The sequence below is a fragment of the Pseudomonas silesiensis genome, from assembly GCF_001661075.1.
Lineage (GTDB): Bacteria > Pseudomonadota > Gammaproteobacteria > Pseudomonadales > Pseudomonadaceae > Aquipseudomonas > Aquipseudomonas silesiensis.
Window position 1 is genome coordinate 6,569,822 of the sequence record NZ_CP014870.1, and the last position, 226,339, is coordinate 6,796,160.

The following is a 226,339-nucleotide window of genomic DNA, read 5'->3' on the forward strand; positions in this document are numbered from 1 at the left end:
GGCCGAGGACAGCGAACTTAATGGTTTGCGCGAACAGGTGAAGGCACTGGAGCTCAAAGCCGAGCGACATCTGCTATTGCGGCTGGAGCGATCGGCGCACAGTTGGCCGCAGTGTGAGGCGACCGATCTGGCGGCCTGGCTGGAAGGTGTGACGGCAGGTGCCGTCCACCTGCACCGCGACGCGCTGCATCAGCTGCGCGTCGCGGCAACCGGCGCTTAGGAAGCGCTGGTCGGGGTGGTGCTGGTGCTCGACGAAGCGGCTGGCGTTGGCGCAGGCGTGGTGGTCGAGTTGGTTGCTGCAGGCGAAGCCGAAGCAGACGGCGCTGGCGTAACTGGCTTGGCAGCGGGCGCAGGGGTCGGCTTGGCGGTGGCGGCCGGTTTTCTCACGGCCGGTTTGGCTGCGGGCTTGGCGGCGGGTTTTGCAGCTGGCTTGGCAGCGGCAGGTTTTGCTGCGGTAGTTTTCGCGGCAGTCGCTGGCTTGGTGGCAGCGGTTTTCGCAGCTGGTTTTGCAGCCGGCTTGGCAGCGGTTTTGGCCGCGGCAGGCTTGGCAGCAGGTTTGGCAGCGGCAGTTTTAGCAGCAGGTTTTGCAGCTGCGGTTTTCGCCACAGCCGATTTCGCAGCAGTGGTTTTTGCAGCGGGTTTAGCGGCCGTTGTTTTCGCAGCGGCAGGTTTGGCAGCCGTGGTTCTAGCCGCTGGTTTCGCAGCGCTGGCAGCAGCCGGTTTTTTCGCCGCAGTTTTAGCGGCTGGTTTCGCTGCGGCTTTCACCGGTGCCTTGGCGGCGGTTTTTTTCGCAGGCGCTGCAGCAGGCTTGGCTGAACGCAGGGACAACGCCTTGCCGACAGCCTCTTGTACACGACCGACACCCTGGGCCAGTTTCAGGCTTTCTTGAGCATCGCGCTTGAGTTGCAGGATGTAGCTGCGAGTTTCGGATTGACGATCCTTGAGGGCGTCGAGCAGGTCCTCAAGCTCCTTCACTGCGTCCTTGGCTTTGGTCTGCGCCTTGGCCTTGCCGGCCGACGCCGCGTCCTGCAATTTGGTACGGTACTTGTGCAGTTTTTCCTGCGCTTTGCCTCGTTGTTTTTCCAGTTTGGCGAGCAGTTTTTCAGCATCAGCCAAGGCTTGGGAACAAGCGGTTTCCAAATGCTCGAGCAGGCTGCCCGAGAGTTGTTGGAGTAAGTGCAACGGGGTATTTACAGGCTTCTTGGTGGCCGACATGGTTTACCTCCTGGCTGACGTGGGTGCGGCTCATACTAGACCTCTGCTGCTACCGCCGCTAGGGCATGTTGACAGTAACCAAAGCACTGCGTTGCAACGGATGGAAAATGTTCCGCGCTTGCGTAAAACCAGTTCACCGTTAAGCGCATTCACACTGGCATACTCCATCGCATCTCAGGTCGGAGAGTGCCCATGTCGCGTTATCTTTTTTTATCGCTTTGCGTGTTTTTTTCCGTGGCTCAGGCCGCGGAAAAATCCACGGAGAACGACGCCCGCGATCTCGCTTACAGCCTGGGCGCAAGCCTTGGCGAACGCTTGCGCCAAGAGGTCCCGGACCTGCAACTTCAAGCGCTGGTCGAAGGTTTGCAACAAGCCTATCAAGGCAAACCCCTGGCGCTGAGAGATGAGCAGATCGAACAGATTCTTGCCGAGCACGAAGCCCAGGTTGCCGAGCGACCCGCCATACCGCAAAGCGAAGTCGCCCTCGAAAATGAGCAGCGCTTTCTCGCAAAGGAAAAAGCCAAACCCGGCGTGCGCGAATTGGCAGACGGAATCTTGCTGACGGAACTGGCTCCGGGCACCGGCGTTAAAGCCGGTCCGAACGGCAAGGTCCAGGTGGTGTATGTCGGTCGCCTACCCGACGGCTCAGTGTTCGATCAGAACAGTCAGCCGCAATGGTTCAGTCTCGACAGCGTGATCAGCGGATGGCGCAGTGCATTGCAACAGATGCCGGTCGGCGCCAAGTGGCGTTTGGTGATTCCATCGGCCCAGGCGTATGGTGCCGACGGCGCCGGCGACCTGATCGCGCCGTTCACGCCGCTGGTGTTCGAAGTCGAATTGCGCGGCGCTACGGGCTGAAGGGCACAAACGAAAAACGGCGCGCATGGCGCACCGTTTTCAACATCTTGCAGCAAGGCAGGACCTGGGAAAAGGTTCAGGCCTGAACCGAATCCTCTTCCTTGTGAGCTGTGTGCAGCACTTCGATCAGGCAATCTTCCAGTTCGAAACGTTCGTGCAACAGGCCACCCAGTTCCTTGAATTTCTCTGCGACGCATTTTCCCGCATCACACAGATCATTGAACGCGAGCAGCTTCTCGGTGATGACGTCGATGCGCGGATAGATTGTCTCGGCCAGCTCCAGGCCGCGCTTGTCGTTGAAAGCCTTGGCTTCCCCCGTCAGCTGTTCATAGATCTCGAAATGCCCGGCAGACACATAGTCGACCAGCACTCCGCAGAACTCCTGCAGCGGTTTGCGGTTTTCACCCAGAGCCTCGGGCTTGGCGCCGAGTGCATCATAGGCCCGAACCAGTTCGTGACGCTCCTGCAACCAGCGGTCGATCAGCAGATGAACTCCACCCCAACGTTCCTGAGCATTCTGACAACTTTCGAGCATGGCGGTCTCTCTTCCCTTGTGGGTCATGCTGCCCTACACCTGTCGCACACTTGAAATCAAATATCGGCCAGGCAGAGCGTCATTCGAGCAACATAATTCCAATGACACGTGCGGGCCAGATTATGCCCGCGCGACAATGGCTTCAAGGTACGCAGGAGATAAAGTTCATACAAGTGTTTAATCACCCACCAATGCCCGGTGCGACGACTCGCCGCTGAGCGGTCGCCGACACGCGACCCAGACCAGCCGCAACAGCTGGCAAACACCCAGGATCATCATCGCGACGAAGAACAGCAGGCTCCACTCCGGAATGCTCAGGTCGAACAATGTCCAGGAAATGTACGTGCATTCAGTCGCTCCTTCGAACATCTGCTGCACCACGAACATCCAGGGCGTGGTGGCGAACAGGTCCGCCAGATTGGGAATGCAGGTCGACAGTTGCTGCACCGGATCGCTTTGCAACAGTACCTGCCGCAATGCGGTGACCGTACCTGCCAGGCTGCAGCAAAGACCGAGCAACCAATACAAAAAAGTACCCAAGCGACCTGGGCCGTGTACCGAAGCCATCAGGGAGACGCCCGTGAGCAGGGCCAGGCAAATCCGTTGCAACAGACACAACCCGCAAGGCTGGAGGCCGACTGCATATTCCAGGTAATAGGAAACACCCAGGGCCAGGGCGCCTGCAATGAAAGCCATGAAAAACAAGGAGCGTGAGCAGGCCAAAGACATGGCTTTTCCGTAACAGTGGAGACAGGTGGTTACGGTAGAGTAAAGCGCGTTAGCCTTACAAGGCACGTCGGCAGGGACAGTTCAGCAGATGTTTAGGGAATTTCCGACAGAGGCGAGGGGATCAGGTGTAGTCCATTGTAGGACTATTCCGCCGACGGACTACGAAGGTAAAAATTCGCCAATGCAAGGCAAACCCTGCAATACGGATTTGCCTGTGGTGAGCTCACCCACCACAGGCTTTCTGTCAGCCGTCGAATGATGTTTCAGCACGCATCAAGCGTGGACCGGTACCGGCAACGGCGCCGCCAGCAGGCGCTCATCCAACAGGCCCAAGCCCTCCTGGAACAGCTGATTGCTGCGCTGAGTGTCGCCCAGTTGCGCCAGCAATCGCGCCAGCTCCGCGCAGGCTTCCGGATTGCGCTGCACGCGCAGGCTGCTTTCCAGATAGTCCCGGGCCTTGCCCCATAAGCTGCTTTGCAGACACAGGCGCCCCAGGGTCAGCAACAGGCTCGGGTCGGCCGCATGATCCTTGAGCCAGCCTTCCGCAGTGTGCAGCTGACGTGCCGGATCACTGCCGCGCACCAACCCGTACAGGCGCGCCAGATGACTGTCGTAGTTGCGCTTGAGGGCTATGCGCAGGACCTCTTCGGCTTCGGCCTGGGCCCCCAGTTGCCGCAGTTGCTCGGCATAGGCGAGCACCAGTTGCGGCTCCTGACGCTGGGCAGAGGTGAGCTGCTGCCAGGCGCGGTTGAGCGATTGCAACCCTACCGTTCCGTCCGCTTCCCGCTGCGCAGCCAGGGACAGGTTTTCCCCCCAGGCCCGGCGTTCCAGTTCGGCCAGCTCGGCCGGTGGCAGGACTTTGTCCTTGCGCAGATCCGGCAGCAGGCGAATCACCGCCGACCAGTCGCCGCGCTGTTGAAGCAGGCGCTGCAACTGGCGCAAGGTCTGGGCGTTACGCGGATGACGCTCGTGCATGGCTTCCAGGGTCACCAGGGCGCCGTCGGTGTCGCCGCGGTCAGTCTGCAGTTGAGCGTGACTCAAGGCGATGGCCAGCTCGGCCTGAGGCTGTCGTTCGAGGGCGCGCTCCAGCAGCCTGTCGCTTTCCTCGTAGTGACCCTGTTCATTCGCGGCGCGAGCAGCGCCCAGGTAGTACAGCAGCGGTTGGCGCTCGGCTTCGGCGGCCCGCTGCAGATGACGTTGTGCACTGGCCCAGCGACCCTCGGCCAGGTCCAGCTGACCGTGTTCGATCGCCACTTGTACCCGGCGACTGCGATTGCGCCGCGACCAGGGATTGACCACGCCGCTGGAGGTCATCACCAACTCGACCAACGCCTTGATTCCCCAGAATACCAGCCAGAGCACGGCGACCAGGGCCAGGGTCGCCCACAGGCTCGATTCAAAACGAAAGCTCTTGTAGGCGATCAGCACGTAGCCGGAATGCTCGGCAATCGCCAGCCCCAGTGCAGCGGCGGCGGCAATGACCAGGAACACGATCACATAGAGGCGTTTCATGGCGTGGCCTCCGGCTCGGTGCGCGCGGCAGGTTTGGCCATCGGCTTGACCGAATCCTCGGCGTTGACATTACGCCGCTCCAGATAGCCCTGGACCGCGCTCAGCGTTCCGGTCAGATCCGGTGTGACCACGCTCACCGGCTGCTGGCTCAGCTCCGCCACCTGCTCAAGCATCACTTTGCTCTGAGGGTTGTCCGGGTTGAAGTTGCCCTTGAGCACATCCCGCGCCTCGGCCATCGCCTGGGTGTAAACGGCGGGCTGGCCATTGAGTGCGGCCCACTGCGCCTGCTCCAGGGCCAGGCTCAGCGCCAGGCGCACCTGACTCAGGCTCTGCCCCGCCAGCAACGGCCGAACATTCTTGTCGGCATTGAAATCGATGCGGATGTAGCGCGAGATCTGATCCCACCATTGCGCCCAGCGACTGGCGCCGTCGCCATCGGCGGTCAACCCCAGCAAGGATTCGCCACGGTCTTTGTACTCGGGCGCCAGTTCGGTGAGGTTGATCACCTGATCGCGCAGCGCCCCCAGGCGCAGGAACAGCCCGGTGCGATCCGGTTGTTCAGTGCTGCGCAACGCCACCAGGGTTTTGGCGACCTGTTCGCGTGCGGCAAAGGAACCCGGATCGTTCTGTTCGCGCAAAATTTCATCGGCACCCTGCACCAGCGCCTGGGCACTGCTGATGTCCTGCAACGCGGATAGACGCAGGCTGGCCAGGCGCAACAAATGCTCGGCTTCGGCCAGACGCCAATCCTTGCGGCTGGCGCCGAGGACAGTTTCCAGTCGCTGGTTCAGGCGTTGCTGATCGCCCTGGAGCTGGGCCACCAGCCGACTGCGTGCTTCAAGCTCGTCGGCGGCGGGCAATTGTTCGAGGCGCGCGGTCAGGCGCTGCTCATTGAGTTTCAGGCTCTGCGCCTGATCGTTCAACGCCTGCACCTGATTCAGTTGCTGCTGGTTGTTGGCTTGCAGGTGACGCACCTGCCAGACTCCCCACCCCCCCACGGCAACACCGGCGGCGCCCAACAGCAGCGCGACCATTGCCAGGCCATTGCCTCGGTGCTGCACTTGAGCAGGTGGAGGCGTTTCAACCGGTGCATCGAGCACTGGCTGGACATCATCTTTAGGCAAGGCTGTTTCGCTCACGTATCCATCCTTTGCATTAGAGAACGGGTTCGGGATGCTCCCGCAACGCCGTTAGCAAAGCCGCGGCGCTGGCGCCACGACAATCCACAACTTTTTCGGCCCCGGCGGCACGTGCCAGTTCGGCAACCCTGGGGCTTGGAACAAACAACGGCAACCGCGCCAATTGCGGCCAGGCCTCGCCGGCCAACTGCCGCAGGTGCTCAAAACCCTGTCCACTGCTGACCACCAGCGCGTTCAAGCGTTCCGCCCTTATCCGCCCGGGCAGCGCCGCTGGCGGATAGTGCGGCAGTTTTCGGCGGTACAACTCCAGGTACTCGACACTAGCACCTAGCTCGCGCAAACGCTCAGCCAGCAGCTCGCGTCCGCCCTCCCCACGCATGATCAATACCCGTGGATCGGCCCCTGCGATAGCCTCGCGCAGCCGGGGAAGCTCAAGCAAGGCTTCGCTGTCATCGCCCTCGACCGGGAAGCTGACGCCCACGCCGTGCGCCTCGAAGATCTGCGCCGTCGCCGCGCCTACGCTGAACCACTGCAGGCAAGGGGGTTGCGGCCAATACTGGCCAAGCAGGTCCACCGCTGTTCTGGCAGCCGGCTTGCTGACCACGATCACCGCGCAATAGCGCTCCAGGTTCTGGATCACCTCACGCATTGTGTCAGAGACAGGAATGGACTCGATCTCCAAAAGCGGCAAGCTGCTGCTGAAAATCCCCACTTGCGCCAAAGCATCGCTTAGCGCCGCTGACTCATCCGAGGGACGCGTCAGTAACAGGCGCCAGCCAGTCACTCGTGACCTGCCTCGCCGTAGACCGCCTTCAGGATGTCGTTGGCGCCCTGGTTCAGCAGGTCTTCAGCCACTTGCACGCCCAGGGCTTCGGCATCACCGCGGGGTGCACGGGCTTGCGCACTGAGCAGCAGGCCGCCGCTCGGATCGCCCACCAGGCCACGCAACCAGAGCTGCTCGCCTTCAAGTATGGCGTAGCAGGCGATCGGCACCTGGCAGCCGCCATTCAGATGTTTGTTGAGGGCACGTTCGGCGGTGACGCGGGTGGCAGTGTCCTGGTGGTGCAGCGGCGCCAGCAAGGCGTGGATGTCGCTGTCGGCGCTGCGGCATTCGATCCCCACTGCGCCCTGGCCACCGGCCGGCAGGCTGTCGTCGACGCTGATGGCCGAAGTGATGCGATCTTCAAAGCCGAGGCGAATCAGGCCGGCGGCGGCCAGGATGATCGCGTCGTATTCGCCGGCGTCGAGCTTGGCCAACCGGGTGTTGACGTTGCCGCGCAGGAAGCGGATTTGCAGGTCCGGGCGACGGGTCAGCAACTGGGCCTGGCGGCGCAGGCTGGAGGTGCCGACAATGCTTCCTTGGGGCAATTCATCCAGGCTTGCGTAAGCATTGGAAACGAATGCATCGCGCGGATCTTCGCGCTCACAAATGCAGTACAGACCAAGGCCTTCCGGGAAGTCCATCGGCACGTCCTTCATGGAGTGCACGGCGATGTCGGCTTCGTTTTCCAGCAGCGCGGTTTCCAGCTCCTTGACGAACAAGCCCTTGCCGCCGATTTTCGACAAAGGCGAGTCGAGCAGTTTATCGCCACGACTGACCATGGGTACCAACGTCACGAGCAGTCCTGGATGAGCCTCTTCCAGACGGGCTTTGACGTATTCGGCCTGCCACAGGGCGAGAGCACTTTTGCGGGTGGCGATGCGGATTTCGCGAGAGGACATGGATCAATCAATCCGTACTGAAAAGATACGGCGGATAATAACAGCTCAGCCAAATCCACTTTGACTTGTATCAGGTATTGCCTGCCCTCCCTGGCTCCGGATGTCCGGCAATCGGGTGTGAAGTACGCCTGAGACCGGCGAATTAAAGCTGTTGCATCATTTTGCGAACGCCCGCCACATGACGGCGGCTGACGATCAACGCGTCACCGTTCAAGCCTTTGAGAAAGAGCTGAAAATGTCCCAGAGGCGTGCGTTGCAGCCGTTCGATTCGCTCACGGGCCACCAATGCATTGCGGTGGATGCGCACGAAACGGTCGCCGAATTCATCTTCGAGGGCCTTGAGTGGCTCATCCAGTAGCACCTCGCCGCCTTCATGGCGCAAGGTCACGTATTTATGATCGGCAATAAAGTAGACCACCTGACCCAACGGGATCAGTTCGATTCCTTTGCGGGTACGGGCGCTGATATGACTGCGAGGGCCGCTGCCACTCTCGGCAGCCGGGCGGGTCAGGGCGGCGAGCTGGACACGGTTGGGTCGCTCGGCTTTCTTTAACGCTTCATGTAACTGTTCTGTACGCACAGGTTTCACCAGATAGCCTACGGCGCTTGCCTGTAAGGCTTCCACGGCAAATTCATCGGGCCCTGCGCAAAACACTACGGCTGGCGGGGTTTCGCGTTCGCACAATCGTGCAGCCACTTGCAGGCCATCCAGGCCCGGCATGCGGATATCGAGCAACACGATATCCGGCTTGTGGCTGTCGATCAGTGCCAACGCCTCTTCGCCGTTCGTAGCGCTGGGCTCCAGGACACTGTATCCCTCGAGTTCGCCGACCATTCGGCTCAGGCGCTCGCGGGCCATGGGTTCGTCATCAACGATCAGGACATTCATATTGCGCTGGATTCCTGCGTGAGTCTCGCACAAGGATAGCGTAGACAGGTGAAGTGACGTCCGTCACCGCGATCCACGCTAAGACTAGCGCGAGGGCCAAAAAGTGCCGCCGGTCGGACGACTAAATTTTCATCTGGCGTGCGTTTGGCGGCCCGGGCCCGCACTGGCGAGGCATCGCCACAGGGATTTCTGATACACAATATGGACACCCCTCTTTTTATAGGCAGCTGCAGCGCCCGGAAGTGCGCTGATCCTACTGTCCAACTGTAGACGGTTGCCGGGACGATATTGCTCAATTGAAAAATATCGTTGCGCAATTTCCGTGTGGCCAGCTTTGAGTATGGGCTGACGTGTCAGGAAATAAACCTGTCGACCAGTGTCAGCGACAGGATTGGCAACCCTGTTATTATCCGCGACAGCTTTCAACGCCATCTTTCTTCAGCCGATACGAGCGAATTCATGAGCACTGACAAGACCAATCAGTCCTGGGGCGGCCGCTTCAGTGAACCCGTCGACGCCTTCGTCGCCCGCTTCACCGCCTCCGTCACCTTCGACCAGCGCCTGTATCGCCACGACATCATGGGTTCGATCGCCCACGCCACCATGCTGGCGAAGGTCGGCGTGCTGACCGATGCCGAGCGCGACAGCATTACCGAAGGCCTGAAGACCATCCAAGGTGAAATCGAGGCCGGCCAGTTCGACTGGCGCATCGACCTCGAAGACGTGCACATGAACATCGAGGCGCGCCTGACCGACCGCATCGGCGTGACCGGTAAAAAGCTGCACACCGGTCGCAGCCGCAACGACCAGGTCGCCACCGACATCCGTCTGTGGCTGCGTGACGAGATCGACCTGATCCTGAGCGAAATCACCCGCCTGCAACAAGGCTTGCTGGAACAGGCCGAGCGCGAAGCCGGCAGCATCATGCCCGGCTTCACTCACCTGCAAACCGCGCAACCGGTAACTTTCGGGCACCACATGCTGGCCTGGTTCGAGATGCTCAGCCGTGACTACGAGCGCCTGGTCGACTGCCGCAAGCGCACCAACCGCATGCCATTGGGCAGCGCCGCGCTGGCCGGCACGACCTACCCGATCGATCGCGAATATACCGCGCAACTGCTGGGCTTCGACGCCGTGGGTGGCAACTCCCTGGACAACGTGTCCGATCGTGACTTCGCTATCGAGTTCTGCTCGGCGGCGAGCATCGCGATGATGCACCTGTCGCGCTTCTCCGAAGAGCTGGTGCTGTGGACCAGCGCCCAGTTCCAGTTCATCGATCTGCCGGACCGTTTCTGCACCGGCAGCTCGATCATGCCGCAAAAGAAAAACCCGGACGTGCCCGAGCTGGTGCGTGGCAAGACCGGCCGCGTGTTCGGCGCGCTGATGGGCCTGCTGACTTTGATGAAAGGCCAGCCCCTGGCCTACAACAAGGACAACCAGGAAGATAAAGAGCCACTGTTCGACGCCGCCGACACGCTGCGCGACTCGCTGCGGGCCTTTGCCGACATGATCCCGGCGATCAAACCCAAGCACGCGATGATGCGCGAAGCGGCCCTGCGCGGTTTCTCCACCGCCACCGACTTGGCCGACTACCTGGTGCGTCGTGGCCTGCCGTTCCGTGACTGCCACGAAATTGTTGGCCATGCGGTGAAGTTCGGCGTTGAAAGCGGCAAGGACCTGGCGGAAATGAGCCTGGAAGAGCTGCGCAAGTTCAGTGACCAGATCGATCAGGATGTGTTTGAGGTGCTGACCCTGGAAGGCTCGGTGAACGCCCGTGACCATATCGGCGGGACTGCGCCGGCGCAGGTCAAGCAGGCTGTGGTGCGCGGTCAGGCACTCCTCGCCAGCCGCTAAAAGCATCGCGGGCAAGCCCGCTCCCACAAGGATCTCCGACTGACCACACATCTATGGCAGACAGAGAAACCTGTGGGAGCGAGCTTGTTCGCGATGACTGACTTCAGATCACCACAAAACCTACCTCTTGGAAGCAACCATCGCCATAAACGCCGGCATCGCCGCGTCCTTGTCCGCCGCGATCCGCTGCACGTTCGGATTTTGCTCCAGTCGCTCCAGCAATGCCTTGGCCGCCGGCATCTCGGCCAGCAGATCGATATCGAACAGCTTCTTCCCCACCGCACAGGCCAGCGGCACGCTGTACAGGAAATACAAATCCGCAATACTCAGGCTGTCACCTGCCACGTAAGGGGCGAATTTGCCGTGCCTGCCCAGCGAGGCAAAGCCCTGCAGCAATTCGGCTTTGCTCTTGTCCTTGATCGCGTCCGGCACGGTCATGCCGAAAAACGCTTCGGGATAACACGCACGCCCTGGCAGCTCGATATACAGCTCGATTTCCTTGGCCAGTGCCAGAACCTGCGCCCGCTCGAAAGGATCGCCCGGCAGCAGCGGCTTGCCCTTCTGACCCTGTTCGATGTATTCCAGAATCACGCTGGTTTCGTTGATAAAACCTTGCTCGTCGCGCAACACCGGAACTTTTCCACGCGGACTGATGGCCAGGGCCTCAGCGCTCTGGCCGGCATAAAACGGCACTTCTTCAAACGGCAGTCCCTTCTCCAGCAGCGCCAGCTTGACCATATTGTAATAATTGCTGACACAAAATCCGTAAAGCTTGAGCATCACATAGCCTCCAGGCCGTGCAAGGGGTTGGCCCGCCAGTTATAGAACGCCTGGGCGCTTCTCGCCAGCAGCATCACGGCGCTGAATGCAGGTAAACTGGCCGTCTTTCCTTGAGGAGCCTGCCATGAGCGAGCAAAACGATATCGATATCGACGAAGAAGAGTTCGCCGAAAACACCCTGATCGAAGCCATCGAAAACCAGATCGAAAGCGACAATCCGCCAGCGGCCAAGGCCACCTTCAACAAGCTGACCCTGGTGGGTTACGAGCGTGAGGAAATCCTCAACCTGATGGCCCATGTCCTGGCGGTGGAAATCGACGCGATCCTCGAAGAAGACCGCGCGTTCAATACCGAATGGTACGAAACGGCGCTGCGTGCTCTTCCAGAGCTGCCACCGGAAAAGAAATAACCCCGCCCCCCGACCGTAGGAGCGAGGCTTGCCCGCGAAGAACGATAACGCGGTTCCTCAGGCATACCGCGGTGAAGCCTTCGCGGGCAAGCCTCGCTCCTACGGAAACCACCCTGCAATCGAGGAATGCAAGCCGAGGCAAAAAAACCCTGTCGCGAGCACTGGACATGCCGCACAAGTGGGCTCACCTTAGGGGCGCTGTCGTCCAATTCCTAGAAAGTCTGGAGTCCTTATGTCGCTTACCCCTGAGTTGGTTGCCGAACTGGAAATCCTCGCCCTCTTCAACCTGGACAGTTCCCAGGAAGGTCTGAAAATTCATCAGACCGCTGCCCCGAAAGCCATTGCCGCCGCCAAACGCCTGTACGAAAAAGAGCTGATCGACCAGCCCGATGGCGGGTACCTGACCAGCCTGGGACGTGACGCCGCGCAAAACATACAAACCGTTCTGACTATTCTGAGCGTCCAGGAAACAGCCTGAGTGACCGCGTCGCCCACGGACACCCGTGCTACGGGTTCCGCGGGCACACTTTCGTTACCTGCACCGCTACTTGTGCAGCTACCTGCCGTGCCCAACGCTAAAAATCTGACGTCAGAAAAACCAGAAACCAGCTTAAAAGTCCCGGGGCCGAGGCGCTAAACTGCCCCTCATCCTGAGGCCTTCCACGTCCGGCCCCATCAAGCCGGTTTGAGCTGACATGACCCACCCCCATGAAATCCGCCCCGACCTGGAAGAAGGCATCGATCGCAAGGTGCTAAGCCAACTGCGCGCACGGTTCCTGAAGCTCAATGAGGGCCGCATGGCGCGCGCCATGGCAGGACTGTCAACCCGCCAGCAAGGCGTACTCACCCTGCTGCCGCTGTTTTTTCACGTCAATCATCCGCTGCTGCCAGGTTATGTTTCGGGCAGCACGCCGGCCGGATTGTCGAACTACGAACCGGACGCCAACGTTCTCGCCGAAGCCCAGCGCCTGACCCGCTCGTTTTCCTATAAACCGCGTCACGGCAGCAATCCGCCCCGACCGATTCACGGCCTGTTCCTGATGGGCAGCCTTGGCACCCTGGCCCAGGCCGATCAGAGCGACATGGACGTCTGGGTCTGTCACGCACCGGACTTGAGCGAAAGCGAACTGACCGAGCTGCGTAAAAAGTGCCAGCTGCTCGAAACCTGGGCCACCGGCCAAGGGGCCGAGGCGCATTTTTTCCTGATCGACCCGGCCCGCTTCGTGCTCGGCGAACGCGACCATCAACTGAGTTCGGAAGACTGCGGCAGCACCCAGCACTGTCTGCTGCTGGACGAGTTCTATCGCACGGCGATCTGGCTGGCCGGACGCACGCCAATCTGGTGGCTGGTGCCGGTCTACGAAGAGGTCGCCTACGAAAGCTACACCCAGGCGTTGCTTTCCAGACGCTTCATCCGGGCCGACGAAACCCTGGACCTGGGGCATCTGGCGTCCATTCCGCCCGGCGAATTCGTCGGCGCCGGGCTGTGGCAGTTATTCAAGGGCATCGAATCGCCGTACAAGTCGGTGCTCAAGCTGCTGCTGACCGAGGTCTATGCCAGCGAACACCCCAAAGTCCATTGCCTCAGCCTGCGCTTCAAACACGCCGTATTCGCCAACCAGCTCGACCTCGACGAACTGGATCCCTACGTCATGCTTTACCGACGCCTCGAGGAATACCTGACCGCCCGTGAAGAGCCGGAACGGCTGGAGCTGGTACGGCGCGCGCTGTATTTGAAGGTGAATCGCAAGCTCACCGGCAGCAGTCGCAACGCGAGCTGGCAACGCGGGCTGCTTGAGCGCCTGGCCCACGAATGGCACTGGGATCAGCGTCAGCTGGCCCTGCTCGATAGCCGCAGCCAGTGGAAAGTCCGCCAGGTCGGCTCGGAGCGCCGAGCCTTGGTCAACGAGCTCAACTACAGCTACCGCTTCCTGACCCGGTTCGCCCGCAACGAGCACACCGTCAGCCTGATCAATAAGCGCGAACTCAACGTGCTCGGTCGACGGCTGTATGCGGCCTTCGAGCGCAAGGCGAACAAGGTCGAGTTCATCAACCCGGGCATCGCCCCGGACCTGGCCGAAGACACCCTGACCCTGGTGCAGGTGCCTGACAGGAAAGAGCCCGGGCAAACTCATTGGGGTTTGTATAACGGCAGCCTGACCGCCCATGAATGGGAGCATTTCGCGCCGATCAAGCGCAGCCGCCAACTGCTGGAACTGCTGACCTGGTGCCACCGCAATGGCGTCATCGACAGCAGCACCCGACTGGCCTTGCATCCCGGCAATAGCGACCTGAGCGAATTCGAACTGTTCAACCTGCTCGGCAGCCTGCAACAGAGCATCGCCATGCCCCTGGCGACCGTCGCCGAAGAACCGTTATTGCGCGCGAGTGTGCCCAGCGAAGTGCTGATCCTGGTAAACGTCGGCATCGATCCGCTCAAGCACCACCGCGACCTGAATATCCTGATGACCACCGAGCGCACCGATTCTCTGAGTTATGCCGGGGTTCGGGACAATCTGGTGCTGACCCTGGACCAGGTCACGCTCAACAGCTGGAACGAGGTACTGGTCAGCCGTTTTGATGGCCCCCATGCCTTGCTCGCCTGCGTACGCGATTACCTCAACAATCTGCCGCAGGGGCGGCAACAGCCCAGGCTGCGGGTTCATTGCTTCTGCCACAACCGCGCGCAATTCATCGCCCGGCGGGTCGAAGAAATCCTCGACACTGCGCAAAACCTGCTGCTGAGCGAGCTCAATCAGCGCTACCTGATTCAGGTCCAGCAGCATTTCCATGTGCTGGAACTGGTGCCCGGCCGGGTCAACCACGTCGCCCTCGCCTCGCTGCCGGCGCTGGTCGAATACCTGGGCACAGACCTCACCCGCTACAGTCCGTTGCACCTGGACCCGATGGCGCTGGAAGACCAGGATCTGGCGCTGATATTGCCGATGGGGCAGCCCGAATGCGTCCAGGTGTTCTATCGGATCAGCGAGCTCCATGCCCATCTGTACGTATTGGATGAATTCAATGCCCTGTGGCACCAGCGCGTGCCCTTCCACGATGAGCAAAGCCTGCTGGTGCCGTTGCACAGATTCCTGCAATCGATCCAATACCGGCGCGACGCCTTGCTGCCGATCGACGCTGCGCGCCCCCTGAGCCTGGACACCCTGTATTTCCAGCTGCTGCCATCGGGTCCCGTGCGGGCCCGTCGGGTCGAAGCCCGGCCGGCGCCGCGAACCCCGGTCAACGAACATTTCTACGACGTGCAGGCGATCGTCGGCAACGCCGCACCGGGACAGGTGCAGGTCACGTTGTATTGCAATCAGCGGGAGTTCTCAGCGCTGGAACATGGCGACCAGCTGTTCAGCGAGGTCGCCCGGGAAATCGTCGGACAGCGCCGCGGGACCGGGCACTACCGTTGCTACATCACCGACTTGGACTTGTCCGGTCTGCTCGGTGATGGTCAGCGTTCAAGCAATCTGTATTTACGCTACAAGGCCGATCTGGAGCGCGCATTGAACGAAGCGCTCGAGCAGATCTGAGGGGCATGTCATTCCGGGAAGTGGCCGCCATTGGCAGGCTGTGATTCGACTTCCAGCAGGGTCAGCTTGAGGGTCTTGCCGCCCGGAGCCGGCCAATCGATATGCTGGCCAACCTTGAGGCCAAGCAAGGCGCTGCCTACCGGTGCCAGAATGGAAATCTTGCCTTCGTCGGCATTGGCGTCCTTGGGGTAAACCAGCGTCAGGTGGTAATCCTTGCCGCTGCTCTCTTCACGGCAATGCACACGGGAATTCATGGTCACGACATCGGCGGGCACTTCATCGTGACCGACCAGGGTATCGGCGCGATCCAGTTCGGTTTGCAGCGCGATAACGCCCGGCAGCGTGTCATCCAGGCTGTCGATCAGGCGCTCCAGACGTTGTACGTCCAGACGGGTAAGGGTGATGGAAGGTGCGGTCATGATCAGGGCAGACTCCTTTCTTCTGCACGAAAAAAGCAAAACCCCGCCAGAAAAAGGCGGGGTTTTCACGAGCCTCGATGGGTTGAGGCGTACCCGGACACTATCACAGCTCAATAAATATACAAGTGAGGGGCGACCACGGCCCCGGCAGGGGGAAATTGCAAGCTGGCTAAGTAGAAACCTTGTGGGAGCGAGCTTGCTCGCGATTGCGGTGTATCAGTCGACATAAATTTGCCTGTCACACCGCAATCGCGAGCAAGCTCGCTCCCACATGGTTATGCGTCAGGCGCAGGATTTACGCTGGATGGCCTGGGCACAAATCACCCGCCGGCGCTCATCATCCGCCGAGCGCCATTCGCGGATGTCTTCGACGTGGCGAAAACACCCAAGACAGACCTTCTGCTCATCCAGCCGACACACACCGCTGCACGGCGAAGGCACCGCCGGGCTGACATTGCTGTAGAGCGGCTTGGGTGCACGAACGGGCGCAGGCTGGGTCACCGTCTCACAGACCTTCGAAATCGAGTTCGACGTCAGCCTGCTGCTTGACGATGCGCTCGAGCATTTCGCCCAATTGCTCTTCGCTCTTGTCGCACATCCAGCGCTCGCTCTCTTCGTCATAGTCGAAGTGGAACCCACCGGACACCGCCGCCAGCCACAGCTGCCGCAGCGGTTCCTGACGGCTGAAAATCAACTGGCTGCCGTTTTCGAACTTGACGGTGAGCACACCGGCCGAGCTCTCCAGATCGAGATCCAGGTCACTCTCGTCGAAAATATCCTCCAGCGTTTGCTGGACGGCATCGACCAGATCGTGGAAACGGGCTTCGGTCAAACTCATTGCGGCAACCTCAAAAAGTGTCTGATCACGCTCAAGCGCCGCAAGATACGGGCGAGCCCCGGGGATTGCAAAGGATAACGACCAAGAGCCGATATGGGTACATCAACCACGGACCTGTAGGAGCCGGCACATCCAACATCATTAAAACTGTCTGACACGGTCACTGTGGGAGTTGGCTTGTCGGATCGCCGCACCGCAGCGAAGAGGCCGGCATATCCAACCTGTTCGTTGACTGAACCACCGCTTTCGCTGGCAAGCCAGCTCCTACAGGGGATTGCATTTGACTGGCCGGCATCCAGCCAAGCCCCGCCGGACGGGAGCCGCGTTACATAGGCAAGCTGCCGGGTGGCCGGTATACTCCGGCGCAATTAATGCATTTTCAAGGATTTCGCCATGAAGCGCCTGATCTCTTCCCTTGCTGCGCTCGCTTCGCTCGTCGCTTTTGCCAGCGTGTTATCGGCCTGCGGTCAAAAAGGCCCGCTGTACCTGCCTGATGAGAACCAGGATCCTGTCGAGCAGGCCAAGTCGTCTCAACAGCAGCCCGCGTCAAAAGCACACAAGCACGACGTCTACCAATAAGGGAACATCATGAACGCTTTTAACTACCGTGACGGTGAACTGTTCGCGGAAGGTGTTGCCCTGTCTGCCATCGCCGAACGCTTTGGCACGCCGACTTACGTCTACTCCCGTGCCCACATCGAAGCCCAGTACCTGGCTTACGCCGATGCACTGGCCGGCACGCCACACCTGGTCTGCTTTGCGGTCAAGGCCAACTCCAACCTGGGTGTACTGAATGTCCTGGCGCGTCTTGGCGCCGGTTTCGACATCGTCTCCCGTGGCGAGCTGGAACGTGTACTGGCCGCTGGCGGCAGCGCCGACAAGATCGTGTTCTCCGGCGTCGGCAAGACCCGTGACGACATGCGTCGCGCCCTGGAAGTCGGCGTGCATTGTTTCAATGTCGAATCCACCGACGAGCTGGAGCGCCTGCAGGTTGTCGCCGCCGAGCTGGGCGTGCGTGCACCGATCTCGCTGCGCGTAAACCCGGACGTCGATGCCGGTACGCACCCGTACATCTCCACCGGTCTTAAAGAAAACAAGTTCGGTATCGCCATCGCCGACGCCGAAGACGTGTACATCCGTGCCGCGCAACTGCCCAACCTCGAAGTGGTCGGCGTCGATTGCCACATCGGCTCGCAACTGACCACCCTGCCGCCGTTCATCGATGCCCTCGACCGCCTGCTGGGCCTGGTCGACCGCCTCGGCGATTGCGGCATCTACCTGCGCCACATCGATCTCGGTGGTGGTTTGGGCGTGCGTTATCGCGATGAAGAGCCGCCACTGGCTGCCGATTACATCAAAGCCGTGCGCGAGCGTCTCGACGGTCGCGACCTGGCGCTGGTGTTCGAGCCGGGCCGTTTTGTCGTCGCCAACGCTGGCGTACTGCTGACCCAGGTCGAGTACCTCAAGCATACCGAACACAAAGACTTCGCCATCGTCGACGCGGCCATGAACGACCTGATCCGCCCGGCGCTGTATCAGGCCTGGATGGACGTTACCGCCGTACGCCCCCGCGCTACCGCAGCCCGCGCCTACGACATCGTCGGCCCGATCTGCGAGACCGGCGACTTCCTGGCCAAGGACCGTCAGCTGGCCCTGGAAGAAGGCGACCTGCTGGCCGTGCATTCGGCCGGCGCCTATGGGTTTGTCATGAGTTCCAACTACAACACCCGTGGCCGCGCCGCCGAAGTGCTGGTGGACGGTGATCAGGCATTTGAAGTGCGTCGCCGTGAGACGGTAGCCGAGTTGTTTGCTGGCGAAAGCCTGCTGCCGGAGTAATACCATGCTGCTGCGTTTTACCAAGATGCACGGCCTGGGCAACGACTTCATGGTCCTCGACCTGGTCAGCCAGCACGCGCATATTTTGCCCAAGCACGCCAAGCAATGGGGTGATCGGCACACCGGAATCGGTTTCGACCAGTTGCTGATCGTCGAAGCGCCAAGCAATCCGGACGTGGATTTCCGTTATCGGATCTTCAACGCCGACGGCTCGGAAGTGGAACAGTGTGGCAACGGTGCGCGCTGTTTCGCCCGCTTCGTGCTCGATAAGCGCCTGACCGCGAAACGGCAGATCCGCGTCGAAACCAAAAGCGGCATCATCGAACTGGATATCCGCAGCGACGGCCATATCGGGGTCAATATGGGCGCACCGCGCCTGGTGCCGGCCGAGATTCCGTTCGACGCGCCGGAACAGGCCCTGAGTTATCGGGTTGACGTCGAGGGTACAGCGATCGACTTGGCCGCCGTGTCCATGGGCAACCCCCATGCCGTACTGCGGGTCAGCGACATCAACAACGCACCGGTGCATGAACTGGGGCCGAAAATCGAACACCATCCGCGCTTTCCATCGCGGGTCAATGTCGGTTTCCTCCAGGTCATCGACCGCAATCGTGCGCAGCTGCGCGTCTGGGAACGCGGGGCCGGGGAAACCCAGGCTTGCGGAACCGGCGCCTGTGCTGCCGCAGTGGCCGCAATCAGCCAGGGGTGGATGGATTCACCCCTATTGATCGACCTGCCCGGCGGGCGCCTGTCCATTGAATGGGCAGGCCCAGGCCAACCGGTGATGATGACCGGCCCGGCAGTACGCGTTTATGAAGGACAAGTGCGTCTTTGAGAGAGTCAAATCCATGAAAGATAAGCCTCAGGTTCCCGCCCTACAGCCCGACGAATCCCCTTCCGAAAGCCTTGAGGCGGCGGCGATTGCCGCGTACCTGGAAGCTCATCCGGATTTTTTCGTCGAACACGATGAACTGCTCCCGGCCTTGCGCATTCCGCACCAGCGCGGCGACACCATATCGCTGGTGGAACGCCAGATGACCATCCTGCGCGATCGCAACATCGAATTGCGTCACCGCCTCTCGCATCTGATGGACGTGGCCCGCGACAACGATCGTCTGTTCGACAAGACCCGCCGCCTGATTCTTGCGCTGATGGACGCCACCAGCCTGGAAGACGTGGTGATCAGCGTTGAAGACAGCCTGCGCCAGGACTTCCAGGTGCCCTTTGTCAGCTTGATCCTGCTGGGTGACAACCCGATGCCGGTCGGCCGCTGGGTGACCCATGAAGAAGCACAAACGGCCATCGGCGGCCTGCTCTCGGAAGACAAGAGCGTCAGCGGCAGCCTGCGTGAGCATGAACTGGATTTCCTGTTCGGCGAAGAACAACGCAAGCAGATCGGTTCTACCGCGGTCGTCGCCATCAGCCATCAAGGCATCCATGGCGTCCTGGCCATCGCCAGCCGCGACCCGCAGCACTACAAGAGCTCGGTGGGCACGCTGTTTTTGAGCTATATCGCCGAAGTCATGGGCCGCGTGCTGCCCCGGGTCAACAGCTCCCTGCACCCGGTACGCTGATCGTGGAACGGCAACTGGACGCTTACTGCGAACACCTGCGCAGTGAGCGACAGGTGTCGCCCCACACGCTGTACGCCTACCGTCGCGACCTCGACAAAGTGCTGGGCTGGTGCGTCAAACAGAACATCGACAGTTGGGCCGCCCTGGACATCCAGCGCCTGCGCAGCCTGATCGCCCGCTTGCACTCGCAAGGTCAATCATCCCGCAGCCTGGCACGACTGCTCTCGGCAGTGCGCGGGCTGTATCACTATCTGAACCGCGAAGGTCTTTGCGACCACGATCCGGCCAACGGTCTGGCACCGCCCAAGGGCGAGCGCCGCCTGCCGAAAACCCTCGATACCGACCGTGCGCTGCAATTGCTTGAAGGCGCGGTGGAAGATGACTTCCTGGCGCGTCGGGACCAGGCGATCCTGGAATTATTCTATTCCTCGGGTTTGCGCCTTTCCGAGCTGACCGGGCTCAACCTCGATCAGCTGGACCTGGCCGACGGGATGGTTCAGGTGCTCGGCAAAGGCAGCAAGACGCGGCTGTTGCCCGTCGGCAAGAAAGCGCGCGAAGCGCTGGAGCAATGGCTGCCGTTAAGGGCAATGACCAATCCGCCGGACGACGCGGTGTTTGTCAGCCAGCAAGGTCGCCGTCTCGGCCCGCGGGCAATTCAGGTGCGGGTCAAGGCCGCTGGCGAACGCGAGCTGGGGCAGAACCTGCACCCGCACATGTTGCGACATTCCTTTGCCAGCCATTTGCTGGAATCCTCACAGGACCTGCGAGCGGTACAAGAGCTGCTCGGCCACTCGGACATCAAGACCACCCAGATCTACACCCACCTGGACTTCCAGCACCTGGCGACGGTCTACGACAGCGCCCATCCACGGGCCAAACGCATTAAAGGCGATGATTCATGACCATCAAATTGATCACCTTCGACCTCGACGACACCCTGTGGGACACCGCGCCGGTGATCGTCAGCGCCGAAGCCATACTGCGTGAATGGCTGACCGAGCACGCACCGAATCTGGGCGCGCTGCCTGTGGAGCATTTGTGGACGATTCGTGAACGGATCCTGAGCAGAGAACCGAGCCTAAAACACCGCATCAGCGCCCTGCGTCGGCGTGTACTGTTCCACGCGCTGGAAGAAGCCGGCTACGACCATGGTCAAGCTTCGGACCTGGCCGACAAGAGCTTTGAAGTGTTCTTGCATGCGCGGCACCAGATCGAAGTGTTCCCTGAAGTGGAACCGACACTGGAGACCCTGGCCAGGCACTACGCCTTGGGCGTGGTCACCAATGGCAACGCCGATGTGCGCCGATTGGGGCTGGCCGATTACTTCAAGTTTGCCCTGTGCGCCGAAGACATCGGCATCGCCAAACCCGATGCGCGACTGTTTCAGGAGGCGTTGCAGCGTGGCGGGGCGACGGCGGAGACGGCGGTGCATATCGGCGATCATCCGGGAGATGACATCGCTGGTGCCCAGCAGGCAGGGTTGCGGGCGATCTGGTTTAACCCGGCGGGTAAAGCCTGGGAAGCGGATCGTTTGCCGGATGCGGAGATTCGCAGTCTGAGCGATTTGCCGGCGTTGCTGGCACGTTGGAACTCGGCTTCGACCTGACACAAAACCTGTGGGAGCGGGCTTGCCCGCGATAGCGGTGTGTCAGGCGACATCAATACCAAATGTGATGCCCCCATCGCGGGCAAGCCCGCTCCCACAGGGATCACTGCGAATTGTGGATTTTTGTTTGGCCCATGAAAAAGCCCGCAGCGACGGCGGGCTTTTTCAGCAAGCAAGGCAGGCGCTCAGATAGGCCGGCTACCGTACTTGTTGTCAGGCTTCTTGGGAGGATCGGCGACCACATTGGCCTCCACTTCCTGCACCTTGCCGCCGCGCGCAAGAAACTCTTCCATGGCCTTGGCCAGGGCGTCGCGTTCCTTGTTCTTGGCTTCGACACTCGGCAGCTCATCGACCGACACCGCAGCCTTGGCCTTGCCTTTGGCCGTCGGAACGGGCGTATCACCGCCATCGTCGTCTTCAGCGACGTCTTCTGCCGCCGTTTCAAGGCCTTCTTCGGTTTCGTCGTCGTCGCCTACTTCGAGGTCGTCGTTTTCCAGATCATCGTCGCTCATGTTCTACCTCATGACTTGCGAAAAGCAGATTAGTTATAGCCCAGCTTTGCCGTCTGTCGACAGCTGCCGGAAAAAATTCAACCGCCGTTGATGTCCAACGGCTTATTCCCCTTCACCGTGCAAGGTGGCGAGGACATTACGGGCACCGCCATGATCACGGTGCTCGCCCAGATAAACGCCTTGCCAGGTCCCCAGCGCCAATCGGCCTGCCTGAATCGGCAAACTGAGCTGACAGCCAAGCACGCTGGCCTTGAAGTGCGCCGGGAGGTCGTCCAGGCCTTCGTCGTTATGCTCATAGTCGTCCGTTCCTTGTGGGATCAGACGATTGAAAAATCGTTCGAAGTCGCGACGTACCGCCGGATCGGCGTTCTCGTTGATGGTCAACGACGCCGAGGTATGCTGTAGCCACAAATGCAACAGACCGACCCGACATGCCTTGATTTCAGGCAGGCCGGCGAGTAACTCGTCCGTTACCAGATGAAAGCCCCGGGGCCTCGCCCGCAAGGTAATCAGAGTCTGTTGCCACATACAGTTCTCCGCACGTTCGGGGCGCATTCTAGCGCGCTCTGGGAAAAAACAAAGGCCCTAATATTCCTTCAATCATGTAAGCCATTGGCCGTACAAAAACACGCTGCGTAAACGTCTCGAAACCTGTACGAAAAAACCTTTCAGCTGTTCCTTCACTGACAAACTCCAGACAAAAAAATGCCCGGCAAGCCGGGCAAATTTTTATGCGCGTTCTTACAAGTTGTAGCCGCGCTCGTTGTGAAGTGCCAGGTCGATGCCGACAGCCTCTTCTTCTTCGGTAACGCGCAGCCCCATGACAGCGTCCAGCACCTTGAGAATGATGTAGGTAACGATCGCGGTGTAGATCACGGTGAAACCCACCCCCTTGAGCTGGATCCAGACCTGTGCACCAATATCGGTCACGGTACCGAAACCACCCAGGGCCGGAGCGGCGAATACACCGGTCAGGATCGCGCCGAGGATACCGCCGATACCGTGCACGCCGAACGCGTCCAGGGAATCGTCATAACCGAGTTTGCGTTTCAGGGTGGTGGCGCAGAAGAAGCACACCACGCCCGCTGCCAGACCGATCACCAGCGCGCCCATCGGGCCCACGGTACCTGCGGCCGGCGTGATGGCAACGAGACCCGCTACCACGCCCGAGGCGATACCCAGTGCGCTTGGTTTACCGTGGGTGACCCACTCGGCGAACATCCAGCCCAGTGCGGCAGCCGCGGTGGCGATCTGAGTGACCAGCATCGCCATACCGGCAGTGCCATTGGCCGCTGCAGCGGAACCGGCGTTGAAACCGAACCAGCCGACCCACAGCATGGCAGCGCCCATCAGCGTGTAGCCGAGGTTATGCGGCGCCATCGGGGTGGTCGGGAAGCCTTTGCGCTTGCCCAGTACCAGGCAGCAGACCAGACCCGCAATACCGGCGTTGATATGCACCACGGTGCCGCCAGCGAAGTCGAGCACGCCCCAGTCCCACATCAGGCCGCCGTTGCCGGACCAGACCATGTGCGCGATCGGTGCATACACCAGGGTGAACCAGATACCCATGAAGATCAGCATGGCGGAGAACTTCATCCGCTCGGCGAAAGCACCGACGATCAACGCTGGGGTGATGATGGCGAACGTCATCTGGAAGGTAATGAAGACCGCCTCGGGGAACAGCGCCGCGGGGCCGGTCAGGCTCGAAGGCGTGACACCGGCGAGAAACGCCTTGCCCATGCCGCCGAAGAACGAGTTGAAGTTGACGACGCCCTGCTCCATGCCGGTGGTGTCGAACGCGATGCTGTAGCCATAAATGACCCACAGAATGCTGATCAGACCGGTAATGGCGAAGCACTGCATCATCACGGAAAGAATGTTTTTCGACCGAACCATGCCGCCGTAGAACAGCGCGAGGCCGGGAATAGTCATGAACAGCACGAGGGCTGTCGAGGTCAGCATCCAGGCAGTGTCACCCGAATTGAGGACTGGGGCCGCCACTTCGTCTGCCGCCATGACCAGGCTGGGCATTACGAGGGACAACAGGGCTCCTAGCCCTGCGAATTTACGCAGAGTCATATTGTTTTCTCCTGGGGCGTTGGGTTTGTGGCGGCTTAGATTGCGTCGGTATCGGTTTCGCCGGTACGGATGCGAATCGCCTGTTCCAGATTGACCACGAAGATCTTGCCGTCACCGATCTTGCCGGTGTTGGCCGCCTTGGTTATCGCCTCGATAACCCGATCCAGATCCTTGTCGTCAATGGCGACATCGATTTTCACCTTAGGCAAAAAATCGACCACGTATTCCGCGCCGCGATACAGCTCGGTGTGACCCTTCTGCCGACCGAAGCCTTTGACTTCAGTAACGGTAATGCCCTGCACGCCGATCTCGGACAGCGACTCGCGTACGTCGTCCAGCTTGAACGGCTTGATGATGGCAGTGACTAGCTTCATGAAAACTCTCTCCCGAATTGGTGGACTTGCCCCAGGAAAACAAACCCGACTCAAGTCTAAGCGCAGTGCCTGGCTTTGTAACGCATCGTCGGCCTTACCTGCCCGTCCGACGCCAGCTAACCGCTCCTCACGAAACTCCCCGTTTCGCTCGGCGCACTGCATTCGTCACAGCGACTGCATCAGTGCATGGGTCACTACCGCCTAAGCAGAAAGCTTGCCATCTCCACAAAAACCCATGAATTCAATGGCTTGATCGCAACCACCCGACCCTGCGCCAGAAGGGTCCGCCGAATACGCACAACAACAGTGCGATACCGTCCGTCCCCATGCGCGAAAAGCGTGCATCCTTGCAGTCGGGATTGACTATAGACACTGCGTGATACACTGCTCGCCATTGTTTCCAGGACATTTCCCATGCTCGCGCCCAAAGACTTCCTCGATGCCCTGAGCGGCACCGCCTCCCGCCTCTTCAGCGGCGACAACCCACTGCCGAAAAGCGAAATCGAAAGCCAGTTCAAGGCTTTGTTGCAGAGCGGCTTCAGCAAACTGGATCTGGTGAGCCGGGAAGAGTTCGATAGCCAGATGGTCGTGCTGGCACGGACCCGGGCACGGCTGGAGAGCCTTGAAGAGAAAGTGGCCGAGCTGGAAGCCAAGCTCAACCCGCCATGAAGAGAAAGTGGCCGAGCTGGAAGCCAAGCTCAACCCGCCAACCGAATAACCCCTGATTTGAAATGCAGCCCCCCTGTAGGAGCTGGCTTGCCAGCGAAGGCGGCCTATCTGCCAACAGAGATGTAGAAGCAGTCGAACGCTCAGGCCGCGTCCTCGGACGATCTCTTGATCCTACGCCCCGCAACCATCTCAGCAACGTCCTACAAACATCACCACCGCCGTCCGATTGCGCCGCAAAGCCCCGGTTCCTAAGCTCACCCAATGCTGAATGTTCAGCACTGGGTTTGGCGACCTGGAAAGCTTAAGGCGCACGAAGACCATCGACTCGAGTCATGGCGGTTGTGCGTGGGAGGCCTTCGGGTCTGCCGGGTTCCTTTTGCTCCGGTTCGCCAACCCGCGTACAGCTGCCACCCAATTGTTTGGCGACGATTGCTGGCAGCCCTTTCAAGCAAAAGGAGCTGTATCAATGAATAGCGATGACACTTATCTAACCCCCCACATCTTCACCCGCCACAACCTCCACCTCCACGCCCTCCTCCTGCAAAACCAACCCTGGTTCAGCGCCCGCGACCTCGGCCGACTGCTACGCCTCTTCCTCGACGAACGCACCCTCCGAAAACTCGACCCCGACCAACGCCAAACCGCAAAAACACTCACCCACGGCCGCGTCGAAAACACGCTGCTGATCAGCGAATCAGGTGTCTACGCGCTACTGGTCTATCACTACTGCCCCGAATACCGAGCCCTGCGCGAGTGGCTGACTCACGAAGTAGTCCCGGCCCTCAGAGACGCCCAGCAACCCGCCTCAACCGAACGCCCGACTCTGAGCCGGCTGAATTGGCCAGAGATGTCGCTGAGCCTGCTGCACTGGAACAACCACCCGTGGATTCGGCTGCAGGATGTGCCGCACCTGCTGCAGAATGAAGAATCGGCACAACATGCGGTCAATGTGCCGTGGTGGAAAAAAGCGTCGCGAGTACTCCAGTCGTTATAGACAACCTAACCACGCTCGATATCGTCACTGCGCACTTCGTAGGTCGATTGCAGATTCAGCCAAAAATCGGGCGTGGTATTGAAGAGAGTGGCCAGCTTCCTGGCAAGGTCCGGACTGACACCCGTGCTCTGCGCTACAAGTTTTGTCAGTTCAATCTCGAAATCAGGAAACTGGCTAGAAAGATCAGCCACCGTGGCGCCCAATGGCTCAAGAAACTCCTGCTCAAGGATTTCTCCGGGATGAATCGAGCGCATTCCATTAGTGTTCATGTTCCCTTCTCCGGGTGGCTTGATCTGCTGTGATCATAAGCAGCACCCTCGAGCACACAAGAGCGCCCCCGCCATTCAGGCATTGGCCTTCATACATTTCGGAACAGTCCTACAAAAACTGCCTCTCACACCTGATTTTGTAATCCCGTCTCCCCCGTTACCTTCTGTGGTCAGATCTAGCAGGAGGTGTGTATGAGCAAAAAAAAGCGAAAGGCAAAACTGCTACAAATTGCAGCGTTTCACGCCGAAGCGCTTCGACTGGCCGGAAATATATCGGCCAATCAACGCCGCTTTTTTGAAGTCGCCGCCGCGCACGGCAAAGAACTTGAGCCAATTGGTTTACTGGCCGGCAAAAGAAGGTAGTCGGACAGGTGCCACGCGCAATACCGAATCAGAAAAAAAAGGCGTCCAACGGACGCCTTTTAGGTAATTTTGAGGAGTAGTCGCAGCAATTCTTTAGCTCCCAGCCTTGCGACCTTGGGTTCAGAATCCGATAGGCGAAGCCATCGTCACTACTTCAGAGAAACCAGCTTTCTCTGCTGCCAAAAATGCGGGGGGGCCTTAGCTGGTGCCCAGTTCCGACGAATGCGCAGTTGCAGTCCTCAAAAACGATGATTCGTTAATGCCAGCCTATAGTCAAGTCGCCATTTTGGGCGTCATAGACGGGTCATTGATACTTCTTGTAAACGTCTACTTCAGCGCCTTCTTCCAGCTCGACTACCCTTAAAAAACCGCAGGAAGCGGTCCTCGTGTCAGCTCAAGGAACGACCATGTCCCTCTCCATCGTCCACAGCCGCGCCCAGATTGGCGTGGATGCCCCCGCCGTCACCGTGGAAGTCCATCTGGCCAACGGTTTGCCATCCCTGACGATGGTCGGTTTACCCGAAACAGCCGTAAGGGAAAGCAAGGACCGCGTGCGCAGCGCGATCATTAATTCGGGTCTGCAATTTCCGGCGCGGCGCATCACGTTGAATCTCGCTCCCGCCGATTTGCCAAAGGACGGCGGGCGGTTCGATCTGGCGATTGCCTTGGGGATCCTGTCGGCCAGTGTCCAGGTGCCGACCTTGACGCTGGACGATGTGGAATGCCTTGGGGAATTGGCGCTGTCCGGTGCAGTGCGGGCCGTGCGTGGTGTGTTGCCGGCGGCACTGGCTGCGCGCAAGGCGGGACGGACATTATTGGTGCCGCGGGCCAATGCCGAAGAGGCATGCCTGGCGTCGGGGTTGAAGGTGATTGCGGTGGATCATCTGCTGGAAGCCGTTGCGCATTTCAATGGTCATACGCCCATCGAGCCTTACGTTTCGGATGGCTTGATGCATGCCAGCAAACCCTATCCCGACTTGAACGAAGTGCAGGGCCAGCTCGCGGCCAAGCGTGCGTTGCTGATTGCGGCGGCGGGCGCGCATAACCTGCTGTTCAGCGGGCCACCGGGAACGGGGAAGACCCTGCTGGCGAGTCGTCTGCCGGGCCTGTTGCCGCCATTGGCAGAAAGCGAGGCGCTGGAAGTCGCGGCGATTCAATCAGTCGCCAGTTGCGTGCCGTTGAGCCATTGGCCGCAGCGACCGTTTCGCCAACCCCATCACTCCGCCTCTGGCCCGGCATTGGTGGGCGGTGGCTCGAAACCTCAACCCGGTGAAATCACCCTCGCCCATCATGGTGTTTTGTTTCTAGATGAGCTTCCAGAGTTCGACCGCAAGGTGCTGGAGGTCTTAAGGGAGCCATTGGAGTCGGGCCATATCGTGATTTCCCGAGCGAAGGACCGCGTGCGGTTTCCGGCACGCTTTCAACTGGTGGCGGCGATGAATCCGTGCCCTTGTGGATATCTTGGTGAACCCACTGGTCGGTGCTCTTGCACGCCTGATATGGTTCAGCGCTACCGTAACAAACTCTCAGGGCCGTTGCTGGATCGAATCGATTTGCACCTGACGGTTGCCCGGGAGCCCACTACTCTGAATCCAACGGTGACACCCGGAGAGGACAGCGCCAGCGCGGCGGTGCTGGTCGCGCAGGCGCGTGAACGACAGCAAAAGCGTCAGGGCTGCGCCAATGCCTTTCTCGACTTGTCGGGACTGCGTCGGCACTGCAAATTATCCACAGCCGACGCAAACTGGCTGGAGTCTGCTTGCGAACGTCTAGCCCTGTCGTTGCGCTCGGCACACCGGTTGCTCAAGGTGGCGCGGACGTTGGCCGATCTTGAACAAGTTGATGACATCACCCGAGAGCAGCTGGCCGAGGCGTTGCAGTATAGGCCCGCGACTCAATAATCACCGAAATCGAGTTGCTCCCATTCGCTCTGCTCACTGTTGGCCAAGGCACGCTTTGCAGATTGCTGAAGAGATTTGGACTCGAATTAGGGATGCTTGAAGCCAAAGTTCCTTGGGGTTTAAAACAAGAAAGATTTGTAATCTTTTAGGGTAAAAGCGGTGCATTCAGCGAAGCACCTTACCCCAATAATACTGCGTGGGTTATGCCACAATAAACTTTGGTCGAAATTTTGTTCTTTACTCAATACGCGGGAAAACCACGGAGGATCTGCGAGCAAACGCATCCTCCGTGTATACCGCGCGCTATCACAGCGATAAGCGGGTACGTTCACGCTCCTGTTCGCGTGCGCGTGCCATTTCTTGTAGGCGTAACTGGATGTCCGCATACAATGTTGCTTCAATATTTTCATGATCAGTAACAGTGACTACAAGCGAGTATTTTTCTTTCTGCTCGCAAAGAGCGTTACCCCAGTCACGGTCATTTCGTGTCACGACGACAAACCACTTGGTATTTGGTTGAAGTAATTTAAACGTCCATGTGCTGGCTTGAACGGTGCCTTTGTCACGAATGGTGGTAGAAACCGATCGTCTGTCCCCATCAACTGAGTCATTCACCGGCTCATGATCGTCTTGCGTGTCGTGATTGAAATGCTTTTGAACTTCACTCAGCGAATTTCCGCGGACGAGCCTGAAAAACATGCGAGTTCCCAAATATTCGATACGCGTTGTTCTAACCGGTGGAGAATAAGCAAACGAAACTTTCAGCTCGCGCGTTGAACGCTTGCTCCTGAGAAAATCTTCAGGTAATGGTAATTCGAAAAATTGATGCGCATTATTTTCAATCGATTCCTCTGCCATTAGTACAACCGCAGCATCACTGGATCGGTACAGAACATCGTCATCAATTTTGCCGTATCCACAAACTTCTCTCGGAAGTTCGCGCCAGCCATTTTCTTTACGATACTGATTTCGCCATGCCTCATCAAAAGTCGATATACAGTTGACAGGCACAGTAGCATGGTTAACCAGCATTGCTCTGAGCATGTTTGCGCTAGCGTCGGGATATTCAGAAGATAATCTTGCAGCAAGATACGTTATATACGGTGCTGCAAAGCTAGTGCCTGACATCTCGGAAAGCAGTGTTTTCCCGATAAAGTTGTGGTTGAGCGTTAATACACCCAGCCCAGCCGGAACTGATTTCCACTGTTCATCCTTACGCCGCATCAAAGTTGCAATATTTCCGCCAGTAGCAACAACTTCAGGTTTAAGTGCTCCACGGACGGATGGTCCATGCCGAGTGAACGGGGATGGCTGATCCTCTGACGCGGGACAGAGTTCGTTAATCTCGGGATAGCGCTGCGCAGTAGTTGTCGCTGTATGCTTCGCCAAACTTCCTACAGTTAGCACATTCATAGCCGGAGCAGGATCAATAATCACCGATTGACTATTCATCAAGTAATCGGGATACTCTTCCCGCCAACTATTCACTGGAACTGGTGGAGAGGTACTCCCCGTAAAATTACCAGTCGAAACAATGAAAAGTATACCATGCTTTCGTGAGAGCTGATCGAGGATGTAGGCCATCCCTCGGACATGGCGATTATTGTACGGCGCATTCAAGTTACCGATAGATAAATTGAATATTTTGCATCCGTACGTTTGCAAAAAATACTGAATCGCACTATCTAATGTTTGCTCGATAGTTTTTACATCAAATACTGGTTCGCCAGTTTGCGCGTCATGCTTTAGTATCTTTCCGCTGAATATCCAGGCCGAGGGTTGCCAGTAGCCACTCGCCGTGCATGCTTCTAAGTCACCATAAGCGGCTATTCCCGCAACAGCTGTTCCATGGCCAGATATGTCTTCTGGCGATTCTCCATCAATAAAGCTAACAGCTTCCCCGATACACGACTTTAAAAGTGGATGATTCGTGTTGATGCCACTATCCAGTATGCAGATCTTAGGGCTTGTATCAAGCGGCGATGGTATTGTCAGCGGGACATCATTGATATCCAAGTCAAGTGACTTGAAATCAACACCAGTTCTCGGTGGCAAATCTACAAGTCGAACATCTTGATGCGAAAGTAGGAAGTTAGCTTGCGCCTCATTGACTTCAACTCTGTACATCAACAGGCTATCCAGATTTACTTTGTCTGTATAACTAATTCCCGCCTCTTTCAACCACGCATCAAACAGCCCTATCAAACGTGCTCGCTCGGGATGCTGGGAGTACTGAATTGGCCATAACTCAATATCCAGTTTAAACGTATTGGTTTGCGGCAATCCGAACGTGCTTATTGCCCAGCTTTGACGATCTTCTTTTGTCCAATTATCAATACCATCCAGCGCTTCTAGAATAGCCCTGTAGGTCATTTCATCATCGTTTATGCCGAGTCGCGCCAAGTGATCAGCAAATTCAGCCAGACCTTTCTCCGAAGCAAACACGATACAAATATTTTTGTCTTCTTGGCTTACAAACTCCACCCCATGTCGGATCATTTTGGTGAAGTCAAACATTCCAGAGTATCTAATCTTTAATACAAGCCGACTGTCATCAGACCTCTGTTGTAATCTCGCATTTGCAACAGCGTCGCGGAGGTTTCCGCCCAGTCTTTGACCGTGAGCCTGCATGTTTCCGCGCTCAGGCTTCGGTGGATTGAATTGTCGTGTTCGCCTGTCGTTGGTCAGGGTTTCTTTAACAATCGGCAAATGTTTGTAATCTTGAGGCATCCTTACCAACCCATAATTTTAATTATTGTCGAGACTCACGGTCTTTGGCGTGTTCGATATCAGTTAATGACAGGAATTCATGATTCCGCAATATCATTCGCTTGATGGCTCGCCGACATACTCTTTCGATATCTGCACCACTAAGATTTTTGAACAGCTCGATTACATCTGAATTATCAATTTCGAACTGCCTACGCACTCCCCGAAGTTTAAGCTTCAGGATTTTTGATATTGTTTCATTATTAGGCAAGCCAAATTCTATAGAATCATCAAATCTACGCCATATAGCGGAGTCAAGAATTTGCTCATGATTCGTTGCTGCAACGATGATACTTTTCCCGGTATATGAGTCAATCATCTGTAAAACAGCATTTACTACGCGGCGCAATTCTCCGTGATCAGAGTTATCACTTCGCTCTTTGCCTAACGCATCGAACTCATCAAATAGTGCTACCAAAGGTGTCGAGCTAATATAATCGAAAACTTTACGCAAATTTGCAGCAGTCTCGCCAAGATATGAAGACACCAGTGTATCTAAGCGTACTACCGCCAACGGCATATCAAGTTCGAAAGCGATCACTTCGGCTGTCAAAGTTTTACCGCATCCTGGAGGGCCAAAGAATATAATCTTATTCGAAGGCTTCATTCCGTAAGATTTCAGCACATCACTGCGACGATGCTCTTCCAAAAACTCCTCGATCATAATGATCTTGTTTTTTGACAAGACAAGTTCGTCCAATGATCGCTTGGGGGTGCTGACATCTAATAAGGGTAGTCCGCGTTCTTTATCTGTTGGGACCGGGCCCGCAAGACGCGACAACGCTGGCGCTGTCATGGGTAATGAGTCGGAATACAGAATCTTTTCCAAATCATTAGCGAGCAAGTGATGCTGTTTCTGCCTTTCTTCTTCAATAATAGCTTCAGAAGCGCGGCGGAATTCGTCCTTGTTACCAGCAGTGCCAGCTTTTAATAGCTGCCTGAGTATTTTTCCGCTTGCCATATCTACACCCAAGTATCGAATTGGCTGAACCGTCTAAATTCGACGGCATACGTTGCTCTCCAACCAATCTAGACGAATTGTGAGTCTCGTCTACTGACTAATTCTATTGCCTAGAGTCTGACACACGAACGCAGTTCTTGTCCCTACTGCCCGATCAGCCGTCGTATCGAGTAAACCTATTTTGCCCCAAAGGAACCAGGGAAAAGTGCTCAACGTCTAGGTTGGGTGTATTTGTGCACAACATGTTGTTCAGCGGGCCACCGGGAACGGGGAAGACCCTGCTGGCGAGTCGTCTGCCGGGGCTGTTACCGCCATTGGCAGAAAGCGAGGCGCTGGAAGTCGCGGCGATTCAATCGGTCGCCAGTTGTGTGCCGTTGAGCCATTGGCCGCAGCGACCGTTTCGCCAACCCCATCACTCCGCCTCCGGCCCGGCGCTGGTGGGTGGCGGCTCGAAACCTCAACCCGGCGAGATCACCCTTGCCCACCATGGGGTGCTGTTCCTCGATGAGCTCCCGGAATTTGACCGCAAGGTATTGGAGGTATTGAGGGAGCCATTGGAATCCGGTCACATCGTGATCTCCCGCGCCAGGGACCGCGTACGCTTTCCGGCGCGGTTTCAGCTGGTCGCCGCGATGAATCCTTGCCCCTGTGGATATCTTGGCGAGCCTAGCGGCCGCTGTTCCTGCACACCGGACATGGTCCAGCGTTATCGCAACAAGCTGTCGGGCCCGTTGCTGGATCGTATCGACCTGCACCTGACCGTCGCCCGCGAAGCCACGGCGTTGAATCCCGCATCCAAACCTGGTGACGACACGTCCACCGCTGCGGAGCTGGTTGCCCGCTCACGAGAGCGGCAACATAAACGCCAGGGCTGTGCGAACGCATTCCTTGATCTGCCAGGCCTGCGCAAACACTGCAAGTTATCCACAGCCGATGAAAATTGGCTGGAAACCGCCTGCGAGCGTTTGACCTTGTCCTTGCGAGCAGCCCACCGGCTGCTCAAGGTCGCGCGCACTTTGGCGGACCTTGAGCAAGTCGATGGCATTCGACGCGAACATTTGGCCGAGGCGCTTCAATACAGGCCGTCGAGCCCTGAATAGTTCAGTCGAGGAAGCCTTCAGCGAACCGAAATAAAGAATGGTCCAGGTGTCATCCCTTGGTGAGATCCACCAACGGCGTCTGCCGCACTTCGGTTTCCCGCCCGGCCTGAATCTCGTTCACCCGCTTCAATGCCTGATCCACGGCACCTTTATCCCCCAACAAGCTATAGCTGATCCGGAACTCCTTCTGCTCCTTCGGCCCAATCGTCGGCACCAGACCCAGTGGCCGTTGATACCGGCGGTTGTAGGAAAAGCTCGTTCCCGGCTCAAGACCCGTGACATAGCCCTGCCCTTGGGTATCGGTGTTTTTCCACAGGGAGAACACAGGCAGCGTTTGAGTGTTGAAGCCGACCGAGACACCCAGGCTGCCTGCCTTGTTATGCAGCACGGTCAGCGTATCGCCCTTGGCGTCGGCATAGGGCACGACGTTGTAAACCGTTTCGTCGTAGTCCTTGGTCGGTGCGCGGTAGGTTTGCCAGTCCGGCAGATCGCCTTTGGCCTTGTCGTTGAATGGTGATACTTGTTTCACCGGCGCGACGAAGCGGGCGCCCTGCTCGAGGAACGGGGTGCTGAAGTTGCTGTGGTACAGCGCCTGGTATTCCTTCGGATAGTCGCCGTTGTTGGTCAGGGTATCGTTGAGGCTGAAGCTCACACTGCCAGGTTCGGTAACCAATTCGGTCGCGACGGAGAAGTCGACTTTCTTGAACGCCTGCTCTTTCAGCTCGCCGCGCAGGCTGATGGCGTACGGCGGTTTTTCGTCGATGTGCAAGGTGACTTTATTGGCCGGGATGTTGGCGGCGCGGCCGTGCAGGGTCAGGAGTTCGCCATTGTCCATGCCGGGGTGGCCGACCCATTCGTAGCCGCAGCGGGTGACCAGTTCGTTGAAGCCTTCCAGCCAGCCCAGGCCGCCGCGACCGTTGAGTTCGATGAAGGATGGATTGACCACCTCCTTGACTGGCGAATCCCACCCCATGCGCACATCGCCTACCGAGGCCTGCAGGACGTTCATCCCTCGTGTCGGCACCACCGAGAGTTTCATGATGCCGTTATCGATGTCGACGATGCTGACGCCTTCCTGCCGACCGCCGTGCAAGGTGCGCAGGGTCACGGAGAAGGGTTTGTCGGTTTTCACGCCGAGTTGCTGGCTGGTGATCTGCCAGTTCTGGGCGGCCTTGTCGGTGTCGAGCAGGACGTAGTCCCAGGCCATGGCGTGGGAGGCGGCGGACAATGCGCCGAGGCTAATCAGGAGTTTGAGCGGGGTCATGGCAGGAGCCTTTCTTGGAGTTGTGCCATTTTTATAGCCTTGCTGAAACGATTCATCAAGCTCTATACACAAGACTAAAAAAAACGCCTGTCGATTCGAAGCTTTAAGTTAACCCTGAACGCTGAGGCGATACCATCGCGAGCAAGCTCGCTCCCACAGGGAATTGCGGCGAACTCAAGATGTGTGACCACCAAAACCGCATCGATTCAGCTCAGTCGCTCGACCTCCGGCAACTCCATCGCCCGCGCTTCGCCCTGCAGGAAATCGCTGAGCCGGCGCATACGCTCACCACCGGGTCGGGTTTTCGGCCAGACCAGGTAATATTTCTCACCGCTGGCGACGGCCGTCGGCCACGGCAGGCTCAGCCGTCCCTGGGCAACGTCCTCCGCCACCATCAACAGATCACCCATGGACACGCCATACCCTCGGGCGGCGGCGATCATGCCCAGCTCCAGCGTGTCGAACACCTGCCCGCCCTTGAGCGACACCTGATCGGCAAGGCCCATGCGCTCCAGCCAGTTGCGCCAGTCACGGCGATCCGGGGTCGGGTGCAGCAGTTCGGCATTGACCAGGCGCGCGAGGTCCCACGGTTGATCGTTCAGAAGATTCGGCGCGCCGACGGGAATCAGCTCTTCCGGGAACAGGAAACTGGCCTCCCAGTCCGGAGGAAAATTGCCGTTGCTGAGGATGACGGCGCAGTCGAAGGGTTCATGATTGAAGTCCACCGAGTCGACGTCCATCCAGGCGCTGGTCAGTTGCACCTCGTTGCCCGGTTGCAGGTGCCGGAAGCGGCTGAGCCGCGCCAGCAGCCAGCGCATGGTCAGGGTGGACGGGGCTTTCATCCGCAGGATGTCATCTTCGGCACGCAGTGTGTGGCAAGCGCGCTCCAGTGCCGCGAAACCTTCGCGGATGCCGGGCAGGATCAGCCGCGCGGACTCGGTCAATTGCAGATTGCGCCCACTGCGATGGAACAGCCGACAGGCGAAATGCTCTTCGAGCGTACGAATGTGCCGGCTGACCGCACTTTGAGTGATCGACAATTCTTCGGCGGCGCGGGTGAATGAACTATGCCGTGCCGCTGCTTCGAATGCGCGAAGGGCATATAACGGAGGAAGACGACGGGACATCAGGAAGACTCCTACAGCGTAATGAGACGAAGTTAACAGAAACTTCTTAGCATGAGTTTTAATCATGCCACCCATCCTTTTTATCCCTTTGTGAATTCCCCGCAAAGCGCCGAGAATCGACGCTTTCCTGCTTCCTTTATCGATCGAGCGTGATGACCATGCAGCATCCAGCGCGCATTGAACTCTGGGCCATCCTGCGGCTGGCGGGGCCGTTGATTGCCTCGCAGTTGGCGCACATGCTGATGGTCCTCACCGACACCTTGATGATGGCGCGCCTGAGTCCCGAGGCACTTGCTGGCGGTGGCCTTGGTGCCGCCAGTTATTCGTTCGTGTCGATCTTCTGCATCGGCGTCATTGCGGCGGTCGGCACCCTGGTAGCGATTCGTCAGGGCGCTGGCGATATCGTCGGCGCGGCCCGGCTGACCCAGGCTGGCTTGTGGCTGGCGTGGTTGATGGCATTGGTGGCGGGTGTGCTGCTGTGGAACCTCAAACCAGTGCTGCTGCTGTTCGGCCAGACCGAAACCAACGTCGAGGCGGCCGGGCAGTTCCTGTTGATCCTGCCGTTCGCCCTGCCCGGCTATCTGAGCTTCATGGCCCTGCGCGGTTTCACCAGCGCCATCGGCCGGGCGACGCCGGTGATGGTCATCAGCCTCGGCGGCACGGTGGCCAATTTCCTGCTCAACTATGCATTGATCACCGGCATGTTCGGCCTGCCGAAAATGGGTCTGGTGGGCATCGGCCTGGTGACGGCGATCGTTGCCAACCTCATGGCGCTGGCCCTCGCGCTGCACATCCGTCGGCATCCGGCCTACGACGCTTATCCACTGCGCCAGGGCCTGTCGCGGCCCAACCGTCAATACCTGAAGGAACTGTGGCGTCTGGGCCTGCCCATTGGCGGCACCTACGCGGTAGAAGTCGGGCTGTTTGCCTTCGCGGCGCTGTGCATGGGCACCATGGGCAGTACGCAACTGGCGGCGCATCAGATCGCCCTGCAGATCGTCTCGGTGGCGTTCATGATTCCGGCGGGGCTTTCCTATGCGATCACCATGCGCATCGGCCAGCACTATGGGGCGGGGCACCTGTTGGGCGCGCGGCTGGCCGGACGGGTCGGGATTGCTTTCGGGGCGGCGGCGATGCTGGGCTTTGCGATGGTTTTCTGGCTGCTGCCGAATCAATTGATCGGCCTGTTCCTGGACCACAGCGACCCTGCATTTCGCGAGGTCATCGACCTGGCGGTGAGTCTGTTGGCGGTGGCGGCCTGGTTCGAGCTGTTCGACGGCACGCAAACCATCGCCATGGGCTGCATTCGCGGGCTCAAGGATGCCAAGACCACCTTCCTGGTCGGGCTGGGCTGCTATTGGCTGATCGGTGCGCCAGCCGCCTGGTGGATGGCGTTCCATTTGGATGGGGGGCCGACGGGTGTCTGGTGGGGCCTGGCGCTGGGGCTGGCGTGTGCGGCGGTGAGTCTGACGCTGGCGTTTGAATGGAAGATGAAGCGGATGATTCGGCGGGAGCCGGCTTCGCAGAGTTTCGAGGCTGTTCAGGCCGAATGATATCCCTGTGGGAGCGAGATCGGCTTGCCGGCGAAGGCGCCATGTCAGTCAACATTGCTGTCGACGGATACACCGCTTTCGCAGGCAAGCCGGTCTCGCTCCCACATGTGCCCGTGTTTAAACCACGACCTCCAACGCGGACTGCTGACCGCTGCCAAACGTCAAATACTCAACCAACCCCGCCAACGGCAACGGCTTGCTGATCAGATACCCCTGCACCTGATTACACCCAAACCCGCGCAGCAGACTCAGCTGCTCCGGCGTTTCCACACCTTCGGCGACCACTTCGAGGTTGAGGTTGTGTGCCAGGTTGATCATCGCATGCACCAGTTTGCGATTTTCTTCGCGCTGCTCCATGCCGCCGACAAAGCTTTTGTCGATCTTCAGCAAGGCAATCGGCAGGCTGTTGAGGTGCACGAACGAAGAGAATCCGGTGCCGAAGTCGTCCAGGGAGAAGCGTACGCCCAGCCTCCCCAGGGCATCCATGGTCTGTTTCACCAGATCGCTGCGGCGCATCACCGCGGTTTCGGTCAGTTCGAACTCCAGCCACTGCGCCTCGACGCCGCGCTCGGCAATCAGCCGGCTCAGGGTCGACAGCAATTGGCTGTCCTGAAACTGTCGGAACGACAGGTTGATCGCCATGTGCAGCGCCGGCAAACCCCGTTCGCGCAGCGCCTGCATGTCCCGCAAAGCGCGGGAAATCACCCAGTAACCCAGGGGCACGATCAAACCGCTTTGCTCGGCCAGTGGCACGAATTCGCTCGGTGGCAGCAAGCCGCGTTCAGTATGACGCCAGCGCACCAGGGCTTCGAGGCCGACGATTTGCCCGTCCTCGAGGTTCAGCCGTGGCTGGTAATGCAACTCCAGCTCATCGCGACGCAAGGCCCGGCGCAGCTCACTTTCGAGATCAGCCATGCTGCGGGCATTGCGATTGATGCGTTCGTTGAAGATGTGAAAGGTGCAGCCCTGTGTGCTCTTGGCCTGCTGCATGGCAATGTGCGCGTGCCACATCAGCGGGTCGGCGCCGGCCTGGGCCCGGGCGTGGGCAATACCGAGACTGGAACCGATCAGCAGGCTTTCGCCGTCGACCCAATAGGGCTCGGCCAGCGCTTCGGTGATGCGTTCGGCCATCCACTCGGCGCGTTCGGGGGCGCGTCGGGTGTCGATCAACAAGGCGAATTCATCGCTACCCAACCGGGCCAGCCGGTCGCAGGCTTCGAGTTGGCTTTTGAGCCGAGCGACCACTTGCAGGATCAATCGGTCGCCGGCCTGATGGCCGAGGGAGTCGTTGGCATGACGGAAATTGTCGAGGTCGAGGTGGCCGAGCGCCAGGCCGCGGCCTTCATTTTCCGCCAGCCGCGCTGCCAGCAAGGTCTGGAAGCCCTGGCGGTTGGCGATGCCGGTCAACGGGTCTTGCTCGGCCAGGCGCCGCAGCGTGTTTTCCAGCACACCGCGCTCACGCACGTGGCGCAGGCAACGGCGCAGCATGCCCGGATCGAGCAGATCGCGCACCAGCCAGTCGCTCACGCCATCGGGCGGCGACAACGGCTCATGCTCGAGCAGCAAAACCGTCGGCAGGTTGCAACGACCCGGCAGCGGCTGAAGTGCCGGGATCGTCAATAACACCGCACTGCGGCTGTCATCGAACAGACGGCTGACCGACTCCCAGCTTGGCGCACTGATCAGCACGGCCGTGCCTCCCATCGGAGCCAGACACTCGCGCAACAACGCCGCCCACCCTGGCTCTTCGGCCAGCAGCAGCAAACGCAAGGGTTCGACAGGCGTAGACAAGCTGGCTCCCCAGACTCTGCAGTGATGTAGGCGGCGGGCATTATGCAGCGCCGGTTACCAATGACCAAATGACATCTGTTGTCACACGCGGCCAAGAATTCGAATTTCGAACATTAGTCGCAAATTCCGCGCGCATCCTGCGTGAAAGTAACAAAACCAGCAATTGGAGAAAGCGTGCTGCGTCACAAGTCGGAGAGAGCAGCACAATTCGCTGAGCCTGTTAAAATGCCGGCCCATTTCGCAAACGACTCCCTGATTTCGTATGTCCCGACTCAATCCCCGGCAGCAAGAAGCCGTGAGCTACGTCGGCGGCCCTCTTTTGGTGCTCGCCGGCGCAGGCTCCGGCAAGACCAGCGTGATCACGCGCAAGATTGCCCACTTGATCCAGAACTGCGGCATTCGCGCCCAGTACATCGTCGCCATGACCTTTACCAACAAGGCCGCGCGCGAGATGAAAGAACGGGTCGGCACCCTGCTCAAGGGCGGCGAAGGCCGCGGCCTGACGGTGTGCACCTTTCACAACCTGGGCCTGAACATCATCCGCAAGGAACATGTTCGCCTGGGTTACAAGCCGGGCTTTTCGATCTTTGACGAGACCGACGTCAAAGCCTTGATGACCGACATCATGCAGAAGGAATACTCGGGCGATGACGGTGTCGACGAGATCAAGAACATGATCGGCTCCTGGAAAAACGACCTGATCCTGCCGCCCGAAGCCCTGGAAAATGCGCGCAACCCCAAGGAGCAGACCGCCGCCATCGTTTATACCCACTATCAGCGCACGCTCAAGGCGTTCAACGCGGTGGACTTCGACGACCTGATCCTGCTGCCGGTAAAACTCTTCCAGGAACACGCCGATATCCTGGAAAAATGGCAGAACAAAGTCCGGTACCTGCTGGTGGACGAATACCAGGACACCAACGCCAGCCAATATTTGCTGGTGAAGCTGCTGATCGGCACCCGTAATCAGTTCACCGTGGTCGGCGACGACGACCAGTCGATCTACGCCTGGCGCGGCGCTCGCCCGGAAAACCTGATGCTGCTCAAGGACGATTACCCGTCCCTGAAAGTCGTCATGCTCGAGCAGAACTATCGCTCCACCAGCCGTATCCTGCGCTGCGCCAACGTGCTGATCTCGAACAACCCGCACGAATTCGAAAAGCAGCTGTGGAGTGAAATGGGTCACGGCGACGAGATCCGGGTGATCCGCTGCCGCAACGAAGACGCCGAAGCCGAGCGCGTGGCCGTGGAAATCCTCAGCCTGCACTTGCGCACCGATCGGCCTTACAGCGATTTCGCTATCCTGTATCGCGGTAACTACCAGGCCAAGTTGATCGAGCTGAAGCTGCAGCATCACCAGGTTCCTTATCGTTTGTCCGGCGGCAACAGCTTTTTCGGACGTCAGGAAGTCAAAGACCTGATGGCTTACTTCCGCCTGATCGTGAACCCGGATGACGACAACGCCTTCCTGCGGGTGATCAACGTCCCACGCCGGGAAATCGGTTCGACTACGCTGGAAAAGCTGGGCAACTACGCCACCGAACGAAAAATCTCGATGTACGCCGCCACCGACGAAATCGGCCTGGGCGAACACCTGGATGCCCGTTTCACCGATCGCCTGTCGCGGTTCAAGCGTTTCATGGACAGAGTTCGCGAGCAGTGCGCCGGTGAAGACCCGATCTCGGCGCTGCGCAGCATGGTCATGGACATCGACTATGAGAATTGGCTGCGCACCAACAGCTCCAGCGACAAGGCCGCCGATTACCGCATGGGTAACGTGTGGTTCCTGATCGAGGCGTTGAAGAACACGCTGGAGAAAGACGAAGAAGGCGAGATGACTGTCGAAGACGCCATCGGCAAACTCGTGCTGCGCGACATGCTGGAACGTCAGCAGGAAGAGGAAGACGGCGCCGAAGGTGTGCAGATGATGACCTTGCACGCCTCCAAGGGCCTGGAGTTTCCCTACGTGTTCATTATGGGCATGGAGGAGGAAATCCTCCCGCACCGCTCCAGCATCGAAGCCGACACCATCGAGGAAGAACGCCGCCTGGCCTACGTCGGGATTACCCGTGCGCGTCAGACCCTGGCCTTCACCTTCGCCGCCAAGCGCAAGCAATACGGCGAGATAATCGACTGCGCACCGAGCCGTTTCCTCGATGAATTGCCGCCGGACGACCTGGCCTGGGAAGGCAACGACGACACGCCGACCGAAGTGAAGGCCGTGCGCGGCAATACGGCATTGGCGGATATACGCGCAATGTTAAAGCGCTAGAATTGACTACTTTTTAACCAAACAATTTTTACGAGCCAGGCGCCCGTTGCGCCAACAGAGGACGCCGTTGTGGAAGCACTGCACAAGAAAATTCGCGAAGAAGGCATCGTGCTGTCCGATCAGGTCCTGAAAGTCGACGCCTTTCTGAACCATCAGATCGATCCGGCGCTGATGAAGCTGATCGGCGACGAATTCGCCTCGCTGTTCAAGGATTCGGGCATCACCAAGATCGTCACCATCGAAGCCTCGGGCATTGCGCCGGCGATCATGACCGGTCTGAACCTCGGGGTGCCGGTGATTTTCGCGCGCAAACATCAGTCCCTGACCCTGACCGAAAACCTGCTGTCGGCGACCGTCTACTCGTTCACCAAGCAGACTGAAAGCACCGTGGCGATCTCCCCGCGCCACCTGACCAGCAGCGACCGCGTGCTGATCATCGATGACTTTTTGGCCAACGGTAAGGCGTCGCAAGCGCTGATTTCGATCATCAAACAGGCCGGCGCAACCGTGGCGGGCCTGGGAATCGTGATCGAGAAGTCGTTCCAGGGTGGGCGTGCGGAGCTGGATGCGCAGGGTTACCGCGTTGAATCCCTGGCTCGCGTGCAGTCGCTCAAAGATGGCGTTGTGACCTTCATCGAGTAAATCAGCTGCACCGCTGTACCTGTGGGAGCGGGCTTGCCCGCGATGGCGGTGTAACAGCCAACATGGATGTTGAATGTTTTTACCCCATCGCGGGCAAGCCCGCTCCCACAGGGATCTTCAGTGTGGCTAAAGTTGCGCGGTGGCTTTGAGGCCGGTGAGCAGCAATCGCTGGAACAAATCCTCTTTCAGCCCTTGCGGGTCAGTCAGTTGCATTCGCTGCAGATGCTCGGGATAAGTCGAAGGCTCCGGCGCATCCAGCGCAGCCTTACCCAATTCCAGAATCTCCGTGAGCTTGAACTTGCTCTTCAACCAGTTCAGCGCCCGCAACACATCCCGCTCCACCCCGGTGAAATCACACCCCAGCGGATACTCCGGGAACAGATTCGGATGCTGCGCCTGAATCGCCTGCAATCGCTGAGGATTGTTATCCGCAAACCGTGGATCGAGGCGGAAGTCTTTCGGTAATTTGCCAACGCTCTGCGCCTGCTCGATCAACCCTGGCTGAAAGCGTGAGTCGCTGATGTTCAGCAATGCCTCGATGACTGCCTCATCCGTCTTGCCGCGCAAATCGGCGATGCCATATTCGGTCACCACGATGTCCCGCAGGTGCCGCGGGATCGTGCAATGGCCGTATTCCCAGACGATGTTCGAACTGACGTCACCCCCCGACTCGCGCCAACTGCGCAGTAGCAGCACCGAACGCGCGCCTTCCAGCGCATGGCCCTGGGCGACAAAGTTGTACTGCCCGCCAACACCGCTGAGCACCCGCCCGTCTTCCAGCTGATCCGCCACACCAGCACCCAACAGGGTCATGGTGAACACGGTATTGATAAAGCGCGCATCCAGGCGCTGCAGGCGCTTGAGCTCTTCCTGACCATAGAGCTCATTGATGTAGCTGATGCGGGTCATGTTGAATTCGAGTCGCTTGCTCTGGGGCAACTCGCGCAAGCGCTCATAAAAACGGCGGGGCCCGAGGAAAAAGCCACCGTGCACCGAAATACCGTCGGTTTGCGCGGCTTCGTCGAGAGTCCCGGCATTGGCCTGTTGTTGGGTCGGCACGTCCGGGTAGACCTTGCGCCGCACGATCCCGGCATCAGCCAGCACCAGCAAGCCGTTGGCGAACATTTCGCTGCAGCCGTAAAGGCCCTTGGCGAAGGGTTCGACGCCGCCTTCGCGATCGATCAGTTGCGCCCACTGGCTGAGATTGATGTCCGCGAGCAAGGCCTTGTAGCCGTCACTGTCGGCTTGCCGCGCCAACAACGCGGCGGTCAGGGCATCGCCCATGGCGCCGATACCGATCTGCAAGGTGCCGCCATCGCGCACCAGCGTGCTGGCGTGCAGTCCAATGAAATGATCCTGAAACCCCACCGGCATGTTCGGCGTGGAGAACAGCGTCGTGCTGTCTTTCTCGTCAATCAACAGGTCGAAGGCATCGATACCCATTTCCGCGTCGCCGGGCATGTACGGCAAGTCGTTGTGCACCTGGCCCAATAGCAGGATCGTCTCCCCCGCAGCACGGCGTTTGGCGATCATCGGCAACAGGTCGAGGGTGATGTCCGGGTTACAGCTCAGGCTCAGGCGGTCGGGGTGCTCGCTGTGACTCGCCACCAGCTGCGCCACCAGGTTCAAGCCCGCGGCGTTGATGTCCCGGGCGGCGTGACTGTAGTTGCTGCTGACGTAATCGCGCTGCGCCGGTGCACTGTTGAGCAGGCTGCCGGGCTGCAGGAAGAATTGCTGGATACGAATGTTGGGCGGCAGGTTGTCCTGGTGCAGGCCCGCAAGGAAATCCAGTTCCGGATAGTCGCCGAAAACCCGTTCGATGAAGGGTTCCAGGAAGCGCTTTTGCAGGCCGTCGCCTAACGCAGGGCGGCCGAGGCACAGGGCGGTGTAAATGGTCAGCTGCCGTTCGGGCAGTTGCGCAATGCGTTGAAACAGCGCGTTGACGAAGTGGTTGGGTTTGCCCAGGCCGAGGGGCAACCCCATATGGATGTGCGCTGGCAATCGTGCCAAAACATCATCGACCGCCTGCTCGATAGAACACAGCTGCACCATCTGATCCTCCCTTACGCTCCGTGAATGGGGTTGGACCGGGCTTGCCGGGCCTTTGCTGCAAAGAATAGTCCCAAGGGCAAATCGCAGGCACAAAAAAGCCGCTCGCGAGCGGCATGATGTCCACTGTAGGAGCGAGCTTGCTCGCGATGGTCGGTAACGATGACGCGTGTTAACTGGTTAACCGCGGCGGTCTTGAGTCCATCGCGAGCAAGCTCGCTCCTACAATTCGTTTGTAAGCGGCTTTTTTGCGAATGATGAAGCCTTACTTCAGGCCGGACATCTTCTGGATGGCGCCCTTGAGGTCGTCATCGGAGCAATCGGCGCAGGTGCCTTTAGGCGGCATCGCGTTGATCCCGGAGATCGCCTTTGCCAGCAAACCATCAAGACCGCCTTCCTTCTTGGCGCGCTCGCCCCAAGCGGCAGCGTCACCCACTTTCGGCGCGCCCAACAGGCCAGTGCCGTGGCAAGCATTGCAATGTTTCGCAATCACCGAGTCTGGAGTCTTGGCATCACCGCCACCCGCAGAAGCGGCCACTTCCATCCCCTTGCACTCTTGACCTTGTACACAGACTTTGCCGACTGGCTCAAGGCGTTTTGCAATGTCATCGTTCGTCGCAGCTTGAGCGCTGACTGCCCATAGGGCCAATACGGTTGCTGGTGCAGCCAGCATTTTCATAATTAGATTCACGCGTTCACCCTCAATGGTGGCTAGTCACGCCCACGGCCACGGTTCGCAGGCGGGCGCAAGTATAACGGTAAGCCCGCCACACTGAAACAACCCCAAAGTCGAAGGGGTCTTGTTGTGCAACGGAAAAACAGTCCGGGCACCTGCGCCATGCTGGCAGGGCGCCTCTTTTGTCAAAAATTCGCGGGTGTCGCTGCGCTGATTAGTCGCGCCGGTGCATCGAACGGATTGCGGAAACGATGCGGCTTGGTGCTTTCAAAGTAGTAGCTATCGCCGGCTTCGAGCACAAAAGTTTCCAGCCCGACCACCAGTTCCAGTCTTCCTTCGAGCAAAATCCCGGTTTCCTCGCCCTCGTGGGTGAGCATCTCTTCACCGGTGTCGGCGCCTGGCGGGTAGATTTCATTGAGGAAGGCGATAGCCCGGCTGGGGTGAGCCCGGCCGACCAGTTTCATGGTCACGGCACCATCGGAAATGTCGATCAGCTCGTTGGCCTTGTAGACGATCTGAGTCGGTTTTTCCTGCAGGATCTCTTCGGAAAAGAACTCGACCATGGACATGGGGATCCCGCCCAACACTTTCCGCAGCGAACTGATCGAGGGGCTGACGCTGTTCTTCTCGATCATCGAAATGGTGCTGTTGGTGACGCCCGCCCGTTTGGCGAGTTCACGCTGGGAAAGGCCTTTGAGCTTACGGATGGATTGCAGTCGTTCACCGACGTCCAAGCTTGCGCCTCCAAGGATTCAGGTTGTTGGAATATTGAGCGTTATCATGGCGACAGCGTTCAGTATTTACAACACTTGGGCCTGAATCCTGTTCGGCGAGGCGACTTTCGGTCCGGGGTGCCTTGGGTCAAGCCCCGGAATAGAGCTTCGGCACCCGGCGCAAGTTGCAGAAAATCTGGTAAGGAATCGTGTCGGCGGCCTTGGCCACGTCACTGGCGAGGATGTTTTTGCCCCACAATTCCACGGTCGAACCGAGGCCGGCTTGCGGGACATCGGTCAAATCGATGCAAAGCATGTCCATCGACACCCGCCCGATCAATTGGCTGCGCTGGCCGGCGACCATCACCGGGGTCCCGGTCGGCGCCTGACGCGGATAACCGTCGGCGTAACCCATGGCCACTACACCAACGCGCATCGGCTTGGGCGTGACAAATTTCGCGCCGTAACCGATCGGCTCGCCGGCTGGGAGCTCACGCACACAAATCACCTTCGATTCGAGGGTCATCACCGGTTGCAGGCGTGATGCCACGGCATTGGCTTCTTCAAACGGTGTCGCGCCGTAGAGCATGATGCCCGGACGCACCCAATCACTTGGAATCTGCGGCCAACCCAGCACCGCCGGCGAGTTGCGCAGGCTGACCTCGGCGGACAAGCCCTGACGTGCCGCTTCAAAGACGGCCACTTGCTCGGCACTGGATTGACTGTGCAGCTCATCGGCGCGGGCAAAGTGACTCATCAGCACGATCTTCGCGACCTTGCCGCTTGCCAGCAACCGTTGATAGGCCGCCTGGTAATCCTTGGGATGCAGGCCGACCCGGTGCATGCCCGAGTCAAGCTTGAGCCAGACCGTGATCGGCTTGCTCAATGCGGCCTTCTCGATGGCGTCAAGCTGCCACAGCGAATGCACCACGCACCAGAAATCATGCTCGACGATCAGCGACAGCTCATCGGCTTCGAAAAAACCTTCGAGCAGCAACACCGGCGCACGAATGCCAGCGGCGCGCAGCTCCAGAGCCTCTTCGATGCAGGCCACGGCGAACCCGTCCGCCTCGGCTTCCAGTGCCTGGGCGCAACGCACGGCGCCATGGCCATAGGCATCGGCCTTGATCACAGCGAGGGCCTTGGACCCCGTGACTTCACGGGCGATCTGGTAATTGTGACGCAGGGCTTGAAGGTCGATCAGGGCACGGGCAGGACGCATGGCGGCAGACTTCTGGTCGGTCAATGGAAATAAAAACCGGCGCTGCTGAGGGCATAAGCCGCCTACAGCGCCGGGAGAGGGATAGTTCTGAATGACTTATCCAAGAGCCATTACGGCAGAGCGGCTACAACCGACAGCTCCACCAGGATCTCCGGTTCGCACAGCTTCGATTCAACCGTAGCGCGAGCCGGTGCGACGCCTTTTGGCAGCCACTTGTCCCAGACCGCATTCATGCCTTCGAAGTGCGCATCAATGTCTTTCATGTAAATCGTCACCGACAACAGACGGCTCTTGTCGGTCCCGGCCAAGTCCAGCAAACGCTCGATGTTGGCGAGGGTTTCACGGGTCTGCTGTTCAATCCCGGCACTCATGTCGTCGCCGACTTGCCCTGCCAGATAAACGGTGCCGCTGTGGACAACGATCTGGCTCATGCGCTCATTGGTGAGCTGGCGCTGGATTGACATGTTTTGCGGACTCCTGGGTTTTGCTTCCATAACGGGAAATATCGAGGCCTTCGGCGCTGATCTGCGGCGTTTTCTTCGCCATCAGGTCAGCCAGCAAGCGACCGGAGCCGCACGCCATGGTCCAACCGAGCGTACCGTGACCGGTGTTCAGGAACAGGTTCTTGAACGGTGTGGCGCCAACGATCGGCGTGCCGTCCGGTGTGGTCGGACGCAGACCGGTCCAGAAACTCGCCTGGGTCAGATCGCCGCCCTGAGGATAAAGGTCGTTGACGATCATCTCCAGGGTTTCGCGCCGGCGCGGGTTTAGCGACAGGTCAAAACCGGCGATTTCAGCCATGCCGCCCACGCGGATACGGTTGTCGAAGCGGGTGATCGCGACCTTGTAAGTCTCATCGAGGATAGTCGATGTCGGGGCCATCGCCGGATTGGTGATCGGTACGGTCAGCGAATAACCCTTGAGCGGATACACCGGCGCCTTGATGCCCAGCGGCTTGAGCAGTTGCGGCGAGTAGCTGCCGAGGGCCAGGACGTAGCGGTCAGCGGTTTCCAGCTTGCCGTCGATCCAGACCCCGTTGATGCGGTCGCCGGCGTAGTCCAGGCGTTGAATGTCCTGGTCGAAGCGGAATTCCACACCCAGTTTGGTAGCCATTTCGACCAGGCGGGTGGTGAACATCTGGCAGTCGCCAGTCTGGTCGTTCGGCAGGCGCAGAGCACCGGCGAGGATATTGGTGACGCTGGCCAGCGCCGGCTCGACGCGGGCAATGCCGGCGCGGTCGAGCAGTTCGAACGGCACGCCGGACTCTTTCAGCACGGCAATGTCTTTCCAGGCGCCGTCGAGTTGAGCCTGGGTACGGAACAGTTGAGTGGTACCGAGGCTGCGGCCTTCGTAGGCAATGCCGGTTTCGGCGCGCAATTCGTCGAGGCAGTCACGGCTGTACTCGGACAGACGGACCATGCGTTCTTTGTTCACCGCATAACGGCTGGCGGTGCAGTTACGCAGCATCTGCGCCATCCACAGGTATTGGTCGATGTTGGCGGTGGCCTTGATTGCCAACGGTGCGTGACGCTGCAGCAGCCACTTGATGGCCTTGAGCGGCACACCTGGCGCTGCCCACGGCGAGGCATAACCCGGCGACACCTGCCCGGCGTTGGCGAAACTGGTCTCCATGGCCGCAGCCGGCTGACGGTCCACCACCACCACTTCAAATCCGGCACGGGCCAGATAATAAGCACTGGTGGTACCGATGACGCCGCTACCCAAGACCATAACGCGCATTTTCATATCCCTCATCGCGGCTTGCCGCTGACGTTTGTTGTTCAGACCGTTGATGTGGGCAGTGTAAAAAAGATTAGCCAGTGCTTTTCACTGTATAAATGCCTATATTTGGCGACAATTCTCGGCAAAAATCCTTTTCACGGAGGCGCATCCCCTATGCGTACCAACACTCAGACCAAACGTGAGCTGGACAAGATCGACCGCAACATCCTGCGGATCCTGCAAGCGGACGGGCGCATTTCCTTCACCGAGCTGGGGGAAAAGGTCGGGCTCTCGACCACGCCCTGTACCGAGCGGGTCCGGCGGCTGGAGCGCGAGGGGATCATCATGGGCTACAACGCCCGGCTCAATCCGCAGCACCTCAAGGGGAGTCTGCTGGTGTTCGTCGAAATCAGCCTCGACTACAAATCCGGCGACACTTTCGAGGAGTTCCGACGCGCGGTGCTGAAACTGCCCCACGTATTGGAGTGCCATTTGGTGTCAGGGGATTTCGACTATTTGGTGAAAGCGCGGATTTCCGAGATGGCTTCGTACCGCAAGTTGCTGGGGGATATCTTGCTCAAACTGCCCCATGTGCGGGAGTCCAAGAGCTATATCGTGATGGAAGAGGTTAAAGAGAGCTTGAATCTGCCGATTCCGGATTGAGGGTCTGACTCAGAGGGATTTGTTGCCTGAGCGGACGCTTTCGCGAGCAAGCCCGCTCCCACAATGGAATGCATTTCAACTGTGGGAGCGGGCTTGCTCGCGAATGAAGACGACTCGGTTTCCCCTTAGACAAGCACCTGCCGGGTCGACGCCATGTACTCATGAATCTGCTTCTCGACCCGCGGATGAATCAGCTCCACCGGCCCTCGCCCATTGGGGCAAGGCAAGGTCTTGGTAGTGCCGAACAGCCGACAGATCAACGGCCGCTCGTCATACACCGTGCAACCGTCGGGCCCCAGGTGCACGCAATTGAGCTCATCCATCGCCGCGTCCTGCTCGGCGCGGGTCTTGCGCGGCAGGCGGGACATTTCTTCCGGCGAGGTGGTCACCGGCCCACAGCAGTCATGGCAACCGGGCACGCACTCGAACGAGGGAATCTGCTGGCGCAGCGTGCGGATTTTCTGGCTGTTGCAGCTCATCGAAGCGTTGACCGAATGCGGAATAGACCGGGATTCTGACGCAAAAGCCGCAATCCAGACAGTCACAACCGACCAGTGTTGCCCGTACCGGAGGGTCAGGCTTATGCTCCGTCAAATTTTCTATACACCAGAATCGGGAACACGCACATGAATGCCCGTGCTCAGCAATCTGTCCCAGGCCATCAGCACACGGCTTCCTATTACGCCGCCAGCAGTCTGCCGCAGCCTGATCACCCGGTGCTGCAAGGCGACCTGGTGGCCGATGTGTGCGTGGTCGGCGGCGGGTTTTCCGGGTTGAACACGGCGCTCGAACTGGCCGCACGCGGCCTCAGCGTGGTGCTGCTCGAAGCCCACAAGATCGGCTGGGGCGCCAGCGGTCGCAATGGCGGGCAATTGATTCGCGGCGTTGGCCACGGTCTCGATCAATTCGCCAGCGTGATCGGTGCGGACGGCGTGCGTCAGATGAAACTCATGGGGCTGGAAGCGGTGGAAATCGTCCGACAGCGGGTCGAGCGTTTTCAGATCCCCTGCGACCTGACCTGGGGTTACTGCGATCTTGCCAACAAGCCGCGGGACCTGGAAGGCTTTGCCGAAGACGCCGAAGAATTGCGCGGCCTCGGCTACCGTTACGAAACCCGGTTGCTGCAAGCCAACGAAATGCACTCGGTTGTGGGCTCCGACCGTTACGTCGGCGGCCTGATCGACATGGGCTCGGGGCACTTGCATCCGCTCAACCTGGCCTTGGGCGAAGCGGCCGCCGCACAGCAATTGGGGGTGAAACTGTTCGAACGCTCGGCCGTCACCCGCATCGATTACGGCCCCGAGATCAAGGTCCATACCACCCAGGGCTCGGTTCGCGCCAAGACGCTGGTGCTGGGCTGCAACGCCTACCTCAATGATCTCAACCCTGAACTCAGCGGCAAGGTGCTGCCCGCCGGCAGCTACATCATCGCCACCGAACCCCTGAGCGAAGCACTGGCCCACTCACTGCTGCCGCAGAACATGGCGGTGTGTGATCAGCGAGTAGCGCTGGATTACTACCGACTCTCGGCGGATCGACGCTTGCTGTTCGGCGGCGCTTGTCATTATTCAGGTCGCGACCCGAAGGACATCGCCGCCTACATGCGGCCGAAGATGCTGGAGGTGTTCCCGCAACTGGCCGGGGTGAAGATCGACTATCAATGGGGCGGGATGATCGGCATCGGCGCCAATCGCCTGCCGCAGATTGGGCGGCTCAAGGATCAGCCGAATGTGTATTACGCCCAGGCTTATTCCGGCCATGGGGTGAATGCCACGCATTTGGCGGGCAAGTTGTTGGCTGAGGCGATCAGTGGGCAGCACAGTGGTGGGTTCGATCTGTTTGCCCAGGTGCCGCACATTACGTTTCCCGGCGGCAAGCATTTGCGCTCGCCGTTGTTGGCGTTGGGGATGTTGTGGCATCGGCTTAAGGAGTTGGTCTGAGGGGTTTGTTGCGTTTTTGCGGGCGCCTTCGCTGGCAAGCCAGCTCCCACAGGTATTGGCGGAGAACACAATTTTTGTGAACACCCGTGACCATTGTGGGAGCGGGCTTGCCCGCGATGGCATCCGAAAGAACACCACGGCACTCAAATCCGCCAAAACGGCTTAAGCCCCTCCTCCCGCGCCTGTTCGCAACTCAACCCCACATCCCTGAGCTGCTCCGGCGTCAGCGTAAGCAGCGCCCGGCGCGTGTGCAAACGATGCCAGAACAAGCCCCAGCGACCCAGGCCGGACGGTGCGTTGCGCAGTACCGCCCCGCATGCTCCGTTTTTTTGCCCTGCCACCAGTTCCTGACTGCGTAACGTCAGCCGCACATCGCTCAAGCCGTTCATGTTGATCGCTCCTGTTTACTTGGGTAGCCAGAGCTTTCATGATGCGTGGGCGGCGAAAAGCATTACAGATTCAACAGGAAACTATTAATTCCATACAGATTTGTTGATTTGCTCTCTGAATCATAATTTTGTGCCTCATCTGTATGGGTTTACCGAATGATCCACACCGAGACAGCGCCATGACCCTTTACGTCAACCTTGCCGAGTTGCTCGGCACTCGTATCGAGCAGGGCTTCTATCGCCCCGGCGACCGGCTGCCGTCGGTGCGGGCGTTGAGCGTCGAGCACGGCGTCAGCCTGAGCACCGTGCAGCAAGCCTATCGGGTGCTGGAAGACAGCGGCCTGGCGATGCCGAAACCCAAGTCAGGCTATTTCGTGCCGGTGAGTCGAGCGCTCCCGGAGCTGCCGGCGATTGGCCGCCCGGCGCAGCGGCCAGTGGATATTTCCCAGTGGGATCAGGTCCTGGAATTGATTCGCGCGGTGCCACGCAAGGACGTGGTGCAACTGGGTCGCGGCATGCCGGACATCACCACGCCGACCATGAAACCGTTGCTGCGCGGCCTGGCACGGATCAGCCGGCGGCAGGACATGCCCGGCCTGTATTACGACAATATCTACGGCACCCTCGAACTGCGCGAACAGATCGCCCGCCTGATGCTGGACTCCGGCTGCCAGTTGAGCGCCAGCGACCTGGTGGTCACCACCGGTTGCCACGAAGCGCTGTCCACCAGCATCCGGGCCATTTGCGAGCCGGGGGATATCGTGGCCGTGGATTCGCCAAGCTTTCACGGCGCCATGCAGACCCTCAAGGGCCTGGGCATGAAAGCCCTGGAAATCCCTACCGACCCGCTCACCGGGATCAGCCTCGACGCGCTGGAACTGGCACTGGAACAATGGCCGATCAAGGCCATACAGTTGACCCCAAACTGCAACAACCCGTTGGGCTACATCATGCCGGAACCGCGCAAACGCGCGTTGTTGAACCTGGCACAGCGCTTTGACGTGGCGATCATCGAGGATGATGTGTATGGCGAACTTTCCTACACCTATCCGCGACCGCGCACGATCAAGTCCTTCGACGAGGATGGTCGCGTCCTGCTCTGCAGCTCTTTTTCCAAGACGCTGGCACCGGGCCTGCGCATCGGCTGGGTGGCACCGGGCCGTTATCTGGAACGGGTGCTGCACATGAAATACATCAGCACCGGCTCCACGGCGCCGCAACCGCAGATCGCCATTGCCGAATTCCTCAAGGCTGGACACTTCGAACCGCATTTGCGGCGCATGCGCAGCCAATACCAACGCAATCGCGACGCCATGATCGACTGGGTCACCCGCTACTTTCCGGCGGGCACCCGAGCCAGTCGTCCGCAAGGCAGCTTCATGCTCTGGGTTGAACTGCCGGATGGCTTCGACACCCTGAAACTCAATCGCGCCTTGCACGACCAGGGCGTACAGATTGCGGTCGGCAGCATCTTTTCCGCCTCGGGCAAGTACCGCAATTGCCTGCGGATGAACTACGCTGCCAAACCAACACCACAGATTGAAGAAGCGGTACGCAAGGTCGGCGCTGCGGCAATCAGACTGCTGGCGGAAACAGACAGCTGCACCGACTGACCTTTCTTCGGGAATCGGCGTCCTATGCCGACAACGGCCGCCAATCGGAACAATCCTACGTGAGATCCAGACTGCCCCTGCTTGCGCTTCTCCTTCTCACTTCCTTGCTTGGCGGTTGCGCCAGCTTCGACGTTCAACGCGAACCGAGCCAGGCGCTGCCTGCCAGCGATTCGGCGTTCGGTCGCTCGATTCAAGCCCAGGCGGCTTCCCATGAAGGCAAATCCGGATTTCGCTTGCTGTCCAACAGCAGTGAAGCCTTCACTGCCCGCGCCGAACTGATTCGCAACGCCCAGAGCAGTCTCGATTTGCAGTACTACATTGTCCATGACGGGATCAGCACCCGGATGCTGGTGGACGAATTGCTCAAGGCTGCCGACCGCGGCGTGCGGGTGAGGATCCTGCTCGACGACACCACCAGCGACGGCCTCGACTGGACCATCGGCACGCTGGCAGCGCATCCGCAGATCGAGATCCGCCTGTTCAATCCACTGCACCTGGGCCGTGCCACGGGCGTGACGCGAGCCATGGGCAGGCTGTTCAACCTGTCGCTGCAACACCGTCGCATGCACAACAAATTATGGCTTGCGGACAACAGCGCGGCGATCGTGGGCGGGCGCAATTTGGGCGACGAGTATTTCGATGCCGAGCCTAACCTGAATTTTACCGACATCGACATGCTCGGCATCGGCCCGGTCGCCGAGCAACTCGGATACAGCTTCGATCAATACTGGAACAGCGCGCTGAGCAAACCGATCGATGAGTTTCTGTCGCACAAACCGACGCAAACGGATCTGCAGAACAGCCGCACCCGCCTGGACGAATCGCTGGAAGAAACGCGCAAACAGAATCATGCGCTGTATCAGCAACTGATGACCTTCACCACCAATCCACGGATGGATATCTGGCGACGCGAGTTGATCTGGGCCTGGAGCCAGGCACTGTGGGATGCACCCAGCAAAGTACTTTCGAAGGGTGAACCCGATCCACATTTGCTACTGACCACGCAATTGGCGCCCGAACTTACGGGTGTCAGCAAAGAGCTGATCATGATTTCGGCGTACTTCGTGCCCGGCCAGCCGGGAATGGTTTACCTCACCGGCCGGGCCGATGCCGGGGTGTCGGTGAGCATGCTGACCAACTCCCTTGAAGCCACCGACGTACCGGCCGTGCATGGCGGCTACGCACCTTATCGCAAGGCATTGCTGGAGCATGGGGTGAAGCTCTACGAGTTGCGTCGTCAGCCCGGCGAAGGTGGTGGCAGCGGGCCGGTATTTTACAGCCGCTCCTACCGGGGTTCCGATTCCAGCCTGCACAGCAAGGCCATTATTTTCGACCAGCAGAAATCGTTCATTGGCTCGTTCAATTTCGACCCGCGCTCTGTACTGTGGAACACAGAGGTTGGCGTACTGGTAGACAGCCCGGAACTCGCCGCGTACGTGCAGAGAGCGGCACTGGAGGGTATGGCGCCAACCCTGAGTTATCAGGTGAAGCTGGAAAATGATCGTGTCGTCTGGGTGACTGAAGACGACGGCAAAATGCATGTATTGACCAAAGAACCGGGGAGTTGGTGGCGGCGGTTCAATTCCTGGTTCAGTACCGCGGTCGGCCTGGAGCGCCTGTTGTAACCCTGTGGGAACGGTAGTGCGAAGCTCCCACAGGGTATGTGGCTGACTGGCAGTTTTGCGTCAAACGGGCTCGGCGACCGCGCCAAACGCCCCTTGCCGCGACAGCAGAATCACCAATCCGAACGCCCCGGCCGCCATCAACAGCGGCAAGGCGTGACCACTGATCCACTGGCTGCCGGCTCCGGCCGCCAACGGACCGATCAGGCAACCGATCCCCCACAGCTGCGCAATATGCGCATTGGCTCGCACCAACGCATCGTCGCGATAGCGCTCGCCGATCAGGATCAGGGACAAGGTGAACAGGCCGCCGGCACTGGCGCCGAACAATACCCACAACGGCCAGATCAGCAGCGTGTCGATCAATAATGGGATCGCCAGGCTCGATATCAGCAAAATGACCGCACAGCCGGTGAACAGCGTGCGCCGCGACAAGCGATCCGCCAGCGCCCCAATCGGCAACTGCAGCAAGGCATCACCCACCACCACGGTGCTGACCATCGCCAGGGCAATGTCGGTGGTGAACCCCTGACGCAGGCAGTACACCGGCAACAAGGTCAGGATCATCGCTTCAAACGCCGCAAACAATGACACCGCCCAGGCAATTGCCGGCAGGCCACGGCAAAAGCCCAGCAAGTCACTGAAGGTCACGCTGCAGGCTTCGCTGGTCGGTGCACCGCTGCGACCCAGCAATAGAAAGGGTGCTGCAATCAGCAAACCGACGCCGACCCAGAAACCGTAATCATGGTCGGTGCCCAGCACGCCCAGCAGCAACGGTCCGGCCAGTTGGCTCAATGCATAGCTGCTGCCGTAAAGCGCCACCAGTCGCCCGCGCCACTCTTCCAGCACAAGCTGGTTGATCCAGCTTTCCCCGAGGATGAAGACGAGAGTCAGGATCACCCCGATCATCAGCCGCAACACCAGCCAGACCGGATAGCTCGGCAGTAGCGCCAGCAAACCGATGGACAACGCCCCGGCCCACAGGCACAGGCGCATCAGGTTGGCCGTACCGAGACGGGCCGCCAGGTGGCTGGAGATCTTCGCACCCAACAGCACGCCAATGGCCGGCATCGAGGCCATGACACCAATGGCGAAAGAACCGTAACCCCAGCCTTCGAGGCGAAACGATACCAACGGCATGCTGACGCCCAGGGCCAGGCCGACACTCAAGACAGACGCCAACACGGCGAAATAAGTCGCCCAACGCATGTTCCACGCTCCTGTGGATATTATTTTTCACAGACGACACAAAACAAATGTGGGAGCGGGCTTGCTCGCGAAGAGGCCATCACATCCAACATCATCGTTGGCTGTTACGGCGCCTTCGCGATGTAGAAACGGACACATCCTTTACGACTGAAACCGGGGACATCCTTTACGTTTCTGTTGGCTTGAAAGGCGGCTCTCGCCGCTTTTCAGTCTGCCTAAAAGGTAGTTGCAAAGGTAAATATCCCACACATCATCGTCCACTTCCTTCAGTCCTAGCGCCTCACCTGCCAAAGATTCACTGACGAAAATCATTTTGCCTTTCCATTTCATCGATCCATTTTGTCGGATCATGCGGATCCTCATATCCGAAGCGTAATCAGCCTCAGGCACGCGTCCGTCGTACTGCCTTGGCGAAGGCTTATACAGATCCGCAGGAACCTTCATCTCTAAAGCCTTATGAGGTCTTACGTAATTGAACTCCTGTCGAAACTGTTCAAATGCCAACTGTTGTTCCACCAGATTACGTTCAGGCGCATGAAGTAATGCAGCCTTGAGCGTTCGATGCATGCGCTCATGACGGCCATTCTGGTCAGGCCGCCCCGGCTGGATTCGCTCAGGGTAGATCCCTAGGCGTATCCACCAAGCCGCCAGGCTGGATATGCGCGAAATGCCGGTGGAGGCAAAGGGGGAGCCGTTGTCTGTGCGAATCACATTAGGCAACCCGTACTCCCGAAACGCCCAGTCGAACCCTTCGCGAGCCCCGGCAACGCTGCTTTGCGCTCTGCACAGCAATAGAAATCGGCTGACGTGATCAGTAATGGTCAGTGGGTAACAACGTTGGCCGTTCTGAAGCGCGAAGTCACCTTTGAAATCCGCCGCCCATGTCTGATTAGGCGCAGTAGCGTCGCGCAGCGGATTTTTCCCCGCTGGCGGGCGATTGAGGAAACGACGTTTTTGCACCAGACCTGCTCGCTTAAGCCATTCGCCTGCCGTGCTGACTGTTGGCCAAGACAACTCTGGATGATCAATCTTAAGGTTATGCACCAGCTTCTCAGGTCCCCAGCTGTGATGCTCGCGCTTGTACGCGACTAGCAGCTCAAGCACCTCATCGCTGATTTTGAAAGGGCTCGTATGCGGACGCCGTGACAGTTCCTTGAGCCCATCAATGCCCTGTGTTTCGTAGCGCGCAAGCCATTTATCCAAAGTGGGTCGGCTGAGCCCGTAGTGACGGGCCAACTCGCTTTTGGAATAGCTGCCTTGCAGCCAGTCGCCTATGAGTTTGATTCGTTGATCCATTGGGGACTCTCGATTCCAGGGCATGGTCAGGCACCTCCTGACCGTATTTCATACCTGTAAACGATGTCTCCGGTTTAAAACGTAAAGGATGTCTCCGGTTTCTACCCGAGCAAGCCCGCTCCCACAAGGGATCTGCGTTGTTCAGGAGCCCGATTGACTACCGGGCTCCTTCACTGGCTTACAACTTGATCCAGGTCGCCTTCAGCTCGGTGTACTTGTCGAACGCGTGCAGCGACTTGTCGCGACCGTTGCCGGACTGCTTGAAGCCACCGAATGGCGCGGTCATGTCGCCGCCATCGTACTGGTTGACCCACACACTACCGGCGCGCAGTGCCTTGGCGGTCAGATGCGCCTTGGAAATATCCTTGGTCCACACCGCTGCGGCGAGGCCGTAAGGCGTGTCGTTGGCGATCTGAATAGCTTCCTCGGCGGTTTCAAACGCAATCACCGACAACACCGGACCAAAGATCTCTTCCTGAGCGATTTTCATCGCATTGCTGACGCCGTCGAAAATCGTCGGCTCAACGTAAGTGCCACCGGTTTCCTCGAGAATGCGCTTGCCGCCAGCCACCAGTTTAGCGCCGTCGGTGTGACCGGACTCGATGTAGGACAAGACGGTGTTCATCTGCTGGGTATCCACCAAAGCGCCAACATTGGTCGCCGGGTCCAGCGGGTTGCCCGGCTTCCAGGCTTTCAATGCCTCGATCACCAACGGCAGGAAAGTGTCCTTGATCGAACGCTCGACCAGCAGACGCGAACCGGCGGTGCAGACTTCGCCCTGGTTGAACGCAATGGCGCTGGCAGCCGATTCGGCGGCCGCTTGCAGGTCCGGCGCGTCGGCGAACACGATGTTCGGGCTTTTGCCGCCGGCTTCGAGCCAGACGCGCTTCATGTTCGATTCGCCGGAGTAAATCAGCAACTGCTTGGCGATCTTGGTCGAACCGGTGAACACCAGGGTGTCCACATCATTGTGCAGGGCCAGGGCCTTGCCGACGGTGTGACCGTAGCCCGGCAGGACGTTCAGCACCCCTTTCGGAATGCCGGCTTCGACGGCCAGCGCAGCGATGCGAATAGCGGTCAGCGGCGATTTTTCGGACGGTTTGAGGATCACCGAATTACCGGTGGACAGCGCCGGGCCGAGTTTCCAGCAGGCCATCATCAACGGGAAGTTCCATGGCACGATGGCGCCAACCACACCGACAGGCTCGCGAGTGACCAGGCCGAGCTGGTCGTGCGGAGTCGCGGCGACTTCGTCGTAGATCTTGTCGATGGCTTCACCGCTCCAGCTCAGGGCTTGCGCCGCGCCGGGAACGTCGATGTACAGGGAGTCGCTGATCGGCTTGCCCATGTCCAGGGTTTCAAGCAGCGCCAGCTCTTCGGCATGCTGCTTGAGCAGGCTGGCGAAGCGAATCATGGTGGCTTTGCGCTTGGTCGGTGCCAGGCGCGACCAGACGCCGGAATTGAACGTGGCGCGAGCGTTTTCAACAGCGCGCTGGGCGTCGGCGGCGTCACAGCTGGCGATCTTGCCCAGCAGACGGCCATCGACAGGGCTGATGCACTCGAAGGTCTCGCTGGAGACGGCATCGGTGTATTCGCCATTGATATAGGCACGGCCTTCGATCTTCAGATCGCGAGCCCGTTGCTCCCAATCGGCACGAGTCAGGGTGGTCATACGAGTGTCCTCCTCTTGTTGAATACGAGCACTGCGCGGTCTTCGCGGGTGCTGTCAGGAATTTCTGCCCGGCCAGCCTGCTTTTCGGCCCCAGGCAACTGCCACCCTAAACCAGCCACACCTCATGTTTCAATATATTTGACAAAAGGCCGGTAAACGGCCTTGCGATGTTCATTTTAATAAACATAGACTTTGGACTTTCCAACCACTCGCGCCGCAATCACGGGGGATTACAACAATGAGCATCCAGAACATCGTCGACTTCAGCCAGGCCGCTACCGATCCCGAGCGCTATCGGCCAGACCCGGCAAAAGTCCTCAAGGGCGATCCCGAGCAAGTGGTTTACAACCACTACAACAGCCCTTGCGGTCAGCTGAACGCTGGCGTTTGGGAAGGTGCAGTCGGTCAGTGGCATGTGAATTTCACCGAACACGAATATTGCGAGATCGTTCAGGGCGTTTCAGTGCTGCGCGACAACGACGGCAACAGCAAAACCGTGCGCGCGGGCGATCGCTTCGTCATACCAGCCGGGTTTAGGGGCACCTGGGAGGTGTTGGAGCCCTGCCGCAAGATCTACGTGGCGTTCGAACAAAAAGCCTGAGAGCGGGCGATTTAAGCCACCGAAAGCCCATCCCTGCCGATGGGCTTTTTATTGGCCGCGCGCTGGGCAAATATAGTGACACAGACCGACAGGTGATAAATGATCGGGGCTATTCCACTATTCCCCCACGCCATCCATGACGGATGACGGGAGCGCATCCGCTCTATCCAACGACCGCAAGGAAGCAATACATGAGCATCGATTTGCAACAACACCTGGACACCGCAAAGCAATACGTCGGCCAGCAATACTCCGAGGAGCTGCGTGCAGAACTCGCCAACAAGACCGGCCTGGCCGTACGACCGCGAGGCATCGGCTACATCATGACCAGAGACTACAACCCTGCACGTATCAATCTGCTGGTCGAAAACGAAATCATCACCCATGTCACCATGGGCAATTGATTTGGCAAGGAGGCACCATGCCTGACTATTCAGATCAATGTGACGTTTCGGTCGCCCAATACACCCTTGGTCAAAAATGCACGCCCGAGTTGCTCGATGAGGTTCGCGCCTTGGCCAATGGGGCTCCCGTGCGGGCCACTGGGCCAACGTATCCCTCGACTTTCGACCTGCGCCCGCGACGAATCAATCTGCACTCCAATGCCGACGGAATCATTGTCAGCATCAACTGCGGTTGATCCATCCCCGCACTGATGAAGCAACCTGCTTCACGCCCAACAAAAAAGGCCCGTATCTCGCGATACGGGCCTTTTTTGTAAGAGGGAAAATCAATTACTTGATTTTGCCTTCTTTGTAGATCACGTGCTTACGAACAACCGGATCAAATTTCTTGATCTCGATTTTGTCCGGGGTAGTGCGCTTGTTCTTGTCGGTAGTGTAGAAGTGACCAGTACCGGCGCTCGAAATCAAACGAATCAATTCACGCATGATTAGCTCCCTTAGATCTTGCCAGCGGCGCGGATTTCGGCCAGCACGACAGTGATGCCGCGCTTGTCGATGATACGCATGCCTTTGGCAGATACGCGCAGACGCACAAAACGTTTCTCTTCTTCAACCCAGAAGCGGTGATGCTGCAGGTTCGGCAGGAAACGACGACGGGTTTTGTTGTTTGCGTGGGAAATGTTATTCCCAGTCACCGGACCCTTACCGGTAACTTGACAGACTCTCGACATGCCTCAGCCCTCTAAAACCACATGCCCAACCCGGCATGGGTTGGCCGCTTAATCTCTCAGTCATTTGGCGCCAGGCGCCGCGTTTCTTTAGAGGTCTTACCGGCTACACCTACAGTGAAGGAACCGGGCCCCTAGAAAAGAGCGCTGCTTTATACCAGAAAGACTGAAGAGCAACAACATTCCGTGTGCGTTGAGTTGATAAAAACCGGTTTTTTCTGGCTCCGAACGCCCAAGACAAAGGCTGTCGTCGATAGCGACCACTCGTCGCAGAAAATCGGCAGAGCCACCAGCCCAGGGTTTTGCCAACCGCCGCACACTCCAATCAATCGCACATACTCCCCTTAAAATGAAAAAGGGGATAGTCATTTGCAAAAGAGCCCACTAGGGTAAGCCTTTTCCAGACTGCTCTTGCAGATGGGCCTTCGATCTGTAAAGGAATCCGACCATGCGCCTCGCTGCCCTACCGCTGTTGCTTGCCCCGCTTCTGCTGAGCCCACAGGCTATGGCGGCAGCCTTGAGTGTCTGCACCGAGGCCAGTCCTGAAGGCTTCGACGTGGTGCAATACAACTCGCTGACCACCACCAACGCCTCGGCCGATGTGCTGATGAACCGCCTGGTGGACTTCGACACCGCCAGTGGCAAAGTGGTCGCGGGCCTCGCGGACAGCTGGGAAGTCACCCCTGATGGCTTGACCTATGTCTTCAAGCTGCATCCAAAAGTGAAATTCCACCGGACCGAATACTTCAGCCCGACGCGCGACCTGACCGCCGAAGACGTGAAGTTCAGCTTCGACCGCATGCTCGACCCCGCCAATCCGTGGCACAAAGTGGCCCAGAGCGGCTTCCCCCATGCCCAGTCGATGCAGTTGCCTGCATTGATCAAGAAGATCGACGCGCTGGACCCATTGACCGTGCGCTTCACCCTCGATCATCCGGACTCGACCTTCCTTCCGACCTTGAGCATGGGATTCGCCTCGATCTATTCGGCCGAATACGCCGACAAACTGATGAAGGCAGGCAACCCGGAGAAGCTCAACAGCCAGCCGATCGGCACCGGCCCTTTCATCTTCACGCGCTTCCAGAAAGATGCCTCGATTCGCTATAAGGCGAACCCGGACTACTTCCGTGGCAAGCCCTCAGTGGACCCGCTGATCTTCGCCATCACTCCGGATGCCAACGTGCGCCTGCAGAAATTGCGCCGCAATGAGTGCCAGATCGCCCTGTCGCCCAAGCCTCTGGACGTACAATCGGCGTTGAAGGAACCCACATTGAAAGTGGAAAAGACTGACGCGTTCATGACCGCGTTCGTCGCCATCAACAGCCAGCATCCACCGCTGGACAAGCCTGAAGTGCGCCAGGCGATCAACCTCGCGTTCGACAAGGCCAACTACGTCAAGGCCGTGTTCGAAGACACCGCCGAGCCCGCCAATGGCCCCTACCCGCCGAACACCTGGAGTTACGCCAAAGGTTTGCCGGGCTACCCGCATGACGTCGAAAAAGCGCGGGCATTGATGGCCAAGGCCGGGCTCAAGGACGGTTTCAACACCACTATCTGGACCCGACCTTCGGGCAGCCTGCTCAACCCGAACCCGAGCCTCAGCGCTCAAATGCTGCAATCGGACCTCGCGCAGATCGGTATCCAGGCCGAGATTCGGGTGATCGAATGGGGCGAGTTGATTCGCCGCGCCAAGGCTGGTGAACACGACCTGCTTTTCATGGGCTGGGCCGGCGACAATGGGGACCCGGACAACTTCCTCACGCCACAGTTTTCCTGTGCCGCACTCAAGTCCGGCACCAACTTCGCCCGCTACTGCAACCAGGATCTGGACAAGCAGATCAGCGCCGGCAAAACCACCAGCGAACAAGGTGTGCGCACCAAGCTCTACGAACAGGCCCAGGCGCAGATCCAGCAGCAGGCGCTATGGCTGCCGCTGGCCCACCCGACGGCCTTTGCGCTGACACGCAAGGATGTCGAGGGGTACTCGGTCAGCCCATTTGGTCGCCAGGATTACTCGAAGGTCAGCCTCAAATAATCAGCGTCGCCACAAATCCTGTGGGAGCGGGCTTGCTCGCGAAGGGGGCGTGTCAGTCGACATCAATGTTGCCTGACACACCGCTTTCGCGAGCAAGCCCGCTCCCACAGGGAATTTGTGTTTGTCGGGCTTCCCGCTACAGCCACCCATACTCAGCCATGGACAGCGGCTCGCCATCGCCGATGATGAAATGGTCGAGCACCCGCACATCGATCAGGTCCAGCGCCTCCTGCAGGCGCTTGGTCAGCGTGCGGTCGGCCTGGCTGGGGCTGGTATTGCCCGACGGGTGATTGTGGCAGAGGATCAATGCTGCGGCGTTGTGGGCCAGGGCCCGCTTGACCACCTGCCGGGGATGGACACTCGTGCTGTCGATCGAGCCGCGAAACAACGCCTCGAAGGACAGCACTTGGTGCCTGGAGTCCAGAAACAGACAGCCGAACACCTCATGCGGCTCGTGGCGGAGCATCGACTTCAGGTAGTCACGAACCGCCTGCGGATTTTCCAGTGCCGGTTTCTGGCGCGCACGCTCGGCCAAATGCCGTCGGCCCATTTCCTGTGCTGCTTGCAACTGAGCGAATTTCGCCGGCCCAAGCCCCAACTGCCTGCTGAACGCGGCCTGATCGGCCTCCAGTAGCGAGCGCAGGCTGCCAAACTGAATCAAAAGGTGTCGCGCCAGGTCTACCGCGCTTCTGCCGGCCACGCCGGTTCGTAAAAAAATGGCCAACAGTTCGGCATCCGAAAGACTCGCCGCCCCCAGCTCAAGCAATCTCTCCCGCGGCCGCTCGGCCGCCGGCCAATCACGAATACTCATAACACCTCCCTGGAATATGGGCGCCGCTGTTCCGTAGCGGTCGCTGTGATATCGTAGCCCATCTTTTTTGCGGGCGATTTCATCCCTGGGGAGGGGGTATCGCCATGCAGTCATCAACGAAATGAAAGGCAGACCTATGCAGCGGCTGTATCGGAAACGCATCGTTCTGGGCGTCGGCGGTGGCATTGCTGCCTACAAAAGCGCCGATCTGGTTCGCCGCTTGATCGACCAGGGCGCCGAAGTGCGCGTGGTCATGACCCGCGGCGGCAGTGAGTTCATTACCCCGCTGACCATGCAGGCCCTCTCCGGGCACCCGGTCCACCTCGACCTGCTGGACCCTGCGGCCGAAGCCGCCATGGGCCACATCGAGCTGGCCAAATGGGCCGATCTGGTGCTCATCGCCCCCGCCACCGCGGACCTGATGGCTCGCCTGGCCCAAGGCATTGCCGACGACCTGCTGACCACGCTGGTGCTGGCCACCGACGCCGTGGTTGCCGTCGCCCCGGCAATGAACCAGGCGATGTGGCGCGATCCGGCCACCCAGGCCAACCTGCAAACCCTCGAAGACCGCGATATCAAGGTCTTCGGCCCGGCCTCCGGCAGCCAGGCCTGTGGTGACGTCGGCCTGGGCCGCATGCTCGAAGCCATCGAACTCGCCCAATGCGCGGCGGACTGCTTCCAGCGCCAGGCGCTGACCGGCAAACACGTGCTGATCACCGCCGGCCCGACCCAGGAAAACATCGACCCGGTGCGCTACATCACCAACCACAGCTCGGGGAAAATGGGCTTTGCCCTGGCCGAAGCCGCGGTAGAAGCCGGCGCCCGTGTGACGCTGATCACCGGCCCGGTACAACTGCCGACGCCGGATCGCGTCACCCGCATCGACGTGGTCAGCGCTCGCGACATGCTCGCCGCGTGTGAAGCCGCGATCCCCTGCGACCTGTTCATCGCCTCGGCAGCAGTCGCAGACTACCGTCCGGAAGTCGTTGCCCCTCAGAAACTCAAGAAAGATCCTACGAACGGCGACGGCTTGTTACTACAGATGGTGCGTAACCCGGACATCCTGGCCACCATTGCCACTCGCCCTGACCGTCCGTTCAGCGTCGGTTTCGCCGCCGAAACCGAACACCTGCTCGACTACGCTGCCCGCAAGTTGAAGGACAAGAATCTCGATTTGATCGTCGCCAACGACGTCGCCAACCCGAGCATCGGCTTCAACAGCGAAGAAAACGCCTGCAGCGTGATCGACCGCGAGCTACATGCCACACTTTTCGCCCAGACCAGCAAGAGCAAGATTGCCCGCCAGCTGATCACTTTTATCGCCGAACGTCTGAACCAGGTTTAATTTACATGCACGCTTTGCAAGCCAAGATCCTCGACCCCCGCATCGGTACCGAATTCCCGCTGCCGCAGTACGCCACGCCCGGCTCCGCCGGCCTCGACCTGCGCGCCATGCTGGAAAAAGACACCGTCATCAAGCCGGGCGAAACCCTGCTGATCCCTACCGGCCTGTCGGTGTACATCGGCGACCCGGGCCTGGCAGCGTTGATTCTGCCGCGCTCCGGCCTGGGTCATAAACACGGCATCGTGCTGGGTAATCTGGTCGGTCTGATCGACTCCGATTACCAAGGCCCGCTGATGGTGTCGTGCTGGAATCGTGGTCAATCCGATTTCAACATCGTGGTCGGCGAACGCCTGGCCCAGCTGGTGTTGGTCCCGGTGGTTCAAGCGCACTTCGAGATGGTCGAAGAGTTCGTCGAAACCCAGCGCGGCACCGGTGGTTTCGGGCATTCCGGCAGCCACTGAAATCACCCAGGTCTGTTGTGGCGAGAGACCTTGTTCCCTCGCCACAGGTACGGCACCCGGTGAAATTTGCACAAAGTTCATCTGGAAGGTTTACGGCTCAAAATCAAGGCATTGGCCGGTGATTCCCTCGCAATTGCAGGTGGCATGGCCTTTACACACCACGAACTCTCTGCCGAAAACACCGTCATACCCTTCAGTTTGAGCCAGCCGGCGAGTTTTTCACCGGCAGGTCCAGCCACTTTCAAGATGGAGCATTCCCAGTAATGAGCACCCCGGCAAACGTCGCACCCAAGTTCCCCGACAGCATCTTCCGCGCCTACGATATTCGCGGCACCGTCCCGGAATTCTTGAACGCTGAAACCGCTTATTGGCTTGGTCGCGCCATCGGCTCCCAGAGCCTGGCCCAGGACGAACCCAACGTTTCGGTTGGCCGCGACGGACGCCTGTCCGGCCCGGAACTGGTAGAACAACTGATCAAAGGCCTGGCCGACAGCGGCTGCCACGTCAGCGACGTCGGCCTGGTGCCAACCCCTGCGCTGTACTACGCCGCCAACGTACTGGCCGGCAAATCCGGCGTCATGCTGACCGGCAGCCACAATCCGTCGAATTACAACGGCTTCAAGATCGTCATCGCTGGCGATACCTTGGCCAACGAACAGATCCAGGCCCTGCACGATCGCCTCAAGACCAACAACCTGAGCAGCGGCCAGGGCACCATCACCCAGGTCGAGATCCTCGATCGCTACAACACTGAAATCGTCCAGGACATCAAACTCGCCCGCCGCTTGAAGGTGGTTGTCGACTGTGGCAACGGCGCGGCCGGCGTGATCGCCCCGCAGCTGATCGAAGCCCTGAACTGCGAAGTCATCCCGCTGTTCTGCGAGGTGGACGGCAACTTCCCGAACCACCATCCGGATCCGGGCAAGCCTGAAAACCTGGTGGACCTGATCGCCAAGGTCAAGGAAACCAACGCCGACCTGGGCCTGGCCTTCGATGGCGACGGCGATCGCGTCGGCGTAGTGACCAACACCGGCAGCATCGTTTACCCGGATCGCCTGCTGATGCTGTTCGCCCGCGATGTCGTGGCGCGCAACCCGGACGCGGAAATCATCTTCGACGTCAAATGCACCCGCCGCCTGACCCCGTTGATCAAGGAATACGGCGGTCGTCCGCTCATGTGGAAGACCGGTCACTCGCTGATCAAAAAGAAAATGAAACAAACCGGCGCCCTGTTGGCCGGTGAAATGAGCGGCCACATCTTCTTCAAGGAGCGCTGGTTCGGTTTCGACGACGGCATCTACAGCGCCGCGCGCCTGCTGGAGATCCTCAGCAAGGAAAAATTCACCGCGGAAGAGCTGTTTGCGACCTTCCCGAACGATATTTCTACGCCGGAAATCAATATCCATGTGACCGAAGAGAGCAAATTCAGCATCATTGATGCATTGCACGACGCGAAGTGGGGCGAAGGCGCTGACCTGACCACCATTGACGGCGTGCGAGTCGACTACGCCAAAGGCTGGGGCCTGGTTCGCGCCTCCAACACCACGCCGGTGCTGGTGTTGCGCTTCGAGGCCGATGACGAGGCTGAATTGCAACGCATCAAGGATGTGTTCAAAGTCCAGTTGAAGCGTGTTGCACCTGATCTCCAACTACCGTTTTGATTTATTGAAGCGCCCTTTATCGAAGTGCCGGAGCCCTGAATGACCCTCGAACGCGAAGCCGCCGCCAACACCGCCAAGGTCCTGTCCGAAGCGTTGCCTTACATCCGCCGCTATGTCGGCAAGACGCTGGTGATCAAATACGGCGGCAACGCGATGGAAAGCGAGGAGCTGAAAACCGGCTTCGCCCGCGATATCGTGCTGATGAAAGCCGTGGGCATCAACCCGGTGGTGGTTCACGGTGGCGGCCCGCAAATCGGCGACCTGCTCAAGCGCTTGTCGATCGAGAGCCATTTCATCGATGGCATGCGCGTCACTGACGCGCAAACCATGGACGTGGTGGAAATGGTCCTCGGGGGCCAGGTCAACAAGGACATCGTCAACCTGATCAACCGTCATGGCGGCAGCGCCATCGGCCTGACCGGTAAAGACGCCGAACTGATTCGCGCGAAAAAACTCACCGTGACCCGTCAGACGCCAGAGATGACCCAGCCGGAGATCATCGACATCGGCCAGGTGGGCGAGGTGGTCGGAATCAACACCGACCTGCTGAACCTGCTGGTCAAAGGCGACTTCATCCCGGTGATCGCGCCAATCGGTGTCGGCGCCAACGGCGAGTCCTACAACATCAACGCCGACCTGGTGGCGGGTAAAGTGGCGGAAGCGCTGAAGGCTGAAAAGCTGATGCTGCTGACCAACATCGCCGGCCTGATGGACAAGTCGGGCACGGTCCTGACCGGCCTGACCACCCAGCAAGTCGACGAACTGATCGCCGACGGCACCATCTACGGTGGCATGCTGCCGAAGATCCGGTGCGCGCTGGAAGCGGTGCAAGGCGGCGTGGGCAGTTCGCTGATCATCGATGGCCGGGTACCGAATGCAATTCTGCTGGAGATCTTCACCGATACTGGTGTGGGTACTTTGATCAGCAATCGCAAGCGTCACTAAGCGATAGCGCCTACAAAAAGACCCCGCGCAGCCTGGCTGAGCGGGGTCTTTTTTTGCCTACGCAATCCCTGTGGGAGCGAGCTTGCTCGCGATGAGGCCTTCACATTCAGCATAGATGTGACTGAAAAACCGCCATCGCGAGCAAGCTCGCTCCCACAAGGGATTGTGGTCAGACGCCAAACTGGGCGCGGTACGCTTCTACGGCAGGCAGGTGTTGCTTGAGCTGCGGATCATCCGCGAGGAATTCGAGCACCTGATTCAGCGAAACAATGCTGATCACCGGAATGCCGAAGTCGCGCTCCACCTCCTGGATCGCCGACAACTCGCCGTTGCCACGCTCTTGGCGATTCAGCGCGATCAGCACACCCGCCGCCTTGGCGCCGTCCTGGGAAGCGATGATCTGCATCACCTCACGGATCGCGGTACCCGCAGTGATCACGTCGTCGATGATCAGCACGTCGCCGGTCAATGGCGCGCCGACCAGGCTGCCGCCTTCGCCGTGGGCCTTGGCCTCCTTGCGGTTGAAGCACCATGGCAAATCACGCTCATGGTGTTCGGCCAGAGCCACTGCAGTGGTCGCTGCCAGGGGGATGCCTTTGTAGGCCGGACCGAACAGTACGTCGAAGGGAATGCCGCTCTCGACGATGGCTGCGGCATAGAAGCGACCCAGCTGCGCCAGGGCCTTTCCTGAGTTGAACAGGCCGGCGTTGAAGAAGTAAGGACTGGTGCGTCCGGACTTCAGGGTGAACTCGCCGAAGCGCAAAACGCCGCGATCGATGGCAAAACGAATGAAATCGCGCTGATACGCTTGCATGAAAAAAACCCCAAATACCACGGATTTAGCTAATTAGGTTGACGCCGTGTATCATACACGCACGCGATTTTTGGGGCCATTTATGCGGATCATCAGTGTGAACGTCAATGGTATTCAGGCTGCAGTGGAGCGAGGGTTGCTCAGTTGGCTGCAAGCACAGAATGCCGACGTCATCTGCCTGCAGGACACCCGCGCCTCCGCCTTTGAACTGGACGATCCAGCCTTCCAACTGGATGGCTACTTCCTTTATGCCTGCGAAGCCGAAGTTCCCGCCCAGGGTGGCGTGGCTTTGTATTCGCGGTTGCAACCGAAGGCAGTCATCAGCGGTCTCGGCTTCGAGACGGCCGACCGCTACGGGCGCTACCTGCAAGCCGATTTCGACAAGGTCAGCATCGCGACCTTGCTGCTCCCTTCGGGGCAGAACGGCGATGAAGACTTGAACCAGAAGTTCAAGCTAATGGACGATTTCGCCCGTTATCTGGATAAACAGCGACGCAAGCGGCGCGAGTACATTTATTGTGGCTCGCTGTACGTGGCGCAACAGAAGCTGGATATCAAGAACTGGCGCGACAGCCAGCAATCCCCGGGCTTCCTGGCACCTGAACGTGCCTGGATGGACGAGATTGTCGGCAATATGGGGTATGTCGACGCCCTGCGTGAAGTCAGCCGTGAAGGTGACCAGTACAGCTGGTGGCCGGACAACGAACAGGCGGAAATGCTCAACCTCGGTTGGCGTTTCGACTACCAGTTGCTGACCCCGGGCTTGCGCCGATTTGTACGCAGCGCACGCTTGCCACGCCAGCCGCGATTCTCGCAGCACGCACCGCTGATCGTGGACTATGACTGGACGCTGACCATCTAGTTTTTCGCTGGCGCACCAGCCAACGCGAGAAAACGGTGTGAACCGGGCCATCTGCTGGCCGATGACAGGAAACGCCCGTATCGCGAGATACGGGCATTTTTCTTATGCAGCGGCGAAGAATGGCAGTGCCAGGTACAACTTGATCACAATGACATTAACGATATCGATGAAAAAAGCCCCCACCATTGGCACCACAAGGAACGCTATCTGTGAAGGTCCGTAGCGCTGTGTCACCGCTTGCATGTTAGCGATGGCCGTTGGCGTGGCACCCAGTCCAAAACCGCAATGCCCTGCTGCCAGTACGGCGGCGTCATAGTTACTCCCCATGACCCTGAACGTCACGAAAATCGCAAACAGCGCCATGACCAACGTCTGCGCAGCCAGAATGATGAAGATCGGCAAAGCCAGCGACGCCAGATCCCACAGTTTGAGTGACATCAACGCGATCGCCAGAAACAGCGACAAGCTGACATTCCCCAGCACCGAAACTTCACGCTCGAACACCTGATACAAACCCAGTGCTGAAAGTCCGTTGCGTAAAACAACACCCACGAACAAGACGCAAACAAAGGTAGGCAACTCAAATGCGCTTCCGTGGAGCAGTCCATTCAGAAGAGAACCTGCCAGCAGGCTGACCGCGATCAACGCAAGTGTCTCGATAAACGAAAATGGCGTGATCGAGCGCTCTTTATTCGGCTGCTCAAAACCTTTTGGCACCCTTGGCTTTTCTTGCTCAATGCAGCCAGGTACTTGTGTACGCTTGATCAGCAGGCGAGCGACCGGCCCACCAATCAAACCACCCAGCACCAATCCAAACGTCGCGGAGGCCATTGCAAGCTCAGAGGCGGACGCCAGACCGTACTTCTCACTGAATGTTGCGCCCCACGCTGCGCCCGTGCCGTGGCCGCCCGCCAAGGTAATCGAGCCGGTCAGCAGGCCCATCAGAGGATCGAGCCCCAGCGCCGTTGCGAGACCGATACCCATGGCATTCTGCACCACTAGTAGGCCGATGACCGCCAGCAGAAAAACCCCCACTACCCGTCCGCCTTTTTTCAGGCTGGCGAAATCTGCGCTCAAGCCAATGGTGGCGAAAAACGCCAACATCAACGGCGTTTGCAACGAAGTATCAAATCGGACTTCTACATCGAAGCTTCGCAAAGCCAAGAGAGCCAAGGCCACCACCAGGCCACCTGCTACAGGTTCGGGGATGTTATAGGCGCGTAAAAAACCAATACGTGTAACCAGTCCGCGCCCCAGCAAAAGCACTAAAGAGGCGGCTACCAGTGTTCCATAAAAATCGAGTTGAACCATTGGGATTATTCTTGGATATATATTCAGGGGCGAACTTTTTACCTGGACACGCCTCTTGAACAGGTTGACTGTTCTCAACACTGATTAATTTTAGATTCAAGGACCTTCAATGGTTTGAATATGTCGAAATATTTCATGAAATATTTCGTGAGGGCAACTTTATCAACCACCAAGTCTTATTGCCAAGCATATAGACAGCACTGTCACTGTGCAGTTGTGACTAAAAGTGTAAGATCCAGCGGTGCTCTTCGCGACAAGTAGCTTGCGACACTAATTGTCGTAGATGGCAAGTGACATACATAACCAGAAACATTTATCCAACTTCAGAATAGCAAATCTCCCCAATTTACTTTAAATGGCAAACCGGGCTGACGGCCTGTTAAAGGCACTGGCTTTTAGTGGGTGAGGGTTTGCCCCCCTGAGACGTTGAATATTATTTGATCAGGCGCCACGTGAACGGGTACCGATACGGAAACCCTTCATTAGCTTTCACCCCGGCAATAATCGTCAGCACCACCGCACCAATCGCCACCAGCCCGATCAGGAAGAACCCGACGACCACCACCATCAGCAAGAAGGAAATGCCGGTGGCGATCGCGACGGTGATCTGGAAGTTCAGCGCCTCCTTGCCCTGCGCGTCGATAAACGGGTCCATCTCGCGCTTCATCTGCCACAGAATCAGCGGGCCGATCAGCGTACCGAACGGAATCCAGATCCCCAGCAAGGCGGACAGGTGACAAAACATCGCCCATTGCCGAACCTCTTTGCCCGGCGTGGGAAGCAGCTGTTGCTCGTCACTCATAACGTCCTCCTTGCCTGGATCGGGTTCGATCAGTCGGCCAGCGCCGCCTTCTGCAGCTCGAAGATTTCGCTCATGCCTTTCTTCGCCAGTTCCAGCATGGCGTTCAGCTCTTCAGGCTGGAACGGCGCACCTTCGGCAGTGCCCTGGACTTCGATGAAGCCGCCGGTGCTGGTCATCACCACGTTCAGGTCGGTCTCGGCAGCCGAGTCTTCCAGGTAGTCGAGATCGAGCACTGGCTCGCCTTGATACATGCCGACCGAAACCGCAGCGATCATCTGCTTGAGCGGGTCGCCGCCTTTCAGGCCGCCGCGCTTCTTGATCACTTTCAAGGCGTCGACCAGTGCAACCATGGCACCGGTGATGGACGCCGTGCGGGTGCCGCCATCAGCCTGGATCACGTCGCAGTCGACGTACAGGGTGACGTCGCCCAGCTTGGACATGTCCAGCGAGGCGCGCAGGGAGCGACCGATCAGACGCTGGATCTCCAGGGTGCGACCGCCTTGCTTGCCACGGCTCGCTTCACGCTGGTTACGCTCGCCGGTGGCGCGCGGCAGCATGCCGTACTCGGCGGTCAGCCAGCCCTGGCCCTGGCCCTTGAGGAAGCGCGGCACGCCGTTTTCGACGCTGACGGTGCAGATGACCTTGGTATCACCGAACTCGACCAGTACAGATCCCTCGGCGTGTTTGGTGTAGTTGCGGGTAATGCGGATCGAGCGGAGCTGATCGGCAGCGCGACCACTTGGACGTTTCATAGGGAATACCTGTACGGGGGACGGAAAACTGCCGAGCATTATAGAGCCGTGGGCCGCGCCTGGGCACTTCTAAAAAATACAGCCGACGACTGAAGGCCCGCAATAGAGCATAGCCGACGGCCTGCAGGTCTTTGTCACACGGTGTGTTTGGGCGCATCCGCCCCACTGCGCTACAATCCTGCGCCTTTGCTGCCTCTGGGCTTAAATTCATTAGATCGGGTCTGCGAAACCTTTGGTAACGCACGAACCTGAATTGCGAGGTACCTCCATGGTGCACAGCATGACCGCCTTCGCCCGCGTCGAGAAAGCCGGTGCCCAAGGCACCCTGAGCTGGGAACTGCGCTCGGTCAACAGCCGCTACCTGGAGCCGCACTTGCGCCTGCCGGAATCGTTTCGCGACCTCGAAGGCGCGGTTCGCGAAGCGCTGCGCCAGGGAATCTCCCGCGGCAAGCTCGAGTGCACTTTGCGCTTCACCGAAGAAAACACCGAAAAAACCTTGCAAGTGAATTGTGAGCGCGCCGCGCAATTGGTCGCGGCTGCCGAGACCATCGCCGGCCTGATCAAGAATCCGGCCGCACTGAATCCGCTGGAAGTCCTGGCCTGGCCCGGCGTACTGGTGGGCGACGCCACCGACCCGCAAGCCATGAGCGCCGAAGCACTGACGCTGTTCAACGAAGGCTTGAAAGAGCTCAAGGCCGGCCGCGAGCGCGAAGGCGCGGAGCTGGCGCGGTTGATCAACGATCGCCTGACCTCCATCGAGGAAGATGTGGTGACCCTGCGTGTACTGGTCCCGCAGATGCTCGCCACCCAGCGCCAGAAAGTCCTCGACCGCTTTGCCGACATGAAGGCCGAGATGGATCCGCAGCGACTGGAACAGGAAATGGTCATGCTCGCTCAGAAGAGCGACGTCGCCGAAGAACTGGATCGCCTGAGCACCCACATCATCGAAGTTCGCCGGGTGCTCAAGTCCGGTGGCGCTGCCGGTCGGCGCCTGGACTTCCTGATGCAGGAGCTCAACCGCGAAGCCAATACATTGGGCTCCAAGGCCTTCGACCCGCGCAGCACCCAGGCGGCGGTCAACCTCAAGGTGTTGATCGAGCAGATGCGCGAACAAGTACAGAATATTGAGTAAGGCAAACCCGACATGACCCACAGCACCGGCACCCTGTACATCATTTCCGCCCCCTCGGGCGCGGGCAAGAGCAGCCTGGTCAAAGCCCTGACCGACGCTGACCAGGAGATCCGCGTCTCCGTTTCCCACACCACCCGCGCCATGCGCCCCGGTGAAGTGAACGGCGTGAACTATCACTTCGTCGAACGCGGCGAGTTCGTGAAGATGATCGAGCACGGGGATTTCCTCGAGCGCGCCGAAGTGTTCGGCAACCTCTACGGGACCTCGCAAAGCCACCTGCAGCAGACGCTGGACGAAGGCCACGACCTGATCCTGGAAATCGACTGGCAGGGCGCGGAACAAGTGCGCAAGTTGATGCCCCAGGCCCGCTCGATCTTCATTCTGCCGCCGTCTCTGCAGGCCTTGCATCAGCGCTTGACCAATCGCGGTCAGGACAGCGACGAAATCATCGCCGGGCGGATGCGCGAAGCCGTCAGCGAAATGAGCCACTACGTTGATTACGACTACCTGATCATCAACGACGATTTCGCCCATGCACTGCGTGATTTGCAAGCGATTTTCCGTGCCAATCAGCTGCATCAGAAGCGTCAGCAGCAGCGCAACGGAAAACTTTTGGCCGAATTGCTTGGCTGAACAGCTCTTCCCAAAACTGCTTCAACGGCTTTACATTGGCACTTATAGCGCGTTGAAGAGGCTGGTCAAAAAATCAGCGCTTCCCTAAACGCTGGTGATTTTTTAAACTGTCGAGTCCGCTCGCCCAACCGGGCAGCGCGCATATTGCATTCGCTCCGAGGAATACCATGGCCCGCGTAACTGTTGAAGACTGCCTGAACCACGTGGAAAACCGTTTTGAGCTGGTCATGCTGTCCACCAAACGTGCCCGTCAACTGGCCACCGGCGGCAAAGAGCCACTGGTTCAGTGGGAAAACGACAAGCCTACCGTGGTAGCGCTGCGTGAAATCGCTGAAGGCCTGATGAGCTACGAGTTCATCGCCAACGCTGAAATCGTCGAAGACGAACCGCTGTTCGCAGCGTTCGAGGACGAGTCCAACGAGGCCGTCTAAGCCATGCCTGGTCGACGTAGCACGGCGCGGGGTCACAACGAACGGCAGGAATTATCATGCCGAGCATAGACGCCCTCGCCGCTCGCTTATCGACCTACCTCGGCAAGGACCAGGTCAACCTGGTCCGCCGAGCGTACTTCTACGCCGAACAAGCCCACGACGGCCAGCGCCGCCGTAGCGGTGAGGCGTACGTCACGCATCCTCTTGCGGTGGCGAATATTCTTGCCGACATGCACATGGACCATCAGAGCCTGATGGCGGCCATGCTGCATGACGTGATCGAAGACACCGGGATTGCCAAGGAAGCGCTTCAGGCGCAGTTCGGCGAAACCGTGGCCGAACTGGTCGACGGGGTCAGCAAACTGACCCAGATGAACTTCGAGACCAAAGCCGAAGCCCAGGCGGAAAACTTCCAGAAAATGGCCATGGCCATGGCACGCGACATTCGCGTGATCCTGGTCAAGCTGGCCGACCGCCTGCACAACATGCGCACCCTGGAAGTGCTGTCCGGCGAAAAGCGCCGGCGCATCGCCAAGGAAACCCTGGAAATCTATGCGCCCATCGCCAATCGGCTGGGCATGCACGCCATCCGCATAGAATTCGAAGACCTCGGTTTCAAGGCCATGCACCCGATGCGTTCCGCGCGGATCTACCAGGCGGTCAAGCGCGCCCGGGGCAACCGCAAGGAAATCGTCAACAAGATCGAGGAATCCCTCAGCCACTGCCTGGCCATCGACGGCATTCAGGGCGAGGTCAGCGGTCGCCAGAAACACCTCTACGGCATCTACAAGAAAATGCGCGGCAAGCGTCGGGCTTTCAACGAGATCATGGACGTCTATGCGTTCCGGATCATCGTCGACAAGGTCGATACCTGCTACCGCGTGCTGGGTGCCGTACACAACTTATATAAACCACTGCCCGGGCGCTTCAAGGATTACATTGCGATCCCCAAGGCCAACGGTTACCAGTCGCTGCACACTACGTTGTTCGGCATGCACGGTGTTCCGATCGAGATCCAGATCCGCACCCGTGAAATGGAAGAGATGGCCAACAACGGCATTGCCGCCCACTGGCTGTACAAATCCAGCGGCGACGAGCAGCCCAAAGGCACTCACGCCCGCGCACGCCAGTGGGTCAAGGGCGTGCTGGAGATGCAGCAACGCGCCGGCAACTCGCTGGAATTCATCGAGAGCGTGAAGATCGACCTGTTCCCGGACGAGGTCTACGTGTTCACGCCCAAGGGCCGGATCATGGAGTTGCCCAAAGGCTCCACGGCGGTCGACTTCGCCTACGCGGTGCACACCGACGTGGGCAACAGCTGCATTGCCTGCCGGATCAATCGTCGTCTCGCACCGCTGTCCGAACCGCTGCAAAGCGGCTCCACGGTCGAGATCGTCAGCGCGCCCGGCGCTCGCCCGAATCCGGCATGGCTGAACTTCGTGGTGACTGGCAAGGCGCGGACCCACATCCGCCATGCGCTGAAACTGCAACGCCGCTCCGAGTCCATCAGCCTTGGCGAACGCCTGCTGAACAAAGTCCTCAACGGTTTCGACAGCTCCCTGGACAAAGTCCCGGTCGAGCGCGTCAAGGCGATGCTCACCGAGTACCGCCTGGAATTGATCGAAGACCTGCTCGAAGACATCGGGCTGGGCAATCGCATGGCCTATGTCGTCGCACGTCGCCTGCTCGGTGAAGGCGAACAGCTGCCCAGCCCGGAAGGTCCACTGGCGATTCGCGGCACCGAAGGCCTGGTGCTCAGCTATGCCAAGTGTTGCACGCCGATCCCGGGCGACCCGATTGTCGGTCACCTGTCCGCGGGCAAAGGCATGGTCGTGCACCTGGACAACTGCCGCAACATCAGCGAAATCCGTCACAACCCGGAAAAATGCATCCAGCTCTCGTGGGCCAAGGATGTCACCGGCGAATTCAACGTCGAACTGCGCGTCGAGCTGGAACACCAGCGTGGCCTGATCGCGCTGCTGGCCAGCAGCGTCAACGCGGCCGACGGCAATATCGAAAAAATCAGCATGGACGAACGCGACGGTCGTATCAGCGTGGTCCAACTGGTGGTCAGCGTGCACGACCGCGTACACCTGGCCCGTGTGATCAAGAAACTGCGCGCCCTGACCGGGGTGATCCGCATCACCCGCATGCGCGCGTAGCCCATCCATTACAAGGAGTCATTCATGACCAAGACTGTTATCACCAGCGACAAGGCCCCGGCCGCCATCGGTACTTACTCCCAGGCGATCAAGGCTGGCAACACCGTTTACATGTCGGGCCAGATCCCCCTGGACCCAAAAACCATGGAACTGGTCGAAGGCTTCGAAGCCCAGACCATCCAGGTGTTCGAGAACCTCAAGGCCGTGGCCGAAGCCGCCGGTGGTTCGTTCAAGGACATCGTCAAACTGAACATCTTCCTCACCGACCTGAGCCACTTTGCCAAGGTCAACGAGATCATGGGCAAGTACTTTGACCAGCCTTACCCTGCCCGCGCCGCCATCGGCGTAGCCGCCCTGCCGAAGGGTTCGCAGGTTGAAATGGATGCCATCCTGGTCATCGAGTAAATGCATACGGCGCAGCCCTTGACGGGCTGCGCTGCTGATGCTGAAAAAAAGCGTTCAGAAAGGATTCCACCATGCGCCAAGCGCTTGTTCTCTCGCTGCTTGCCCTGTTCTTGGGCGGATGTGCCAGCAACCCTGCCGACCGCGACATCAGCGGCACCTGGATCAACCAGGTGGCGATCGATGCTGCATCCAGAGGCGGTCCCCTGCGTGAAGCGCTCCAGGCCTATGGCCCGAACCTGGAGTGGGACGTCAACACCAAGGCCGCTCAGGCCCGCTACACCAACGGTTTTGAAAACGTCGACGGCAAGCTGCTGGGCGAAACGTCCGGCGCCTGGAAAGTCGACTTTTATGGCAGTGCCGGTAGTGAACTGAAGCGCGATGGCAAGCAATTGAGCCAGGCCGCCGGCGAGAACGAGCCGGAACAGGTCTTCGATCGTGCACAGGTTCAGGTACCGGACGGCGCGCCACTTGGCGCCAGTTTCGAACGCGCGCTGTATTCCTCTTATATGGGTGGCAGCTGGAAAGTCATCAACGGGCCCGGCGCAGGCAACACCGTGCAATTCCAGGCCGACGGCCAGGTTGCCGGTTTGCCGGGGGCGGATCGTTATGCCCTGTGCCTGGCGGGTGATTGCGCTTCGATGAGCGGCGGAAACGACAACATGTGGCTGCAACTGAACGGCCAGGGCAATACCTGGATCTTTGCGCGCAAGGGCAAGGAACTGGAAATTCTGCAGGCGGTGAACACGGCGCATACGGACGAAATGCCGCAGTTCACGCCGGGCGCGCGCAAGTGGCTGCTGGAGAAGCAGTGACCCGGATCAAAGGTCAACGCAAAACCCAATGTAGGAGCGAGGCTTGCCCGCGAAGGCGATATAACAGCCGACATAGATGCTGGTAGTTATGACGCCTTCGCGGGCAAGCCTCGCTCCTACAGTGTCGTGGGTGTCTGGATTTCAGCAGCGGCCTTCAAGAATCGCGGCATACCCTTCGCGATAGCTTGGATACTTCGGCACCCACCCCAACGCCTTTACCCGGGCATTGCTGCACTGCTTGCTGCCCGTACGACGCACGCTCGCATCCTCAGCCCACTCCGTCACGCCCAGATACTCACGCAGCCAGTCCACCACTTGCGCCAGGGGCGCAGGGGCGTCGTCCACGCCGATATAAACCTCATCCAGCCCCACGCCGCGTCGATCCGCCTCCAGCAGAAACGCCAACAACCCCGCCGCGTCGTCAACATGAATCCGGTTGCCATACAACGGCGGATCGGTCGCCACGCGATACCCTCGACGAACCTGGGTCAGCAACCATTCACGGCCCGGACCGTAGATGCCGGTCAGGCGCACGATGCTGGCGGGGATCCCGCTTTGCAGCGCCACTTGCTCTGCCTCCAGCATCAAACGACCCGAGTAGCCCGCGGAAATGGTCGGTGAAGTCTCATCCACCCACTCCCCTTCCTGCTGACCGTAAACACTGCTGCTGGACACGAACAACACCCGCCTTGGCTGCTGGCCATTCTGCTTCAGCCAACCCAGCACATGCTTTAAACCCTCGACGTAAGCGGCGCGATAGCCTGCTTCATCGTGGTCGGTGGCGGCAGCGCTGTACACCAGATAATCCAGCGGACCGGTGGGCCAGTCAGCCGGGCACTGCTCGCTGAACAAGTCACCGGCAACACCGATGACCCCGGCCGGCAACCGCGACACACTGCGACGCAGACCATAAACCTGCCATCGTTCGCCCAGCAATTGCGTGGCCAGACGACTGCCGACATCACCGCAACCGGCGATCAAAACAGTGGGTGCGGACATCAGAAAACTCCTATCGCAAAGCCACAGACTAGCGCCGGCAATGGACGAGCGGCTAGTAATGCAGGAAAAAAAGATACTCTATTACTTTTGTTAACAAGAATTACTTGCAATAATGCCTGCCACTTTTGTTCTCGGCCTCACGAGGCCTGGAAGAACATTTACCTTTTTCTTTCTCAGGTCCGGCCAGCATGACACGCAATCAATTCCCCGCTTCGCCAACCAAACGACCTCGCGCCTGGAGCGCGGTGGCCGCCCTGCTGCTCAGCCTGATGCTGGCGCCAACCGCCGCTTTCGCTGACGCACAAGCGCCAGCCTCCCCTGCCGCTACAGCTGCGGCACCTGCCGATCAAGCACCCGCTGTCGCGCCTGCCGCGACACCAGCCGCAACTGACCCGGCCCAAGCTGTAGATACCACCGCCGAAGACGCTCCTGAAGTCCTCGAAGCCGACAACACCCTCGGCATGGCCCACGACCTGTCACCATGGGGCATGTACCAGAACGCCGACATCATCGTGAAAATCGTGATGATCGGCCTGGCCATCGCTTCGATCATCACCTGGACCATCTGGATCGCCAAGGGCTTCGAGCTGATGGGCGCCAAGCGTCGTCTGCGCGATGAGATCGTCCGCCTGAAAAAGGCCACCACGCTCAAAGAAGCCAGCGCGACCGCCACCAAGGCTGGCACCCTCGCCAACCTGCTGGTCCACGATGCGCTGGAAGAGATGCGCCTGTCGACCAACAGCCGCGAGAAAGAAGGCATCAAGGAACGCGTCGCCTTCCGCCTCGAGCGCCTGGTTGCCGCCTGCGGTCGCAACATGAGCAGCGGCACCGGCGTGCTCGCCACCATCGGTTCCACCGCGCCGTTCGTCGGCCTGTTCGGTACCGTATGGGGCATCATGAACAGCTTCATCGGCATCGCCAAAACCCAGACCACCAACCTTGCGGTCGTGGCACCCGGCATTGCCGAAGCGTTGTTGGCGACTGCGTTGGGCCTGGTGGCCGCCATTCCAGCGGTGGTGATCTACAACGTGTTCGCCCGCTCCATCGCCGGTTACAAGGCGCAGGTATCTGACGCGTCGGCAGAAGTCTTGCTGCTGGTCAGCCGCGACCTCGACCACCAGCCTGAGCGCAGCTCGCAACCGCACATGGTGAAAGTGGGGTAATCGGCCATGGGCCTGCATTTGAAAGAAGGCGCAGACGACGATCTGGCCGAGAACCACGAAATCAACGTCACGCCCTTCATTGACGTGATGCTGGTGCTGTTGATCATCTTCATGGTGGCCGCGCCGCTGGCCACCGTGGACATCAAGGTCGACCTGCCCGCTTCCACTGCCAAACCGGCGCCACGGCCAGAGAAACCGGTGTTCCTCAGTGTGAAAGCTGACCAACGCCTGTTCCTCGGCGAAGAAGAAGTGAAAGCCGAATCGCTGGGTGCCACGCTGGACGCCCGAACCAAGGGCAAGAAAGACACGACGATCTTCTTCCAGGCCGATAAAGGCGTGGACTACGGCGACCTGATGAGCGTGATGGACAACCTGCGCTCTGCCGGCTACCTGAAGGTCGGCCTGGTCGGTCTCGAGACGGCAGTCAAGAAATGATCACGACGCGCCATAAGCTGACGCGTTACGGCGGGAGCCTGGCCGTGGTGCTGGGCGTCCATGCGCTGGCCATTGCGCTGGCACTGAACTGGACGTCGCGCCCACCGATCGAGCTGCCGCCGCAGGCGATGATGGTCGAGTTGGCGCCAATTCCGGCACCGCCACCACCGGCACCGCCCAAGGTGATAACGCCGCCACAGCCACCCGCACCGGTGGAAGAACTGCCAATCCCGAAACTGACGGAAGCGCCGAAAGCCGAGATTGCCGTGCCGAAGCCGGTCAAACCCAAGCCCAAGCCTCAACCGCCCAAGCCAGTGGAGAAAAAACCGGAACCGCCGAAGGAAAAACCTTCCGAGGAAAAACCGGCCGACACCCAACCGACCCAGGCACCGACGGAGAAATCCGCACAACCGGCACCGGGACCTTCGGCGGCGCAGCAAGCGGCCAAGGCCAGCTGGCAAGGCACCCTGCTCGCCCATCTGGCCAAGTACAAGAAGTACCCGGCCAGTGCACAGGCGCGGAATAAGGAAGGTCTGAACCGCCTGCGCTTTGTGGTGGATGGCGAAGGTAATGTGTTGTCGTTCGAGCTGGTGGGCCGTTCCGGCAACGCCGATCTGGACCGGGCCACCCTGGAAATGATCCGCCGCGCCCAGCCGCTGCCCAAGCCTCCGGTCGACATGTTGACCAATGGCGCCATCGAAATCGTTGCGCCCTTTGTTTACTCGCTGGAAAAGCGCCGGCGCTAATGCGTCACACAAAAACCTGTGGGAGCGGGCTTGCCCGCGATGAGGCAGGAACATCCAGCAACTTTGTTGAATGTTAAACCGCTATCGCGGGCAAGCCCGCTCCCACAAGGTTCTCCTCCAGTCGCAAGACTCGAACCACAAAGGCGCCCGAAAGGTGCCTTTTGCATACCCGCCAGCGGCAAACACGCATCGCCCAGTGTCACGCAACACATTCAGTCTGATAACGTGCGTCTATCGATTGCAGCCGGTATGCTTGGCCCGCAACTTCATGGACGCTAGCTATGACCCTCACAGAATTACGCTACATCGTTACCCTCGCCCAAGAGCAGCACTTCGGCCACGCGGCCGAGCGTTGCCATGTCAGCCAGCCGACGCTGTCGGTGGGTGTGAAAAAGCTCGAGGATGAACTCGGTGTGCTGATTTTCGAGCGCAGCAAGAGCGCCGTGCGCCTGACACCGGTCGGCGAAGGCATTGTGGCCCAGGCGCAAAAAGTCCTGGAACAGGCCCAAGGCATCCGCGAACTGGCCCAGGCCGGCAAGAACCAGCTGACCGCACCGCTGAAAGTCGGCGCCATCTACACGGTCGGCCCGTACCTGTTTCCGCACCTGATTCCACAACTGCACCGGGTCGCCCCGCAGATGCCGTTGTACATCGAAGAAAACTTCACCCACGTGCTGCGCGACAAACTGCGCAACGGCGAGCTCGACGCGATCATCATCGCCCTGCCGTTCAACGAAGCCGACGTGCTGACCTTGCAGCTCTACGACGAGCCGTTCTACGTCCTGATGCCGGCCCAGCACCCGTGGACGCAAAAGCAATCCATCGACGCCGCCCTGCTCAACGACAAGAGCCTGCTGCTGCTTGGCGAAGGCCACTGCTTCCGTGATCAAGTGCTGGAAGCCTGTCCGACCCTGGCCAAGGGCAACGACGGCGCCAAGCACACCACAGTGGAATCCAGCTCGCTGGAAACCATCCGTCACATGGTCGCTTCCGGCCTGGGCATCTCGATCCTGCCGCTTTCCGCGGTCGACAGCCATCACTACGCCCCCGGCGTGATCGAAGTGCGCCCTTTGTCGCCCCCGGTGCCGTTCCGCACTGTGGCCATCGCCTGGCGCGCGAGCTTCCCGCGGCCCAAAGCCATCGAGATCCTCGCCGACTCCATTCGCCTGTGCTCGGTGGCCAAGCCGCCAGCGCCGGTAGTTGCCGGTTAAGCCGCAGCCATGACCGAGTTGTCACAAGTGTCGGTGACGGCACTCAAGGGTGTCGGCGAAGCCATGGCCGAGAAATTGGCCAAGGTCGGCCTGGAGAATCTCCAGGATGTGCTGTTTCACCTTCCGCTGCGTTATCAGGACCGTACCCGCGTGGTGCCGATCGGCCATTTGCGGCCCGGACAAGACGCGGTGATCGAAGGCACCGTCAGCGGCGCGGACGTGGTCATGGGCCGACGCCGCAGCCTGGTGGTGCGCTTGCAGGATGGCACCGGCGGGCTCAGCCTGCGCTTCTATCATTTCAGCAACGCCCAGAAAGAAGGCCTCAAGCGTGGCACCCGCATTCGCTGCTACGGCGAAGCACGGCCCGGGGCGTCGGGGCTGGAGATCTACCACCCGGAATACCGCGCCATCACCGGCGACGAGCCGCCGCCGGTGGACGAAACCCTGACCCCGGTCTACCCGCTCACCGAAGGCCTGACGCAGCAGCGCCTGCGCCAACTGTGCATGCAAACCCTGACGATGCTCGGCCCGACCAGCTTGCCCGACTGGCTGCCGACCGAACTGGCGCGGGATTATCAACTGGCGCCGCTGGCCGATGCGATCCGTTACCTGCATCACCCGCCGGCCGATGCCGATGTCGACGAGCTCGCCCTCGGTCATCACTGGGCGCAGCACCGTCTGGCCTTCGAGGAGCTGCTGACGCATCAACTGTCCCAGCAGCGTTTGCGCGAGAGCATGCGCTCCTTGCGTGCACCCGCGATGCCGAAAGCGACGAAGCTGCCGGCCAGGTACCTGGCCAACCTGGGCTTTACCCCGACCGGCGCCCAGCAACGGGTCGGCAACGAGATTGCCTACGACCTCAGTCAGCACGAACCGATGCTGCGCCTGATTCAGGGCGACGTCGGCGCGGGTAAAACCGTGGTCGCCGCCCTCGCCGCCTTGCAGGCGCTGGAAGCGGGCTATCAAGTGGCGCTGATGGCGCCCACCGAAATCCTCGCCGAGCAGCATTTCATCACCTTCAAGCGCTGGCTCGAACCGCTGGGCATCGAAGTGGCCTGGCTGGCGGGCAAACTCAAGGGCAAGAACCGCGTAACTGCCCTGGAACAGATCGCCAGTGGCGTCCCCATGGTGGTCGGCACCCACGCGCTGTTCCAGGAAGAAGTGCAGTTCAAGAATCTCGCGCTGGCGATCATCGACGAACAGCACCGCTTCGGTGTGCAACAACGCCTGGCGTTGCGACAGAAAGGCGTCGGCGGACGGATGTGTCCGCATCAGCTGATCATGACCGCCACCCCGATTCCGCGAACGCTGGCCATGAGCGCCTACGCCGACCTCGACACTTCGATCCTCGACGAATTGCCGCCCGGTCGCACTCCGGTCAACACGGTGCTGGTCACCGATACCCGGCGGGTCGAAGTCATCGAACGGGTGCGCGGCGCCTGTGCCGAAGGGCGGCAGGCCTATTGGGTGTGCACGCTGATCGAAGAGTCGGAAGAACTGACCTGCCAGGCCGCCGAAACCACTTATGAAGACCTCACCGCCGCCCTTGGCGAGCTGAAGGTCGGGCTGATCCACGGCCGCATGAAGCCTGCCGAAAAAGCCGCCGTCATGGCCGAGTTCAAGGCCGCAAACCTGCAACTGCTGGTCGCAACCACTGTGATCGAAGTCGGGGTCGACGTACCCAACGCCAGCCTTATGATCATCGAAAACCCCGAACGCCTTGGCCTCGCGCAGCTGCACCAGTTGCGCGGACGCGTCGGTCGGGGCAGTGCCGCCAGCCATTGCGTATTGCTCTACCATCCACCGCTGTCACAGATCGGTCGTCAGCGGCTGGGCATCATGCGCGAAACCAACGACGGGTTTGTCATCGCCGAAAAAGACCTCGAACTGCGCGGCCCCGGCGAAATGCTCGGGACGCGCCAGACCGGCCTGCTGCAATTCAAGGTCGCTGACCTGATGCGCGACGCCGATCTGTTGCCCGCTGTACGCGATGCTGCGCAGGCACTGCTGGAACGCTGGCCCGATCACGTCAGCCCGCTGCTCGACCGTTGGCTGCGTCACGGGCAGCAATACGGCCAAGTGTGAGCAGCGTCGCAGTTTCCGGACCGGCGTGCTAAAGATGATGGTTATACTCCTGCAACTGTTCGAGAACGGATCTACGCCATGACTGACGCTGCCCTCGCCCCCCAAATCCCGCATACGCCGTCTGCAATTCGGCTGCTGCTGGGCAAGCAGGGCATTGCCTTTGATGAAGTTCTCGACCGCCACGGCTTGAACGCCGCCCGCAAAGTGCAGGCGGTTCTGCTCGACGATACGGTCGGCACGCTCATGGTGCTGTTCCCTCAGAGCCAATTGCTGGACCTCAACCGCCTCACCGAACTTACAGGTCGCCGGCTGACCGCCGTGTCCACCGAACGTCGGGTAAAAATGCTCGGCAAACACAACCTGAGCCTGCTGCCCGGCATGCCGGCGCTGACCAGTTCGCCGTGCCTGTACGAAGAAAGCCTGCTGGGCGAATCGACATTGTTGATCGATGCTGGGGAGCCTGGCGTATGGCTGGAAGTGACCCGCGAAGACTTCAAAACCCTGCTGACCAAGGCCAGCGCCGCAAACTTCGGCGAAACCCTGACCAGCATCCGCCCGAACCTCGACCGGCCCGACGATGACCGCCAGGAAATCACCCGGGCCGTCCAGGCGTTCACCGCGAGGCGCATCCAGCAACGCCTGGAAGAAACCATCGAAATCCCGCCCCTGGCCACGACCGCGCAGAAAATCATCAAGCTGCGGGTCGATCCCAACGCCTCCATCGACGACATTACCGGCGTCGTCGAGACCGATCCGGCCCTGGCCGCACAAGTCATCAGCTGGGCGGCGTCACCCTACTACGCCTCGCCGAGCAAGATCCGCTCAGTGGAAGACGCCATCGTCCGGGTGCTGGGTTTCGACCTGGTGATCAATTTGGCGCTGGGCCTGGCCCTGGGCAAAACCCTGAGCCTGCCCAAGGATCACCCGCAACAGACCACGCCGTACTGGCAGCAGTCGATCTACACCGCTGCCGTCATTGACGGCCTGACTCGCGCCATGCCGCGCGCCCAGCGACCCGAAGCCGGCCTGACCTACCTCGCCGGCCTGCTGCACAACTTCGGCTACCTGCTGCTGGCCCACGTGTTCCCGCCGCACTTCTCGCTGATTTGCCGCCACCTGGAGGTCAATCCGCACCTGACCCACAATTTTGTGGAGCAACACCTGTTGGGCATCAGCCGCGAACAGATCGGTGCGTGGCTGATGCGCTACTGGGACATGCCGGATGAACTGACCACCGCCCTGCGCTTCCAGCACGACCCGAGCTACGACGGCGACTACGCCGAATACCCGAACCTCGTCTGCCTGGCCGTACGTCTGCTGCGCAGCCGCGGCGTCGGCGCAGGCCCGGTCGAAGACATCCCCGACGCCCTGCTGGAACGCCTGAACATCAGCCGCGACAAAGCCGACGAGGTCGTCAGTAAAGTGCTTGAGGCTGAACTGCTGCTGCGCGAACTGGCTTCACAATTCGGCCCGGCCTGAAAAGCTTCGTCGGATCGCCGCCCGGACCAAGCACCGCTCCTACAGGATCGCGTCGTTCAACCCATTTGGTAACGACGCAAAACCTGTGGGAGCGGGCTTGCCCGCGATGAATCCACCTCGGTCTGACTGACCACCTCAAACCTTGGCTTTGGCCTTCGCCTTCCTCGGCTTCAAATACTTGGTCAATCCCTGAAACCAAATCACCAGCGCCGGATTACCCTTGATCTGAATCGACTTGTCCTGAATCCCCGTCATAAACGCCAACTGCTTGTTCTTCGCCTGCATCGTGGCAAAGCCATAGGCGGCGTCTTTAAAGGCAATCGCAAACGCCGGCTCGGCATACACACCGGACTTGCTGGTAATGCGCTGATCCTTCACCCGGAAATGCCGCGCCACCTTCCCATCAAGAGTCTGCAGCTGGAACACCAGATCCTTGTCACCCAACTGCTGCTGGAACGCAGGATTAGTCCGACTGGCCTTACCCATCAACAGACCCAAAACCCACAGAAGAAAACGAAATTTCATACGCACAGCCTCAAAGGAAAATGAACGGCCGGCGCAGTGTAGCGGCTTCAAGACAGAACGCCACCATCGTTTGCGATAGAGGAAGATGCGCTATTTTTTGACGCCGATGACTACCAAGTCACTGACGAAACGCACCGAAGCAGCAACGACTCCGACCTCCCTGCTGAAGCTGCCGCAGGCTGCGATTATTTGATCTTGATCCCCTCAACCTTATAGGAAAATTCCTGCAAAACGCGTCGCCCGCCATGAACTATCCGCGCCTCACCTTCGCCGCTAACCTCTGGCCGTCACCGAAAAATCGGTGACACGGATGTGCAAGTCCGTAAATCGGGAGAACACTTGTTAATCCATGAGGTTCATCACTATGAAAATCCCAAGCTCCCGTCCTGACGAACACAATCCATCCAGACCCAGACTCCGGAACGGCCAACTCTTCACCGTCTCCCCCGACATCCAAACCGAAGCCCTCCTCGCAAACGCCTCAGAAGACCTTTTGTCCATCAGCGCCATCGCCGCAGACCTGGCCGACGACGTAGAAGGCCGAAGCCGCTCTATAGCCCTGGCTATCAGCAGAATGGCCGACGGCGTGTATCTATTGGTGGACCGAGCACTGGATCACATCGACTCACCGAATTCGGCGGAGGCCCCGCACAAGACGTAAAGAGATATCAGGGATATCCACCTGTAGGAGCAAGCTTGCTCGCGATGGACGTAAACGATTACGCGTGCTGCCTATAAAGACGCGCCGCCTACTTGTTCATCGTCGGAACGCCGCCCGGAGCAAGCTCGCTCCCACAGGGTAGTGGTCAATCGCGCCAGAAATGATAGCGCCCCACAACGAAGCGCTACCTCATCATGGCGCAGTTTGAGGCGTGTTCTTGTTAGTCACGGATGCAACATCCCGAAATAAGGGAAGTTTCCGACAACAGCAAAAGAGCCTTCCTACATCTCCCCTTTCAATAACTTGTTAGCGTAATTCGGTAATGGATACCGGGATTATCAACGCACTAACGGGCGAATTGTCAGGGAGACAATTGAATGTTTTTATGGCACATCGTGCCCACATGGCACGAGATTGAAAACCGTATAACTCATCAGATGGGCTATCAAGGAGGAGCCACCTATCGCACGCAATTCAACGAGCGTGCCCCCTCCCTCTCCCTCAACATCCGTCGTATCAACAGTGTCAGGTCCGCGTTCATTCAAGCCGAATGGGAAGCTGGCCGCTTATTGAGACAACGCTTCTCTGACCTCGACATCTCCAGCATCCTCAACGAGTTGATCGAAGTCGTCAGTCAAATGGCAATGATCGTTGCCGGCAGTGTGTTGATCGGAGGAGCCATCGGTGCGGGTACGGGCGCGTTTCTCGGAGGGGCTGGCGCCATTCCCATGGGAGCCGCCGGTGCCGCGATGGGGTTGCAAGCCAGCACCTGGATATTGGGCATACTCGGCCTGACGTCCATCGCCGAGTTTTTCGTCGAAGGCTTGCCGCGCATTGGCGAGTATTACCTGACTGGCATCAACACCGCATGGAAAGGCCCACGGGGAGAGGAAGGGTTAAACCCGTTCAGCCGGGACGATCCGTTCGCCCAAAGAAGCGCCGCACATGACATCGCGCTGGGGCATGTGGAGGTCGTCGCCCTGCTGCTTGGCGCCATCGTTGCTTACATCACCCGTGGACGAGGCAATGCCCACGTCCTTGCCCAGGAAATGCAAGCGAGCCCCAAAGGTGCGCGGTTGGGCGAATGGATGCTCAAGCATGAAGACGCACTGAAAAAACGACCCGACCTGCAAACCTCGGCACCGCGCAAAGGTGCACTCGGCCCGCAGGAGCCTGGGCCACCCGCACATCGTCCATCTGGAAAAGAAAAAGACGCCCCACGTGACAAACCGAACGCGATGCCGCTTCATAAAGTCGAATGTTTCAAAGCGGACAAGCTGCCAGCGTCTAAAATCGGAGAGTTCGAGCGGCAGTTGAAGGGGCAAGAGGACGGACTGAATCGGCTGACGGTTGATGAATATTTGGAGAATATTGCTAATCCGGTGAAGCGTAGCCGGGCGGCTGCCAGAAGGGCACGGAAGGATTTAGAGAATACGTTAAGAAAGCGATTCCAAAAGGATTATCGAAACCTAGACACGCTCGAAGCGGCAGACGCTGCAATCAAAAAAGCCAAGGAAACGATGTCAAACCTTGCAGGGCTGCATAATCCTGATCTGAGCGCTGGTGGCAAGGACGTCATTGCGGACTTTGGGGATCGACAAGTGAACTCCAGTATTGGTCCTCAGTGGAGGCCGAAAATCGCACATTTGAAGGTTGCTGCTGAAAACGTACCCCAATCAATGCGAGAGTCAACTTTTCTCAATGTAAAACTACATAAATGCTAATTAGTAAGGAGGCATCACGTGGACAAAGTATTTGCTAGGTTTATAGAGAAGTTTGGCGGGCTCATTGATCGGCAGGAAGTACCGGTGTCTAGTATTGAACGTTATAGAGGTAAGTTGCCAAATCAGCTATTGGAATACTGGGCCGAACACGGTTGGTGCGGTTACGGTGACGGGATTTTTTGGATAGTCAACCCCCAAGAGTACGAGGGGGTGGTGGGATCGTGGATTGAAGGAACAAAACTGGTCGAGCGGGATACCTATCACCTAATCGCCCGTAGCGCATTTGGCGACCTGTACCTTTGGGGTGAAAAAACTGGATTTTCTCTTAAGATAACCAGTGTTCTTTCTCGATGTGTTATCCACAACTTCGACCTTACAAATGAAGAAATGGATCGGGAACTTCAAGATTTTTTACTATCCACGGATATTGAATCCAACGATTATGGCGATCTGTTCAAGCCAGCTATGAAAAAGCTGGGCGCCCTGCGTCACGATGAAATGTACGGTTTTGTTCCAGCACTGATGTTCGGCGGCCCGGACACCCTTGGTCATCTTGAGAAAGTAAAGGCGGTGGAGCATCTGACACTGCTGTCTCAGATCACCGAGCTTCAGCCCTATAGCTTTTCAGACCTTTAAGAGTCATCAGGGGGCAGTTCAGAAGATCTACTATCCATCAGCGCCATCGCCGACGATGCGGACAGTTCACACCGCTCTGTAGCCCTGACGCTCAGTCGTATGGCCGACGGGGTGCATTTTATTGGTGGAGCGAGGCTGGAACATCCGGATGAGCCCGAAATGGCGATGGCGGCGCATCGCTCAATATTGATGTCGCCTGACACTCCGCTTTCGCTGCGGTGCGGCGATCCGACAAGCCAGCTCCTACAAAGACCAGCGTCGTGCCGCATAAAAAATGGGCACCCAACCTCGTTGGCGTGCCCATTTTTTTTCCACTCCCCCGCAACGCGGGTGGGAGGACGTATTACGGATTAACACTATCTTTCAAAAACTTGCCCGGCTTGAACGCAACGGTATTACTGGCCTTGATTTTCACTGGCTCACCGGTTTGCGGGTTCTTGCCCGTACGTGCTCCGCGATGGCGTTGCAGGAAGGTCCCGAAGCCCACCAGCGTGACGCTGTCCTTGCGGTGCAGAGCGGCGGTGATTTCTTCGAGAACGGCGTTGAGAACGCGATTGGCCTGTTCTTTGGTGAGGTCTGCTTTTTCCGCGATGGCGGCGGCGAGATCTGGTTTACGCATTAGTGAAGCCCCTTTGACGGTTTTTTGTTGTTATGTCCGTGCCGTTCTCGTTGGAACAGCGCCCAAGGTGCCGCAGATGCTCTACTCTGCGGCAGACGGGAATGAGGATGGCACGCACGGCAGAGCCGCGCCAGTCTCGGCGCGACCTTTGTAGGGGCAAAAGCGGGGTGATTCCGACAGAACGACCGGTATTTACGCCAGCAGTGGCGGAAGCGCTTTGTTCAGTGCCAGTTTTTCCATCACCGCCGCGCCTGTCAGGGCATAACCGAGCAAATTTCCACTGGCGTCACGGCATAAAACCTTGATGTCGGCGCCCTGCCCTTCGACCGTCCAGACGCCCTCCGTACCCCGTGGCGGCGGCGACACCACCAAGGGGCAGACCGGGGTTTTCACGGTGATCGGCATCGGTCCGTAACTGACCGCGGTGGGATTTCCGGCAAGGGTTTGTGCCAGCGCTCTCGCACAGCTCATCAGGGGCATGACGTACAGCAGATTCAGCCCATCGACCTCGGCGCAATCCCCCAACGCGTAGATATTGGCGTGGGAGGTTTTCAGGTGACGGTCGACCACCACCCCGCGATTGACCTGCACGCCGGCAGCGGCGGCGAGGTCGATGCGCGGGCGCAGACCGATGGCCGACACCACCACATCGCAAGGAATGACCTGGCCATCGGACAGATGCGCTTCGAGCCCGTCGGCAACTCGCTGCAGGCGGTTGAGCACCGGCCCGAGGTGGAAGCGTGCGCCCAGGCTTTCCAGCCCGGCCTGGACCGCCGCGGCGGCTGCCGGGTGCAGCAGGGTCGGCATCACCTGCTCGCAGGGTGCAACCAGTTGCACCTCATAACCGCCCAGGATCAGGTCATTGGCGAATTCACAACCGATCAGGCCGGCGCCGAGCAACAACACCCGACGTTTGCCGGCGGCTGCCGCGCGAAAGCGGGCATAGTCTTCCAGGTCGTTGATCGGGAACACACAATCCGCCGCGTCACCTTCAATGGGCACGCGAACGGTTTCCGCACCCCAAGCCAGCACCAGGTCGCGGTAGATCACCGATTCTTCGCCGATCCACAGGCGCTTGTGGCCCGGATCGATGCCGCTGATACGGGTGTGGGTACGCACTTCGGCCTTCAGCTGTTCGGCCATGGTGCCCGGCTCGGCCATGCTCAGGCCATCGGCGTCCTTGTTCTTGCCGAAGCCGGTGGAGAGCATCGGCTTGGAGTAGGAGCGTCCGTCATCTGCGGTAATCAATAGCAGCGGGGTTTCGCCATCGAGTTTGCGAAACTCCCGGGCCAGGTTGTAGCCCGCCAGCCCGGTGCCGACGATCACGACAGGTGCGTTCATTCCTTACTCCTCTTTTGTCTTAGTTGATTTCGATCATTTCGAAATCCATCTTGCCCACGCCGCAATCCGGGCACAGCCAGTCTTCCGGCACGTCCTGCCACAGGGTGCCCGGCGCGATGCCGTCATCCGGCCAGCCGTCGGCTTCGTTATAGATCAGGCCGCAGACCACACATTGCCACTTTTTCATTCAGGTACATCCTCAGATTCAGGCTTTTGCCGGCGCGAACGGTCGATGGTTGGAACGCTGCCGTCCGGCTCAGGGGCGTTTTGTACTGATCGGGCTCGACAGATGCAAGCCTTCGGCGCAACGAAGGGGCGGATCAATCAAAATCGCCGACTGACATGGTAAGCTCGCCGCCTCATTTGCTACCAATAATGACTCACTGTGCAACACTCAAAATCCCCCTGCGCGACGTCGCTCTGGCTCCCCGAAAGCCAATTGGCGCCCCTTCCCGACACGTCTATCCTCGACTGGCTGTTCGATGAAGGTTCGCTGACCCGGCGACTGACCCGTCTGTCGAATGACGGTTTCAGTGTCACGCCGTTGTTCGAAGGCTGGCAGCCCCTGCGCGCCGACGAATGTGCCGCGCTGGACCTGGCCGAAGGCAGCGAGGGTTGGGTGCGCGAGGTGTATCTGCGCGGGCATGGCGAAGCCTGGGTGTTTGCCCGCAGCGTGGCGTCGCGCAGTGCGTTGCAGGGCGACGGTTTGCACATGGACGAATTGGGCAGCCGTTCGCTGGGTGAATTGCTGTTCTGCGATCAGGCATTCCAGCGCCGCGCCATCGAGGTTTGTCACTATCCTCAGGAGTGGCTGCCGACCGATGCCCGAGCGCCCGGGTTGTGGGGCCGCCGCTCGCGCTTCGACCGTGGCGCCCTGAGCGTGCTGGTGGCCGAGATTTTCCTGCCGACCTTGTGGCGCGCCGCCCGCGCCCATCCGGAGAATTGCTGATGTACCAGAGCCTGCTCAAGTCCTTGAATCGCGTGAACCCTCGGGCCTGGGACTTCATTCAGCTGACGCGCATGGACAAGCCGATCGGCATTTACCTGCTGTTATGGCCGACGCTGTGGGCGCTGTGGATTGCAGGGAAAGGTTCGCCGTCCCTGGCCAATGTGGTGATTTTCGTCCTTGGCGTGGTGCTGACGCGCGCGGGTGGTTGCGTGATCAACGATTGGGCCGATCGCAAGGTTGACGGTCATGTAAAGCGCACCGAACAGCGGCCATTGGTGAGCGGCCGGATCAGCTCGAAGGAAGCGCTGGTGTTCTTCGCTCTGCTGATGGGCGTGAGTTTCCTGCTGGTGCTGTGCACCAATGCGAAGACGGTCTGGTTGTCGTTCGGCGGTCTGGCGCTGGCCTTCACTTACCCGTTCATGAAGCGCTACACCTATTACCCGCAGGTCGTGCTGGGTGCGGCGTTCTCCTGGGGGATGCCGATGGCGTTCACAGCCGAAACCGGGGAACTGCCCGCTGCGGCGTGGTTGCTGTGGATCGCCAACCTGCTGTGGACGGTGGGCTACGACACGTATTACGCGATGACCGATCGCGATGACGATTTGAAGATCGGGGTGAAGTCGACGGCGATTCTGTTTGGCGACGCTGACCGGGCGATCATCCTGACCCTGCAAGGGTTGGCGCTGGGCTGCCTGCTGCTGGCCGGTTCGCAATTCGAGCTAGGTGGCTGGTTCCACCTGGGATTGGTGGCGGCGGCGGGCTGTTTTGCGTGGGAGTTCTGGTACACCCGGGGCAAGGACCGGATGCGTTGCTTCAAGGCGTTTTTGCACAACCACTGGGCCGGGTTGGCGATATTTGTGGGGATTGTGTTGGATTACGGGTTGCGTTGAGGTGGATAGCACCATCATTTGACCGCTTTTTGTAGGAGCAAGCTTGTTCCGGGCGGCGTTCCGACGATGGACGTTAACGATAACGCGTAAGATCTGAATAACCGCGTTGCCCTTACTGGCGATGAAGCCGACCCGTTTATCCAGGCAGCCCGCGTCATCGTTCACGTCCATCGCGAGCAAGCTTGCTCCTACAGGTGCAGGGCGCTTACATCTTCGGCCCTTGGAGGATGTGCCACTTGTCCATTTTCTTGTCGCCTGTCATGTCGCCTGGCTTCTTGTCTTGAACGAAGTAGTACAGCGGCTTGCCATCGAACGCCCACTGCATCGTGCCATCGTCACGCTTGATGATGGACCACTTGCCTTCAGCCTTGTCGGCCTCGGTGGCTTTCAGCGGTGGCCAGTTTTCTGCGCACTTGCCGGTGCAAGCCGACTTGCCGCCCGCGTCGTTGTCGAAGGTGTACAAGGTCATGCCCTTGTGGTCGGTCATCATGCCGCCTTTAACCATGCCCGGGTCGGCGGCGAAGGCCATTGTCGGCAGCGTTAGCGCAGCAGTGACCAGCAATGCCTTCCAGGATTTAGCGATGTGCTTCATGGAAACCTTCCTTTTGTGGTTGTCAGGATTCGGACTTAGAGCTTAGTCCAGGTTCATGACAATCGCCGGGCGACTAAAATACTGTCACACGACTGCAATAATTCCGTTATCTAATGCGGCGCAAGACAGTTAAATGACAAGAGGATTAACGCATGGTTGGCAGGAGCATTCTGATCGTCGACGACGAAGCACCCATTCGCGAGATGATCGCCGTTGCGTTGGAAATGGCCGGCTACGATTGCATGGAGGCGGAGAACTCGCAGCAAGCCCATGCGATCATCGTCGACCGCAAGCCGGATCTGATTCTGCTGGACTGGATGCTGCCGGGCACGTCCGGTATCGAGCTGGCCCGACGCCTCAAGCGCGATGAGCTGACCGGGGACATCCCGATCATCATGCTCACCGCCAAGGGCGAAGAGGACAACAAGATCCAGGGCCTGGAAGTCGGCGCCGACGACTACATCACCAAACCCTTTTCCCCGCGCGAGCTGGTGGCGCGCCTCAAGGCCGTGTTGCGCCGTGCCGGGCCTACCGACGGTGAAGGGCCAATCGAAATCGGCGGCCTGCTGCTGGACCCGATCAGCCACCGCGTGACCATCGACGGCAAACCTGCCGAGATGGGCCCGACCGAATACCGTCTGCTGCAGTTTTTCATGACTCACCAGGAACGTGCCTACACCCGCGGTCAATTGCTGGACCAGGTCTGGGGCGGCAACGTCTACGTCGAAGAGCGCACCGTCGACGTGCACATCCGCCGCCTGCGCAAAGCCCTCGGCGATGCCTACGAAAATCTGGTACAAACCGTGCGCGGCACCGGCTACCGGTTTTCTACCAAAGCCTGATACGGACTGTTCCCGCCCGACAAGCTGACAAGGACGCGCTTTAAGTGAACCAAAACTGGCATGGCACTCTGATCCGCCACATGCTGCTGCTGGTCACCGCCTGCCTGGTGGTCGGCCTGATATCCGGCTATTACGGCTGGAGCCTCGCCGCGGGCCTGGGCCTGTACCTGGCCTGGACCCTCAAGCAACTGCTGCGTCTGCACGAATGGCTGCGCCTGCACAAACCCGACGAAGCGCCTCCCGACGGCTATGGCCTGTGGGGTGAAGTGTTCGACAGCATCTACCACCTGCAACGCCGCGACCAACGGGTTCGCGGTCGCCTGCAAGCGGTGATCGACCGGGTCCAGGAATCCACCGCCGCATTGAAAGACGCGGTGATCATGCTCGACAGCGACGGCAACCTCGAATGGTGGAACCGCGCCGCCGAAACACTGCTCGGCCTCAAGACGCCACAGGACAGCGGTCAGCCGGTGACCAACCTGGTGCGCCATCCACGCTTCAAGGAATACTTCGAGCAGGACAGCTACGCCGAGCCGCTGGAAATCCCTTCACCGATCAACGATCGCCTGCGCATCCAGCTGTACATCACCCGCTACGGCAACAACGAACACCTGATGCTGGTGCGCGACGTCACACGCATTCATCAGCTTGAGCAAATGCGCAAAGACTTCATCGCCAACGTCTCCCACGAGCTGCGCACGCCTCTGACTGTAATCTGCGGTTACCTGGAAACCCTGCTCGACAATGTCGAGGACGTGAACCCGCGCTGGACCCGCGCCTTGCAGCAAATGCAGCAGCAAGGCGGGCGCATGCAGACCTTGCTCAACGACTTGTTGCTGCTGGCCAAGCTGGAAGCCACTGATTACCCGTCGGATAACCAGCCGGTGGCCATCGACGGCTTGCTGCAATCGATCAAAAGCGATGCTCAACAGCTGTCGGGCCAGAAAAACCAGAGCATCACCCTGGAAGCCGACCCGACCATTTTGCTCAAGGGCAGCGAAGCCGAATTGCGCAGCGCGTTTTCCAATCTGGTGTTCAACGCGGTGAAATACACCCCGGCCGAAGGCAATATCCGCATTCGCTGGTGGGGCGATGAGCAAGGCGCGCACCTGAGCGTGCAGGATTCCGGGATGGGCATCGACAGCAAACACCTGCCGCGCCTCACCGAACGTTTCTACCGCGTCGACTCCAGCCGCAACTCCAACACCGGCGGCACCGGGCTCGGGCTGGCCATCGTCAAACACGTGCTGCTGCGTCATCGGGCGCGGATGGAAATCAGCAGCGTGCCGGGCCATGGCAGCACCTTTACTTGCCATTTTGCGCCGGCCCAGGTCAGCAAATCCCTGGTCATCAGCGCCGCCGACTGATACCGGCCAGCACGCGCCACTAGGCAATCGCCCGGTCAGCCGCTACATTGGCTGACTTGTGCCTGCCCTTCAGGCACCGCATTCCCCCCTTTTTTGAATACACGGAACCCGCAAAACTCCATCATGGACCCATCCCCTGGCTTGACCCTCGCGACACTCTTCGCCGATTTCGGCATGATTCTTTTTGCTCTGATCCTGGTTTTGCTCAACGGCTTTTTCGTTGCGGCGGAATTCGCCATGGTCAAACTGCGCTCGACCCGGGTCGAGGCCATCGCTGAAAAGAACGGCTGGCGCGGACACATCCTGCGCACCGTGCACAGTCAGCTCGATGCTTACCTCTCGGCTTGCCAACTGGGTATCACCCTCGCCTCCCTGGGCCTTGGCTGGGTCGGCGAGCCCGCGTTCGCCCACATTCTCGAGCCGGTACTGAGCGCTGTTGGCGTGGAGTCTGCGGAAGTGGTCAAGGGCGTCTCGTTCTTCACCGCGTTCTTCATCATTTCGTACCTGCACATCGTGGTCGGCGAACTGGCGCCGAAATCCTGGGCCATCCGCAAACCCGAACTGCTGTCGCTGTGGACCGCCGTGCCGCTGTACCTGTTCTACTGGGCCATGTACCCGGCGATTTACTTGCTCAACGCCAGCGCCAACACGATCCTGCGGATCGCCGGCCAGGGCGAGCCTGGCCCGCACCATGAGCACCATTACAGCCGCGAAGAACTGAAGCTGATCCTGCACTCCAGCCGTGGCCAGGACCCGAGCGACCAAGGCATGCGCGTCCTGGCGTCGGCAGTGGAAATGGGCGAGCTGGAAGTGGTCGACTGGGCCAACTCCCGGGAAGACCTGGTGACACTGGAGTTCAACGCGCCGCTCAAGGAAATCCTGGCGATGTTCCGTCGCCATAAGTTCAGCCGTTACCCGGTGTACGACAGCGATCGCCAGGAATTCGTCGGCCTGCTGCACATCAAGGATCTGTTGCTGGAACTGGCGGCCCTGGACCACATTCCCGAGTCGTTCAACCTCGCCGAACTCACGCGCCCACTGGAGCGTGTGTCGCGCCACCTGCCGTTGTCGCAGTTGCTGGAACAGTTCCGCAAGGGTGGCTCGCACTTCGCCTTGGTCGAAGAAGCGGATGGCAACATCATCGGCTACCTGACCATGGAAGACGTGCTGGAAGTGCTGGTGGGCGATATTCAGGACGAACATCGCAAGGCGGAGCGCGGGATCCTCGCGTACCAGCCGGGCAAGCTGCTGGTGCGGGGCGATACGCCGCTGTTCAAGGTCGAGCGCCTGCTGGGCATTGACCTGGACCACATCGAAGCCGAAACCCTTGCCGGGTTGGTCTACGAAACCCTGAAACGGGTACCGGAAGAGGAAGAAGTGCTGGAAGTCGAAGGTTTGCGGATCATCATCAAGAAGATGAAAGGGCCGAAGATTGTGTTGGCCAAGGTGTTGATGCTGGATTGATCGACTGATCCGGGTCGGCGTCGCGTTATTGCTTGCCCAACGCAAAGTTGGGCAACGCCCCCACCGGCTGATTGAACTGGTACGGAATCGACACCAGCCCCATCCCGGTATTGCGTTGCACCACAAAATGCAAATGCGGCCCGCTGCTGTTGCCGGTGTTGCCCGACAGCGCCAACCCACTCCCCACCCCGACCCGCTGCCCCTCGCGAACGCTCACCGAGCCTTGCTTGAGGTGCAGGTACACGCCCATGGTCCCGTCGTCGTGCAGCACCCGCACGAAATTGCCCGATGGATCGGTGCCCCGCCCGGTCTGGTTGTTCTCGGTTTTCACCACCACCCCGCCCCGGGCCGCGATGATCGGCGTGCCCTCAGGCATGGCAATGTCCATGGCGTAGCGGCTCTTGGCACCGAAGTGGCTGTACTGACCATTGGCCCCCTGACTCAAGCGAAACGGCCCGCCACGCCAGGGCAACGGATAACGATAGGCCATGGCGGCGTCTGAGGGGTCGCCCAGGGAATACTGGAACCTTGGGGTATACGCCAGAGGCCTCCCGGCCTGAGTGGCCGTAAGCAGCGCCAGGCGAATGCTGCTGCGCGCCGGCATTACCCGGCGGATCGGCCGGCTCGGTGCGCCGCTGACGTTCTTCAACCCGGCGAAGCTCAGCTCGATCTCGACCGGGGCATACAGGTCATTGCGCACGTAAACGCTGTCCATGCCCTTCTGCTTCTTGATATCGAGGTACACCTGGCGCTCGAGGTGCTCGACCATGCGATCGCGAAACACGAACACCTGGGCGCCCTTCGTGGGACGGTCGCTGTAGGAGACCACGCCATTGGCGTCTTTGGACTTGTAGATTGTCATGGCCACAACCGAGGTGGAGGCCAGGAAAAGACCACAGAAAAACAGCAGGCGCGCGAGCATGGGCAAGAATCTATCGAGTAAGGCCTGGGGGATGAGCCTAGCAGCTGCAATGGACCCGGGTAGTGGGCAGATGTTTCAAAATGGGCAGCCCGACGGATGTGTGGTGTATGTGCCGGCCCCTTCGCGAGCAAGCTCGCTCCCACATTTGACCGGGGTCGGTCCATATTAACTGATCGACACATAACCAATGTGGGAGCGAGCTTGCTCGCGAAGGGGCCTGACAGGCGACGACATTACGCGCCTGGTATGAACTGCTTATGCACCGTCCCACGCGCAATCAACCGCGAGATGTAATCCAGCTTCTGCGCATCCTGATCGACAAAGCGAAACGTCAGTTGCAACCATTCACTGTCGGGCTTCTGCTCATGGGCGACGATGGCGTGCAGGTAGCCGTTAAGGCGGGCCGTCTCGGCGTTGTCGCCCTGTTCCAGATCGAGCACGGCACTGTCGAGAATCTGCGGCAGGGTGTCGGTACGCTTGACCACCAGCAATGCTTCCCTGAGGCTCAAGGCCTTGATCACACACTGCGCAATGCCATTGGGTAAACGCAGTTGGCCCTGGCCGCGACTGCTGCCGGCTCCCGAAGACGCTGGCGCCTTGACCGGCGGGCTGTTGAGCAAGCCGCGAGACGCTGCGGTCGGCGCAACCCGCGCCGCTGCGACGGCAGATGGCGCGGCCAGGCCGCCCGTCAATACATTCAGGGAATCATTACCGAAGCCCGTGTTCATTTTGGCCGGCACGCTGTTCATCAGGGTATCGAGCTTGCCGACCTTGTTCAGAGCCTGCTTGACCTTGGTCACCAACTGCTCGTTGGTGAAGGGTTTGCTGACGTAACCGGAAACGCCGGCCTGGATCGCCTGGACGACGTTCTCCTTGTCGCCACGGCTGGTCACCATCACGAATGGCAGGGTCTTGAGGGTGTCCTGCTCGCGGCACCAGGTCAGCAGTTCCAGGCCAGACATTTCCGGCATTTCCCAGTCGCACAACACGAGGTCGAACGCCTCCCGTGACAGCAAGGACTGAGCTTTCCTGCCGTTGACCGCTTCTTCGATGCGGATGCCCGGGAAGTAGTTGCGCAGGCACTTCTTCACCAGGTCACGAATGAACGACGCGTCGTCCACCACCAACACACTGACCTTACTCATCCACCCCCCCCTTTAAAAACCGCAAACAAAAACGCCCGGCCAAAGGGCCGGGCGCTTTTCTCGGGTAATCTTACTTATCGTCAGCTTTGCCCGGAACATTAGCGGTTTCGCCACTGGTACCTTCAACTTCTTCTTTCATGCGCTTGAGGCCAAGGTGACGCACGTCGGTGCCGCGCACCAGGTAAATCACCAGTTCCGAGATGTTGCGCGCATGGTCGCCGATCCGTTCCAGCGAACGCAGCACCCAGATAATGCTCAAGACCCGCGAGATAGAGCGCGGGTCTTCCATCATGTAGGTGGCCAGCTCGCGCAATGCCGTCTTGTATTCGCGGTCGATGATTTTGTCGTACTGCGCCACCGACAACGCCAGGTCGGCGTCGAAACGGGCAAAGGCGTCCAGTGCGTCGCGAACCATGTTGCGCACCTGGTCACCGATGTGGCGCACTTCGACGTAACCGCGGGGTGCTTCGCCTTCTTCGCACAATTGAATGGCGCGACGGGCGATCTTGGTCGCTTCGTCACCGATGCGTTCGAGGTCGATCACCGACTTGGAGATGCTGATGATCAGGCGCAAGTCGGACGCCGCCGGCTGACGACGGGCCAGGATGCGCAGGCATTCTTCATCGATGTTGCGTTCCATCTGGTTGATCTGGTCGTCGATCTCGCGAACTTGCTGGGCCAGGCCGGAGTCGGCCTCGATCAGCGCGGTGACCGCGTCATTAACCTGCTTTTCCACCAGCCCGCCCATGGCCAGGAGATGGCTGCGCACTTCCTCCAGCTCAGCGTTGAACTGCGCAGAGATGTGATGGGTAAGGCCTTCTTTACTAATCATCGGTTTCGCTCCGCGAAAGTTGCAAGCTTCAAGCTTCAAGCTGCAAGCTTCAAGCAGTTATGTATAAGTCCCGGTATCGCACGCGTGTTTCTTGCCGCTTGAAGCCTGATGCTTGCGGCCGCCCTGCTAGCCGTAACGACCGGTGATGTAATCTTCGGTCTGCTTCTTCGCCGGATTGGTGAACAGGGTGTCGGTGTCACCGAATTCCACCAGTTTGCCCATGTACATGAACGCTGTGTAGTCGGAAACCCGCGCGGCTTGCTGCATGTTGTGGGTCACGATGACAATGGTGAACTTCGATTTCAGTTCGTAGATCAGCTCTTCGACTTTCAATGTGGAGATCGGGTCGAGTGCCGAGCACGGTTCGTCGAGCAGCAGCACTTCCGGTTCTACGGCGATGGTGCGCGCGATCACCAGACGTTGCTGCTGACCACCGGACAGGCCCAGCGCCGATTCGTGCAGGCGGTCTTTGACCTCGTCCCAAAGCGCAGCGCCTTTCAACGCCCATTCAACGGCTTCGTCGAGCACGCGTTTCTTGTTGATGCCCTGGATGCGCAGGCCGTACACCACGTTTTCATAGATGGTCTTCGGGAACGGGTTCGGCTTCTGGAACACCATGCCGACGCGACGACGCAGCTCGGCCACGTCTTCGCCCTTGCGGTAGATGTTGTTGCCGTACAGGTTGATGGCGCCTTCCACCCGGCAGCCGTCGACCAGGTCGTTCATGCGGTTGAAGGTGCGCAGCAGCGTGGACTTGCCACAGCCGGACGGGCCGATGAAGGCGGTCACGCGCTGTTTCGGAATGTTCATGCTGACGTCGTATAGCGCTTGTTTATCGCCGTAGAACAGGCTCAGGCCCGGCACTTCGATGGCTACGGTTTCCTGCTCGAGGCTCAGGCTCTGCTTGTCGCGGCCCAGGGCAGACATGTTGATGCCGTGGGTATGTGCTTCGTGCTGCATGGGAGGCTCCCTGTGCTGACAAATTCGGTTTGGTTGGCCGCGGGCCTCACAAAAATGGGCCTGCGGTATCGCCGCCCCTGTAGGAGCCAGGCTTGCCGGCGAAGACGTCCATGAAATCGCTTTCGCCGGCAAGCCTGGCTCCTACAGGGAGCGGCGGCGATCAACTGTCCAGCGCTTTGTATTTCTCGCGCAGGTGGTTACGGATGTAGACGGCCGACAGGTTCAATGTCGCGATCACCAGCACCAGCAACAGCGCTGTGGCGTACACCAGCGGCCGTGCGGCTTCGACGTTCGGGCTCTGGAAGCCGACGTCATAGATATGGAAGCCCAGGTGCATGATCTTCTGGTCAAGGTGCAGGTACGGGTAGTTGCCGTCCAGCGGCAGCGACGGTGCCAGTTTCACCACGCCCACCAGCATCAACGGCGCCACTTCACCGGCGGCGCGCGCCACGGCGAGGATCATGCCGGTCATCATCGCCGGGCTGGCCATCGGCAGCACGATCTTCCACAAGGTTTCAGCCTTGGTCGCGCCGAGGGCCAACGAACCTTCACGCACGGTGCGGGGTATCCGCGCCAGGCCTTCTTCGGTGGCCACGATCACCACGGGCACCGCCAGCAGCGCCAGGGTCAGGGACGCCCAGAGCAGACCCGGCGTGCCGAAGGTCGGGGCCGGCAATGCTTCAGGGAAGAACAGCCGGTCGACCGAGCCGCCCAGCACATAGACGAAGAAGCCCAGGCCGAACACGCCGTAAACAATGGCTGGAACACCCGCCAGGTTGTTCACCGCGATGCGGATAATCCGGGTCAAGGCGTTCTGCTTGGCATATTCACGCAAGTAGACCGCCGCCAGCACGCCGAACGGCGTCACGATCATCGCCATGATCAGGGTCATCATCACGGTGCCGAAAATCGCCGGGAAGATCCCGCCTTCGGTGTTCGCTTCACGCGGGTCGTCGCTGAGGAATTCCCAGACCTTGCTGAAGTAGAAGCCAATCTTGGTGAAGGTGCCCATGGCGTTTGGCTGGTAGGCATGCACCACCTTGCCGATATCGATGACGATTTCTTTGCCGTTGGCATCGCGGGCCGTCAGGCTGTCGCGGTTGAACTGGGCGTGCAGGTCGGCAAGACGCGCTTCGATGTCCTGATAACGCGCGTTCAGCTCGGCGCGCTCGGACTCCAAGTCCGCTTGTGCGGTGGCGTCGAGTTTACCGGCCAGTTCCAGTTTGCGGCCGTGCAGGCGGATGCGTTCGAGGCCGGCGTTGATCGCGCCGATGTCGGACTTCTCCAGGGTCTTGAGTTGTGCCGCGAGCTCGTTGACGCGAGCGACACGGGCCTGCAACTCCGGCCACGCGGCTTCGCCTTCGGCGATGACCTTGCCGTCCTGTTTGACGTTGACCAGGTAGCCGTAGAAGTTGCCCCACTCGCGACGCTCAACGGCCATCAGCTCCGGCGGCGTTTTCTGGTTGGTCAGCCACTCGCCGACGATCCAGGTGAAGTCGGTGCCATTGAGGTCACGGTTGCCGACCTTGATCAGCTCGCGGGTCATGAACTCCGGGCCCTGATCGGGCACCGGCAGGCCAGCGCTTTTCAGGCGCTCGCGGGGCACTTGTTCTTTCTGCACCACTTCGCCGACGACCAGGTGATTGGCCTGGCCCGGTACGTCGTAGCTGGCGTGGATCAGGTCCGCCGGCCAAAAGTGACCCAGGCCGCGCACGGCAATCACCGCGAGCAGGCCAATGGTCATGATGACCGCGATGGACACCGCGCCACCGCTGATCCAGACGCCAGGGGCGCCGCTCTTGAACCATCCATTCAGGGAGTTCTGTTTCACAGACTTCTACCTTTCTTAAAGCGACGAGTATTTCTTGCGCAGACGCTGACGAATCAGCTCCGCGAGGGTGTTCATGACGAAGGTGAACAGCAGCAGCACCAGCGCCGAGAGGAACAGCACGCGGTAGTGGCTGCCGCCGACTTCCGACTCCGGCATTTCCACCGCGACGTTGGCGGCCAGGGTGCGCAGGCCTTCGAACAGGTTCATTTCCATGACCGGGGTGTTACCGGTGGCCATCAGCACGATCATGGTTTCACCGACCGCACGACCCATGCCGATCATCAGCGCAGAGAAGATGCCCGGGCTGGCGGTGAGGATCACCACGCGAGTCATGGTCTGCCACGGTGTGGCACCGAGGGCCAGGGAACCCAGGGTCAGGCCACGAGGCACGCTGAACACGGCGTCTTCGGCGATGGAGTAGATGTTCGGGATTACTGCGAAGCCCATGGCCAGACCGACCACCAGAGCGTTGCGCTGGTCGTAGGTAATGCCCAGGTCGTGGGAGATCCACATGCGCATGTCACCGCCAAAGAACCAGGTTTCCATGTACGGGCTCATGTACAGCGAGAGCCAGCCGACGAACAGGATCACCGGGATCAAAATCGCGCTTTCCCAGCCGTCCGGCACCCTCAGGCGGATGGATTCAGGCAGGCGGCTGAAGACAAAACCGGCGACCAGGATGCAGATCGGCAGGAGCATCAGCAGGCTGAAGATGCCCGGCAAATGTCCCTCTACATAAGGCGCGAGGAACAGGCCGGCGAAGAAACCGAGGATCACCGTCGGCATCGCTTCCATCAGCTCGATCACCGGCTTGACCTTGCGGCGCATGCCCGGGGCCATGAAGTACGCAGTGTAGATTGCAGCGGCCACAGCCAGTGGCGCGGCCAGCAGCATGGCGTAGAACGCGGCCTTCAACGTACCGAAGGTCAGGGGCGCCAGGCTCAATTTAGGTTCGAAATCGGTGTTTGCGGCGGTCGATTGCCAGACGTATTTCGGCTCGTCGTAGTTCTCGTACCAGACTTTGCTCCACAGCGCGCTCCAGGACACCTCCGGGTGCGGGTTGTCGAGCAGCAGCGGTTGAATCTTGCCGCCCGCTTCCACGATCACGCGGTTGGCCCGCGGCGACAGACCGAAGATCCCTTGGCCTTCTACCACCTGGTCCACCAGCAAGGTGCGGTGGGCGGTGCTGTGGAACACGCCGAGCTTGCCAGAGGCGTCGAGGGCGATGAAGCCTTTGCGACGTTCTTCGGCGGTGATTTCAACGATCGGCGTGGTGCCCATCTGGAAGGTACGGATCTGCTTCAGACGCGATTCGCCATCAGGGTCGCGCGCCATGAACCACTGGGCCAGACCGCCCTTGGAATCGCCGAGGATCAGCGAGATACCGCCTACCAACTGGGTGCTGGCAGTAATCTCGGCGTCGCCGTTTTCGAGCAACTTGTAGCGACCGTTGAGGCTCTTGTCCCGCAGGCTGAACACATCGGCCTGGGCACGACCGTTAATCACGTACAGCCACTGCTGGCGCGGGTCGACGAAAATGTTCTTCACCGGCTCGGTCATCTGCGGCAGATCAATGCGCTTCTGCTCGTTGGTGATTTCCCCGGTCATCATGTTTTCTTCGCTGGTCAGCGACAACACATTGAGTTGCGCACCGGTGGAACCGACCAGCATCAGGGTCGTATCGGTGGCGTTGAGGCTGACGTGCTCCAGCGCACCGCCCGCCTCGTTCAACGTTATCGGGGTTTCGCCATACGGGTACTCGATGGCCGGCGAGATGGTCTTCTTGCCGTCCGGGTAAGTGACTTTATAGGTATGACGGAACACCAGGGCCTGGCCGTTGGAAAAGCCCACGGCTACCAGCGGATGACCTGGCTGGTCTTCACCGATCGAGGTGACGCTGGCACCCGCCGGAACCGGCAGGTCGACGCGCCTGAGTTCGGCGCCATTGTCGATGTCGAAAAACAGTGCCTGCCCCTTGTCGGAAACCCGCAAGGCGACCTGGTTCTGCTCTTCCAGGGAGATCATCAATGGCTTGCCGGCGTCTTGCATCCAGGCAGGCGTGATGCTGTCTTTGGCGGTCAGGTCGGCGCCCTGGAACAGGGGCAGGACGACGTAGCCGAGGAAGAAGAAGATCAGTGTGATCGCGCCCAGGACAGCGAGGCCGCCAATAAGGACGTACCAGCGGGTCAGGCGATCTTTGAGCGCACGAATACGGCGCTTGCGTTGCAGCTCAGGCGTATTGAAGTCAATTCGCTTGGGGGGATTTGTAGTCATGGGGGAATTGGCCAGATCATTCATTCGCACACCCTAGCGATCCTGTATGACAGAAAGATGACAGTGCAGTGACGCAACAAATCCGCCGCCTGTGGAAACTGGCAGCGGAGTGAAGATTCGAGGATGTAGGAGCCGGCTTGCTGGCGAAGGCGGGCGGATCATTCAACATGTGCTGACCCCTTCGCCGGCAAGCCGGGCTCCTACAAAGGTCCGGGGTTTACCCCCGGACCTAGGGTTTTACTTTTTTGCTACGTTGCTACCTTCCTGCAGACCCAGGTCAGCCAGTGCTTTTGCAGCAACCTTGGCCGGCAGCGGGATGTAGCCGTCTTTCACTACAACTTCCTGGCCCTGTTTGGACAGGATCAGCTTCACGAACTCGGCTTCCAGCGGAGCCAGAGGCTTGTTCGGGGCTTTGTTGACGTAGACGTAGAGGAAGCGCGACAGCGGGTACTTGCCGTTCAGGGCGTTCTCTTCAGTGTCTTCAATGAACTCTGTGCTGCCTTTTTTGGCCAGGGCCACTGTCTTCACGCTGGCCGTCTTGTAGCCGATGCCCGAGTAGCCGACACCGTTCAGCGAAGAACTGATCGACTGCACAACCGAAGCCGAGCCAGGCTGTTCGTTGACGTTTGGCTTGAAGTCGCCTTTGCACAGGGCTTCTTCCTTGAAGTAGCCGTAAGTGCCCGATACCGAGTTACGACCGAACAGTTGCACCGGCTTGTTGGCGAGGTCGCCCGTCACACCCAGATCGCCCCAGGTTTTCACGTCGGTTTTAGCGCCGCACAGACGTGTCGAGGAGAAAATCGCGTCGACCTGCTCCATGGTCATGTGCTGGATCGGGTTGTCCTTGTGCACGAACACCGCCAAGGCGTCCACGGCAACCGGAATCGCGGTTGGCTTGTAGCCGTATTTGGTTTCGAAGGCCTGCAGCTCGTTGTCCTTCATCTTGCGGCTCATCGGGCCCAGGTTAGCGGTGCCTTCAGTCAGCGCAGGGGGTGCGGTAGACGAACCGGCGGCCTGAATCTGGATGTTGACGTTCGGGTATTCTTTTTTGTAGTTCTCAGCCCATAGGGTCATGAGGTTGGCCAGGGTATCGGAGCCGACGCTGGACAGGTTGCCCGACACACCAGTGGTCTTGGTGTAGCTCGGGATCGCAGGGTCAACAGCGGCAACCGCGTTGGCAGTCGCAACGCCAGCAGCGACAAAAGTCATTGCCGCCATCAAACGCTTCAGTTTCATGCCTTACTCCTAGCAGATAGGGTGTGTTAAGTCGGGGCCAAGTATCAGCAGGCCGTGTGAACACTCTATGGCTGAAATATGACAATTGGATGAAAGGCCAGCATTCGGCTTTTTACAGGCTGATTCGCGGCGCGTTCATCGCGGGCAAGCCCGCTCCCACAAGGTTCTGTGTTCTCCTCAGAACCCTGTGGGAGCGGGCTTGCCCGCGATGAGGCCAATACAGTCGGTGAAGAAGTCGGCTTAGCGACCTTTATTCCACAGATACCCACCCACCACAATCCCCACACCGCACAGCACCGCCACGTAATAAGCCGGCCCCATCGGGCTTTCCTTGAGCAGCAGGCTGACGATCATCGGGGTCAGGCCGCCAAAGATGGCGTAGGCGACGTTGTAGGAAAACGACAGGCCACTGAAACGCACCACGGGCGGGAAGGCCTTGACCATCACATAGGGCACGGCACCGATGGTGCCGACCAGCAGGCCGGTCAGGGCGTACAGCGGGAACAGCCAGTCGGGATGCGCGGCCAGGCTGTGGTAGAAGGTCCAGGAACTGAGCAACAGTGCCGTACAGCCGAATACGAATACCCGACCTGCGCCGAACCGGTCCGACAGTGCGCCGGCAATGATGCAACCAACGCTCAGAAACACGATCGCCAGACTATTGGCTTGCAGCGCCGTGGTTGGCGAGAAGTGGTAGACCGTCTGCAGTACGGTCGGCGTCATCAGGATCAGCACCACGATGGCGGCGGACAACAGCCAGGTCAGCAGCATGGAAATCAGGATCGCACCGCGATGGTCACGCAACACTGCGCGCAGTGGCACTTCTTCGGCCAGCGCCTTGCGCAGTTGCAGCTCGGCAAACACTGGCGTTTCGTGCAGCCAGCGGCGCAGGTAAACCGAGAACAGGCCGAACACCCCGCCCAGCAGGAACGGAATTCGCCAGGCATAATCCGCGACCTCCACCGGGGTGTATAGGCTGTTGATCGCCGTGGCGACCAATGAGCCCAGCAGAATACCCGCCGTCAAACCGCTGGTCAGCGTGCCGCAAGCGTAACCGATGTGCCGCTGGGGAACGTGTTCGGAAACGAAGACCCAGGCGCCCGGCACTTCACCGCCAATGGCCGCGCCCTGAATCACCCGCATCAACAGCAACAGCATCGGCGCCCACATGCCGATCTGCGCATAAGTCGGCAGCAAACCCATGATCAGGGTCGGCACCGCCATCATGAAAATGCTCAGGGTGAACATCTTCTTGCGGCCCAGCAGGTCGCCGAAATGCGCCATGACGATGCCGCCCAGTGGCCGCGCCAGGTAGCCGGCGGCAAAAATGCCGAAGGTCTGCATCAGGCGCAGCCATTCGGGCATGTCGGCCGGAAAAAACAGCTTGCCCACCACCGTGGCGAAGAACACGAAGATGATGAAGTCGTAGAACTCCAGCGCGCCGCCCAGGGCCGACAGCGATAACGTCTTGTAGTCGCTGCGGGTCAACGGACGTGCGGATTGTGTGGGCTGCGCGATGTTCGACGGCGCTGTGGTCATGGCAAGGGCTTCTCTTATAGTCGGATCTGCAACCCCCACAACGCTGGCGGAGGCTTGGGCAGGTCCGGCACGATAGCAAATAGTTCGAAAAAGCACATAGATGAGCGTATTTGACAGTCAAAATGAGAACCAGACGGTCGTCTCGGAGTCTACCGATCGATATACTCGCAATCTTGCGACAAGTTGCAAGGGTTGCTGTGCGAAAACGCCTGCCGGGGTTCATAGGCGATTTCGCAGAGTTTCCCTTTAGGCGCCTTACGAAAAACGTGACGAACGTAGTATGTTCGGGGCTGAATCGTTTTTCCTTGAGACGGCTATTCACCTTGAAGTACCAATGAGAGTTACGGGTCAGAGGCACCCCCGGCATGATAGAGCTCGAACAAGAAGATCCAATCCCGCAAGGCGACCTGGCCCTGCAAATCACCGCACTCCCCCGCGAAACCAACGGCTTTGGCGATATTTTCGGCGGCTGGCTGGTGGCGCAGATGGATTTGGCCGGTACCGCCATGGCCAGTAAGGTCGCAGGTGGTCGCGTTGCTACCGTCGCGATCGACCGCATGGCGTTTCTGGTGCCGGTAGCGGTGGGTGCCCAGCTCTCCTTCTATACCCAAGCGCTGGAAATCGGCCGCAGCTCGATCCAGATGATGGTCGAGGTCTGGAGCGACGATCCGTTGTCCAGCGAATGGCGTAAAGTGACTGAAGCGGTATTCGTGTTCGTCGCCATCGATGGCAGCGGCCGCACGCGCTCGGTTCCGCCCAGAGCTCGTTAAACAAGCAGCTGGTAAAACAGGAACCGTTAAACGCGGCGACCGTTTTGCGGTCCATAGCAGTCATTGTTCCTGATCGAGAGCCGTTCCATGACAACGCCCAACGTTGAAGCCGTGAAACTGGATGAACTGAACTGCTGGCGCATTCGCCACGGGCAGGCCGAATTGCTGGTGGCCCAGCAAGGTGCGCACATCCTCAGTTACCAGGTGGCCGGCGAGCCGCCGCTGATCTGGCTCAACGACGAGGCCGTCTTCAAGACCGGCAAGAGTATCCGCGCTGGCGTGCCGGTGTGCTGGCCGTGGTTCGGTAATCTTTCGCGCAACCCGCAGAGTGTCCAGGCGATGCGCTTCAGTAGCGAACCGGCGACCGCCCACGGGCTGGTCCGGACGATGGACTGGGAACTGGGGCGCATCGAAGCTGAAGGCGAAAGCCTGAACGTGGAATTTCTCCTGCCCTGCCCCGAAGGCGGTTTTCCAGGCTGGCCGCATCAGGTGGATTTGAAGCTGGGCATTCGTCTGGATGAGCAGCTGCACATCAGCTTGACCAGCCATAACCAGGGCTTCGGCCACGTCAGCATCAGCCAGGCGCTGCACAGCTATTTCGCGGTCAGCGATGTACGTAACGTGCATGTCGAAGGCCTGGATGGGTTGAGTTACATCGAGACGCTGGACGACTGGAAAACCGTGAGTCAGACCGGCGATTTGCATTTTGCTGGCGAGACCGACCGCATCTATCTGAATACTCCAGCGAAGCTGAGCATTGTCGATCCAGCCTGGGAACGACGGATCGAGCTGACCAGCAGCGGGTCGCGTTCGGCGGTGATCTGGAACCCGTGGATCGATCGTGCCGCGGCGTTCAGCGACATGGCCGACGATGGCTGGCAGCGCATGCTGTGCATTGAAACGGCAAATGTGATGGATGATGTGGTGACGTTGGCGCCGGGTGCGAGTCATACCCTGGGCGTAAGCATCGCCAGCAAATCCCTGTAGCACCGCAACACCAAAATGTGGGAGCGGGCTTGCTCGCGAAGAGGCCATAACATTCAACATCATCGTTGACTGTTACACCGCTTTCGCGAGCAAGCCCGCCCCCACATTTTTGGTTTGTGCCTGGCCAGAATGGCCGTTACAAGTCTGATTCCTCCACTACCCGCACCTTCGCCGCATCCAGCGCATACGCCGCGTCAGCCAGGTCGTTGTTGACCTTTTCGATCTTCAGCGTGCCCGTCACCCACAGCGGCGTGTAGATATCATCCAGCTTCAACCCTTTGGGATAACGCACCAGCACCAACTGGTTAGGCGGTGGTGGCGGCACGTGGATGCAAGCGCCCGGATACGGCACCAGGAAGAACAGCGTGCTATGCCCCTTGGCATCGGACTCCAGCGGCACCGGATAACCGCCGAGGCGGATGTTCTTGTCGTTCATCGAGGGCACGGTTTTGGTTGAGTACATCACCGCTGCCAAGCCTTTGCTCTGCTTCATGCCACCCTTTTCGGTGAAGGTGCCATTGGCTTCGGGGGAGTCGTGGTCGATTTCGGGCATGGCCTCGAGGGCTTTCTGGTCCGACTTGGGCATCAGGTCGAGCCAGTCGGTTTCCGGCAGTTCGCCGGCATGGGCAAGGCCCGCACCCAGTAACAGGAAAGTCAGTAAAAGACGGCGCATGAATGTGCTCGGCAATGGAGAGGACGGTGCAACGCCGAGCATTCTAGCCCTCCCCGCGCGTTTGGCAGAGAGGGCTTTGTCGCTTCAATCAGTTCTTTTTGATCATGCCGTAGATCACCAGCAATATCACGGCACCGACCAGCGCCCCAAGGAAACCTGCGCCTTCGCCGGCATGGTATAAGCCCAGGGCCTGGCCGCCATAAGTGGCCGCCAGCGAACCGCCGATACCGAGCAGGATGGTCATGATCCAGCCCATGCTGTCATCGCCCGGTTTCAGGAACCGCGCCAGCAGGCCGACAATCAAGCCGATAAAGATGGTTCCGATAATTCCCATGGCATTTCCCTCTGAGTCTAATGGCTGTGTCCTAGCGAAAGCCTAGTCAGACTTTGGCATCCTGCCATGAGAGAACGGCGGCCCCTGAATGGTTCCGCCGCTGCCACATGAAACTATTCGGCGATGAGCGCTTCGACCTTGAGGATCTGGGCAGCCAGGGTTTCGCGATCCGCGCAACGCAGGTTGGCGTGGCCGACCTTGCGACCGACCTTGAACGCCTTGCCATAGTGATGCAGATGGCAATCGGCGATGGCCAGGACTTTCTCGGTGTCTGGAACCTTACCGATGAAGTTCACCATCGCGCTCTCACCCACTTTGGCAGTCGAACCCAGCGGTAGACCGGCGACGGCCCGCAGATGGTTTTCGAACTGACTGCATTGCGCGCCTTCGGTGGTCCAGTGCCCGGAGTTGTGCACACGCGGGGCGATTTCGTTGGCCTTGAGGCCACCGTCGACTTCAAAGAACTCGAACGCCATCACGCCGACGTAATTCAGTTGCTTGAGCACACGGCTGGAATAGTCTTCCGCCAGGGCTTGCAGCGGGTGGTCCGTGCTGGCCACGGACAGCTTGAGAATGCCGCTGTCGTGGGTGTTGTGAACCAGCGGGTAGAACCTGGTTTCGCCATCGCGAGCGCGCACGGCGATCAACGAAACTTCACCGGTGAACGGCACGAAACCTTCCAGCAGGCAGGCCACGCTGCCCAGTTCGGCGAAAGTGCCGACGACATCTTCCGGTTTGCGCAAGACTTTCTGGCCCTTGCCGTCGTAACCCAGGGTGCGGGTCTTCAGCACGGCCGGCAGACCGATGGCAGCCACGGCAGCGTCCAGGTCGGCTTGGGATTGAATGTCGGCGAACGCCGGGGTTGGAATCCCCAGGTCCTTGAACATGCTCTTCTCGAACCAGCGATCGCGGGCGATGCGCAGCGCTTCGGCGCTCGGGTAGACCGGAATGAATTGCGACAGGAACGCCACGGTTTCGGCCGGGACGCTTTCAAATTCGAAGGTCACCAGATCGACTTCATCGGCCAGCTGACGCAGATGGTCCTGATCGCCGTAATCGGCCCGCAGGTGTTCGCCCAACGCGGCTGCGCAAGCATCCGGCGCCGGGTCCAGGAAAGCGAAGTTCATGCCCAGCGGAGTACCCGCCAGCGCCAACATGCGACCCAACTGGCCGCCACCGATTACACCGATCTTCATCGTCAACAACCTCAGGCGATGCGTGGGTCTGGATTTTCCAGGACGCTGTCTGTCTGTTCAGCACGGAAAGTTTTCAGCACCGCGTGAAACTGCGGATGCTTGGCGCCCAGGATGCTCGCCGAGAGCAGGGCTGCGTTGATCGCGCCGGCCTTGCCGATGGCCAGGGTCGCAACCGGAATGCCCGCAGGCATCTGCACGATAGACAGCAGCGAGTCGACGCCCGACAGCATCGACGACTGCACCGGCACGCCCAGCACCGGCAGGTGGGTCTTGGCCGCACACATGCCTGGCAAGTGAGCCGCGCCACCGGCACCGGCGATAATCACCTCGATGCCCCGCGCCTCGGCCTCTTCGGCGTACTGAAACAGCAGGTCCGGGGTGCGGTGGGCAGAGACCACTTTCACCTCGTAGGGGATGCCGAGCTTTTCCAGCATATCGGCGGTGTGGCTAAGGGTGGACCAATCGGACTTGGAGCCCATGATCACGCCAACCAGTGCGCTCATCGTCGTGCCTCTTCTCTCTGGGCGCCCGCAGGCGCGTCAAAAAACAACAAGCCACGCGGGAGATCCGGCGTGGCTTGAGTGTACGAATTAGGGCCGGGCGAACCGGCCGAAGGCCGCGCAGTATACCGTAATGAGGCAGATAAACAGCCCCCGGTGCGACCATCTGTCATTGTGTCGTAATCCGGGGATTTATTGACTCAAGGGTCAGCCAACGTGGGCCATCCAGGGAAAGCCATTCAGATACCGAATACAGGTTCATCCACACTTCTAAAAGCCTGGAAAGGCTACATGCGAACGGTTTTCCTACGTGACGCAACAGCATGAAATACACGTTCACTCGCCAAACCGAAACGTACTAGTTAATTTAAATTTTGTCGTTTGCCAATATTATTACTTTGCGACTACAACCGACATCCTCTCTTGAACTTTGCTGGATATAAATCATCAATTAGGAAGGTTTCAAAAATGACTTTGAGTAATAAACAGAATAAAAAGGCGCCTATTAATATCATTGCCGTTATCCATAGCGACGTGCCAGAGACGACGAGAAAGACGATTTACGCTGATCATTTCTATCCTCTCGTCAGCGAACTGGAAAGCTTCACCGAGCGAAAAGTCAATGTCATCTTCGCTGGCGGCGAGCCCTATGTTAGCTTTGACTACAAAGGCAACGATACACTGAATACGTTGCAAAGATGGCAGCCCTTGAGCTTTAAGCTCCTTGAAGTGATGAAGAACGAGGGTTTAAATATAAAGGTTAATAGTGATCTAACCAAAGTCATTTTGGTCACCCGCGATATGTTAAATAATGAAGTCGCAGGCGTTGCACTTGTTTGGCCGCCAACAAAACCTGGAAAAGTTGCAATTGCATCAGTAACAGGCTATCACGTCGTCGGCCATGAGATTGGTCACTTACTGGGCGCCAGACATGAGGACTCGGAAGTTCAATTCAATGGCTGGTTCGCCGACACCTACATGGCGCCGAAGCGAGAAATCATCAAATCCCATTCGTACACCTTCAGCCCCGCCAACCGGCAAAACATCAAAAACTATCTGGCCGACAAAGACTGACGTTTAAACCTGGTTATCGACAGAGGCGCAATATATACGCCTCTGCCAGTATCTGTTAAAGGTTGGCGCTAGCCGCGCCGCCTTCCAGTTTGCGCCACAACAACCGCACATTCGCCTTGCGCACCAACGCGCAACGATACAAACGAATCTCCAGCGGCACATGCCACTGCGGGCCGCCACAGACCACCAGCTCCCCGCGCGCCAGTTCGGCGCGCACGCTAAGCTGCGGCACCCAGGCGATGCCCAGCCCCTCCAGTGCCATGCTTTTCAGGCTATCGGCCATGGCCGTCTCGTAGATGGTGGTGAAACGCAACGCACGCTGACGCAGCAGCAAGTTCACCGAACGCCCCAGAAAGGCACCGGCGCTGTAGGCGAGCAGCGGCACACTGCCTTCGCCTTCCAGATCAAACAGCGGTTTACCCTCGGCATCGGCCGCGCAAACCGGCAACATTTCGGTATTACCCAAATGCAGCGATGGAAAAATTTCCGGATCCATCTGCATTGCGGCGTCCGGATCGTAGAACGCCAACATCAGGTCGCAGCCTCCTTCACGCAGGGCGTGCACCGCGTCACCCACGTTGGTCGCCACCAGCCGCGTCGCGATGTTCAGGCCTTCATTACGCAATTGCGCGATCCAGCGCGGGAAGAATCCCAGCGCCAGGGAGTGAGCGGCCGCAACCTGCATCACCTCGCCCTGTCCGCCTTCCAGATGATGCAAGTGGCGCAGCACTTCGCCGAGCTGTTCGACCACCGTCCGCGCGGTAACCAGAAATAATTGCCCCGCCGCTGTCAGCTCGACCGGTGTGCGCGAGCGGTTGACCAACGTCAATCCCAGCGCGGCTTCAAGGCTGCGGATTCGCCGACTGAAAGCGGGCTGGGTCACGAAGCGCCGTTCGGCAGCCTGGGAGAAGCTGCGGGTGGCGGCCAGGGCACTGAAGTCCTCCAGCCATTTACTTTCCAGATTCATCACGCCCTCCCGGACACGCACCAAAATAGATCACACGCTCGCCGCACACACGGCGTCACAACGACATTATGCCGAATATGCATAGGCCAGTGTTTAACAGCATTGGCCCAAAATTGTTCACAAGCCTAGCATTTGCAGTGTTCCGGCACAGACCGGGTCCTTATCGAGATGATTTCTATCATGTCCTCCGCTGCATCTTTCCGCACAGAAAAAGACCTGCTTGGCGTACTCGAAGTACCTGCTCAAGCGTACTACGGCATCCAGACCCTGCGAGCGGTGAACAACTTCCGTCTCTCCGGCGTTCCGATTTCGCATTACCCGAAGCTGGTTGTCGGCCTGGCAATGGTCAAACAGGCCGCCGCTGACGCCAACCGCGAGCTGGGTCACCTGAGCGAAGCCAAGCACGCTGCCATCAGCGAAGCCTGTGCCCGTTTGATCCGCGGCGACTTCCACGAAGAGTTCGTGGTGGACATGATTCAAGGCGGCGCTGGCACTTCGACCAACATGAATGCCAACGAAGTGATCGCCAACATCGCACTGGAGGCCATGGGTCACCAGAAAGGCGAATACCAGTACCTGCACCCGAACAACGACGTGAACATGGCGCAGTCGACCAACGACGCCTACCCGACGGCAATCCGTCTGGGTCTTCTGTTGGGCCACGACGCGCTGCTGGCCAGCCTCGACAGCCTGATCCAGGCGTTCGCCGCCAAGGGCCAGGAATTCAGACACGTCCTGAAGATGGGCCGTACCCAGCTGCAAGACGCCGTGCCTATGACCCTGGGTCAGGAATTCCGCGCCTTCGCCACCACGTTGAGCGAAGACCTGGCGCGCCTGAAGACTCTGGCACCGGAACTGCTGACCGAAGTCAACCTCGGTGGCACCGCGATTGGCACCGGCATCAACGCCGACCCGCGTTACCAGCTCCTGGCCGTTCAGCGTCTGGCACTGATCAGCGGTCAACCGCTGGTGCCGGCTGCCGACCTGATTGAAGCCACTTCCGACATGGGGGCGTTTGTTCTGTTCTCCGGCATGCTCAAGCGGACTGCGGTCAAGCTGTCGAAAATCTGCAACGACCTGCGCCTGCTGTCCAGCGGCCCACGCACCGGCATCAATGAAATCAACCTGCCAGCGCGCCAGCCAGGCAGCTCGATCATGCCAGGCAAGGTCAACCCGGTTATCCCGGAAGCCGTCAACCAAGTGGCGTTCCAGATCATCGGCAACGACCTTGCGCTGACTATCGCGGCCGAAGGCGGCCAGCTGCAACTGAACGTGATGGAGCCGCTGATCGCGTTCAAGATCTTCGACTCGATCCGTCTGCTGCAACGCGCCATGGACATGCTGCGCGAGCACTGCATCGTCGGCATTACCGCCAACGAAGAGCGTTGCCGCGAACTGGTCGAACATTCGATCGGCCTGGTGACCGCACTGAACCCGTACATCGGCTATGAAAACGCCACCCGCATTGCCCGCATCGCCCTCGAAAGCGGCCGCGGCGTGCTGGAACTGGTGCGCGAAGAAGGCTTGCTCGACGACGCAATGCTCGCCGACATCCTGCGCCCGGAAAACATGATCGCTCCGCGTCTGGTGCCTCTGAAGGCATAACCGAACGCCCGGCTCTTCTTATCAAGAGCCACACTCACCAGGTCGAGGGACTAGACACCTCTCACCTTTTGAGGGCTTGGGGATTTACTCCCCCAAGCCCTTTTTTTTAACTTCTGAATGGACAACCCTCTTCTGTAGGAGTGAGCCTGCTCGCGATGAACGATAACGCCGCGTCACTGAAATACGGCGCTGAATCGCGAGCAGGCTCACTCCCACAAAAGCCTGGCTAAAAATGTCAGGTGATTCAAAGGCTTGGTTTCAACGCTTGCACCACAACCGTGCAGACGGACGGCACACTGATAGGTATAGTGCCGCCCCTCTTCGCGTGAGCGGTCGTTGGTAACGAGGCCCAAAAACCATGCGAAACCCGAACTAATAACAAACCCGCAAAATGAAATCGGGACGAAACCTCGCCTCGCCTGTTTCGCCGAGCGCAAACCGGTGTAACGCGATGTTTCTGCCCCCAAGCATTTGCCTACACAAAAAACAGCGAGGAATAATCCATGCTCGAAGTCATTAACGACTTCCTCTCAGGGAAAGTACTGATCGTGCTCATCGTCGGGCTCGGTAGCTACTTCACGATCCGCTCGCGTTTCGTTCAGTTCCGCCATTTCTTTCACATGTTCGCGGTGTTCCGTGACAGCCTCAAAAGCAGCGCTGGCCAGCTCAGCTCGTTCCAGGCCTTGATGCTCAGCCTCGCCGGCCGCGTCGGTGCGGGCAACATCGCGGGTGTCGGCATCGCCGTGACCCTTGGTGGGCCCGGTGCAGTATTCTGGATGTGGGTGACCGCGCTGGTCGGCATGTCCAGCAGCTTCTTCGAATGCTCCCTCGGCCAGCTCTACAAACGCTGCGACTCCGAAGGCCAGTTCCGTGGCGGCCCGTCCTTTTACATTCAGCACGGCCTGCAGAAACGCTGGTTGGGGATGATCATGGCGTTCCTGCTGCTGATCACCTTTGGCTTTGCCTTCAACGGGCTGCAAGCCCACGCCGTCACCCATTCGCTGAACAATGCCTTCGGTCTTGACACCACGTACACCGGGCTTGGCCTGGCGGTATTGCTGGGCCTGGTGTTCATCGGCGGTATCAAGCGGATCGCCAAGGTCGCTGACCTGCTGGTACCGGTGAAAACCCTGGTGTACATCGGCGTGACCATCTACGTGATCGTACTGCAGTTCGACCACGTTCCGGGCATGCTGATGACCATCGTAAAAAGCGCCTTCGGTCTGGACGAGGTGTTCGGCGGCCTGATCGGCAGCGCCATTATCATGGGCGTGAAGCGCGGCGTGTTCGCCAACGAAGCAGGCCTGGGCAGTGCGCCGAACGTGGCAGCTGTAGCCTCGGTCGAGCACCCGGTCTCGCAAGGTGTGGTTCAGGCGTTCAGCGTATTCCTCGACACCTTCGTGATCTGCACTTGCACCGCATTGCTGATCCTGCTGTCGGGCTTCTACACCCCGGGCTTCGAAGGCGACGGCATTGCCCTGACCCAGAATTCCCTGGCTGCCGTTGTCGGTGACTGGGGCCGGATGTTCATCTCCGTGGCGCTGGCGCTGTTCGTGTTCACCTCGATTCTCTACAACTACTACCTGGGCGAGAGCAACCTGCGCTTCCTGATCGGCGAGAACCGCAAGGCGCTGATCGGTTATCGCGCGCTGGTACTGGTGTTGATCTTCTGGGGTGCCATCGAAAACCTCGACACCGTGTTCGCCTTCGCCGACATCACCATGACCATGCTGGCATTCGTGAACCTGATTGCGTTGTTCCTGCTGTTCAAGGTCGGCATGCGTATCCTGCGTGACTACGATGACCAGCGGGCTGCAGGCATCAAGACGCCGGTGTTCGATTCGAGCAAGTTTGCGGACCTGGACCTGGACCTGAAAGCCTGGCCAGCCAACCCGCCAGCGGCTGCCATCAAGGCCGAAGCCGAGCCGCAAGGCGTGACCGCAGCGCAACGCTGATCGGTAAAAACCGGGCGCATCCTCTGCGCCCGGCGTGACACCGCAGACGCCCGGCGTCATGCTCGGTTGTACGCTGTGGCAGCTTGATGAGGCTGCCATTTTTGGCTAGAGCTCAAGACCGCATCGCTGCTTCGGCCGGCAAGCCGGTCTCGCTCCCACAGTTTTCGGAGAACCTCCATGAATTCCTCGACTTATCCCGCAGCCCAGCACGTCATGGTGCTCTACACCGGTGGCACCATCGGTATGCAAGCCAGCGCCCACGGCCTGGCCCCGGCGTCCGGTTTCGAAGCGCGTATGCGCGAGTACCTGGCCAGCCAGCCTGAGCTGGTGGTGCCGCAATGGCGCTTTCGCGAAATGTCGCCGCTGATCGACAGCGCCAACATGAGCCCGGCGTACTGGCAGCAACTGCGTGAAGCAGTGGTCGACGCTGTCGATGTACAAGGCTGCGACAGCGTACTGATCCTGCATGGCACCGACACGCTGGCCTACAGCGCTGCGGCCATGAGTTTTCAGTTGCTCGGACTGCACGCCCGCGTCGTCTTCACCGGCTCGATGCTGCCGGCCGGCGTGACCGACAGCGATGCCTGGGAAAACCTCAGCGGGGCCCTGGTCGCTTTGGGCCAGGGCCTGGCACCGGGTGTCCATCTGTACTTCCACGGCGAACAACTGGACCCGACCCGTTGCGCGAAGGTTCGCAGTTTCGGTCGTCATCCCTTCAAGCGACTTGAGCGTCAGGGCGGTGGAATGAAGGCCACTTCGCTGCCAACGGAACTGACTTACCGCCAGAACAAGCAACTGGCAAAAGTCGGCGTGCTGCCATTGGTTCCCGGTATCGGCGCCGAGCAACTGGATGGTGTTCTGAACAGCGGCATTCAAGGCCTGGTACTGGAGTGTTACGGCAGCGGCACGGGGCCGAGCGACAACCCGGAGTTTCTCGCCGCCCTTTCTCGAGCACGAGACAACGGTGTGGTGGTGGTTGCAATTACGCAGTGTCATGAAGGTGGCGTTGAGCTGGATGTTTATGAGGCGGGTAGCCGCTTGCGTGGTGCTGGTGTGCTTTCGGGCGGCGGCATGACCCGTGAAGCCGCGTACGGCAAATTGCACGGATTGCTCGGCACCGGACTCGACACCGCCGAAGTACGGCGCCTGGTCGAGCTCGACCTCTGTGGCGAACTCAGCTGACGCCACACAAACCCTTGTAGGAGCGAGCTTGCTCCGGGCGGCGTTCCGACGAAGCACCTGAAGGCGGCGCGTTCATCCAGGCAGCACGCGTTATCGTTAGCGTCCATCGCGAGCAATCGAGCGTCGACCGGCTGCTCCTACAGGTTCTCACCCGGCATATAACTTGCTGCGTTTCAGCCATCCCAAGGCTGGAAGCCACCCATGCTTCACTCCCACCTCACCACTCTCAACGCCGTCTCCCTGGTACTAAACGCCTTTAAGGCCGACGGATTGTCCAGCGAGGCGCTACTGGCGGGCAGTGGCATCAGCGCCGCTGACCTGAACCGCGCAGACACGCGCATCACCACCAACCAGGAAATGCAGGTCTGCGCCAACGCCGTCGCGCTCAAGCGTGACATCGGCCTGGAACTGGGCCGGCGGATGCACGTTTCCTCCTACGGCATGCTCGGATATGCCCTGCTCACAAGTGCCACCTTCGGTGACGCGTTACGCCTGGCGATGCGTTATCCGGCGCTGCTGGGAACACTTTTCGAGCTCGGTCTTGAGGACGACGGCGAGCGAATATGGTTCGTAGCCGCCGATTACCGCGAAAATCCGGCGCTGGCCGTATTCAACGCCGAGTTCTGCCTGGTGTCGTTGAAAACCATCTGCGACGACCTGCTCGGCCATTCGTTGCCATTGTTGGCTGCGCGCTTCGAACATGCCGCGCCCGACTATGAAGCCACCTATGCAGAACACTTCAATTGCCCGCTGCACTTCAAGGCCCGTGACAATGCCTTCGCTTTCGACAAAAGCTGGCTTGACCAACCCTTGCCGCTTGCCGATGTCATCACCCATCAGGCCATGGCCGAACGCTGCCGCAAACAGAACTCCGAATTCACTGGGCGTCAGGCCTGGCTGGGACGGATTCGCCAGTTACTCCGCGCGCAATTGAATGCGGCGCCGGGGCTGGAGGGGTTGGCCGAGCAGATGAATTGTTCGGCGCGCACGTTGCGTCGGCATCTGAAGGACCTTGGGTGCAGTTATCAGGAATTGCTCGACGAATTGCGCTTCGAACAGGCCAAGCTCCTGCTGCGTGAGGACCAGATGCCGATCTATCAGATTGCCGAGGCGCTGGGCTTCAGCGAGACGGCGAGCTTTCGTCATGCGTTTGTACGCTGGAGCGGCGTGGCGCCGAGTCAGTTCAGGCCGCATCGATAACCTGTGGGAGCGAGCTTGCTCCGGGCGGCGTTCCGACGATGGTCGCAAACGATAACGCGTATTTACTGATTAAACGCGCGGTGCTTTTGAGTCCATCGCGGGCAAGCCCGCTCCCACAGGGTCGGCACTCCAGGCCTCACGGGGGCATTCCTGCGCCAATAATAAGGGGCGAATTTCGGTCAACTATTTTGGCCATATCGATCCCCTTTTGGCCTTTTCTGCCGTTCTCTGAAACGCCCCGCACCGCAAGACTGTGTTCAACCGAATCAGCCTGCGGAGAACAAGAAATGCTGACGATCTACTCGGATGATCACCACCTGCACCACGGCCGTTGTGAATTGATCGACGGACAACTCAAGCCCTGCTTTGAAATGCCCTCGCGCGCAGACCATGTGCTGGCACGGGTGCAAAAGCAGAACCTTGGCGCCGTAGAAGCACCCAAGGATTTTGGCCTCGACCCAATCGCACGCATCCACAGCCGCGACTATCTCGAATTCTTCAAAGGTGCCTGGGCGCGCTGGACCGAGTTCAATACCGATGGCGACCTGCTGCCCTATACCTGGCCAGCCCGCACCCTGCGCCCGATCATCCCCACCAGCCTGCACGGCCAGCTCGGCTATTACAGCTTCGACGGCGGCGCGCCGATCACGGCCGGTACCTGGCAAGCGGCGTACAGCGCAGCGCAAGTGGCCCTCACTGCCCAGGCTGAAATCCAGCGCGGCGCCCGCAGTGCCTTCGCCCTGTGCCGTCCACCTGGTCATCACGCTGCCAGTGATCTGATGGGTGGTTATTGCTACCTCAACAACGCCGCCATCGCCGCTCAGGCCTTCCTCGACCAAGGCCACAAAAAGGTCGCGATCCTCGATGTCGACTACCATCACGGCAACGGCACCCAATCGATTTTCTACGCGCGCAGCGACGTGCTCTTCACGTCGATCCACGGACATCCGGAAGCCGAGTTTCCGTTCTTCCTCGGCTATGAAGATGAGCTGGGTGAAGGCGCGGGCGAAGGCTTCAACTTCAACTACCCTTTGCCCGCGGGCAGCGGCTGGGACAGCTGGAACTCCGCTCTGGAGCAGGCCTGCAAGGAGATCGAACAGTACTGTGCGGACATCGTTGTCGTTTCCCTGGGCGTCGACACCTTCAAGGACGACCCTATTTCCCAATTCAAGCTCGACAGCCCGGATTACCTGGCGATGGGCGAGCGCATCGCACGCCTCGGCAAGCCGACGTTGTTCGTGATGGAAGGCGGTTATGCGGTAGAGGAAATCGGCATCAATGCCGTGAACGTTCTCGAAGGTTTTGAAAGCGCTCAATGAGGAAGTGGACCAATGCATCAGCTCAAGCGTTATATCGCTCCCGCACTCTTCCCTGCAGTGCTGGGCGCCACAGTGCTCTGTGGTGCCGTTCAGGCTGAAGAACGAACCTTGCGCGTCTACAACTGGTTCGACTACATCACGCCCAAGGCGCTGGAAGATTTCAAGACCCAGAACACCCAGACCAAGTTGGTCTACGACATCTTCGACACCAACGAAGCACTGGAAGCCAAATTGCTGACCGGCAACTCCGGCTACGATGTGGTGGTGCCGTCCAACGTGTTCCTCGCCAAACAGATTGAAGCCGGCGTGTTCCAGCCCCTGGATCGCAGCAAGCTGCCAAACTGGAACCACCTCGATCCCAAGCTGATGAAGCTGATCGAAACCAACGACCCCGGCAATAAATTCGCCGTGCCCTACATGTACGGCACTATCCTGATCGGCTTCAACCCGGACAAGGTCAAGGCCGCCTTGGGCGACAACGCCCCGGTGGACAGTTGGGACCTGATCTTCAACGAAGAGAACATCAGCAAACTCAAGCAGTGCGGCGTCGCCCTGCTCGACTCGCCGTCGGAGATCCTGCCGCTGGCCCTGCAACACCTCGGCCTGGACCCCAACAGCAAGAAGCCGGCGGACTACGCGAAGGCGGAAGCCTTGTTGATGAAGATTCGTCCGTACGTCACTTACTTTCACTCATCCAAATACATGGCCGACATCGCCAACGGCGACATTTGCGTCGCGGTCGGTTACTCCGGCAGCTTTTCCCAGGCCGCCAACCGCGCCAAGGAAGCCAAAAATGGCGTGATCGTCGACATGCGCCTGCCAAAAGAAGGCGCACCGATCTGGTTCGACATGCTTGCCATTCCCAAAGGCGCAAAGAACACGGAAGACGCCTACACCTTCATCAACTATTTGCTGCAACCCCAGGTGATCGCGCCGGTGAGCGACTTCGTCGGCTATCCGAACCCGAACAAGGACGCCACGGAGAGCGTGGATCCTGCGATCCGTAATAATCCCAACCTGTACCCGACCGAAACGGCGATGGGGACGCTCTACACCCTGCAACCGCTGCCCCGCGATGCCGAGCGTGCGCGAACCCGGGCCTGGACCAAGATCAAATCAGGAACCTGAGTTCCTGACTCATGAGCTGGTTCGCCACGGGCTCTACGGAACGACCTGAGCCTGCCGTTGAAAACCGACACGCAATCCTGGCGTGGTGCAAGACTCATGTGCGCCAGGCTCTGTCCAAACGCCGAAGTGCTTCGATGATGGCGACTTCCGGCACCGCCGCAAAACCCAGGACCAGCCCGGCGCGCTGGTCCTGCGGTTGTTGCGTGTCCGGTAACCAGTAGCTGCTCAGGGCATTGATCTCGACATCGACGCTGGCCGCTTTTTCGATCAGCGCCTGCTCTCGGGCCTGAGACGCGACCGCAACCGTCAGGTGCAGCCCTGCCGCGACAACCGGCAGGCTGCCGACACCCGGGATACCCTGGGGCCAGCCGGACAGCAATGCGTTACGCCGGCTCAGCGCGGCTCGCCGCATGCGCCGGATGTGTCGCTGGAAATGCCCGGCAGCCATGAACTCGGCCATTACCGCCTGAGTGCTGACCTCCGAATGCCGCACGTCCACTGCGCGACGCTGGGAGAACGCGTCCACCAATGCCGGCGGCAACACCAGATAACCCAGGCGCAATGCCGGGAAGGCGACCTTGCCGAAGGTCCCGACGTACAGCACCCGCCCCTGCCGATCGAGTGCCGCCAAGGGTGCCAATGGCGCGCCGCTGTAACGGTACTCGCCATCGTAGTCATCCTCCACGATCCAGCCTTGGGTGCATTCAGCCCAGGCCAGCAGCTCCAGGCGGCGTGCCAGACTCATGACCACCCCGGTCGGGTACTGATGCGACGGCGTGACATAAGCCAGACGACAATCACCGAGCCCCGCCAATTCGGTGCAATCGATACCCTCATTGTCTACCGCTATCCCGTGCAATCGCGCCCCGGCCACAGCGAATGCATGCCCCGCCGCGCGATACCCCGGATTCTCGATCGCTACCCCGTCGCCCGGCTCCACCAGCAGCTGTGCACAAAGGCTGATCCCCTGCTGCGCGCCACTGGTGATCACTATTTGCTCAGCCGTGCACTGCATGCCCCGCGAACTGCGCAGGTACGCCGCAATCAGGCCGCGCAAGCGCCCATCGCCTGCCGGGTCGCCGTAACAGAGTTGCTGTAAGTCCGGTTTACGCCAGAAAGCCGCGCTCAGCTTGGCCCACACCTCGAACGGAAACAGATCAAAGGCCGGAACGCCGACCCGAAAAGCCCGTGGCGGTCCACTTGGCGGCGTTGGCAAATGATTCCTTTCTACTCGATCCAGGGCCCCACTGTGGATAACTTTACTGGATGAAACCACAGGTAAATCCAGCCAATTTGTGGATAAGGCTGTGGGTAACCCTGTTGACAACCCTGTGGATACTTTTGTGGATAATTTTTTTGCCGGCAACACCGCTTGAGGCAGTTGTGCGACATAGGTGCCGTCGCCAACACGCCCTTCGATAAAGCCCTCGGCGTAGAGCTGATCGTAGGCCCGGACCACGCTGTTACGGGAAATCGCCAACGCAGCCGCCAAATCGCGACTGGCCGGTAATCGCGTGCCGCTGGCCAGTCTGCCGTCGAGCACACGTAACCGTAACGCCTGGTACAACTGACGGCTCAAACCCTGACGGCGATCAAGTTCTATGCCCGCAGGATTGAACGACAAGGACAGTGAATCACCGGTCATGGCAATGGACCTATGAAATTGGTCATTAATGGCTCTTACAACAGACCAATAGCCTGCCTAGGATGAGCACATTCGCCAAGGAAAATCTCCATGTACACGCCAAGCAACTTTGCCATCAACGATTTGCATGACTTGCAACAGCAGATCCTCGACACCCGCCTTGCCATGCTGGTGACCCATGGGGAGCAGGGCCTGCAGGCCAGTCATCTGCCATTGCTGCTTCGCCCCGACCAAGGCCCGAACGGCACACTCTACGGTCACTTCGCCCGGGCCAATCCGCAATGGAAAGCACTGCAGGACGGCGCTCAAGCGCTGGTGATTTTCGCCGGTGCCGAGGCTTACGTCAGCCCGGGGTTTTACCCGAGCAAAGCCGAACACGGCAAAGTGGTGCCGACCTGGAACTATGTCGCTGTGCACGCTTACGGCACGGCCGAGGTTTTCACCGACGCTGATCGCCTGCGCGACCTGGTCAGTGCGCTGACGGATCGTCATGAAGCAGGCCGCAACAATCCGTGGAAGGTCGCGGATGCGCCCGCGGAGTACATTGACGCAATGCTCAAGGCCATCGTCGGTTTCGCCTTGCCGATCGAGCGCCTGGAAGGTAAGCGCAAACTCAGCCAGAACCGCAGCCCCGCAGACATTGCCGGCGTACGCGAGGGGCTCGCCGCCAGCCCCGATGTGCATGACCAGGCTCTCGCCCATTTGATGCGTTAAGGAATGAACATGAGTCAGATCGAGATTCGCCCGGTCATCGCCGATGACCATGCTGCCTGGTTGCCGTTGTGGCAGGCCTATCTGCGTTTCTATAACACCGAATTGCCCGAGGCCGTCACTCAAAGCACCTGGCAGCGCATGCTCGACCCTGGCGAACCGACCCACTCGGCGCTGGCCTGGGCCGGTGGCCAAGCGGTAGGCATGGTGAACTTCATTTACCATCGTTCGAATTGGAGCATCGAAAACTCCTGCTACCTGCAGGACTTGCTGGTAACGCCGCAAACCCGCGGCACCGGCGTCGGCCGCAAGCTGATTGAGTACGTGTACGCCACAGCCAGGGAGGACGGTTGCTGCAAGGTCCACTGGCTGACCCACGAAACCAACGCCACCGCGATCCAGCTTTACGAGCGCATCGCCGAACGGCCTGGTTTCATCCAGTTTCGCAAAGCCATTCAAGGTTCAAGGAGCACAGCATGACGACTTCACTCGCGGACTGGAAAGGCGTCCCGGCACCAACGGTTCAAACGATCGAAGGGCGCTTCATCCGCCTGGAAAAACTTGACCCGGCACGCCACGGCGACGGTTTGTGGAATGCTTTGGAAGGCCCGGGCGCCGATCCGAAGCTTTGGGACTATTTACCTTACGGACCATTCCCGGAGCGCGGTGCTTTCAATGATTGGCTGAATAATCATGCGGCCAACAGCGACCCATACTTCTTCAGCGTGATCGACCGCGCCAGCGGCGAGGTGCAAGGCATCCTCAGCCTGATGTCGATCGTCCCTTCCCAGGGTCGCATCGAGATCGGCCACGTAACGTTCGGTGCGCCGATGCAGCGTTCGCCGAAAAGTACCGAGGCGGTTTACTTGCTGGCCAAGGCATCCTTTGAGCTGGGTTACCGGCGCCTGGAGTGGAAATGCAACAACGGCAATGCCCGCTCCAAGTACGCGGCTGAGCGGTTGGGATTCAGTTTTGAAGGGGTGTTCCGCCAGCACATGGTGGTCAAGGGGCAGAACCGGGACACGGCGTGGTATTCGATTCTGGACTCGGAATGGCCGGCAATTGCTGCGGGGTTTGAACAGTGGCTGTCCGATGAGAACCAGACGGAATCGGGGCAGGTGAAAACACTGGTTGAGTGCCGCCAGTAATCTTTGGCGTCTGACAGGACGCCTTCGCGGGCAAGTCGGGTCGCCGCACCGCTCGCTCCTACAAGGTTTTGCGTTGATTTATGGTCAACCGAAAAACCTGTAGGAGCGAGCGGTGCGGCGATCCAACTTGCCCGCGAATGGCATCACGCTAATTTCTGGGCCAACACCGCAATATGTTCCGGCCCGATTCCGCAGCAACCGCCCAAATGGCTGGCCCCGCGCTTTTGCCAATCGGCTGCCCACCGCAGATAACCCGGAGGGTCGAGATCGTCGCGCAACGGGTCCAGCCCGTCATTGGCCGTGGCCTCTTTCGGCTGCGGCGGGAAGGCATTTGCGTACGCGCCGATGTGAATCTTCACACCCAAGCGTTCGAAGGTTTCCCGCGCCGCATCGATCGCAGCACCAATCACTTCCGGCTGACTGCAATTGAACAGCAAGGTCTCGACGCCCAACCCAGCCGCCACTGCAGCGGCCTCAGCCACCGGTTCACCCGAGCGCAAACGTGGCACTTCGTCAATGTCTTCATCCTTCAAGGTAAACGACAACCAGAACGGCTTCCCATCCTTCGGCAGACCGGCATGGATTGCTCGAGCCTCAACGATCGAGCTCTGGGTTTCGGCCAGCCACAGGTCGACATGAGGCGCCAGGCCATTGACCAGAGGCGTCAGCAGCTCAGTCACCCGGGCAGCATCGAACAGGTCCGGGCGATAGGAGCCGAACAACGGTGGCAATGAACCGGCCACGCGCACCGGTTTGCCCGCCGCATCGACTGCACGACGGGCCAACTCACCGGCCAACCCTGCAAGCGCCTGGCCTTCAGCGGCGAAACGCGCTTCGCCGATATGGAACGGCACCACTGCGTAACTGTTGCTGGTGATCACGTTCGCACCACTTTCGATATAAGCTGCGTGCACCGCTTCCACAGCTTGCGGCGCTTCGCTTAACGCTAGCGCGGACCACTCAGGCTGCCTGAACGGCGCACCTTGACGTTGCAACTCACGACCCATGCCGCCATCCAGTATTACCGTGTTTGCGCCCATATGCTTTTCACTCATAAGCTTATGAAAATAACTCACTATCAGAGTCGTTCTTATAACTATTTAATATGCACCACCCGGTTAATAACAACCTCTTTTTTTTCAGGGATCAACTGTGAAATTTCAACCACTGCTGGCCCTGGGCCTGACGATTTTGGCTGTCTCTGCCCAAGCCTTTGCGGGCGCTACTCTGGATCGCATCGAGAAAAAGAAAGAGCTGGTGGGCGTATTGATGGAAAGCTATCCGCCCTTCTCATTCCTCAACGATCAAAACCAGCTCGACGGTTTCGATGTCGATGTGGCCAAGGCCGTGGCAGACAAACTGGGCGTCAAACTGCGTCTCGAAACGCCGTCCTGGGATGTGATCGCCGCCGGTCGCTGGAGCGGGCGTTATGACATCTGCATCTGCTCCATGACCCCGAGCAAAGCCCGCGCTGAAGTCTTCGACTTCCCGGTCGAGTACTACGCCTCCCCTGCGGTGATTGTGGTCAATGCCAAGAACGACAGCATTCACAGCGCCAAGGACCTGAGCGGCAAAAAAGTCGGCCTCACGAGCGCCTCCAGTTATGAAAGCTACCTGAACAAAAATCTGGTGATCGAAGGCGCCGAAGACACCCAATTACAGTACCCGTTCGAGAATGTGCAGATCGCCCCGTATGACACCGACAACGTCGCGTTCCAGGATTTGGGCCTGGGCGCTGGCGTGCGTCTGGATGCGATTCTCACCAACCTGGTGACCGCGCAACCACGCCTGAATGAAGATCAGCGCTTCAAGCTCGCCGGTGAGCCGCTGTACTCAGAACCAAACTCGGTGGCCATCGAAAAAGGCGACGCCCAGTGGGACGCCAAAGTACGTGATGTGTTTGCCCAGCTGAAACAGGACGGTACCTTGAGCAAGCTGTCGCAAAAATGGATCGGCGCCGACATCAGCAAATGACTTCTTTCCCCAAACCACCTCAGCCGCCGCAACCGGTGGCTGAGTCATTACTGCAACGGATTTTCGGATTCCGTACCCGGCTGTATCTGACTTGGGCGGCGATGCTCGGTTTGTTCGCGAGTTTCTTCCTGAGCTTCGACCTGAAGTACTCGATCATCCTCGACAAACTACCGAACCTGATCGGCCTGCAACTGGCACCCAACGGCTTTCTGCAAGGCGCAGCGCTGACGTTATTCTTGTGCCTGTGCTCGATCGTGGCGTCGTCGCTGTTGGGTTTCATCACCGCTTTGGCGCGGCTGTCGAAAAGCGCGGTGGCGTTCGGTATCGCGAGCTTCTATGCCTCGTTCTTTCGGGGCACACCGCTGCTGATTCAGATTTTGCTGATTTACCTCGGCCTTCCACAACTCGGTATCGTGCCCGGCGCCATTGCCGCCGGCATCATTGCCCTGTCGCTGAACTACGGCGCCTACCTGAGCGAAATCTTCCGCGCCGGCATCCTCGGCGTCCCCCATGGCCAACGCGAAGCGTCGCTGGCTCTGGGCATGGGCAAAACCGTGATCTTCTGGCGCGTCACCCTGCCCCAGGCCATGCGCACCATAATCCCGCCCACCACCAACCAGTTCATCTCCATGCTCAAAGACTCATCACTGATTTCAGTGATGGGCGTTTGGGAGGTGATGTTCCTGGCGCAATCGTATGGGCGCTCGAGCTATCGCTATATCGAGATGCTCACGACGGCGGCGATTATTTATTGGTTGATGTCGATCGGGCTGGAGCTGATTCAGGCGCGGATGGAGCGGCATTATGGGAAGGCGTATTTGAGCCGCAGCTAGGTTAAAAGCCAAACGGCTGCTCCTGCAGGGGCTGTGTCGAATCCATAAAAAAAGGGGAGCACATGCCCCCCCGAGGTTTAAAGCGTTGAATCGAGGTTGTTAACTCAGCCTTCGATCTCGATCAGGATTTCGCCCGGGTTCACCCGGTCGCCCTTGGCCACGTGGATGGCGGTGACTTTACCGGCGATGGCTGCCTGGACTTCGGTTTCCATCTTCATCGCTTCGGTGATCAGTACGGACTGGCCGGCTTTGACCATGTCGCCTTCCTTGACCAGCACGTCGACGATATTGCCTGGCATGGTGGTGCTGACGTGGCCCGGTGCAGTGGCTTGCTTGCGCTTGCTGCTGCCGCCGCCGACGAATTCGTTCAGCGGTTCAAACACCACTTCTTCCGGCATGCCGTCGATGGACAGGTAGAAGTGACGCTTGCCTTCCGCCTTGACGCCGACACCGGTGATGTCGACGCGATAGGTTTCGCCGTGGACGTCGATGACGAACTCGGTCGGCACGCCTTCGCCACCGGCCGAGGTCACGCCGCCCGCTTCCGGAATTGGCAACAGCACTTCAGGCGTCAGGGTGCCGGCTGCACGTTCTTCGAGAAACTTGCGCCCGATGTCCGGGAACATGGCATAGGTCAGCACGTCTTCTTCAGACTTGGCCACGGCGCCGATTTCGGCACGCAGTTTGGTCATTTCCGGCTTGAGCAAGTCAGCTGGACGGACGTCGATCACTTCTTCGCTGCCGATCGCCTGGCGACGCAGTTGTTCGTTCACGGTACCCGGTGCCTTGCCGTAGCCACCTTGCAGGTAAAGCTTCACTTCGTTGGTGATGGTCTTGTAGCGCTCGCCGGCCAGCACGTTGAAGAACGCCTGGGTGCCGACGATCTGCGAAGTCGGGGTCACCAGCGGCGGGAAGCCGAGGTCTTCACGAACACGCGGGATTTCGGCAAGCACTTCGCCCATGCGGTTCAGAGCGCCCTGCTCTTTCAACTGGTTGGCCAGGTTGGAAATCATCCCCCCCGGTACCTGGTTGACTTGAACGCGGGTGTCGACGGCGGTGAACTCGCTTTCGAACTGGTGGTACTTCTTGCGCACGGCGTAGAAGTACAGACCGATCTCTTGCAGCAGCTCCAGGTTCAGGCCGGTGTCGAATTCGGTGCCTTTAAGGGCAGCGACCATCGATTCGGTGCCTGGGTGGCTGGTGCCGGATGCGAAGCTGGAGATCGCGGTGTCGATGTGGTCGGCACCGTTTTCGATGGCCTTGAGTTGGCACATGGTGGCCATGCCAGCGGTGTCGTGCGAGTGAATGAACACTGGCAGCGACTGCTCGGATTTCAATGCCTTGACCAGTTCGCCAGTGGCGTACGGAGTCAGCAGGCCGGCCATGTCCTTGATTGCCACCGAGTCGCAACCCATGGCTTCCATTTGCCGGGCCTGGGCCACGAACGCGTCGATGGTGTGCACCGGGCTGGTGGTGTAGGCGATGGTGCCCTGGGCGTGTTTGCCCGCCGCTTTTACCGCTTCGATGGCCGTACGCAGGTTACGCACGTCGTTCATGGCGTCGAAGATGCGGAACACGTCGATGCCGTTGACCGCAGCCTTGGCGACGAAGGCTTTGACCACGTCGTCGCTGTAGTGGCGGTAGCCCAGCAGGTTCTGGCCGCGTAGAAGCATTTGCAGGCGAGTGTTAGGCAACGCCGCACGCAACTGGCGCAGGCGCTCCCACGGATCTTCTTTCAGAAAGCGTACGCAGGCGTCGAACGTCGCGCCGCCCCAGCACTCAAGCGACCAGTAGCCGACTTTGTCGAGCTTGTCGCAGATCGGCAGCATGTCTTCGGTGCGCATGCGGGTGGCGAGCAGCGATTGGTGGGCGTCGCGCAGGATTGTGTCGGTAACGTGGATTTTCTTAGTCATTGGAATATTCCTCACAGGCCTGCGTGGGCGGCGATGGCGGCGGCGATGGCCAGGGCCAGCTCTTCGGGTTTGCGCTTGATCGAGTAGTTGGTCAGTTCAGGGTGGCTTTCAACGAAGCTGGTGTTGAACTGGCCGCTACGGAATTCCGGATTGCGCAGGATTTCCTGGTAGTACGCGGCGGTGGTCTTGACCCCTTGCAGACGCATGTCGTCCAGGGCTCGCAAGCCACGATCCATCGCCTCTTCCCAGGTCAGCGCCCAGACCACCAGTTTCAGGCACATGGAGTCGTAGAACGGTGGAATGGTGTAGCCGGTGTAGATCGCCGTGTCGGTACGCACGCCGGGACCGCCGGGCGCGTAGTAACGGGTGATCTTGCCAAAGCTCGGCAGGAAGTTGTTTTTCGGGTCTTCGGCGTTGATCCGGAATTGCAGCGCGAAACCGCGATGCTGGATGTCTTCCTGTTTCACCGAAAGCGGCAGGCCGGACGCGATGCGAATCTGCTCGCGGACGATGTCGATACCGGTGATTTCTTCGGTGATGGTGTGTTCCACCTGCACCCGGGTGTTCATTTCCATGAAGTACACCTCGCCTTCGGCGAGCAGGAACTCCACGGTGCCGGCGTTCTCGTAACCCACGGCCTTGGCCGCACGCACCGACAGGTCGCCGATGTAGGCACGCTGTTCCGGGGTCAGTTGCGGGCTCGGGGCGATTTCGATGAGCTTCTGGTTGCGGCGCTGGATCGAGCAGTCACGCTCGAACAGGTGCACCACGTTACCAAAGCTGTCACCGAGGATCTGCGCTTCGATGTGTTTCGGATTGACGATGCATTTTTCCAGGAACACTTCCGCGGAACCGAAGGCCTTGGTGGCTTCGGAGATCACGCGGGGGAACGCTTGTTCGAGTTCTTCGCGGCTGTTGCAACGGCGAATGCCGCGGCCGCCACCACCGGAAGTGGCCTTGAGCATCACCGGGTAACCGATGCGCTCGCCTTCGGCCAGGGCTTCTTCGATGCCCGCGACGTTGCCTTCGGTGCCAGGCGTAACCGGCACGCCGGCCTTGATCATGCTGCGGCGAGCTTCGGTCTTGTCGCCCATGCGGCGAATCACTTCAGCCGATGGACCAATGAATTTGATGCCGCGTTCGGCGCAGATGTCTGCCAGCTCGGCGTTTTCCGAAAGGAAGCCGTAGCCTGGGTGCAGGGCATCGCAGCCGGTTTCCACAGCCAGGTTCACCAGCTTGCGCGGGTTCAGGTAGCCGGCCAGCGGATCGGCACCGATGCTGTGGGCTTCGTCCGCACGCTTCACATGCAACGCGTGACGATCAGCGTCGGAATAGACCGCGACCGAGCGAATGCCCATCTCGGCGCAGGCACGCACGATTCGTACGGCAATCTCACCACGGTTGGCGATCAGGATCTTTTTTATCACTTGGAGGTTCCCTTGAGCCGGTGGTACCCACGACCTGCAATGCCAGGTCGACGCGTGACCAAATGTTTCAATTTAGTCGCAGCCCCACACTAGCCCCCACAAGGGATTAACAAAAATGATTAATTATTGGGTCAGGCATAAGTAAAGACTTATAGTTGATTTACCAGCCTGCGGACAGAGAGCCAGAATTATGCGTAAGTCCTTGATGCGTATGACATTGCGTCAATTGCAGATCTTCAATGAGGTCTGTGACCTGAGGTCTTACAGCCGCGCAGCCGATGAAATGTCGCTCACACAACCTGCCGTCAGCCTGCAGATTCGTCAACTCGAGGAGCTGATCGGCCAACCTTTGTTCGATTACGTCGGCAAAAAACTCTACATGACCGAAGCCGCTGAAGCGCTTCAGCGGGCCAGCCGGGACATTTTCGGCCGCCTGGAAAACCTCGATATGCAACTCTCGGACATGCAGGGTTCGCTGCAGGGCCAGCTGAAACTGGCGGTGGAATCCAGCGCCAAGTATTTCGTGCCGCATCTGTTTGCTGCGTTCAAACGCCAGCATCCCGAGGTGAACCTGCAACTGACGGTGGTCAACCGTGGGCAGGTGATTCGACGTCTTTCCGATAATCGCGATGACCTGGTGATCATGTCCATGGTCCCGCAGGATATGGGACTGGAATTCCTGCCGTTCCTCAACAACCCGATCGTCGCCGTGGCGCCACCGGATCATCCGCTGTGTCACATGGGCCCTTTACGCCTGCAGGATCTCGAGCCTTACACATTATTGCTGCGCGAGAATGGCTCCGGGACGCGGCTGGCCTGCGAAGAGTATTTCAAGGAGAAACGTGTGCACTTCAACCAGACCCAGGAAGTCTCGTCAGCCGAAGCACAACGGGAATGTGTGTTGGCGGGTCTGGGCGTGGCGCTGTTGACGCGCCACGCCCTGAACCTTGAGTTGGCGACCGGCGGCCTGATCGAATTGCCGGTCGAAGAGCTGCCGCTGTATCGCAGTTGGTGCCTGGTACAGGCCAAGGCCAAACGGCTGTCGCCGGTGGCGCACGCATTCCTTGCGTTTATCCGCAGCGAGCGGCTGCAGATCAGCGCCCTGGTTGAGCGTTTCGACGGGAAGCTACGGGCGCTGCCTGCCAGAAGTTGAGTTGCAGATCATCAGGAAAATCGCCGATCTCTGCGAGAAGCTGGCGGCGTTCGCAGCGATCTTCGATGGCGCGGCGAAATTCCATGCGGCGCTGGTCTTCCTGTTGGCGACGGGTTCTGACGGCGCTGTTGCGTTCTTCGTAGGGCTGGGCCATTTCGAGTCTCCCAAGGCGATGACGGGAGTTACAGGATGGGCGCGGGGGATGACGGTTTGGCGGCGAGTCGGTTACAGGCAGATGAACGTTGTCGTTCTCGAGGACGCCTTCGCGGGCAAGCCCGCTCCCACAGAGATCGACTGTGTTGCACAAATTGTGTGTACACCACAGAACCTGTGTGCGAGCTTGCTCGCGATTAAGGTCGGAACGACCTTACGACGACGTCAGTCGTCCAGGGCTTTCACCGACTTGGGCGACAGTCGCAAGCTGCGCAGGCTGCGCTTGACGCTCTTGAGATGGTTGACCAGGCTCGGCCCACGCGCCATGGCCACACCCATCGCCAATACGTCGATCACCACCAGGTGGGCAATCCGCGACGTCAGCGGCGTATAGATTTCGGTGTCTTCGTGCACATCGATCGCCAGATTGACAGTCGACAGCTCAGCCAAGGGTGTCTGGCTCGGGCACAGGGTGATCAGCGAGGCGCCGCTTTCGCGCACCAGGTTGGCGGTGATCAACAGGTCCTTGGAGCGCCCGGACTGGGAAATGCAGATCGCCACATCGGTCGGCTTCAGGGTCACCGCCGACATCGCCTGCATGTGCGGGTCGGAGTACGCCGCAGCGGTCAGCAGCAAGCGAAAGAATTTGTGCTGGGCATCCGCCGCCACTGCACCCGACGCTCCAAAGCCGTAGAACTCCACACGCTGGGCCTGGGACATGAGCGACACGGCCCGCTGCAATTCCACCGGATCGAGTCGCTCGCGAACTTCCATCAGGGTGTGCAGGGTGGTGTCGAAGATTTTCAGGCTGTAGTCTGCGACCGAATCGTCTTCATGGATCGCGAACTGCCCGAAGCTCGCACCCGCCGCCAGACTCTGCGCCAGCTTCAGCTTCAAATCCTGGAAACCGGAACACCCGATGGCGCGGCAGAACCGCACGATGGTCGGCTCACTGATGCCCACGCTATGGGCCAGGTCGGCCATGGAACTGTGCATCACCGCCGCCGGGTCAAGCAGGACGTGGTCGGCGACCTTGAGCTCCGACTTGCGTAACAGGTGGCGTGACTGGGCAATATGTTGCAGCAGATTCAAAAGGTTCGACTCTTTGTTATCGGCAGATGCCGGTGATGTAGCAAGCTTGTAGTTATACTACAAGAATCGGCTTTTTGCCTGCTCAATGCGTAACTCGATGTCCCCATTTCACGCCCTGCGCGCTCCATGTAGCCCTTACAAGGGCATCGCGTCCGCACGCAGCAGTTGCAACAGGCCATCGGCCTCGACTGGCCGACTGACCAGATAGCCCTGCACTTCATCACAGCGCTCAGCCTTCAGAAACTCAAGCTGTTCCGGCCGCTCCACCCCTTCAGCCACGACCTTCAACGACAGGCCATGAGCCATGGCAATGATTGCCCGGGTGATCGCCGCATCCACTGTGCTCTCCCCCAGGCCACGGATAAATGCTTGATCGATCTTCACGTAATCCACCGGGATGCGTTTGAGGTAGCTCAGGGACGAATACCCGGTACCAAAATCGTCGATCGCCAGCTTTACCCCAAGATTTCGCAGCTGCTGGAAGGTGGCGATGATGTGCTCGACGCTGTCCAGCAAATGACTTTCGGTGAGCTCCAGCTCCAGGTTATGCGGCGCCAGGCCGGTTTCTTCCAGCACCTGACGCACCAGGCTGACCACTTTGCCCTGACGCAGTTGGTGTACCGACAGATTGACCGACACTCGAATCGGCGCAAGCCCCTGACGTTGCCACTCGCAGGCTTGCCAGCAGGCCTGTCGCAACACGAATTCGCCAATAGGGCCAATCAGTCCCGCCTCTTCGGCCAGGCCAATGAAATCCCCCGGCGGAACGTTGCCCAAGGTCGGATGATCCCAGCGCACCAGCGCCTCGGCAGCGTTCAACCGGCCTGTGGCGAGGCACAGTTTGGGTTGGTAAAACACTTTCAATTGCTTTTCTTCGATGGCCTTGCGCAGCTGATTTTCCAGCTGCCAGCGCTCCAGGGTGCTGGCCTGCAGACTGTCGGTGTAGAACTGGAAATTATTGCCGCCCAAGTGTTTGGCATGCTGCATGGCGATGTTCGACTGACTGACCAACGCGGAAATGTCCCTGGCGGTGTCCGGCAACATACTGATGCCTATTGAAGCGCTCACCACCAACTCGTGCCCCTCGACGGTCACCGGCAAACGCAGCTTGGACGACAAGCGCGTTGCCACCCGCGCCAGGCTCGACAGGTTGCCATAGGCATTGAACAACACGGCGAACTCATCGCCGGACAATCGCGCAATGGTGTCTGCCTCAGGCAACGCATTGACCAGGCGCCGAGCCATTTTTTGCAACAACTGATCGGCGATTTCATGACCAAGGCTGTCATTGAGCAGTTTGAAACGATCCAGGTTGATGTGCAGCAGCGCCAGACTGCGATAGCCGCCCTGTCGCACCCGCTGGTGAGCTTCGCCTAGCCGCTCGCGAAATAGCGAGCGGTTGGCCAGGCCGGTGAGTTCGTCGTAATGGGTCAGGTAGCGCATGCGCTCTTCAGATTCACGGCGCGCTGATAAATCGGCGAAGAAGCCCACAATATGGCTCACGCTTCCCCGAGTATCGCGTACGGTATTCAATTGCAGCCATTGCGGATACAGCTCGCCATTCTTGCGGGTTTCCACCAGCTCGCCTTGCCAGGTCCCGTGTTGCTCCAGCGCTTGATGGATCGTCGCATAATGCCGACGGGCATCACGACTGCAGGGCAAGTCGACCACATTGCGCCCGAGCATGTCCTCGATGGCATAGCCGGTGACTCGACTGAACGCCTGATTGACCGCGATCAGCGCATAGTTCGGGTCGAAAATCACGATGCCTTCGCTGGCCGCTTCGAATACGGTCGCTGCCAGTTGCCGCTGCACTTCCAGGCTTTTACTGACACTGATGTCGCGGCGGGTGCCGACCATACGGATGACCCGACCGTTGTCACTGCGCTCGACCGCTCGGCCACGGTCCTCGATCCACACCCAATGACCGTCGCCATGGCGCACGCGGTACTCAACCTGATAATCCTCGCTGCGGCCTTTCAAATGCTCGACCAGTGCGCGCTTGAGCGACGGCAAGTCATCGGGGTGCAGGCGCGGTTTGAGGTGGCGCAGCATCGCGGTGACAAACTCCGGCTCCAGGCCGAACAACTCCTGGAGGTGGGTGTGGTGCACTTCATCGGTTTGCAGGTTCCAGTCCCACAGGCCCAGCTCGCTGGCCTTCAATGCCAGCGCCAGACGCGCTTCACTCTTGCTCAAGGCCTGGTTGGCGGCGTCCAGCTCCAGGCTGCGATGGGCGATGCGGCTTTCCAGCCCGGTTTGAATCGCACGCAGTTCGTCTTCGGCACGACGGCGCTGGTCGATTTCCTTGGCCAGCTTGTAATTGAGCCGGTCGCTGTCGCTTTGAGCCTGCTGCAAGTGCTCGATCAGTGCCTGATTCTGGAAACGCCGCAACAGCCCGCTATCGATCAGCCGATTGACCTGCCAGGCGACCACGCTCAACGCGCCCAGCAGAATCAGCCCGAACCAGCCCCATCCCTGCCCCTGCTCATCGCCGCCCCAGAACAGATAGCCAATGGCCGGCAACAGGCAGGGCAAGGTAAAGGACAGGAAGGCGGGCAGGCTCACCGCATAGGCAACGCTGGCCGAAAGCGCAGCTGCACCGATCAGGCCGAACACCCAGGCTTGCTGCATGAAGTTGTCGGCGGGGACCAGCGCAATGCCGGCACCGGCCAGGGTCAGGCCGGTCAGGGCCGAACCCAGCATAAACATGCGCCGCCAGATCGGATGGGCCTGGCGGTGGGGAATCGCTGAATCGAAGGCCGCGACCTGAATCACCCGCAACGCCACCAACGACAACAACCACACCAGCCAGACGCTGACCAGGACATAGCGCGGCGGGCTCCAGAGCAACCAGGCGCAGACCAGGCCATTGATCAACATGAATAGCGTGGGCAGCAATGAGCCTTGATACAGCAGGCGCGTGCGCTCGACCGCCATTTCCATGGCGTACTGTTTGCGGATAACCCGAGGCTCCACCGCGGGGCCCGACAGGTCGGAGCTGAGGGTCATAGGCAAAGTTCTTGTTCTTATAATGATGAGCATGAGCCCGAATCGTGCACGGAGCATACACAAGCAACTGCCCGGACCAAACTGCCCCGGGTCAGAAAACAGGGGAAAATATCTGCGGTTTTGCCCGCCGTAAAAGCGTCCAGGCACGTCTCGCCATCGCCTGCAGCCGATGACCGACCGGTCGTCCTGCCCATGACTTTCATCGCCTAAAGCAAAGCGGGGTTTGCCCGGGGTGGCGCCGCCCCCTAGAATGCCCCAATGCGCGATGATCTCTCCCTTCTGCTGAACTCCCTCAACGATGCCCAACGCCAGGCCGTAGCTGCCTCCGTGGGTCGTCAGTTGGTCCTGGCCGGTGCTGGTTCCGGTAAAACCCGAGTGTTGGTGCACCGTATCGCCTGGTTGATCCAGGTCGAAAACGCCTCGCCCCACTCGATCCTGTCGGTGACCTTCACCAACAAGGCCGCTGCCGAGATGCGCCATCGCATCGAGCAGCTGATGGGTATCAACCCGGCCGGCATGTGGGTCGGCACTTTCCACGGCCTGGCGCACCGCTTGTTGCGGGCGCATTGGCAAGAAGCCGGGCTGAGCCAGACTTTCCAGATTCTCGACAGCGACGACCAGCAGCGACTGGTCAAGCGGGTGATCCGCGAACTGGGCCTGGACGAGCAACGTTGGCCGGCCCGTCAAGCCCAATGGTTCATCAACGGGCAGAAAGACGAAGGTCTGCGCCCGCAACACATCCAGGCCAGCGGCGACTTGTTCCTGGCCACCATGCGCAGCATCTACGAAGCCTACGAGGCCGCGTGCCTGCGCGCTGGCGTCATCGACTTCTCCGAACTGTTGCTGCGTGCCCTCGACCTGTGGCGCGATCATCCGGGCTTGCTTGCGCATTATCAAAAGCGCTTCCGCCACATTCTGGTGGACGAGTTCCAGGACACCAACGCCGTGCAGTACGCCTGGCTACGTCTGCTGGCCAAGGGCGGCGACAGCCTGATGGTGGTCGGCGATGACGATCAGTCCATCTACGGCTGGCGCGGTGCGAAAATCGAAAACATTTATCAGTATTCGGACGATTTTCCGGACGCCGAGACCATTCGGCTGGAGCAGAACTACCGCTCCACCGCCGGAATTCTCAAGGCTGCCAACGCCCTGATCGCCAACAATGCCGGACGCATGGGTAAAGAGCTGTGGACCGACGGCGGTGAAGGCGAAGCGATCAATCTATACGCAGCCTTCAATGAACACGATGAAGCACGCTACGTGGTGGAAACCATTGAAAGCGCGCTGAAAACCGGCCTGGCGCGCAGTGATATTGCGATTTTGTACCGTTCCAACGCCCAATCGCGCGTTTTGGAAGAAGCCTTATTGCGCGAGCGCATTCCCTATCGCATCTATGGCGGCCAGCGCTTTTTCGAGCGGGCTGAAATCAAGAACGCCATGGCCTACCTGCGTTTGCTGGAAGGTCGTGGCAACGATGCGGCGCTGGAACGGGTGATCAACGTTCCGGCCCGTGGTATCGGCGAAAAAACCGTCGAAGCGATACGCGACCATGCCCGTCACAGCGATGTATCGATGTGGGAAGCCATGCGACTGCTGGTCGCCAATAAAGGCCTGACCGGGCGCGCTGCAGGCGCCCTGGGGGCCTTTATCGAGCTGATCGAGAATCTGGCCGCCAAATGCATGGAAATGCCCCTGCACCTGATGACCCAGACGGTCATCGAGCAGTCGGGGCTGATTGCTTACCACGAAGCGGAAAAAGGCGAGAAAGGCCAGGCCCGGGTAGAAAACCTTGAGGAACTGGTCAGCGCGGCGCGCAACTTCGAAAACGCTGAAGAAGATGAAGACTTGTCGCCATTGGCAGCGTTCCTCGGTCATGCATCGCTGGAGGCGGGCGATACCCAGGCCGACGAGCACGAAGACAGCATTCAGTTGATGACCCTGCACAGTGCCAAAGGCCTGGAATTCCCTTATGTATTCCTGGTGGGCATGGAAGAAGGCCTCTTCCCGCACAAGATGAGCCTGGAAGAACCCGGCCGTCTCGAGGAAGAGCGCCGCCTGGCCTATGTCGGCATCACCCGGGCGATGCAGAACCTGGTGATGACTTATGCTGAAACCCGACGCCTGTACGGCAGCGAGACCTACAACAAGGTGTCGCGTTTCGTACGGGAAATACCGAAAGGCTTGATTCAGGAAGTGCGCCTGTCCAACAGCGTCAGCCGTCCGTTCGGCGGTGGTCAGCAGCAGAGCTCCAGCAGTCTGTTTGGTGGCAGCGAGATCCCGGACACCGGGTTCAGCCTGGGCCAGACCGTTCGGCATTCGGTGTTTGGCGACGGCGTGATCCTGAACTTCGAAGGTGCCGGGGCTCAGGCCCGGGTCCAGGTGAACTTCAACGAAGGCAGCAAGTGGCTGATGCTCGGCTACGCCAAGCTGGAAGCGATCTGACGCCAGCGATCGGCTTACTGTAGGAGCGAGCTTGCTCGCGAAAAACGTCAGGACAACGCATTCATTCAGAATGAAAGCGTCACCGTTGACGACCTTCGCGAGCAAGCTCGCTCCTACAGGGTTCATTCCTACCGAACTAAATCACAACTCCTACAGACCAAAGTACACAGGCCTTATTGCGCTGATTGAAGCTGAACAAAACCTGTCAGGCAAAAGCCCGAAACAATCTGCCGCTAGCCAGTAACACTTCACCTGTGCAACATGGCGCGCGTGCCTTCCACAAATGGGAATTCCCTTTATGAAACGTTTTCTTAGCATCGCCATGGCGTTGTGCATCGGCCTGACGATGAGCCTCGACGCCAACGCCAAGCGCTTTGGTGGCGGCAAGAGCTCCGGCGCTGCGCCGACTCACCAGACCAGCCAAATGGCTCCTTCTTCTGCCGCGGGCGGTGCTGCCGCCACTGCGGGTGCCGCCGGTGCCGCTGGCGCTGCCGCCAAGGCCGGCGGTGCTTCGCGCTGGCTCGGCCCTCTGGCCGGCATCGCTGCCGGTGGCCTGCTGGCCTCCATGTTCATGGGTGGCGGTTTCGAAGGCATGCAGATCTTCGACATCCTGATCATGGCGGTCATCGCCTTCCTGGTCTTCCGTTTCATCGCCGCCCGTCGCCGCAAGCAGCAGGAGCACCTGGCTCCGGCCGGCGCGCCGATGCAGCGTGAAGCGTTCGAACAGAAGCCAGCCGCCATGGGCTCGATCTTCGGCGGCTCGGCAGCACCTGTCGCCGCTCGTCCGGTGATCAATGCGCCAGCCTGGTTCAATGAAAAGAACTTCATTGAAGCGGCCCGCAACCACTTCCAGTCCCTGCAACAGCACTGGGACGCCAACGAAATGGACAAGATCTCCGAGTTCGTGACCCCGCAACTGCTCGAGTTCCTCAAGCGCGAACGTGCGGAACTGGGCGAAGGTTTCCAGTCCACCTACATTGATAACCTCAATGTACAGCTGGATGGCGTGGATGATCGCGCCGACAAGACCATCGCCACCCTGACCTTCAGCGGTGTGTCGAAGAACTCGCGCTTCGACCAGGGCGAAGTGTTCAGCGAAAGCTGGAACATGGAACGTCCGCAGGGCGAAAACCAGCCTTGGTTGGTCGCAGGTATCCGCCAGAACGGCTGAACCGACTTGCGTTAAACATGTCGCATAAAAAAACCCCGGCCTTGGCCGGGGTTTTCTATTTCGCGGTTGCATCTATAGCGAGCTACTGTATAAACCGCCCCATATGAACCGCGCCATCAGCAAGAGGATCCCGGACGTGGAAGAAATCATCGAACAACTGCGTGAAGCCAACGAACCGGTACCGGTCCCCTTGGAATTACCCGACGAAGACCAGATCGTGGAAATCGAGGAACAACTGTTCATCGACATCCCGTTTGTCTTCAGAGAATTTCTGCTGACCGTCAGCGACGTGGTCTACGGCAGCCTGGAGCCGGTGACCGTCACCGACCCGCAATCCCACACCTACCTGCCGGACGTTGCTGCCAACGCCTGGGATGCCGGCGTCGATCGCAGCATGATCCCTATCTGCCAGGACGGCGACAACTACTACCTGGTCGAAGAAGACGGCACCGTGGTGCTGTGGCTGGCCGAGGAAGAGCTGGTTGCCGAAGAAACCTGGGAATCGGTATGGCACTGGGCGCGGGACGTCTGGCTGGAAAGCTGAGCCGTCTGACGCGCCTCCGGTGGTCAATGCCCCGGCGAATCCTTGTGGTTGTCCAGGGTTTCCAGCAAGGCCACCTGCATGCGCGTGTGCACGCGGATGAACCAGCGCCAGAGTAGCGCCGCCACGGCGGCCGCAACGACGACTATCAGTACCAGCAACTTGTTGGTCGGCAGAATACTGGCCGACAAGGCTGCCAACAGCAGGAAGATCACCAGCAGCGAGAGAATCGGGATCACTTCGGCGATCACCCGACGCACTCGCTCTGTGTGCCGCCCGGCCATTTCCGGCTTCACCCCCATCTCCGCCAATAGCATCGACAGCGCCTTGAGCTTGCGATAGGCGGCGATCAGAAACGGCAGCGACAACAGCAGCGCCCCACCCCAGATCAACGCTTTCTGCCAGCTCGGGTCACTGATCCAGTCTTGCAGGTAAGCGGACATGCGCTCAGCGAAGTACGCGCCCGAGAAGAAGATCGCAATCACCAGCGCCAGATTGACCCCCACCTGCAACAGGATCCGCCGGATCATCGACGCCAGCAGCGCGCCCTCGCCCTGAGGCTGAATGCTACGCAACCATTCGCCGTACATGCCCAACACCCGGCTCAGGCGTTGTGGCATCACCGCCGCCAGCTTGATCGACAAGGGGTCGGCGGCACGAATCAGGTACGGCGTCATCAGCGTGGTGAGGACCGAAACCGCCACAGCCACCGGATAGAGAAAGTTACTGGTGACCTGCAAGGTCATGCCCAGCGACGCGATGATGAAGGAGAATTCGCCAATCTGCGAAAGCCCCATCCCCACCCGCAGTGAGGTACGTCCGTCGTTACCAGCGATAAAAGCGCCAAGGCCGCAGGACAGCATCTTGCCCAGCACCACGGCCACGGTGATTACCGCGATGGGCCAGGCGTATTGCAGCAGGATCATCGGGTCCAGCATCAAGCCGATCGCGACAAAGAAGATGGCGCTGAACAGGTCGCGAACCGGCTCGATCAAGCGTTCGATCTTCAGCAATTGCCGGGATTCAGCCATGATCGCGCCAATCAGGAATGCCCCGAGCACCATGCTGTATTCGAGTTTGACCACCAGCAGGCAGAAGCCGAAACACAGGCCCAGCACGGTGATCAGCAGCATCTCGTCGCTTTCGAATTTGGCCACGTAGGCCAGCAGTCGCGGGACCAGCAGGATGCCGATGACCAGTGCGACGATCATGAACAGCGACAGCTTGCCAACCGTGGAAAAGACTTCGCCGGAGCTGACCGTGCCGCTGACCGCGATGCTCGACAACAAGGCGATGATGCCGATGCCCAGGATGTCTTCGACGATCAACACGCCGAAGATCAGTTGGGCAAAGCGCTCGTTTTTCATCTTCAGGTCATTCAGGGCCTTGACGATGATGGTGGTCGAGGAAATCGCCAGGATCGCCCCGAGGAACAGCGAGTCCATGGTGTTCCAGTCGAACCAGCGACCAATCTCGTAGCCGATCCAGATCATCAGCACGATTTCCAGGAACGCTGCGATGAACGCCGTGGCCCCCACCTTGAACAGCTTGCGCAGGCTGAACTCCAGGCCCAGGCAGAACATCAGGAAGATCACCCCCAGCTCGGCAAGGGTCTTGATGGTTTCTTCGTCGTGGATCAGGCTGAAAGGCGGCGTGTGCGGGCCGATAATGAAGCCGGCGACTATGTAGCCAAGAACCACGGGCTGTTTGAAGCGATGGAACAGTACGGTCACCACACCCGCGACCAACATGATCACTGCCAAGTCCTGGATAAAACTGATGGCGTGCATGGTGTGGGCTCCTTGAGTAACGATTGCTCAAACACCAGCCCGGAAAGGTCTGATTGAGCAGAGGAAAAATCCGATTTAGATGTAGGAATTGCCTTCAGGGTGGGCATTTGAAGGGTAACACCGCGACTTCCGGCAGAAAGGCGGTGCAATATATGGAAACAGATCGTTGGGGCGTGACGGCGATCCTCCGCCCGGCGTCCCGATAACTGTGGTTTGAAAAAACCGATCACGCACCCGCAGAGGTGCGCCCTTCCGAAACCTGCCTTGATCCGTGAGAACGCTATGGAACCCGGAAACGCCCAGCTGTCGATGACGGTATTGATGACCCCCGACATGGCCAATTTTTCTGGCAATGTTCACGGCGGTACCTTGCTCAAGTACCTCGACGAAGTGGCCTACGCCTGCGCCAGCCGATATGCCGGCCGCTATGTGGTGACTTTGTCGGTGGACCAGGTGATTTTTCGCGAGCCGATTCATGTCGGCGAACTGGTGACCTTCCTCGCTTCGGTCAATTACACCGGCAACACCTCGATGGAGGTGGGCATCAAGGTGGTGACCGAGAACATCCGCGAGCGCTCCGTGCGCCACACCAATAGTTGTTTCTTCACCATGGTCGCAGTGGATGACCTGCGCAAACCGGCCCAGGTCCCGCCGCTGCAACCGCAGAACAGCGAAGACAAGCGTCGCTTCATGCAGGCCCAGCAGCGTCGGCAGATCCGGCAGGAACTGGAAAAGCGTTATCAGGAGATCAAGGACGACGCCTGAAGTTTGTTATCAGCTCAGAGACTGATCGCCATCGCCTCAAACCGCACCCGCGGATGAGCAATGCGGTCTTGCGCCCGCACCAGCTCCAGCTCGTAGCTGGCGCAGGCCTGGGTTTCCAGCAGCACTTCATGCACGGCAGACGCAGCGAATTCGAACGCCGCCACCAGGCTGTCGCCCAACAGGACGCGAGCCAGAAACAGCCCGGAGGTCAGGTCGCCAACACCCACCGGCTGACGGGGAAACGCCAGCATCGGACGACGCAGGTGCCAGCTACCCTCTCCCGTCACCAATAGCATCTCGAAAACGTCCGCCGGCTTGCCGGGATAGGCCAGGTGTTTGACCAGCACCGCCTTCGGACCCCGCGCCAGCAGCGCTCGCGCCATGGCCAGGCAATCGAACAGGGACTGCGGCCTGCGCCCCGAAAAGCTGTCCAGTTCCAACTGGTTCGGGCACATGAAATCCGCCACGGCGGCCGCTTCTTCCAGCAGGAAATCGCTCACTTCCGCCGGTACACTGCACCCCTTCTCCGGATGACCCATCACCGGATCACACAGATACAGCGCCTTGGGATTCATCGACTTGATTCGCGCCACCCCTGTCAGGATGGCCCGACCTTGGGCCGCACTGCCGAGGTAACCGGACAATACAGCATCGCAGTTGCCCAATTCGCCAATCGCGGCGATCCCTTCCACCAACTCGGGAATCTGATGCGGGGCCAGTACGTCGCCGGTCCATTGGCCATATTGGGTGTGGTTGGAGAACTGCACGGTATTGAGCGGCCAGACATTCACCCCGACCCGCTGCATCGGGAACACAGCGGCGCTGTTGCCAGCGTGGCCGAACACCACGTGGGACTGGATGGCGAGCAGATGGGGCGTACGTTTCATGCGGTCAGTTCCGTAAAACGATTGAATTCGAGCCGCGCAGTATGCGACGAAACACGGCCTGTACGACAGACCGGCGACCCAGTTAAGCTGACACTATCTTGTTGGAGCACCCTTTGATGCTGACCCTCGGAAATATCTTCGTGCTGATGTTGCTCGCCACCGGTGGCGCGTGGCTATGGCACAACCATGGCTTGCGCGAGCGGGCGCTGGAGCGGGTGATGCAGCATTGCAGCAAGCTCGGAATCGAGTTGCTGGACGGCAACGTGGCGTTGAAAAAAATCGCCTTCATCAAAGACGCCAACGATCGCCGGCGCCTGGCCCGTGTGTATAACTTCGAATTCACCGTGACCGGCGAAACCCGTCACAACGGTACCATCACTCAATTTGGCGCCCACAGCGCACAGATCGAACTGGCACCCTACCCCATGCCCTTCGACGATGCGCCTGAAGTGGTCGATGTGGTGAAGCCTCGTGCCGAGGTCATTGAGTTGAGCCAGTGGCGGCAGGAACATACCAAGTGGCGCCCATAAATCAAAAGATCGCAGGCTCCTGCCTTGAAATGCATTCCCCCGCAGGCTGCGATCCTTAGAATCTCAAGATCTCAAACGGCACTCCGCCAAAGCCCTTTGCAGCGAATCAACATCCTGCGGCTCACTGAAAATCAATTCGATCCGCGAATCCCGACGCCACTCACTGGGCCGCCACTCCAGCACGGAGTTATCCAGCGCATTCGCTGAGACCCAACCCTCGACACTGTGGATAACCAGCTTCGCCCGCCGCCAGGCAAGGCTTTCAAGCCATCGGCCAACAAGCGCCGCCTCGAATGCCTGACTCGGATGCCAACGCCAGCCAATACTCCAACCGCCCTCCTGTTCCTGACTCAGGCAAATAGGTAACGCAGGATCCTTCCAGACCGCCGGCATCTGCGCCAGTCCCTTAGGCACGCTGAAGTTATCCACACCCTCAACAGCCTGGGTTTCAAGCCCGGGTAATTCGCTCAACGGCAACTCGGCTTGCTGCGTCCAGTACAACCGACGTGCCGGCAGCTGCGCGGCGATACGCTGCCGATCAGCGGTATCGAGACCTTCCGACTTGTTCAACAGCAACAGGCCGGCGCTATTTAGCGTCTCCTGTTGAGTCGCCGGCAGCGGCTTGCCGACAGCAAGCGCCTGGGCATCCAGTACCAGTACACAAGGCTGAACGGCCAGCACCCCTTGCCACGGCGCTTCACCTAACTGCCTGAGCAACTGCGCCGGATGGCCCAGCCCCGAAGGTTCGATGAACAGCCGATCCGGCCGCGCCTTACGCAACAAGCGCCCGAGCCCGATCTGAAACGGCGCGCCATTCACGCAACACAAACAGCCCCCGGCCACTTCACCCAGTGCTATACCTTCGATGTCCCGGGTCAGCAGTGCAGCATCGAGGCCGATCTGGCCAAATTCGTTGATCAGCACCGCCCAACGTTCGTTCGGCGGTCGTTGCGCCAGCAGGTGCCTGATCAGGCTGGTCTTGCCGGCGCCCAACGGGCCGGCGATGACGTGGGTCGGGATGTTCTGCAACATGGTCGGTATTTTTCTGAGGTGGTAAAGAATGCGGTTGATGGGATTGGCGTTGCTGTTGGCACTCGGTTCAGGCGAAGTGTTGGCCCAAGCATGTGTGGTACATAGTACGGCTGAACGACTCGACGTCAGAGTCTGCCAGCAGAACCGCACCATCCCGCAGAAGCTATTCGCCGACGGATTCTGTCAACCAAACCTGCCCGGGCAGAAAGTCGAGGTGCAGTACGTGGACCAATGTCCAACCGGTGCCTTCGGTGTGTGCAGCAACGCTCAAGTAGCCAATATGCCTTACCGCCAGGACATTCACTATTACGGCGTGGCCACCGATGCGGCGTATTTGCAACCGTTTTGCGAAGCCAAGAGCCAGGGCACCTGGCTCAAGCCGTGAGCCGCTAGGCCAGCCAGTCGAGGGTGAGGATCAAGCGACGCTCACCCGCCGCGGGCAGTGGTGAGCGATGGATCAGGCCGAAGCCTTCGTTGCCGTGCCACTTCTCGCCCTTGAGCAGCGCCACGTCGCCGCTGTCGATCTGCTGAATCTGCGAGTCGACGTCAGGCTCGGCTTCAGCCTGGCCCAGTTTGCGGCGATCCATCACTCCTTCCTTCAGCCACTGGCTGCCGATACCCGCATAGGTAGTGATCAGCCGCACCGGCACATGATCAACGTGGAAGCGGGGGCACATGGCCTTGTCCAGGGCCCTGAGGCGCAGACCAATACGCTTGGCGCCCAACAGGCAGGCAAAGGCGCTGACCAGCCACGAGACGTCGGCAATGAAGCCTTCGTAGCTTTCAAGATCACTGAAGCCCGAAGCCAACCCTTGAAGGCTGGGTTGCGCGTCATCGTCAGCCAGTTCAAACGAAAGCGATTGCGCCAGCGGTTCGTTCAGGGACAACAGCAAGTTGCCAAAATCAGCGATGTGCGCCGGGAGTTGGCGATTCCAGACGGCGAGGTTTACATCGTCTTCAAGGATTCTGATCAAGGTCTCCGGCATGGCACCCTGATGCTGATGCAGGGTTCGACTGGAAGTCTTCGCCAGCAAGCTCGTCCCCATAGGGTTCAGCGCCAACATCACGCAGCCTCCTCTTCATGCCAAGGACCGAACGGATCGGCCAGCAGCCTCCAGCCCTCGACGCCCAACGCCATTTCATCGTCGTTCAGCAAACAGTCATCAAGGTCGGCGTTGAGCTGCGCGAAGTCGATGTGCTGGCCGATAAACACCAGCTCCTGCCGGCAATCGCCAACGGCGGCGGTCCAGTTTTTCATGATCCCGGCTGTGCTTTCTGCGTCTTGCGGCCACTGGGTTTTCGGCACGAAACGCCACCAGCGTCCGGCGAAGCCGTGGCGCATCAACCCGCCTGCCTGAGACCAGCTGCCGGCATCCATGTGTTTGCTGGCCAGCCAGAAGAAGCCCTTGGAGCGCAGCAGTTTGCCATTCACCCATGGCCGGTCGATAAAGCTGAAGAAACGCTGTGGATGAAAGGGCCTACGAGCTCGATAGGCGCTGGAGGCGATGCCGTACTCCTGGGTTTCAGGCACGTGTTCGCCGCGCAATTCCTGGAGCCAACCAGGCGCCTGGGCGGCCTTTTCAAAGTCGAAGCGACCCGTATCGAGAATCTTCTCCAAAGGGATTTCCCCCATCACCATCGGGATGATTTCCGCCTGGGCGTTGAGCCGCTCGAGGATTGCGACCAACTCCTGACGCTCACGACTGCTGATCAGGTCGATCTTGCTGATCAGGATCACGTCGGCGAACTCGATCTGCTCGATCAACAGATCTGTGATCGAGCGTTCATCCTCATCGCCCAATGTCTCGCCACGGGAAGCGAGACTGTCGGCGGCCTGGTAGTCGAGCAGGAAATTCATCCCATCGACCACCGTGACCATGGTGTCGAGCCGGGCGATATCAGCCAGGCTCTGCCCGTCTTCGTCGCGAAACGTGAAGGTCTCCGCCACCGGCAATGGCTCGGAAATACCGGTCGATTCGATCAGCAAGTAATCAAACCGACCCTCCTTCGCGAGTTTGCTCACTTCTTCCAGCAAGTCCTCACGCAGCGTGCAGCAGATGCAGCCGTTGCTCATTTCCACGAGCTTCTCTTCAGCGCGATTGAGGCTGACGTGGCGCTGGACTTCGCTGCCATCTATGTTGATTTCACTCATGTCGTTGACGATCACGGCGACCCGCAGGTTGTCGCGGTTACGTAGCACGTAGTTGAGCAATGTACTTTTGCCGGCACCGAGAAAGCCGGACAGGACGGTTACAGGAAGGCGGTTGGGCATCATGAATTCCTCACAGGGCCTACCCGATCAAATCGTCGGGCTTGAAAAAGGCGTGGTCGCAGTTAATGTAATAACATAACATACGAAACCGACTTCCACGATGGACCTGCTCATGAACGCGCTGACTCTGCCGGATATTGCCGCGCAAGCCTCACGCCAAGCCCTGCCACTGGAGTGGGTGGGCATGTGTGGCATTGCTCTTCCTGTTTCCTTCGATGGCCAACGCCTTGGCGCAAAGGCCGATGCCGGCGTGAGCCTCGATGAGGGTGAGGCGCGTGGCATTCATATGTCGCGGCTGTACCTGGCCCTGGAAATGCTCGACCAGGAAAACCTCACGCCCGAATTGCTGCGGAAAGTTTTGCAGCGCTTTCTGGAAAGTCATGAAGGGCTGTCCACCAGCGCTTATCTGCGCATTCACACCGATTTGCTGCTGAAAAGATCGGCGTTGGTCAGCCCCATTGTCGGGCTGGAAAAACTACCCGGTCACCATCGAAGCGCATCTTAAAAACGCGATGTTCCACGTGGAACTAAAAATTGACGTGCCCTACTCTTCGACCTGCCCGTGCTCAGCGGCCCTGTCCCGGCAGTTGATCCAACAGCAATTCGTTGATGACTTTGCCAACAAGGCACTGCAACATGCCGATGTCTTGGCATGGCTCGGTTCCACGAAAGGCATCATTGCGACGCCCCATAGCCAGCGCAGCGTTGCGAAATTGCGCCTTCGTCTGGATGACCATCTGGACGATCTACCGCTGATCGCAACCATCAATGACGTGGAAGCGGCGCTCGGCACCGCCGTACAAACCGCCGTGAAACGGGCCGACGAACAAGCCTTCGCTTTGGCCAACGGTCAGAACCTGATGTTCTGTGAAGATGCCGCCCGACGCTTGAATGTGGCATTGAAACGCTCGCCTGGCATTAACGCGTTTCACGTTCAGGTCATCCACGCCGAAAGCCTGCACGCCCATGATGCCGTCGCCGAAAGCCGTTGGAACTGGCACGCCGAATGATCCGGAAGAAACCTTTTTGCTCTACCGCTAATCGCGAAATCTGCCTACGTTGAAAAACCGCTGTTATTTTTGGCAAAGCAGTTATCAGCAAAAACGTACGCCCCTCCCAGGACAAGCAAATCGCCGGGCACGACCAACGTCTTAATGACAGCTACCAGGTTTTTCCCTAGCGTTTATGCGCTAGCGCATGTGATCGAAACCTTCGAGACACTGACCATGATCCAGATCACTTTGACTGATGGTTCAATGCGTGAATACGACCAGCCCCTGTCCGTCTATGAGGTTGCCGCGAGCATTGGCGGCGGGTTGGCCAAGGCCGCTGTCGCGGGTCGGGTAGACGGTGTGCTGGTGGACTGTGCCTTCATGATCGAGGCGGACGCGCGAGTCGGTATTGTCACACCTCAGGAACCCGATGGCCTGGAGATTCTGCGCCGCTCCTGCGCGCTGATGTTGTCCATGGCGATCAAACAGCTTTACCCGTGTGCGCAATTGCAAACCGGATCGGCGCTGGGTGACGGGTTCTTTTATGAGTTTGTTTACGAACGTCCTTTAACTCTGGTCGACCTTGCCAGTATCGAAGCGCGCATGAAGACGCTGGCATTGACTAATCATCCGATCCGCCGGCGCGATCCGTCATTGCAGTCAACACCTGTCGAAACACTGTCGCCGTACCTGCTCGGGGATTTCGAATGTGTGACTGTGGGCCCGCATGTTCCCGCAACCAAGGTGTTACAGGCGTTCGCCCTGGATCATATCAGCGGTACTTCGCCACAACGGATTTACGGCACCTGCTGGTCTTGCCAACAGGAACTGGAACATTGGCGCACACCGCCCCATGTGATTGTCGTCAGCATGGACGATCGCCAATTGGATTATGCCCAGTCAGTGACCGAGGCATTGCGCCGAAGTGGCGTGCGGGCCAGTGCAGATCTACGCAACGAGAAGGTTCGCCACAAGATTCGCGAGCACAGTCAGCACGTGCCGTATCTGGTGGTGATCGGCGAGAAAGAAAAGCAAGGCGGGTTTGTCAGTGTGCGCAGCCGCACCGGGGAAGATTTCGGCAGAATGGCGGTTGAAGCGGTATGTGAATGGTTGAGATCAACAGGTCTCGGGAGAGCCTGAGCGAACTACCACGAGCGGCCCACCCACACGATCCCTGTGTGAGCGAGACCGGCTTGCCGGCGAAGTTTTCAGGCTCTGGGTTTAACCGTTCCGCAATCCTGCCCCAACCACACGGCGCGAGTATCGAGACTACCCTTTTGCTGGATGCCGGTGGCGTTGAACGTGCCGTTGACCTTGGTGGTGAACTCGCGATCGCTGAGGAATGTAGCAACGCCCGCACCTTGCGCTTTCGGACAGCTGAAGCGGAATTTCCACTGGTTGCCCGTACGTTCGGTAATTTCCTGTTTGCAGCCCGATTGCGGATCCGTCAGCGGAATATTATCGGTCTTTACCTGCTCTGGCGTCAGGCAAGACCGAATCCCTTTTCCACCCATGGTGATGCCTTGCTTCTCCAGCTGTGCACGCTGTTCAGGGGTCATCTGGCTCTGAATCTGCCCAAGGATCAATTGCAGATCGGGCAGGTCCTGGTTATCGACTTTCATGTTGCTCGAGGTCAACTCCCACAATCCCGGCTGCAGCATCTGAGCCTGAGCGGCCACAGGAAGAGCCAAACCAAACACCACGGCCAAACCCAGCAGAGGAACGTTCATCGAGTAACTCCTGATCAGTAGTGGCCGTTAGACGTCAGCCAAGGGCTTCGGTTCATGGGCCAATTAATTAGCGACATTCTGCACGGAACATGGTCTGTTAAACATTGAATCTTCAGGAGCAAGGTTGCCCCATATGGATTATTTCGGACCGCACATTTTCGGTTACCTGATCGCCCTTCTGCACTCGTTAGGCATGATAGCGGCGATCCATGCCGTATTGACCGTTCGCACCGCCCAAGGCTCGATCGCCTGGGCCCTGTCATTGGTGTTCATTCCCTACCTGACGCTCATTCCCTATCTGGTCTTCGGCCGCAGTACCTTCGATGGTTACATCAAGGCCCGACGTCAGGCCAACGAGGAAATGCGCAAAGCCATCGCCGAGATGAACTGGCGACCCTGGGTCGAAGAGGCACTGACCGCACGCGCCTCCGAAGCCTATTCGTCACTCAGGGCGATGCCGAAACTGGGGCGCATGCCATGCCTGGCCAACAATGAGGTGCGCTTGCTGATCAACGGCCAAGCCACCTTCGATGCCATCTTTCAAGCGATCAGCCACGCCAGGCAAGCAGTGCTGATCCAGTTCTTCATCATTCACGACGATCGCCTCGGCCAACGTCTGCACAGCTTGCTGCTGAAAAAAGCCGCTGAAGGTGTGAAGGTCTATCTGCTTTACGATCGAATAGGCAGCCACTCCTTGCCCCACAGTTACGTGCAACCGTTGCGCGATGCCGGGGTAGAGGTCAAAGCGTTTGCAACTCGCAGTGGCTGGCTCAACCGCTTCCAGGTCAACTTCCGCAACCACCGCAAGATCGTGGTCGTAGACGGCATTCTGGGCTTCGTCGGCGGGCATAACGTCGGTGATGAATACATGGGAGAAAAACCGCCTCTGGCACCGTGGCGCGATACCCATGTGCAAGTGCGGGGCCCCGTCGTTGCCTGCATGCAGGAATCCTTCGCCGAAGACTGGTTCTGGGCGGCCCGCTCTCTGCCACCGCTGATCTTGCCCGACGCTTATCCTGACGACGGCGTGCTCTGCCAGTTGCTCGCCAGCGGCCCGGCTGATGCCTACGAGACCTGTTCGTTATTCTTCGTCGAAGCTATCCACGCGGCCACGGAACGAGTCTGGATCACCAGTCCTTATTTCATCCCTGACGAGGCGGTATTCGCCGCATTGCGTCTAGCGGTGCTGCGTGGCGTGGATGTACGCATCCTGCTCCCGTCGCGACCGGATCACCGTATCGTCTACGCCGCCTCCAGCCTTTATGCCTTCGAAGCGGTGCGTGCCGGAGTGCGGGTGTTCCGGTACCAGCCTGGCTTCCTGCATCAGAAAGTGGTGTTGGTCGACAGCGAAATCAGCGCCGTCGGCAGTGCGAATATGGATAACCGTTCCTTCCGGCTGAACTTCGAAGTGATGCTACTGACAGTGGACAGCACTTTTGCCCTGGAAGTGGAACAAATGCTTAACGATGACTTTGCCCAGGCCCATGAAATCGCCAAAGAAGAAAGCCGGGAGACCCGCCGCCTGCAACAGGTCGGCATGCGGATCGCCCGGCTGATTTCACCCATACTCTAGGGGTTGTAGATGTCGTCGCGGGTCCATGGCAGTTCATGGCTGCCATCTGCATGGGCTTTCACCGCCAGTATCTGGTGCAAATTGATCCAGCCCCTGGCGAAGGCATAGGCGCATCCCGCCAGGTACAGGCGCCAGATTCGCAGTGCCTGCTCAGGTACCAATTTGCCCGCGGCTTCCAGATTGTCTTCGAGCCGTTCGCTCCAATGGTCAAGAGTGCGCGCGTAATGCAGGCGCAGGCTCTCGACATCGACGATCTCCAGCCCGGCTTCGCTGATCTCGGCAGAAATCATCGACAAGTGCGGCAACTCTCCGTTGGGGAATACGTACTTCCCAATGAAATCACCGGCACCGCGCCCCACCGGACGGCCATCGGTGTACTTGGCGGTGATCCCGTGGTTCATCACCAGGCCGCCCTCCTTCACCGCGCCGAACAAGGTTTTGCAGTATTGGGGCAGGTTGGCGTGACCGACATGCTCAAACATACCCACGCTGACCACTTTGTCGAAGCGCCCGTCCTGGGGCAAATCGCGGTAGTCCAGCAGCTGCAATTCGACCAGATCGTCCAGGCCCTCGGCGCTCACCCGCTCCCGGGCCAGGGCCAACTGCTCTTTGCTGAGCGTAATGCCGAATACCTTCGCGCCGAATTCCCGGGCCGCATACCGCGCCAACCCGCCCCATCCGCAACCGACATCCAGCAGATACTCGCCGGGCTGCAGGCGCAACTTGCGACACAGATGACGGAATTTGGCTTGCTGGGCCTGCTCAAGGGTCTCGCTACCGGTCTCGAAATAGCCGCAGGAATACGCCATGTCACTGTCGAGCCACAGCTGATAAAACGCGTTGGAAAGATCGTAGTGATAGGAAATCGCCTTGGCATCGGTTTCCTTGTCATGGACGGCACGAACCGGCTGATTGCTTTCGTCCTCGTCCAACAACGCCTGACTCCATTCATCGCAGATCCGGATCACGTCACTGATGGATCCTTCGAGCTCCAGCTTGCCTTCAACAAACGCCGCTCCGAGCGCGTCGAGACTGGGGTGGGTGAACTGGGTAACCATTTGTGGGTCCTTGACCACAATCGTGACGCTGGGCGTCGGTCCCAGGTTGAATTCATGGCCGTCCCAGAGTCGCAAGCGTAAGGGTAGTTGCAGATTCTGTAAGGCCGGCGGAAGTTGCGCGAGCATGGAGAGCCCCCCTTGTTTCAGACGTCTGATGTGAGGGTAGACCATCCTGGAAAAATAGCTGGCTATCGAATTAATAGCCGTTTTCTATAACTCACGGCGCTACAACCAGCCGCCGAGAGTACATAAAGTGCTATGCCCTCAACCAGATGACTGCAAATTCCACGCACAGTTCATAGCGCCGTGATAACCCGGTTTAGAGCCGTGCCAGCCGCTTCATTCAAACCTCGTCCTTGAGCTTGAGCAAAGGCTCTTGAAAACGCAGCAGCCGACCCGCATTGCCCAACACCAATAAGGTGCTCAGGTTGTGCAACAGCGCTGCAATCATCGCCCCCGCCGCCCCCAGCCAGCCGAATGCAGCGAACACGACGATCGCCAGCGTCCAGCCCAGACCAATAATCACATTGACCTGCAGGGTCCGCCGGCATTGGCGACTCAAGCGCACACAGGTGCCGAGCCGCCGCAGGTCGCTGCCGATCAGTACGATGTCGGCCGATGCCAGGGCGATGTCCGCTCCTCCCGCCCCCATGGCCACCCCGACGACGCCTGCCTTGAGCGCCAGGGAATCGTTGATACCGTCCCCGACCACCATCGGCCGGAAGCCACTGCCGATTTCTTTCAGCACGCGATTGAGCTTGTCCTCGGGCAGGGCCTGCGCTTCGACATCACTGATACCGACATCACGCGCCAGCGTGTGTGCGACGCTGTGTCGATCACCTGTGAGCAACAACTGCCGACCCAATCCGAGCTCACGCAACTCGCTCAAGGCAAAGCGCGCTTCGGGTTTGACGCTGTCAGCCAACAACAGCCAGGCGAGAAATTCACCATTGAGTGCCAGCCCGGCAATCGGGCCGTCGTGGTCGGGAACCGCTGATGTGTCGATGCCCAACTGAGCGAACAACTCCGGCCGACCTAATGCCGCTTCGCCCTGCCCGGTCATTGCCACAACACCCAAACCCTGACGCTCGCGGATATCCGAGAGCAACAGAAAATGTTCTTGAGTCACCAGGCCGGCGAGCGCGCGGCTGACGGGATGACTACTGGCAGAACCGAGGCTGGCAGCCAATTGCAGGACGTGGGTGCGATCCTCCAGCGGGCTGTCGATGGACTGCAAACGCAAGGTGCCAAAGGTCAGGGTTCCGGTCTTGTCGACCACCAGCGAAGTCAGGTCTGCCAACTCTTCGAGAAACGCCGAACTGCGGATCAAAATCCCGTGACGAGCCGCCACGGCGACACCGGCAATCGCCGTGGCCGGTGCCGATAGCACCAGTGCACAGGGACAGGCTGCCACCAACACGGCGAGCATCGCCTGAGCATCGTTGGTCACGAACCAGGTCACGGCCGCCAGCAGCAATACCAGAACCATGTAGCTGCCGGCATAGCGCTCCAGCAACCGCGTGATCGGCGGCTTGGATCGCTCGGCGTTTTGCATGAGCGCGATGACTTTGCCCAGGGTCGATTCATTGCCGGTGCGGGTTACTTCAATGCGCAACAAGCCATCAAGGTTGATCGCGCCACCGAATACTTGCATGCCGACAGCCGCTTCCAGCGGCACCGACTCACCGGTAATGGACGCAGTATCGAGACTCGCCTGGCCAGCTATAACCCGTCCGTCCGCTGGCACCCGATCACCCGCTCGTACCTCGACCACGTCACCACTCTTGAGCGTGCCGTTGTCGACTTCGACGATTGAACCGTCCGCCTGTACCCTGCGCGCATGGCTGCGTGTCAGCTTGCCGAGTGCACGAATCGCCTCCTGTGAACCGATCACACTGCGTTCTTCCAGGACATGGCCAAAGATCATGATGATCGGCAGTAGTGCAGCGGTCAGCAGATCGCCGGTGGCCCAGGCGCCGAGCATGGCCAGGGCGATCAACTGATCGGTGATGCCGTGCAAACTCGGGTAACGCAGGCTGTACCACGCGGAGCGCATCACCGGCACGGCCACCAGTAACGAAGCAACCCCCAACAGTAACTGACTGATGCCCGTTTGCTGCGGCAATAACCAGCGCCAGATCAGTCCTAGTATGAGCAAGCCGAGGGCAAGCATCGCCAAGGTCAATTGGCGAGCGGCGCTGCGTTGTTCAGCCGAGGACAACAGGTTCGATGCGGCGGCAGTCGAGGCGGTCATTGGGCAGCTCCCTGGATGATCAGGCGGGAATCGTCTTGCGGATTGACCGTAGTCACCGACCCGGCCTGACCGAGGATTTTCGGCATTCGCTCACGGTAGATACGCAGCAGCATTTGCGGGTCGCGGCCCTGCTGTTGCGCTGAAGCCAGGCTCAATACGGTGGCGGTGTCGGCAGAGGCTTTCGCCAGCCGTTCGCTGGCTTGGGCGTGGGCGACCTGTAACGTTCGGTCGGCTTGCTGGTTGGCGGTCTGGGTCAATTTCTCAGCTTCGGTACGCGCATTGGCCACCGCTTTATCGGCCTGCTGGCTTGCCGTCAGGACCGCATTGAACGCATTGACCGCTGGTCCCGGCAGACTGGATTGCACGTCGACGCGTGCCACTTCGATACCCAGCCCCTGCCCTGTCGCCGTCAATTGCGCCAAGCGCTGATTGATCCCCTGTACCAGATCGCCACGCAGACGCTCGCGTCTTTCCGCCGCCTTGTTATCCGCACCGATCAGCTCCGGTCGCGCCACCAGAATGGTGTCCAGGTCTCTGGCCGCAGTGAGTGCGACGGCGCTACGCGTGACCAATCTGTCCAGGGCCGGTAGCACATGTTCGCCTTGCAGGACGAAGGCATAGGGCTCGTTGACCTTATAGAACACCCGCACATCCAGCTGCACCACACCCGCGTCACCGGTCAAAAGATAACCGGAGCCGGCCAGCGCGTCACTGAGAGGTGTGGCGAACGTAGCGACCCGATCGGCCTGCATGGCAGTATCGCTGCGCAATAGATTTTCAATTCGACGCTCGATAACCCGGTCTGCCGCCGGCAACAGAATGACCTGCTCAAACGGTCGCGGCCACGCCAACAACAACCCGGCATTCTGCACGCGATCGAGGGCGCCGAAATGCATGACAACCGCACGATTTTGCGGATCGATCTGCCGCACGTTGGAAAATGCCCAAGCCAGTGCGGCGAGAATAGTCACCGCATACAGGGCAAGGAAAGCTAATCGCCCTGCCTGAATCCAAGGGCTATTCAACTCGTTTGTTCCACGTGGAACCAAACTCATGGCTGCGACCCGGTCTTGTTTTCGACGGTCGGCGGGCCGTCAACCAGCACTCTGAAGGGCGCGGCGTCGGTGCGTAAAATCAGTTTGGTACCGGGCGTGACGATGGTGCCCAGCGTGTCCAACGAGCGCAGCAGATTGTACAGCTGCGGCGACCCGGCATACGCACGACCGTAAATCTGTGCGGCTTCGACCCGGGATTGGGCTTCGATCTCGGCCGCCTTGACCGTGGCATCGGCCTGGACGATTCGCGCATCCCGTTCCGCCGCGGAACGAATTTGAGCCGCTTCGCGTTTGCCTATGGCCGTGCGTTCGGTGGCAATTGTTTCACGCTCGGCGCGCATGCGATCGACTGTGGCGGTGAGGGTTACCGACGGCAAGGTCAGGCGTTCGATGCCGACTTGCACAACCCGCACGCCATAGGTCGTCAGTAATTGTTGATCGATTTGCTGACGCAACTGCGTTTCGAAATCGGCAATGCGCACCTGATTCGCGTCGGTGTTCACCAGGTTGGCCAGGTCAAAACTGCTGGCCGTGGTTTCCAGCGCCGAACCGACGAAGGTGCGTATTTGCCGCGCGGCTTCGTCCGGCTGATTCTGCACAGCGCGCATGAAGCGCTGAACATTGTCCGGGTCACCTTGCACCTGCCACGCCACGTAAGCCTGAACAATGATGCGCAAACCGTCCCGTGTGCCCACATCCTGCAAACCGCTGGAGGTGGTGCGCAATCGCAGGTCGACCGGAATTGCCGCTTCGAACGGCGCCGGCCAACGCCAGCCAAGACCAGGTTCGAGCAACACGCGCGATGGATTGCCAAAGCGCGTGATCACCGTAGCCTCCCCGGACCGTACTTGCACCAGGCTCGCTGCCGCGACGGCGAACGCCACCAGCAGCGCAGCCCAGCCCATGCGTCGCCACGGAAACGGGCTAGCTTGTTGTGGGTCACCGTGGTGGTGATGGTGATGTCCATGGTGATGCCCGCCATGGCCATGATCATGATCATGATCGCTGTGGTCAGCGTGTGCGTGCGACTGGCTCAATGGGCAGCTCCTGGTTGAGCGGATTGGCTCGGCGGCACAGGGTCAGCCGGCAGGGTGAAGGTACGCAGGTCGATGGTCGGCGCATGGTTGCTGCCGCCTAAACGATGATCGAGCACCAGTAGTTGTGCAGTGGCCAGGCCTCGGGACAGTTGGCTGAAGTACTGCTCCAGCACAAAGGCTTGGCCAGCACTGGCGTAAGCCTTTTGTTCGGCGCTGAACTTCAGGTCCGCCGCTTGGGCGGTGGCGTTGATTTCACGCGCGCTGGCTGTCGCCTGGTCGCGGGCGATGCTGGCCTGCAATTGCGCCTGATGGGTGGCCTCCGCTGCCGCACCGCGTTCGCGCGCGATCAATGCCTGAGCACCAATCTGTGCCGCTTGCACCCCGTGATAGGCGTTAGCTGCCCCCGCCGGCGGATGAATCGCCTCGACCACGGTGGCGAGAATTTCCACCCCGCTGTCGAGTTTCTGCAGATCGGCTTGTACCGCCCGGCCGATTTCTTCGGCGAGCCCTACCCGGTCGTCACCCAGTAAACCGTCGAGGGTGCGTGATGCGAAGTCGAGAACCAGGATCCGGCTGGCGGTGCTGCGGATCAGGGTCGGTACATCGGCAGTGTTGTAAGTCGCCGCTAGAGCAGCCTGATCACTCAGGCCGATGCGGTAGACGAAACGCACATCCATGTTGACGATCTGGAAGCTCTGCTTGTCGGCTCGGCTACTGGCGATAACCTGGGATTTGTCATTCACGTGGCTCGCGTCCCACAAACGATTGGCAATCGCCGGCGCCGGGCCTTCGGCGGGTTCGGCAACAACCGCGGATGCCGTTTCGCCAACACTGGTGGCCAACTCGTGGACCACGCCGTTTTCAACGTACAGCACTCGGCCGAGCGGCCAAGGCAACCCCCCGTGTAAACCAGGACCGAAGACCTCCACCGGTTTGCCGAAGCGCTCGTAGATGCCTCGCCCGTGCATGGGGATTTCGTGAATGCCGGTGAGCGACCAACCCACGACCGAAACCACTGCCAGCACTGGCAAAAAGGCCCGGCGCATGTAGGTGAAGGCCCAGATCTGCCGCAGATCTATGCCGAAACGGTTGTGCAGTTCATGCTGCAGCGCCAGCAAGGGTTGTGGTGGCCAGCGCAGCATATCGGCAATGAAGCTTCGCGCCAGCATTGCCGGTTCGAGTCGTTCCTGCCTGGGGCTGAACAATGACAACACGGCGCGCAACAGCATTTCGACGGCAACAAGCCCCGGTAACAGGCCGATCAGGACGGCCAGCCGTACCGGCCAGACGGAGGTCTCATTGGCGAATAGCAGGCAGAGAGCGCTCAACAACAGGCAGCTGATTGCTACACGCGTCAGCTGCGCCAACGGCCCTGCTTCGGGCCATTGGCCTGGGTTTTCCTGGGTCAGTTGACGTTCCAGCACCAGCAAACCGAAAGCCAGCAATAACGACAGTGCAGCACCGACACTGGCTGAGACGCCGAGAGCGGCTGGCGGCAACTCAAGGTTCCAGGCCTGTTCAATGCTCAACAGCGTCAACAGCGCCCACCCGCCCAGCCACAACGTCGGCGCGCCAATCTGCATCAGCATTCTCAGCCAGTGCTGATGAAGTCGATCCAGCAGCCGTTCGTACCATCCGTTTGGGCTAATCGCTTGTTCAATAACCGCCGCCGGTATAGACGGACTCATCGCTTGGGCGCGCCACTGCGTCACCCACCAGGCCGACTGAAGCCCGGCAACCAGCACCAGCAAACCGGCGCTTTGATGGGTCAGCACTGCCGCCCAAAGTGACTGAGGTGCGAACAGCCCGACAAAAAATGCCAGTACCAGCCCTGTCGCCGCCAGCGCTCCCAAGCCAATGGCGAACTGTCGCAAGCGCCGGCTTTGAAAAACTGCCTGCTGAAAGCGCGGCAGCCCGGCTACCTGAGCTCCATCATCATCCAGATCGACTTGCATACCACCCCAGTGTTCAGCGTTTCACATCAGTTCGTTACGATATAACGAAATGGGTGAAATTTTTGTATTGTTTCGACATACCGGGATTACGCCGGAGCTGGGGCAGCGGGCAATTTTTAACGATTCAGGCGGGCAAATGGCCCAACGGCAACGCACCCGGGGTCTTCACCGTGTGAATCGCAAAGTTGCTGCGGATGTCACTCACCCCTGGCAGCTTCAACAGGCGCCCAGTGAGAAAACGGTCATAGGCACGCAAATCCGGCACCACCACCTGCAGCAGAAAATCCGATTCCCCCGATACCAGGAATGCCGAAATTACCTCCGGCAATGCCGTCACGGCCAAACGAAAGGATTCCGCCTGTTCATCGTTGTGGCGCTCGACCTTGACCCCGACAAACACCGTCAGCCCCAGCCCGACTTCATCGCGATCAAGAGTGGCTTGATAGCCGCGAATCACCCCGGCTTCTTCGAGCATCCGCACCCTGCGCAAACAAGGCGATGCGGACAGCCCGATCTCGTCGGCGAGTTGCACATTGCTCAGGCGACCGTCCCGTTGCAGCGCTGCGAGTATCTTGCGGTCATAGGAATCGAGTTTCATGGTTTGGCAGATCCTGATGGTGTATCGCGTATACAGTGAAAGATTATGCCAATACCAGAGGGTTTGTAAGCAAACTACGCAAGCACCTGCCCTGCCCCTCAGCCCTAGACTGAGCGTACCGAATCGACAACGAATGGGGTGCAAGGTGGCAGGATACTGGCTGTTTTTCATAGCGTTGGCGGTGGTTTATCTGCTCCCTGGACCGGACATGATCCTGCTGTTGCAGACCGGCGCCCGTCAGGGCAAAGGCGCCGCGTTGGCGACGGCGGTAGGCTTGGGCATTGCCCGGGGTTGCCATGTGGCATTGGCGGCGCTGGGCCTGGCGACACTGTTCAAAGTTGCGCCCTGGACCTTCGACGTAGTCCGTCTGGTCGGGGCTGCATATTTACTGTGGATCGGCATTCAGTGTCTGCGAACCACACTGCTGCCGAATTTGAATGGTGCACAAGCCTCCTCCGGGAAATCCCATTGGCGCGCAGCAATCCAGCGCGGTTTGCTCACCAACCTGCTTAACCCCAAAGCGCTGCTGTTCTGCTCGGTTCTGTTGCCGCAATTCATCAATCCTGAGGCGGGCCCGGTACTCGCACAGTTTGCGACCTTGGGTGTGATACTGGTCGGCGTCGGCTTATTGTTCGACAGCGCCTACGCCCTGGCCGGCGCCGCGCTCGGCCGCTGGCTGCAACGCAGTCCATCGGCCCAGCGTTTACAGCAATGGCTGTTCGGTAGCCTGCTGATCGGTTTCGCGGTGCGATTGACGTTCGTGCAACAGGCCTGATTACGTCAGCGCTTTGCGCTTGCGGCGATTGATCAGCACCAGGGCGATCGCTGTAAAGATCACCACACCACCCACTTGCAGCCCTCTTTTATAGGGCCGTAGAGCAGAACGAACGGGAGCCAAAGCCTGGGTCACGTAGCGTCTGTCTGCGTTCTGAAAATCCGGATAAGGGCAGCGCTCGCCAAAAAATATGGCCCAGGGTACATACGGGCCTTCCTTGACGTAGCGTTGATAGAAGGCAGATTTTTCTTCGGCACCGGTATTCCAGCCCGCCGCCGCGCACAGCACCGCGGCAAATGCCTGGCTGGTATGGGGCAAGTTGTCGGCGGCGCGACTGGCAAATTCATTGGCGACATACCGGTAGTGATAACGCTGGTCGGGTTGGGCAGCGCTGGCCTGCTGGCGTCTGACTTCGTCTTCAGCGACTAAAGGACCGACCTTGAGCTCGCTGCTTTCGAGACTGTAGTTGCCACCAAAGGTCGCGTAATCCGGAGACATCTCGTAGCCCAGCAGTGCCATGCCCTCGAAGCGGGCCAAGGTTGCGGCATGGTAGTACGCGAATGCCCGTTTGGTAGGCCACCATTTCGATTCGGCGTCGTTGCGCAATTCCCCGTACCACTTTGCCTTGGCCTGCAACTCGCTGTTATCAAAGTACCCTGGCGCTTCGTCGTAGCGCTCTTCACGCAGCAACCGTCGCCCCAACAAATTGCGCAGTTTGGCCGCCACCGGCAACGGCACGTAATTATCGCGCTCCTGCCGGGTCAGCGCCGGAGGCGCCGGCACCTGGGTGTCGACGTATTGCTTGAGCTCATCGAGGGTCAGCACCCGCTCGGCAACCGTTGCCGCGTCGAACCAATAAATATCTTTGCTGCGATAGAGTTGATCGAATGCCTGCAGGTAATCCCCGCGTTGCAGCGCCAGGATCGCGCTTTCGCCCTCGACCCGGCATTTGGGTTGCAAGGTTTCGTAGTCCCAATCCGGGGTGCGTCGTTCGCCCCAGGATTCATTCTGCGGGAAAGCTTGGGCAGCCTTGGCATACGCTGCGGCGGCAGCGGTCTTATCGCCATCGCGCATCGCCAGTTTCGCCCGCAGCCACCAGGCCAGACCGCCATCGCCCGCGTGTTCAAGGAATGCCTTGGCACTGGTGTAGTCACCCTGCTGATAATTGACGGCCGCCAGACGATCAGCGTTCTCCAGGCTACCCCGAGTGCTGTTTTGCAACAGCTTGATCAGCTTCAATTCGTTCGGCGGCTGATCACCGAATGACCAGCCCATCCGGCTGATCAACGACGCCGTGACCAGTTGCTGCACCGTTTTGCCCTTGAGCAAAGGAGCCAGCTGATCTTCAGGCATCGCCGCCAGATCGTTCATCAACAGTTTCAGCGAGGTGTAGCCCACCGCCGATCCATGGAGGTTTTGCGTGGCGTAGAGCTCTATGGCGTGGTTCCAGTCACCGGCACTGCGCACGACGCGGGCTTCTTCGCCAAGACTGGCGACGCCCAGCTCCAGTGGATCGCTGAAGCCGTCGATGCTCAGCTGACGAGCTTGCTCGAAGGCCTTTCGCGACTGTTCCAACAACTCGGGACCAGCGTCCGCTTCGGCGCTCATGGCAAACAACGCTCGACCTGATGAATAAGCCGCCCAAGTGCTGCGCAACCTTCTCTCGTCAGCCGGCAATGCCAGCACCTTCTGGAAATATTCGACCGCCAGCCCATGGTCACCCGCATTGAACGCCACGGCACCTGCCAGATAGAGTTTGAGCTCGGCCGACAAGTCCGCGCCTTGAATCTCGACCTGACGGGCATCGGTCAGGTTGCGCAGCTGTTTCACCCGGGCTTGCTGCCCGGCCGTCAAACCGGCCTGCTCGGCAGTGTCCCGCTGTTCGGCATGATCGGGCATATCGCCGTAACCCACATTCGGATTGAGAGTGGCGGCCGTGACGTTCTTGAGCCCGGTAATCGCATGCCCAAGGCGATTGATCTCGAAGATGAAGTTGCCTTCCGGCAGCTCCGCCAGCGACTGGCCACGGTTGTCGAGCAGGCGCATCGGGAAATCCGGCCCACAGGCCTGCGCCGTACCCAGCGGCAAGCCGAGACTCAGGCACAGCAGGTGACGAGGCCAGTTACGGGTGAACATTCGAAGCTCCTTGATCAATATTTGCGCAGCGCGCCCAACCAATGGCACGCTGTCCGCCGGCCGCTATTCGACCGTCACGCAGGCGCGTGAAGGTAAGCAGATCCGGGTTCTGTTGCAATGCGTAGCCGGCCAGGGCATCGGCGCCTTCACACCCCTGCACCGCCAGCGTCACGCGTTCGGGCCAGGCGGTGTCGAGGTTGCCCTGATTACCGAGACTGATGTCGTAAAGCCCCTCTTTTGCCGAGAGCTCCAGCGTCAGGCGACTGTCGAGCGCATCGCCGCGCGCCACGGCGCGCAAGGTGGTCAGGCTCCATGCCCTGCGGTCGTTGGCCAGCGGCAGACGAAACCAGATCAGGCCCGCCAGATGAGCCGGAGGATCTTGGCGTAATTGCCTGCCGAGCTGGCTCAGTTGCCGCGGATCGGCCAGCAATTCCCGCCGCGTCCCGCCCCGCTCGAGGCTCACTTCGCTTTCCACCAGCGGGGCGCCGTTGTCCCCCGGCAACAACGCCACGCCATAGGCCGGCAGCGCCAGATAAAAAGGTTTCGATGTGATGCGGCTCCAGGCCTTGACCCACTTCCTGGCCTGACTCGGGTCAAACAAGCCACTGCGTGGATCGCTGACCGCGTGCACCTGCAACACGCTGCTGTCGACTGTGGATAAGAGCGCCGGCAACTCGGGGCTGTCGAGCCAGGAAGGTAAGGCAGTGATGCTCAATGGCAGTGACGCTGGCAGAACCGAGCGTAAATGCACAAGAAACGCCCGATAGGCCGGTAATCGGGCATTGCCTGCATCGTGGTCGATTTCAACGCCGGAGAGGTTCAGCCCCTTCCCTTGCCAATCGTCGAGCACTCGCTGGATCTGCGCGGTAACTTCGTGCTGATCCAGCGACTTGAGCTGACCATCAAGACGAACCACCGCTATCACCGGCCGACCATCACCTTTGAGCAGCGCCGGATCAATGCGCGCCCGGCTCCAGCCAGCCTGCGGGAACGCTTGCAAGGCCAGCACCCGCAGGGTCGAAAAGTCCGCGCGGCTGTCCTGGAGGGCCGCTTCATGGGCCGGGGTCCATTGTCGTTGCCAGACGTAGAGTTGCTGATCCAGTGGCGGAGCGTCCTGTCGTTCGCAACCGTTGAGCAATCCAGTCGCCGCCAGCAACACAATCAATCGAGTCAAAAAAACCATTAACAGCCTTATCTCTGAAAGGCGAAAAGGGCCATGCATGGCCCCTTGTCGTTCTAGTCCGCCACCCTACTGAGGACCCGGCTGATGGGCAAATGCTCACTGAGATGGGCTGATCAGATATCTAACACCAAAGGTTGCGAACCTTGGGCGGGAATTGCGCAACAAATCAGTACCTCCCCCTTATCCGGCACCTCTGCCGGTGGGTGTGGATAATTGACCTGACCGCTGATCAAACGAGTCCTGCAGGTTCCGCAGGAGCCGCCGCGGCAACTGAATTCCGGGCGCAGCCCACGGCTTTCCGCCAACTCCAGCAAACTGCCGCCTTCGGGATGCCAGCGGGCCTCTTTGGCCGAGCGCTGGAACACCACCGGCACCGACGTGGTGGCGGCTGGTGGCTGATCGATGACCACCGCGTCAGGATCCGGCTTGCGACGCAAAGTCGAGGGGCCAAAGGTTTCGGCGTGAATCCTGGCATCACGGATGTCCAGTTCCCGCAGGCTGTCGTACAGCCCTTGGGTAAAACTGCCCGGACCGCAGAGAACGAAATCCAGCTGATCGTAGTCTTCCACTTCGAGGATAGTCTTGAGCAACGCGGTGTCGATTCGTCCGCTCAGATCAAAGTCCTCGCCCTCACGTGCCTCGGGTTCCGGCTGACTGAGCAGGCGCAAAATCCTCACTGCGTCACCTGCACCGTCACCGTCGAGCAAGTGATCCAGCTCCGCCCGGAACGGTTGATCGGCCAAGGTTCGAGAACTCTGGAAAAACCAGGTCGGCCGGATGTGGCGGGTGCGCAGGCCTTGATAAACCACCTCCCGCAGCATCGACAGCAGCGGCGTAATGCCCACCCCCGCCGCCAGCAACACCAGCGGCCGGCGCTCATGGGGCGCCACGGTGAAATGCCCTTGTGGCGCGCGAGCCTCCAGCAGATCACCCACGCGGACCTGTTCATGCAAATACGAAGAAACCAGGCCTTCGCGCTTTACACTGATGCGGAAAAAATCATCAGAGGGCGCACTCGACAGACTGTAGGTGCGGATATGCACCTCGCCGGCAATATTGAATCGCAGCGGCAAATGCTGTCCGGCCCGAAATATCGGGAATCCGGCGTCATCGGCGGGCTGCAGATAGATCGAGCGGATGTTGTGGCTTTCCGCTTCGATCCGCACCACTTGCAGCGGTCGCCATTGATCGCCCAGAGCCTGGGCTTGCAGACGAGCCCTGGCCTGCTCCCAGGTACCGGTCAGCAGACTGGTGGGTGAAACGCCATCGAAACGCCAACGCAAAGCCAATGCTGCCGGGCGCCGGACGACGCTTTCCACCTCGAATGTCCAGAGCCGCTCGGCCCCTTGAAAGGCTTCGACTTGCGGGCCTTCAAGGATGATTTCGGTGCGCCCGCTGAGCTGCAGCAGATCGCCAGAATTGAAATCGATAAACAGCAAGCCGGCGCGAGGGTTAAGCAGCAGGTTGCCCAAGGTGTTGAAGAACAGATTGCCGGCAAAATCCGGAATGGTCAGGCGATTACCCTCCACCTGGACGAAGCCGGACTGACCGCCACGGTGCGAAACATCCACCGAGCGCTGGCCATCGACATCCACGTAACTGGCGACGAAAAAGGTATCGGCACCGGCGATCATGGATCGGGCCGCGTCATCCAGCCCGTCGAGCTGCTGGGCGATGCGGGTCGCAGGATCTGCCAGTGGCACCGAGCGAAACTGCCGCAATTGAATGTATTGCGGGCAATTGCCGAAGGACTGTTCCACGCTCACACCGAAGCCGCCGGCGGTCATTGAGTGAATGCGACCGTTGATGCGGTTGCGCCGTCGGGTGTGCAATTCGATGCCCAGCAGGCCGATCGCCGCGCCATTACTCAATTGTGCAGGATCGTCGGCGCTTGGCAGGCTGCCAAATTGCAGCGTACCGGCCTCGGGCGAGTGAGCGAAACCCGGCTCGCCCTCAATAATGCTGGCCCACGGTTTACCATCGGCATCCACCGCGCCATACAGCATGAACGGTAATTGCTGATAAAACGTGCGGTGCTGGTCCGGCATCCCGGTGCGAATCACCCTACGACCGAACGCCTCCATTCGCTCGGCAACACCCACGTGAGCCTGCAACTGTTTCTCGCCGGCATGCCAAGGCGAACGGTCCATAACGGCATCTCCCCTGCGCCATCGACGCAGCATGAAAGGCCCGTGAATAGCGGGCCACAGGCATCAGGCGGTTTTTTGCAGCCCGGCGACGGTGCGCGGCATGCCGACAAATCCAGGCAGGGCTTCGATGCGCGCCAGCCAGGCCCGCACGTTGCCGTAGTCCTCGAGGGACACGTTGCCTTCAGGTGCATGGGCGATGTAGCTATACGCCGCGACGTCGGCAATGGTCGGCTCGCTGCCGGCCAGATAAGTCGAATTGGCCAGTTCCTGATCGAGGACCTTGAGCCAGGTGTGCGAGTAAGCGATCACCTCATCAGCGTTGTAAGATGCACCGAACACTGTAATCAGCCTGGCCCTGGCAGGACCGAAAGCGAGAGGCCCGGCGGCGAACGACAACCAGCGCTGAACCCTGGCGGCACCGACTGGGTCGGCTGGCAGCCAGCGACCGTTACCGTATTTTTGCGCCAGATAAACCAGAATCGCGTTGGAGTCCGCCAGTACCACGCCCTGATCATCAATGACCGGAACCTGACCGAAAGCATTGAGCGCCAGGAACTCCGGCTGCTTGTGTGCACCCTTGGCCAGATCGACAAAAATCAGCTCGGTCGGCAGTTGCAGCAGGGACAGCATCAACTCCACACGGTGGGCATGGCCGGAACGGGGAAAGTTGTAGAGTTTGATCGCTTGCATGGTTGACTCCGCAGGGCAGTGGCGCTGTTCAGGACCGATCAGTGCCGATGTCCGCTATCTTCCACCCGCAACCAAAACAACAGAATAACCAGCAAACGCAATCCATTATTTCAACCAGAGCAATAATGAATCAGTGCTGCAAGGCTGGATGCTCCCTCAGGGCGTTTACTGCAAAATCCACGAAACTGCGAATCCGCGCCGGGGCGTTGCGTCCACCCTGGTACACCACATGGATCGGTAATGGCGGCAATTCGAAATCGGCCAACACGATGTCCAGTTCCCCCGCCGCGACTTTGCTCGCCACCTGATAAGAAAGGACCCGGGTGAAACCCAGGCCCAGACACGCCGCGGTAATGGCCGCCTGATTCGCCGTCACCACCAGCCGCGGTTCCGGACGAACACTCAGGGGTTCGCCTGCGTCAAGAAAAGGCCAGTTTCTAAGCTGCCCGATAGCGGACGTTGCTATTACCGGCGCCTGAGCCAGATCCTGAGGATGTCGAGGTCGACCCTGGGCCATCAGGAACGCTGGCGATCCGCAAATCACCCGCCGCACTTCACCCACGCGAATCGCGTGCTGGTTACTGTCGGGCAACTCACCGATGCGCACGGCGACATCAATACCCTCCTCGACCATGCTCACCACGCGGTCGACCAGCACGCCGTTGATGCTGACCTCGGGAAACCGGGTCAGGTAATCCACCATCAAGGGCGTGACGAACAATTCACCGAACAACACCGGCGCGGTAATCGTCAATTGCCCACGGGGTTGAGTGTGACTGCCCGCTGCTGAATCCTCGGCTTCCTGCACCTCGGCGAGAATCCTGCGGCAGTCTTCGAGATAACGCTGGCCGGCCTCGCTCAAATGCACGCTACGCGTCGTGCGGGTGAGCAACAGCGTGCCAATGCGTTTCTCCAGCGCCGCCACCGCCCGGGTGACGCTGGCGGCCGACATGCCCAAACGCCGCGCCGCCACCGAGAAGCCCTGGTCTTGGGCGACGGCGGCGAAGACCTGCATTTCCTGGAATCGATCCATAGGGGCATGTCCTTATCCAAAATCAAAAAAAATCGCAGCCTTCGACAGATCCTACAGGGGTACTTCCTGTTGGTGCTGTGAAGGGTGCGATCTTTTTGCTTCAGCGTGACCTGTGGATAACTTATTCCACCGTCACCGACTTCGCCAGGTTACGCGGCTGGTCGACGTCCGTACCTTTCAACACCGCCACGTAGTACGAGAGCAACTGCAGCGGAATGGTGTAGAGGATCGGCGACAGGATGTCGTGGATGTGCGGCATCTGCACCACGTGAGTGCCTTCGCCGTTGGTCATGCCTGCCTGCTCGTCCGCGAAGACGATCAGCTCGCCGCCACGGGCGCGAACTTCCTGGAGGTTGGACTTGAGCTTCTCCAGCAGTTCGTTGTTTGGCGCAACGGTCACCACCGGCATGTCGTTATCCACCAGCGCCAGCGGGCCGTGTTTCAGTTCGCCAGCAGGATAGGCTTCGGCGTGGATGTAGGAGATTTCCTTGAGCTTGAGGGCACCTTCCATCGCGACCGGGAATTGCGCGCCACGACCGAGGAACAGCGTGTGGTTCTTCTCGGCAAACAGTTCGGCGATTTTTTCCACGGTGCTGTCCATCGCCAGGGCTTCACCCAGGCGGCTCGGCAGGCGACGCAGTTCTTCGACCAGGGTGGCTTCAACGCCGTTGGCCAGAGTGCCGCGAACCTGGCCCAGGGACAGCGTCAGCAACAGCAGGCCTACCAACTGAGTGGTGAAGGCTTTGGTCGAGGCCACGCCGATTTCGCGACCGGCCTGGGTCAACAGTGTCAGATCGGACTCACGTACCAGCGAGCTGATACCGACGTTGCAGATCGCCAGGCTCGCCAGATAACCCAGCTCTTTGGCGTTACGCAAAGCGGCCAGGGTGTCGGCGGTTTCACCGGACTGGGAAATGGTCACGAACAGGGTGTCGGCCTGCACCACTACCTTGCGATAGCGGAATTCGCTGGCGACTTCGACCTGGCAAGGGATACCCGCCAACTCTTCGAGCCAGTAACGGGCGACCATGCCGGCGTGGTAGCTGGTACCGCACGCGACGATCTGCACGTTACGCACTTTGGCAAACAGTTCGGCAGCTTGCGGGCCAAACGCCTGGACCAACACCTGGTTCTGACTCAGGCGACCTTCCAGGGTGCGCTGCACCACGGCCGGTTGCTCATGGATTTCCTTGAGCATGTAATGGCGGAATTCGCCCTTGTCGGCGGCTTCGGCGCCGTCACGATATTGCACGGATTCACGCTCGACGACTTGACCGTTAACGTCCCAGATCTGCACGCTTTCGCGGCGGATTTCTGCGATATCACCTTCTTCAAGGTACATGAAACGATCAGTGACCTGACGCAGCGCCAATTGGTCGGAGGCCAGGAAGTTTTCCCCCATGCCCAGACCGATCACCAACGGGCTGCCACTGCGGGCTGCGACCAGTCGATCCGGTTGTTGAGCACTGATCACCGCCAGGCCATAAGCGCCGTGCAGTTCTTTGACAGTCGCCTTCAGGGCCACGGTCAGATCGCCCAGATCCTTGAGTTTGTGCTCCAGCAGGTGGGCGATGACTTCGGTGTCGGTGTCCGAGGTAAAGACGTAACCCAAGTCCTTGAGTTGTTCGCGCAGGGCTTCGTGGTTCTCGATGATGCCGTTGTGCACAACGGCCAGATCACCGGCGAAATGCGGGTGGGCATTGCGTTCGCAAGGCGCGCCGTGAGTCGCCCAGCGGGTGTGGGCGATGCCCAGCCGACCGGCCAGAGGTTCGTTTTCCAGGGCCTGTTCCAACTCACTGACCTTACCCGGACGACGCGTGCGCTCAAGCGTTTGGTTGTTAGTGAAGATCGCTACACCTGCGCTGTCATAACCGCGGTATTCCAGGCGTTTGAGGCCTTCGAGCAAGATGGCAGTAATGTTACGTTCTGCGACTGCGCCGACAATTCCACACATGCTATTTCTCCTGACTGACAGGCGCGCATATCAAATTGATGCCGCGGGCCTGAATCTGATCCCTTGCCTCAAGCGGCAGGCGATCATCGGTAATAAGGGTATGAACGCTGCTCCACGGCAGCTCCAGGTTGTGAATCTTGCGGCCTATCTTGTCGGCCTCCACCATCACCACCACTTCGCGGGAGACCTCGGCCATGACCCGGCTCAGTCCCAGCAATTCATTGAAGGTAGTCGTGCCGCGTACCAGGTCAATGCCATCGGCTCCGATGAACAACTGGTCGAAATCGTAAGAGCGTAGTACCTGCTCGGCAACCTGCCCCTGAAAGGATTCGGAGTGCGGGTCCCAGGTACCACCGGTCATTAACAGCACCGGCTCGTGTTCGAGTTCGCTCAGGGCATTGGCGACATGCAGCGAATTAGTCATCACCACCAGGCCCGGTTGTTGGCCGAGTTCCGGGATCATCGCCGCCGTCGTGCTGCCGCTGTCGATGATGATTCGCGCATGCTCGCGTATCCGCATAACGGCTGCGCGAGCGATTGCCTGCTTATAGCTGGAGATGGGTTGACCGAGATCGGCCACCAGTTCCTGAGGCATGGTGACAGCACCGCCGTAACGGCGCAGAAGCAAGCCATTGCTTTCAAGCGCTGCCAGATCCTTGCGAATCGTAACTTCCGAGGTTTCGAAGCGCTTGGCCAGCTCATCCACACTGACTTCGCCCTGCTCGTTGAGCAAGGCGAGGATGTTGTGACGGCGTTGAGGTGTATTGCGTTTCGACATAAGCGGAGAAGTTTCGATTCGAAAGATATCGGAAGCGAATCAAAACCTATTGTCGAAACTTCGTCAAGAGGAAGGCGATAAAAGACCTGTGGATAACGTTCTATGTATAAAGTGTTGTGGATAGAATTTCTGTGGATAAAAGCTTCGCAGTTAATCCTCGCTCCTATGCCATGAATCATTCACACTCTGTGGATAACAGCACTGTGGATAACTAAAGTCCTGTAGGAGCGAGGCTTGCCCGCGAAAGCACCTTCATGAGCTGTGTATAACTCAGCTCTTCTTGAGCTTCTCCGGCCGCTTCCAGCCGTCGATATTTTTCTGGCGCGCTCTACCCACAGCCAGTTGCGCGTTATCCACATCCTGCGTAATGGTCGAACCGGCAGCCGTGGTTGCACCCGCAGAGATATCCACAGGCGCTACCAACGAGGTATTGGAGCCGATGAACACATCCTCACCCAGCACGGTCTTCCACTTATTGGCGCCGTCATAATTGCAGGTAATGGTGCCCGCGCCGATATTGGTGCGCGCCCCGACCTCGGCATCACCCAGGTAAGTCAAATGACCTGCCTTGGCGCCTTCACCCAAATGCGCATTTTTCAACTCAACAAAGTTACCCACATGTGCCCGGGCCTCCAGTACCGTACCAGGACGGATACGGGCGAACGGACCGGCATCGCTGCCTTCTCCGAGTACCGCGCCTTCGATATGGCTATTGGCCTTGATCACCACGCCTTTGCGCAGGGTACTGTCCTTGATCACGCAGTTCGGACCGATCACGACGTCGTCTTCGATGACGACCTTGCCTTCAAGGATCACGTTGATATCAATCAGCACGTCCCGACCGACGGTCACTTCACCGCGCACATCAAAACGTGCCGGGTCTCGCAGCGTCACACCCTGGGCCATCAAACGGCGACCCGCGCGCAATTGATAATGACGCTCCAGCTCGGAGAGTTGCTTGCGATCGTTGGCACCCTGCACTTCCATTGCATCGTGAGGCTGTTCGGTCGCCACCACGAGACCATCGCTGACCGCCATGGCGATCACGTCGGTCAGGTAATACTCGCCCTGGGCATTGTTGTTGGAGAGACGGCTCATCCACTCCCCCAGTTTTGCGAAAGGCAGGGCCAGGATGCCGGTGTTGCCTTCGGTGATCGCTCGTTCGGCTTCGTTGGCGTCTTTTTGCTCGACGATGGCCGTCACCTTGCCAGCGGTGTCGCGCACGATACGGCCGTAGCCGGTAGGATCGTCCAGTTCAACGGTGAGCAAGCCAAGCTGTTGAGGCGCGACTTTCGTGAGCAGGCGCTGGAGTGTTTCGACCTCGATGAGCGGGACGTCACCGTAGAGAATCAGTACAGTGTCGGATTTGATGAACGGTACGGCTTGGGCCACGGCATGGCCGGTGCCGAGCTGTTGGTCCTGAAGGACAAAATTCAAATCATCGGCGGCCAGGCGTTCACGCACTGCTTCAGCGCCATGGCCGATCACGACGTGAATGCGCTGGGGATCAAGTTGCCGGGCGCTGTGGATAACATGTCCGAGCATCGAGTTGCCGGCAATTGGATGCAGGACTTTTGGTAATGCCGAACGCATGCGAGTGCCTTGACCGGCAGCGAGGATAACGATTTCTAGGGACATGACTGGCTACCAATCCTGGGTGGTCAGCGGATGCGACCAATTGATGAATGTCGGAAATGAAAAAAGGGTAGCCGAGGCTACCCTTTTTAATCAATCGCGCAACAAGCGATGGCCTTTTAGTGGCCGAACTTCTTGCGGATCTGCTGGACGGTGCGCAGCTGAGCTGCAGCCTCGGCCAGACGTGCGGCAGCAGAACCGTAATCGAATTCCGCGCCCCGCTCATGCAAGGCCTTCTCGGCAGCCTTAACGGCTTCCTGAGCGGAGGCTTCGTCCAGGTCGGCAGCACGTTGCACGGTGTCGGCAAGAACCTTGACCATGTTCGGCTGAACCTCGAGGAAACCACCAGAGATGTAATACACCTCCTCTTCCCCGCCCTGCTTGATCAGGCGGATCGGGCCCGGCTTGAGATTAGTGATCAGCGGCGCGTGACCCAGGGCGATACCAAGATCACCCAGTGCACCGTGCGCAACCACCATCTCGACCAGGCCGGAGAAGATTTCCCCTTCCGCGCTGACGATATCGCAATGGACTGTCATAGCCATCTGATTGCCTCAACCTAAATTAGCGCCCGTTGCCGGGCGCCGGGATTACAGTTTCTTGGCTTTCTCGATCGCTTCTTCGATGCCGCCGACCATGTAGAACGCTTGTTCTGGCAGGTGGTCGTAGTCACCGTTGAGGATGCCTTTGAAGCCAGCAATGGTGTCTTTCAGGGAAACGTATTTACCCGAGGCACCGGTGAAGACTTCAGCCACGAAGAACGGCTGCGACAAGAAACGCTGGATCTTACGAGCACGGTTTACCAACTGCTTGTCGGCTTCCGACAGCTCGTCCATACCCAGGATCGCAATGATGTCCTTCAGTTCTTTGTAACGCTGCAGAACATACTGTACACCGCGAGCGGTATCGTAGTGGTCCTGGCCGATCACGTTCGGGTCCAGCTGGCGCGAAGTCGAGTCGAGTGGATCGACCGCCGGGTAGATACCCAGGGAGGCGATGTCACGGGACAGAACGACGGTGGCGTCCAAGTGGGCGAAGGTGGTCGCTGGCGACGGGTCAGTCAAGTCATCCGCTGGTACGTATACCGCCTGGATCGAGGTGATCGAACCGTTTTTGGTCGAAGTGATACGCTCTTGCAGAGTACCCATCTCTTCGGCCAGGGTCGGCTGGTAACCTACTGCGGAAGGCATACGGCCCAGCAGTGCGGATACTTCAGTACCGGCCAGGGTGTAACGATAGATGTTGTCGACGAACAGCAGAACGTCGTTACCTTCGTCACGGAACTTCTCGGCCATGGTCAGGCCGGTCAGTGCTACGCGCAGACGGTTACCCGGCGGCTCGTTCATCTGACCGTAAACCAGTGCCACTTTGTCCAGAACGTTGGAATCCTTCATCTCGTGGTAGAAGTCGTTACCCTCACGAGTACGCTCACCCACACCGGCGAACACGGAATAACCGCTGTGCTCGATGGCGATGTTACGGATCAGTTCCATCATGTTTACGGTTTTGCCTACACCGGCACCACCGAACAGACCGACTTTACCACCCTTGGCGAACGGGCAAACCAGGTCGATAACCTTGATGCCGGTTTCCAGCAGGTCGTTGCCGCCCGCTTGCTCAGCGAAGGTTGGCGCAGGACGGTGAATGCCCCAGCGCTCTTCGGTGGCGATCGGGCCAGCTTCGTCGATCGGGTTACCCAGAACGTCCATGATCCGGCCCAGGGTCGCTTTACCGACCGGTACGGAGATGGCTGCGCCGGAGTCTTTGACTTCCAGACCGCGCTTCAAGCCTTCGGTGGAACCCATCGCAATGGTACGAACCACGCCGTCGCCCAGCTGTTGCTGGACTTCCAGGGTGGTCCCTGCCGCGCTTTGTACCAACAGCGCGTTATAGATGCTCGGTACGCTGTCGCGTGGAAATTCCACGTCGATAACGGCGCCGATGATTTGAACGATACGTCCGCTACTCATAGCTGGATCCTCTGAATATTTGAACCGTTAAACCGCGGCAGCGCCGCCGACGATTTCCGAGATCTCTTGGGTGATCGCAGCCTGACGCGCCTTGTTGTAGACCAGCTGCAAATCGCTGATCAAATCACCGGCGTTGTCGGTAGCGTTCTTCATCGCGATCATCCGCGCAGCTTGTTCAGCCGCGTTGTTCTCGACCACCGCCTGGTAGACCTGCGACTCCACGTAACGGACCATCAAGCCGTCAAGCAGCTCTTTGGCGTCCGGTTCGTACAGATAATCCCAGTGGTGCTTGAGTTCCTTTTCCGGGGTCGCCACCAGTGGAATCAATTGCTCCACCGTAGGCAGCTGCGTCATGGTGTTGACGAACTTGTTGGACACCACGGACAGGCGATCAATACGGCCGTCCAGGTAGGCATCCAGCATCACCTTGACGCTGCCGATCAAGTCATTGATCGACGGCTCTTCACCCAGGTGGCTGATAGCTGCAACGACGTTACCGCCGAAGTTGCGGAAGAAAGCCGCACCCTTGCTACCCACGACACACAGATCGATCTCGACGCCGTTTTCGCGGTTTACCGCCATGTCCTTGACCAGGGCCTTGAACAGGTTGGTGTTCAAGCCACCACACAGACCACGGTCACTGCTCACCACGACATAACCGACACGCTTTACTTCGCGGTCGAGCATGAACGGGTGGCGATATTCCGGGTTGGCGTTGGCCAGATGGCCAATAACCTGGCGGATGCGCTCCGCATAAGGACGGCTAGCAGCCATGCGCATTTGTGCCTTGCGCATTTTACTGACCGCCACTTTTTCCATGGCGCTGGTAATCTTTTGCGTGCTTTTGATGCTCGCAATCTTACTGCGAATCTCTTTTGCGCCTGCCATGTAACACCTATCAGGTTAGCAAGCGGGAGCCTTGCGGCTCCCGCTGCGGCTTACCAGGTTTGGGTGGCCTTGAACTTCTCGATACCGGCTTTCATGCCAGCGTCGATTTCGTCATTGAAGTCACCCTTCACGTTGATCTTCGCCATCAAATCGGCGTGATCGCGGTTGAAGTATCCAATCAGCGCTTGTTCGAAGCTGCCGATCTTGGCGATTTCAACGTCAGTCAGGAACCCACGCTCAGCGGCATACAGCGACAGCGCCATGTCAGCGATCGACATTGGTGCGTATTGCTTCTGCTTCATCAGCTCGGTAACGCGCTGACCATGCTCAAGTTGCTTACGGGTCGCTTCGTCCAGGTCAGAAGCGAACTGAGCGAATGCCGCCAGTTCACGGTACTGAGCCAGAGCGGTACGGATACCACCGGAGAGCTTCTTGATGATCTTGGTCTGAGCGGCACCACCCACACGGGATACCGAAACACCGGCGTTCACAGCAGGACGGATCCCGGAGTTGAACATGGCCGATTCCAGGAAGATCTGACCGTCGGTGATGGAAATCACGTTGGTCGGAACGAAAGCGGAAACGTCGCCAGCCTGGGTTTCGATGATCGGCAGTGCGGTCAGGGAACCGGTTTTGCCGGTCACTGCGCCGTTGGTGAACTTCTCTACGTATTCTTCCGAAACGCGGGATGCGCGCTCCAGCAGACGGGAGTGGAGATAGAACACGTCGCCTGGGTAAGCTTCACGGCCTGGCGGACGGCGCAGCAGCAGGGAGATCTGGCGGTAAGCCACTGCTTGCTTGGACAGATCGTCATAAACGATCAGCGCGTCTTCACCGCGGTCGCGGAAGAATTCACCCATGGTGCAACCGGAGTACGGAGCCAGGAACTGCAGTGCTGCAGATTCCGAAGCGCTCGCTGCGACGACGATGGTGTTAGCCAGGGCGCCGTTCTCTTCCAGCTTGCGAACCACGTTGGCGATGGTCGATTGTTTCTGACCGATTGCCACGTAGACGCAGAAAATGCCGCTGTTCTTCTGGTTGATGATCGCGTCGATCGCCAGAGCGGTTTTACCGATCTGACGGTCACCGATGATCAGCTCACGCTGGCCACGGCCGACAGGAATCATGGCATCGACAGCCTTGTAGCCAGTCTGTACAGGCTGGTCTACCGACTTACGCCAGATCACGCCTGGAGCAACTTTCTCGACCGCATCGGTCTCGGTGTTGTTCAGTGGACCTTTGCCGTCAACCGGGTTACCCAGTGCGTCGACAACGCGACCCAGCAGTTCCTTACCAACAGGAACTTCGAGGATGCGGCCGGTGCACTTGGCGCTCATGCCTTCAGCCAGAGACTGGTAGGAGCCCAATACAACGGCACCTACGGAGTCTTGCTCCAGGTTGAGGGCCATACCGAAGACGCCGCCCGGAAACTCGATCATCTCGCCGTACATGACGTCGGCCAGACCGTGAATCCGCACGATACCGTCAGATACGCTGACGACAGTGCCTTCGTTACGGGCTTGGGAGGTCACATCGAGCTTGTCGATGCGGCCCTTGATAATTTCACTTATTTCGGAAGGATTGAGTTGCTGCATTGCTCTGCTGCCCCTTCAAACTCAAGATTTCAATGCTTCGGCAAGGCTCGCGAGTTTGCCGCGAACCGAGCCATCGATTACCAGGTCGCCGGCGCGGATGACAATGCCCCCAATAAGGGATTTGTCTTCCTCGACTTGCAGGCGCACTTCCCGGTTGAGTCGTGCACTGAGAACCTTGGCGAGTTTGTCTTGCTGTTCTTGGTTCAATGCAAAAGCACTGGTCACTTCAACGTCTACCGATTTCTCTTGTTCGGCCTTGTACAGGTCGAACAGAGCGGAAATCTCCGGCAAAAGCGGGAGACGGTCGTTTTCGGCAACGACGTTGATGAAGTTCTGTGCCTTTGCATCAAACTTGTCGCCGCACACGTCAATAAACGTGGCGGCCTTGTTTGCGCTCGTCAGTCGCGGGGCCTTGAGCACGCGCTGCATGGTGTCGTCTTGCGACACTGCTGCAGCCAGGCCGAGCATGGCTGACCAAGAGGCCAGTTGCTGGTGGGCCTGGGCGTGCTCGAAGGCTGCCTTAGCGTAAGGTCGGGCCAACGTGGTCAATTCTGCCATGATCGCCCTCGCTTAAATTTCAGCAGCCAGTTTGTTTACCAGCTCCGCGTGCGCGTTTTGATCGATTGTGGCACCCAGGATCTTCTCGGCGCCGCCAACGGCCAGAGCACCCAATTGGGCACGCAGCGCGTCTTTGACACTGTTCAGTTCCTGTTCGATCTCGGCCTGAGCCTGAACCTTCACGCGTTCAGCGTCGATACGGGCTTTTTCAACAGCCTCTTCGACGATCTGGTTACCGCGCTTCTTGGCTTGCTCAATGATTTCAGCTGCCTGAGCTTTTGCTTCGCGCAGTTGATGACCCGCTTTCTCTTGGGCCAACTCCAGGTCGCGAGCTGCTCGGCTGGCAGCATCCAGTCCATCCGCGATCTTCTTCTGACGTTCGTGCAAAGCCGCGATGACCGGAGGCCACACGAACTTCATGCAAAACAGTACAAAAATGAAGAACGCAACGGACTGGCCAATCAGGGTTGCATTAATGTTCACGCCAACACCTCGCTCGTTCGTTGCACATCACACCAATTACTCGAAGGTGAGTAATTAGCCAGCGAGTTGACCAACGAATGGGTTCGCGAAGGTGAAGAACAGAGCGATACCAACACCGATCATGGTTACGGCGTCGAGCAGACCGGCAACGATGAACATTTTGACTTGCAGCATTGGAACCATTTCTGGCTGACGCGCGGCGCCTTCCAGGAACTTGCCGCCCAACAGGCCGAAACCAATTGCGGTACCCAGTGCGCCCAGGCCGATCAACAGTGCAACAGCGATAGCGGTTAGACCAACTACAGTTTCCATCTTTCCTCCCGACTTTTACGTCGTATGGTTTAGGTTTTTTAGATTTTAAAGCGGTAAAACAAATCGTTTCATAGCCCTGTTCGGGCACCCACTCGTTTGACCGAGTGGGACATCAGACCAGCCGAGACTGGTCTTAATGGTTCTCTTCGTGCGCCATCGACAGGTAGACGATGGTCAGCATCATGAAGATAAACGCCTGCAGGGTGATGATCAGGATGTGGAACACTGCCCACGCCCACTGCAGAACTACGCCCAGGCCGCTAAGCCAGAGCAGACCGCTGCCGAACATCACAGCAATCAGAATGAAGACCAGCTCGCCGGCGTACATGTTGCCGAACAGACGCAGTGCCAACGAGATTGGCTTGGCGATCAGCGTCACGAACTCCAGCAGGAAGTTCACCGGAATCAGCAGCGCCTGAAGAAAGATATTCTTGCTGCCGAAAGGGTGCAGGGTCAGTTCGCCGATGAAGCCGCCGATGCCCTTGACCTTGATGCTGTAGAAAATGATCAACGCGAACACCGACAGGGCCATGCCCAGGGTAGCGTTCGGGTCAGTGGTCGATACGGCACGGAATGGAATGTGTGCATCGCCAGTGATCAGGATGGCCAGCTGAGGAATCCAGTCGACCGGGATCAGGTCGACGGCGTTCATCAGGAAGACCCAGACGAAGATGGTCAGTGCCAGCGGTGCAATCACCGGGCTACGGCCATGGAAGCTGTCTTTCACGCTGCCATCGACGAATTCGACCAATACTTCAACGAAGTTCTGCAAAGCACCCGGTTGCCCCGACGTCGCCTTCTTTGCCGCCATGCGGAAAATCAGAACGAAGATCAGACCCAACGCGACCGACCAGCCGAGGGTATCGACGTGGAAAGCCCAAAAGCCCATTTCCTTGGCTTCTGCTGCGGTGTGGGCAAAACCCCAGCCGCCGTTAGGTAGCTGCCCGAAGGTCAGGTTCTGCAAGTGGTGCTGGATATAGCCCGAAGCGGTTGTCTCTGCCATGGTTGCCTCAAACGCCCTAAGGTCTCGAAAGTCTTGTTCTCATCAGCAGGGGCGCGAACCAGCTGACCAGTTGGGTCAACACGAAGACGCCGAATACAGCCAGCGGCGCCAATGGCTTCACACCTGCGAACGTCAATGCAAAGAGCACTGCCGTCAAAATCAGTTTGCCCGCCTCGCCGGCATAAAAAGACCGGACGATGGCTTGAGCTGCCCGGGCGCCGGAAAACCGAAATGCCCTGTGAGCGAAATAAACATTGGGCAGCAAGGCTATCAGGCCTCCGCAGAGTCCCGAATACCCGGCTACGACTCCATGCCAGTACCAAAGCGCCAAAGCGGCCAGTACCAAAACGACAAATTGAGCCAGCAAGACCGGAAAAACTGCCAGGCGATGGAACGGCAAGCGGTTTGGCGTGCGGCTCTCCATCGTTTTTGCTCTCCAATGATCGGCTGCCAGAATTCAATAACTTGGCATAATTTGTGCCGACAAAATGCGCGCAGAGTATAGGGGCGGTTCTGCCCCTATTCAACTGTCAGGTAGTGATTTTACCTGCACGCTACATAAGGAATTGTTTCAGCGAATGTGTGCAAGCACACCTTGAAGCTCATCGAGGGAGTTGTAACCGATCACCAACTGCCCTTTCCCTTTTTTCCCGTGGCGGATCTGCACCGCAGAGCCTAAACGCTCGGCCAGACGCTGTTCGAGCCGGGCGATATCCGGGTCCGGCTTTACCGGTTCAGCAGGCTCCGGTTTGCCACTCAACCACTGGCGAACCAGTGCTTCGGTCTGGCGCACCGTCAGCCCTCGTGCGACAACGTGTCGCGCCCCTTCAACCTGTTGATTCTCCGGTAAACCGAGCAAAGCACGGGCATGACCCATTTCCAGGTCACCGTGGGACAGCATGGTTTTGATGACTTCCGGCAACGCGATCAAGCGTAGCAGGTTGGCCACGGTTACGCGGGATTTGCCCACCGCTTCGGCCACTTGTTGCTGAGTCAGCTGGAATTCCTGCTGCAAACGCTGCAAGGCCACCGCTTCTTCGATCGGGTTGAGGTCCTCGCGCTGGATGTTCTCGATCAGCGCCATGGCGATCGCGGTTTCATCCGGTACGTCGCGGACCATCGCCGGTATGGTCTCCTGGCCGGCTTGCTGGCTGGCACGCCAGCGACGTTCGCCGGCAATGATTTCGTAGCGGCCGCTGCCTATCGGACGAACCACGATCGGCTGCATCACGCCCTGGGCCTTGATCGACTGCGCCAGCTCCTCCAGCGCCTGGGGATCCATGTCCCGCCGTGGCTGGTACTTGCCACGCTGGATCAGGTCCAGGGGCAGGTGCTGCAGCTCACGTTGATCTGCCTGCACCGCCTGTTCTTCCAGGGAGCTGACAGTCGGACCACTCAGCAGTGCATCCAGTCCACGTCCGAGACCTCGTTTCTTGACGGCCATGTGGATTCCTTAAGTTGCCTGAGCAGCGGCGATGCGAGAATTTTTGCGTTGACGGCGAACCATCTCGCCAGCCAATGCCAGATAGGCAATCGCGCCTCGCGAAGTTTTGTCGTACACCAGCGCCGGCATGCCATAGCTTGGCGCTTCGGCCAGGCGGATGTTGCGCGGAATGACCGTGTCGTAGAGCTGCTCGCCGAAGTGTTCCTTGAGCTGCGCCGACACATCGTTCATCAGGCTCAGGCGCGGGTCGTACATGGTCCGCAACAGGCCTTCGACTTTCAGGTTCGGGTTCAGCAGCTCAGCGATGCGCTTGATGTTATCCACAAGGTCGCTCAAGCCTTCGAGGGCGAAGTACTCGCACTGCATGGGGATAATCACCCCGTCCGCAGCGACCAGTGCGTTAAGCGTGAGCATCGACAGCGACGGCGGGCAGTCGATCAGAATGTAATCGTAGTTTTCACGGATCGGCGCCAACGCACTGCGCAGGCGACTCTCCTTCATCTGCATTTCCAGCAGAACCACTTCCGCGGCGGTCAGGTCGCGGTTGGCCGGCAACAGTTGGTAACCACCGTGCTCGGAGTAGTGCATGGCCTGCGCCAGGTCACATTCGCCGATCAACAGGTCGTAGACCGAGTTTTCCAGGCCGTGTTTATCCACACCGCTACCCATGGTGGCGTTGCCCTGTGGATCGAGATCGATCAACAGCACCCGGCGCTTGGTAGCGACCAGGGAAGCTGCGAGGTTGATACAGGTGGTGGTTTTACCCACACCACCCTTTTGGTTCGCAATCGCGAATACCTTAGCCATTCTTGCTTGTGTTCCCAATCATGCCGTGCGGCGCAGTATCAGCAGATGGCGTTGGCCTTGGCAACCAGGTACGGCCAGGGCGTGTTCGCTATCGAGGTGGAAGTCTGCCGGCAATGCTACCAGCTCATCGGCCGGATGAACGCCCTTCATTGCCAGCCAACGTGTATCGGTGTCGCCGAGGTGGCGAGTCCAGTTGCTGAAGTTCTCCATACTGCTGAACGCCCGGGAGATGATCCCGTTGAAGGCTTGAGCAGGCTGAAATTCTTCGACGCGACTGTGGATAACTTGCAGGTTATCCAGTTTGAGTTCGAGTTTGACCTGGGTCAGGAAGCGGGTTTTCTTGCCATTGCTGTCCAGGCACGTCACCTGGGACTCCGGAAACAGGATGGCCAGCGGAATACCCGGCATGCCGCCGCCGCTGCCAACATCCAGCCAGCGACCGTTTTCGACGAACGACATCACGCTCAAACTGTCGAGCAGGTGACGGGACACCATTTCGTCCGGATCGCGAACGGCGGTCAGGTTGTAAGCCTTGTTCCATTTTATCAACAGGGCCAGATACTCCAGCAGCTGGGCATGCTGGGTGTCTGACAGTGTGACACCAAGCTGGCGAGCACCTGTGGATAACTCTTCTGCGTGTTGCGCGGTGACCGACGAACTCAAGCGCTTTGCTCCAACTGACGGCCAGCGCCGCGTTTTTTCAAATGAATCATCAACAGTGAAATCGCTGCCGGCGTGACACCTGGAATGCGAGATGCCTGGCCCAGAGTCTCTGGACGGGTCGCACCGAGCTTGCTCTGGATCTCTTTGGAGAGACCGGAAATGTTCGTGTAATCGATATCCACAGGCAGTTTCGTATTTTCGCTGGCCCGCAGGCGTGCGATTTCATCTTGCTGGCGGTCGATGTAACCGGCGTATTTGGTCTTGATTTCAACCTGCTCGGCCACTTGTGGATCTTCTGCGCCACCACCGGTCACGGCGATCAGACCAGCGTAGTCGATTTCCGGACGGCTCAGCAGGTTGAGCAAGTTGTATTCGTGGGTCAGCGGTGTGCCGAACTTTTCGGAAATCGCATCGCCTTGCTCGGTGCCCGGGCGAACCCAAGTACTTTTCAGGCGTTGCTCTTCCAGCGTGATGCTTTCGCGTTTGGTACAGAACGCAGCCCAACGCGCGTCGTCCACCAGACCGAGTTCGCGACCTTTTTCGGTCAAGCGCAGGTCGGCGTTGTCTTCGCGCAGGATCAGGCGGTATTCGGCGCGGGAAGTGAACATCCGGTACGGTTCCTGGGTACCCAGGGTAATCAGGTCATCGACCAATACCCCGATGTACGCCTCGTCCCGACGCGGGCACCAGGCGTCTTTGCCCTGTGCACGCAGTGCGGCGTTGGCTCCGGCCAGCAAACCCTGGGCGCCGGCTTCTTCGTAACCGGTGGTGCCGTTGATTTGCCCGGCGAAAAACAGACCGCCGATGACTTTGGTTTCCAGGCTGTACTTCAGGTCACGCGGGTCGAAGTAATCGTACTCGATGGCGTAGCCCGGCCGCACGATGTGCGCGTGTTCCATGCCGCGGATCGATTGCACGATCTGCAACTGCACGTCGAACGGCAAGGATGTGGATATCCCGTTCGGGTACAGCTCGTTGGTTGTCAGGCCTTCGGGTTCGATGAAGACCTGATGGCTTTCCTTGTCGGCAAACCGATGGATCTTGTCTTCGATCGATGGGCAGTACCGCGGGCCGATCCCTTCGATCAACCCGGCATCGGAATACATCGGCGAACGATCGAGGTTGGCGGCGATGATCTCGTGGGTGCGGGCGTTGGTGTGGGTAATCCAGCAGCTGACCTGTTTCGGGTGCTGCTCTTTGGAGCCCATGAACGACATCACCGGAATCGGCGTATCGCCCGCTTGCTCGGTCATCACCGAGAAATCCACGGAACGACCGTCGATACGCGGCGGTGTACCGGTTTTCAGGCGACCGACGCGCAATGGCAATTCACGCAAACGGTGAGCCAGGGCAATCGATGGCGGATCACCGGCGCGACCGCCGGAAAAATTCTGCATCCCGATGTGGATAAGTCCACCGAGGAAGGTGCCAGTGGTCAACACCACGGAATCGGCGAGGAAACGCAGACCCATTTGGGTGACTACACCACGCACTTGTTCCTGTTCGACGATCAGGTCATCGGCGGCTTGTTGAAATATCCACAGGTTCGGCTGGTTTTCCAGGGCTTCGCGGACAGCGGCCTTGTACAGAACCCGGTCGGCCTGAGCGCGAGTCGCTCGTACGGCCGGGCCTTTGCGGCTGTTCAACACGCGAAACTGAATACCGCCTTTATCGGTGGCCATGGCCATCGCGCCGCCCAGGGCATCGATTTCCTTGACCAGGTGGCTTTTGCCAATCCCGCCAATCGCTGGGTTGCAACTCATGGCACCGAGGGTTTCCACGTTATGCGTCAGCAATAGGGTTTTTGCCCCCATGCGTGCTGACGCCAGTGCTGCCTCGGTACCGGCATGACCGCCGCCGATGACGATCACTTCAAAACGGGAAGGGAAATCCACCACGCACCTCGTGCCTGCTTCAGTCAGGTAATCAGAAATAGTTTGAGCACAGGTTTTTGGACCTGGTCGGCAAGTATAGGGACTTCGCCCTTCCTAAAGAACCCTTTGCACAAAATTTAACCAGCTGTGGAAAAGTCGGCTTAACAGAAATTAAAAAGAAAGAAATTTATTAAATCTTTGTTTTTATGTTTATTTCTACTGAGGCACCTTTCTGTGGATAGATCTATACAGCCCTCTAAATTCAATATGTACAGAGGTTTAAAACCCTGTGGTCATGTGCCAATGAGGCCCTTGGATAACCGGTGTAAGCCTGTGGATGAAAGGGGTGGTTATCCACAGGTGAGGTTATCTGCAGTTTTCAGGCCCTGTTATCAACTGCCCTTAGTGGCAGTTATTCACAGGGCTTAATCCACAGAAATTCGCTGAATCAGCAAATCTCGGACACGGAAAATCGGTTCATGCAGAAGAAAATCTGCTCGTCATTGGAGGAGACACCGGGAAAAGGAGGTAACAGACAGGTAAGAATGGCCTGTCTGTGGGCAACGGAGGGACTATTTGCCAATGCAGAAACTGGAAAAAATCCGCCCCAACAGGTCATCGGAGCTGAAAGCACCGGTGAACTCACTCAAAAAGTGCTCGGCTTGGCGCAAATTTTCGGTCAGCAGTTCACCGGCACCTGCCAGTGTCAGCTGCACAGCCCATGCTCGAGGGAAGCACTGGCATGGTGCAGTGCTTCAAGATGACGCCTGCGAGCAGCTGAAGCTGCTCTCGGAGGTATGCTCATGGCCCATGTAGACCTTTAGATGGTCTCGCAGCAGTTCCAGGACTAGCGCTGAAGCTGACGTGGCCATCCTCGCTGACTTCCAGGGCATCTCACTGATCAATCTATCCTTGAGATAGAGATCATCCTGTCAGCAAGGCTCACCTCACCTTGCATGCCTCAAGCTCTTCCTGAGTCTGCAGCCAAGTTTCTATGCCTAAACGATATTTGCAGTAGGTTCTGATTATGGCTATTTCTTCCATAATCAAATCAGTCAAAGGCCTATCATCTGAATCACTAGCAAAAATATTTTCAAATTTAACTTGAAAGGTTGGTTCTTTTTTGATGAATAAAACGATTTTGTTGTCTTCTGCCCATCGTGTTTCATAATAACCGACATAAAGATGACTAATCGAGATTAGTACGAGAATGATCAGTGTTTTTTTCATGAAATCGGTGGGGCTAATAATAGAGTTTTGCTGCGAATGTTTTTCACCAGCTTCATGCCAATATTACCTGGACATATTTTTCCTTCAGCCGCTTGGTTAGGAAACTCCCTGTGGCCTCCGAAGTGCTTGATGACAAAAACACTCTTTAATGCGGTGATAAGGTTGATCGCTGCGTCCAACTGCGGAGTAGGTATTTTATTAGTCGTGTTAATTCCGAATGTTTCCAGTGTTTCGCGCCAGAAGCCGATTAGGTCGTTACCTTCTTTAGCCGTGGTCAGGTTGTTCAGCAGCACTACACCGATGACGCCGGTGTTGTATAGATGAACACTCGACCCCTTGAATCGGATGTCCCGGCCTTCGTAGACCGTCCCTGAACAGTCGATCCCGAAGTGATAGCCGATGTCATCAAATTTATCAGACTGTTGATTCTTCTGAGTTTCCAGCATTTGCTCTATTCCGCTGCCACATACGTAGCTCCTGCCTGCGTGATGTAGAGCGATCATTGAGTAGTCCCAATCATCACTCAGCGGACCTTTGGATTTATGCGCTCCCCACTGAGAGCGCTCGACAAACTGATGCCCAAGTAAACGCACCTTACGGATGATTGCCTCGCGTGTTGCCGCTCGGTCGTTGACGGTGATCGCAACCGGCACGAGCGGTTGGCCAGGCGTCACCTCCTGTGCCTTGGCCGCGGTCCTGAAGGTGGTATCCGTCATTGGGCTTTCTCCGATAGTTCGGTGAGTGTGCGCACTGGGGATTTGAACATGACGTGCAACGAAATAACCGAGTCTTCCGACGGCGCCCGTATATGGACCAGGCCGTCGACATCGGTTACTCTGATCGTTTCACGTCCATCCACCACAGCAACGAACTTCCTGTTGGCCAGTGGCAGGCCGCTTTCGCTGTCGGTGATAGCGAAGGCTTGGGCAAACGTCTTCTCCAAACGAAATGGGGTGGGAGGTGTGATGGGCGCGGGGGTGTTATCAACACCAGTGGAGCGGCTCGAACTAGAGCCCGTACTTTTCCGTTTCTCGATAGGCGCGATTAAACGGTTGCTGCCCGGAGGGCAGCCGCAGCGGACTTCCGCACCGTCCAATACAGTCGGAACACCATGCCATTTCATGGCCGGTAGACTATCTATGATGACGCCGGTTTTACCGCATTTCTTACAAGGAGTTGTTGTATCCCCGAGGCGCAAGACCCCTCGTCCGCCTTGTGCCGCATTATGCAAGCTGCTGATGCATACCGCTCCGGTGGTCGTCAGGTCATCGTGCAAACCTTGTCCTATTCCATTGACAGATCCACGTCCCATCGTTCAGTCCTCGGTAAGCGGCAGGAAATCCTCTGCCATTAGGGAGCGGCCAAGTACACAAAATATACCTTCATTGAACTCTATAGGTTGCTGTTCCGTGAAGGGCGAATCGTCCAGAGTGCGGAGAAACTCAGGGGATACTTCATCTATATATCGATGGGACAAGGCTGTATTCATTTCCGTGATCCTGATCCTTGGGTTACTTTTTATTGTCACCTCGGCGAAGCGTTCTGCCGGTGCATATCTGGACGATGACAACGAGTAAGAGCTCTTGAGTCAGCAGGCTGTACCCTGAAGCTATGATCATCGCAAGTAAATAGGAAATTTCCGAAAAGCATGTAGTCCCAAAGAATTTGTCAGGTAAAAATCGTCAATGCGCAAGGGTCGAAAATGCTGGAGTATTGTCAGGGTTTACCTTGGCTGTTATTCCCTTTGCCCTCCTAAGTTGTAACTAATATTATCTCATTAAAATAGGTTAGTTAGCATGGATGAATACGAAATCAGTCGCAATTAATCTGAGTTGAAAAGTGAGTTGTATAATAGGAATGGGCGTTTTGATTGTAAGCCGTTACACGCTGTAAGTTCTGGTCATCATCACAACGTCTGACTTTTCTACCTACAGTAATGGCATGCTTCAATGCTCTCAATACGCCCCCCCGCACCTTCACGCAGGTAATCCTTGTAGGAGACCGCTTGTCGGTGACGGCGATCTTGAGATCGCTATCGCAAGCAAGCTTGGCTCCTACAGGTTTTTCACTCCGTAATGAGATGAAGTTGGTTATTTACCGATGCAGAAGCTGGAAAAGATCCGTCCAAGCAGATCATCGGAGCTGAACGCACCGGTGATTTCACCCAGCGAGTGCTGGGCCTGGCGCAAATCTTCGGCCAGCAGTTCACCGGCACCTGCCAACGTCAGCTGCGCACGGCCGTGCTCGAGGGAAGCACTGGCATGGCGCAAGGCTTCGAGGTGACGCCTGCGGGCGCTGAAGCTGCTCTCGGAGGTCTGTTCGTAGCCCATGCAGGCCTTGAGATGATCGCGCAGCAGTTCCAGGCCATCGCCGGCAGACTTGGCGCTGAGGCTGATGGTGACGTGGCCGTCGTCGCTGACTTCCAGGGCAATGGCTTCGCCGGTGAGGTCTGCCTTGTTACGGATCAACGTGACTTTCGCCGGGTCCGGGCGGGTCTCAAGGAACTCAGGCCACAACGCGAACGGATCGAGTGCTTCGGGTGCGGTGGCGTCGACCACCAGCAGTACGCGATCTGCTTCGCCAATGGCTTTCAAAGCCCGTTCAACGCCGATTTTCTCCACTTGGTCATCGGTATCCCGCAGACCCGCGGTATCGACCACATGCAGCGGCATGCCATCGATGTGGATATGTTCGCGGAGAATGTCACGAGTCGTGCCGGCCACCTCGGTGACGATCGCCGCTTCACGACCGGCCAAAGCGTTCAGCAGGCTGGATTTACCCGCATTCGGTCGACCAGCGATCACCACCGTCATACCGTCGCGCAGCAATGCACCCTGCCCGGCTTCGCGCACTACGGTGGATAACTCATCACGTACCTTGTCGAGCATGCTCAACACATGGCCATCGGCAAGGAAGTCGATCTCCTCTTCGGGGAAGTCGATGGCCGCTTCGACGTAGATCCGCAGGCCAATCAATTGCTCGGTGAGGTTATGCACACGCTCGGAAAATGCGCCCTGCAACGAACGCAGTGCATTACGTGCCGCCTGGGCCGAGCTTGCCTCGATCAAGTCAGCGATGGCTTCGGCCTGGGCCAGGTCAAGTTTGTCGTTGAGGAAGGCGCGTTCGCTGAATTCACCGGGCCGAGCCAGGCGGCAGCCCAGTTCCAGGCAACGTTTGAGCAGCATATCCAGAACAATCGGACCGCCATGGCCCTGGAGTTCGAGCACATCTTCGCCAGTGAACGAGTTCGGTCCCGGGAAATACAAGGCAATGCCTTGGTCCAGGACCTCATCGTTTCCATTGAAAAATGGCCCGTAGTGGGCGAATCGCGGCTTGAGTTCACGACCGCTGAAGGCCTTGGCAGCGACACTCGCCAGAGGCCCGGAAATACGGACGATGCCGACACCGCCACGACCTTGGGCGGTGGCGACGGCAGCGATGGTTTCACCAGGAACGCTCATAAACCGGTATCCAGACAAAAGTGACAGATAGCAAAACGCCCCACTAGGGGGCGTTTTGAGTGGTTAACCACAGAGCAAGTTACGCCTCGGCTTTTTTCACAGCCGCTTCGATCTTACGCGTGATGTACCACTGTTGGGCGATCGACAACACGTTGTTCACAACCCAGTACAGAACCAGACCAGCCGGGAACCACAGGAAGAAGAAGGTGAAGATGATAGGCATCAGCTTCATCACCTTGGCCTGCATCGGATCCGGAGGTGTCGGGTTCAACTGCTGCTGGATAAACATGGTGACACCCATGATGATCGGCAGAATGAAGAACGGATCCTTGATCGACAAGTCCGTAATCCACAGCATGAATGGCGCCTGGCGCATTTCAACGCTTTCCAGCAGAACCCAGTACAGCGAAAGGAATACCGGCATCTGCACGAGGATTGGCAAGCAACCACCCAGCGGATTGATCTTCTCTTTCTTGTACAGCTCCATCATGGCTTGCGACATTTTCTGCCGGTCATCGCCATGTTGCTCTTTCAGCGCAGCCAGTTTCGGTGCCACTGCACGCATGCGCGCCATGGATTTGTAGCTGGCAGCCGACAGAGGGAAGAAAATCCCCTTGATCAGCATGGTCAGGAAGATGATCGACCAGCCCCAGTTACCGACGATTGCGTGGATGTGTCCCAGCAACCAGAAGATTGGCTGGGCGATGAACCACAGAATGCCGTAGTCGACGGTCAGTTCCAGACCTGGGGACAACTCTTTGAGCACTGCCTGGCTTTTCGGGCCCGCGTACAGAACTGCACTGGTCTCGGCTTTTGCACCTGGCGCGACGCTCATTGCCGGGCCGGTATAACCGATGATGTAGTTGCCCTTGCTGTCTTTACGGGTCTGGACGACGTTGTTTTCGCCCTTCGCCGGAATCCAGGCGGTAACGAAGTAGTGTTGCAACCAGGCAACCCAACCACCAGTGACCGTTTCCTTCAACTGCGCCTTGTCCATGTCCTTCATGGACACTTTCTTGTACGGCTCGTTACTTGTCCACAGGGCAGCGCCCAGGTAAGTCGCGGTACCGGTGGCGGTGGTTGAGGAAGGATCGCCGCTGGCGTCACGCTTCAGTTGCGCAAACATCGCACCGGACCAGGGCTGCGCGCTCTGGTTATCGATCAGGTAGGACACGGTGACGTCATACAGGCCACGTTTCAGGGTGAAACGCTTGATGTAATTGACGCCATCCTTGCTGAACTTCAGGTCCACGACCAATTGGTCCTGACCGTCAGCCAGTTGATAAGTCTTCTTCTCCGAGGAGTAGACCGGGCGACCGGCCGGGCTTGCATCCGGGCCGTTGGTACCGATCAGGCCGCTTTGCGCCAGGTAAGTCAGTTCACCGCCGTTATCGAACAGCTGGAACGGAATTTCCGGATGGTCCTGACGGCGTGGATACAACGGCAATTTCAGCTGGGCAACATCGCCACCTTGTGGATCGACAGCCAGGTCGAGCACATCCGTTTTGATCTGGATGAGGTCTTTGCTTGCCGCTACTGGTGTTTCAGCAGGTGCAGTTGCACTGGTATCGCTTGCGGCGCGGGGGATGTCGTCACTGACGGAAGCATTTTTGCCAGTCGCCGTATCCGGTAGACCCGGTGCGGTAGTACTGGAAGCAACATTCTGAGTCGGCAGGGCAGCCTGGCCATAGTCCTGGTTCCATTTAAGAACCATAACGTAGGACACGATTGCCAGGGCGACGATCAGGATCGTGCGTTTGATATCCATGATTACTCGGCCATCGAAGAAGAACGGGAGGTAGGGATAGATGGAACCGGGTCATAACCACCGGGATTCCACGGATGACAGCGACCTAAACGACGAAAGGCCAGCCAGCCACCGCGCAGAAGGCCATGATTTTCTATGGCTTCATACGCGTAGCAGGAACAACTGGGGTAGAAACGACAGTGACTGGCCATCAGGGGACTAATGGCATAGCGATAAAACTGGATCGGAACGAGTGCCAGTTTACGCATCGGGACTGTCTACCCCTACAGTTTCGGTTTTGACTGCTGGTACCGGCGAGCTGCGTGCCAGACGCTTCCAGAGTTTGCCGAAATGCTGAATCAATTCGGGGTTTTCTACGTCGCCCAAACCTTTGCGCGCGACGATTACGATGTCCCAGCCGACCAGTGAGTCCTGGTTCAGACGGAACGATTCGCGCATCAGACGTTTGAGGCGATTGCGCTCGACGGAGAGCTTTACGCTCTTTTTCCCGATAACCAACCCGAGACGGGGGTGATCAAGATCGTTGTTGCGCGCAAGGAGCAGGAGATTTTTCCCCGGAACCTTGCCGGTAGGGGAGTCAAAGACTGCCTTGAAATGCCGGGGGGTAAGCAGGCGCTTTTCCCGACTGAAGTCCTGACTCACCTCCAGTGCCGGATTATCAAACTGCCAGACGCGCACGACCTTTGGCGCGACGACGCGACAGGACGGCACGACCGTTCTTGGTAGCCATGCGAGCACGGAAACCGTGGGTACGAGCGCGTTTGATGGTGCTTGGTTGGAAAGTACGTTTCATTGTCGTGTTACCTGATTCGTCCACAACGGGCCGGAATGGCCCCCGTTTTAAGAGACCGGGGATTCTAGAGAAAGCAAGCCTCTAGGTCAATTTCCAACCAGCGTTTCCTTATAAATAGATCTCGAGGGGTTTTTGCGGTGCCGGCCCTTCGCTAGATATAGAAATAAAGAAGGAAAGTATTTAAAGCTTTTCTGTAAAGCTTATAAAAGCTAGGGGCGGCATCATCTGTGGATAACTGCCTTTAGGCCGTCTAACCCGTGATGTACAGAGGATGACAACTACCGTGGAAAACGGTGGTCAGCCTGTGCTGCGCTGTCGGATAAGCTGTGTGTGAAAGGGCTACTTATCCACAGCCTGGTTATCCACCGAGTTTCGCCCCCACTTGTGCAACGACCTTACGGGCGGTTATCCACAGAGCTTATGCACAGACCATTGGTCGTCTTTTTTAGCGGTAAAATCGTGATTCTTCTTCGGAGGTGAACACGCTACGTGTGGATAAGTAGGCGGCTGGTCGCTACAATGGCCGCTTGTTTTTGCCTCACCGGCTTTCAACTTAGGGGATATCCGTGTCAGTGGAACTATGGCAGCAGTGCGTGGAGCTTTTGCGCGATGAGCTGCCTGCCCAACAATTCAACACTTGGATCCGTCCGCTACAGGTCGAAGCCGAAGGCGACGAGTTGCGTGTCTACGCACCGAATCGTTTTGTTCTCGACTGGGTAAACGAAAAGTACCTGGGTCGCGTCCTCGAACTGCTGGATGAGCATGGCAATGGCATGACGCCTGCGCTCTCCTTATTAATAGGCAGCAAACGCAGTTCGGCGCCACGCGCCGCTCCCAATGCGCCGCTGGCTGCTGCCGCGTCCCAGGCACAGGCGGCTCAAGCGCCTGTCAGCGCTCAGGCGCCCGCACCAGCCTCCATGCCGACCAAGCGATCGACGCAAAAAGTTGCCGACGTCAGTGAGGAGCCATCCCGCGACAGTTTCGACCCGATGGCGGGTGCGAGTTCTCAACAGGCCCCGGTCCGCTCTGAACAGCGCACCGTCCAGGTCGAAGGTGCGCTCAAGCACACCAGTTACCTGAACCGCACTTTTACCTTTGAGAACTTCGTCGAAGGCAAGTCCAACCAACTGGCCCGGGCCGCGGCCTGGCAGGTAGCGGACAACCCCAAGCACGGTTACAACCCGCTCTTCCTTTATGGTGGCGTTGGCTTGGGTAAGACCCACTTGATGCACGCTGTGGGTAACCACCTGTTAAAGAAGAATCCGAATGCCAAGGTCGTGTACCTGCATTCCGAGCGTTTCGTGGCCGACATGGTCAAGGCGCTGCAACTGAACGCGATCAACGAATTCAAGCGCTTCTACCGTTCGGTGGATGCGCTGTTGATCGATGACATTCAGTTCTTTGCCCGCAAGGAACGTTCCCAGGAAGAGTTTTTCCACACCTTCAATGCCCTGCTTGAAGGTGGGCAGCAGGTCATTCTTACCAGTGACCGCTATCCTAAAGAAATCGAAGGCCTTGAAGAGCGCCTCAAGTCCCGCTTCGGTTGGGGGCTGACGGTTGCCGTCGAGCCGCCGGAACTGGAAACCCGCGTGGCGATCCTGATGAAAAAGGCCGACCAGGCCAAAGTCGATCTGCCACACGACGCGGCGTTCTTCATTGCCCAGCGCATTCGCTCCAACGTTCGTGAACTGGAAGGCGCGCTTAAACGCGTGATCGCCCACTCGCACTTCATGGGGCGCGACATCACCATCGAGTTGATTCGCGAATCCCTGAAAGACCTGTTGGCGCTGCAAGACAAACTGGTCTCTGTGGATAACATTCAGCGAACCGTCGCCGAGTACTACAAGATCAAGATCTCCGACCTGCTGTCCAAGCGTCGTTCACGCTCGGTCGCTCGTCCGCGTCAGGTTGCCATGGCGTTGTCCAAAGAGTTGACTAACCACAGCCTGCCGGAAATCGGCGACGTGTTTGGTGGTCGCGATCACACGACTGTTTTGCACGCCTGCCGCAAGATCAACGAACTCAAGGAATCCGACGCGGACATCCGCGAGGACTACAAGAACCTGCTGCGTACACTGACCACTTGATGAACACCAGCGCAGCTTATTAAGGCAAGGGACTAGACCATGCATTTCACCATTCAACGCGAAGCCCTGTTGAAACCACTGCAACTGGTCGCAGGCGTCGTCGAGCGCCGACAGACCTTGCCGGTGCTCTCCAACGTGCTGCTGGTTGTCGAAGGCCAGCAACTGTCGCTGACCGGTACCGACCTGGAAGTCGAGCTGGTCGGTCGTGTCCAACTCGAAGAGCCTGCCGATCCGGGTTCCATCACGGTACCTGCGCGCAAGCTGATGGACATCTGCAAAAGCTTGCCGAACGACGCACTGATCGACATCAAGGTCGACGAGCAGAAGCTTGTGGTGAAGGCCGGCCGTAGCCGCTTTACCTTGTCGACGCTGCCGGCTAATGATTTCCCGACAGTGGAAGAAGGCCCTGGCTCGCTGACCTGCAGCCTGGAGCAAAGCAAATTGCGTCGTCTGATCGAGCGCACCAGCTTTGCCATGGCGCAGCAGGACGTGCGTTACTACCTGAACGGCATGCTGCTGGAAGTCTCTGCCGGCATCATCCGCGCCGTGGCAACAGACGGTCACCGCCTGGCCATGTGCTCGATGCAGGCCGATATCGGGCAGCCGGATCGCCACCAGGTCATCGTGCCGCGCAAGGGTATCCTTGAGCTGGCGCGCTTGCTGACCGAACCGGACGGCATCGTCAGCATCGTCCTGGGTCAACACCACATCCGCGCCACCACCGGTGAGTTCACCTTCACCTCGAAACTGGTCGACGGCAAATTCCCTGACTATGAGCGCGTTCTGCCCAAAGGCGGCGACAAGCTGGTGTTGGGTGATCGTCAGGCGCTGCGTGAAGCTTTCAGCCGTACCGCGATTTTGTCCAACGAGAAGTACCGTGGTATTCGCCTGCAACTGGCCAATGGCCAGCTCAAGATCCAGGCCAATAACCCGGAGCAGGAAGAAGCGGAAGAAGAAGTGGGTGTCGAGTACAACGGCGGCCCGCTGGAAATCGGCTTCAACGTGAGCTATCTGCTCGACGTGCTAGGCGTGATGACTACTGAGCAAGTTCGACTGATCCTGTCCGACTCCAACAGCAGCGCACTGGTGCAAGAGTCCGACAATGACGACTCGGCCTACGTTGTCATGCCGATGCGTCTGTAATCATGTTCAGCAGAAGCTAGATGTCCTTAAGTCGCGTCTCGGTCACCGCGGTGCGCAATCTGCACCCGGTGACCTTCTCCCCCTCCCCCCGAATCAACATTCTTTACGGCGCCAACGGCAGCGGCAAAACCAGTGTTCTGGAAGCCATCCACCTGCTGGGGCTTGCCCGTTCGTTTCGTAGCACCCGCTTATTGCCGGTCATCCAATATGAGCAGCTCGCCTGCACGGTATTTGGGCAGGTGGAGTTGGCCGAGGGCGGGCACAGTGCCCTTGGCATCTCACGGGACCGACAAGGTGAGTTCCAGATCCGTATCGATGGACAGAACGCCCGCAGCGCGGCGCAACTGGCGGAGATCCTGCCGTTGCAGCTGATCAACCCCGACAGCTTCCGGCTGTTGGAGGGGGCGCCGAAGATTCGGAGACAGTTTCTTGACTGGGGTGTGTTCCACGTGGAACCGCGCTTCATGTCCACCTGGCAGCGCTTGCAGAAGGCCTTGCGCCAGAGAAACTCTTGGCTGCGGCATGGTACACTTGACGCCGTTTCGCAAGCGGTTTGGGACAGGGAACTGTGCCAGGCCAGCGCTGAAATTGATGAATACCGCCGCGCTTACATCAAAGCCTTGAAACCAGTCTTTGAACAGACCTTGAGCGATCTGGTTGAGCTCGAGGGCTTAACACTTAGCTATTACCGAGGTTGGGATAAAGACCGCGAGCTGAGTGCCGTGCTCGCCGGTTCCCTACAGCGGGATCAGCAAATGGGTCATACCCAGGCCGGACCACAACGCGCTGATTTGCGCCTTCGATTGGGCGCCCATAATGCCGCGGACATCTTGTCCCGCGGTCAGCAGAAGTTGGTGGTTTGTGCATTGCGGATTGCCCAGGGGCACTTGGTCAGTCAGGCCCGACGCGGTCAGTGTATTTATCTGGTGGATGACCTGCCGTCCGAACTGGACGAGCACCACCGTCGCGCGCTTTGCCGCTTGTTGGAAGACTTACGCTGCCAGGTCTTTATCACCTGTGTAGATCATGAATTATTGAGGGAAGGCTGGCAGACGGAAACGCCAGTCGCTTTGTTCCACGTGGAACAGGGCCGTATCACCCAGACCCACGACCATCGGGAGTGAAGGCATTGAGCGAAGAAAATACGTACGACTCAACGAGCATTAAAGTGCTGAAAGGCCTGGATGCCGTACGCAAACGTCCCGGTATGTACATTGGTGACACCGACGATGGCAGCGGTCTGCACCACATGGTGTTCGAAGTGGTCGATAACTCGATCGACGAAGCTCTCGCCGGCCACTGCGACGACATCAGCATCATTATTCACCCGGACGAATCCATCACCGTTCGCGACAACGGACGTGGCATCCCGGTAGACGTGCACAAAGAAGAAGGCGTTTCGGCAGCCGAGGTCATCATGACCGTGCTGCACGCCGGCGGTAAGTTCGATGACAACTCCTATAAAGTATCCGGCGGTCTGCACGGCGTAGGTGTGTCGGTTGTGAACGCCCTGTCCGAAGAGTTGGTTCTGACCGTTCGCCGTAGCGGCAAGATCTGGGAACAGACCTACATCCACGGTGTTCCGAAGGAGCCGATGAAAATCGTCGGCGAAAGCGAAACCACCGGTACCCAGATTCACTTCAAGCCATCCGACCTGACCTTCAAAAACATCCACTTCAGCTGGGACATCCTGGCCAAGCGGATTCGTGAACTGTCCTTCCTCAACTCCGGTGTCGGCATCGTCCTCAAGGATGAGCGTAGCGGGAAGGAAGAGTTGTTCAAGTACGAAGGCGGCCTGCGTGCGTTCGTTGAATACTTGAACACCAACAAGACGCCGGTCAACCAGGTGTTCCACTTCAACATCCAGCGTGAAGACGGCATCGGCGTAGAAATCGCCCTGCAGTGGAACGACAGCTTCAATGAGAACCTGTTGTGCTTCACCAACAACATTCCGCAGCGCGACGGCGGTACTCACCTGGTGGGGTTCCGTTCGGCCCTGACGCGTAACCTGAACACCTACATCGAAGCGGAAGGTCTGGCGAAGAAGCATAAAGTCGCGACCACCGGCGACGATGCCCGTGAAGGCCTGACCGCGATCATTTCGGTGAAAGTGCCGGATCCGAAGTTCAGCTCCCAGACCAAAGACAAGCTGGTTTCTTCCGAAGTGAAGACCGCGGTCGAACAGGAAATGGGTAAGTACTTCTCCGACTTCCTGCTGGAAAACCCGAACGAAGCCAAGCTGGTCGTCGGCAAGATGATCGACGCGGCACGGGCTCGCGAAGCGGCGCGTAAAGCCCGTGAGATGACCCGTCGCAAAGGCGCGCTGGATATCGCCGGCCTGCCGGGCAAACTGGCTGACTGCCAGGAAAAAGACCCTGCCCTTTCCGAACTGTACCTCGTGGAAGGTGACTCTGCTGGCGGCTCCGCCAAGCAGGGACGCAACCGTAGGACCCAGGCCATCCTGCCGTTGAAGGGCAAGATCCTGAACGTCGAGAAGGCACGCTTCGACAAGATGATCTCTTCCCAGGAAGTGGGCACCTTAATCACCGCCCTGGGCTGCGGCATCGGCCGTGACGAGTACAACATCGACAAGCTGCGTTATCACAACATCATCATCATGACCGATGCTGACGTCGACGGTTCGCACATCCGTACCCTGCTGCTGACCTTCTTCTTCCGTCAGTTGCCGGAGCTGATCGAGCGCGGCTATATCTACATCGCGCAACCACCGCTGTACAAGGTCAAGAAAGGCAAGCAAGAGCAGTACATCAAAGACGACGACGCCATGGAAGAGTACATGACGCAGTCGGCCCTGGAAGATGCGAGCCTGCACCTGAACGAGGAAGCACCGGGTATCTCCGGTGAAGCACTCGAGCGTCTGGTGAATGACTTCCGCCTGGTGATGAAGACTCTCAAGCGTCTGTCGCGCCTGTACCCACAGGAGCTGACCGAGCACTTCATCTACCTGCCGGCGGTGAGCATGGAGCAGCTTTCCGATCACGCTGCCATGCAGGATTGGTTGGCCCAGTACGAGGTTCGCCTGCGCACTGTCGAGAAGTCCGGCCTGGTCTACAAAGCCAGCCTGCGTGAAGACCGTGAACGTAACGTCTGGCTGCCGGAGGTTGAACTGATCTCCCACGGCCTGTCGAACTACGTCACGTTCAACCGCGACTTCTTCGGCAGCAACGATTACAAGACGGTTGTTTCGCTGGGTGCTCAACTGAGCACTCTGCTGGACGACGGCGCGTACATCCAGCGTGGCGAGCGCAAGAAGCCGGTCACCGAGTTCAAGGAAGCCCTTGAATGGCTGATGGCTGAAAGCACCAAGCGTCACACCATCCAGCGATACAAAGGTCTGGGCGAAATGAACCCGGATCAGCTGTGGGAAACCACCATGGACCCAAGCCAGCGCCGGATGCTTAAAGTCACCATCGAAGACGCCATTGGCGCGGACCAGATCTTCAATACCCTGATGGGTGATGCGGTCGAACCCCGTCGTGACTTCATCGAAAGCAATGCCCTGGCGGTATCCAACCTGGATTTCTGATCCAGCGTACATGCCAAAAAAAGGCCAACGCTCACGCGTTGGCCTTTTTATTTACCCGTCGAAATGTTTGTCCGATTAAAGATCGTCCGAACGAGGCCCGAGCCTTCAGACGATCTTTTGATCTTCATTCGACTGCCACCCCCACACTTTCCAACCGATACCCATACCCGTAAATCGTCAGCAGTTGCCAACCGCGATCAGCCGTCAGCCCCAGCTTGTTGCGCAGGCGATAAATGTGGGTATCCAGCGGCCGGGAAGACACCATCTCTTCATGGGTCCAGAACCGCTCATACAGGTACTCTCGGGACAGCGGCCGTCCCAGGTTACTGAACAGGCAACGCGCCAGTCGGTATTCGCGCTCAGTCATCCCTATCGGTTTGCCGGCGCGTTTTACCGTCAACTCGGCATCATCGAATACCAGGTCATTGAAACTCAGCACCTCGGTAGCTGCCGCACGTTGCTGGCTATGCCGGCGCAACACAGCCGCCACTCGGGCTTTCAGTTCATTGGGTCGAAACGGCTTGCTGACGTAATCGTCGGCACCTGCATTCAACGCCTGGACGATATCGCTTTCGCCATCGCGACTGGTCAGCATGATCGCGGCAGGCGGTGCGTCCATGTGCTCGCGGGTCCAGCGTAACAGCGACAGGCCGCTGAAGCCTGGCAATTGCCAATCGAGGATAAGCAAGTCGAAGGTTTCCCGCCGCAATTGGCGTAACAGGTCTTCTCCCTGCTCGAAGCTGTGCAATGACCAGGCAGGTTCACCCGGTTCGGCCATCTGCCGCAAAGTCTGTTCAACCCTGCGCAGTTCTGCCGGTTCGTCATCCAGTATCGCGACACGCATGTACGTTATTCCTTTGGCGGCCAGCATGTTATCTGACAATACACGTTCGGCTCGAGAGTGAAAGTAAGCAGCTTTCCGTTGGTCGTGTCCGCTATGATTCTTCACGCGCCCTCCTCCGGGAACTGTGACCCATGAACGAAATTCCCTACAACCATTACGACAGTATTGCCTATGAATAATGAACGCCGCCGGGAAAGTCGCGAGCCGACTCAAGTCCAAAGGTTGTTCCGGCAATTGGTCCGCGAATGGCTGTGGATAAGCTTGCTTTTACTACCCCTGACTGGCCTTCTTTCATTCAATGCCGAGACCAGTCACCGAAATGGGTCGGGTGCGTGGGGCGCGTTGTTGTCTGTTTGTCTGGTCGCCTGTGTCCTGGGTTTGTTGTTGCTACGCCCAAGGCTGGCACTCTGGCTGACCCTGGCAGGCATGAGCTGTGCGCTGCTGGTAAGCGTAGGGTTAGCGAAACTGGGTTGGTGGTGGTCCCCCACCGCGAGTCTGTTGGGGATGCTGTTTGGTTACCTGATCTGGAACTGGCGGCGCTTGAGTGTGGTATTGACCTATTTTGGCTGGGAGCTGGCGCGGCTGGACAGCGAGCCAAAGGTCTTTCCGGAGCGCCGTCGTGTGCAATTTCCGACTGGCGATCATTTGCTAAGCCAGATCATGGCGCTGGAACAAGCGATGGGTCGAACCCGTGACACCCGTCGCTTTATCGCCGATGGCCTGGAGTATTTGCCTGTCGCCACTTTAATCAGTGATCCGCACGGCCGGATTTTGCTGGGCAACCGAAATGCCAGGGATCTGTTCGGCACCGATCTGGTGGGCGATGACGTTCTGGAGCAATTGGCGAAACTGGGCTACCCGGAACTGGTCGAAGGCCCTCGGCCGCTCTTGTCGTCGTTACCGCTGGTGGAATTCAGGGATGTCAGAGAACGCAGTCTGCGTCTGGAGCGCGCTGCTTTGTTGCCGGTGGACGGAGAAACGCCTATCGGCTGGTTGTTGAGCCTGACCGATCTCAGCGTCGAGCGTGACGCCGAGGAGCAACGCGGCGTGTTGTTGCGCTTTTTGTCCCATGACCTGCGGGCGCCTCATTCGGCGATTCTCGCCCTGCTCGACGTGCACCGACATCAATCCGTCGGGGACACCCAGCTGTTCGATCAGATCGAGTGCCAGGTGCGTCGAGCCCTGGATTTGACTGACGGTTTCGTACAACTGGCCAAGGCCGAGTCAGAGGCTTATCAGTTTCAGCCGAGCCTGTTTGCAATGATGGTGCTGGATGTCTTCGACCAGACATTGACGATTGCGCAGTTGAAGCAGATTGAAATGGTCCATCACCTGGATGATGTCGCGCAGGAAAGCTTGATCATGGCCGATCAGGCGTTGCTGACCCGAGCCTTGTTCAATCTGCTGGAGAATGCCGTCAAATACAGCGGCCCCGGTACTCGAATCGTTGTGCAGGTCAACTGCGCCGATGGCTGGCTGACGTGCGAGATCATTGATCAAGGTAAAGGCATTGCTGCAGAGGAGCTGCCCGAACTGTTCAGCCAGTATCGGCGACTGTCTTCAGCCCATGGCATCGATGGCGTGGGTTTGGGGCTGTCGATGGTCAAGGCAGTGATGGATCGACATGGCGCGAGGATCGAGTGTCAAAGTGTGGTGGGTCAAGGCACGCGTTTCAGGCTGCATTTCCCTTTGTTCAAGGATTGAATCGCTGTCATTTCGCCATAAAAAAACCGGCTATATCAGCCGGTTTTTTTGCGCCCTGAAAAAACTTATGCACCTTTTTCGGCGTTTTATGTGTTTATGAAATATGTATGTAAATCAAAAAGATACAAACGAAATACGGCAGTTGTAAGCAAAACGATACACAGGTTATCCACAGAAATTCAGACGGCCATTTGATCACTGGCAGCCGGAGCTTGCGGAGCAGGTGGAAGCGAGCCCATTTCCCGTTGCATCAGCTCGTTCCAGGCCTGCACCCGATCGTTCAATTCGGCAATGGCGCGCGGCCCGCTGCCGTTGGCGTACATGGGTTCACCGATGATGACGGTGATGACGCCCTGCTTTTTCGCCCAACCGGATTTCGGCCAGAATTTGCCTGCATTGTGCGCAATCGGCAGTACCGGGAGCGAAGCATTGACCGCCAAAGCGGTACCACCGCGAGAGAATTTTCCGATGGTGCCGTAAGGAACCCGCGTACCTTCCGGAAAGATCAGTACCCACACGCCATCTTTGAGTAGTTCATCGCCCTTCTTTGCCACGTGTTTAAGCGCGGCTTTAGGATTGTCGCGGTCGATGGCAATCGGTCGCAGCATGGCCATCGCCCAACCGAAGAACGGAACGTAGAGAAGTTCACGCTTGAGCACTTGGCTCAATGGCTCGAAGTAGGCGGAGAGAAAGAAGGTCTCCCAGGTGCTCTGGTGATTGGATTGAATTACGCAGGGCTGGTCAGGCACGTTCTCTGCCCCTTTGATCTCATAACTGATGCCCAGAAAGACCTTGCTCAGCCACAAGGCGCAGCGGCACCAGTACACATTGATAAAGCGATAGCGCGCCTTGAACGGCAGAAAGGGCGCGATCAAAAAGCTCAGGCTGCACCAGAGCAAAGAGCTGGTGCCCAGCAGCAGGTAAAAGAGGAAGGTTCTGATGGCCTGCAGTATCGACATGGCGACGTTTACCGTGCGGGCATTGCCCGTCTATATAAGCGCACCCCCGATCAATCCTTGGCCAGGAATATCAGAAGCGCTCAATTGTGGATAAGTTCTGCGGCAATCGCCGCCAGATCGTCAAAAATCAAGGTGCCCACCGGCAGGGTCTTGCCCAGCGTCTTTTCGCCTTTGCCGGTCTTTACCAAAACTGGCTGAGAATCGACGGTTCTGGCGGCTTCCAGGTCACCAAGGGTATCGCCAACGAACCAAAGGCCCGTCAGCGATACGTTGTAATGCGCGGCGATGGTTTTCAACATCCCGGCTTTTGGTTTGCGGCAATCGCAGCCATCGTCCGGCCCATGCGGGCAGTAGACGATCAGCCCGACCTCGCCACCCTGCTCTGCCACCAGCGAGCGCAAGCGCTCGTGCATGGCATCCAGGGTGGCGATGTCGTAATAGCCGCGAGCGATGCCCGACTGGTTGGTCGCCACGGCCACCGTCCAGCCGGCTTTGCTCAACTGCGCGATGGCTTCGATTGAGCCGGGGAGCGGAATCCACTCTTCTACCGACTTTATGTAAGCGTCGGAGTCGTAGTTGATCACCCCGTCCCGATCGAGAATCAGCAGTTTCAACAGCTATCCCTCAGCCCAGCAGCGAAATGTCGGCGACACCGAGGAACAGTCCACGCAGACGCGCCAGCAATGCATAGCGGTTGGCGCGCACCTTGGCATCGTCGGCATTGACCATCACGGCTTCGAAGAACGCATCCACGGGTTCGCGCAAGGCCGCCAGGCGTGCCAGGGATTCGCTGTACTGGCGTGCAGCAGCCATTGGCTGAACAGCCTGATCAGCCTGCTGGATAGCCGAATACAGGGAGAACTCGTTGGCGTTGTCGAAGTACTTGGCTTCCACGACCGCAGGAATCGAGCCTTCTACCTTGCTCAGCAAGTTCGAAACGCGCTTGTTCACCGCGGCCAGGGCAGCGGCTTGCGGCAATTTGCGGAACGCCTCTACCGCTTGGACGCGCTGATCGAAGTCCAGCGCCGAGCCCGGTTTCAGGGCGCGCACCGACAGGTAAGACCCGACATCGACACCCTCGTCTTCGTAACGGGCACGCAGACGGTCGAAGATGAATTCCAGCACCGAGTCATTGAGACCGACAGCCTTGACCTTGGTACCGAAGGCATTCACAGCGAAGGCCACGGCATCGTTCAAATCGAGCTCGAGCTTCTTGTCGATCAGGATGCGCAATACACCCAGGGCTGCACGACGCAAGGCGTACGGGTCTTTGCTACCGGTCGGCAGCATGCCGATGCCGAAAATGCCCACCAGGGTGTCGAGCTTGTCAGCGATGGCCACGGCCGCACCGGTCAGGGTCGTCGGCAATTCAGCACCGGCACCGCGCGGCATGTACTGCTCGTTCAGCGCCAGGGCGACTTCTTCAGGCTCGCCGTCGTTGAGGGCGTAGTAATAACCGGCGACACCTTGCATCTCCGGGAACTCACCGACCATCTCGGTTGCCAGGTCGCACTTGGACAACAGGCCGGCACGGGAGGCCCATGCGGCGTTACCACCAATGCGTTGAGCAATGAACGCAGCGAGTTTGGAAACGCGCTCGGCCTTGTCGTAGACGCTGCCGAGTTTTTCCTGGAACACCACGTTCTGCAGGCGCAGGTTGAAGTCTTCGAGTTTCTGCTTCTTGTCTTGCTTGAAGAAGAACTCGGCGTCGGTCAGGCGTGGGCGAACCACTTTCTCGTTACCGGCGATGATCTGCTGGGGGTCTTTGCTTTCGATGTTGGCCACGGTAATGAAACGTGGCAGCAACTTGCCGTCGGCATCCAGCAGGCAGAAATACTTCTGGTTGTCCTGCATGGTGGTGATCAGCGCTTCTTGCGGTACGTCGAGGAAACGTTCCTCGAACGAGCACACCAGCGGCACCGGCCATTCCACCAGCGCGGTCACTTCGTCGAGCAAGGCGGGTGGAACGATTGCAGTACCTTCCTGCCGGGTCGCCAATTCTTCGGTACGCTTGCTGATCAGCTCGCGACGCTCGTTGGAGTCGGCCAGCACATAAGCGGCACGCAGGTCGCTCAAGTAGTTGGCTGGCGAGGTGATGCGCACACTTTGCGGGTGATGGAAGCGATGACCACGGGAGTCGCGGCCGGCTTTCTGGGCAAGAATGGTGCAATCGATGACCTGGTCACCGAGCAACATCACCAGCCACTGGGTCGGACGCACGAACTCTTCCTTGCGGGCGCCCCAGCGCATGCGCTTTGGAATCGGCAGGTCGTTCAGGGAATCTTCGACGATGGTCGGCAGCAGGCTCAGGGTCGGCTTGCCGGCGATGCTTTGGCTGTAGCGCAGTTTCGGGCCGCTCTGATCGATTTCGCTCAGGTCGACGCCGCACTTCTTGGCGAAACCCAATGCCGCCTGAGTCGGATTGCCTTCAGCATCGAACGCGGCCTGGCGTGGCGGGCCGTCGAGGTTGATGCTGCGATCCGGCTGCTGGGTCGCCAGCGAGGTGATCAACACTGCCAGACGACGCGGTGCGGCGTAGACGGTTTTGGCCTCGTAGCTCAGACCAGCGGCCTGCAGGCCCTTGTCGATACCGGCCAGGAACGCGTCGGCCAAGGTGTTAAGGGCTTTGGGTGGCAGTTCTTCGGTGCCCAGTTCAACCAGAAAATCTTGAGCACTCATTGTGCAGCCTCCAGCTTGGCCAGTACTTCGTCACGCAGGTCCGGGGTCGCCATCGGGAAGCCCAGCTTGGCGCGAGCCAGCAGGTAGGCTTGTGCAACGGAACGCGCCAGGGTGCGTACACGCAGAATGTATTGCTGACGCGCGGTCACCGAGATCGCCCGGCGCGCATCCAGTAGGTTGAAAGTATGGGACGCCTTCAACACCATTTCGTAACTCGGCAACGGCAGCGGCTGCTCGAGTTCGATCAGGCGCTTGGCTTCGCTTTCGTAGAAATCGAACAACTCGAACAGCTTCTCGACGTTGGCGTGTTCGAAGTTGTAGGTCGACTGCTCCACTTCGTTCTGGTGGAACACGTCGCCGTAGGTCACTTTGCCCATCGGGCCGTCGGCCCAGACCAGGTCGTAGACCGAGTCGACGCCTTGCAGGTACATGGCCAGACGCTCGAGACCATAGGTGATCTCGCCGGTCACCGGGTAGCACTCGATGCCGCCCGCTTGCTGGAAGTACGTGAACTGAGTCACTTCCATGCCGTTGAGCCAGACTTCCCAGCCCAGACCCCAGGCGCCCAGGGTCGGCGATTCCCAGTTGTCTTCAACGAAGCGGATGTCGTGGACCAGTGGGTCCAGGCCGACGTGCTTGAGGGAACCCAGGTACAGTTCCTGAAAGTTGTCCGGGTTCGGCTTCAACACGACCTGGAACTGGTAGTAGTGCTGCAGACGGTTCGGGTTTTCGCCGTAGCGGCCGTCAGTCGGGCGACGACTGGGCTGCACATAAGCGGCGTTCCAGGTTTCCGGGCCAATGGCGCGCAGAAACGTGGCCGTGTGGAAAGTCCCGGCGCCTACTTCCATATCGTAGGGCTGAAGTACCACGCAACCTTGCTCGGCCCAGTATTGCTGGAGGGCGAGGATCAAGTCTTGGAAGGTACGCACGGCTGGCGTAGGCTGGCTCACGAAATTCACCTGTTTCTTGGGCTGCGATTTAAAGAGCGGGAGTATACCCGATTCGGTCCTGCGCACGCCCCCTGGAGCCTTATGCCACGCTGCTTTTGGTGTTCCGAAGATCCGCTGTACATGGCTTATCACGATCAGGAGTGGGGTACGCCGCTACGCGATGCGCAGGGATTATTCGAGTTGCTTTTGCTCGAAGGGTTCCAGGCGGGCCTGTCCTGGATCACGGTGTTGCGTAAACGCGAGCGTTATCGCGAGGTATTGTTCGGCTTCGATGTCCAGCGCGTAGCGCAGATGAGCGACGCGGAAATCGATGAGTTGATGCTCGATCCGGGGATCATCCGCAATCGCCTCAAACTCAATGCGGCCCGGCGCAATGCCCAGGCCTGGCTGGCGCTGGAGGACCCGGTGGCGTTCCTCTGGTCGTTCGTCGGCGGCAAGCCTGTGATCAATCATTTCAAGGATCGAACCGAAGTGCCGGCCGTGACGCCGACCGCCGTGGAGATGAGCAAAGGCCTGAAAAAGGCCGGTTTCACGTTCGTCGGCCCGACCATTTGCTACGCGCTGATGCAGGCTTCGGGCATGGTCATGGACCACACCCGGGATTGCGATCGCTACGCGCCCCTGGCGAACGGCGGTTAGAATGGCCGCCTCGCGCACAGCAAAAGATCAGGAGTGACCTGTGGAAAAGTTTAAAGGCGCCATGCTGGTGGGCGCTCTGCGGCTGTTTGCCCTGCTCCCGTGGCGGGCCGTGCAGGCCGTCGGCTCGGCCATTGGCTGGGTCATGTGGAAAACGCCCAACCGTTCCCGCGACGTGGTGCGGATCAATCTTGCCAAGTGCTTTCCCGACATGGATCCGGCTGAACGGGAGCGCCTGGTCGGCCAGAGCCTGAGAGATATTGGCAAGTCCCTGACCGAAAGCGCCTGCGCCTGGATCTGGCCGGCTCAGCGCTCGATCGATCTGGTGCGTGAAGTCGAGGGTCTCGACATATTGAAGGATGCCCTCGCCTCCGGCAAAGGCGTCGTCGGCATCACCAGCCATCTGGGCAATTGGGAGGTGTTGAACCACTTCTATTGCAATCAGTGCAAACCGATCATTTTCTATCGTCCGCCCAAGCTGAAGGCGGTGGATGATTTGCTGCGCAAGCAGCGGGTGCAGTTGGGCAATCGTGTTGCCGCCTCCACCAAGGAAGGCATTCTCAGCGTGATCAAGGAAGTGCGCAAAGGGGGGGCCGTAGGGATTCCCGCCGACCCGGAACCCGCCGAATCCGCCGGGATCTTCGTGCCGTTTTTCGCGACGCAGGCACTGACCAGCAAATTCGTACCGAACATGCTTGCCGGTGGCAAAGCGGTCGGCGTGTTCCTGCATGCCCTGCGGCTGCCGGACGGTTCGGGTTACAAGGTGATCCTCGAAGCCGCGCCAGAAGCCATGTACAGCACCGATACCGAGACATCCTGTGCGGCCATGAGTCAGGTGGTTGAGCGCTATGTCCGGGCTTATCCAAGCCAGTACATGTGGAGCATGAAGCGCTTCAAGAAGCGTCCACCGGGTGAGGAGCGCTGGTATTGACCTTTGATCAGTGCGCCTGACGTTCGAGCTTTTTCAGGAACACTGTCATTTCCTTTTCCGCCTGCTTGTCGCCATGGCCGCGGGCGGCTTCCAGGCCTTGTTCCCAGGCCTGGCGCGCAGCCGGATAATCCGCCAGCGCCAGATGGGCCTTGCCCAACAGTTTCCAGGCCGCCGAATACTTTGGATCGAACTCGACGCAGCGCTGGAAATGCTCGGCGGCCTTGGCGTTCTCCCCCAGATCCAGGTAACCCTTGCCGAGGCCGAAGCGTAGCAATGAGTTATCCACACCCTTGGCGAGCATTTTTTCCAGGGATTCGAGCATGGTGGATTCCTTATTAAGGTGTGTCAGGGGGATATCTGATGCAGTGAGACCGCTATCGCGGGCAAGCCCGCTCCCACAGTGTTTTGCATTGAACACATATCTTGTGTTCGGCCGAAATCCCTGTGGGAGCGGCGGTGCGACGATTCGACTTGCCCGCGAAGAGGCCCGTCCAGCCACTGCAACTACAGGATCAGAAGAAGCTGAGTCCCACATGAAACAGCTTTTCCACATCCCGAATATGCTTCTTATCCACAAGAAACAGAATCACATGATCGCCCGCCGCGATCACGGTGTTGTCGTGGGCGATGATCACCTCTTCGTCGCGAATGATCGCGCCGATGGTGGTCCCTGGCGGCAGGCCGATGTTCTCGATGGATTTACCGATGACTTTGCTCGACTTCTCATCGCCGTGGGCAATGGCCTCGATGGCCTCCGCCGCGCCGCGCCGCAATGAGTGCACGCTGACAATATCGCCGCGCCGCACATGGGCCAGCAACGTACCGATAGTCGCCAGTTGCGGGCTGATGGCGATGTCGATGTCGCCGCCCTGGATCAGGTCGACATACGCCGGGTTGTTGATGATCGTCATCACCTTCTTCGCGCCCAGGCGCTTGGCCAGCAAGGACGACATGATGTTGGCTTCGTCGTCGTTGGTCAGAGCGAGAAACAGATCGGCGTCGGCGATGTTCTCTTCCAGCAGCAGATCCCGATCCGAAGCGCTGCCCTGCAGCACCACGGTGCTGTCGAGGGTGTCCGAAAGATGACGGCAGCGCGTCGGGTTCATCTCGATGATCTTCACCTGGTAACGGCTTTCGATGGCCTCCGCCAGGCGTTCACCGATCTGCCCGCCGCCAGCGATGACAATGCGCTTGTAGCTCTCATCGAGGCGGCGCATTTCACTCATCACTGCGCGAATATTCGCCTTGGCCGCGATGAAAAATACTTCGTCGTCTGCCTCGATCACCGTATCGCCCTGGGGCAGGATGGGTCGGTCACGGCGGAAAATTGCCGCGACCCGGGTTTCTACATTCGGCATGTGCTCGCGCAATTGCCGCAGTTGCTGGCCCACCAGCGGACCACCGTAGTAAGCCTTGACGGCCACTAGCTGGGCTTTGCCCTCGGCGAAATCGATCACCTGCAATGCGCCTGGATGCTGGATCAGGCGCTTGATGTAGTTGGTGACCACTTGCTCCGGACTGATCAGCACGTCCACCGGAATCGCTTCGTTGTCGAACAGATCATTGCGCGTCAGGTAAGCCGCTTCGCGGACCCGGGCAATCTTGGTCGGCGTGTGGAACAGGGTGTGGGCGACCTGACAGGCCACCATGTTGGTTTCATCGCTGTTGGTCACGGCCACCAACATGTCGGCGTCGTCTGCGCCAGCCTGGCGCAGAACGGTCGGGAGCGAGCCGCGCCCCTGCACCGTGCGGATGTCCAGCCGGTCGCCGAGGTCGCGCAGTCGATCGCCGTCGGTGTCGACGACCGTGATGTCATTGGCCTCGCTGGCCAAGTGTTCCGCCAGCGAACCGCCGACCTGCCCTGCACCTAGGATGATGATTTTCATCCAGTCACTCCCTTAAAACCCGGTTAACCGCGCGCGGCGGCGATCTTGATCAGCTTGGCGTAGTAGAACCCGTCGTGGCCGCCTTCCTGGGCCAGCAACTGGCGACCATGGGGCTGCTTGATGCCGGCCGTGGTGGCGAGGTCCAGCTCACGGGCGCCCGGCGTGCGGGCGAGGAAGGCCTCGATGACTTCGGTATTCTCGGTCGGCAACGTGGAACAGGTGGCGTAAAGCAGGATCCCGCCGACCTCCAGAGTTATCCACATGGCATCAAGCAATTCACCTTGCAACAATGCAAGTGCGGCGATGTCATCCGGCTGGCGGGTCAGCTTGATGTCCGGGTGACGGCGGATCACACCGGTGGCCGAGCACGGCGCATCCAGCAGAATACGCTGGAACGGTTTGCCGTCCCACCAGGTCGCGGTGTCGCGGCCGTCGGCGGCGATCAGTTCGGCGCTCAGGCCCAGGCGTGCAAGGTTTTCGCGCACCCGCACCAGGCGCTTGGCTTCCAGGTCCACGGCGACGACGCCGGCCAATGCCGGTTCGGCTTCAAGGATGTGGCAGGTCTTGCCACCCGGTGCGCAGCAGGCGTCCAGCACCCGTTGACCCGGCGCCAGGTCGAGCAGATCGGCTGCCAGCTGTGCCGCTTCGTCCTGCACGCTGATCCAGCCTTCGGCAAAACCCGGCAGGCTGCGCACGTCGGCTGCGGCGTCGAGGATGATGCCATCCTGACTATAGATGCACGGCGTGGCAGCGATGCCGGCTTCGCCCAGCAACCCCAGGTAGGCGTCGCGTGCGTGATGGCGACGGTTGACCCGCAGAATCATCGGCGGGTGCGCATTGTTTGCCGCACAGATGGCTTCCCATTGCTCAGGCCAGAAAGCCTTCAGGGATTTTTGCAGCCAGCGCGGGTGAGCGGTACGCACCACCGGATCGTGTTCCAGTTCGGCAAGCAACGCTTCGCTTTCCCGTTGGGCGCGGCGTAAAACAGCATTCAGCAGCGCCTTGGCCCAGGGCTTTTTCAGCTTGTCGGCGCAACCGACAGTTTCGCCAATGGCGGCGTGGGCCGGCACCCGGGTATAGAGCAGCTGGTAGAGGCCGACCAGCAGCAATGCTTCGACATCGGCGTCCGCTGCCTTGAACGGTTTTTGCAACAACTTCGCCGCCAGCGCCGACAAACGCGGCTGCCAGCGGGCGGTGCCGAACGCCAGGTCCTGGGTGAAGCCGCGATCACGGTCTTCGACCTTGTCCATTTGTGTCGGCAGAGAACTGTTGAGAGAGGCTTTTCCGTTAAGAACAGCAGCCAGTGCCTTGGCGGCGGCCAGACGCGGATTCATTGAACGTCCGCCGTTTGACCGAGGACGGTGCCGACGGCGAACTTCTCCCGACGGCTGTTGAACAGGTCGCTGAAGTTCAGCGCTTTGCCGCCGGGCAATTGCAGACGGGTCAGACACAAAGCCTGTGCGCCGCAAGCGACGATCAAGCCGTCTTTGCTGGCGCCGAGGATTTCTCCGGGAGCGCCCTGCCCTTCAGTCAGGCTCGCCGCCAGGACTTTCAGTGCCTCGCCATTGAGCGTGCTGTGGCAGATCGGCCACGGATTGAAGGCGCGGACCAGGCGTTCCAGCTCAACCGCCGGGCGACTCCAGTCGATGCGCGCTTCGTCCTTGTTCAGTTTGTGCGCGTAGGTGGCGAGGCTGTCGTCCTGAACTTCGCCGTCCAGCGTGCCTGCAGCGAGCGCCGCAATCGCCTGGACCACAGCGGGCGGGCCCATTTCTGCCAGACGGTCATGAAGGCTTCCGCCGGTGTCTTCACCGGTGATCGGCGTAGTGACTTTGAGCAGCATTGGCCCGGTATCGAGGCCGGCTTCCATGCGCATCACGGTCACGCCGCTTTCGCTGTCACCGGCTTCGACGGCGCGCTGGATCGGTGCCGCACCGCGCCAGCGTGGCAGCAGGGAGGCGTGGCTGTTGATGCAACCCAGGCGCGGGATATCCAGTACCACCTGTGGCAGGATCAGGCCGTAGGCGACCACCACCAGCAAGTCCGGCTTCAACGCAGCCAGTTCGGCCTGGGCGTCTTCGTTGCGCAGGGTCGGCGGCTGCAGCACCGGGAGATGGTGTTCCAGAGCCAGCTGTTTGACCGGGCTTGGCATCAGCTTTTGCCCACGGCCCGCCGGACGGTCCGGCTGGGTGTAGACCGCAACGATCTCGTAAGGGCTGTCGAGCAGGGCCTTGAGGTGTTCGGCGGCGAATTCCGGGGTGCCGGCAAAGACAATGCGCAGTGGCTCAGTCATGGGAGCGATCTCTGAAAAGAAAAAGGCTTGCCGCAGCAAGCCTTTGGAAGAAGGGCATCAAGCGTTCTGGCGATGGAGCTTTTCCAGTTTCTTCTTGATTCGGTCGCGTTTGAGCGTGGACAGGTAGTCGACGAACAATTTACCGTTGAGGTGGTCGCATTCATGCTGGATGCACACGGCGAGCAGGCCTTCGGCGATCAGTTCGTAAGGCTGGCCGTCGCGGTCCAGGGCCTTGACCTTGACCTTCTGCGGGCGATCGACGTTTTCGTAGAAGCCCGGCACCGAGAGGCAACCTTCCTGATATTGTTCCATCTCGTCGGTCAGGGTTTCGAACTCGGGGTTGATGAACACCCGCGGTTCGCTGCGGTCTTCGGAGAGGTCCATGACGACGATACGTTTATGCACGTTGACCTGGGTCGCGGCGAGGCCGATGCCTGGCGCTTCATACATTGTTTCAAACATATCGTCGACCAACTGACGCACTTCGTCGTCCACTACGGCCACTGGTTTGGCGATAGTGCGCAGGCGCGAATCGGGAAATTCGAGGATGTCTAAAATGGCCATAAGCTCAATTGCTGCACGTGTGAGGTAAAGTCGGGTCGATGGCCTGGCGGGTCCGAAGATGCCGGCTACCGTTGTAAAACGTAGCTCCCTTGCATAAGCAAGCCGGGAGCGAGCCACGAGGGCTCTGGCGTTTCACGCGAACGCACATAATAAAGGGATTCACCGCATGAGGAAATCACTACTCGCCTTGCTCCTTCTGGCCTCGGCCGGTTTTGCGCATGGGCAAGTGCAACTCAGGGAAGGTTTTCCACAGCAATACACGGTTGTCACGGGGGACACACTCTGGGACATATCGGGAAAATACCTGCGTGAGCCGTGGAAATGGCCCGAGCTCTGGCAGGCCAATCCGCAGATCGAGAACCCCAATCTGATCTATCCCGGCGACACGCTGTCGCTGGTCTACGTCAACGGTCAGCCGCGCCTGACCCTCAATCGCGGTGCTTCCCGGGGCACTATCAAGCTCTCTCCCCGCATCCGCAGAAGTCCGGTGGCCGACGCCATCCCGAGCATTCCACTGCAAGCGATCAACAGCTTTCTGCTGAGCAACCGCATCGTCGACAAGGTCGAGGACTTCGACAAGGCGCCGTATATCGTCGCAGGCGATGCCGAGCGGGTGCTCAGTGGCACCGGTGACCGCATCTTCGCCCGCGGGCACTTCGACCCGGATCAGCCGGTCTACGGCATTTTCCGTCAGGGCAAGGTCTATACCGACCCCCAGAGCCAGGAGTTCCTGGGAATCAATGCCGACGATATCGGCAGTGGCGAGATTGTGGCCACCGAAGATGACGTCGCCACCCTGGCGCTGCAACGCACTACACAGGAAGTACGGCTCGGCGATCGCTTGTTCAGCAGCGAAGAGCGATCCATCAACTCGACCTTCATGCCCGGTTCGCCTGAAACCGAAATCAACGGCTTGATCATCGACGTGCCGCGCGGGGTTACCCAGATTGGTGCAATGGATGTAGTCACGCTGAATAAGGGCCAACGCGATGGGCTCGCCGAAGGCAATGTGCTGGTGGTGATGAAAACCGGCGAAACGGTACGGGACCGGATCACCGGTCAACCGGTGAAGATTCCCGATGAGCGTGCGGGTCTGCTGATGGTGTTCCGTACTTATGACAAGCTCAGCTACGGGCTGGTACTCAATGCTTCGCGCTCGCTGGCGGTGATGGACAAGGTACGAAATCCGTAAGCAGGCTCCACAAGTTACCAACAGAGTTATCCACAGCTTGTTCCCGGTTGAACGGGGCTTATAACGATCAAGGATGATCCATGTCGCTACCTGGAATTTCACCGGTTTCCCCTGCGGAACTGGAAGCTCGATTACGCCTGCACCGTTTGCCGGAACTCGGCCCTGCGCGTTTCAAGAAATTGCTCGAGGCGTTCGGTTCGGCGTCTAAAGCCATCAGCGCGCCAGCGAGTGCCTGGCGTGCGCTGGGCCTGCCCCTTGCATGCTCGGAGGCCAGGCGCGCCAGTGAAATTCGCGACGGTGCCAGCCACGCATTGGCCTGGCTAGAGCGTCCGGGCCAGCATTTGCTGATGTGGGACCAGCCCGACTACCCGGCGTTGCTCGCTGAAATCAGCGATGCGCCGCCGCTGTTATTCGTCGCAGGCGATCCGGATATTCTGGAAAAGCCGCAGCTGGCGATGGTCGGCAGCCGTCGCGCTTCCCGGCCCGGCATGGACACCGCCGCCGCGTTTTCCCGGAGCCTGGCGAGTGCCGGTTTTGTCATCACCAGCGGCCTGGCTCTCGGAATTGACGCCGCTGCGCATCAGGCGGCAATGGACGTGGGCGGGCGAACGGTCGGGGTACTTGGCACGGGACTTGAAAAGTTTTATCCACAGCGCAATCGAAGGCTGGCCGAGGCCATGATTGCATCGGGGAGCGCAGTGCTTTCGGAGTTCCCGCTGGACGCCGGACCTACCGCCAGCAACTTCCCTCGGCGCAACCGCATCATCAGTGGTTTGTCACTCGGGGTACTGGTGGTCGAGGCGAGTGTTGCCAGCGGTTCGTTGATCACCGCGAGGCTGGCGGCGGAGCAAGGTCGAGAGGTTTATGCGATTCCCGGGTCGATTCATCATCCCGGCGCGCGGGGTTGTCATCAATTGATCCGCGACGGGGCGGTGTTGGTGGAAACCATCGAGCATATCCTCGAAGCCTTGCGCGGCTGGCAACGGTTACCGTTATCCACCGAGACGCCCTCGACTTCTGCAGTGCATCCGCTGCTTATGCTGCTCCACGCGGCACCCCACACCAGTGAGGCGCTGGCAGACGCCAGCGGCTGGGCGTTGCCGAAAGTGCTGGTGGCGCTGACGGAACTGGAGATGGAGGGGTGTGCGGTTTGCGAAAGCGGGCGCTGGTTTGCGCGGGTGAGCTAGGTTTTATAATGAAGAAAGGTAAACTGCGCAGAGCCTTATTCCGGAGAGTTTTTCATGGTCAACAGTTGGCGTGTGCAACAAGCCGCACGAGCCATTCGCGCAGGCGCGGTGATTGCCTATCCAACCGAAGCGGTCTGGGGCCTGGGGTGCGACCCGTGGGATGAAGAAGCGGTGGACCGTCTGCTGCTGATCAAGGGACGGTCTGTGGGGAAGGGCTTGATCCTGGTCGCCGATAACATCCGCCAGTTCGACTTCCTTTTCGAAGATTTCCCTGAGTTGTGGATGGACCGCATGGCCAGCACCTGGCCAGGGCCGAATACCTGGCTGGTGCCGCATCAGAATCAGTTGCCGCAGTGGATCACGGGTGTGCACGAGACGGTGGCGCTGCGAGTGAGCGATCACCCGCAGGTGCGGGATTTGTGCGCGTTGGTGGGGCCGCTGGTGTCGACGTCGGCCAACCCACAGGGGCGACCGGCGGCGCGGACGCGGATTCGTATCGAGCAGTATTTCCGGGGGCAGCTTGATCTGATTCTGGGTGGGAACCTTGGAGGGCGCAAGAATCCGAGTGTTATTCGAGACGTGGCGACTGGCAACGTAATTCGCCCGGATTAAAACCGCGTTATCGTTCTTCGCGGGCAAGCCTCGCTCCTACAGGGTCTAGACCCTGTAGGAGCGAGGCTTGCCCGCGAAGAGGCCCTCAAGGCAACAGAATAGTCGAACCAGTCGTACGCCGAGCCGACAACTCCGCCTGGGCCTTGGCCGCCTCAGCCAATGGATACTTCTGACTGATATCCACCTTCAGCTTCCCGCTGATGATCATCTCGAACAGCTCATCAGCCATGCGCTGCAGGTTTTCCGCAGTGTTGGCGTAGGTCGCCAAGGTCGGCCGGGTCACATACAGCGAACCCTTCGCCGACAAAATCCCCAAGTTCACCCCGTCCACCGCGCCTGACGCATTGCCAAAACTCACCACCAGGCCACGTGGAGCAACGCTGTCGAGCGAAGTCAGCCAAGTGTCTTTGCCGACGCCGTCGTACACCACCGGGACTTTTTTGCCGTCAGTCAATTCCAGCACGCGTTGTGCGACGTTTTCATGGCTGTAGTCGATGGTGGCCCAGGCGCCGTTGGCCTTGGCCAGTGCGGCTTTCTGCGGTGAACTCACCGTGCCGATCAACTTCACGCCCAAGGCCTTGGCCCATTGGCACGCCAGGGAGCCGACACCGCCGGCCGCAGCGTGGAACAAAATGGTTTCGCCGCCCTTGAGTTCGTAGGTCTGGCGCAGCAGGTACTGCACGGTCAGGCCCTTGAGCATCACGCCTGCGGCCTGTTCAAAACTGATCGCGTCTGGCAGAAGCACCAGATTGGCTTGGGGCAATACATGAACGTCGCTGTAGGCACCTAGCGGGCCGCTGCCGTAAGCCACGCGATCACCGACCTTGAACCGGGTCACTTCGCTGCCCACCGCCTCGACTACGCCCGCGCCTTCGGAGCCCAGGCCCGATGGCAGGGACGGCGGCGGATAAAGACCGCTGCGATAATAAGTGTCGATGAAGTTCAGGCCGATGGCCTTGTTGCTCACGCGAACCTGCTGCGGGCCGGGCTCGGCGGGTTGGTAATCGACATACTCGAGCACTTCGGGGCCGCCATGGGCGCGGAACTGGATACGTTTTGCCATCAGAACTCTCCTTGGGTCTTGGCTTCTTGGATTGTTGCGTCAAGCGCCCTATCGAACGCTCAAGCTTGATCTTCGTCAACTGCGAAGGGTGCACCTGCGATGTTATGCTACGCGCCCATTTGCGCCGGCCCCCGCTCCGATGGAGCGCCGCGTCGCTTTGCCCGATTCAAGGTGATGACATGACGACCCGCACCGAGGCCGTAAAAGCCTACCTGCTCGACCTGCAAGACCGCATTTGCGCAGCTCTGGAAGCTGAAGATGGCGCTGCGCATTTCGTCGAAGATGCCTGGACCCGGCCTGCCGGCGGCGGCGGTCGCACCCGGGTGATCGAAAACGGCGCGGTCATCGAAAAAGGCGGCGTCAACTTTTCCCACGTCTTCGGCAGTGGTCTCCCACCATCCGCCAGCGCCCATCGACCAGAACTGGCAGGCCGTGGCTTCGAAGCCCTGGGTGTGTCGTTGGTGATTCACCCGCACAATCCCCATGTGCCGACTTCCCACGCCAACGTGCGCTTTTTCATCGCGGAAAAAGAAGGTGAAGAACCAGTCTGGTGGTTCGGTGGCGGCTTCGACCTGACGCCTTATTACGGCAATGAAGAAGACTGCGTGCATTGGCACCGCGTCGCCGAGCAGGCTTGCGCGCCGTTCGGTCCGGACGTTTATTCACGCTACAAGGCCTGGTGTGACAGCTACTTCCATATCAAGCATCGCCACGAGCCTCGAGGTATCGGTGGTCTGTTCTTCGATGACCTGAACGAGTGGGACTTCGACACCAGCTTCGCCTTCATGCGCGCCATTGGTGATGCCTTCATCGATGCGTACCTGCCGATCATGCAGCGCCGCAAAAATGATGCATTCAGCGCGAAACAGCGCGAATTCCAGGAATTCCGGCGTGGCCGTTACGTCGAATTCAACCTGGTCTACGACCGCGGTACGCTTTTCGGCCTGCAATCGGGCGGGCGCACCGAGTCGATCCTGATGTCCCTGCCGCCGAAGGTTCGCTGGGCGTATGACTGGAAAGCCGAGCCGGGCAGCGAAGAAGCGCGCCTGACCGAATACTTCCTGCAAGACCGCGATTGGTTAGCCAACGCCTGAACGAGGAATCCTGATGGATCGCTACGTCGTATTCGGTAACCCGATTGGCCACAGCAAGTCGCCGCTGATCCACCGTTTGTTTGCCGAGCAGACCGCGCAACAGCTCGACTACAGCACCTTGCTGGCGCCACTCGACGACTTTTCTGGTTGCGCCCAGGCATTTTTCCGCGAAGGTCGCGGAGCGAATGTGACGGTGCCGTTCAAGGAAGACGCCTATCGCCTGGCGAACAGTCTGACGGAGCGGGCGCAACGGGCCGGCGCGGTGAACACCCTGAGCAAATTGGCCGATGGCAGTCTGTTGGGTGACAACACCGATGGCGCCGGACTGGTACGAGACCTGACGGTCAATGCCGGGTTCAGCCTGAAGGGCAAACGCATCCTGCTGCTGGGTGCCGGTGGCGCGGTGCGTGGGGCGCTGGAGCCGTTGCTGGCCGAACAGCCCGCGTCGGTGATCATCGCCAACCGCACGGTGGAAAAAGCCGAGTTGCTGGCGGAACTGTTCGCTGACCTGGGGCCGGTGTCGGCCAGTGGTTTCGATTGGTTGCAGGAGCCGGTGGACTTGATCATCAACGCAACGTCCGCGAGCCTTACCGGCGATGTACCGCCGATTGCCAGCAGTTTGATCGAGCCGGGCAAGACGGTCTGCTATGACATGATGTACGGCAAGGACCCGACTTCGTTTTGTCGTTGGGCCAGTGAGCATGGCGCGGCGGTGGCGATGGATGGCTTGGGGATGCTCGCCGAACAGGCGGCTGAGGCGTTCTTCCTGTGGCGCGGTGTGCGGCCGGATACGGCTCCAGTACTGGCCGAACTGCGCCGCCAGCTTGCGCTGTAATTACCTGTAGGAGCGAGGCTTGCCCGCGAATGGGACGCCGCGATGCATCAGGTACACCGCATTATCGTTCTTCGCGGGCAAGCCTCGCTCCTACAGGGGCGGGGTGTTCAGTCTTCAAACCGGATCGGGCATTTCTCCGCGCCTTCCAGTTTTCTCAACTCCTCCACCACCGGTGGTCGCGCCCCGCGCAGGGTCAGGCTGCGATTCTGTTGCAACAGCCGCCGCGCTTCCTGATGCAGCATTTCCACGCCTGAATAGTCGATGAAGTTGATCTGCTGCGCCTCGATCACTACGCGCACGCCGTGCATCCGCTGCAGGCGTACCTGCAGGTAATGGCTGGCGCCGAAAAAGATCGAGCCGCCGACTCGCAGAATGTCTTCATCGCCATCGCGCCAATGCTGCACCCGTGGTTGCGACGTGCGTTTGAGGTAGAAAAACAGCGAAGCCAAAACACCGGCATAGATCGCCGTCTGCAGTTCCAGCAGCAGCGTGGCGATACAGGTCAGCGCCATGACCAGAAACTCGGCGCGGCTGACCCGCCACAGCGCACGGATCCCGCGATGGTCAACCAGTCCCCAGGCGATCAACAGAATGCTGCCGGCCATGGCCGGGATGGGGATATGCGCGATCAAGTTCGCGCCAAAGATGGCAAACAGCGCTACCCATAATGCTGAAAAGACCCCAGCCAGCGGCGAGCAGGCGCCGGCCTCGTAGCTCAGGCCTGAGCGGGTGAAGGAACCGGCTGACAGCGAGCCGGAAAAAAACGCACCTACCATGTTCGATAAACCCTGGGCGCGGACTTCCTGATTGGCGTCGAGCAGTTGCTGCGAACGGGCCGACAAGGAACGGGCAATCGACAGGCTTGTCACCAGCCCGAGCATCCCGACCGCTACGGCGCTGGGCAGCAGGCGCAGGATCAGGTCCAGGTCCAGCGGCAATGGGCTGAAGGGTGGCAGCCGTCCGACAAACGCGCTGACCAGCTTCACATGACCGAACATGGCTGGCCATAGCCAGACCAGCAGGCCGCTCAGGATCAGGGTGATCAATAAGGTCGGCCAGCGTCGCAGCAGCAATTTCAAAATCACGCCCACCACTACCGTTGCCAGCCCCAGCGCCAGCGAGGGTTTATCCACTTCGCCCAAGTGCTTGAACACCATCAGGAGGCTGTCCAGCGCGGTCGCCTGGTTGGGCACGTCCAGGCCCAGCAGGTTCGGCAGTTGACCGATGGCAATCACCACTGCCGCGCCGAGGGTGAAGCCCAGCACCACCGAGTGCGAAACGAAATTCACCAAAGCGCCAAAACGTAGCAATCCCAGCAGCCACTGGAAAACGCCGGCAAGCAGCGTCAGTAATAGGATCAGGGTGACGTAATCCTCTGACGCAGGAACGGCTAGGGGACTGACGCTGGCGTACAGGACGATCGAGATGGCCGCCGTAGGACCGCAGATCAGATGCCAGGACGAACCCCACAGGCAGGCAATCAGCACCGGGATGATCGCGGCGTACAAGCCATACTCCGGTGGGAGGCCGGCAATCAGGGCGTAGGCAATGGATTGCGGCAAGGCAAGAATTGCACCGCTGAGGCCGACGAGCAGGTCACGGCCAACGCTGGCGCGGGTCTGCCGCGGCAGCCAGGTCAGGAAGGGGAAGAGTGAATGGCGGCTGGGGAAGGCCATGGATCCTCTCGGTGATGACTGCAGAAGGTGTCAGGGTGGTGTTTCAGTTGCCACGGCGCAAGGGCGAAAATCGATTCGTCGGAACGACGCCCGGAGCCGGCTCGCTCCCACAGGGAAATGCGCGGTCCTGTGAGCGCGCGCTTGCTGCTGCGGCGTTCCGGCTTGCTCGCGAATGCGGGGTATCAGGCGACATGAATGCCGGGTCTGATGGCCCTTTCGCGAGCAACCTCGCTCCCACAGAAATTCAGAAATGGTTACAACTTGGCTTTCACGGCCGGCAACGCATCCTTCCCATCCACGGTCTTCACCCCGTCCAGCCATTTATCCAGCACCGCCGGATTGGCCTTGATCCAGGCCTTGGCCGCAGCGGCATTGCTGATTTTCTTGTTCACCACCTCAGCCATGATGCTGTTCTCCATCTCCTGGGTGAAATTCAGGTTGGTGAGCATTTTGCCAACGTTCGGGCAGGCCTGTGCATAACCTTTGCGAGTCAGGGTGTAGACGCTGCCGGTATCGCCGAAATACTTCTCGCCGCCCTTCAGGTAATGCATTTTCAGCTGTACGTTCATCGGGTGCGGGGTCCAGCCGAGAAAGGTCACGAACTTCTGCTTTTTCACCGCCCGGGACACTTCGGCCAGCATCGCCTGCTCACTGGACTCGACGAGCTTCCACTGGCCCATGTCGAAGTCGTTCTTCTTGATCATTTCCTGCAGGGAGATGTTGGCCGGAGCGCCCGAGCCGATGCCATAGATCTTCTTTTCGAACTTGTCGGCGTGTTTGTTCAGGTCGGCAAAGTCATGCACCCCAGCGTCCCAGACGTAATCCGGGACAGCGAGCGTGAACTCGGTGCCTTCGAGGTTCTTCGCCAGTTGAGTGACATCGCCGGTGGCCACGAACTTATCGTAGAAGCCCTGTTGCGCGGGCATCCAGTTACCCAGAAACACGTCCACCTGGCCATCCTTGAGACCGCCAAAGGTGATCGGCACCGCCAGGGTGTCGACCTTGGCCTTGTAGCCCATGCCGTCCAGCAGAAAACCGGTGATGGCGTTGGTCGCGGCAATGTCGCTCCAGCCAGGGTCGGCCATCTTCACGGTTTCGCAGCCTTGCTCGGCGAACGCCGATGCACTGCCTAGCGCCAGGAACCCTACCGTCAGTACTGTGGATAACTTTTGCATGGACTTCCCCTTAACATTATTGGTTTTGGCAGGGTTGTGGATAACGTGCTTTGCGCTCCAGATCATCAAGGTCGATGTGGTTGCGCATGTATTGCTGACTGGCGTCCACCAGCGGCTGGTGATCCCAGCTCTTCAACTTGCCGATGGTCAGCGCTTGGGCGACAAAACGCCGGCGGCGCTGGCTCGCGAGCACCTGTTGGTGGATCGCCGGGATATTCCATTTGGTGCGTGCTTCAGCGAGGAATGCTTCGAACAGCTGCAAATGTTGGGGCGACTGGCTGAGTTCTTCCTGTTCACGCGGGTCGTTGTGTACGTCGAAGAGTAGGCAAGGGTCGTCTTCGCTGTAGATAAATTTATAGGCGCCGCGACGGATCATCATCAGCGGGCTGATGGTGCCCTCAGCCATGTATTCGCCAAAGACTTCGTCGTGACCGCCCTGCCCTTGCAGGTGCGGAACCAGCGAGCGACCGTCCAGTGGCAAGCCTGGCTCCAGTGAACCGCCGGCCAATTCCACGAAGGTTGGCAGCAGATCCGCAGTTGATACTGCCGCGCTGATCCGGCCGGCGCCAAATTGCCCGGGTGCACTGATCAGCAGCGGTACCCGCGCGGCCATTTCGAACCAGTGCATTTTGTACCAGAGCCCACGTTCGCCGAGCATGTCACCGTGGTCGCCAGAGAATACGATGATGGTGTCGTCGATAAGGCCAGTATCCTCGAGAGTTTGCAGGAGTTTGCCGACGTTGCTGTCGATATAGCTGCATGCGCCGAAGTAGGCACGGCGTGCATCGCGGATTTTATCCACAGGCAACGGTTTGTCCCACAGGTCATATACTTTCAGCAAGCGCTGGGAATGCGGATCAAGTTCGGACTGCGGCGGGGTATCAGGCAATGGAATGTCGGCGTCGTCATACATATCCCAGAACGCTTTGGGGATGGTGTACGGATCGTGCGGGTGAGTCATTGAAACGGTGAGGCAGAATGGCTGATCGCCATCTTCACGGATGTGGTCAAACAGATATTGCTGGGCCTTGAACACGACCTCTTCATCAAAATCCAGCTGATTGGTGCGCACGCACGGTCCGGCTTGCAGCACCGAGGACATGTTGTGGAACCAGGTCGGCCGCACGTCCGGTTCATCCCAGTTCACCGACCAGCCATAGTCGGCGGGATAAATATCGCTGGTCAGGCGTTCTTCATAACCATGCAACTGGTCGGGGCCGCAGAAGTGCATCTTGCCGGACAATGCAGTGCGGTAACCGAGGCGACGCAGGTAGTGGGCATAAGTCGGTACATCGGCGGGGAAATCGGCCGCGTTGTCGTAGGCGCCGATCTTGCTCGGCAACTGTCCGCTGACCAGGGTAAACCGCGACGGCGCGCACAGCGGGCTGTTGCAATACGCGGCGTCGAACACCACGCCTTCGGCGGCGAGGCGACTCAGATTGGGTAGCTTGATGGGCGATGGACCGTAGAACGGCAACATTGGCGCGGCCATCTGATCGGCCATGATGAAAAGAATATTCTTGCGCTTCATGTGATCGCGGCATTCCATAGTGAATATTTATGCGAGAGTGCTGCGATCGAGCATGGAGTCCATGCAGATTGTGGTAAAGCCCATGCGCGGCAATGACTAGGATAAGCACAGCTTATGTATGACGCCCTTGGTGATTTGTCTCTGGATTTGCTGCGCGCGTTCGAGGCCGCAGCCAGGCAGCGTAGCTTCACTGCGGCGGCGGTGGAACTTGGCACTACGCAGCCGGCCATCAGCCAACAGATCAAACGGTTGGAAGACCAGCTTGGGACGCGACTGTTTGATCGGATTTATCGCGGCATTGAATTGACCGAGGCCGGGTCGATTCTTTTTCAGCAAGTTCAGGCAGGTTTGCAGAATATAGACGCTGGATTGAGCGCGATCAGCGCACAGCATCAGCACGAGGTGTTGCAGGTGGCCACCGATTTTGCTTTCGCCGCCTATTGGCTGATGCCGCGATTGCATCGATTTCACGCCGCCAACCCTCAGGTGGATGTCAGCCTGGTTACCAGCGAACGCAGCCTCAACATGCTGCGCACCGATATCGATGTGGCCGTGTTGTTCGGGGATGGCCGCTTCAAACAGGGTGAAAGCCATTGGCTGTTCAGCGAGGAAGTGTTTCCAGTGTGCAGTCCGCTGCTATTGAAGGAACGCCCCTTGCCCTTGCCGGTTCAGACGTTGCTGGAATTCCCTCTGCTGCACCTGCGTGGTGAAAACAGCAGCAATTGGTTCGACTGGAGCGGCGTATTTCGCGAGCTGGGTATCTCGTCGGCGCCAGCACCGGGGCAATTGCGTTTCGACAACTACACCTTGTTGATTCAAGCGGCGATTGGCGGGCAAGGCGTGGCGATCGGGTGGCGGCACCTTGTGGATAACTTGCTGGCGCAAGGGTTATTGTGCCGGCCGATTGCCGAGACGGTGATTTCCAGGTTGGGTTATTACGTGGTTCTGCCCCAGCGCAAACGGCGTGGGCCGCTGATTCAACAATTCGTGGACTGGTTGATGGCCGAGCAGGCCTGCAGTGCACAATCACTTAACGGCTTGCCTCTACCGTCGATTGCCGTGTGATAGCGATCTGTTACGGTTCTGACGTCGCAATGAAATTTACATGCTCACCAATGTGCAAATTCAGGTGCAATTCATCGGCAATCCCGACCGCTACACGGTTCAACCGGGTGAGCGGTTCGGCCAGACCCGGTTCGAGGCTGCTGCTTACCTGGCTGAAATGTTCAATGGTCAGCCCCGGCACCCCACGCGGCGCGTTCACCAGCGTCCAGTGCAACGCACTGCTTTGCAGCGCCTCGCGGATTTCTTCGGCGGCGTGGCGTTCCAGTTGATCCTCGATCTCCGGATCATCCAGCACCTCGAAATCGCCCACCAGAAACAGCCGGGCAATACCGGCAGCCTGCATCCCGGCGATCAATGCATCCACTGCCAGCACTTGTTCGACAGGGCCCGGCACGATGGTTTTTTCTACATGCTCGCTATTGAATGGCAAACCGGGTGCATCCAACAGACAAATGACCGCCGAACTCCCGGCCACGCTTTGCTTCACGCGTTCGGCATCGAACAAATCCCCGGTCTTGGCGCGTAAACCCGGGCGCGGCGCTAGCGCTGTCAGGTCATCGAGAATGGCGATCACTTCATGCTGGCGCCGCAGCATTTCAGCCATCAGCGCACTGCCCAGGCTACTCATGGCACCATAAAGCACCACTTTCACAACGGGGGTCTCGGCATTTTTCATGGCTGCGGTCCTTGTTTCTTACGTATATGGCGTGTGACCTGTAAGAGACGGTGAGGGTTCGAACGGGTTTTCAGAGGGTTCCAGATGCAACAGGTCAAGGGTTACCACGCACATGTCTATTTTAATGCCGGCACTATCGAGCTGGCGCGCACCTTGTGTGAGCAAGCGGCGACGTTATTTCCGGTGAAAATGGGGCGGGTCCACGAACGCCCGGTCGGCCCACACCCGGACTGGAGTTGCCAACTTGCTTTCGAGCCGCAATACATTGGCGACGTGCTGCCCTGGTTGGCACTCAACCGCAAGGGGTTGGTGGTATTTCTGCACCCGGACACCGGTAACGATCTGCTCGACCATACAGAGCACGCAATCTGGATGGGCGCGATTCGTCCGCTGGACCTGTCTGTTTTTTGATCAGAGGGTTTCTTCAGGCTCAGACGGCAAGTGCTCATCCAGATGCAGCCACGGCAGACGGCTGTCAGTCCAGATGTGGCGTTCGGCCGGGGCCTGCTCGGGATGATCGAGCGTGGCGATGGTCACGTCGATACTGTCCGCACTGAGTTGTGTCACCAGCGCCAGCTGCGCGCCACAGTGGCGGCAGAAGTATCGGGCGCAGGTCGGGGAAGAGTCATACTGCGCCGGCTGCCCGGTCAGCCATTGAAAGGCCGATGCCGGCACGGTGATCCAGGTGGTCACAACCGCACCGCTGACCCGTCGGCAGATTGAACAATGACAGTGGGCGATGTCGT

211 protein-coding genes and 7 pseudogenes (2 of these 218 cut by a window edge) are annotated in these 226,339 nt (G+C 59.1%); 93 read left to right on the forward strand and 125 right to left on the reverse strand.

The window, feature by feature from the left end:
• On the forward strand, positions 1 to 220 hold the final stretch of the coding sequence (locus PMA3_RS29195; RefSeq protein WP_064680382.1) for a TIGR02444 family protein. The gene continues 245 nt to the left of window position 1, outside the view; only the last 220 of its 465 coding nucleotides appear in the window; its start codon lies beyond the left edge, outside the window; the stop codon is at positions 218 to 220.
• On the opposite strand, the gene PMA3_RS29200 is transcribed toward PMA3_RS29195, so the two are convergent.
• Positions 217 to 1,215, reverse strand: a complete 999-nt coding sequence (locus PMA3_RS29200) for an AlgP family protein (RefSeq protein ID WP_064680383.1) — start codon at positions 1,213 to 1,215, stop codon at positions 217 to 219. The genes PMA3_RS29195 and PMA3_RS29200 overlap by 4 nt on opposite strands.
• Positions 1,216 to 1,407: 192 nt before the next feature.
• On the opposite strand from PMA3_RS29200, the gene PMA3_RS29205 reads away from it, so the two are divergent.
• Entirely contained in the window at positions 1,408 to 2,073 is a 666-nt protein-coding gene (locus PMA3_RS29205) for an FKBP-type peptidyl-prolyl cis-trans isomerase (RefSeq protein WP_064680384.1), read from the forward strand.
• 76 nt (positions 2,074 to 2,149) lie between these two features.
• On the opposite strand, the gene PMA3_RS29210 is transcribed toward PMA3_RS29205, so the two are convergent.
• From PMA3_RS29210 to PMA3_RS33775, 8 genes and pseudogenes are all read right to left on the reverse strand, one after another.
• Complete coding sequence (locus PMA3_RS29210; protein ID WP_064680385.1) at positions 2,150 to 2,608, reverse strand: Rsd/AlgQ family anti-sigma factor; 459 nt, start codon at positions 2,606 to 2,608, stop codon at positions 2,150 to 2,152.
• A 177-nt stretch (positions 2,609 to 2,785) separates the two neighbouring features.
• Positions 2,786 to 3,337, reverse strand: coding sequence for a disulfide bond formation protein B (locus PMA3_RS29215; protein WP_064680386.1), 552 nt, complete (start codon positions 3,335 to 3,337; stop codon positions 2,786 to 2,788).
• Positions 3,338 to 3,610: 273 nt separating this feature from the next.
• Positions 3,611 to 4,849 (reverse strand): heme biosynthesis protein HemY, encoded by a 1,239-nt coding sequence (locus PMA3_RS29220; protein ID WP_064680387.1) that lies wholly within the window; start codon positions 4,847 to 4,849, stop codon positions 3,611 to 3,613.
• The gene (locus tag PMA3_RS29225) at positions 4,846 to 5,988 is read right to left on the reverse strand and encodes a uroporphyrinogen-III C-methyltransferase (protein ID WP_064680388.1); all 1,143 of its coding nucleotides are present in this window, start codon (positions 5,986 to 5,988) and stop codon (positions 4,846 to 4,848) included. Before PMA3_RS29225 ends, PMA3_RS29220 begins: the two co-directional genes overlap by 4 nt.
• Before the next feature lie 16 nt (positions 5,989 to 6,004).
• Positions 6,005 to 6,772 carry a uroporphyrinogen-III synthase gene (locus tag PMA3_RS29230; protein ID WP_064680389.1) on the reverse strand — a complete coding sequence of 256 codons (768 nt, stop codon included), beginning with the start codon at positions 6,770 to 6,772 and terminating at the stop codon, positions 6,005 to 6,007.
• Complete coding sequence (gene hemC, locus PMA3_RS29235; RefSeq protein ID WP_064680390.1) at positions 6,769 to 7,710, reverse strand: hydroxymethylbilane synthase; 942 nt, start codon at positions 7,708 to 7,710, stop codon at positions 6,769 to 6,771. Before hemC ends, PMA3_RS29230 begins: the two co-directional genes overlap by 4 nt.
• A gap of 142 nt (positions 7,711 to 7,852) precedes the next feature.
• Complete coding sequence (locus PMA3_RS29240) at positions 7,853 to 8,599, reverse strand: LytR/AlgR family response regulator transcription factor (protein WP_064680391.1); 747 nt, start codon at positions 8,597 to 8,599, stop codon at positions 7,853 to 7,855.
• Positions 8,596 to 8,718 (reverse strand): annotated as a pseudogene (locus PMA3_RS33775) (sensor histidine kinase); the annotation flags it as partial. The gene PMA3_RS29240 and the pseudogene PMA3_RS33775, both read right to left, overlap by 4 nt.
• 340 nt (positions 8,719 to 9,058) lie before the next feature.
• On the opposite strand from PMA3_RS33775, the gene argH reads away from it, so the two are divergent.
• A complete protein-coding gene (argH, locus tag PMA3_RS29245) occupies positions 9,059 to 10,453 on the forward strand; it encodes an argininosuccinate lyase (protein WP_064680392.1) in 1,395 nt (464 codons plus the stop codon).
• A 120-nt stretch (positions 10,454 to 10,573) separates the two neighbouring features.
• Here the strand turns inward: argH and PMA3_RS29250 are convergent, their stop codons facing one another.
• Positions 10,574 to 11,233, reverse strand: coding sequence for a glutathione S-transferase family protein (locus PMA3_RS29250; RefSeq protein ID WP_064680393.1), 660 nt, complete (start codon positions 11,231 to 11,233; stop codon positions 10,574 to 10,576).
• 124 nt (positions 11,234 to 11,357) lie between these two features.
• Here PMA3_RS29250 and PMA3_RS29255 point away from each other — a divergent pair, with 124 nt between their 5' ends.
• The 3 genes from PMA3_RS29255 to PMA3_RS29265 all read left to right on the forward strand — a co-directional run bounded on the left by PMA3_RS29255 (position 11,358) and on the right by PMA3_RS29265 (position 15,181).
• Complete coding sequence (locus PMA3_RS29255; RefSeq protein ID WP_064680394.1) at positions 11,358 to 11,642, forward strand: hypothetical protein; 285 nt, start codon at positions 11,358 to 11,360, stop codon at positions 11,640 to 11,642.
• Positions 11,643 to 11,874: 232 nt separating this feature from the next.
• Positions 11,875 to 12,120, forward strand: coding sequence for a TIGR02647 family protein (locus PMA3_RS29260; protein WP_064680395.1), 246 nt, complete (start codon positions 11,875 to 11,877; stop codon positions 12,118 to 12,120).
• 217 nt (positions 12,121 to 12,337) lie between these two features.
• Positions 12,338 to 15,181 carry a class I adenylate cyclase gene (locus PMA3_RS29265; RefSeq protein ID WP_064680396.1) on the forward strand — a complete coding sequence of 948 codons (2,844 nt, stop codon included), beginning with the start codon at positions 12,338 to 12,340 and terminating at the stop codon, positions 15,179 to 15,181.
• An 8-nt stretch (positions 15,182 to 15,189) separates the two neighbouring features.
• On the opposite strand, the gene rnk is transcribed toward PMA3_RS29265, so the two are convergent.
• The 3 genes from rnk to cyaY form a co-directional block, all read right to left on the reverse strand.
• The gene (rnk, locus tag PMA3_RS29270) at positions 15,190 to 15,600 is read right to left on the reverse strand and encodes a nucleoside diphosphate kinase regulator (RefSeq protein WP_064680397.1); all 411 of its coding nucleotides are present in this window, start codon (positions 15,598 to 15,600) and stop codon (positions 15,190 to 15,192) included.
• A gap of 282 nt (positions 15,601 to 15,882) precedes the next feature.
• Positions 15,883 to 16,101 carry a DUF1289 domain-containing protein gene (locus tag PMA3_RS31350; RefSeq protein WP_082930445.1) on the reverse strand — a complete coding sequence of 73 codons (219 nt, stop codon included), beginning with the start codon at positions 16,099 to 16,101 and terminating at the stop codon, positions 15,883 to 15,885.
• 4 nt (positions 16,102 to 16,105) lie between these two features.
• Positions 16,106 to 16,438: an iron donor protein CyaY gene (gene cyaY / locus PMA3_RS29275; RefSeq protein ID WP_064680398.1), complete on the reverse strand. Its 333-nt coding sequence runs from the start codon at positions 16,436 to 16,438 to the stop codon at positions 16,106 to 16,108.
• 393 nt (positions 16,439 to 16,831) lie between these two features.
• On the opposite strand from cyaY, the gene lptM reads away from it, so the two are divergent.
• Genes lptM through PMA3_RS29305 form a run of 6 tightly spaced genes read left to right on the forward strand, consistent with a single transcriptional unit; the run spans position 16,832 to position 21,454 of the window.
• On the forward strand, positions 16,832 to 17,017 hold the full coding sequence (gene lptM, locus PMA3_RS29280) for an LPS translocon maturation chaperone LptM (RefSeq protein ID WP_064680399.1): 186 nt from the start codon (positions 16,832 to 16,834) through the stop codon (positions 17,015 to 17,017).
• Between the two features lie 9 nt (positions 17,018 to 17,026).
• Entirely contained in the window at positions 17,027 to 18,274 is a 1,248-nt protein-coding gene (gene lysA, locus PMA3_RS29285; RefSeq protein ID WP_064680400.1) for a diaminopimelate decarboxylase, read from the forward strand.
• Positions 18,275 to 18,278: 4 nt separating this feature from the next.
• Positions 18,279 to 19,109, forward strand: a complete 831-nt coding sequence (gene dapF / locus PMA3_RS29290; protein WP_064680401.1) for a diaminopimelate epimerase — start codon at positions 18,279 to 18,281, stop codon at positions 19,107 to 19,109.
• A gap of 13 nt (positions 19,110 to 19,122) precedes the next feature.
• The gene (locus PMA3_RS29295) at positions 19,123 to 19,848 is read left to right on the forward strand and encodes a DUF484 family protein (protein ID WP_064680402.1); all 726 of its coding nucleotides are present in this window, start codon (positions 19,123 to 19,125) and stop codon (positions 19,846 to 19,848) included.
• Between the two features lie 2 nt (positions 19,849 to 19,850).
• The gene (gene xerC / locus PMA3_RS29300) at positions 19,851 to 20,750 is read left to right on the forward strand and encodes a tyrosine recombinase XerC (protein ID WP_064680403.1); all 900 of its coding nucleotides are present in this window, start codon (positions 19,851 to 19,853) and stop codon (positions 20,748 to 20,750) included.
• A complete protein-coding gene (locus tag PMA3_RS29305; RefSeq protein WP_064680404.1) occupies positions 20,747 to 21,454 on the forward strand; it encodes an HAD family hydrolase in 708 nt (235 codons plus the stop codon). Before xerC ends, PMA3_RS29305 begins: the two co-directional genes overlap by 4 nt.
• Before the next feature lie 185 nt (positions 21,455 to 21,639).
• Here the strand turns inward: PMA3_RS29305 and sutA are convergent, their stop codons facing one another.
• The 4 genes from sutA to glnK form a co-directional block, all read right to left on the reverse strand.
• Complete coding sequence (sutA, locus tag PMA3_RS29310; RefSeq protein ID WP_064680405.1) at positions 21,640 to 21,966, reverse strand: transcriptional regulator SutA; 327 nt, start codon at positions 21,964 to 21,966, stop codon at positions 21,640 to 21,642.
• Positions 21,967 to 22,068: 102 nt separating this feature from the next.
• A complete protein-coding gene (locus PMA3_RS29315) occupies positions 22,069 to 22,494 on the reverse strand; it encodes a secondary thiamine-phosphate synthase enzyme YjbQ (protein ID WP_064680406.1) in 426 nt (141 codons plus the stop codon).
• Positions 22,495 to 22,707: 213 nt separating this feature from the next.
• On the reverse strand, positions 22,708 to 24,045 hold the full coding sequence (locus PMA3_RS29320) for an ammonium transporter (RefSeq protein ID WP_064680407.1): 1,338 nt from the start codon (positions 24,043 to 24,045) through the stop codon (positions 22,708 to 22,710).
• Between the two features lie 35 nt (positions 24,046 to 24,080).
• Positions 24,081 to 24,419 (reverse strand): P-II family nitrogen regulator, encoded by a 339-nt coding sequence (glnK, locus tag PMA3_RS29325; RefSeq protein WP_002555808.1) that lies wholly within the window; start codon positions 24,417 to 24,419, stop codon positions 24,081 to 24,083.
• A gap of 414 nt (positions 24,420 to 24,833) precedes the next feature.
• Between glnK and PMA3_RS29330 the strand changes: the two genes are divergently transcribed.
• A complete protein-coding gene (locus tag PMA3_RS29330; RefSeq protein ID WP_064680408.1) occupies positions 24,834 to 25,088 on the forward strand; it encodes an accessory factor UbiK family protein in 255 nt (84 codons plus the stop codon).
• A gap of 466 nt (positions 25,089 to 25,554) precedes the next feature.
• Positions 25,555 to 26,082: a BRO-N domain-containing protein gene (locus PMA3_RS29335; RefSeq protein WP_064680409.1), complete on the forward strand. Its 528-nt coding sequence runs from the start codon at positions 25,555 to 25,557 to the stop codon at positions 26,080 to 26,082.
• A 5-nt stretch (positions 26,083 to 26,087) separates the two neighbouring features.
• On the opposite strand, the gene PMA3_RS29340 is transcribed toward PMA3_RS29335, so the two are convergent.
• Positions 26,088 to 26,351 (reverse strand): HigA family addiction module antitoxin, encoded by a 264-nt coding sequence (locus tag PMA3_RS29340; RefSeq protein WP_064680410.1) that lies wholly within the window; start codon positions 26,349 to 26,351, stop codon positions 26,088 to 26,090.
• Between the two features lie 192 nt (positions 26,352 to 26,543).
• On the opposite strand from PMA3_RS29340, the gene PMA3_RS32885 reads away from it, so the two are divergent.
• Together PMA3_RS32885 and PMA3_RS29345 are read left to right on the forward strand one after the other, a co-directional pair.
• On the forward strand, positions 26,544 to 26,714 hold the full coding sequence (locus PMA3_RS32885; protein WP_167355125.1) for a hypothetical protein: 171 nt from the start codon (positions 26,544 to 26,546) through the stop codon (positions 26,712 to 26,714).
• A 407-nt stretch (positions 26,715 to 27,121) separates the two neighbouring features.
• Entirely contained in the window at positions 27,122 to 28,615 is a 1,494-nt protein-coding gene (locus tag PMA3_RS29345; protein ID WP_064680411.1) for a YifB family Mg chelatase-like AAA ATPase, read from the forward strand.
• Positions 28,616 to 28,921: 306 nt separating this feature from the next.
• Here the strand turns inward: PMA3_RS29345 and PMA3_RS29350 are convergent, their stop codons facing one another.
• Positions 28,922 to 31,345: a S8 family peptidase gene (locus PMA3_RS29350; RefSeq protein ID WP_064680412.1), complete on the reverse strand. Its 2,424-nt coding sequence runs from the start codon at positions 31,343 to 31,345 to the stop codon at positions 28,922 to 28,924.
• 22 nt (positions 31,346 to 31,367) lie between these two features.
• Complete coding sequence (locus PMA3_RS29355) at positions 31,368 to 32,345, reverse strand: AAA family ATPase (RefSeq protein ID WP_064680413.1); 978 nt, start codon at positions 32,343 to 32,345, stop codon at positions 31,368 to 31,370.
• 236 nt (positions 32,346 to 32,581) lie between these two features.
• Here PMA3_RS29355 and PMA3_RS29360 point away from each other — a divergent pair.
• Positions 32,582 to 33,445 (forward strand): annotated as a pseudogene (locus tag PMA3_RS29360) (YifB family Mg chelatase-like AAA ATPase); the annotation flags it as partial.
• 49 nt (positions 33,446 to 33,494) lie between these two features.
• Here PMA3_RS29360 and PMA3_RS29365 read toward each other — a convergent pair.
• Positions 33,495 to 34,709, reverse strand: coding sequence for an aldose 1-epimerase family protein (locus PMA3_RS29365; RefSeq protein ID WP_064680414.1), 1,215 nt, complete (start codon positions 34,707 to 34,709; stop codon positions 33,495 to 33,497).
• 206 nt (positions 34,710 to 34,915) lie between these two features.
• Positions 34,916 to 35,836, reverse strand: a complete 921-nt coding sequence (locus PMA3_RS29370) for a LysR substrate-binding domain-containing protein (RefSeq protein ID WP_064680415.1) — start codon at positions 35,834 to 35,836, stop codon at positions 34,916 to 34,918.
• Positions 35,837 to 35,994: 158 nt separating this feature from the next.
• On the opposite strand from PMA3_RS29370, the gene PMA3_RS29375 reads away from it, so the two are divergent.
• A complete protein-coding gene (locus tag PMA3_RS29375) occupies positions 35,995 to 37,389 on the forward strand; it encodes a NorM family multidrug efflux MATE transporter (protein ID WP_064680825.1) in 1,395 nt (464 codons plus the stop codon).
• Positions 37,390 to 37,506: 117 nt separating this feature from the next.
• Here the strand turns inward: PMA3_RS29375 and PMA3_RS29380 are convergent, their stop codons facing one another.
• Positions 37,507 to 39,180 carry a putative bifunctional diguanylate cyclase/phosphodiesterase gene (locus PMA3_RS29380; RefSeq protein WP_064680416.1) on the reverse strand — a complete coding sequence of 558 codons (1,674 nt, stop codon included), beginning with the start codon at positions 39,178 to 39,180 and terminating at the stop codon, positions 37,507 to 37,509.
• Positions 39,181 to 39,442: 262 nt separating this feature from the next.
• Between PMA3_RS29380 and rep the strand changes: the two genes are divergently transcribed.
• Positions 39,443 to 41,452, forward strand: a complete 2,010-nt coding sequence (rep, locus tag PMA3_RS29385) for a DNA helicase Rep (RefSeq protein ID WP_064680417.1) — start codon at positions 39,443 to 39,445, stop codon at positions 41,450 to 41,452.
• Positions 41,453 to 41,521: 69 nt separating this feature from the next.
• Positions 41,522 to 42,094, forward strand: a complete 573-nt coding sequence (locus tag PMA3_RS29390; RefSeq protein ID WP_018927509.1) for a xanthine phosphoribosyltransferase — start codon at positions 41,522 to 41,524, stop codon at positions 42,092 to 42,094.
• Between the two features lie 126 nt (positions 42,095 to 42,220).
• Here the strand turns inward: PMA3_RS29390 and PMA3_RS29395 are convergent, their stop codons facing one another.
• From PMA3_RS29395 to dadA, 6 genes are all read right to left on the reverse strand, one after another.
• Positions 42,221 to 44,146, reverse strand: a complete 1,926-nt coding sequence (locus tag PMA3_RS29395) for an acetyl-CoA hydrolase/transferase C-terminal domain-containing protein (RefSeq protein WP_064680418.1) — start codon at positions 44,144 to 44,146, stop codon at positions 42,221 to 42,223.
• Between the two features lie 262 nt (positions 44,147 to 44,408).
• The gene (locus PMA3_RS29400; protein WP_305881750.1) at positions 44,409 to 44,834 is read right to left on the reverse strand and encodes a c-type cytochrome; all 426 of its coding nucleotides are present in this window, start codon (positions 44,832 to 44,834) and stop codon (positions 44,409 to 44,411) included.
• A 170-nt stretch (positions 44,835 to 45,004) separates the two neighbouring features.
• Positions 45,005 to 45,553 (reverse strand): cupin domain-containing protein, encoded by a 549-nt coding sequence (locus tag PMA3_RS29405; RefSeq protein WP_064680419.1) that lies wholly within the window; start codon positions 45,551 to 45,553, stop codon positions 45,005 to 45,007.
• Between the two features lie 127 nt (positions 45,554 to 45,680).
• Positions 45,681 to 46,754, reverse strand: a complete 1,074-nt coding sequence (alr, locus tag PMA3_RS29410) for an alanine racemase (RefSeq protein ID WP_064680420.1) — start codon at positions 46,752 to 46,754, stop codon at positions 45,681 to 45,683.
• A 110-nt stretch (positions 46,755 to 46,864) separates the two neighbouring features.
• Positions 46,865 to 47,218 (reverse strand): RidA family protein, encoded by a 354-nt coding sequence (locus PMA3_RS29415; RefSeq protein WP_064680421.1) that lies wholly within the window; start codon positions 47,216 to 47,218, stop codon positions 46,865 to 46,867.
• Entirely contained in the window at positions 47,190 to 48,494 is a 1,305-nt protein-coding gene (gene dadA / locus PMA3_RS29420) for a D-amino acid dehydrogenase (RefSeq protein ID WP_064680827.1), read from the reverse strand. The genes PMA3_RS29415 and dadA overlap by 29 nt, the downstream gene beginning before the upstream one ends.
• A 156-nt stretch (positions 48,495 to 48,650) precedes the next feature.
• Here dadA and PMA3_RS29425 point away from each other — a divergent pair, with 156 nt between their 5' ends.
• Entirely contained in the window at positions 48,651 to 49,139 is a 489-nt protein-coding gene (locus PMA3_RS29425; protein ID WP_003206849.1) for an Lrp/AsnC ligand binding domain-containing protein, read from the forward strand.
• Positions 49,140 to 49,264: 125 nt separating this feature from the next.
• On the opposite strand, the gene PMA3_RS29430 is transcribed toward PMA3_RS29425, so the two are convergent.
• Complete coding sequence (locus PMA3_RS29430; RefSeq protein ID WP_064680422.1) at positions 49,265 to 49,618, reverse strand: YkgJ family cysteine cluster protein; 354 nt, start codon at positions 49,616 to 49,618, stop codon at positions 49,265 to 49,267.
• Between the two features lie 147 nt (positions 49,619 to 49,765).
• On the opposite strand from PMA3_RS29430, the gene PMA3_RS29435 reads away from it, so the two are divergent.
• Positions 49,766 to 51,079 (forward strand): NAD(P)/FAD-dependent oxidoreductase, encoded by a 1,314-nt coding sequence (locus PMA3_RS29435; RefSeq protein WP_064680423.1) that lies wholly within the window; start codon positions 49,766 to 49,768, stop codon positions 51,077 to 51,079.
• 143 nt (positions 51,080 to 51,222) lie between these two features.
• Here the strand turns inward: PMA3_RS29435 and PMA3_RS29440 are convergent, their stop codons facing one another.
• A complete protein-coding gene (locus tag PMA3_RS29440; RefSeq protein WP_064680424.1) occupies positions 51,223 to 51,468 on the reverse strand; it encodes a DUF1127 domain-containing protein in 246 nt (81 codons plus the stop codon).
• A gap of 179 nt (positions 51,469 to 51,647) precedes the next feature.
• Between PMA3_RS29440 and PMA3_RS29445 the strand changes: the two genes are divergently transcribed.
• Both PMA3_RS29445 and PMA3_RS29450 read left to right on the forward strand, forming a co-directional pair.
• Positions 51,648 to 53,081: an aminotransferase-like domain-containing protein gene (locus tag PMA3_RS29445; protein ID WP_064680425.1), complete on the forward strand. Its 1,434-nt coding sequence runs from the start codon at positions 51,648 to 51,650 to the stop codon at positions 53,079 to 53,081.
• A gap of 59 nt (positions 53,082 to 53,140) precedes the next feature.
• Complete coding sequence (locus PMA3_RS29450; protein WP_064680426.1) at positions 53,141 to 54,706, forward strand: phospholipase D family protein; 1,566 nt, start codon at positions 53,141 to 53,143, stop codon at positions 54,704 to 54,706.
• Between the two features lie 60 nt (positions 54,707 to 54,766).
• Here the strand turns inward: PMA3_RS29450 and PMA3_RS29455 are convergent, their stop codons facing one another.
• The 3 genes from PMA3_RS29455 to PMA3_RS29465 form a co-directional block, all read right to left on the reverse strand.
• Positions 54,767 to 55,912 carry an MFS transporter gene (locus PMA3_RS29455; RefSeq protein WP_064680427.1) on the reverse strand — a complete coding sequence of 382 codons (1,146 nt, stop codon included), beginning with the start codon at positions 55,910 to 55,912 and terminating at the stop codon, positions 54,767 to 54,769.
• Positions 55,913 to 56,053: 141 nt separating this feature from the next.
• The gene (locus PMA3_RS29460; protein WP_064675632.1) at positions 56,054 to 57,232 is read right to left on the reverse strand and encodes an integrase core domain-containing protein; all 1,179 of its coding nucleotides are present in this window, start codon (positions 57,230 to 57,232) and stop codon (positions 56,054 to 56,056) included.
• 154 nt (positions 57,233 to 57,386) lie between these two features.
• Positions 57,387 to 58,880 carry an aldehyde dehydrogenase gene (locus tag PMA3_RS29465; protein WP_064680428.1) on the reverse strand — a complete coding sequence of 498 codons (1,494 nt, stop codon included), beginning with the start codon at positions 58,878 to 58,880 and terminating at the stop codon, positions 57,387 to 57,389.
• A gap of 238 nt (positions 58,881 to 59,118) precedes the next feature.
• On the opposite strand from PMA3_RS29465, the gene PMA3_RS29470 reads away from it, so the two are divergent.
• The 3 genes from PMA3_RS29470 (at position 59,119) to PMA3_RS29480 (ending at position 60,121) form a co-directional block, all read left to right on the forward strand.
• Positions 59,119 to 59,481, forward strand: coding sequence for a cupin domain-containing protein (locus PMA3_RS29470; RefSeq protein WP_064680429.1), 363 nt, complete (start codon positions 59,119 to 59,121; stop codon positions 59,479 to 59,481).
• A gap of 191 nt (positions 59,482 to 59,672) precedes the next feature.
• Positions 59,673 to 59,885: an I78 family peptidase inhibitor gene (locus PMA3_RS29475; protein ID WP_064680430.1), complete on the forward strand. Its 213-nt coding sequence runs from the start codon at positions 59,673 to 59,675 to the stop codon at positions 59,883 to 59,885.
• Positions 59,886 to 59,902: 17 nt separating this feature from the next.
• Positions 59,903 to 60,121 (forward strand): I78 family peptidase inhibitor, encoded by a 219-nt coding sequence (locus PMA3_RS29480; protein ID WP_064680431.1) that lies wholly within the window; start codon positions 59,903 to 59,905, stop codon positions 60,119 to 60,121.
• 94 nt (positions 60,122 to 60,215) lie between these two features.
• Here PMA3_RS29480 and rpmG read toward each other — a convergent pair whose 3' ends face one another.
• A complete protein-coding gene (gene rpmG, locus PMA3_RS29485) occupies positions 60,216 to 60,371 on the reverse strand; it encodes a 50S ribosomal protein L33 (protein ID WP_007894709.1) in 156 nt (51 codons plus the stop codon).
• An 11-nt stretch (positions 60,372 to 60,382) separates the two neighbouring features.
• Positions 60,383 to 60,616, reverse strand: coding sequence for a 50S ribosomal protein L28 (rpmB, locus tag PMA3_RS29490; protein WP_003176907.1), 234 nt, complete (start codon positions 60,614 to 60,616; stop codon positions 60,383 to 60,385).
• 445 nt (positions 60,617 to 61,061) lie between these two features.
• Between rpmB and PMA3_RS29495 the strand changes: the two genes are divergently transcribed.
• Positions 61,062 to 62,648, forward strand: a complete 1,587-nt coding sequence (locus PMA3_RS29495; RefSeq protein ID WP_064680432.1) for an ABC transporter substrate-binding protein — start codon at positions 61,062 to 61,064, stop codon at positions 62,646 to 62,648.
• Between the two features lie 136 nt (positions 62,649 to 62,784).
• Here the strand turns inward: PMA3_RS29495 and radC are convergent, their stop codons facing one another.
• Entirely contained in the window at positions 62,785 to 63,459 is a 675-nt protein-coding gene (gene radC / locus PMA3_RS29500) for a RadC family protein (protein WP_064680433.1), read from the reverse strand.
• A gap of 136 nt (positions 63,460 to 63,595) precedes the next feature.
• Here radC and coaBC point away from each other — a divergent pair, with 136 nt between their 5' ends.
• From coaBC to argB, 4 genes and pseudogenes are all read left to right on the forward strand, one after another.
• Entirely contained in the window at positions 63,596 to 64,804 is a 1,209-nt protein-coding gene (coaBC, locus tag PMA3_RS29505; protein WP_064680434.1) for a bifunctional phosphopantothenoylcysteine decarboxylase/phosphopantothenate--cysteine ligase CoaBC, read from the forward strand.
• Positions 64,805 to 64,809: 5 nt separating this feature from the next.
• Positions 64,810 to 65,265 carry a dUTP diphosphatase gene (gene dut, locus PMA3_RS29510; RefSeq protein WP_064680435.1) on the forward strand — a complete coding sequence of 152 codons (456 nt, stop codon included), beginning with the start codon at positions 64,810 to 64,812 and terminating at the stop codon, positions 65,263 to 65,265.
• Between the two features lie 257 nt (positions 65,266 to 65,522).
• Positions 65,523 to 66,926, forward strand: a pseudogene (locus tag PMA3_RS29515) (phosphomannomutase/phosphoglucomutase); the annotation flags it as partial.
• A gap of 39 nt (positions 66,927 to 66,965) precedes the next feature.
• A complete protein-coding gene (argB, locus tag PMA3_RS29520) occupies positions 66,966 to 67,871 on the forward strand; it encodes an acetylglutamate kinase (RefSeq protein ID WP_010465204.1) in 906 nt (301 codons plus the stop codon).
• Between the two features lie 169 nt (positions 67,872 to 68,040).
• Here the strand turns inward: argB and pyrE are convergent, their stop codons facing one another.
• Positions 68,041 to 68,685, reverse strand: coding sequence for an orotate phosphoribosyltransferase (gene pyrE / locus PMA3_RS29525; protein WP_064680437.1), 645 nt, complete (start codon positions 68,683 to 68,685; stop codon positions 68,041 to 68,043).
• Between the two features lie 82 nt (positions 68,686 to 68,767).
• Here pyrE and PMA3_RS29530 point away from each other — a divergent pair, with 82 nt between their 5' ends.
• Positions 68,768 to 69,547 (forward strand): exodeoxyribonuclease III, encoded by a 780-nt coding sequence (locus PMA3_RS29530; protein ID WP_007934608.1) that lies wholly within the window; start codon positions 68,768 to 68,770, stop codon positions 69,545 to 69,547.
• A gap of 102 nt (positions 69,548 to 69,649) precedes the next feature.
• Here the strand turns inward: PMA3_RS29530 and gltS are convergent, their stop codons facing one another.
• The 3 genes from gltS to rph form a co-directional block, all read right to left on the reverse strand.
• Complete coding sequence (gene gltS / locus PMA3_RS29535; protein ID WP_064680438.1) at positions 69,650 to 70,858, reverse strand: sodium/glutamate symporter; 1,209 nt, start codon at positions 70,856 to 70,858, stop codon at positions 69,650 to 69,652.
• A gap of 433 nt (positions 70,859 to 71,291) precedes the next feature.
• Positions 71,292 to 71,660 carry a DUF4870 domain-containing protein gene (locus PMA3_RS29540; RefSeq protein WP_064680439.1) on the reverse strand — a complete coding sequence of 123 codons (369 nt, stop codon included), beginning with the start codon at positions 71,658 to 71,660 and terminating at the stop codon, positions 71,292 to 71,294.
• Positions 71,661 to 71,689: 29 nt separating this feature from the next.
• On the reverse strand, positions 71,690 to 72,412 hold the full coding sequence (gene rph / locus PMA3_RS29545; protein ID WP_046045041.1) for a ribonuclease PH: 723 nt from the start codon (positions 72,410 to 72,412) through the stop codon (positions 71,690 to 71,692).
• Between the two features lie 268 nt (positions 72,413 to 72,680).
• On the opposite strand from rph, the gene PMA3_RS29550 reads away from it, so the two are divergent.
• The 6 genes from PMA3_RS29550 (at position 72,681) to PMA3_RS29575 (ending at position 77,987) form a co-directional block, all read left to right on the forward strand.
• The gene (locus PMA3_RS29550) at positions 72,681 to 73,544 is read left to right on the forward strand and encodes a YicC/YloC family endoribonuclease (protein WP_064680440.1); all 864 of its coding nucleotides are present in this window, start codon (positions 72,681 to 72,683) and stop codon (positions 73,542 to 73,544) included.
• Between the two features lie 12 nt (positions 73,545 to 73,556).
• Entirely contained in the window at positions 73,557 to 74,177 is a 621-nt protein-coding gene (gene gmk, locus PMA3_RS29555; RefSeq protein WP_064680441.1) for a guanylate kinase, read from the forward strand.
• A gap of 167 nt (positions 74,178 to 74,344) precedes the next feature.
• Complete coding sequence (rpoZ, locus tag PMA3_RS29560) at positions 74,345 to 74,608, forward strand: DNA-directed RNA polymerase subunit omega (protein WP_007894670.1); 264 nt, start codon at positions 74,345 to 74,347, stop codon at positions 74,606 to 74,608.
• A 56-nt stretch (positions 74,609 to 74,664) separates the two neighbouring features.
• Complete coding sequence (gene spoT / locus PMA3_RS29565) at positions 74,665 to 76,770, forward strand: bifunctional GTP diphosphokinase/guanosine-3',5'-bis pyrophosphate 3'-pyrophosphohydrolase (RefSeq protein WP_064680442.1); 2,106 nt, start codon at positions 74,665 to 74,667, stop codon at positions 76,768 to 76,770.
• Between the two features lie 24 nt (positions 76,771 to 76,794).
• On the forward strand, positions 76,795 to 77,175 hold the full coding sequence (locus tag PMA3_RS29570) for a RidA family protein (protein ID WP_015097371.1): 381 nt from the start codon (positions 76,795 to 76,797) through the stop codon (positions 77,173 to 77,175).
• A 71-nt stretch (positions 77,176 to 77,246) separates the two neighbouring features.
• Positions 77,247 to 77,987, forward strand: a complete 741-nt coding sequence (locus PMA3_RS29575) for a hypothetical protein (protein ID WP_064680443.1) — start codon at positions 77,247 to 77,249, stop codon at positions 77,985 to 77,987.
• Between the two features lie 141 nt (positions 77,988 to 78,128).
• Here the strand turns inward: PMA3_RS29575 and PMA3_RS29580 are convergent, their stop codons facing one another.
• Positions 78,129 to 78,986, reverse strand: coding sequence for an SDR family oxidoreductase (locus tag PMA3_RS29580; protein WP_064680444.1), 858 nt, complete (start codon positions 78,984 to 78,986; stop codon positions 78,129 to 78,131).
• Between the two features lie 188 nt (positions 78,987 to 79,174).
• Between PMA3_RS29580 and exbB the strand changes: the two genes are divergently transcribed.
• The 6 genes from exbB (at position 79,175) to PMA3_RS29610 (ending at position 86,105) form a co-directional block, all read left to right on the forward strand.
• Positions 79,175 to 80,149: a tonB-system energizer ExbB gene (exbB, locus tag PMA3_RS29585; RefSeq protein ID WP_064680445.1), complete on the forward strand. Its 975-nt coding sequence runs from the start codon at positions 79,175 to 79,177 to the stop codon at positions 80,147 to 80,149.
• A 6-nt stretch (positions 80,150 to 80,155) separates the two neighbouring features.
• Positions 80,156 to 80,584, forward strand: a complete 429-nt coding sequence (exbD, locus tag PMA3_RS29590; protein WP_064680446.1) for a TonB system transport protein ExbD — start codon at positions 80,156 to 80,158, stop codon at positions 80,582 to 80,584.
• A complete protein-coding gene (locus PMA3_RS29595) occupies positions 80,581 to 81,330 on the forward strand; it encodes an energy transducer TonB family protein (protein WP_064680447.1) in 750 nt (249 codons plus the stop codon). Before exbD ends, PMA3_RS29595 begins: the two co-directional genes overlap by 4 nt.
• Positions 81,331 to 81,611: 281 nt before the next feature.
• On the forward strand, positions 81,612 to 82,541 hold the full coding sequence (locus tag PMA3_RS29600) for a hydrogen peroxide-inducible genes activator (protein ID WP_064680448.1): 930 nt from the start codon (positions 81,612 to 81,614) through the stop codon (positions 82,539 to 82,541).
• A gap of 9 nt (positions 82,542 to 82,550) precedes the next feature.
• A complete protein-coding gene (recG, locus tag PMA3_RS29605) occupies positions 82,551 to 84,626 on the forward strand; it encodes an ATP-dependent DNA helicase RecG (RefSeq protein WP_064680449.1) in 2,076 nt (691 codons plus the stop codon).
• Between the two features lie 78 nt (positions 84,627 to 84,704).
• Positions 84,705 to 86,105, forward strand: a complete 1,401-nt coding sequence (locus PMA3_RS29610; protein WP_064680450.1) for an aminoacyl-tRNA deacylase and HDOD domain-containing protein — start codon at positions 84,705 to 84,707, stop codon at positions 86,103 to 86,105.
• Between the two features lie 135 nt (positions 86,106 to 86,240).
• Here PMA3_RS29610 and PMA3_RS29615 read toward each other — a convergent pair whose 3' ends face one another.
• Positions 86,241 to 86,630, reverse strand: a complete 390-nt coding sequence (locus PMA3_RS29615) for a hypothetical protein (RefSeq protein ID WP_064680451.1) — start codon at positions 86,628 to 86,630, stop codon at positions 86,241 to 86,243.
• Between the two features lie 418 nt (positions 86,631 to 87,048).
• Between PMA3_RS29615 and PMA3_RS33385 the strand changes: the two are divergent.
• The 4 genes and pseudogenes from PMA3_RS33385 to PMA3_RS33785 form a co-directional block, all read left to right on the forward strand.
• Positions 87,049 to 87,291 (forward strand): annotated as a pseudogene (locus PMA3_RS33385) (DUF6124 family protein); the annotation flags it as partial.
• 377 nt (positions 87,292 to 87,668) lie between these two features.
• Positions 87,669 to 89,015: a DUF6861 domain-containing protein gene (locus tag PMA3_RS29625; RefSeq protein WP_064680453.1), complete on the forward strand. Its 1,347-nt coding sequence runs from the start codon at positions 87,669 to 87,671 to the stop codon at positions 89,013 to 89,015.
• Between the two features lie 18 nt (positions 89,016 to 89,033).
• Positions 89,034 to 89,651 carry a GAD-like domain-containing protein gene (locus tag PMA3_RS29630; protein WP_064680454.1) on the forward strand — a complete coding sequence of 206 codons (618 nt, stop codon included), beginning with the start codon at positions 89,034 to 89,036 and terminating at the stop codon, positions 89,649 to 89,651.
• A gap of 15 nt (positions 89,652 to 89,666) precedes the next feature.
• A pseudogene (locus PMA3_RS33785) lies at positions 89,667 to 89,816 on the forward strand (DUF6124 family protein); the annotation flags it as partial.
• Between the two features lie 178 nt (positions 89,817 to 89,994).
• On the opposite strand, the gene PMA3_RS29635 reads toward PMA3_RS33785, so the two are convergent.
• The 3 genes from PMA3_RS29635 to PMA3_RS29645 all read right to left on the reverse strand — a co-directional run bounded on the left by PMA3_RS29635 (position 89,995) and on the right by PMA3_RS29645 (position 91,798).
• Complete coding sequence (locus PMA3_RS29635; RefSeq protein WP_064680455.1) at positions 89,995 to 90,270, reverse strand: HU family DNA-binding protein; 276 nt, start codon at positions 90,268 to 90,270, stop codon at positions 89,995 to 89,997.
• Between the two features lie 192 nt (positions 90,271 to 90,462).
• On the reverse strand, positions 90,463 to 91,611 hold the full coding sequence (locus PMA3_RS29640) for an NAD(P)/FAD-dependent oxidoreductase (RefSeq protein WP_064680456.1): 1,149 nt from the start codon (positions 91,609 to 91,611) through the stop codon (positions 90,463 to 90,465).
• Between the two features lie 19 nt (positions 91,612 to 91,630).
• A complete protein-coding gene (locus tag PMA3_RS29645) occupies positions 91,631 to 91,798 on the reverse strand; it encodes a rubredoxin (RefSeq protein WP_007954349.1) in 168 nt (55 codons plus the stop codon).
• A gap of 198 nt (positions 91,799 to 91,996) precedes the next feature.
• On the opposite strand from PMA3_RS29645, the gene PMA3_RS29650 reads away from it, so the two are divergent.
• Together PMA3_RS29650 and ubiA are read left to right on the forward strand one after the other, a co-directional pair.
• Positions 91,997 to 92,560, forward strand: a complete 564-nt coding sequence (locus tag PMA3_RS29650) for a chorismate--pyruvate lyase family protein (protein WP_064680457.1) — start codon at positions 91,997 to 91,999, stop codon at positions 92,558 to 92,560.
• Positions 92,560 to 93,450, forward strand: coding sequence for a 4-hydroxybenzoate octaprenyltransferase (ubiA, locus tag PMA3_RS29655; RefSeq protein WP_064680458.1), 891 nt, complete (start codon positions 92,560 to 92,562; stop codon positions 93,448 to 93,450). The genes PMA3_RS29650 and ubiA overlap by 1 nt, the downstream gene beginning before the upstream one ends.
• 205 nt (positions 93,451 to 93,655) lie before the next feature.
• Here the strand turns inward: ubiA and PMA3_RS29660 are convergent, their stop codons facing one another.
• Positions 93,656 to 94,042, reverse strand: a complete 387-nt coding sequence (locus PMA3_RS29660) for a COG4315 family predicted lipoprotein (protein ID WP_064680459.1) — start codon at positions 94,040 to 94,042, stop codon at positions 93,656 to 93,658.
• 152 nt (positions 94,043 to 94,194) lie between these two features.
• Here PMA3_RS29660 and phoB point away from each other — a divergent pair, with 152 nt between their 5' ends.
• The 3 genes from phoB (at position 94,195) to PMA3_RS29675 (ending at position 97,715) form a co-directional block, all read left to right on the forward strand.
• Complete coding sequence (gene phoB / locus PMA3_RS29665) at positions 94,195 to 94,884, forward strand: phosphate regulon transcriptional regulator PhoB (protein WP_064680460.1); 690 nt, start codon at positions 94,195 to 94,197, stop codon at positions 94,882 to 94,884.
• An 80-nt stretch (positions 94,885 to 94,964) separates the two neighbouring features.
• Positions 94,965 to 96,251, forward strand: a complete 1,287-nt coding sequence (phoR, locus tag PMA3_RS29670; RefSeq protein ID WP_237140752.1) for a phosphate regulon sensor histidine kinase PhoR — start codon at positions 94,965 to 94,967, stop codon at positions 96,249 to 96,251.
• 123 nt (positions 96,252 to 96,374) lie between these two features.
• Positions 96,375 to 97,715 carry a hemolysin family protein gene (locus PMA3_RS29675; protein ID WP_064680462.1) on the forward strand — a complete coding sequence of 447 codons (1,341 nt, stop codon included), beginning with the start codon at positions 96,375 to 96,377 and terminating at the stop codon, positions 97,713 to 97,715.
• A 25-nt stretch (positions 97,716 to 97,740) separates the two neighbouring features.
• Here the strand turns inward: PMA3_RS29675 and PMA3_RS29680 are convergent, their stop codons facing one another.
• The 8 genes from PMA3_RS29680 to PMA3_RS29715 all read right to left on the reverse strand — a co-directional run bounded on the left by PMA3_RS29680 (position 97,741) and on the right by PMA3_RS29715 (position 108,454).
• Complete coding sequence (locus tag PMA3_RS29680) at positions 97,741 to 98,637, reverse strand: peptidoglycan DD-metalloendopeptidase family protein (protein ID WP_064680463.1); 897 nt, start codon at positions 98,635 to 98,637, stop codon at positions 97,741 to 97,743.
• 233 nt (positions 98,638 to 98,870) lie between these two features.
• Complete coding sequence (locus PMA3_RS29685) at positions 98,871 to 99,782, reverse strand: response regulator (protein ID WP_064680464.1); 912 nt, start codon at positions 99,780 to 99,782, stop codon at positions 98,871 to 98,873.
• A 70-nt stretch (positions 99,783 to 99,852) separates the two neighbouring features.
• On the reverse strand, positions 99,853 to 100,614 hold the full coding sequence (gene phoU, locus PMA3_RS29690; RefSeq protein WP_008150055.1) for a phosphate signaling complex protein PhoU: 762 nt from the start codon (positions 100,612 to 100,614) through the stop codon (positions 99,853 to 99,855).
• Positions 100,615 to 100,740: 126 nt separating this feature from the next.
• A complete protein-coding gene (pstB, locus tag PMA3_RS29695; protein ID WP_008064516.1) occupies positions 100,741 to 101,574 on the reverse strand; it encodes a phosphate ABC transporter ATP-binding protein PstB in 834 nt (277 codons plus the stop codon).
• Positions 101,575 to 101,734: 160 nt separating this feature from the next.
• Positions 101,735 to 103,405, reverse strand: a complete 1,671-nt coding sequence (gene pstA, locus PMA3_RS29700; RefSeq protein ID WP_064680465.1) for a phosphate ABC transporter permease PstA — start codon at positions 103,403 to 103,405, stop codon at positions 101,735 to 101,737.
• Between the two features lie 15 nt (positions 103,406 to 103,420).
• Positions 103,421 to 105,703 (reverse strand): ABC transporter permease subunit, encoded by a 2,283-nt coding sequence (locus tag PMA3_RS29705; RefSeq protein ID WP_064680466.1) that lies wholly within the window; start codon positions 105,701 to 105,703, stop codon positions 103,421 to 103,423.
• A gap of 213 nt (positions 105,704 to 105,916) precedes the next feature.
• On the reverse strand, positions 105,917 to 106,915 hold the full coding sequence (locus tag PMA3_RS29710) for a phosphate ABC transporter substrate-binding protein PstS (protein WP_064680467.1): 999 nt from the start codon (positions 106,913 to 106,915) through the stop codon (positions 105,917 to 105,919).
• A gap of 240 nt (positions 106,916 to 107,155) precedes the next feature.
• Positions 107,156 to 108,454, reverse strand: a complete 1,299-nt coding sequence (locus PMA3_RS29715; RefSeq protein WP_064680468.1) for an MFS transporter — start codon at positions 108,452 to 108,454, stop codon at positions 107,156 to 107,158.
• Between the two features lie 365 nt (positions 108,455 to 108,819).
• Here PMA3_RS29715 and PMA3_RS29720 point away from each other — a divergent pair, with 365 nt between their 5' ends.
• Both PMA3_RS29720 and PMA3_RS29725 read left to right on the forward strand, forming a co-directional pair.
• Positions 108,820 to 109,224, forward strand: a complete 405-nt coding sequence (locus PMA3_RS29720; RefSeq protein ID WP_007896491.1) for an acyl-CoA thioesterase — start codon at positions 108,820 to 108,822, stop codon at positions 109,222 to 109,224.
• Between the two features lie 87 nt (positions 109,225 to 109,311).
• Positions 109,312 to 110,211 (forward strand): D-hexose-6-phosphate mutarotase, encoded by a 900-nt coding sequence (locus tag PMA3_RS29725; RefSeq protein ID WP_064680469.1) that lies wholly within the window; start codon positions 109,312 to 109,314, stop codon positions 110,209 to 110,211.
• Between the two features lie 136 nt (positions 110,212 to 110,347).
• Here PMA3_RS29725 and PMA3_RS29730 read toward each other — a convergent pair whose 3' ends face one another.
• From PMA3_RS29730 to purE, 4 genes are all read right to left on the reverse strand, one after another.
• Complete coding sequence (locus PMA3_RS29730) at positions 110,348 to 110,884, reverse strand: DUF3299 domain-containing protein (RefSeq protein WP_064680470.1); 537 nt, start codon at positions 110,882 to 110,884, stop codon at positions 110,348 to 110,350.
• Between the two features lie 88 nt (positions 110,885 to 110,972).
• A complete protein-coding gene (locus PMA3_RS29735; protein ID WP_064680471.1) occupies positions 110,973 to 111,218 on the reverse strand; it encodes a GlsB/YeaQ/YmgE family stress response membrane protein in 246 nt (81 codons plus the stop codon).
• 113 nt (positions 111,219 to 111,331) lie between these two features.
• The gene (locus PMA3_RS29740; protein WP_064680472.1) at positions 111,332 to 112,414 is read right to left on the reverse strand and encodes a 5-(carboxyamino)imidazole ribonucleotide synthase; all 1,083 of its coding nucleotides are present in this window, start codon (positions 112,412 to 112,414) and stop codon (positions 111,332 to 111,334) included.
• An 11-nt stretch (positions 112,415 to 112,425) separates the two neighbouring features.
• Positions 112,426 to 112,917, reverse strand: a complete 492-nt coding sequence (gene purE, locus PMA3_RS29745) for a 5-(carboxyamino)imidazole ribonucleotide mutase (RefSeq protein WP_017341565.1) — start codon at positions 112,915 to 112,917, stop codon at positions 112,426 to 112,428.
• A gap of 465 nt (positions 112,918 to 113,382) precedes the next feature.
• On the opposite strand from purE, the gene PMA3_RS29750 reads away from it, so the two are divergent.
• Positions 113,383 to 113,988, forward strand: a complete 606-nt coding sequence (locus PMA3_RS29750) for a zinc metalloprotease (RefSeq protein WP_064680473.1) — start codon at positions 113,383 to 113,385, stop codon at positions 113,986 to 113,988.
• A gap of 55 nt (positions 113,989 to 114,043) precedes the next feature.
• On the opposite strand, the gene PMA3_RS29755 is transcribed toward PMA3_RS29750, so the two are convergent.
• Entirely contained in the window at positions 114,044 to 114,955 is a 912-nt protein-coding gene (locus PMA3_RS29755) for a LysR substrate-binding domain-containing protein (RefSeq protein ID WP_064680474.1), read from the reverse strand.
• A gap of 180 nt (positions 114,956 to 115,135) precedes the next feature.
• Here PMA3_RS29755 and aspA point away from each other — a divergent pair, with 180 nt between their 5' ends.
• The 6 genes from aspA (at position 115,136) to PMA3_RS29785 (ending at position 123,344) form a co-directional block, all read left to right on the forward strand.
• Positions 115,136 to 116,560 (forward strand): aspartate ammonia-lyase, encoded by a 1,425-nt coding sequence (aspA, locus tag PMA3_RS29760; RefSeq protein ID WP_064680475.1) that lies wholly within the window; start codon positions 115,136 to 115,138, stop codon positions 116,558 to 116,560.
• A 503-nt stretch (positions 116,561 to 117,063) separates the two neighbouring features.
• The gene (locus tag PMA3_RS29765) at positions 117,064 to 118,515 is read left to right on the forward strand and encodes an alanine/glycine:cation symporter family protein (RefSeq protein WP_064680476.1); all 1,452 of its coding nucleotides are present in this window, start codon (positions 117,064 to 117,066) and stop codon (positions 118,513 to 118,515) included.
• A gap of 177 nt (positions 118,516 to 118,692) precedes the next feature.
• Positions 118,693 to 119,697 (forward strand): asparaginase, encoded by a 1,005-nt coding sequence (locus PMA3_RS29770; RefSeq protein WP_064680477.1) that lies wholly within the window; start codon positions 118,693 to 118,695, stop codon positions 119,695 to 119,697.
• A 201-nt stretch (positions 119,698 to 119,898) separates the two neighbouring features.
• Positions 119,899 to 120,897 carry an AraC family transcriptional regulator gene (locus PMA3_RS29775; RefSeq protein WP_064680478.1) on the forward strand — a complete coding sequence of 333 codons (999 nt, stop codon included), beginning with the start codon at positions 119,899 to 119,901 and terminating at the stop codon, positions 120,895 to 120,897.
• A 287-nt stretch (positions 120,898 to 121,184) separates the two neighbouring features.
• Positions 121,185 to 122,216 carry a histone deacetylase family protein gene (locus tag PMA3_RS29780; RefSeq protein ID WP_064680479.1) on the forward strand — a complete coding sequence of 344 codons (1,032 nt, stop codon included), beginning with the start codon at positions 121,185 to 121,187 and terminating at the stop codon, positions 122,214 to 122,216.
• A gap of 12 nt (positions 122,217 to 122,228) precedes the next feature.
• Positions 122,229 to 123,344 carry a polyamine ABC transporter substrate-binding protein gene (locus PMA3_RS29785; RefSeq protein WP_064680480.1) on the forward strand — a complete coding sequence of 372 codons (1,116 nt, stop codon included), beginning with the start codon at positions 122,229 to 122,231 and terminating at the stop codon, positions 123,342 to 123,344.
• 94 nt (positions 123,345 to 123,438) lie between these two features.
• On the opposite strand, the gene pdxR is transcribed toward PMA3_RS29785, so the two are convergent.
• The gene (gene pdxR / locus PMA3_RS29790; RefSeq protein WP_064680481.1) at positions 123,439 to 124,989 is read right to left on the reverse strand and encodes a MocR-like pyridoxine biosynthesis transcription factor PdxR; all 1,551 of its coding nucleotides are present in this window, start codon (positions 124,987 to 124,989) and stop codon (positions 123,439 to 123,441) included.
• A gap of 90 nt (positions 124,990 to 125,079) precedes the next feature.
• On the opposite strand from pdxR, the gene PMA3_RS29795 reads away from it, so the two are divergent.
• From PMA3_RS29795 to PMA3_RS29805, 3 genes are read left to right on the forward strand one after another with little or no spacing between them, the layout of a single operon-like run.
• Complete coding sequence (locus tag PMA3_RS29795; protein ID WP_064680482.1) at positions 125,080 to 125,703, forward strand: FMN-binding negative transcriptional regulator; 624 nt, start codon at positions 125,080 to 125,082, stop codon at positions 125,701 to 125,703.
• Between the two features lie 9 nt (positions 125,704 to 125,712).
• Complete coding sequence (locus PMA3_RS29800; RefSeq protein WP_064680483.1) at positions 125,713 to 126,180, forward strand: GNAT family N-acetyltransferase; 468 nt, start codon at positions 125,713 to 125,715, stop codon at positions 126,178 to 126,180.
• Positions 126,177 to 126,848, forward strand: a complete 672-nt coding sequence (locus PMA3_RS29805; protein WP_064680484.1) for a GNAT family N-acetyltransferase — start codon at positions 126,177 to 126,179, stop codon at positions 126,846 to 126,848. Before PMA3_RS29800 ends, PMA3_RS29805 begins: the two co-directional genes overlap by 4 nt.
• A 143-nt stretch (positions 126,849 to 126,991) precedes the next feature.
• Here PMA3_RS29805 and PMA3_RS29810 read toward each other — a convergent pair whose 3' ends face one another.
• Positions 126,992 to 127,888, reverse strand: coding sequence for a homocysteine S-methyltransferase family protein (locus tag PMA3_RS29810; RefSeq protein ID WP_064680485.1), 897 nt, complete (start codon positions 127,886 to 127,888; stop codon positions 126,992 to 126,994).
• A 112-nt stretch (positions 127,889 to 128,000) separates the two neighbouring features.
• Here PMA3_RS29810 and PMA3_RS29815 point away from each other — a divergent pair, with 112 nt between their 5' ends.
• Positions 128,001 to 128,822: an ABC transporter substrate-binding protein gene (locus PMA3_RS29815; RefSeq protein ID WP_064680486.1), complete on the forward strand. Its 822-nt coding sequence runs from the start codon at positions 128,001 to 128,003 to the stop codon at positions 128,820 to 128,822.
• The gene (locus PMA3_RS29820) at positions 128,819 to 129,655 is read left to right on the forward strand and encodes an amino acid ABC transporter permease (RefSeq protein ID WP_064680487.1); all 837 of its coding nucleotides are present in this window, start codon (positions 128,819 to 128,821) and stop codon (positions 129,653 to 129,655) included. Before PMA3_RS29815 ends, PMA3_RS29820 begins: the two co-directional genes overlap by 4 nt.
• A 104-nt stretch (positions 129,656 to 129,759) precedes the next feature.
• On the opposite strand, the gene oadA is transcribed toward PMA3_RS29820, so the two are convergent.
• A complete protein-coding gene (gene oadA, locus PMA3_RS29825; protein WP_064680488.1) occupies positions 129,760 to 131,568 on the reverse strand; it encodes a sodium-extruding oxaloacetate decarboxylase subunit alpha in 1,809 nt (602 codons plus the stop codon).
• An 11-nt stretch (positions 131,569 to 131,579) separates the two neighbouring features.
• On the reverse strand, positions 131,580 to 132,995 hold the full coding sequence (locus PMA3_RS29830; RefSeq protein ID WP_064680489.1) for an acetyl-CoA carboxylase biotin carboxylase subunit: 1,416 nt from the start codon (positions 132,993 to 132,995) through the stop codon (positions 131,580 to 131,582).
• Between the two features lie 190 nt (positions 132,996 to 133,185).
• Between PMA3_RS29830 and PMA3_RS29835 the strand changes: the two genes are divergently transcribed.
• Positions 133,186 to 134,148, forward strand: coding sequence for a LysR family transcriptional regulator (locus tag PMA3_RS29835; RefSeq protein WP_064680490.1), 963 nt, complete (start codon positions 133,186 to 133,188; stop codon positions 134,146 to 134,148).
• Here the strand turns inward: PMA3_RS29835 and PMA3_RS31365 are convergent.
• The 3 genes from PMA3_RS31365 to PMA3_RS29845 all read right to left on the reverse strand — a co-directional run bounded on the left by PMA3_RS31365 (position 134,090) and on the right by PMA3_RS29845 (position 138,402).
• Entirely contained in the window at positions 134,090 to 134,302 is a 213-nt protein-coding gene (locus tag PMA3_RS31365) for a PA3496 family putative envelope integrity protein (protein WP_082930448.1), read from the reverse strand. The genes PMA3_RS29835 and PMA3_RS31365 overlap by 59 nt on opposite strands.
• A 224-nt stretch (positions 134,303 to 134,526) precedes the next feature.
• Positions 134,527 to 135,393, reverse strand: a complete 867-nt coding sequence (gene hexR, locus PMA3_RS29840) for a transcriptional regulator HexR (RefSeq protein WP_064680491.1) — start codon at positions 135,391 to 135,393, stop codon at positions 134,527 to 134,529.
• A 135-nt stretch (positions 135,394 to 135,528) separates the two neighbouring features.
• Complete coding sequence (locus tag PMA3_RS29845; RefSeq protein ID WP_064680492.1) at positions 135,529 to 138,402, reverse strand: EAL domain-containing protein; 2,874 nt, start codon at positions 138,400 to 138,402, stop codon at positions 135,529 to 135,531.
• Positions 138,403 to 138,660: 258 nt separating this feature from the next.
• Between PMA3_RS29845 and uvrD the strand changes: the two genes are divergently transcribed.
• From uvrD to PMA3_RS29860, 3 genes are all read left to right on the forward strand, one after another.
• Positions 138,661 to 140,844: a DNA helicase II gene (uvrD, locus tag PMA3_RS29850; protein ID WP_064680493.1), complete on the forward strand. Its 2,184-nt coding sequence runs from the start codon at positions 138,661 to 138,663 to the stop codon at positions 140,842 to 140,844.
• Between the two features lie 298 nt (positions 140,845 to 141,142).
• Complete coding sequence (locus PMA3_RS29855) at positions 141,143 to 142,015, forward strand: Tim44 domain-containing protein (RefSeq protein ID WP_064680494.1); 873 nt, start codon at positions 141,143 to 141,145, stop codon at positions 142,013 to 142,015.
• A 136-nt stretch (positions 142,016 to 142,151) separates the two neighbouring features.
• Positions 142,152 to 142,559 carry an SMI1/KNR4 family protein gene (locus PMA3_RS29860; protein WP_010465379.1) on the forward strand — a complete coding sequence of 136 codons (408 nt, stop codon included), beginning with the start codon at positions 142,152 to 142,154 and terminating at the stop codon, positions 142,557 to 142,559.
• A 23-nt stretch (positions 142,560 to 142,582) separates the two neighbouring features.
• Here the strand turns inward: PMA3_RS29860 and PMA3_RS29865 are convergent, their stop codons facing one another.
• Positions 142,583 to 144,346, reverse strand: coding sequence for a cation:proton antiporter (locus PMA3_RS29865; protein WP_064680495.1), 1,764 nt, complete (start codon positions 144,344 to 144,346; stop codon positions 142,583 to 142,585).
• A 282-nt stretch (positions 144,347 to 144,628) separates the two neighbouring features.
• Here PMA3_RS29865 and PMA3_RS29870 point away from each other — a divergent pair, with 282 nt between their 5' ends.
• The gene (locus tag PMA3_RS29870; RefSeq protein ID WP_064680496.1) at positions 144,629 to 145,111 is read left to right on the forward strand and encodes an acyl-CoA thioesterase; all 483 of its coding nucleotides are present in this window, start codon (positions 144,629 to 144,631) and stop codon (positions 145,109 to 145,111) included.
• 14 nt (positions 145,112 to 145,125) lie between these two features.
• Here PMA3_RS29870 and pdxY read toward each other — a convergent pair whose 3' ends face one another.
• On the reverse strand, positions 145,126 to 145,998 hold the full coding sequence (gene pdxY, locus PMA3_RS29875) for a pyridoxal kinase PdxY (protein ID WP_064680497.1): 873 nt from the start codon (positions 145,996 to 145,998) through the stop codon (positions 145,126 to 145,128).
• A 116-nt stretch (positions 145,999 to 146,114) separates the two neighbouring features.
• Between pdxY and PMA3_RS29880 the strand changes: the two genes are divergently transcribed.
• On the forward strand, positions 146,115 to 146,528 hold the full coding sequence (locus tag PMA3_RS29880) for a DUF3301 domain-containing protein (RefSeq protein ID WP_064680498.1): 414 nt from the start codon (positions 146,115 to 146,117) through the stop codon (positions 146,526 to 146,528).
• Between the two features lie 63 nt (positions 146,529 to 146,591).
• Here PMA3_RS29880 and PMA3_RS29885 read toward each other — a convergent pair whose 3' ends face one another.
• A complete protein-coding gene (locus tag PMA3_RS29885; RefSeq protein WP_064680499.1) occupies positions 146,592 to 147,560 on the reverse strand; it encodes a CobW family GTP-binding protein in 969 nt (322 codons plus the stop codon).
• A 28-nt stretch (positions 147,561 to 147,588) separates the two neighbouring features.
• Here PMA3_RS29885 and PMA3_RS29890 point away from each other — a divergent pair, with 28 nt between their 5' ends.
• On the forward strand, positions 147,589 to 147,945 hold the full coding sequence (locus PMA3_RS29890; RefSeq protein WP_064680500.1) for a hypothetical protein: 357 nt from the start codon (positions 147,589 to 147,591) through the stop codon (positions 147,943 to 147,945).
• A gap of 4 nt (positions 147,946 to 147,949) precedes the next feature.
• On the opposite strand, the gene PMA3_RS29895 is transcribed toward PMA3_RS29890, so the two are convergent.
• Positions 147,950 to 148,606, reverse strand: a complete 657-nt coding sequence (locus PMA3_RS29895) for a DUF1826 domain-containing protein (protein WP_102136485.1) — start codon at positions 148,604 to 148,606, stop codon at positions 147,950 to 147,952.
• Between the two features lie 17 nt (positions 148,607 to 148,623).
• Positions 148,624 to 149,832, reverse strand: a complete 1,209-nt coding sequence (gene zigA / locus PMA3_RS29900; RefSeq protein WP_064680502.1) for a zinc metallochaperone GTPase ZigA — start codon at positions 149,830 to 149,832, stop codon at positions 148,624 to 148,626.
• 112 nt (positions 149,833 to 149,944) lie between these two features.
• Between zigA and folE2 the strand changes: the two are divergent.
• Both folE2 and PMA3_RS29910 read left to right on the forward strand, forming a co-directional pair.
• Positions 149,945 to 150,842: pseudogene (gene folE2 / locus PMA3_RS29905) on the forward strand (GTP cyclohydrolase FolE2).
• A gap of 216 nt (positions 150,843 to 151,058) precedes the next feature.
• A complete protein-coding gene (locus tag PMA3_RS29910) occupies positions 151,059 to 151,964 on the forward strand; it encodes a His/Gly/Thr/Pro-type tRNA ligase C-terminal domain-containing protein (protein WP_064680828.1) in 906 nt (301 codons plus the stop codon).
• 68 nt (positions 151,965 to 152,032) lie between these two features.
• On the opposite strand, the gene PMA3_RS29915 is transcribed toward PMA3_RS29910, so the two are convergent.
• Positions 152,033 to 152,554 carry a DUF3617 domain-containing protein gene (locus PMA3_RS29915; RefSeq protein ID WP_064680503.1) on the reverse strand — a complete coding sequence of 174 codons (522 nt, stop codon included), beginning with the start codon at positions 152,552 to 152,554 and terminating at the stop codon, positions 152,033 to 152,035.
• Between the two features lie 133 nt (positions 152,555 to 152,687).
• On the opposite strand from PMA3_RS29915, the gene cls reads away from it, so the two are divergent.
• The gene (gene cls / locus PMA3_RS29920) at positions 152,688 to 154,127 is read left to right on the forward strand and encodes a cardiolipin synthase (protein ID WP_064680504.1); all 1,440 of its coding nucleotides are present in this window, start codon (positions 152,688 to 152,690) and stop codon (positions 154,125 to 154,127) included.
• On the opposite strand, the gene cfaB is transcribed toward cls, so the two are convergent.
• The 6 genes from cfaB to PMA3_RS29950 form a co-directional block, all read right to left on the reverse strand.
• Complete coding sequence (gene cfaB / locus PMA3_RS29925; RefSeq protein WP_064680505.1) at positions 154,124 to 155,311, reverse strand: C17 cyclopropane fatty acid synthase CfaB; 1,188 nt, start codon at positions 155,309 to 155,311, stop codon at positions 154,124 to 154,126. The genes cls and cfaB overlap by 4 nt on opposite strands.
• 217 nt (positions 155,312 to 155,528) lie before the next feature.
• Complete coding sequence (locus PMA3_RS29930) at positions 155,529 to 157,439, reverse strand: cation-translocating P-type ATPase (protein WP_064680506.1); 1,911 nt, start codon at positions 157,437 to 157,439, stop codon at positions 155,529 to 155,531.
• Entirely contained in the window at positions 157,436 to 158,494 is a 1,059-nt protein-coding gene (hflK, locus tag PMA3_RS29935; RefSeq protein WP_064680507.1) for a protease modulator HflK, read from the reverse strand. Before hflK (PMA3_RS29935) ends, PMA3_RS29930 begins: the two co-directional genes overlap by 4 nt.
• Positions 158,491 to 159,531, reverse strand: a complete 1,041-nt coding sequence (hflC, locus tag PMA3_RS29940) for a protease modulator HflC (RefSeq protein WP_064680508.1) — start codon at positions 159,529 to 159,531, stop codon at positions 158,491 to 158,493. Before hflC ends, hflK (PMA3_RS29935) begins: the two co-directional genes overlap by 4 nt.
• Positions 159,528 to 161,486, reverse strand: a complete 1,959-nt coding sequence (gene hflK / locus PMA3_RS29945; RefSeq protein WP_064680509.1) for a protease modulator HflK — start codon at positions 161,484 to 161,486, stop codon at positions 159,528 to 159,530. Before hflK (PMA3_RS29945) ends, hflC begins: the two co-directional genes overlap by 4 nt.
• Positions 161,487 to 161,610: 124 nt before the next feature.
• The gene (locus PMA3_RS29950; RefSeq protein WP_064680510.1) at positions 161,611 to 162,084 is read right to left on the reverse strand and encodes an Lrp/AsnC family transcriptional regulator; all 474 of its coding nucleotides are present in this window, start codon (positions 162,082 to 162,084) and stop codon (positions 161,611 to 161,613) included.
• A 145-nt stretch (positions 162,085 to 162,229) separates the two neighbouring features.
• On the opposite strand from PMA3_RS29950, the gene PMA3_RS29955 reads away from it, so the two are divergent.
• Complete coding sequence (locus PMA3_RS29955; RefSeq protein WP_102136486.1) at positions 162,230 to 162,859, forward strand: LysE family translocator; 630 nt, start codon at positions 162,230 to 162,232, stop codon at positions 162,857 to 162,859.
• Here the strand turns inward: PMA3_RS29955 and PMA3_RS29960 are convergent, their stop codons facing one another.
• From PMA3_RS29960 to rpmH, 30 genes and pseudogenes are all read right to left on the reverse strand, one after another.
• The gene (locus PMA3_RS29960; protein ID WP_064680512.1) at positions 162,860 to 164,995 is read right to left on the reverse strand and encodes a hypothetical protein; all 2,136 of its coding nucleotides are present in this window, start codon (positions 164,993 to 164,995) and stop codon (positions 162,860 to 162,862) included. It lies immediately after the preceding gene.
• Positions 164,982 to 166,178 carry a DUF3142 domain-containing protein gene (locus tag PMA3_RS29965; protein ID WP_064680513.1) on the reverse strand — a complete coding sequence of 399 codons (1,197 nt, stop codon included), beginning with the start codon at positions 166,176 to 166,178 and terminating at the stop codon, positions 164,982 to 164,984. The genes PMA3_RS29960 and PMA3_RS29965 overlap by 14 nt, the downstream gene beginning before the upstream one ends.
• Positions 166,179 to 166,291: 113 nt before the next feature.
• Positions 166,292 to 168,328, reverse strand: coding sequence for a 2Fe-2S iron-sulfur cluster-binding protein (locus PMA3_RS29970; RefSeq protein ID WP_064680514.1), 2,037 nt, complete (start codon positions 168,326 to 168,328; stop codon positions 166,292 to 166,294).
• A gap of 63 nt (positions 168,329 to 168,391) precedes the next feature.
• Complete coding sequence (locus PMA3_RS29975; protein WP_064680515.1) at positions 168,392 to 169,018, reverse strand: glutathione S-transferase family protein; 627 nt, start codon at positions 169,016 to 169,018, stop codon at positions 168,392 to 168,394.
• A 130-nt stretch (positions 169,019 to 169,148) separates the two neighbouring features.
• Complete coding sequence (locus tag PMA3_RS29980; protein WP_064680516.1) at positions 169,149 to 170,051, reverse strand: LysR family transcriptional regulator; 903 nt, start codon at positions 170,049 to 170,051, stop codon at positions 169,149 to 169,151.
• Between the two features lie 121 nt (positions 170,052 to 170,172).
• On the reverse strand, positions 170,173 to 172,005 hold the full coding sequence (gene glmS, locus PMA3_RS29985; RefSeq protein ID WP_064680517.1) for a glutamine--fructose-6-phosphate transaminase (isomerizing): 1,833 nt from the start codon (positions 172,003 to 172,005) through the stop codon (positions 170,173 to 170,175).
• A 1-nt stretch (position 172,006) separates the two neighbouring features.
• Positions 172,007 to 172,783 carry a DeoR/GlpR family DNA-binding transcription regulator gene (locus PMA3_RS29990; RefSeq protein ID WP_064680518.1) on the reverse strand — a complete coding sequence of 259 codons (777 nt, stop codon included), beginning with the start codon at positions 172,781 to 172,783 and terminating at the stop codon, positions 172,007 to 172,009.
• Between the two features lie 270 nt (positions 172,784 to 173,053).
• Entirely contained in the window at positions 173,054 to 174,421 is a 1,368-nt protein-coding gene (gene glmU, locus PMA3_RS29995) for a bifunctional UDP-N-acetylglucosamine diphosphorylase/glucosamine-1-phosphate N-acetyltransferase GlmU (protein WP_064680519.1), read from the reverse strand.
• 116 nt (positions 174,422 to 174,537) lie between these two features.
• Positions 174,538 to 174,963, reverse strand: a complete 426-nt coding sequence (locus PMA3_RS30000; RefSeq protein WP_010465460.1) for a F0F1 ATP synthase subunit epsilon — start codon at positions 174,961 to 174,963, stop codon at positions 174,538 to 174,540.
• A 45-nt stretch (positions 174,964 to 175,008) separates the two neighbouring features.
• On the reverse strand, positions 175,009 to 176,388 hold the full coding sequence (gene atpD / locus PMA3_RS30005; protein ID WP_064680520.1) for a F0F1 ATP synthase subunit beta: 1,380 nt from the start codon (positions 176,386 to 176,388) through the stop codon (positions 175,009 to 175,011).
• 27 nt (positions 176,389 to 176,415) lie between these two features.
• Complete coding sequence (gene atpG / locus PMA3_RS30010) at positions 176,416 to 177,276, reverse strand: F0F1 ATP synthase subunit gamma (RefSeq protein WP_064680521.1); 861 nt, start codon at positions 177,274 to 177,276, stop codon at positions 176,416 to 176,418.
• A 50-nt stretch (positions 177,277 to 177,326) separates the two neighbouring features.
• Complete coding sequence (gene atpA / locus PMA3_RS30015) at positions 177,327 to 178,871, reverse strand: F0F1 ATP synthase subunit alpha (protein WP_064680522.1); 1,545 nt, start codon at positions 178,869 to 178,871, stop codon at positions 177,327 to 177,329.
• 21 nt (positions 178,872 to 178,892) lie between these two features.
• Entirely contained in the window at positions 178,893 to 179,429 is a 537-nt protein-coding gene (locus PMA3_RS30020) for a F0F1 ATP synthase subunit delta (protein ID WP_064680523.1), read from the reverse strand.
• A gap of 12 nt (positions 179,430 to 179,441) precedes the next feature.
• Complete coding sequence (locus PMA3_RS30025) at positions 179,442 to 179,912, reverse strand: F0F1 ATP synthase subunit B (protein WP_064680524.1); 471 nt, start codon at positions 179,910 to 179,912, stop codon at positions 179,442 to 179,444.
• Between the two features lie 54 nt (positions 179,913 to 179,966).
• Positions 179,967 to 180,224, reverse strand: a complete 258-nt coding sequence (gene atpE, locus PMA3_RS30030; protein ID WP_002555987.1) for a F0F1 ATP synthase subunit C — start codon at positions 180,222 to 180,224, stop codon at positions 179,967 to 179,969.
• A 133-nt stretch (positions 180,225 to 180,357) separates the two neighbouring features.
• A complete protein-coding gene (gene atpB / locus PMA3_RS30035) occupies positions 180,358 to 181,227 on the reverse strand; it encodes a F0F1 ATP synthase subunit A (RefSeq protein ID WP_064680525.1) in 870 nt (289 codons plus the stop codon).
• Positions 181,228 to 181,243: 16 nt separating this feature from the next.
• Complete coding sequence (locus PMA3_RS30040) at positions 181,244 to 181,651, reverse strand: F0F1 ATP synthase subunit I (RefSeq protein ID WP_007948092.1); 408 nt, start codon at positions 181,649 to 181,651, stop codon at positions 181,244 to 181,246.
• Between the two features lie 147 nt (positions 181,652 to 181,798).
• On the reverse strand, positions 181,799 to 182,671 hold the full coding sequence (locus tag PMA3_RS30045) for a ParB/RepB/Spo0J family partition protein (RefSeq protein WP_064680526.1): 873 nt from the start codon (positions 182,669 to 182,671) through the stop codon (positions 181,799 to 181,801).
• Between the two features lie 9 nt (positions 182,672 to 182,680).
• A complete protein-coding gene (locus tag PMA3_RS30050) occupies positions 182,681 to 183,478 on the reverse strand; it encodes a ParA family protein (RefSeq protein ID WP_064680527.1) in 798 nt (265 codons plus the stop codon).
• 18 nt (positions 183,479 to 183,496) lie between these two features.
• Positions 183,497 to 184,141, reverse strand: a complete 645-nt coding sequence (gene rsmG / locus PMA3_RS30055; RefSeq protein WP_064680528.1) for a 16S rRNA (guanine(527)-N(7))-methyltransferase RsmG — start codon at positions 184,139 to 184,141, stop codon at positions 183,497 to 183,499.
• On the reverse strand, positions 184,138 to 186,036 hold the full coding sequence (gene mnmG / locus PMA3_RS30060; RefSeq protein WP_064680529.1) for a tRNA uridine-5-carboxymethylaminomethyl(34) synthesis enzyme MnmG: 1,899 nt from the start codon (positions 186,034 to 186,036) through the stop codon (positions 184,138 to 184,140). Before mnmG ends, rsmG begins: the two co-directional genes overlap by 4 nt.
• 551 nt (positions 186,037 to 186,587) lie before the next feature.
• A pseudogene (locus PMA3_RS31375) lies at positions 186,588 to 186,903 on the reverse strand (tRNA uridine-5-carboxymethylaminomethyl(34) synthesis GTPase MnmE); the annotation flags it as partial.
• Positions 186,904 to 186,957: 54 nt separating this feature from the next.
• Entirely contained in the window at positions 186,958 to 187,245 is a 288-nt protein-coding gene (locus PMA3_RS30065) for a hypothetical protein (RefSeq protein ID WP_064680530.1), read from the reverse strand.
• On the reverse strand, positions 187,242 to 187,961 hold the full coding sequence (locus tag PMA3_RS30070) for an N-acetylmuramoyl-L-alanine amidase (RefSeq protein WP_064680531.1): 720 nt from the start codon (positions 187,959 to 187,961) through the stop codon (positions 187,242 to 187,244). The genes PMA3_RS30065 and PMA3_RS30070 overlap by 4 nt, the downstream gene beginning before the upstream one ends.
• The gene (locus PMA3_RS30075; protein WP_161491162.1) at positions 187,958 to 188,521 is read right to left on the reverse strand and encodes a PAAR domain-containing protein; all 564 of its coding nucleotides are present in this window, start codon (positions 188,519 to 188,521) and stop codon (positions 187,958 to 187,960) included. The genes PMA3_RS30070 and PMA3_RS30075 overlap by 4 nt, the downstream gene beginning before the upstream one ends.
• 814 nt (positions 188,522 to 189,335) lie before the next feature.
• Positions 189,336 to 190,706 (reverse strand): tRNA uridine-5-carboxymethylaminomethyl(34) synthesis GTPase MnmE, encoded by a 1,371-nt coding sequence (gene mnmE / locus PMA3_RS30080; RefSeq protein WP_064680533.1) that lies wholly within the window; start codon positions 190,704 to 190,706, stop codon positions 189,336 to 189,338.
• A 79-nt stretch (positions 190,707 to 190,785) separates the two neighbouring features.
• Positions 190,786 to 192,474, reverse strand: coding sequence for a membrane protein insertase YidC (gene yidC, locus PMA3_RS30085; RefSeq protein ID WP_064680534.1), 1,689 nt, complete (start codon positions 192,472 to 192,474; stop codon positions 190,786 to 190,788).
• 2 nt (positions 192,475 to 192,476) lie between these two features.
• Positions 192,477 to 192,722, reverse strand: a complete 246-nt coding sequence (gene yidD, locus PMA3_RS31380; protein ID WP_074872215.1) for a membrane protein insertion efficiency factor YidD — start codon at positions 192,720 to 192,722, stop codon at positions 192,477 to 192,479.
• Positions 192,715 to 193,116 carry a ribonuclease P protein component gene (rnpA, locus tag PMA3_RS30090; protein WP_015097448.1) on the reverse strand — a complete coding sequence of 134 codons (402 nt, stop codon included), beginning with the start codon at positions 193,114 to 193,116 and terminating at the stop codon, positions 192,715 to 192,717. The genes yidD and rnpA overlap by 8 nt, the downstream gene beginning before the upstream one ends.
• Positions 193,117 to 193,132: 16 nt before the next feature.
• Positions 193,133 to 193,267 carry a 50S ribosomal protein L34 gene (rpmH, locus tag PMA3_RS31385; protein ID WP_003213577.1) on the reverse strand — a complete coding sequence of 45 codons (135 nt, stop codon included), beginning with the start codon at positions 193,265 to 193,267 and terminating at the stop codon, positions 193,133 to 193,135.
• 566 nt (positions 193,268 to 193,833) lie between these two features.
• Between rpmH and dnaA the strand changes: the two genes are divergently transcribed.
• Genes dnaA through gyrB form a run of 4 tightly spaced genes read left to right on the forward strand, consistent with a single transcriptional unit; the run spans position 193,834 to position 200,044 of the window.
• Positions 193,834 to 195,354, forward strand: a complete 1,521-nt coding sequence (dnaA, locus tag PMA3_RS30095) for a chromosomal replication initiator protein DnaA (protein ID WP_064680535.1) — start codon at positions 193,834 to 193,836, stop codon at positions 195,352 to 195,354.
• A 39-nt stretch (positions 195,355 to 195,393) separates the two neighbouring features.
• On the forward strand, positions 195,394 to 196,497 hold the full coding sequence (gene dnaN / locus PMA3_RS30100; RefSeq protein ID WP_064680536.1) for a DNA polymerase III subunit beta: 1,104 nt from the start codon (positions 195,394 to 195,396) through the stop codon (positions 196,495 to 196,497).
• 20 nt (positions 196,498 to 196,517) lie between these two features.
• The gene (recF, locus tag PMA3_RS30105; protein WP_007985068.1) at positions 196,518 to 197,621 is read left to right on the forward strand and encodes a DNA replication/repair protein RecF; all 1,104 of its coding nucleotides are present in this window, start codon (positions 196,518 to 196,520) and stop codon (positions 197,619 to 197,621) included.
• Positions 197,622 to 197,626: 5 nt separating this feature from the next.
• Positions 197,627 to 200,044 (forward strand): DNA topoisomerase (ATP-hydrolyzing) subunit B, encoded by a 2,418-nt coding sequence (gyrB, locus tag PMA3_RS30110; protein WP_064680829.1) that lies wholly within the window; start codon positions 197,627 to 197,629, stop codon positions 200,042 to 200,044.
• Between the two features lie 124 nt (positions 200,045 to 200,168).
• Here the strand turns inward: gyrB and PMA3_RS30115 are convergent, their stop codons facing one another.
• Positions 200,169 to 200,888, reverse strand: a complete 720-nt coding sequence (locus PMA3_RS30115) for a response regulator transcription factor (RefSeq protein ID WP_064680537.1) — start codon at positions 200,886 to 200,888, stop codon at positions 200,169 to 200,171.
• A gap of 171 nt (positions 200,889 to 201,059) precedes the next feature.
• On the opposite strand from PMA3_RS30115, the gene PMA3_RS30120 reads away from it, so the two are divergent.
• Complete coding sequence (locus PMA3_RS30120; RefSeq protein ID WP_064680538.1) at positions 201,060 to 202,592, forward strand: PAS domain-containing sensor histidine kinase; 1,533 nt, start codon at positions 201,060 to 201,062, stop codon at positions 202,590 to 202,592.
• 179 nt (positions 202,593 to 202,771) lie between these two features.
• Here the strand turns inward: PMA3_RS30120 and PMA3_RS30125 are convergent, their stop codons facing one another.
• From PMA3_RS30125 to glyQ, 4 genes are all read right to left on the reverse strand, one after another.
• A complete protein-coding gene (locus tag PMA3_RS30125; RefSeq protein WP_064680539.1) occupies positions 202,772 to 203,551 on the reverse strand; it encodes a lysophospholipid acyltransferase family protein in 780 nt (259 codons plus the stop codon).
• A gap of 80 nt (positions 203,552 to 203,631) precedes the next feature.
• Complete coding sequence (gene gmhB, locus PMA3_RS30130) at positions 203,632 to 204,165, reverse strand: D-glycero-beta-D-manno-heptose 1,7-bisphosphate 7-phosphatase (RefSeq protein WP_064680540.1); 534 nt, start codon at positions 204,163 to 204,165, stop codon at positions 203,632 to 203,634.
• A 10-nt stretch (positions 204,166 to 204,175) separates the two neighbouring features.
• Positions 204,176 to 206,230, reverse strand: a complete 2,055-nt coding sequence (gene glyS, locus PMA3_RS30135) for a glycine--tRNA ligase subunit beta (RefSeq protein WP_064680541.1) — start codon at positions 206,228 to 206,230, stop codon at positions 204,176 to 204,178.
• Positions 206,227 to 207,180, reverse strand: a complete 954-nt coding sequence (glyQ, locus tag PMA3_RS30140) for a glycine--tRNA ligase subunit alpha (protein WP_064680830.1) — start codon at positions 207,178 to 207,180, stop codon at positions 206,227 to 206,229. Before glyQ ends, glyS begins: the two co-directional genes overlap by 4 nt.
• An 81-nt stretch (positions 207,181 to 207,261) precedes the next feature.
• Here glyQ and tag point away from each other — a divergent pair, with 81 nt between their 5' ends.
• Together tag and PMA3_RS30150 are read left to right on the forward strand one after the other, a co-directional pair.
• The gene (gene tag / locus PMA3_RS30145; RefSeq protein ID WP_064680542.1) at positions 207,262 to 207,819 is read left to right on the forward strand and encodes a DNA-3-methyladenine glycosylase I; all 558 of its coding nucleotides are present in this window, start codon (positions 207,262 to 207,264) and stop codon (positions 207,817 to 207,819) included.
• A 40-nt stretch (positions 207,820 to 207,859) separates the two neighbouring features.
• Positions 207,860 to 208,747 (forward strand): lysophospholipid acyltransferase, encoded by an 888-nt coding sequence (locus PMA3_RS30150; protein WP_064680543.1) that lies wholly within the window; start codon positions 207,860 to 207,862, stop codon positions 208,745 to 208,747.
• A 7-nt stretch (positions 208,748 to 208,754) separates the two neighbouring features.
• Here the strand turns inward: PMA3_RS30150 and PMA3_RS30155 are convergent, their stop codons facing one another.
• The 5 genes from PMA3_RS30155 to def all read right to left on the reverse strand — a co-directional run bounded on the left by PMA3_RS30155 (position 208,755) and on the right by def (position 213,487).
• Positions 208,755 to 209,069 (reverse strand): tetratricopeptide repeat protein, encoded by a 315-nt coding sequence (locus PMA3_RS30155; RefSeq protein WP_064680544.1) that lies wholly within the window; start codon positions 209,067 to 209,069, stop codon positions 208,755 to 208,757.
• A 190-nt stretch (positions 209,070 to 209,259) separates the two neighbouring features.
• Entirely contained in the window at positions 209,260 to 210,633 is a 1,374-nt protein-coding gene (trkA, locus tag PMA3_RS30160; RefSeq protein WP_064680545.1) for a Trk system potassium transporter TrkA, read from the reverse strand.
• Positions 210,634 to 210,656: 23 nt separating this feature from the next.
• Complete coding sequence (gene rsmB / locus PMA3_RS30165) at positions 210,657 to 211,967, reverse strand: 16S rRNA (cytosine(967)-C(5))-methyltransferase RsmB (RefSeq protein WP_064680546.1); 1,311 nt, start codon at positions 211,965 to 211,967, stop codon at positions 210,657 to 210,659.
• Complete coding sequence (gene fmt / locus PMA3_RS30170; RefSeq protein ID WP_064680547.1) at positions 211,964 to 212,923, reverse strand: methionyl-tRNA formyltransferase; 960 nt, start codon at positions 212,921 to 212,923, stop codon at positions 211,964 to 211,966. Before fmt ends, rsmB begins: the two co-directional genes overlap by 4 nt.
• Before the next feature lie 57 nt (positions 212,924 to 212,980).
• A complete protein-coding gene (gene def / locus PMA3_RS30175; protein WP_064680548.1) occupies positions 212,981 to 213,487 on the reverse strand; it encodes a peptide deformylase in 507 nt (168 codons plus the stop codon).
• A 166-nt stretch (positions 213,488 to 213,653) separates the two neighbouring features.
• On the opposite strand from def, the gene PMA3_RS30180 reads away from it, so the two are divergent.
• The 3 genes from PMA3_RS30180 to tsaC all read left to right on the forward strand — a co-directional run bounded on the left by PMA3_RS30180 (position 213,654) and on the right by tsaC (position 216,478).
• Complete coding sequence (locus PMA3_RS30180; RefSeq protein ID WP_064680549.1) at positions 213,654 to 214,679, forward strand: LysM peptidoglycan-binding domain-containing protein; 1,026 nt, start codon at positions 213,654 to 213,656, stop codon at positions 214,677 to 214,679.
• Positions 214,680 to 214,759: 80 nt separating this feature from the next.
• The gene (dprA, locus tag PMA3_RS30185; RefSeq protein WP_064680550.1) at positions 214,760 to 215,866 is read left to right on the forward strand and encodes a DNA-processing protein DprA; all 1,107 of its coding nucleotides are present in this window, start codon (positions 214,760 to 214,762) and stop codon (positions 215,864 to 215,866) included.
• Between the two features lie 54 nt (positions 215,867 to 215,920).
• Positions 215,921 to 216,478: an L-threonylcarbamoyladenylate synthase type 1 TsaC gene (gene tsaC / locus PMA3_RS30190; RefSeq protein WP_064680551.1), complete on the forward strand. Its 558-nt coding sequence runs from the start codon at positions 215,921 to 215,923 to the stop codon at positions 216,476 to 216,478.
• 85 nt (positions 216,479 to 216,563) lie between these two features.
• Here the strand turns inward: tsaC and PMA3_RS30195 are convergent, their stop codons facing one another.
• Positions 216,564 to 217,541, reverse strand: coding sequence for an NADPH:quinone reductase (locus tag PMA3_RS30195; RefSeq protein ID WP_064680552.1), 978 nt, complete (start codon positions 217,539 to 217,541; stop codon positions 216,564 to 216,566).
• A 179-nt stretch (positions 217,542 to 217,720) separates the two neighbouring features.
• On the opposite strand from PMA3_RS30195, the gene hemF reads away from it, so the two are divergent.
• Both hemF and aroE read left to right on the forward strand, forming a co-directional pair.
• Positions 217,721 to 218,635 carry an oxygen-dependent coproporphyrinogen oxidase gene (hemF, locus tag PMA3_RS30200; protein ID WP_064680553.1) on the forward strand — a complete coding sequence of 305 codons (915 nt, stop codon included), beginning with the start codon at positions 217,721 to 217,723 and terminating at the stop codon, positions 218,633 to 218,635.
• A 13-nt stretch (positions 218,636 to 218,648) separates the two neighbouring features.
• A complete protein-coding gene (gene aroE, locus PMA3_RS30205) occupies positions 218,649 to 219,470 on the forward strand; it encodes a shikimate dehydrogenase (RefSeq protein ID WP_064680554.1) in 822 nt (273 codons plus the stop codon).
• 107 nt (positions 219,471 to 219,577) lie between these two features.
• Here aroE and PMA3_RS30210 read toward each other — a convergent pair whose 3' ends face one another.
• The 3 genes from PMA3_RS30210 to betC all read right to left on the reverse strand — a co-directional run bounded on the left by PMA3_RS30210 (position 219,578) and on the right by betC (position 223,852).
• The gene (locus PMA3_RS30210; RefSeq protein ID WP_064680555.1) at positions 219,578 to 221,146 is read right to left on the reverse strand and encodes a SulP family inorganic anion transporter; all 1,569 of its coding nucleotides are present in this window, start codon (positions 221,144 to 221,146) and stop codon (positions 219,578 to 219,580) included.
• 254 nt (positions 221,147 to 221,400) lie between these two features.
• A complete protein-coding gene (gene choX, locus PMA3_RS30215; protein WP_064680556.1) occupies positions 221,401 to 222,321 on the reverse strand; it encodes a choline ABC transporter substrate-binding protein in 921 nt (306 codons plus the stop codon).
• 16 nt (positions 222,322 to 222,337) lie between these two features.
• Positions 222,338 to 223,852, reverse strand: a complete 1,515-nt coding sequence (gene betC / locus PMA3_RS30220; protein ID WP_064680557.1) for a choline-sulfatase — start codon at positions 223,850 to 223,852, stop codon at positions 222,338 to 222,340.
• A gap of 114 nt (positions 223,853 to 223,966) precedes the next feature.
• On the opposite strand from betC, the gene PMA3_RS30225 reads away from it, so the two are divergent.
• Entirely contained in the window at positions 223,967 to 224,917 is a 951-nt protein-coding gene (locus PMA3_RS30225; protein ID WP_064680558.1) for a choline sulfate utilization transcriptional regulator, read from the forward strand.
• Between the two features lie 10 nt (positions 224,918 to 224,927).
• Here PMA3_RS30225 and PMA3_RS30230 read toward each other — a convergent pair whose 3' ends face one another.
• Complete coding sequence (locus PMA3_RS30230; RefSeq protein WP_064680559.1) at positions 224,928 to 225,593, reverse strand: NAD(P)-dependent oxidoreductase; 666 nt, start codon at positions 225,591 to 225,593, stop codon at positions 224,928 to 224,930.
• A gap of 84 nt (positions 225,594 to 225,677) precedes the next feature.
• On the opposite strand from PMA3_RS30230, the gene PMA3_RS30235 reads away from it, so the two are divergent.
• Positions 225,678 to 226,004 (forward strand): DOPA 4,5-dioxygenase family protein, encoded by a 327-nt coding sequence (locus PMA3_RS30235; protein WP_064680560.1) that lies wholly within the window; start codon positions 225,678 to 225,680, stop codon positions 226,002 to 226,004.
• Here the strand turns inward: PMA3_RS30235 and PMA3_RS30240 are convergent, their stop codons facing one another.
• Positions 226,005 to 226,339, reverse strand: the 3' portion of a protein-coding gene (locus tag PMA3_RS30240) for a GFA family protein (protein ID WP_064680561.1). Its footprint extends 67 nt past the window's final position; 335 of the gene's 402 nt are visible here — the last part of the coding sequence; the start codon falls outside the window, past its right edge — the gene reads right to left on this strand; it ends in the stop codon at positions 226,005 to 226,007.

What these genes read in the sequence shown, in the direction of transcription:
- PMA3_RS29950 (WP_064680510.1), bottom strand. Translation starts at nt 162,084, where the DNA reads ATGAAACTCGATTCCTATGACCGCAAGATACTCGCAGCGCTGCAACGG.
- PMA3_RS29465 (WP_064680428.1), bottom strand. Translation starts at nt 58,880, where the DNA reads ATGACCACCCTGACTCGTGCCGATTGGGAGCAACGGGCTCGCGATCTG.
- radC (WP_064680433.1), bottom strand. Translation starts at nt 63,459, where the DNA reads ATGAGTATTCGTGATTGGCCGGCGGCCGAGCGGCCGCGGGAGAGATTG.
- PMA3_RS29635 (WP_064680455.1), bottom strand. Translation starts at nt 90,270, where the DNA reads ATGCGTAAACCAGATCTCGCCGCCGCCATCGCGGAAAAAGCAGACCTC.
- PMA3_RS29865 (WP_064680495.1), bottom strand. Translation starts at nt 144,346, where the DNA reads ATGCACGCCATCAGTTTTATCCAGGACTTGGCAGTGATCATGTTGGTC.
- dprA (WP_064680550.1), top strand. Translation starts at nt 214,760, where the DNA reads ATGTCGCTACCTGGAATTTCACCGGTTTCCCCTGCGGAACTGGAAGCT.
- glmU (WP_064680519.1), bottom strand. Translation starts at nt 174,421, where the DNA reads ATGTCCCTAGAAATCGTTATCCTCGCTGCCGGTCAAGGCACTCGCATG.
- PMA3_RS29530 (WP_007934608.1), top strand. Translation starts at nt 68,768, where the DNA reads ATGCGGATCATCAGTGTGAACGTCAATGGTATTCAGGCTGCAGTGGAG.
- PMA3_RS29975 (WP_064680515.1), bottom strand. Translation starts at nt 169,018, where the DNA reads ATGCAAGCGATCAAACTCTACAACTTTCCCCGTTCCGGCCATGCCCAC.
- PMA3_RS29320 (WP_064680407.1), bottom strand. Translation starts at nt 24,045, where the DNA reads ATGACTCTGCGTAAATTCGCAGGGCTAGGAGCCCTGTTGTCCCTCGTA.
- PMA3_RS29330 (WP_064680408.1), top strand. Translation starts at nt 24,834, where the DNA reads ATGCTCGCGCCCAAAGACTTCCTCGATGCCCTGAGCGGCACCGCCTCC.
- PMA3_RS30070 (WP_064680531.1), bottom strand. Translation starts at nt 187,961, where the DNA reads ATGACGGATACCACCTTCAGGACCGCGGCCAAGGCACAGGAGGTGACG.
- rpmB (WP_003176907.1), bottom strand. Translation starts at nt 60,616, where the DNA reads ATGTCGAGAGTCTGTCAAGTTACCGGTAAGGGTCCGGTGACTGGGAAT.
- atpD (WP_064680520.1), bottom strand. Translation starts at nt 176,388, where the DNA reads ATGAGTAGCGGACGTATCGTTCAAATCATCGGCGCCGTTATCGACGTG.
- PMA3_RS29715 (WP_064680468.1), bottom strand. Translation starts at nt 108,454, where the DNA reads ATGACCACAGCGCCGTCGAACATCGCGCAGCCCACACAATCCGCACGT.
- cls (WP_064680504.1), top strand. Translation starts at nt 152,688, where the DNA reads ATGGATTATTTCGGACCGCACATTTTCGGTTACCTGATCGCCCTTCTG.
- yidD (WP_074872215.1), bottom strand. Translation starts at nt 192,722, where the DNA reads ATGCGTAAACTGGCACTCGTTCCGATCCAGTTTTATCGCTATGCCATT.
- gltS (WP_064680438.1), bottom strand. Translation starts at nt 70,858, where the DNA reads ATGGTTCAACTCGATTTTTATGGAACACTGGTAGCCGCCTCTTTAGTG.
- PMA3_RS29705 (WP_064680466.1), bottom strand. Translation starts at nt 105,703, where the DNA reads ATGAATGATCTGGCCAATTCCCCCATGACTACAAATCCCCCCAAGCGA.
- PMA3_RS29200 (WP_064680383.1), bottom strand. Translation starts at nt 1,215, where the DNA reads ATGTCGGCCACCAAGAAGCCTGTAAATACCCCGTTGCACTTACTCCAA.
- PMA3_RS29770 (WP_064680477.1), top strand. Translation starts at nt 118,693, where the DNA reads ATGAATTCCTCGACTTATCCCGCAGCCCAGCACGTCATGGTGCTCTAC.
- PMA3_RS29455 (WP_064680427.1), bottom strand. Translation starts at nt 55,912, where the DNA reads ATGCGTTGGGCGACTTATTTCGCCGTGTTGGCGTCTGTCTTGAGTGTC.
- PMA3_RS29720 (WP_007896491.1), top strand. Translation starts at nt 108,820, where the DNA reads ATGATAGAGCTCGAACAAGAAGATCCAATCCCGCAAGGCGACCTGGCC.
- PMA3_RS29740 (WP_064680472.1), bottom strand. Translation starts at nt 112,414, where the DNA reads ATGAAGATCGGTGTAATCGGTGGCGGCCAGTTGGGTCGCATGTTGGCG.
- ubiA (WP_064680458.1), top strand. Translation starts at nt 92,560, where the DNA reads ATGTACCAGAGCCTGCTCAAGTCCTTGAATCGCGTGAACCCTCGGGCC.
- PMA3_RS29255 (WP_064680394.1), top strand. Translation starts at nt 11,358, where the DNA reads ATGAGCGAGCAAAACGATATCGATATCGACGAAGAAGAGTTCGCCGAA.
- PMA3_RS29345 (WP_064680411.1), top strand. Translation starts at nt 27,122, where the DNA reads ATGTCCCTCTCCATCGTCCACAGCCGCGCCCAGATTGGCGTGGATGCC.
- PMA3_RS29220 (WP_064680387.1), bottom strand. Translation starts at nt 4,849, where the DNA reads ATGAAACGCCTCTATGTGATCGTGTTCCTGGTCATTGCCGCCGCCGCT.
- dut (WP_064680435.1), top strand. Translation starts at nt 64,810, where the DNA reads ATGCACGCTTTGCAAGCCAAGATCCTCGACCCCCGCATCGGTACCGAA.
- dadA (WP_064680827.1), bottom strand. Translation starts at nt 48,494, where the DNA reads ATGCGCGTTATGGTCTTGGGTAGCGGCGTCATCGGTACCACCAGTGCT.
- PMA3_RS29890 (WP_064680500.1), top strand. Translation starts at nt 147,589, where the DNA reads ATGCGGTTGATGGGATTGGCGTTGCTGTTGGCACTCGGTTCAGGCGAA.
- PMA3_RS29435 (WP_064680423.1), top strand. Translation starts at nt 49,766, where the DNA reads ATGAATGCCCGTGCTCAGCAATCTGTCCCAGGCCATCAGCACACGGCT.
- rpmG (WP_007894709.1), bottom strand. Translation starts at nt 60,371, where the DNA reads ATGCGTGAATTGATTCGTTTGATTTCGAGCGCCGGTACTGGTCACTTC.
- PMA3_RS29305 (WP_064680404.1), top strand. Translation starts at nt 20,747, where the DNA reads ATGACCATCAAATTGATCACCTTCGACCTCGACGACACCCTGTGGGAC.
- PMA3_RS29610 (WP_064680450.1), top strand. Translation starts at nt 84,705, where the DNA reads ATGACTGACGCTGCCCTCGCCCCCCAAATCCCGCATACGCCGTCTGCA.
- PMA3_RS29915 (WP_064680503.1), bottom strand. Translation starts at nt 152,554, where the DNA reads ATGAACGTTCCTCTGCTGGGTTTGGCCGTGGTGTTTGGTTTGGCTCTT.
- PMA3_RS29350 (WP_064680412.1), bottom strand. Translation starts at nt 31,345, where the DNA reads ATGCCTCAAGATTACAAACATTTGCCGATTGTTAAAGAAACCCTGACC.
- PMA3_RS30235 (WP_064680560.1), top strand. Translation starts at nt 225,678, where the DNA reads ATGCAACAGGTCAAGGGTTACCACGCACATGTCTATTTTAATGCCGGC.
- PMA3_RS29315 (WP_064680406.1), bottom strand. Translation starts at nt 22,494, where the DNA reads ATGTGGCAACAGACTCTGATTACCTTGCGGGCGAGGCCCCGGGGCTTT.
- alr (WP_064680420.1), bottom strand. Translation starts at nt 46,754, where the DNA reads ATGCGTCCTGCCCGTGCCCTGATCGACCTTCAAGCCCTGCGTCACAAT.
- PMA3_RS29615 (WP_064680451.1), bottom strand. Translation starts at nt 86,630, where the DNA reads ATGAAATTTCGTTTTCTTCTGTGGGTTTTGGGTCTGTTGATGGGTAAG.
- pdxY (WP_064680497.1), bottom strand. Translation starts at nt 145,998, where the DNA reads ATGAAACGTACGCCCCATCTGCTCGCCATCCAGTCCCACGTGGTGTTC.
- PMA3_RS29355 (WP_064680413.1), bottom strand. Translation starts at nt 32,345, where the DNA reads ATGGCAAGCGGAAAAATACTCAGGCAGCTATTAAAAGCTGGCACTGCT.
- PMA3_RS29820 (WP_064680487.1), top strand. Translation starts at nt 128,819, where the DNA reads ATGACTTCTTTCCCCAAACCACCTCAGCCGCCGCAACCGGTGGCTGAG.
- PMA3_RS29580 (WP_064680444.1), bottom strand. Translation starts at nt 78,986, where the DNA reads ATGTCCGCACCCACTGTTTTGATCGCCGGTTGCGGTGATGTCGGCAGT.
- PMA3_RS29370 (WP_064680415.1), bottom strand. Translation starts at nt 35,836, where the DNA reads ATGTCCCGTCGTCTTCCTCCGTTATATGCCCTTCGCGCATTCGAAGCA.
- PMA3_RS30120 (WP_064680538.1), top strand. Translation starts at nt 201,060, where the DNA reads ATGAATAATGAACGCCGCCGGGAAAGTCGCGAGCCGACTCAAGTCCAA.
- PMA3_RS29395 (WP_064680418.1), bottom strand. Translation starts at nt 44,146, where the DNA reads ATGGTGCAGCTGTGTTCTATCGAGCAGGCGGTCGATGATGTTTTGGCA.
- PMA3_RS29495 (WP_064680432.1), top strand. Translation starts at nt 61,062, where the DNA reads ATGCGCCTCGCTGCCCTACCGCTGTTGCTTGCCCCGCTTCTGCTGAGC.
- PMA3_RS29835 (WP_064680490.1), top strand. Translation starts at nt 133,186, where the DNA reads ATGCGTAAGTCCTTGATGCGTATGACATTGCGTCAATTGCAGATCTTC.
- rep (WP_064680417.1), top strand. Translation starts at nt 39,443, where the DNA reads ATGTCCCGACTCAATCCCCGGCAGCAAGAAGCCGTGAGCTACGTCGGC.
- PMA3_RS29775 (WP_064680478.1), top strand. Translation starts at nt 119,899, where the DNA reads ATGCTTCACTCCCACCTCACCACTCTCAACGCCGTCTCCCTGGTACTA.
- exbD (WP_064680446.1), top strand. Translation starts at nt 80,156, where the DNA reads ATGGGCCTGCATTTGAAAGAAGGCGCAGACGACGATCTGGCCGAGAAC.
- rsmB (WP_064680546.1), bottom strand. Translation starts at nt 211,967, where the DNA reads ATGAATCCGCGTCTGGCCGCCGCCAAGGCACTGGCTGCTGTTCTTAAC.
- PMA3_RS29210 (WP_064680385.1), bottom strand. Translation starts at nt 2,608, where the DNA reads ATGCTCGAAAGTTGTCAGAATGCTCAGGAACGTTGGGGTGGAGTTCAT.
- PMA3_RS30180 (WP_064680549.1), top strand. Translation starts at nt 213,654, where the DNA reads ATGAGGAAATCACTACTCGCCTTGCTCCTTCTGGCCTCGGCCGGTTTT.
- PMA3_RS30155 (WP_064680544.1), bottom strand. Translation starts at nt 209,069, where the DNA reads ATGCTCGAATCCCTGGAAAAAATGCTCGCCAAGGGTGTGGATAACTCA.
- PMA3_RS29870 (WP_064680496.1), top strand. Translation starts at nt 144,629, where the DNA reads ATGGAACCCGGAAACGCCCAGCTGTCGATGACGGTATTGATGACCCCC.
- rnk (WP_064680397.1), bottom strand. Translation starts at nt 15,600, where the DNA reads ATGACCGCACCTTCCATCACCCTTACCCGTCTGGACGTACAACGTCTG.
- PMA3_RS29750 (WP_064680473.1), top strand. Translation starts at nt 113,383, where the DNA reads ATGACTTTGAGTAATAAACAGAATAAAAAGGCGCCTATTAATATCATT.
- recF (WP_007985068.1), top strand. Translation starts at nt 196,518, where the DNA reads ATGTCCTTAAGTCGCGTCTCGGTCACCGCGGTGCGCAATCTGCACCCG.
- tsaC (WP_064680551.1), top strand. Translation starts at nt 215,921, where the DNA reads ATGGTCAACAGTTGGCGTGTGCAACAAGCCGCACGAGCCATTCGCGCA.
- PMA3_RS30050 (WP_064680527.1), bottom strand. Translation starts at nt 183,478, where the DNA reads ATGGCTAAGGTATTCGCGATTGCGAACCAAAAGGGTGGTGTGGGTAAA.
- PMA3_RS30225 (WP_064680558.1), top strand. Translation starts at nt 223,967, where the DNA reads ATGTATGACGCCCTTGGTGATTTGTCTCTGGATTTGCTGCGCGCGTTC.
- PMA3_RS29640 (WP_064680456.1), bottom strand. Translation starts at nt 91,611, where the DNA reads ATGAACGCACCTGTCGTGATCGTCGGCACCGGGCTGGCGGGCTACAAC.
- atpE (WP_002555987.1), bottom strand. Translation starts at nt 180,224, where the DNA reads ATGGAAACTGTAGTTGGTCTAACCGCTATCGCTGTTGCACTGTTGATC.
- PMA3_RS29965 (WP_064680513.1), bottom strand. Translation starts at nt 166,178, where the DNA reads ATGGTTTTTTTGACTCGATTGATTGTGTTGCTGGCGGCGACTGGATTG.
- betC (WP_064680557.1), bottom strand. Translation starts at nt 223,852, where the DNA reads ATGAAGCGCAAGAATATTCTTTTCATCATGGCCGATCAGATGGCCGCG.
- PMA3_RS29755 (WP_064680474.1), bottom strand. Translation starts at nt 114,955, where the DNA reads ATGAATCTGGAAAGTAAATGGCTGGAGGACTTCAGTGCCCTGGCCGCC.
- PMA3_RS29895 (WP_102136485.1), bottom strand. Translation starts at nt 148,606, where the DNA reads ATGGGGACGAGCTTGCTGGCGAAGACTTCCAGTCGAACCCTGCATCAG.
- PMA3_RS30020 (WP_064680523.1), bottom strand. Translation starts at nt 179,429, where the DNA reads ATGGCAGAATTGACCACGTTGGCCCGACCTTACGCTAAGGCAGCCTTC.
- def (WP_064680548.1), bottom strand. Translation starts at nt 213,487, where the DNA reads ATGGCCATTTTAGACATCCTCGAATTTCCCGATTCGCGCCTGCGCACT.
- PMA3_RS29710 (WP_064680467.1), bottom strand. Translation starts at nt 106,915, where the DNA reads ATGAAACTGAAGCGTTTGATGGCGGCAATGACTTTTGTCGCTGCTGGC.
- trkA (WP_064680545.1), bottom strand. Translation starts at nt 210,633, where the DNA reads ATGAAAATCATCATCCTAGGTGCAGGGCAGGTCGGCGGTTCGCTGGCG.
- fmt (WP_064680547.1), bottom strand. Translation starts at nt 212,923, where the DNA reads ATGACTGAGCCACTGCGCATTGTCTTTGCCGGCACCCCGGAATTCGCC.
- PMA3_RS29625 (WP_064680453.1), top strand. Translation starts at nt 87,669, where the DNA reads ATGTTTTTATGGCACATCGTGCCCACATGGCACGAGATTGAAAACCGT.
- cfaB (WP_064680505.1), bottom strand. Translation starts at nt 155,311, where the DNA reads ATGCTCGCGCAACTTCCGCCGGCCTTACAGAATCTGCAACTACCCTTA.
- PMA3_RS29440 (WP_064680424.1), bottom strand. Translation starts at nt 51,468, where the DNA reads ATGAACGGCTTGAGCGATGTGCGGCTGACGTTACGCAGTCAGGAACTG.
- PMA3_RS29810 (WP_064680485.1), bottom strand. Translation starts at nt 127,888, where the DNA reads ATGGGCGCAAACACGGTAATACTGGATGGCGGCATGGGTCGTGAGTTG.
- rpmH (WP_003213577.1), bottom strand. Translation starts at nt 193,267, where the DNA reads ATGAAACGTACTTTCCAACCAAGCACCATCAAACGCGCTCGTACCCAC.
- PMA3_RS29910 (WP_064680828.1), top strand. Translation starts at nt 151,059, where the DNA reads ATGATCCAGATCACTTTGACTGATGGTTCAATGCGTGAATACGACCAG.
- PMA3_RS29785 (WP_064680480.1), top strand. Translation starts at nt 122,229, where the DNA reads ATGCATCAGCTCAAGCGTTATATCGCTCCCGCACTCTTCCCTGCAGTG.
- glnK (WP_002555808.1), bottom strand. Translation starts at nt 24,419, where the DNA reads ATGAAGCTAGTCACTGCCATCATCAAGCCGTTCAAGCTGGACGACGTA.
- PMA3_RS29855 (WP_064680494.1), top strand. Translation starts at nt 141,143, where the DNA reads ATGAAACGTTTTCTTAGCATCGCCATGGCGTTGTGCATCGGCCTGACG.
- PMA3_RS29445 (WP_064680425.1), top strand. Translation starts at nt 51,648, where the DNA reads ATGACCCTTTACGTCAACCTTGCCGAGTTGCTCGGCACTCGTATCGAG.
- PMA3_RS29295 (WP_064680402.1), top strand. Translation starts at nt 19,123, where the DNA reads ATGAAAGATAAGCCTCAGGTTCCCGCCCTACAGCCCGACGAATCCCCT.
- PMA3_RS29335 (WP_064680409.1), top strand. Translation starts at nt 25,555, where the DNA reads ATGAATAGCGATGACACTTATCTAACCCCCCACATCTTCACCCGCCAC.
- PMA3_RS29805 (WP_064680484.1), top strand. Translation starts at nt 126,177, where the DNA reads ATGACGACTTCACTCGCGGACTGGAAAGGCGTCCCGGCACCAACGGTT.
- choX (WP_064680556.1), bottom strand. Translation starts at nt 222,321, where the DNA reads ATGCAAAAGTTATCCACAGTACTGACGGTAGGGTTCCTGGCGCTAGGC.
- exbB (WP_064680445.1), top strand. Translation starts at nt 79,175, where the DNA reads ATGACACGCAATCAATTCCCCGCTTCGCCAACCAAACGACCTCGCGCC.
- PMA3_RS30115 (WP_064680537.1), bottom strand. Translation starts at nt 200,888, where the DNA reads ATGCGTGTCGCGATACTGGATGACGAACCGGCAGAACTGCGCAGGGTT.
- PMA3_RS29240 (WP_064680391.1), bottom strand. Translation starts at nt 8,599, where the DNA reads ATGAATGTCCTGATCGTTGATGACGAACCCATGGCCCGCGAGCGCCTG.
- PMA3_RS29470 (WP_064680429.1), top strand. Translation starts at nt 59,119, where the DNA reads ATGAGCATCCAGAACATCGTCGACTTCAGCCAGGCCGCTACCGATCCC.
- PMA3_RS29645 (WP_007954349.1), bottom strand. Translation starts at nt 91,798, where the DNA reads ATGAAAAAGTGGCAATGTGTGGTCTGCGGCCTGATCTATAACGAAGCC.
- rph (WP_046045041.1), bottom strand. Translation starts at nt 72,412, where the DNA reads ATGAAACGTCCAAGTGGTCGCGCTGCCGATCAGCTCCGCTCGATCCGC.
- PMA3_RS29600 (WP_064680448.1), top strand. Translation starts at nt 81,612, where the DNA reads ATGACCCTCACAGAATTACGCTACATCGTTACCCTCGCCCAAGAGCAG.
- atpA (WP_064680522.1), bottom strand. Translation starts at nt 178,871, where the DNA reads ATGCAGCAACTCAATCCTTCCGAAATAAGTGAAATTATCAAGGGCCGC.
- phoR (WP_237140752.1), top strand. Translation starts at nt 94,965, where the DNA reads ATGCTGCTGCTGGTCACCGCCTGCCTGGTGGTCGGCCTGATATCCGGC.
- PMA3_RS31365 (WP_082930448.1), bottom strand. Translation starts at nt 134,302, where the DNA reads ATGGCCCAGCCCTACGAAGAACGCAACAGCGCCGTCAGAACCCGTCGC.
- PMA3_RS29595 (WP_064680447.1), top strand. Translation starts at nt 80,581, where the DNA reads ATGATCACGACGCGCCATAAGCTGACGCGTTACGGCGGGAGCCTGGCC.
- recG (WP_064680449.1), top strand. Translation starts at nt 82,551, where the DNA reads ATGACCGAGTTGTCACAAGTGTCGGTGACGGCACTCAAGGGTGTCGGC.
- PMA3_RS29375 (WP_064680825.1), top strand. Translation starts at nt 35,995, where the DNA reads ATGCAGCATCCAGCGCGCATTGAACTCTGGGCCATCCTGCGGCTGGCG.
- PMA3_RS29570 (WP_015097371.1), top strand. Translation starts at nt 76,795, where the DNA reads ATGACCAAGACTGTTATCACCAGCGACAAGGCCCCGGCCGCCATCGGT.
- PMA3_RS29960 (WP_064680512.1), bottom strand. Translation starts at nt 164,995, where the DNA reads ATGTTCACCCGTAACTGGCCTCGTCACCTGCTGTGCCTGAGTCTCGGC.
- PMA3_RS29725 (WP_064680469.1), top strand. Translation starts at nt 109,312, where the DNA reads ATGACAACGCCCAACGTTGAAGCCGTGAAACTGGATGAACTGAACTGC.
- PMA3_RS30210 (WP_064680555.1), bottom strand. Translation starts at nt 221,146, where the DNA reads ATGGCCTTCCCCAGCCGCCATTCACTCTTCCCCTTCCTGACCTGGCTG.
- PMA3_RS29550 (WP_064680440.1), top strand. Translation starts at nt 72,681, where the DNA reads ATGGTGCACAGCATGACCGCCTTCGCCCGCGTCGAGAAAGCCGGTGCC.
- PMA3_RS29430 (WP_064680422.1), bottom strand. Translation starts at nt 49,618, where the DNA reads ATGAGCTGCAACAGCCAGAAAATCCGCACGCTGCGCCAGCAGATTCCC.
- PMA3_RS30000 (WP_010465460.1), bottom strand. Translation starts at nt 174,963, where the DNA reads ATGGCTATGACAGTCCATTGCGATATCGTCAGCGCGGAAGGGGAAATC.
- lysA (WP_064680400.1), top strand. Translation starts at nt 17,027, where the DNA reads ATGAACGCTTTTAACTACCGTGACGGTGAACTGTTCGCGGAAGGTGTT.
- aspA (WP_064680475.1), top strand. Translation starts at nt 115,136, where the DNA reads ATGTCCTCCGCTGCATCTTTCCGCACAGAAAAAGACCTGCTTGGCGTA.
- argH (WP_064680392.1), top strand. Translation starts at nt 9,059, where the DNA reads ATGAGCACTGACAAGACCAATCAGTCCTGGGGCGGCCGCTTCAGTGAA.
- hemF (WP_064680553.1), top strand. Translation starts at nt 217,721, where the DNA reads ATGACGACCCGCACCGAGGCCGTAAAAGCCTACCTGCTCGACCTGCAA.
- PMA3_RS29795 (WP_064680482.1), top strand. Translation starts at nt 125,080, where the DNA reads ATGTACACGCCAAGCAACTTTGCCATCAACGATTTGCATGACTTGCAA.
- atpB (WP_064680525.1), bottom strand. Translation starts at nt 181,227, where the DNA reads ATGGCAGAGACAACCGCTTCGGGCTATATCCAGCACCACTTGCAGAAC.
- PMA3_RS29735 (WP_064680471.1), bottom strand. Translation starts at nt 111,218, where the DNA reads ATGGGAATTATCGGAACCATCTTTATCGGCTTGATTGTCGGCCTGCTG.
- cyaY (WP_064680398.1), bottom strand. Translation starts at nt 16,438, where the DNA reads ATGAGTTTGACCGAAGCCCGTTTCCACGATCTGGTCGATGCCGTCCAG.
- atpG (WP_064680521.1), bottom strand. Translation starts at nt 177,276, where the DNA reads ATGGCAGGCGCAAAAGAGATTCGCAGTAAGATTGCGAGCATCAAAAGC.
- tag (WP_064680542.1), top strand. Translation starts at nt 207,262, where the DNA reads ATGCCACGCTGCTTTTGGTGTTCCGAAGATCCGCTGTACATGGCTTAT.
- PMA3_RS29780 (WP_064680479.1), top strand. Translation starts at nt 121,185, where the DNA reads ATGCTGACGATCTACTCGGATGATCACCACCTGCACCACGGCCGTTGT.
- rpoZ (WP_007894670.1), top strand. Translation starts at nt 74,345, where the DNA reads ATGGCCCGCGTAACTGTTGAAGACTGCCTGAACCACGTGGAAAACCGT.
- PMA3_RS29475 (WP_064680430.1), top strand. Translation starts at nt 59,673, where the DNA reads ATGAGCATCGATTTGCAACAACACCTGGACACCGCAAAGCAATACGTC.
- mnmE (WP_064680533.1), bottom strand. Translation starts at nt 190,706, where the DNA reads ATGAGCGTTCCTGGTGAAACCATCGCTGCCGTCGCCACCGCCCAAGGT.
- PMA3_RS29970 (WP_064680514.1), bottom strand. Translation starts at nt 168,328, where the DNA reads ATGGACCGTTCGCCTTGGCATGCCGGCGAGAAACAGTTGCAGGCTCAC.
- glmS (WP_064680517.1), bottom strand. Translation starts at nt 172,005, where the DNA reads ATGTGTGGAATTGTCGGCGCAGTCGCAGAACGTAACATTACTGCCATC.
- lptM (WP_064680399.1), top strand. Translation starts at nt 16,832, where the DNA reads ATGAAGCGCCTGATCTCTTCCCTTGCTGCGCTCGCTTCGCTCGTCGCT.
- zigA (WP_064680502.1), bottom strand. Translation starts at nt 149,832, where the DNA reads ATGCCCAACCGCCTTCCTGTAACCGTCCTGTCCGGCTTTCTCGGTGCC.
- pdxR (WP_064680481.1), bottom strand. Translation starts at nt 124,989, where the DNA reads ATGACCGGTGATTCACTGTCCTTGTCGTTCAATCCTGCGGGCATAGAA.
- PMA3_RS29845 (WP_064680492.1), bottom strand. Translation starts at nt 138,402, where the DNA reads ATGACCCTCAGCTCCGACCTGTCGGGCCCCGCGGTGGAGCCTCGGGTT.
- PMA3_RS30230 (WP_064680559.1), bottom strand. Translation starts at nt 225,593, where the DNA reads ATGAAAAATGCCGAGACCCCCGTTGTGAAAGTGGTGCTTTATGGTGCC.
- PMA3_RS29425 (WP_003206849.1), top strand. Translation starts at nt 48,651, where the DNA reads ATGCGTACCAACACTCAGACCAAACGTGAGCTGGACAAGATCGACCGC.
- PMA3_RS29205 (WP_064680384.1), top strand. Translation starts at nt 1,408, where the DNA reads ATGTCGCGTTATCTTTTTTTATCGCTTTGCGTGTTTTTTTCCGTGGCT.
- coaBC (WP_064680434.1), top strand. Translation starts at nt 63,596, where the DNA reads ATGCAGCGGCTGTATCGGAAACGCATCGTTCTGGGCGTCGGCGGTGGC.
- PMA3_RS29685 (WP_064680464.1), bottom strand. Translation starts at nt 99,782, where the DNA reads ATGAGTAAGGTCAGTGTGTTGGTGGTGGACGACGCGTCGTTCATTCGT.
- PMA3_RS29540 (WP_064680439.1), bottom strand. Translation starts at nt 71,660, where the DNA reads ATGAGTGACGAGCAACAGCTGCTTCCCACGCCGGGCAAAGAGGTTCGG.
- PMA3_RS29765 (WP_064680476.1), top strand. Translation starts at nt 117,064, where the DNA reads ATGCTCGAAGTCATTAACGACTTCCTCTCAGGGAAAGTACTGATCGTG.
- PMA3_RS29215 (WP_064680386.1), bottom strand. Translation starts at nt 3,337, where the DNA reads ATGTCTTTGGCCTGCTCACGCTCCTTGTTTTTCATGGCTTTCATTGCA.
- PMA3_RS29365 (WP_064680414.1), bottom strand. Translation starts at nt 34,709, where the DNA reads ATGACCCCGCTCAAACTCCTGATTAGCCTCGGCGCATTGTCCGCCGCC.
- PMA3_RS29575 (WP_064680443.1), top strand. Translation starts at nt 77,247, where the DNA reads ATGCGCCAAGCGCTTGTTCTCTCGCTGCTTGCCCTGTTCTTGGGCGGA.
- purE (WP_017341565.1), bottom strand. Translation starts at nt 112,917, where the DNA reads ATGAGCGCACTGGTTGGCGTGATCATGGGCTCCAAGTCCGATTGGTCC.
- PMA3_RS29675 (WP_064680462.1), top strand. Translation starts at nt 96,375, where the DNA reads ATGGACCCATCCCCTGGCTTGACCCTCGCGACACTCTTCGCCGATTTC.
- sutA (WP_064680405.1), bottom strand. Translation starts at nt 21,966, where the DNA reads ATGAGCGACGATGATCTGGAAAACGACGACCTCGAAGTAGGCGACGAC.
- PMA3_RS29680 (WP_064680463.1), bottom strand. Translation starts at nt 98,637, where the DNA reads ATGCTCGCGCGCCTGCTGTTTTTCTGTGGTCTTTTCCTGGCCTCCACC.
- phoB (WP_064680460.1), top strand. Translation starts at nt 94,195, where the DNA reads ATGGTTGGCAGGAGCATTCTGATCGTCGACGACGAAGCACCCATTCGC.
- pstB (WP_008064516.1), bottom strand. Translation starts at nt 101,574, where the DNA reads ATGCAGCACGAAGCACATACCCACGGCATCAACATGTCTGCCCTGGGC.
- PMA3_RS29265 (WP_064680396.1), top strand. Translation starts at nt 12,338, where the DNA reads ATGACCCACCCCCATGAAATCCGCCCCGACCTGGAAGAAGGCATCGAT.
- PMA3_RS29800 (WP_064680483.1), top strand. Translation starts at nt 125,713, where the DNA reads ATGAGTCAGATCGAGATTCGCCCGGTCATCGCCGATGACCATGCTGCC.
- PMA3_RS29880 (WP_064680498.1), top strand. Translation starts at nt 146,115, where the DNA reads ATGCTGACCCTCGGAAATATCTTCGTGCTGATGTTGCTCGCCACCGGT.
- PMA3_RS29660 (WP_064680459.1), bottom strand. Translation starts at nt 94,042, where the DNA reads ATGAAGCACATCGCTAAATCCTGGAAGGCATTGCTGGTCACTGCTGCG.
- hflK (WP_064680507.1), bottom strand. Translation starts at nt 158,494, where the DNA reads ATGAGTTTGGTTCCACGTGGAACAAACGAGTTGAATAGCCCTTGGATT.
- aroE (WP_064680554.1), top strand. Translation starts at nt 218,649, where the DNA reads ATGGATCGCTACGTCGTATTCGGTAACCCGATTGGCCACAGCAAGTCG.
- PMA3_RS30045 (WP_064680526.1), bottom strand. Translation starts at nt 182,671, where the DNA reads ATGGCCGTCAAGAAACGAGGTCTCGGACGTGGACTGGATGCACTGCTG.
- uvrD (WP_064680493.1), top strand. Translation starts at nt 138,661, where the DNA reads ATGCGCGATGATCTCTCCCTTCTGCTGAACTCCCTCAACGATGCCCAA.
- PMA3_RS30195 (WP_064680552.1), bottom strand. Translation starts at nt 217,541, where the DNA reads ATGGCAAAACGTATCCAGTTCCGCGCCCATGGCGGCCCCGAAGTGCTC.
- PMA3_RS29480 (WP_064680431.1), top strand. Translation starts at nt 59,903, where the DNA reads ATGCCTGACTATTCAGATCAATGTGACGTTTCGGTCGCCCAATACACC.
- PMA3_RS29980 (WP_064680516.1), bottom strand. Translation starts at nt 170,051, where the DNA reads ATGGATCGATTCCAGGAAATGCAGGTCTTCGCCGCCGTCGCCCAAGAC.
- argB (WP_010465204.1), top strand. Translation starts at nt 66,966, where the DNA reads ATGACCCTCGAACGCGAAGCCGCCGCCAACACCGCCAAGGTCCTGTCC.
- PMA3_RS29930 (WP_064680506.1), bottom strand. Translation starts at nt 157,439, where the DNA reads ATGACCGCCTCGACTGCCGCCGCATCGAACCTGTTGTCCTCGGCTGAA.
- PMA3_RS32885 (WP_167355125.1), top strand. Translation starts at nt 26,544, where the DNA reads ATGAGCAAAAAAAAGCGAAAGGCAAAACTGCTACAAATTGCAGCGTTT.
- PMA3_RS29340 (WP_064680410.1), bottom strand. Translation starts at nt 26,351, where the DNA reads ATGAACACTAATGGAATGCGCTCGATTCATCCCGGAGAAATCCTTGAG.
- dnaN (WP_064680536.1), top strand. Translation starts at nt 195,394, where the DNA reads ATGCATTTCACCATTCAACGCGAAGCCCTGTTGAAACCACTGCAACTG.
- PMA3_RS29730 (WP_064680470.1), bottom strand. Translation starts at nt 110,884, where the DNA reads ATGCGCCGTCTTTTACTGACTTTCCTGTTACTGGGTGCGGGCCTTGCC.
- PMA3_RS29990 (WP_064680518.1), bottom strand. Translation starts at nt 172,783, where the DNA reads ATGTCGAAACGCAATACACCTCAACGCCGTCACAACATCCTCGCCTTG.
- phoU (WP_008150055.1), bottom strand. Translation starts at nt 100,614, where the DNA reads ATGATTAGTAAAGAAGGCCTTACCCATCACATCTCTGCGCAGTTCAAC.
- PMA3_RS29460 (WP_064675632.1), bottom strand. Translation starts at nt 57,232, where the DNA reads ATGCCCTGGAATCGAGAGTCCCCAATGGATCAACGAATCAAACTCATA.
- gmk (WP_064680441.1), top strand. Translation starts at nt 73,557, where the DNA reads ATGACCCACAGCACCGGCACCCTGTACATCATTTCCGCCCCCTCGGGC.
- PMA3_RS29260 (WP_064680395.1), top strand. Translation starts at nt 11,875, where the DNA reads ATGTCGCTTACCCCTGAGTTGGTTGCCGAACTGGAAATCCTCGCCCTC.
- PMA3_RS29250 (WP_064680393.1), bottom strand. Translation starts at nt 11,233, where the DNA reads ATGCTCAAGCTTTACGGATTTTGTGTCAGCAATTATTACAATATGGTC.
- pyrE (WP_064680437.1), bottom strand. Translation starts at nt 68,685, where the DNA reads ATGCAAGCGTATCAGCGCGATTTCATTCGTTTTGCCATCGATCGCGGC.
- dapF (WP_064680401.1), top strand. Translation starts at nt 18,279, where the DNA reads ATGCTGCTGCGTTTTACCAAGATGCACGGCCTGGGCAACGACTTCATG.
- spoT (WP_064680442.1), top strand. Translation starts at nt 74,665, where the DNA reads ATGCCGAGCATAGACGCCCTCGCCGCTCGCTTATCGACCTACCTCGGC.
- yidC (WP_064680534.1), bottom strand. Translation starts at nt 192,474, where the DNA reads ATGGATATCAAACGCACGATCCTGATCGTCGCCCTGGCAATCGTGTCC.
- hflK (WP_064680509.1), bottom strand. Translation starts at nt 161,486, where the DNA reads ATGCAAGTCGATCTGGATGATGATGGAGCTCAGGTAGCCGGGCTGCCG.
- PMA3_RS30125 (WP_064680539.1), bottom strand. Translation starts at nt 203,551, where the DNA reads ATGTCGATACTGCAGGCCATCAGAACCTTCCTCTTTTACCTGCTGCTG.
- PMA3_RS30040 (WP_007948092.1), bottom strand. Translation starts at nt 181,651, where the DNA reads ATGGAGAGCCGCACGCCAAACCGCTTGCCGTTCCATCGCCTGGCAGTT.
- PMA3_RS29885 (WP_064680499.1), bottom strand. Translation starts at nt 147,560, where the DNA reads ATGTTGCAGAACATCCCGACCCACGTCATCGCCGGCCCGTTGGGCGCC.
- glyS (WP_064680541.1), bottom strand. Translation starts at nt 206,230, where the DNA reads ATGAGTGCTCAAGATTTTCTGGTTGAACTGGGCACCGAAGAACTGCCA.
- PMA3_RS30065 (WP_064680530.1), bottom strand. Translation starts at nt 187,245, where the DNA reads ATGAAAAAAACACTGATCATTCTCGTACTAATCTCGATTAGTCATCTT.
- hemC (WP_064680390.1), bottom strand. Translation starts at nt 7,710, where the DNA reads ATGTCCTCTCGCGAAATCCGCATCGCCACCCGCAAAAGTGCTCTCGCC.
- oadA (WP_064680488.1), bottom strand. Translation starts at nt 131,568, where the DNA reads ATGACTAAGAAAATCCACGTTACCGACACAATCCTGCGCGACGCCCAC.
- PMA3_RS29415 (WP_064680421.1), bottom strand. Translation starts at nt 47,218, where the DNA reads ATGTCAATCCAGCGCCAGCTCACCAATGAGCGCATGAGCCAGATCGTT.